The organism is Pseudoalteromonas sp. MMG006 (genome assembly GCF_018101025.1).
Lineage (GTDB): Bacteria > Pseudomonadota > Gammaproteobacteria > Enterobacterales > Alteromonadaceae > Pseudoalteromonas.
In genome coordinates, this window is record NZ_JAGJEJ010000004.1 from 1 (window position 1) to 230,686 (window position 230,686).

201 protein-coding genes and 4 pseudogenes (1 of these 205 cut by a window edge) are annotated in these 230,686 nt (G+C 38.9%); 85 read left to right on the top strand and 120 right to left on the bottom strand.

The annotated features are described in order from the left end of the window. Positions 1-161: 161 nt before the first annotated feature. Positions 162-293 (bottom strand): annotated as a pseudogene (locus J8L73_RS05750) (benzoate/H(+) symporter BenE family transporter); the annotation flags it as partial. 491 nt (positions 294-784) lie between these two features. On the opposite strand from J8L73_RS05750, the gene J8L73_RS05755 reads away from it, so the two are divergent. From J8L73_RS05755 to J8L73_RS05780, 6 genes are all read left to right on the top strand, one after another. Then, positions 785-1,498, top strand: a complete 714-nt coding sequence (locus tag J8L73_RS05755; protein ID WP_211001026.1) for a hypothetical protein — start codon at positions 785-787, stop codon at positions 1,496-1,498. Between the two features lie 30 nt (positions 1,499-1,528). Then, on the top strand, positions 1,529-2,272 hold the full coding sequence (locus J8L73_RS05760) for a reprolysin-like metallopeptidase (RefSeq protein ID WP_211001027.1): 744 nt from the start codon (positions 1,529-1,531) through the stop codon (positions 2,270-2,272). A gap of 167 nt (positions 2,273-2,439) precedes the next feature. Beyond that, a complete protein-coding gene (locus J8L73_RS05765; protein WP_211015353.1) occupies positions 2,440-3,756 on the top strand; it encodes a DUF5666 domain-containing protein in 1,317 nt (438 codons plus the stop codon). A gap of 141 nt (positions 3,757-3,897) precedes the next feature. Further along, a complete protein-coding gene (locus J8L73_RS05770) occupies positions 3,898-4,431 on the top strand; it encodes a PepSY domain-containing protein (protein ID WP_211015355.1) in 534 nt (177 codons plus the stop codon). Beyond that, positions 4,431-5,120: a response regulator transcription factor gene (locus J8L73_RS05775; protein WP_211015357.1), complete on the top strand. Its 690-nt coding sequence runs from the start codon at positions 4,431-4,433 to the stop codon at positions 5,118-5,120. The genes J8L73_RS05770 and J8L73_RS05775 overlap by 1 nt, the downstream gene beginning before the upstream one ends. Then, a complete protein-coding gene (locus J8L73_RS05780) occupies positions 5,113-6,450 on the top strand; it encodes an ATP-binding protein (RefSeq protein ID WP_211015359.1) in 1,338 nt (445 codons plus the stop codon). Before J8L73_RS05775 ends, J8L73_RS05780 begins: the two co-directional genes overlap by 8 nt. A gap of 91 nt (positions 6,451-6,541) precedes the next feature. On the opposite strand, the gene J8L73_RS05785 is transcribed toward J8L73_RS05780, so the two are convergent. Further along, positions 6,542-7,765, bottom strand: coding sequence for an ectonucleotide pyrophosphatase/phosphodiesterase (locus tag J8L73_RS05785; protein ID WP_211015361.1), 1,224 nt, complete (start codon positions 7,763-7,765; stop codon positions 6,542-6,544). Between the two features lie 134 nt (positions 7,766-7,899). Between J8L73_RS05785 and dgt the strand changes: the two genes are divergently transcribed. Together dgt and J8L73_RS05795 are read left to right on the top strand one after the other, a co-directional pair. Then, positions 7,900-9,363 (top strand): dGTPase, encoded by a 1,464-nt coding sequence (gene dgt, locus J8L73_RS05790; RefSeq protein ID WP_211015363.1) that lies wholly within the window; start codon positions 7,900-7,902, stop codon positions 9,361-9,363. Between the two features lie 79 nt (positions 9,364-9,442). Further along, positions 9,443-11,188, top strand: a complete 1,746-nt coding sequence (locus J8L73_RS05795; protein WP_211015365.1) for a cell surface protein — start codon at positions 9,443-9,445, stop codon at positions 11,186-11,188. Positions 11,189-11,458: 270 nt separating this feature from the next. On the opposite strand, the gene J8L73_RS05800 is transcribed toward J8L73_RS05795, so the two are convergent. From J8L73_RS05800 to J8L73_RS05835, 8 genes are all read right to left on the bottom strand, one after another. Then, a complete protein-coding gene (locus J8L73_RS05800) occupies positions 11,459-12,556 on the bottom strand; it encodes a Fic family protein (RefSeq protein ID WP_211015367.1) in 1,098 nt (365 codons plus the stop codon). A 568-nt stretch (positions 12,557-13,124) separates the two neighbouring features. Further along, on the bottom strand, positions 13,125-14,000 hold the full coding sequence (locus tag J8L73_RS05805; RefSeq protein ID WP_211015369.1) for a nuclease-related domain-containing protein: 876 nt from the start codon (positions 13,998-14,000) through the stop codon (positions 13,125-13,127). Positions 14,001-14,275: 275 nt separating this feature from the next. Continuing rightward, positions 14,276-15,409, bottom strand: coding sequence for a DUF1570 domain-containing protein (locus J8L73_RS05810; protein ID WP_211015371.1), 1,134 nt, complete (start codon positions 15,407-15,409; stop codon positions 14,276-14,278). Between the two features lie 2 nt (positions 15,410-15,411). Then, positions 15,412-15,897, bottom strand: a complete 486-nt coding sequence (locus tag J8L73_RS05815) for a hypothetical protein (RefSeq protein WP_211015373.1) — start codon at positions 15,895-15,897, stop codon at positions 15,412-15,414. 148 nt (positions 15,898-16,045) lie between these two features. Next, positions 16,046-16,240, bottom strand: a complete 195-nt coding sequence (locus J8L73_RS05820; RefSeq protein WP_211001038.1) for a hypothetical protein — start codon at positions 16,238-16,240, stop codon at positions 16,046-16,048. A 131-nt stretch (positions 16,241-16,371) separates the two neighbouring features. Further along, entirely contained in the window at positions 16,372-17,169 is a 798-nt protein-coding gene (locus tag J8L73_RS05825) for a hypothetical protein (protein ID WP_211015375.1), read from the bottom strand. A 10-nt stretch (positions 17,170-17,179) separates the two neighbouring features. After that, a complete protein-coding gene (locus J8L73_RS05830; RefSeq protein ID WP_211001040.1) occupies positions 17,180-17,815 on the bottom strand; it encodes an OmpA family protein in 636 nt (211 codons plus the stop codon). 2 nt (positions 17,816-17,817) lie between these two features. After that, positions 17,818-18,981: a hypothetical protein gene (locus J8L73_RS05835; RefSeq protein WP_211001041.1), complete on the bottom strand. Its 1,164-nt coding sequence runs from the start codon at positions 18,979-18,981 to the stop codon at positions 17,818-17,820. A gap of 221 nt (positions 18,982-19,202) precedes the next feature. On the opposite strand from J8L73_RS05835, the gene J8L73_RS05840 reads away from it, so the two are divergent. Continuing rightward, on the top strand, positions 19,203-22,355 hold the full coding sequence (locus J8L73_RS05840; protein WP_211015377.1) for a DEAD/DEAH box helicase: 3,153 nt from the start codon (positions 19,203-19,205) through the stop codon (positions 22,353-22,355). Positions 22,356-22,357: 2 nt separating this feature from the next. Here J8L73_RS05840 and J8L73_RS05845 read toward each other — a convergent pair whose 3' ends face one another. The 6 genes from J8L73_RS05845 to J8L73_RS05870 form a co-directional block, all read right to left on the bottom strand. Beyond that, entirely contained in the window at positions 22,358-24,757 is a 2,400-nt protein-coding gene (locus J8L73_RS05845) for an AAA family ATPase (protein ID WP_211015379.1), read from the bottom strand. Next, complete coding sequence (locus J8L73_RS05850; protein ID WP_211015380.1) at positions 24,750-25,508, bottom strand: ABC-three component system middle component 1; 759 nt, start codon at positions 25,506-25,508, stop codon at positions 24,750-24,752. The genes J8L73_RS05845 and J8L73_RS05850 overlap by 8 nt, the downstream gene beginning before the upstream one ends. Next, on the bottom strand, positions 25,501-26,736 hold the full coding sequence (locus J8L73_RS05855; protein WP_211015382.1) for an ABC-three component system protein: 1,236 nt from the start codon (positions 26,734-26,736) through the stop codon (positions 25,501-25,503). Before J8L73_RS05855 ends, J8L73_RS05850 begins: the two co-directional genes overlap by 8 nt. A gap of 20 nt (positions 26,737-26,756) precedes the next feature. Beyond that, a complete protein-coding gene (locus J8L73_RS05860) occupies positions 26,757-27,149 on the bottom strand; it encodes a hypothetical protein (protein WP_211015384.1) in 393 nt (130 codons plus the stop codon). 457 nt (positions 27,150-27,606) lie between these two features. After that, positions 27,607-29,139 (bottom strand): S24 family peptidase, encoded by a 1,533-nt coding sequence (locus J8L73_RS05865; RefSeq protein WP_211015386.1) that lies wholly within the window; start codon positions 29,137-29,139, stop codon positions 27,607-27,609. After that, the gene (locus tag J8L73_RS05870; protein ID WP_211015388.1) at positions 29,136-29,732 is read right to left on the bottom strand and encodes a class I SAM-dependent methyltransferase; all 597 of its coding nucleotides are present in this window, start codon (positions 29,730-29,732) and stop codon (positions 29,136-29,138) included. Before J8L73_RS05870 ends, J8L73_RS05865 begins: the two co-directional genes overlap by 4 nt. A 291-nt stretch (positions 29,733-30,023) precedes the next feature. On the opposite strand from J8L73_RS05870, the gene J8L73_RS05875 reads away from it, so the two are divergent. The 3 genes from J8L73_RS05875 (at position 30,024) to J8L73_RS05885 (ending at position 33,343) form a co-directional block, all read left to right on the top strand. Further along, positions 30,024-30,761, top strand: a complete 738-nt coding sequence (locus J8L73_RS05875; RefSeq protein WP_211015390.1) for a transporter substrate-binding domain-containing protein — start codon at positions 30,024-30,026, stop codon at positions 30,759-30,761. Between the two features lie 7 nt (positions 30,762-30,768). Further along, positions 30,769-31,503, top strand: coding sequence for a transporter substrate-binding domain-containing protein (locus tag J8L73_RS05880; protein ID WP_211015392.1), 735 nt, complete (start codon positions 30,769-30,771; stop codon positions 31,501-31,503). A 241-nt stretch (positions 31,504-31,744) separates the two neighbouring features. After that, positions 31,745-33,343, top strand: a complete 1,599-nt coding sequence (locus J8L73_RS05885; protein WP_211015394.1) for an ABC-F family ATPase — start codon at positions 31,745-31,747, stop codon at positions 33,341-33,343. Positions 33,344-33,404: 61 nt separating this feature from the next. Here the strand turns inward: J8L73_RS05885 and arfB are convergent, their stop codons facing one another. Beyond that, a complete protein-coding gene (arfB, locus tag J8L73_RS05890) occupies positions 33,405-33,818 on the bottom strand; it encodes an alternative ribosome rescue aminoacyl-tRNA hydrolase ArfB (RefSeq protein ID WP_104643747.1) in 414 nt (137 codons plus the stop codon). 180 nt (positions 33,819-33,998) lie between these two features. Between arfB and J8L73_RS05895 the strand changes: the two genes are divergently transcribed. Further along, positions 33,999-34,571 (top strand): short-chain dehydrogenase, encoded by a 573-nt coding sequence (locus J8L73_RS05895; RefSeq protein WP_211001052.1) that lies wholly within the window; start codon positions 33,999-34,001, stop codon positions 34,569-34,571. Positions 34,572-35,392: 821 nt separating this feature from the next. Here the strand turns inward: J8L73_RS05895 and katG are convergent. After that, a complete protein-coding gene (gene katG / locus J8L73_RS05900; protein ID WP_211015396.1) occupies positions 35,393-37,573 on the bottom strand; it encodes a catalase/peroxidase HPI in 2,181 nt (726 codons plus the stop codon). Positions 37,574-38,296: 723 nt separating this feature from the next. Between katG and J8L73_RS05905 the strand changes: the two genes are divergently transcribed. Continuing rightward, on the top strand, positions 38,297-39,187 hold the full coding sequence (locus J8L73_RS05905) for a tetratricopeptide repeat protein (RefSeq protein ID WP_211015398.1): 891 nt from the start codon (positions 38,297-38,299) through the stop codon (positions 39,185-39,187). Positions 39,188-39,325: 138 nt separating this feature from the next. On the opposite strand, the gene J8L73_RS05910 is transcribed toward J8L73_RS05905, so the two are convergent. The 5 genes from J8L73_RS05910 to J8L73_RS05930 all read right to left on the bottom strand — a co-directional run bounded on the left by J8L73_RS05910 (position 39,326) and on the right by J8L73_RS05930 (position 43,689). After that, entirely contained in the window at positions 39,326-39,646 is a 321-nt protein-coding gene (locus J8L73_RS05910; RefSeq protein ID WP_211001055.1) for a hypothetical protein, read from the bottom strand. Between the two features lie 9 nt (positions 39,647-39,655). Continuing rightward, positions 39,656-40,405, bottom strand: a complete 750-nt coding sequence (locus J8L73_RS05915) for a nuclear transport factor 2 family protein (protein ID WP_211001056.1) — start codon at positions 40,403-40,405, stop codon at positions 39,656-39,658. Between the two features lie 250 nt (positions 40,406-40,655). Further along, on the bottom strand, positions 40,656-41,399 hold the full coding sequence (locus J8L73_RS05920; RefSeq protein ID WP_211015400.1) for a ferredoxin--NADP reductase: 744 nt from the start codon (positions 41,397-41,399) through the stop codon (positions 40,656-40,658). Positions 41,400-41,755: 356 nt separating this feature from the next. Then, positions 41,756-42,457: a purine-nucleoside phosphorylase gene (deoD, locus tag J8L73_RS05925; RefSeq protein WP_211001058.1), complete on the bottom strand. Its 702-nt coding sequence runs from the start codon at positions 42,455-42,457 to the stop codon at positions 41,756-41,758. After that, on the bottom strand, positions 42,457-43,689 hold the full coding sequence (locus tag J8L73_RS05930) for a phosphopentomutase (protein ID WP_211015402.1): 1,233 nt from the start codon (positions 43,687-43,689) through the stop codon (positions 42,457-42,459). Before J8L73_RS05930 ends, deoD begins: the two co-directional genes overlap by 1 nt. Before the next feature lie 192 nt (positions 43,690-43,881). Between J8L73_RS05930 and udk the strand changes: the two genes are divergently transcribed. The 3 genes from udk (at position 43,882) to J8L73_RS05945 (ending at position 47,144) form a co-directional block, all read left to right on the top strand. Next, complete coding sequence (gene udk, locus J8L73_RS05935; protein WP_058550446.1) at positions 43,882-44,514, top strand: uridine kinase; 633 nt, start codon at positions 43,882-43,884, stop codon at positions 44,512-44,514. A gap of 17 nt (positions 44,515-44,531) precedes the next feature. After that, entirely contained in the window at positions 44,532-45,758 is a 1,227-nt protein-coding gene (locus J8L73_RS05940) for a NupC/NupG family nucleoside CNT transporter (RefSeq protein WP_211015403.1), read from the top strand. A 675-nt stretch (positions 45,759-46,433) separates the two neighbouring features. Beyond that, positions 46,434-47,144, top strand: a complete 711-nt coding sequence (locus tag J8L73_RS05945; RefSeq protein WP_211015405.1) for a transporter substrate-binding domain-containing protein — start codon at positions 46,434-46,436, stop codon at positions 47,142-47,144. Between the two features lie 2 nt (positions 47,145-47,146). On the opposite strand, the gene J8L73_RS05950 is transcribed toward J8L73_RS05945, so the two are convergent. The 3 genes from J8L73_RS05950 to J8L73_RS05960 form a co-directional block, all read right to left on the bottom strand. Continuing rightward, on the bottom strand, positions 47,147-47,929 hold the full coding sequence (locus J8L73_RS05950) for a transporter substrate-binding domain-containing protein (RefSeq protein ID WP_348771967.1): 783 nt from the start codon (positions 47,927-47,929) through the stop codon (positions 47,147-47,149). Positions 47,930-48,011: 82 nt separating this feature from the next. Beyond that, positions 48,012-48,221 (bottom strand): cold-shock protein, encoded by a 210-nt coding sequence (locus tag J8L73_RS05955; RefSeq protein ID WP_002959120.1) that lies wholly within the window; start codon positions 48,219-48,221, stop codon positions 48,012-48,014. Between the two features lie 296 nt (positions 48,222-48,517). Further along, on the bottom strand, positions 48,518-50,020 hold the full coding sequence (locus J8L73_RS05960) for a sensor domain-containing diguanylate cyclase (protein WP_211015408.1): 1,503 nt from the start codon (positions 50,018-50,020) through the stop codon (positions 48,518-48,520). Between the two features lie 319 nt (positions 50,021-50,339). Between J8L73_RS05960 and J8L73_RS05965 the strand changes: the two genes are divergently transcribed. The 3 genes from J8L73_RS05965 (at position 50,340) to J8L73_RS05975 (ending at position 55,068) form a co-directional block, all read left to right on the top strand. Further along, positions 50,340-52,151: a glycoside hydrolase family 3 protein gene (locus J8L73_RS05965; protein WP_211015409.1), complete on the top strand. Its 1,812-nt coding sequence runs from the start codon at positions 50,340-50,342 to the stop codon at positions 52,149-52,151. A 1-nt stretch (position 52,152) separates the two neighbouring features. Then, entirely contained in the window at positions 52,153-52,887 is a 735-nt protein-coding gene (locus J8L73_RS05970; protein ID WP_211015411.1) for a 5-oxoprolinase subunit PxpA, read from the top strand. A 153-nt stretch (positions 52,888-53,040) separates the two neighbouring features. Continuing rightward, a complete protein-coding gene (locus J8L73_RS05975) occupies positions 53,041-55,068 on the top strand; it encodes a S9 family peptidase (protein WP_211015413.1) in 2,028 nt (675 codons plus the stop codon). 557 nt (positions 55,069-55,625) lie between these two features. Here the strand turns inward: J8L73_RS05975 and J8L73_RS05980 are convergent. Continuing rightward, positions 55,626-57,227, bottom strand: a complete 1,602-nt coding sequence (locus J8L73_RS05980) for an isocitrate lyase (protein WP_058550440.1) — start codon at positions 57,225-57,227, stop codon at positions 55,626-55,628. Between the two features lie 242 nt (positions 57,228-57,469). On the opposite strand from J8L73_RS05980, the gene J8L73_RS05985 reads away from it, so the two are divergent. Further along, positions 57,470-59,650 carry a malate synthase G gene (locus J8L73_RS05985; RefSeq protein ID WP_211015415.1) on the top strand — a complete coding sequence of 727 codons (2,181 nt, stop codon included), beginning with the start codon at positions 57,470-57,472 and terminating at the stop codon, positions 59,648-59,650. Between the two features lie 257 nt (positions 59,651-59,907). On the opposite strand, the gene J8L73_RS05990 is transcribed toward J8L73_RS05985, so the two are convergent. From J8L73_RS05990 to J8L73_RS06005, 4 genes are all read right to left on the bottom strand, one after another. Next, complete coding sequence (locus J8L73_RS05990) at positions 59,908-60,633, bottom strand: YebC/PmpR family DNA-binding transcriptional regulator (protein WP_211015416.1); 726 nt, start codon at positions 60,631-60,633, stop codon at positions 59,908-59,910. 121 nt (positions 60,634-60,754) lie between these two features. Beyond that, a complete protein-coding gene (locus J8L73_RS05995; RefSeq protein ID WP_211015418.1) occupies positions 60,755-61,372 on the bottom strand; it encodes an HAD family phosphatase in 618 nt (205 codons plus the stop codon). A 306-nt stretch (positions 61,373-61,678) separates the two neighbouring features. After that, positions 61,679-62,173 carry a DUF6702 family protein gene (locus J8L73_RS06000; protein WP_211001068.1) on the bottom strand — a complete coding sequence of 165 codons (495 nt, stop codon included), beginning with the start codon at positions 62,171-62,173 and terminating at the stop codon, positions 61,679-61,681. After that, the gene (locus J8L73_RS06005; RefSeq protein ID WP_211001069.1) at positions 62,173-64,620 is read right to left on the bottom strand and encodes a M1 family metallopeptidase; all 2,448 of its coding nucleotides are present in this window, start codon (positions 64,618-64,620) and stop codon (positions 62,173-62,175) included. The genes J8L73_RS06000 and J8L73_RS06005 overlap by 1 nt, the downstream gene beginning before the upstream one ends. Positions 64,621-64,912: 292 nt before the next feature. Between J8L73_RS06005 and J8L73_RS06010 the strand changes: the two genes are divergently transcribed. The 5 genes from J8L73_RS06010 to J8L73_RS06030 all read left to right on the top strand — a co-directional run bounded on the left by J8L73_RS06010 (position 64,913) and on the right by J8L73_RS06030 (position 71,171). After that, positions 64,913-65,149 carry a hypothetical protein gene (locus tag J8L73_RS06010; RefSeq protein ID WP_211001070.1) on the top strand — a complete coding sequence of 79 codons (237 nt, stop codon included), beginning with the start codon at positions 64,913-64,915 and terminating at the stop codon, positions 65,147-65,149. 134 nt (positions 65,150-65,283) lie between these two features. Further along, on the top strand, positions 65,284-65,520 hold the full coding sequence (locus tag J8L73_RS06015; protein ID WP_058550433.1) for a hypothetical protein: 237 nt from the start codon (positions 65,284-65,286) through the stop codon (positions 65,518-65,520). A 79-nt stretch (positions 65,521-65,599) separates the two neighbouring features. Beyond that, positions 65,600-66,847, top strand: a complete 1,248-nt coding sequence (locus tag J8L73_RS06020) for an exonuclease SbcCD subunit D C-terminal domain-containing protein (protein WP_211001071.1) — start codon at positions 65,600-65,602, stop codon at positions 66,845-66,847. Next, positions 66,844-70,494 carry an AAA family ATPase gene (locus tag J8L73_RS06025; protein ID WP_211015420.1) on the top strand — a complete coding sequence of 1,217 codons (3,651 nt, stop codon included), beginning with the start codon at positions 66,844-66,846 and terminating at the stop codon, positions 70,492-70,494. The genes J8L73_RS06020 and J8L73_RS06025 overlap by 4 nt, the downstream gene beginning before the upstream one ends. Before the next feature lie 20 nt (positions 70,495-70,514). Further along, the gene (locus J8L73_RS06030) at positions 70,515-71,171 is read left to right on the top strand and encodes a class I SAM-dependent methyltransferase (protein ID WP_211015422.1); all 657 of its coding nucleotides are present in this window, start codon (positions 70,515-70,517) and stop codon (positions 71,169-71,171) included. Position 71,172: 1 nt separating this feature from the next. Here the strand turns inward: J8L73_RS06030 and J8L73_RS06035 are convergent, their stop codons facing one another. Beyond that, the gene (locus J8L73_RS06035; protein WP_211015424.1) at positions 71,173-71,343 is read right to left on the bottom strand and encodes a hypothetical protein; all 171 of its coding nucleotides are present in this window, start codon (positions 71,341-71,343) and stop codon (positions 71,173-71,175) included. Positions 71,344-71,442: 99 nt separating this feature from the next. After that, positions 71,443-72,048, bottom strand: coding sequence for a short chain dehydrogenase (locus J8L73_RS06040; RefSeq protein WP_211015426.1), 606 nt, complete (start codon positions 72,046-72,048; stop codon positions 71,443-71,445). A gap of 144 nt (positions 72,049-72,192) precedes the next feature. Here J8L73_RS06040 and J8L73_RS06045 point away from each other — a divergent pair, with 144 nt between their 5' ends. Both J8L73_RS06045 and J8L73_RS06050 read left to right on the top strand, forming a co-directional pair. After that, on the top strand, positions 72,193-73,074 hold the full coding sequence (locus J8L73_RS06045) for a LysR family transcriptional regulator (protein ID WP_211015428.1): 882 nt from the start codon (positions 72,193-72,195) through the stop codon (positions 73,072-73,074). A gap of 121 nt (positions 73,075-73,195) precedes the next feature. Continuing rightward, entirely contained in the window at positions 73,196-73,627 is a 432-nt protein-coding gene (locus J8L73_RS06050; RefSeq protein ID WP_138682750.1) for a hypothetical protein, read from the top strand. A gap of 45 nt (positions 73,628-73,672) precedes the next feature. Here the strand turns inward: J8L73_RS06050 and J8L73_RS06055 are convergent, their stop codons facing one another. From J8L73_RS06055 to J8L73_RS06065, 3 genes are read right to left on the bottom strand one after another with little or no spacing between them, the layout of a single operon-like run. Continuing rightward, complete coding sequence (locus J8L73_RS06055; RefSeq protein ID WP_211015429.1) at positions 73,673-74,065, bottom strand: ACT domain-containing protein; 393 nt, start codon at positions 74,063-74,065, stop codon at positions 73,673-73,675. Between the two features lie 9 nt (positions 74,066-74,074). Next, positions 74,075-74,626: a hypothetical protein gene (locus J8L73_RS06060; RefSeq protein ID WP_211015432.1), complete on the bottom strand. Its 552-nt coding sequence runs from the start codon at positions 74,624-74,626 to the stop codon at positions 74,075-74,077. Continuing rightward, positions 74,627-75,082: a YaiI/YqxD family protein gene (locus J8L73_RS06065; protein ID WP_058405404.1), complete on the bottom strand. Its 456-nt coding sequence runs from the start codon at positions 75,080-75,082 to the stop codon at positions 74,627-74,629. A 120-nt stretch (positions 75,083-75,202) separates the two neighbouring features. Here J8L73_RS06065 and J8L73_RS06070 point away from each other — a divergent pair, with 120 nt between their 5' ends. Then, positions 75,203-75,724 carry a lipocalin family protein gene (locus J8L73_RS06070; protein WP_211015433.1) on the top strand — a complete coding sequence of 174 codons (522 nt, stop codon included), beginning with the start codon at positions 75,203-75,205 and terminating at the stop codon, positions 75,722-75,724. A gap of 215 nt (positions 75,725-75,939) precedes the next feature. Here J8L73_RS06070 and J8L73_RS06075 read toward each other — a convergent pair whose 3' ends face one another. The 3 genes from J8L73_RS06075 to J8L73_RS06085 are packed head-to-tail and all read right to left on the bottom strand — an operon-like array spanning position 75,940 to position 78,202. After that, positions 75,940-76,275: a DUF3325 domain-containing protein gene (locus J8L73_RS06075; RefSeq protein ID WP_211015435.1), complete on the bottom strand. Its 336-nt coding sequence runs from the start codon at positions 76,273-76,275 to the stop codon at positions 75,940-75,942. A gap of 2 nt (positions 76,276-76,277) precedes the next feature. Beyond that, complete coding sequence (locus J8L73_RS06080; protein WP_211015437.1) at positions 76,278-77,867, bottom strand: PepSY-associated TM helix domain-containing protein; 1,590 nt, start codon at positions 77,865-77,867, stop codon at positions 76,278-76,280. Beyond that, positions 77,864-78,202 (bottom strand): hypothetical protein, encoded by a 339-nt coding sequence (locus tag J8L73_RS06085; RefSeq protein ID WP_211015439.1) that lies wholly within the window; start codon positions 78,200-78,202, stop codon positions 77,864-77,866. Before J8L73_RS06085 ends, J8L73_RS06080 begins: the two co-directional genes overlap by 4 nt. 224 nt (positions 78,203-78,426) lie before the next feature. Between J8L73_RS06085 and J8L73_RS06090 the strand changes: the two genes are divergently transcribed. The 3 genes from J8L73_RS06090 (at position 78,427) to J8L73_RS06100 (ending at position 80,645) form a co-directional block, all read left to right on the top strand. After that, positions 78,427-78,783: a VOC family protein gene (locus J8L73_RS06090; protein ID WP_211015441.1), complete on the top strand. Its 357-nt coding sequence runs from the start codon at positions 78,427-78,429 to the stop codon at positions 78,781-78,783. Positions 78,784-78,933: 150 nt separating this feature from the next. Then, positions 78,934-79,515, top strand: coding sequence for a uracil-DNA glycosylase family protein (locus tag J8L73_RS06095; protein WP_211001085.1), 582 nt, complete (start codon positions 78,934-78,936; stop codon positions 79,513-79,515). A 263-nt stretch (positions 79,516-79,778) separates the two neighbouring features. Further along, a complete protein-coding gene (locus tag J8L73_RS06100) occupies positions 79,779-80,645 on the top strand; it encodes a bile acid:sodium symporter family protein (RefSeq protein ID WP_211015443.1) in 867 nt (288 codons plus the stop codon). 49 nt (positions 80,646-80,694) lie between these two features. Here the strand turns inward: J8L73_RS06100 and J8L73_RS06105 are convergent, their stop codons facing one another. The 5 genes from J8L73_RS06105 to J8L73_RS06125 form a co-directional block, all read right to left on the bottom strand. Beyond that, positions 80,695-81,744: a DUF2955 domain-containing protein gene (locus J8L73_RS06105; protein ID WP_211015445.1), complete on the bottom strand. Its 1,050-nt coding sequence runs from the start codon at positions 81,742-81,744 to the stop codon at positions 80,695-80,697. 9 nt (positions 81,745-81,753) lie between these two features. Then, positions 81,754-82,818: an HlyD family secretion protein gene (locus tag J8L73_RS06110; protein ID WP_211015447.1), complete on the bottom strand. Its 1,065-nt coding sequence runs from the start codon at positions 82,816-82,818 to the stop codon at positions 81,754-81,756. Positions 82,819-82,826: 8 nt separating this feature from the next. Next, positions 82,827-83,294, bottom strand: a complete 468-nt coding sequence (locus J8L73_RS06115) for a MarR family transcriptional regulator (protein ID WP_211015449.1) — start codon at positions 83,292-83,294, stop codon at positions 82,827-82,829. Between the two features lie 107 nt (positions 83,295-83,401). Further along, complete coding sequence (locus J8L73_RS06120) at positions 83,402-84,286, bottom strand: fused MFS/spermidine synthase (RefSeq protein ID WP_211001090.1); 885 nt, start codon at positions 84,284-84,286, stop codon at positions 83,402-83,404. After that, entirely contained in the window at positions 84,279-84,902 is a 624-nt protein-coding gene (locus tag J8L73_RS06125; RefSeq protein ID WP_211015451.1) for a fused MFS/spermidine synthase, read from the bottom strand. Before J8L73_RS06125 ends, J8L73_RS06120 begins: the two co-directional genes overlap by 8 nt. Before the next feature lie 160 nt (positions 84,903-85,062). Here J8L73_RS06125 and J8L73_RS06130 point away from each other — a divergent pair, with 160 nt between their 5' ends. Further along, entirely contained in the window at positions 85,063-87,144 is a 2,082-nt protein-coding gene (locus J8L73_RS06130; RefSeq protein WP_211015453.1) for a TonB-dependent siderophore receptor, read from the top strand. Between the two features lie 77 nt (positions 87,145-87,221). Here J8L73_RS06130 and J8L73_RS06135 read toward each other — a convergent pair whose 3' ends face one another. Beyond that, complete coding sequence (locus tag J8L73_RS06135; RefSeq protein WP_211015455.1) at positions 87,222-88,097, bottom strand: LysR family transcriptional regulator; 876 nt, start codon at positions 88,095-88,097, stop codon at positions 87,222-87,224. A gap of 106 nt (positions 88,098-88,203) precedes the next feature. Between J8L73_RS06135 and J8L73_RS19270 the strand changes: the two genes are divergently transcribed. The 3 genes from J8L73_RS19270 to J8L73_RS06145 all read left to right on the top strand — a co-directional run bounded on the left by J8L73_RS19270 (position 88,204) and on the right by J8L73_RS06145 (position 90,020). Then, positions 88,204-88,539 carry a hypothetical protein gene (locus J8L73_RS19270; RefSeq protein WP_247659584.1) on the top strand — a complete coding sequence of 112 codons (336 nt, stop codon included), beginning with the start codon at positions 88,204-88,206 and terminating at the stop codon, positions 88,537-88,539. Positions 88,540-88,556: 17 nt separating this feature from the next. Beyond that, the gene (locus J8L73_RS19275; protein ID WP_247659585.1) at positions 88,557-88,916 is read left to right on the top strand and encodes a hypothetical protein; all 360 of its coding nucleotides are present in this window, start codon (positions 88,557-88,559) and stop codon (positions 88,914-88,916) included. A gap of 129 nt (positions 88,917-89,045) precedes the next feature. Beyond that, positions 89,046-90,020 carry a transposase gene (locus tag J8L73_RS06145; protein ID WP_211015457.1) on the top strand — a complete coding sequence of 325 codons (975 nt, stop codon included), beginning with the start codon at positions 89,046-89,048 and terminating at the stop codon, positions 90,018-90,020. Positions 90,021-90,413: 393 nt separating this feature from the next. Here J8L73_RS06145 and J8L73_RS06150 read toward each other — a convergent pair whose 3' ends face one another. After that, entirely contained in the window at positions 90,414-92,495 is a 2,082-nt protein-coding gene (locus J8L73_RS06150; protein WP_211015459.1) for a TonB-dependent hemoglobin/transferrin/lactoferrin family receptor, read from the bottom strand. 140 nt (positions 92,496-92,635) lie between these two features. On the opposite strand from J8L73_RS06150, the gene J8L73_RS06155 reads away from it, so the two are divergent. Genes J8L73_RS06155 through J8L73_RS06170 form a run of 4 tightly spaced genes read left to right on the top strand, consistent with a single transcriptional unit; the run spans position 92,636 to position 95,995 of the window. Continuing rightward, the gene (locus J8L73_RS06155) at positions 92,636-93,445 is read left to right on the top strand and encodes an ABC transporter substrate-binding protein (protein WP_211015461.1); all 810 of its coding nucleotides are present in this window, start codon (positions 92,636-92,638) and stop codon (positions 93,443-93,445) included. Continuing rightward, the gene (locus J8L73_RS06160) at positions 93,442-94,494 is read left to right on the top strand and encodes an iron ABC transporter permease (RefSeq protein ID WP_211015463.1); all 1,053 of its coding nucleotides are present in this window, start codon (positions 93,442-93,444) and stop codon (positions 94,492-94,494) included. The genes J8L73_RS06155 and J8L73_RS06160 overlap by 4 nt, the downstream gene beginning before the upstream one ends. Beyond that, entirely contained in the window at positions 94,491-95,279 is a 789-nt protein-coding gene (locus tag J8L73_RS06165) for a heme ABC transporter ATP-binding protein (RefSeq protein WP_211015465.1), read from the top strand. Before J8L73_RS06160 ends, J8L73_RS06165 begins: the two co-directional genes overlap by 4 nt. Next, positions 95,276-95,995, top strand: a complete 720-nt coding sequence (locus tag J8L73_RS06170) for a DUF2470 domain-containing protein (protein WP_211015466.1) — start codon at positions 95,276-95,278, stop codon at positions 95,993-95,995. The genes J8L73_RS06165 and J8L73_RS06170 overlap by 4 nt, the downstream gene beginning before the upstream one ends. 66 nt (positions 95,996-96,061) lie before the next feature. On the opposite strand, the gene J8L73_RS06175 is transcribed toward J8L73_RS06170, so the two are convergent. The 3 genes from J8L73_RS06175 to J8L73_RS06185 form a co-directional block, all read right to left on the bottom strand. Next, on the bottom strand, positions 96,062-96,994 hold the full coding sequence (locus J8L73_RS06175) for a ChaN family lipoprotein (protein ID WP_211015468.1): 933 nt from the start codon (positions 96,992-96,994) through the stop codon (positions 96,062-96,064). 356 nt (positions 96,995-97,350) lie between these two features. Then, positions 97,351-99,561, bottom strand: a complete 2,211-nt coding sequence (locus tag J8L73_RS06180) for a DUF2971 domain-containing protein (protein WP_211015470.1) — start codon at positions 99,559-99,561, stop codon at positions 97,351-97,353. 392 nt (positions 99,562-99,953) lie between these two features. Then, entirely contained in the window at positions 99,954-100,397 is a 444-nt protein-coding gene (locus J8L73_RS06185) for a GNAT family N-acetyltransferase (RefSeq protein WP_211015471.1), read from the bottom strand. Between the two features lie 178 nt (positions 100,398-100,575). On the opposite strand from J8L73_RS06185, the gene J8L73_RS06190 reads away from it, so the two are divergent. The 7 genes from J8L73_RS06190 (at position 100,576) to J8L73_RS06220 (ending at position 106,902) form a co-directional block, all read left to right on the top strand. Continuing rightward, positions 100,576-101,133 (top strand): DUF2796 domain-containing protein, encoded by a 558-nt coding sequence (locus tag J8L73_RS06190; RefSeq protein ID WP_211015474.1) that lies wholly within the window; start codon positions 100,576-100,578, stop codon positions 101,131-101,133. A 61-nt stretch (positions 101,134-101,194) separates the two neighbouring features. Beyond that, positions 101,195-102,529 carry a dihydroorotase gene (locus J8L73_RS06195; RefSeq protein WP_211015476.1) on the top strand — a complete coding sequence of 445 codons (1,335 nt, stop codon included), beginning with the start codon at positions 101,195-101,197 and terminating at the stop codon, positions 102,527-102,529. A 17-nt stretch (positions 102,530-102,546) separates the two neighbouring features. Continuing rightward, positions 102,547-103,470 (top strand): GTP cyclohydrolase FolE2, encoded by a 924-nt coding sequence (gene folE2 / locus J8L73_RS06200; protein ID WP_211015477.1) that lies wholly within the window; start codon positions 102,547-102,549, stop codon positions 103,468-103,470. 31 nt (positions 103,471-103,501) lie between these two features. Further along, on the top strand, positions 103,502-104,062 hold the full coding sequence (locus J8L73_RS06205; RefSeq protein WP_211015479.1) for a DapH/DapD/GlmU-related protein: 561 nt from the start codon (positions 103,502-103,504) through the stop codon (positions 104,060-104,062). Further along, a complete protein-coding gene (locus J8L73_RS06210; RefSeq protein WP_211015481.1) occupies positions 104,052-105,095 on the top strand; it encodes a GTP-binding protein in 1,044 nt (347 codons plus the stop codon). Before J8L73_RS06205 ends, J8L73_RS06210 begins: the two co-directional genes overlap by 11 nt. Then, positions 105,082-106,710, top strand: coding sequence for an HAD family acid phosphatase (locus tag J8L73_RS06215; protein WP_211015484.1), 1,629 nt, complete (start codon positions 105,082-105,084; stop codon positions 106,708-106,710). Before J8L73_RS06210 ends, J8L73_RS06215 begins: the two co-directional genes overlap by 14 nt. 24 nt (positions 106,711-106,734) lie before the next feature. After that, entirely contained in the window at positions 106,735-106,902 is a 168-nt protein-coding gene (locus J8L73_RS06220) for an SEC-C metal-binding domain-containing protein (RefSeq protein ID WP_149592827.1), read from the top strand. A gap of 589 nt (positions 106,903-107,491) precedes the next feature. Here the strand turns inward: J8L73_RS06220 and J8L73_RS06225 are convergent. Continuing rightward, a complete protein-coding gene (locus tag J8L73_RS06225; protein WP_211015486.1) occupies positions 107,492-107,701 on the bottom strand; it encodes a hypothetical protein in 210 nt (69 codons plus the stop codon). A gap of 1 nt (position 107,702) precedes the next feature. Then, positions 107,703-108,281: a DUF3299 domain-containing protein gene (locus J8L73_RS06230; RefSeq protein WP_211015488.1), complete on the bottom strand. Its 579-nt coding sequence runs from the start codon at positions 108,279-108,281 to the stop codon at positions 107,703-107,705. A 79-nt stretch (positions 108,282-108,360) separates the two neighbouring features. Between J8L73_RS06230 and J8L73_RS06235 the strand changes: the two genes are divergently transcribed. Further along, positions 108,361-109,071 carry an ABC transporter ATP-binding protein gene (locus J8L73_RS06235; RefSeq protein ID WP_348771961.1) on the top strand — a complete coding sequence of 237 codons (711 nt, stop codon included), beginning with the start codon at positions 108,361-108,363 and terminating at the stop codon, positions 109,069-109,071. Next, entirely contained in the window at positions 109,065-110,303 is a 1,239-nt protein-coding gene (locus J8L73_RS06240; protein WP_211015492.1) for an FtsX-like permease family protein, read from the top strand. The genes J8L73_RS06235 and J8L73_RS06240 overlap by 7 nt, the downstream gene beginning before the upstream one ends. A gap of 90 nt (positions 110,304-110,393) precedes the next feature. Here the strand turns inward: J8L73_RS06240 and J8L73_RS06245 are convergent. The 4 genes and pseudogenes from J8L73_RS06245 to J8L73_RS06260 form a co-directional block, all read right to left on the bottom strand. Then, positions 110,394-110,804, bottom strand: a pseudogene (locus J8L73_RS06245) (lactoylglutathione lyase family protein); the annotation flags it as partial. A 494-nt stretch (positions 110,805-111,298) separates the two neighbouring features. Further along, the gene (locus tag J8L73_RS06250) at positions 111,299-111,973 is read right to left on the bottom strand and encodes a hypothetical protein (RefSeq protein ID WP_211015494.1); all 675 of its coding nucleotides are present in this window, start codon (positions 111,971-111,973) and stop codon (positions 111,299-111,301) included. Positions 111,974-112,196: 223 nt separating this feature from the next. Then, a pseudogene (locus J8L73_RS06255) lies at positions 112,197-113,231 on the bottom strand (IS110 family transposase). A 287-nt stretch (positions 113,232-113,518) separates the two neighbouring features. Then, on the bottom strand, positions 113,519-114,019 hold the full coding sequence (locus J8L73_RS06260; RefSeq protein ID WP_055018988.1) for a lactoylglutathione lyase family protein: 501 nt from the start codon (positions 114,017-114,019) through the stop codon (positions 113,519-113,521). Positions 114,020-114,127: 108 nt separating this feature from the next. On the opposite strand from J8L73_RS06260, the gene J8L73_RS06265 reads away from it, so the two are divergent. Beyond that, a complete protein-coding gene (locus J8L73_RS06265) occupies positions 114,128-114,994 on the top strand; it encodes a LysR family transcriptional regulator (RefSeq protein WP_211015496.1) in 867 nt (288 codons plus the stop codon). 37 nt (positions 114,995-115,031) lie between these two features. Here J8L73_RS06265 and J8L73_RS06270 read toward each other — a convergent pair whose 3' ends face one another. The 7 genes from J8L73_RS06270 to J8L73_RS06300 form a co-directional block, all read right to left on the bottom strand. After that, entirely contained in the window at positions 115,032-116,111 is a 1,080-nt protein-coding gene (locus J8L73_RS06270; protein WP_211015498.1) for a heparan-alpha-glucosaminide N-acetyltransferase domain-containing protein, read from the bottom strand. Continuing rightward, positions 116,095-116,733 (bottom strand): hypothetical protein, encoded by a 639-nt coding sequence (locus tag J8L73_RS06275; protein ID WP_211015500.1) that lies wholly within the window; start codon positions 116,731-116,733, stop codon positions 116,095-116,097. Before J8L73_RS06275 ends, J8L73_RS06270 begins: the two co-directional genes overlap by 17 nt. Next, entirely contained in the window at positions 116,726-119,074 is a 2,349-nt protein-coding gene (locus tag J8L73_RS06280) for a GNAT family N-acetyltransferase (RefSeq protein WP_211015501.1), read from the bottom strand. The genes J8L73_RS06275 and J8L73_RS06280 overlap by 8 nt, the downstream gene beginning before the upstream one ends. 25 nt (positions 119,075-119,099) lie before the next feature. After that, positions 119,100-120,278 carry an MFS transporter gene (locus tag J8L73_RS06285; protein WP_211015503.1) on the bottom strand — a complete coding sequence of 393 codons (1,179 nt, stop codon included), beginning with the start codon at positions 120,276-120,278 and terminating at the stop codon, positions 119,100-119,102. Continuing rightward, entirely contained in the window at positions 120,275-121,594 is a 1,320-nt protein-coding gene (locus J8L73_RS06290) for a SidA/IucD/PvdA family monooxygenase (RefSeq protein WP_211015504.1), read from the bottom strand. Before J8L73_RS06290 ends, J8L73_RS06285 begins: the two co-directional genes overlap by 4 nt. Next, positions 121,594-123,132 carry an aspartate aminotransferase family protein gene (locus J8L73_RS06295; protein ID WP_211015506.1) on the bottom strand — a complete coding sequence of 513 codons (1,539 nt, stop codon included), beginning with the start codon at positions 123,130-123,132 and terminating at the stop codon, positions 121,594-121,596. The genes J8L73_RS06290 and J8L73_RS06295 overlap by 1 nt, the downstream gene beginning before the upstream one ends. A 324-nt stretch (positions 123,133-123,456) precedes the next feature. Next, on the bottom strand, positions 123,457-124,134 hold the full coding sequence (locus tag J8L73_RS06300) for a haloacid dehalogenase type II (RefSeq protein ID WP_211001184.1): 678 nt from the start codon (positions 124,132-124,134) through the stop codon (positions 123,457-123,459). Between the two features lie 348 nt (positions 124,135-124,482). Between J8L73_RS06300 and J8L73_RS06305 the strand changes: the two genes are divergently transcribed. Beyond that, positions 124,483-124,635, top strand: a complete 153-nt coding sequence (locus J8L73_RS06305) for a hypothetical protein (RefSeq protein WP_211015508.1) — start codon at positions 124,483-124,485, stop codon at positions 124,633-124,635. Positions 124,636-124,819: 184 nt separating this feature from the next. Here the strand turns inward: J8L73_RS06305 and J8L73_RS06310 are convergent, their stop codons facing one another. From J8L73_RS06310 to J8L73_RS06335, 6 genes are all read right to left on the bottom strand, one after another. Then, positions 124,820-125,980: an aldo/keto reductase gene (locus J8L73_RS06310; protein ID WP_211015510.1), complete on the bottom strand. Its 1,161-nt coding sequence runs from the start codon at positions 125,978-125,980 to the stop codon at positions 124,820-124,822. 570 nt (positions 125,981-126,550) lie between these two features. Then, positions 126,551-127,105, bottom strand: coding sequence for a GNAT family protein (locus tag J8L73_RS06315; RefSeq protein WP_211015512.1), 555 nt, complete (start codon positions 127,103-127,105; stop codon positions 126,551-126,553). Positions 127,106-127,150: 45 nt separating this feature from the next. Beyond that, positions 127,151-128,617 (bottom strand): DNA recombination protein RmuC, encoded by a 1,467-nt coding sequence (gene rmuC, locus J8L73_RS06320; protein WP_211001181.1) that lies wholly within the window; start codon positions 128,615-128,617, stop codon positions 127,151-127,153. 1,129 nt (positions 128,618-129,746) lie between these two features. Next, positions 129,747-132,893, bottom strand: coding sequence for a DEAD/DEAH box helicase (locus J8L73_RS06325; protein WP_211015514.1), 3,147 nt, complete (start codon positions 132,891-132,893; stop codon positions 129,747-129,749). 423 nt (positions 132,894-133,316) lie between these two features. After that, positions 133,317-134,279, bottom strand: a complete 963-nt coding sequence (locus tag J8L73_RS06330) for a transcriptional regulator (RefSeq protein WP_211015516.1) — start codon at positions 134,277-134,279, stop codon at positions 133,317-133,319. Between the two features lie 15 nt (positions 134,280-134,294). Next, positions 134,295-135,533, bottom strand: a complete 1,239-nt coding sequence (locus J8L73_RS06335) for an AAA family ATPase (protein ID WP_211015518.1) — start codon at positions 135,531-135,533, stop codon at positions 134,295-134,297. Between the two features lie 773 nt (positions 135,534-136,306). On the opposite strand from J8L73_RS06335, the gene J8L73_RS06340 reads away from it, so the two are divergent. Continuing rightward, positions 136,307-137,521 carry a hypothetical protein gene (locus tag J8L73_RS06340; protein ID WP_033021802.1) on the top strand — a complete coding sequence of 405 codons (1,215 nt, stop codon included), beginning with the start codon at positions 136,307-136,309 and terminating at the stop codon, positions 137,519-137,521. Between the two features lie 70 nt (positions 137,522-137,591). Here the strand turns inward: J8L73_RS06340 and J8L73_RS06345 are convergent, their stop codons facing one another. Beyond that, positions 137,592-138,467 carry a DNA replication terminus site-binding protein gene (locus J8L73_RS06345; protein ID WP_211015520.1) on the bottom strand — a complete coding sequence of 292 codons (876 nt, stop codon included), beginning with the start codon at positions 138,465-138,467 and terminating at the stop codon, positions 137,592-137,594. Positions 138,468-139,383: 916 nt separating this feature from the next. On the opposite strand from J8L73_RS06345, the gene J8L73_RS06350 reads away from it, so the two are divergent. After that, positions 139,384-140,733: a 3-deoxy-7-phosphoheptulonate synthase class II gene (locus J8L73_RS06350; protein ID WP_002962128.1), complete on the top strand. Its 1,350-nt coding sequence runs from the start codon at positions 139,384-139,386 to the stop codon at positions 140,731-140,733. Positions 140,734-140,793: 60 nt separating this feature from the next. Here the strand turns inward: J8L73_RS06350 and J8L73_RS06355 are convergent, their stop codons facing one another. Next, a complete protein-coding gene (locus J8L73_RS06355; protein WP_211015521.1) occupies positions 140,794-141,603 on the bottom strand; it encodes a pyruvate, water dikinase regulatory protein in 810 nt (269 codons plus the stop codon). A gap of 154 nt (positions 141,604-141,757) precedes the next feature. Here J8L73_RS06355 and ppsA point away from each other — a divergent pair, with 154 nt between their 5' ends. Further along, positions 141,758-144,133 carry a phosphoenolpyruvate synthase gene (gene ppsA, locus J8L73_RS06360; protein ID WP_211015523.1) on the top strand — a complete coding sequence of 792 codons (2,376 nt, stop codon included), beginning with the start codon at positions 141,758-141,760 and terminating at the stop codon, positions 144,131-144,133. 65 nt (positions 144,134-144,198) lie between these two features. On the opposite strand, the gene J8L73_RS06365 is transcribed toward ppsA, so the two are convergent. After that, on the bottom strand, positions 144,199-144,408 hold the full coding sequence (locus J8L73_RS06365; RefSeq protein WP_211001174.1) for a PGPGW domain-containing protein: 210 nt from the start codon (positions 144,406-144,408) through the stop codon (positions 144,199-144,201). A gap of 145 nt (positions 144,409-144,553) precedes the next feature. On the opposite strand from J8L73_RS06365, the gene J8L73_RS06370 reads away from it, so the two are divergent. Continuing rightward, a complete protein-coding gene (locus tag J8L73_RS06370; protein ID WP_211015526.1) occupies positions 144,554-147,601 on the top strand; it encodes an FAD-binding and (Fe-S)-binding domain-containing protein in 3,048 nt (1,015 codons plus the stop codon). Between the two features lie 143 nt (positions 147,602-147,744). On the opposite strand, the gene J8L73_RS06375 is transcribed toward J8L73_RS06370, so the two are convergent. Then, the gene (locus tag J8L73_RS06375; RefSeq protein WP_211015528.1) at positions 147,745-148,944 is read right to left on the bottom strand and encodes a cation:proton antiporter; all 1,200 of its coding nucleotides are present in this window, start codon (positions 148,942-148,944) and stop codon (positions 147,745-147,747) included. Further along, positions 148,944-150,155: a tyrosine-type recombinase/integrase gene (locus tag J8L73_RS06380; RefSeq protein WP_104644155.1), complete on the bottom strand. Its 1,212-nt coding sequence runs from the start codon at positions 150,153-150,155 to the stop codon at positions 148,944-148,946. Before J8L73_RS06380 ends, J8L73_RS06375 begins: the two co-directional genes overlap by 1 nt. A gap of 141 nt (positions 150,156-150,296) precedes the next feature. On the opposite strand from J8L73_RS06380, the gene J8L73_RS06385 reads away from it, so the two are divergent. Continuing rightward, the gene (locus J8L73_RS06385) at positions 150,297-150,860 is read left to right on the top strand and encodes a YSC84-related protein (RefSeq protein ID WP_211015530.1); all 564 of its coding nucleotides are present in this window, start codon (positions 150,297-150,299) and stop codon (positions 150,858-150,860) included. A gap of 141 nt (positions 150,861-151,001) precedes the next feature. Here the strand turns inward: J8L73_RS06385 and J8L73_RS06390 are convergent, their stop codons facing one another. The 5 genes from J8L73_RS06390 to J8L73_RS06410 form a co-directional block, all read right to left on the bottom strand. Further along, on the bottom strand, positions 151,002-151,880 hold the full coding sequence (locus tag J8L73_RS06390; protein ID WP_211015532.1) for a hypothetical protein: 879 nt from the start codon (positions 151,878-151,880) through the stop codon (positions 151,002-151,004). A 61-nt stretch (positions 151,881-151,941) separates the two neighbouring features. Next, complete coding sequence (locus J8L73_RS06395) at positions 151,942-152,958, bottom strand: patatin-like phospholipase family protein (RefSeq protein WP_211015533.1); 1,017 nt, start codon at positions 152,956-152,958, stop codon at positions 151,942-151,944. A gap of 138 nt (positions 152,959-153,096) precedes the next feature. Then, positions 153,097-154,503 (bottom strand): alanine/glycine:cation symporter family protein, encoded by a 1,407-nt coding sequence (locus J8L73_RS06400; protein ID WP_211001167.1) that lies wholly within the window; start codon positions 154,501-154,503, stop codon positions 153,097-153,099. A 126-nt stretch (positions 154,504-154,629) separates the two neighbouring features. After that, complete coding sequence (locus tag J8L73_RS06405) at positions 154,630-155,541, bottom strand: arginine deiminase-related protein (protein ID WP_211015535.1); 912 nt, start codon at positions 155,539-155,541, stop codon at positions 154,630-154,632. Beyond that, positions 155,538-156,620, bottom strand: a complete 1,083-nt coding sequence (locus J8L73_RS06410) for an ornithine cyclodeaminase (protein WP_211015537.1) — start codon at positions 156,618-156,620, stop codon at positions 155,538-155,540. The genes J8L73_RS06405 and J8L73_RS06410 overlap by 4 nt, the downstream gene beginning before the upstream one ends. Before the next feature lie 167 nt (positions 156,621-156,787). On the opposite strand from J8L73_RS06410, the gene J8L73_RS06415 reads away from it, so the two are divergent. The 3 genes from J8L73_RS06415 to J8L73_RS06425 all read left to right on the top strand — a co-directional run bounded on the left by J8L73_RS06415 (position 156,788) and on the right by J8L73_RS06425 (position 159,212). Next, positions 156,788-157,219 (top strand): Lrp/AsnC family transcriptional regulator, encoded by a 432-nt coding sequence (locus J8L73_RS06415; RefSeq protein WP_089349805.1) that lies wholly within the window; start codon positions 156,788-156,790, stop codon positions 157,217-157,219. A 75-nt stretch (positions 157,220-157,294) separates the two neighbouring features. Further along, positions 157,295-158,005, top strand: coding sequence for an AraC family transcriptional regulator (locus J8L73_RS06420; protein ID WP_211015539.1), 711 nt, complete (start codon positions 157,295-157,297; stop codon positions 158,003-158,005). Positions 158,006-158,354: 349 nt separating this feature from the next. Then, positions 158,355-159,212, top strand: a complete 858-nt coding sequence (locus tag J8L73_RS06425; RefSeq protein ID WP_211001164.1) for an EamA family transporter — start codon at positions 158,355-158,357, stop codon at positions 159,210-159,212. A 30-nt stretch (positions 159,213-159,242) separates the two neighbouring features. On the opposite strand, the gene J8L73_RS06430 is transcribed toward J8L73_RS06425, so the two are convergent. After that, complete coding sequence (locus J8L73_RS06430; protein ID WP_089349802.1) at positions 159,243-160,238, bottom strand: patatin family protein; 996 nt, start codon at positions 160,236-160,238, stop codon at positions 159,243-159,245. Between the two features lie 119 nt (positions 160,239-160,357). Here J8L73_RS06430 and J8L73_RS06435 point away from each other — a divergent pair, with 119 nt between their 5' ends. Beyond that, positions 160,358-160,522, top strand: a complete 165-nt coding sequence (locus tag J8L73_RS06435) for a hypothetical protein (RefSeq protein ID WP_211001163.1) — start codon at positions 160,358-160,360, stop codon at positions 160,520-160,522. 12 nt (positions 160,523-160,534) lie between these two features. Here the strand turns inward: J8L73_RS06435 and J8L73_RS06440 are convergent, their stop codons facing one another. After that, positions 160,535-161,524 carry an LLM class flavin-dependent oxidoreductase gene (locus tag J8L73_RS06440; protein ID WP_211015541.1) on the bottom strand — a complete coding sequence of 330 codons (990 nt, stop codon included), beginning with the start codon at positions 161,522-161,524 and terminating at the stop codon, positions 160,535-160,537. Positions 161,525-161,664: 140 nt separating this feature from the next. Continuing rightward, the gene (locus tag J8L73_RS06445) at positions 161,665-162,408 is read right to left on the bottom strand and encodes a siderophore-interacting protein (RefSeq protein WP_211015543.1); all 744 of its coding nucleotides are present in this window, start codon (positions 162,406-162,408) and stop codon (positions 161,665-161,667) included. 125 nt (positions 162,409-162,533) lie between these two features. Between J8L73_RS06445 and J8L73_RS06450 the strand changes: the two genes are divergently transcribed. The 3 genes from J8L73_RS06450 to J8L73_RS06460 all read left to right on the top strand — a co-directional run bounded on the left by J8L73_RS06450 (position 162,534) and on the right by J8L73_RS06460 (position 164,697). Continuing rightward, entirely contained in the window at positions 162,534-162,953 is a 420-nt protein-coding gene (locus J8L73_RS06450; protein ID WP_211001160.1) for a MarR family winged helix-turn-helix transcriptional regulator, read from the top strand. A gap of 80 nt (positions 162,954-163,033) precedes the next feature. Beyond that, positions 163,034-163,447 (top strand): S24 family peptidase, encoded by a 414-nt coding sequence (locus tag J8L73_RS06455; protein ID WP_138683032.1) that lies wholly within the window; start codon positions 163,034-163,036, stop codon positions 163,445-163,447. Next, on the top strand, positions 163,435-164,697 hold the full coding sequence (locus J8L73_RS06460) for a Y-family DNA polymerase (RefSeq protein WP_211015545.1): 1,263 nt from the start codon (positions 163,435-163,437) through the stop codon (positions 164,695-164,697). The genes J8L73_RS06455 and J8L73_RS06460 overlap by 13 nt, the downstream gene beginning before the upstream one ends. A gap of 34 nt (positions 164,698-164,731) precedes the next feature. Here the strand turns inward: J8L73_RS06460 and J8L73_RS06465 are convergent, their stop codons facing one another. The 5 genes from J8L73_RS06465 to J8L73_RS06485 form a co-directional block, all read right to left on the bottom strand. Continuing rightward, a complete protein-coding gene (locus J8L73_RS06465) occupies positions 164,732-165,187 on the bottom strand; it encodes a hypothetical protein (RefSeq protein ID WP_211015547.1) in 456 nt (151 codons plus the stop codon). 275 nt (positions 165,188-165,462) lie between these two features. Next, positions 165,463-165,978, bottom strand: a complete 516-nt coding sequence (locus tag J8L73_RS06470) for a DUF4240 domain-containing protein (protein ID WP_211015549.1) — start codon at positions 165,976-165,978, stop codon at positions 165,463-165,465. Then, on the bottom strand, positions 165,978-166,169 hold the full coding sequence (locus J8L73_RS06475; RefSeq protein WP_211015551.1) for a YwbE family protein: 192 nt from the start codon (positions 166,167-166,169) through the stop codon (positions 165,978-165,980). Before J8L73_RS06475 ends, J8L73_RS06470 begins: the two co-directional genes overlap by 1 nt. A gap of 58 nt (positions 166,170-166,227) precedes the next feature. Continuing rightward, complete coding sequence (locus J8L73_RS06480; RefSeq protein WP_211015552.1) at positions 166,228-166,509, bottom strand: hypothetical protein; 282 nt, start codon at positions 166,507-166,509, stop codon at positions 166,228-166,230. 3 nt (positions 166,510-166,512) lie between these two features. Next, positions 166,513-166,725 (bottom strand): hypothetical protein, encoded by a 213-nt coding sequence (locus tag J8L73_RS06485; protein WP_211015554.1) that lies wholly within the window; start codon positions 166,723-166,725, stop codon positions 166,513-166,515. 223 nt (positions 166,726-166,948) lie between these two features. On the opposite strand from J8L73_RS06485, the gene J8L73_RS06490 reads away from it, so the two are divergent. Beyond that, positions 166,949-167,758 (top strand): ion transporter, encoded by an 810-nt coding sequence (locus J8L73_RS06490; protein ID WP_211001154.1) that lies wholly within the window; start codon positions 166,949-166,951, stop codon positions 167,756-167,758. Between the two features lie 116 nt (positions 167,759-167,874). Here the strand turns inward: J8L73_RS06490 and J8L73_RS06495 are convergent, their stop codons facing one another. Then, positions 167,875-168,981, bottom strand: coding sequence for a DUF748 domain-containing protein (locus tag J8L73_RS06495; RefSeq protein ID WP_211015556.1), 1,107 nt, complete (start codon positions 168,979-168,981; stop codon positions 167,875-167,877). Between the two features lie 273 nt (positions 168,982-169,254). Continuing rightward, the gene (asd, locus tag J8L73_RS06500; RefSeq protein WP_211015558.1) at positions 169,255-170,394 is read right to left on the bottom strand and encodes an aspartate-semialdehyde dehydrogenase; all 1,140 of its coding nucleotides are present in this window, start codon (positions 170,392-170,394) and stop codon (positions 169,255-169,257) included. A 262-nt stretch (positions 170,395-170,656) separates the two neighbouring features. Between asd and J8L73_RS06505 the strand changes: the two genes are divergently transcribed. Further along, the gene (locus J8L73_RS06505; protein ID WP_211015560.1) at positions 170,657-171,076 is read left to right on the top strand and encodes a hypothetical protein; all 420 of its coding nucleotides are present in this window, start codon (positions 170,657-170,659) and stop codon (positions 171,074-171,076) included. 52 nt (positions 171,077-171,128) lie between these two features. On the opposite strand, the gene J8L73_RS06510 is transcribed toward J8L73_RS06505, so the two are convergent. The 16 genes from J8L73_RS06510 to J8L73_RS06585 all read right to left on the bottom strand — a co-directional run bounded on the left by J8L73_RS06510 (position 171,129) and on the right by J8L73_RS06585 (position 189,360). After that, positions 171,129-171,476, bottom strand: coding sequence for a hypothetical protein (locus tag J8L73_RS06510; protein ID WP_211015562.1), 348 nt, complete (start codon positions 171,474-171,476; stop codon positions 171,129-171,131). A gap of 245 nt (positions 171,477-171,721) precedes the next feature. Beyond that, on the bottom strand, positions 171,722-174,445 hold the full coding sequence (locus J8L73_RS06515) for a TonB-dependent receptor (protein ID WP_211015564.1): 2,724 nt from the start codon (positions 174,443-174,445) through the stop codon (positions 171,722-171,724). Positions 174,446-174,517: 72 nt separating this feature from the next. After that, entirely contained in the window at positions 174,518-176,122 is a 1,605-nt protein-coding gene (locus tag J8L73_RS06520) for a hypothetical protein (RefSeq protein ID WP_211015566.1), read from the bottom strand. A 296-nt stretch (positions 176,123-176,418) separates the two neighbouring features. Continuing rightward, entirely contained in the window at positions 176,419-177,741 is a 1,323-nt protein-coding gene (locus J8L73_RS06525; RefSeq protein ID WP_211015567.1) for a CDC27 family protein, read from the bottom strand. A 45-nt stretch (positions 177,742-177,786) separates the two neighbouring features. After that, positions 177,787-178,392: an energy transducer TonB gene (locus J8L73_RS06530; RefSeq protein ID WP_211015662.1), complete on the bottom strand. Its 606-nt coding sequence runs from the start codon at positions 178,390-178,392 to the stop codon at positions 177,787-177,789. 12 nt (positions 178,393-178,404) lie between these two features. Continuing rightward, a complete protein-coding gene (locus tag J8L73_RS06535; RefSeq protein ID WP_058550327.1) occupies positions 178,405-178,818 on the bottom strand; it encodes a biopolymer transporter ExbD in 414 nt (137 codons plus the stop codon). 53 nt (positions 178,819-178,871) lie between these two features. After that, on the bottom strand, positions 178,872-179,399 hold the full coding sequence (locus tag J8L73_RS06540; protein ID WP_211001146.1) for a MotA/TolQ/ExbB proton channel family protein: 528 nt from the start codon (positions 179,397-179,399) through the stop codon (positions 178,872-178,874). Between the two features lie 3 nt (positions 179,400-179,402). Next, complete coding sequence (locus J8L73_RS06545) at positions 179,403-180,770, bottom strand: MotA/TolQ/ExbB proton channel family protein (protein ID WP_211015569.1); 1,368 nt, start codon at positions 180,768-180,770, stop codon at positions 179,403-179,405. 10 nt (positions 180,771-180,780) lie between these two features. After that, positions 180,781-181,533, bottom strand: a complete 753-nt coding sequence (locus J8L73_RS06550) for a DUF3450 domain-containing protein (protein ID WP_211015571.1) — start codon at positions 181,531-181,533, stop codon at positions 180,781-180,783. A gap of 251 nt (positions 181,534-181,784) precedes the next feature. Then, positions 181,785-182,411 carry a DsbA family protein gene (locus J8L73_RS06555; RefSeq protein WP_211015573.1) on the bottom strand — a complete coding sequence of 209 codons (627 nt, stop codon included), beginning with the start codon at positions 182,409-182,411 and terminating at the stop codon, positions 181,785-181,787. 2 nt (positions 182,412-182,413) lie between these two features. Then, positions 182,414-183,508, bottom strand: coding sequence for a GGDEF domain-containing protein (locus tag J8L73_RS06560; RefSeq protein ID WP_211015575.1), 1,095 nt, complete (start codon positions 183,506-183,508; stop codon positions 182,414-182,416). A 477-nt stretch (positions 183,509-183,985) separates the two neighbouring features. Next, positions 183,986-185,242, bottom strand: coding sequence for a sugar MFS transporter (locus J8L73_RS06565; protein ID WP_211015577.1), 1,257 nt, complete (start codon positions 185,240-185,242; stop codon positions 183,986-183,988). An 84-nt stretch (positions 185,243-185,326) separates the two neighbouring features. Beyond that, complete coding sequence (locus tag J8L73_RS06570; RefSeq protein WP_211015579.1) at positions 185,327-186,220, bottom strand: transporter substrate-binding domain-containing protein; 894 nt, start codon at positions 186,218-186,220, stop codon at positions 185,327-185,329. Positions 186,221-186,394: 174 nt separating this feature from the next. Beyond that, a complete protein-coding gene (locus J8L73_RS06575; RefSeq protein WP_211001139.1) occupies positions 186,395-186,910 on the bottom strand; it encodes an RNA methyltransferase in 516 nt (171 codons plus the stop codon). Beyond that, positions 186,910-187,422 (bottom strand): YcgN family cysteine cluster protein, encoded by a 513-nt coding sequence (locus J8L73_RS06580; RefSeq protein ID WP_211015581.1) that lies wholly within the window; start codon positions 187,420-187,422, stop codon positions 186,910-186,912. The genes J8L73_RS06575 and J8L73_RS06580 overlap by 1 nt, the downstream gene beginning before the upstream one ends. A gap of 96 nt (positions 187,423-187,518) precedes the next feature. After that, entirely contained in the window at positions 187,519-189,360 is a 1,842-nt protein-coding gene (locus tag J8L73_RS06585; RefSeq protein WP_211015582.1) for a DUF885 domain-containing protein, read from the bottom strand. A 154-nt stretch (positions 189,361-189,514) separates the two neighbouring features. Here J8L73_RS06585 and J8L73_RS06590 point away from each other — a divergent pair, with 154 nt between their 5' ends. Beyond that, positions 189,515-190,792 carry an amidohydrolase family protein gene (locus J8L73_RS06590; RefSeq protein WP_211015584.1) on the top strand — a complete coding sequence of 426 codons (1,278 nt, stop codon included), beginning with the start codon at positions 189,515-189,517 and terminating at the stop codon, positions 190,790-190,792. Between the two features lie 383 nt (positions 190,793-191,175). Beyond that, complete coding sequence (locus tag J8L73_RS06595) at positions 191,176-193,590, top strand: TonB-dependent receptor (protein WP_211001135.1); 2,415 nt, start codon at positions 191,176-191,178, stop codon at positions 193,588-193,590. An 87-nt stretch (positions 193,591-193,677) separates the two neighbouring features. Here the strand turns inward: J8L73_RS06595 and adhP are convergent, their stop codons facing one another. Beyond that, the gene (adhP, locus tag J8L73_RS06600; protein WP_211015586.1) at positions 193,678-194,688 is read right to left on the bottom strand and encodes an alcohol dehydrogenase AdhP; all 1,011 of its coding nucleotides are present in this window, start codon (positions 194,686-194,688) and stop codon (positions 193,678-193,680) included. A gap of 215 nt (positions 194,689-194,903) precedes the next feature. Between adhP and J8L73_RS06605 the strand changes: the two genes are divergently transcribed. Then, the gene (locus J8L73_RS06605) at positions 194,904-195,452 is read left to right on the top strand and encodes a MarR family transcriptional regulator (protein ID WP_211001133.1); all 549 of its coding nucleotides are present in this window, start codon (positions 194,904-194,906) and stop codon (positions 195,450-195,452) included. 67 nt (positions 195,453-195,519) lie between these two features. Here the strand turns inward: J8L73_RS06605 and J8L73_RS06610 are convergent, their stop codons facing one another. Both J8L73_RS06610 and J8L73_RS06615 read right to left on the bottom strand, forming a co-directional pair. Further along, complete coding sequence (locus J8L73_RS06610; RefSeq protein ID WP_211015589.1) at positions 195,520-196,536, bottom strand: lytic murein transglycosylase; 1,017 nt, start codon at positions 196,534-196,536, stop codon at positions 195,520-195,522. Further along, complete coding sequence (locus J8L73_RS06615) at positions 196,529-196,816, bottom strand: YcgL domain-containing protein (RefSeq protein ID WP_211001131.1); 288 nt, start codon at positions 196,814-196,816, stop codon at positions 196,529-196,531. The genes J8L73_RS06610 and J8L73_RS06615 overlap by 8 nt, the downstream gene beginning before the upstream one ends. Before the next feature lie 154 nt (positions 196,817-196,970). On the opposite strand from J8L73_RS06615, the gene minC reads away from it, so the two are divergent. Genes minC through minE form a run of 3 tightly spaced genes read left to right on the top strand, consistent with a single transcriptional unit; the run spans position 196,971 to position 198,755 of the window. After that, positions 196,971-197,675, top strand: coding sequence for a septum site-determining protein MinC (minC, locus tag J8L73_RS06620; RefSeq protein ID WP_211001130.1), 705 nt, complete (start codon positions 196,971-196,973; stop codon positions 197,673-197,675). A gap of 5 nt (positions 197,676-197,680) precedes the next feature. Beyond that, complete coding sequence (gene minD, locus J8L73_RS06625; RefSeq protein ID WP_211001129.1) at positions 197,681-198,490, top strand: septum site-determining protein MinD; 810 nt, start codon at positions 197,681-197,683, stop codon at positions 198,488-198,490. A gap of 1 nt (position 198,491) precedes the next feature. Then, positions 198,492-198,755, top strand: coding sequence for a cell division topological specificity factor MinE (minE, locus tag J8L73_RS06630; RefSeq protein WP_004586362.1), 264 nt, complete (start codon positions 198,492-198,494; stop codon positions 198,753-198,755). A 156-nt stretch (positions 198,756-198,911) separates the two neighbouring features. On the opposite strand, the gene rnd is transcribed toward minE, so the two are convergent. From rnd to J8L73_RS06645, 3 genes are all read right to left on the bottom strand, one after another. Further along, the gene (gene rnd, locus J8L73_RS06635) at positions 198,912-200,042 is read right to left on the bottom strand and encodes a ribonuclease D (protein WP_211001128.1); all 1,131 of its coding nucleotides are present in this window, start codon (positions 200,040-200,042) and stop codon (positions 198,912-198,914) included. A gap of 51 nt (positions 200,043-200,093) precedes the next feature. Further along, a complete protein-coding gene (gene fadD, locus J8L73_RS06640) occupies positions 200,094-201,746 on the bottom strand; it encodes a long-chain-fatty-acid--CoA ligase FadD (RefSeq protein WP_211001127.1) in 1,653 nt (550 codons plus the stop codon). Between the two features lie 115 nt (positions 201,747-201,861). Then, complete coding sequence (locus tag J8L73_RS06645) at positions 201,862-202,713, bottom strand: alpha/beta hydrolase (RefSeq protein WP_211015591.1); 852 nt, start codon at positions 202,711-202,713, stop codon at positions 201,862-201,864. Positions 202,714-203,121: 408 nt separating this feature from the next. Between J8L73_RS06645 and J8L73_RS06650 the strand changes: the two genes are divergently transcribed. Next, the gene (locus J8L73_RS06650) at positions 203,122-204,411 is read left to right on the top strand and encodes an alkaline phosphatase (RefSeq protein ID WP_211015593.1); all 1,290 of its coding nucleotides are present in this window, start codon (positions 203,122-203,124) and stop codon (positions 204,409-204,411) included. A 60-nt stretch (positions 204,412-204,471) separates the two neighbouring features. On the opposite strand, the gene J8L73_RS06655 is transcribed toward J8L73_RS06650, so the two are convergent. From J8L73_RS06655 to J8L73_RS06675, 5 genes are all read right to left on the bottom strand, one after another. After that, on the bottom strand, positions 204,472-204,801 hold the full coding sequence (locus J8L73_RS06655; protein ID WP_211015595.1) for a hypothetical protein: 330 nt from the start codon (positions 204,799-204,801) through the stop codon (positions 204,472-204,474). 67 nt (positions 204,802-204,868) lie between these two features. Continuing rightward, positions 204,869-205,573, bottom strand: a complete 705-nt coding sequence (tsaB, locus tag J8L73_RS06660; protein ID WP_211015597.1) for a tRNA (adenosine(37)-N6)-threonylcarbamoyltransferase complex dimerization subunit type 1 TsaB — start codon at positions 205,571-205,573, stop codon at positions 204,869-204,871. 9 nt (positions 205,574-205,582) lie between these two features. Continuing rightward, on the bottom strand, positions 205,583-207,499 hold the full coding sequence (locus J8L73_RS06665; RefSeq protein WP_211001122.1) for an ATP-dependent DNA helicase: 1,917 nt from the start codon (positions 207,497-207,499) through the stop codon (positions 205,583-205,585). Between the two features lie 162 nt (positions 207,500-207,661). After that, positions 207,662-209,521, bottom strand: coding sequence for a M28 family metallopeptidase (locus tag J8L73_RS06670; RefSeq protein WP_211015598.1), 1,860 nt, complete (start codon positions 209,519-209,521; stop codon positions 207,662-207,664). Positions 209,522-209,585: 64 nt separating this feature from the next. Continuing rightward, positions 209,586-211,772 (bottom strand): pre-peptidase C-terminal domain-containing protein, encoded by a 2,187-nt coding sequence (locus tag J8L73_RS06675; protein ID WP_211015600.1) that lies wholly within the window; start codon positions 211,770-211,772, stop codon positions 209,586-209,588. Between the two features lie 532 nt (positions 211,773-212,304). Between J8L73_RS06675 and J8L73_RS06680 the strand changes: the two genes are divergently transcribed. Both J8L73_RS06680 and J8L73_RS06685 read left to right on the top strand, forming a co-directional pair. Further along, a complete protein-coding gene (locus J8L73_RS06680; RefSeq protein WP_211015602.1) occupies positions 212,305-213,588 on the top strand; it encodes a sodium:proton antiporter in 1,284 nt (427 codons plus the stop codon). Positions 213,589-213,811: 223 nt separating this feature from the next. Next, on the top strand, positions 213,812-215,713 hold the full coding sequence (locus tag J8L73_RS06685; protein ID WP_247659592.1) for a cytochrome c/FTR1 family iron permease: 1,902 nt from the start codon (positions 213,812-213,814) through the stop codon (positions 215,711-215,713). A 79-nt stretch (positions 215,714-215,792) separates the two neighbouring features. On the opposite strand, the gene J8L73_RS06690 is transcribed toward J8L73_RS06685, so the two are convergent. Further along, positions 215,793-216,041, bottom strand: a complete 249-nt coding sequence (locus J8L73_RS06690) for a hypothetical protein (RefSeq protein WP_211015604.1) — start codon at positions 216,039-216,041, stop codon at positions 215,793-215,795. A 435-nt stretch (positions 216,042-216,476) separates the two neighbouring features. On the opposite strand from J8L73_RS06690, the gene hisG reads away from it, so the two are divergent. The 10 genes from hisG to J8L73_RS06740 all read left to right on the top strand — a co-directional run bounded on the left by hisG (position 216,477) and on the right by J8L73_RS06740 (position 224,373). Further along, positions 216,477-217,376: an ATP phosphoribosyltransferase gene (gene hisG / locus J8L73_RS06695; protein WP_004586378.1), complete on the top strand. Its 900-nt coding sequence runs from the start codon at positions 216,477-216,479 to the stop codon at positions 217,374-217,376. Between the two features lie 5 nt (positions 217,377-217,381). Next, positions 217,382-218,683, top strand: coding sequence for a histidinol dehydrogenase (gene hisD, locus J8L73_RS06700; RefSeq protein ID WP_211015606.1), 1,302 nt, complete (start codon positions 217,382-217,384; stop codon positions 218,681-218,683). After that, a complete protein-coding gene (gene hisC, locus J8L73_RS06705) occupies positions 218,673-219,782 on the top strand; it encodes a histidinol-phosphate transaminase (protein ID WP_211015608.1) in 1,110 nt (369 codons plus the stop codon). The genes hisD and hisC overlap by 11 nt, the downstream gene beginning before the upstream one ends. Then, entirely contained in the window at positions 219,779-220,840 is a 1,062-nt protein-coding gene (gene hisB / locus J8L73_RS06710; protein ID WP_211015610.1) for a bifunctional histidinol-phosphatase/imidazoleglycerol-phosphate dehydratase HisB, read from the top strand. The genes hisC and hisB overlap by 4 nt, the downstream gene beginning before the upstream one ends. Then, positions 220,837-221,427 (top strand): imidazole glycerol phosphate synthase subunit HisH, encoded by a 591-nt coding sequence (gene hisH, locus J8L73_RS06715; protein ID WP_064387245.1) that lies wholly within the window; start codon positions 220,837-220,839, stop codon positions 221,425-221,427. Before hisB ends, hisH begins: the two co-directional genes overlap by 4 nt. 33 nt (positions 221,428-221,460) lie before the next feature. Further along, complete coding sequence (locus J8L73_RS06720) at positions 221,461-222,195, top strand: 1-(5-phosphoribosyl)-5-[(5-phosphoribosylamino)methylideneamino] imidazole-4-carboxamide isomerase (protein ID WP_211015612.1); 735 nt, start codon at positions 221,461-221,463, stop codon at positions 222,193-222,195. Further along, complete coding sequence (gene hisF, locus J8L73_RS06725; RefSeq protein ID WP_211015614.1) at positions 222,177-222,956, top strand: imidazole glycerol phosphate synthase subunit HisF; 780 nt, start codon at positions 222,177-222,179, stop codon at positions 222,954-222,956. Before J8L73_RS06720 ends, hisF begins: the two co-directional genes overlap by 19 nt. Continuing rightward, positions 222,947-223,561, top strand: a complete 615-nt coding sequence (hisIE, locus tag J8L73_RS06730; protein WP_211015616.1) for a bifunctional phosphoribosyl-AMP cyclohydrolase/phosphoribosyl-ATP diphosphatase HisIE — start codon at positions 222,947-222,949, stop codon at positions 223,559-223,561. Before hisF ends, hisIE begins: the two co-directional genes overlap by 10 nt. 108 nt (positions 223,562-223,669) lie before the next feature. After that, complete coding sequence (locus J8L73_RS06735; RefSeq protein WP_211015618.1) at positions 223,670-224,185, top strand: hypothetical protein; 516 nt, start codon at positions 223,670-223,672, stop codon at positions 224,183-224,185. A gap of 2 nt (positions 224,186-224,187) precedes the next feature. Next, positions 224,188-224,373, top strand: coding sequence for a DUF1289 domain-containing protein (locus J8L73_RS06740; protein WP_211015620.1), 186 nt, complete (start codon positions 224,188-224,190; stop codon positions 224,371-224,373). Positions 224,374-224,517: 144 nt separating this feature from the next. Here J8L73_RS06740 and J8L73_RS06745 read toward each other — a convergent pair. Further along, positions 224,518-224,776 (bottom strand): annotated as a pseudogene (locus J8L73_RS06745) (PLP-dependent transferase); the annotation flags it as partial. A gap of 362 nt (positions 224,777-225,138) precedes the next feature. On the opposite strand from J8L73_RS06745, the gene J8L73_RS06750 reads away from it, so the two are divergent. Further along, positions 225,139-225,759 carry a hypothetical protein gene (locus J8L73_RS06750; RefSeq protein ID WP_211015622.1) on the top strand — a complete coding sequence of 207 codons (621 nt, stop codon included), beginning with the start codon at positions 225,139-225,141 and terminating at the stop codon, positions 225,757-225,759. Positions 225,760-225,962: 203 nt separating this feature from the next. Here J8L73_RS06750 and J8L73_RS06755 read toward each other — a convergent pair whose 3' ends face one another. The 3 genes from J8L73_RS06755 to J8L73_RS06765 form a co-directional block, all read right to left on the bottom strand. Then, positions 225,963-228,134 (bottom strand): S46 family peptidase, encoded by a 2,172-nt coding sequence (locus tag J8L73_RS06755; protein WP_211015623.1) that lies wholly within the window; start codon positions 228,132-228,134, stop codon positions 225,963-225,965. A 107-nt stretch (positions 228,135-228,241) separates the two neighbouring features. Beyond that, the gene (locus tag J8L73_RS06760) at positions 228,242-230,329 is read right to left on the bottom strand and encodes a bifunctional diguanylate cyclase/phosphodiesterase (RefSeq protein WP_211015625.1); all 2,088 of its coding nucleotides are present in this window, start codon (positions 230,327-230,329) and stop codon (positions 228,242-228,244) included. Positions 230,330-230,498: 169 nt separating this feature from the next. Then, positions 230,499-230,686 carry the end of a PDZ domain-containing protein gene (locus J8L73_RS06765; RefSeq protein ID WP_211015627.1) on the bottom strand. It continues 1,591 nt past the right edge of the window, so the window shows 188 of its 1,779 coding nt (coding positions 1,592-1,779); its start codon lies off the right edge, out of view; the stop codon is at positions 230,499-230,501.

The following is a 230,686-nucleotide window of genomic DNA, read 5'->3' on the forward strand; positions in this document are numbered from 1 at the left end:
TTTGGGATTCAATTTATCTCGAAAATAGTCTTTTAAAATAATTAGAAGCTTCGCTTCTCGCGTGAGCAAGCTCTACGCCTACCAAACAAGCCGAACTTAAATGCAACGTAGACGCGCAGCTTGCTGGCGTGACGAGCGCAGCTCGTAATTTTTCATAATATTTATACAAGGTATGCAAGAACTCCCCAAAATGCGGAGCCAACCGACAGTATGGTCAAATCAGATGCAGTAACCAAAAACGTAATTATAGCGGCTTCAGTGTATTCGTTGCCATTAAGTGCTTGAGGTAAACTCGCAACTAACTCTGGCGTTCCACCTGATAAATCAACGCAATTGAACTCGAAAAAACAATAATTACAGCTAAAAGCCCTGCTGTAGTTCTGTTGAGCAGCTGGTCAGATACATTCATAAATCCCTCTCGCACTATTTATGATTCATCAACATACGTCGCATATAATTGATTAGCAATTAGCCATTACGCTAAAAAGAATAAAATTATTTCATTTTTATTTTTTATTTAGACTTTTATAAAACAGCCCCTGAGAATTGTATTTAACTAAATAAACAAACTCCCTTAAAACACTCCTGCAGAGCGCATTAACACTGGAAAAACCAATACAAAAAACTAGAATTAGTGCCCCCTAAAAAATGCAATCTTAAATTTAACAAGCAGTTATAAAACCCTCCATTACTACTTTATAATTACATTTATAAACTTGATCTAAACCACTTTATACTATAAAACGTAACACCCAATTAACTTAAAACCCCATAAGAGAAACAAATGAAACGTTATGTTGCCTTAATTATTGCTATTCCTTTATCGGCATATGCTATTTATTCGTTTTTGAATATTCCCAAAAAAGCAGCAGAACCTATCACCCCCATAGCCATTGATGTAGTGCCTGTTAATTCTAAGTTTGCGACTAATCAAAAAGCACCTCAACCAATTGATATGAGCAAAGCGCCAATAATAACTAAAAATATTGAGCCTGAACAAAACCTAGCTCCCGAGCATTTCGATGCCATTAATAAGCTCTCGGATGACGCAAAAACAATACTTAAGCACGCCAAAGTTTTACCAACCGATTTAAACAACGAAGCCTACATTGAGTTTGATTTGCCAACGTTAAAAGCTCTAAAAATGGGTGACAACTTTGATTTAGCCATTCCGCAAACAGCAGAAACTTACACTGCAGAGATCACAAATATAAGTGAAGCAAGTAATGGCGATAAAAGCATTTTTGGCCAAGTAACCGGTTTAGATGGGCGTATGCACAATACCGTTTTAACAGTAGGAAACAACGCAGTTTACGGTCAATTTACGACCGCTAATGGTAATTACGTTTTTGAAAGTAAAGGTAAATATGGCTGGATAGCCGCTAAGCGCGATTTATACAAAAGCCACATTGAGCACGACACCAGCTCACTTTCGCCAAATACACAAAAAGGAATTGACGTATTTGCACCTAAAAAAGATGAAAATTTAACGAATTAAAAACCACTACAAAAGTAAGGAAATACAACAATGAAAAAAGTAATCTCAGCCACTGCAATTGCAGCAACATTATGTGTAGCAAGTGTTGCTCAAGCCGAAACAATTGATATTGGTATTTTATATACAGATCAATCAGCGGCTGCAACAAGTGACATTACAACTAAAATTAACCAGCTAATTGCTTTTAGCAATCAAGTATATAGCCAAAATGGTGTAGACATAACACTGCGCTTAGCTGGTACTCAAAACCTAGGCGATTACGCTATCACTCCATCTGAAGAATGGCTAGATGCTGTAACCGACAGTAGCTACGTTGATGGTTTACGCACAGATTGGAAAGCCGACATGATTGCTGTACTAGGTACAGGCCAAAGTGCTGGTAACGGCTTAATCTCTTGTGGCTTAGCGTGGGTTGGCCAAGGCACAAATGGTAACTTATATAGCTCAATGAGCGATCGCATGTACTCAATTACGGCTATTGATTGTGGCGCAACAACGTTTGTACACGAACTTGGCCATAACCAAGGCCTAGCCCATTCGCGTAAGCAAGGCGACACATCGGGTGGTGTGTATGTTGATGGTATGGGTCACGGTGTACAAGACGAATTTGCAAGTATTATGGCCTACCCGCACGTTTACGGTAGTGCAACACAATACGATTACTTTTCAAATCCTAGCTGGACCGTTAACGGTTTAGCGTTTGGTATTACTAACCAAGCCTATGCGATTCGTACTGTTACCGACACCAAAACAAGCATTGCTAACTTTAAATAAGTGAATTAAAGCAGGCTGTATATAGCCTGCTTAGTTTGTTATTCCCTTTGGGGCGCTTCGGCGCTCTTTTTTTACTTTAAAACATTAACAAAATTTAATGTTACGTCCACCTTTACAATATTTAGTACTCGGTAAACTTACTCCATATTAATAACTCGGAGTAAATTATGAATAATCACCCATTTAAAAATACTGTTAAGCTCATTTCTTTATCTGCAATTTCTCTCGCTCTGTGCGCATGCGGCAGCAACTCATCAAATAATGAAAACGATGCCATTTCTGAGGTTAGTAACTTTCCAAGCGTTATTATTGGCCAAGTATCTGAAGTAACAAGTAATGCAATTACTATAAATAGCCATACAGTACCTGCAGGCTCTGCCGAGGTAGAACTAGCCGGCAATAACGCAAGCCTATCCGATATAAAAGTAGGTATGTATGTTGAAGTCGAGACCAACGGCTCACAAGCAACTGAAATAGAATACGATCCACTATTAAAAGGCCCTGTGTTTATTGATGGCGATACGCTAAGCATTGCAGGCACCACCTTAAATAACGTACAAAACGCAAATATTACCCAAGGTGAATTACTTGAAGTAAGCGGATACAGTGATTCTACTAATAGCATTAATGTTACTTATCAAGCTGCTATTAATAACCCACAAGAAGAACTAGAGTTACTGGGCAATATAAGTAATTTAAATACTCAATCAGGCACTTTTAATTTAGGCAATTTAGTCATTAACTACCAACAAGCCGAAGTAGACGGCTTACTAAGTAATGGTCAGCGTGTAGAAGTAGAAGGCACTTTAAATGACGGGCGTGTTATTGCTACAGAAGTAGATGCAGAGCAAAGTGTAGACTTTAACAACGATACACAAGCCGAGCTTGAAGGCATCATCACCTTTGTAAATAGCAGCCAAACCCTTATAACCTTAAATTCTAAATGGCAGATCACGGTTAATGAGCAAACCCAATTTGAAGACGGCACTATTAATGACTTAATTACCGGGCAGCGCATTGAGATAGACGCAAACTGGCAGCAAAGTAACAACCAGCTTATTGCCACAAATATTGAGTTTGAGAGTAATAACACCGAGCCAACAGTTACAAATTATACATTTTCGGTTTCTGGGCTAGTAACGTACAACAATAATATTGCCACTATAAATGGCAATAACTTTACGCTAACTAACCAAACCCGCTACGAAGATGGCTTAACTGCCAACACCTTAAACAACCAATGGCTAGAACTTGAGGGTACCTACAACAGCGAGCAAGTACTTGTTAGCGAAGTTGAAATTGAAGACAACACCAACACCCTTGATTTAAAAGGTAATGTGGCGCTAAATGAAAACAGCCAAGCTACACTATGGGGTTATGTAAGTGAAGATAACACCCTATCGCAATTTACAGACCAATACGTAGAGCTTGAGTGCCAGTGGGTAAACACTAACCAAGTAAGAGCCTGCGTACTAGACGATTAATTACAATAGTTACGTTTAACTTTGCAAAGGGCTTGCTTACCTTTTTCGGTAACAAGCCCTACTAAAGTTAAACATATTCTTAGGTTTATTTGATAAACTAATTTGCATTAAAAACAACGTTCAAACCATAAGAGCCTATTTATGAAATATATTTTATTAAGCGCGGCCCTGTTTGTTAGCGCATTTTGCCAAGCAAATAACCCTGCCATATTTAATAAGCTCAATACCGCTAAAGAACCCTCGGCTCAAAGCATTTTAGCTAAAATAGAGACCCAATATGCTAACCAAGGTGTAATTGTAGAGTTTGAACTTGAGTTTGAAAAAGGCATTACACTTTACGAAGTAACCTTATTTGATGAGCAAAACAAACGTTTTATTGAGCTAATTGTTAATGCACAAGGCCAAGTAACTGAACAAGAATACGAACAACCAGAACTCGACGAAGAAGACGAAGTAGCTGCAGCTAAGCTAATGAAGCAAAAAAACTACCGCATGCATCAACTTGTAAAATCAATAAGTCCCGAACCGCCCTATTATTTATTAGAGTCGCAATTAGAGCAAGATATTGGCATAACTTACCTAGTGGCTACCTTTATTACAGAAAAAGGCAGGCATAAACAAGCCATAGACTTAGCCACTGGTAAAAACTTACCATTGCTACGCTGGGGTAATTAATGAAACTACTTTTAGTCGAAGACGATAAACAAAATCGTGAATTTTTATATAAAGCATTTAGTGAACAAGGCTACACAGTAGACACCGCAGCAGACGGCCAACAAGCATTGCTTATGGCTACCTGCGAAGAACACGACATAATAATACTCGACCGTATGTTACCTAAGCTCGATGGCTTACAAGTGCTCGCCGCACTTAGAGCAACCGGTAAAAGCACTCCCGTACTTATACTCTCAGCACTTGATAAAGTAGATGAAAGAGTAGCAGGTTTAAAAGCCGGTGGAGATGATTACCTTACTAAACCTTTTGCGTTTTCTGAGCTTGCAATAAGAGTAGAAAAACTCGTAAAACGTCCTTCGCAATCCACGCAAAAAACAACCACCGTAGAATTTGAAAACGTAAGCCTAGATTTTCGCCACTACAAAGCACAAATAAACGGAAAAACACTAAACTTACAACCAAAAGAATTTAAGTTATTACACTTTTTGCTAGAGCATAAAAATAAATTAGTTACCCGCACCTTATTGTTTGAATCTGTTTGGGAGTACCACTTTAACCCAGGCACCAACGTAATTGACGTACACATCGCAAGGCTGCGTAAAAAACTTATGCAGCACAACGCCAACGTACAAATACACACTATACGCGGGGTAGGCTACCGCTTACAAAAAGCGAGTGCCAATGAATAGTAAGCGCTCTTTATGGTGGCAATTTAATCCTCGCGTAAGCTCTGTTTGGCGCTTAACACTTGCTTTTGCCACTATTACCTCGGTGGTACTCGTGCTGTGTATTGTACTTATTTACCAGTTATTACTTGGTGAGCAAACACGCCAAGTAGAAAGGCGTTTAAACGCCGAGCAAGTACGTATAGAAGGATTGGCAAACAAATTTGATAAAGCTTCGTTTTTTAAGCAACTTAATGTTTTTAGAAACGAAGGCGATATTTTAATATTTTGGCAAAATGATAAAAACCAAAGCCAAGGGTTGAGCTTTTTCCCAAACGATATTCCTAAACTGCCCAAAACCGTTGAGTTTCCGGTACTCGATACGCAGCGCGGTCAAATACGCTTACTCACCACTGGCATAGTAAACACACAACACGGTAACGTAGTTATTGCTACAGCCACTGAGCATTTAAGTCGCTTAATTACAGAGTTTAAAACCATTGCTACATGGGCGTGTTTACTTAGTTTAATACTCACATGTGTATTTGGTTATATATTTGCTAGACGACATTTACGCCGCGTAAATTATTTTAATAACGTGGCAGAGCAAGTTCAAAAAGGCGATTTATCTGCGCGAGTAGTACATAAGCAAAAAGGCGATGAGTTTGTTACTTTGGCTAAACACATTAATACCATGCTACAAAGTATTGAAGAAAACTTTGCCCTAGTACAAGGCATAACCGACAACATTGCCCACGATTTAAAAACACCGCTTACTCGCTTGCGCTTACATTTAGAAAGCGAAGCCATTAAACAGCCAAGCCTAGGCATAGCAATAGAACAACTAGAAAGCGTATTACATACCTTTGATGCCATGCTAAAACTAACACGTTTAGAGCATGGGCAATTTCCGCTAAAGTTAGAGCCCGTTAATGCCTTAACTCTAATTAACGACATAATAGATATTCTTGAACCCACAGCAGAGCAAAATCAGCAGCATATAATACTGCATAAAAACCACGATCTTATTTTTGAAGGCGACAAAAACTTATTGTTTCAAGCGTGTTATAACCTGCTACAAAACGCCATAAAATATGCAGGTAACGGCGCTAAAATTACAATAACGCTTTCTCAATACAGTATAAAAATTAGCGATAATGGAAAAGGTGTAAATAAGCAGCAATTAACGCAACTAACCAAACGCTTTTACCGAAGCGACCTAGCAAGGCAAAAAGACGGCTTTGGGCTAGGCCTTGCCACTGTAAAAGCTATATGTGAGCGCCATAACTTTACGCTAACTCTTCAAAGCGATGAACACGGGTTTAGCAGCATTATTAGTAGTAAATGTATGTAAAAAAAAGCCTGTAAGTAAGCACTTACAGGCTTTAAAAAACTCAAATTGCTAATAACGTCTTAATTTTATTTACTGTAGAGTGCTACAGCCTCTAATGCACAACTATTTTTTGTTTAATAGCCGGCATTAACGTTTTACCGTCGCCATCTACTTTATTTAAAAGCTTAAGCCCCATTACTTTTGCAAGTACTGGGTAAATATCAAGGTTGCTTACTTTTTCTAGTTTTACACCTTGTTTAAAGGCTGGGCCAACTGCTACAAGCGATGCCGCCATGTCATCAGTATAAGCATAGCCGTGCGTGCCTAAATACATTGCTTTATCCGAATTGGTAAATACTGCCGGTGCTGTAGTTTGCACTACAATATCGCCCACTCGAGTGCCTTTATTATAATGATACCCAGCTAACTGCTCGTCAGTTAACACTGTATAACGCCCTTTAGCAGCCTTTTTCAAACGTGCTTTGTAGCCTTCAATATCTGCATTTCTAGCATCTGGCTGCGTATAAATTAATAAGCGAGGGCCTGTGTTTTTAACTAAAAAGTTTTCGTCTTGTGGCAGTGTTGAAATATCAATACTTTGCTCAGGGTTTACGTGCGCCATACCATGGTCCGACACAATAACTAAGTTAACGTCTTGCTCTAGTTTACTTAAACGGGTTTGTAATTGGCCCATTAATTCGTCTAATTGTTTTACTGCATCGCGAGTTTGCGGTGCGTCGGGTCCAAACTCATGCCCCATGCTATCAACAAGCGAAAAATAACTCGCTACAAAGCGTGGGCGCTGCGCTTTAGGTAAACTCAACCACTGTATAATTTGATCTACACGGCCTTGGTATTCACTGTGCTTAGAGTAATGAAAGTAATAGTCGGGCGTCATGCCGTTAAAGCGCGCATCCGACTCAGGCCAAAAATAAGTCGCTGATTTTAACCCCTGCATTTTTGCTAAATTCCAAAGTGGAATGCCTTTTACCCACGTACTATCGCGCATGCCTTTACCCATGCTGTAACACTCATTTTTACGCGCTTTATCACAAAAGTTATTATCAACAATGCCATGGTTTACAGGCAGTAAACCCGTAATTATAGAAATATGATTAGGAAACGTTTTAGTTGGGTAAACAGGTATAAGTTTTTGCGCCCGTACACCACGCTCGCCCATTGCTTTTAAATTAGGTGCGCCGTGTTTTTCTATGTAATCCCAACGCAGGCCATCTATTGATACCAGCACCACTGTTTGCTCTTTAGCCGCAAAAGCCGTTTGGCTCGTTAACACTAATAAGCACAATAAGAGTGCCCTTGAAAATACAGTTTCCATTATAAATACCTATAAATGCACAACAATTATCCAAAAAATTATTTTAAAGCAAGTTGTTACTATATGATACAAACTGATAGATTAACTTTATAAAACATCAATGACGCTGCGCGCAATTGGCATACGGAGAAACGATGATCGACTTTAGTAAAAAAATAACCCCAGCGCGTATGTATCGCACCACCGCAAATTTACAAATGGCGATGGAAAGCGATCGTGGTCGCATTATTAATAGTGCTGCTATTCGTCGTTTGCAGCAAAAAACTCAGGTTTTTCCGCTAGAGCGAAATGCAGCGGTGCGCTCGCGGTTAACGCACTCACTAGAAGTACAACAAGTGGGCCGTTTTATAGTGCAGCGTATTTTTGCTAATTTAAGCTTTGAGCAACAAACCGAGCTTGGCTTAAAAGGGCTAGAACGCCCCCTCGAAAGCCTAGTAGAAATGGCCTGCCTAATGCACGATATAGGCAATCCACCGTTTGGGCATTTTGGCGAAGCTGCAATAAATCACTGGTTTAATAATAATTTAGCGAGTGTTACACCAGAGCGCTGCAAAGAGCCAAACACCGGCATAGGCGTTATTTTTAAACACCTAGCGCTCGATATTTGTAACTTTGAAGGTAATGCACAAGGCATACGCATTATTCATTCGCTGCAAACACTTAATTTAACCTACAGCCAAAGCGCGGGTATTTTAAAATACACCCGCCCAGCAGGGCTTGATATAAAAGACATACCGCAAAACAAAAATTACTTAATGAAAAAAGTAGGTTACTACTACAGTGAAAAAGCCTTTGTAGAAGCGCTTCAAAACGAGCTAACCATAGAGCCGTATTGCCGCCACCCAGCAAGTTATATTATGGAAGCCGCCGACGATATTTCGTATTGCCTAGCCGACATAGAAGACGCCGTAGAAAAAGACATAATAAGCACCGAGCTATTATGTCAGGCGCTTAAAAGTGAATATAAAAAGGCATTAATAAATTTAACCATAGACGACGCAGAGCACCTATCTTTTGTAGATAAAGCAGTAGATTACGCACTCGAACGCGCACAGGCTCAGCCGTATAACTTTAACAGCGAATTTTTTATATACCTGCGAGTAGCGCTGCTACACCCGCTGGTAAACCATGCAGCCAAGCGCTTTATTGAAAACATAGAACCCATTTACCATGGCGATTTTAACCAAGCACTACTTGAAGATAGCAGCCATTTACACGCGGTAACTAAAACACTTAAGCAAGTGGCCAGCAAGCATGTGTTTTCTAATAAAGAGGTCGAAAAGCTAGAGCTGCAAGGCTATAGAATAATTAACGGCCTGCTTGATTGTTACAAACCTCTACTACAGCTAACCAGCGACGACTTTAGGCGCGCACTTAATGGCGACTCACGCTTATTAATAGAGTCGCGTTTAGTTAAAAAGCTCTCTAAAAAACATCTAAACAGTTATCAACATGCAATAGATGCCATGCAAGAAGAGCCCGACCACTTTGCAGCGTACGAGTTTTATTATCGCTGTAGGCTAATTCAAGATTATATAAGCGGCATGACAGATCAATTTGCCTACGACGAGTATCGTAGCCTGATGGTTATAGATTAACGAGTATATTCCTAAATCCTAGATAATTTTTAATTTAGCGCTTAAAATCAAACTATTAATATTTAAGCGCTGTAACTTTATGATCGTGAAATTAGTTAGACTTACTCTATGTTTTGCCTTTTTTTATAGCGCACAAAGCGCTGCATACAACGAGGCTATGTGCATTTTAATAAAACAAGAAATGCAGCAAAACAGCAATAATAAAGCCAGCCGACAATACCGAAAATCCGCGCGCGACTACAAAAATAACTGTAATAAGCCAAAGCAAGTTCAAACTCAGCCTAAGCCGCAAATAATAGAGCCAGAGCCAACACCTATAGTTACTCAGCCACAGCCTGTAATTGTAGAGCCCGCACCTGTAGTTGAGCCCACAGCCGTACCCGCTGATAGCATAAACGAAGAAGCACTTAATTTAACAGGCGAGCAAAAACAACAAATAACTGAGCAGCAAAACACAAACGATGTAAATACAGCTAATGATCAGCCTCAAACACAAACCGAAAATGAGCAAAGCGCTACGCAAAACACAATTAATAAAAATGCTGATGAAAGCCAAAACCTAGCCGTACCGCCAGTTAAACAACCAAAAGTAGAGCCTATAAACACACCACCTGAAAACACGGCACCTATAAAAGCTCCGAGCAAACCAGCACCAATAATTACACCATCACCTGCAAGCTCAAGCTCGCTGTTATTACCGACATTAATTATTGTTATAGTGGTGCTAATTGGCGCAATGGTACTAGTGCGTATACGCCGCGCTAAACAACAAAAAACAGAGCCTGCTATGGGCACAGCCACTGCTGAAGCTTTAGTTAAAAACGCTAAAAGTGAGCAAAGCACAGCTAAAAGCACACCACAACCAGAGCCTGCCCCAGAGCAAGTAAATACCCAAAGTACTACCGCTGCTGCTGCGCCTATTAAAAAACAACATAAAGCGCCTTTAACACAAAGCACAGAGCCAAATGAACCTGCGCCACTAGAGATTAAAGCTGAGCAGGCTGATATACCAAATACACAAAACAAAACTCAGGAAGTAACTCAGCAAATGGCGGGGCAGCCAGATGAGCAACTAATCAATAATAAAACCATTAATACCAGCGAACAACCCATAGCTACAGCGTCTGAAATCGCTCAACCAACTGATGAACCTAGCGCCACTTTTAGCGATGCTAAACAAAAACCAGAGCCTAATACCGCCGAGTTTGAAGCAGCAGCCAAAACCACATTAGAGCGAATAAAAAGCGCCGATGAATTTAGCGAACCACAGGTACGTGAGTTTGTTCCTGATGCAAAACCCGTAAAAAGAAAGCGTAATCACGGCGCTCAAGTTACAGAGCCTACCCACTCAAAAACAGAGCACAACACTTTAGAGCAACCACAAAAAGCGCCTGAGCCAATAACACCTAGCGAGCCTGTTGCCGACTTACATACACCAAATAAAACAGTAAGCGATGAGGTTACATCATTCGCCACCGACCACGACTTTAAAGAGCCAGAAGTACGCACGTTCGATCCAAACGCCCCACTTCCAGGTAAAAAGCCAGCACCTAAAAAAGTTAAAGTTGAGCCAGAGCCTGAAAACATTGAGCCACAAATTGATGAGCCAACACCAGAGCCAGAGCAAGCTCCCTCAAAACCAGAGCCAGCACCAGAGCCAAAAAAGGCAGATAGCAGTAATCCATTTGCAAACCTATCACTTGATGAAAGCTGGGATCCAAACTCAAGCGAAAAACCCAAAATTGAAGAGAAAAAACGCGCCACTAAATCACAAGCACTTATAGACGCAGAAGAGCGCGCTAAAAACATGCAAACCAAAGAGTAATATTTACCCTTTGGTTGATTGCGTATTTAGCGGTTTGAATATTATGACAAATATTGACGTGGGGTTTAACGAGAGCAAGCTTGAGATGTATTTAAATAACTGAGCTTGCTACAAACACCGTAAAAATTAGTTTGAACGTACAAAAAGCGAAGCTTTTAAATAATAAGCGCAAGTTTACTTCGCGCTTTAATTAAATTATTCAACACGCCCTAGTTCAACTCACAATACTTATTTGCCTCACTTAATGAGTCGAATAAATATTTAATTGCCTCACTGGGTAACTTTGTAACGTGTACTGCGCCCACCTGCAGCAGTTTTAATTATAAACCCAAGTGTTTGTAAATCGGCTAAATGGCGCGTTGCAGTTGCGCGGCTAACCTTAGCCACCTTTTGATACTGACTCGCACTAATTCCGTGCTCAAACTGGCCATCGAGTAATTTATTAATTACTTTTACCTGTTGTTCACTTAGTTTTGCTTGCTCTTTACTTGCCCAGTAATTGGTTTTAAAAACTGTTTGCTCAATATTATTAAGCGTATGGTGTATCGCATTATTAAGCGTACATAAAAACCATTTAATCCACTGTGTAATACAAAGCCCACCACGCTGCGTGGCTTCTAGCACTTCGTAGTAACTTTTTCTATCATCTAGAATAGCCACCGACATAGCGTAAAACCGAATAGACTCAGCATACTTTTGTGCTAAAGCCAGATCGGTTATAAGCCGTGTTATTCGCCCGTTACCATCTTCAAGCGGATGTATTGTTACAAACCATAAATGTGCGATAGCTGCACGAATAAAAGGGTCTATTTGTGGATCGTTTTGCGTGTTGTTAAACCAGTTAAAAAATAGCGACAGCTCTTTATTTACTGCCTTTTTAGGGGGTGCTGTAAAATGTAATACCGGTTTATCTAAACGCCCCGACACCACCTGCATTGGCTCGTCGCCACGCAATTGCCCGCCCTCAATTTTAGTAAACAAGCTTTGCTCACCTGCAAATAATAAACGATGCCAGTTAAGCACCCGTTCTAAACCAAGCGGCGAATCTGTGTTCGTTATTGCATCAAGCATAATTTCTGCAAGATTATCGCTTTGCATAGTTGTTGGGTAAGGCTTCTCGTTAATATTGAGCTTTTTAGCAAGCGAAGAGCGAACCGAAAATGCATTAAGCTTTTCGCCCTCAATTGCACTGGAGTGAATAATATTCGCTAGTAAGGTATCAAGAGCTTGCTGCTTTTGATGAGCACTTTGCACGCCCATACGGCCCACTAACAAACCTTGGTTATATGAAAGCTCCCTGAGTAAAGGAGCAAGTGCCGCATCATCCCACGTAAAGTTTGGCCAGTTTTGTTGTTGCCATATCCACATAGTCTTTAGCCCTTAAGTTAGTTAGCTTAAGTCTATATGATTAAATTGCCTCATACAATGAGGCAAATAACACACTTAATTGCCTCATTGTTTTGCAAGCACTGCCGATTTAAAATTATGTTTACCTATATAGCGTTGGCGATGGCAATCAATTGGAAATGCCTTTTGCAGCAGCCTTTAAATGCATCGTAGGCGCTGAGCTTGCTCGCGCGAAAAGCGAAGCTTTTAAAATAATTTACATATACCGCATTGGCGATGGCAACCAGTAAGAAGCCCCCTTAGCAGCAGCCTTTAAATATACCGTAGGCGCTGAGCTTGCTCGCGCGAAAAGCGAAGCTTTTAAAATAATTTACATATATCGCGTTGGCGATGGCAACCATTAAGAAGCCCTCTTAGCAGCAGCCTTTAAATGTATCGTAGGCGCTGAGCTTGCTCGCGCGAAAGGCAAAGCTTTTAAATTATGTTTACATATATCGCGTTGGCGATGGCAATCATTAGGGAGCGCCTTTAACAGCAGCCTTTAAATGTATCGTAGGCGCCCAGCTTGCTCATGCGAAAAGCAACGCTTTTAAATTGCCTTACTATCGTTCAAGGCTCGCTGTACTACTTGATAACAAATAGCACGCTGCTGCTCTTGCTCTAAGCTAACCTGTCGCATCGAAAGGATTGTTTTAACTATTTGTTTGTGAGAAACGATAGGAAAGATTGGTCTCTGCTTTAGCTCTACAAACCAACCAGGAAAGCATAAAACAGGCACAGCTTGGGTGTTAAAACCCGTCGCCTCTCGCAGCCATTTATTCACCCAATTAGCTTGATTTTGAGCTTGCTCTAGCGGCTTACTTTCAAACCAAGAGGGAAACACTAAACGATTTTTCTCAAATTTAACTTTGTAGTTTGTATCGTCTTTTATTCGCTTATGCCTACCTTTGGTTTCAATGGCAAATATCCCATTTGGCCCAACAACCAAATGATCGATATTAAAACCATCAGCTTGTATATCATGAAATACCTGATAACCGTGTGACTGTAATTCTATAAGCTCTGAAGCAACGGCTAATTCTGCGTCGCGCCCGAGTTTTAGTTTTATTAAGTCGTTAGATTTAACCCAAAGCTTTCGTGCCACATAGATTAGTCCCAATGTAATCATAATAATTAAAAAGTAATTGAGCTTGCCGCTAGCAAACATTTCTGCAATGCCTTTAATAGCAAAAGGCATTGTGACTATTAAAGCAGATAAGAAGACAAGTCCTATTACATCAACAATCTTTTCATTAACTTGTTCATTTAATGTTTGCGCTGCAACACGTTTAAGCTTTTTACGATCTACGGGTAGTTTTGCATTCTTCTGATGAAGCCATATTTTGATAAACAAAACACCTAATAGTGAATAAACACTACCAATAACAAATAAAAGGCTTAAACCTTGGTTTAATAAATCATCCATGATGAGTTCCTATAGTAACAATGATTACTTTATACATTAAAAACAGGTACATGTCGTATAATTCAAACTGGAGTACAATCAATGCTACAAAGTTCACCTAAACACCTGTAGGCGCTGAGCTTGCTCGCGCGAAAAGCGAAGCTTTTAAAATAATTTACTAATATCGCATTGGCGATTGTAACCAGTAAGAAGCTCCCTTAGCAGCAGCCTTTAAATGTATCGTAGGCGCTGAGCTTGCTCGCGCGAAAAGCGAAGCTTTTAAATTTGTACCTTATTTAAAATATATGCGCTTTTATAGGCTTTCTTAATCGCTGAAAGTATTCACGATTAAAATTAGGAAATTGCTTATATATCATCGTTTGTAATTGCTTTTCAGATAGCTTATTACAGAGAAATTCTTGCTCAGCAAGCATTATATTCTTAAGTAACGCTCTCCCTGCTTGAGTATCCATTAAAAAGTAAATTGCAGCCCAACTGCTTGCATACAACTTACTGGTATTACCTTTTTTCCACGAGTCATCCAAAGCCACTAATGAATCAATCGAAAATACACTTTTAGTAATATTATTATTTTTTGTCCATGAACTATTCGGCTCAACAATAGCTGTTTGCATATTATTTTTAGTAAGCTCAAAGTATTCAGCAAACCCCTCGTTAAACCATCTCGAGGTGTAGCCTAAAACTGCTTTATTAATGGCGTGCACTGCTTCATGTACCGCAGTTCGCATTGCACTGTGTGCATTATCATAATGAATAAAAGCAAAATTACTCGCGTGAAAATACATACCCGCAGTGTTTGTAGGGTCAGCACCGCGTTGCTTAATCGCGGCCTCATAAGCACCGCGCGTAGGCAATACCGTTAAATTAAGCTTTACCTTTTTAAGTGCATGCACGCCAATAATCTGCCCGTATACTTTAAATACAGTATTGAGTTTTATGCGTAACGCTTGGTTAAATGACGAAGGTAAATTAGGCGTATTTAAAGTGAGATCAAAGTAATCTAACGGTTCAATAAAACCAGTATCGTAAGTTGCTACTGCAAAATCCGGTTTTTTATCACTAAAATGCGGTACACCGTCACTGTCTGTCCACGTAAATATATCGCCATTACGTTTATATTTAAGCTTACCCAACGACACATCCACGCAGCGCGTATTGTTAGCTTGCGATAAGTGATTATCGACAGGTACTGATGTATTTTGTAAAGTTGCCTTGCTTATATTTTTGAGCTGTTTAGTCGCTAACGGTTCAGTAGTTACCTGCGAGGTTAAACTACTATAAATTCGTTTAACCTCGCCTATAGGATCGTGATAATTAAATACCCGCCCAGTAAAATGATTAGCAATGAGAGCCGATGCAATTAGCAACACAAAAAATACAATCACCACGCGTAATTTTGTTTTAAACATATTTATGGGCGCCCTTGCCACTGTGCTTCAAACAACTCTTTTTGCTTACCCCGATACTCGCTACACCATACAAAGTCGGCCGACTTCATCCCTTTTTTACGGCAACGTTTGGGCAATTTATAAAACTTTGACCAAGCATCAAGCTTAGCGGCATCTTTATAGCTATCGCTATGCAAAGACATGTTTGATACTTTTTGATTGAGTAACCAATTGCTATTAGGCGTTCGAGTTGGGGTAAAAGAAGTAGCCTGATAAGCGCTACCACTCTTTTTAGGCATACTGCAGTGATTGGCAAGTAAGGTAAATAGCGCTTTATCGCGTGCGGTTAAGCGCTCACCTTCTTTATTACTGTAACCACTTCTAAATTGAGAGCGAATAGCTTCGCGCTGCTTTTTAATGCTATCGCATTGAGCTTGGGTGTAAGCCTCACCAGCTTGAGGAAAAGTTGTAAATACGCTAATAAATACCAGTAAAATCCATTTAATCATTATTCACTCCCTGAATTAAAGCTTTAAAATAGTGTACCTATAAATGTGAAAAAACACATCAATATTACTAATCCCAAAAGTAAAAATTAAACCACCACACTCCACAAAACCGTAGGTGCGATTTTACACCGCGCTTTCTCTTTAGTAACTAGCTCATTACCTCAATCAACAAACAAAGCTCACCTAAACACCTGTAGGCGCTGAGCTTGCTCGCGCGAAAAGCGAAGCTTTTAAAATAATTTACAAATATCACGTTGGCGATCACAGCCAAAGGGCGATCTTCTTCAAACAAGCTCTGCTGCAAATAATTCATCCGTGAAGCTGGGTTCCTGTCAGCATCCATGTTTCCATTTCCTCAAGCTGCAAAGTTACGCTTTGTGAAGGACACCCAAAACTGTTATATGACTTTCATCGCAAACATGCGTCAATTATCAATTGGGTTGTCCAGGAATAATAGGAAAAGGTCAGTAAATATTATGAGTCACTCATAATATTTTTACTATTCAACAATTCTTTGTACAACTTATACTGCTTTTGATTTTTCATATGGCTATGGTTTTCTTGTTCAGCATGGCAGCTAATGCATAATACTTTACAGTTTGCTGGTGTATTCCAATAATGGCTATGATTTAAATGATGCACATGTAGGTACTGTTTATATTTAAATAGATTTACACCACAATCCTCACAATTCCAATTATGTTTAGCACGAAGGTCTCGGCTAAATTGAGACCAATCCCTTTCTCCTATGAACTTATTTAATACACCTCCTTCATCAAATGCAATATTACTCAAAGCTAAGCTTTCATGAACAAAGTCAGCGAAACTAAAATTATTTGCTAGTTCGTTACATTTTTTTATATCTTTCCCTAGTGGAGGTAAAAAGTTGGGGAATAATTCTCGAATACAATACTGACACACTCCCATAGGGAGTAAGATTTCTTCTACCTCTATTACTTTCTTGCTGTTCCTAATATTAATACTAAAGAAGCCATCTGCACGGCTAGTAACGTGGTACTTACCGGGCGCATCTTTTATTTTTTTACAGTATGTTAAGTGTACTTTATTAGTTTTTTCTACTGCATTATTATGTGTAATCTTATCATAGTCGGATTGCTCTAAAATATTTTGATAAGCGAATACAGGCGTAGCATTTACTATAAAACCACCTGATGTACTCTTAAATTTATGTAATATTTCAGAATCATAATCGTCATCTACATTACTTAGTAGTGAAAGCCATGCAGAACGAAAACCTTTGAATTTAATCAAAATAGTATTCCTAGTTTTGTCTCTCTTTGAAAAGGATTTCTACACGTCTTTGTAAATTTGACTGCCCCCTGGTCAATTTATTATCAGACTCTATGAATGAAAAACCTTGCGCCATAAATTTAGATGCAATCGCTGTATTATTCCTAGGTAATGAGTGTAAGCAATAATCCATTGTATTCATTGCTCGCTCGAATGAAACTCTCATATTCCCTACAAATTTATTGCCTTCACCGCTCCAACTTTTATCTGTATGGCCACGAAAAACGACCTTTTCAATATTACTATCGGGGTTTTTCGTTACATTAATTATCTTGGGGCAAATAACATCTAATGAATTTTGAACTTTTTTGGTAAGGCTTGAATCATTCCTTTTAAATTTAAACCATGCAGTTAAAACACTATTTTTTTCATCCCAGTACAAACTTTGATCATTTTCAGATAAGGCTTCTAACTCTTCAAAAAACTTCTTATTGATCTGGAGTTGCTCTGTTTGAACTTTACTACCTGACTGCTCCGCAAACTTACTCATTAACTCACGCTTCTCAATAGCTAATAATGTGCCTAATAAAAATATAGTCATAAGCACAGTCATTAAATCTGAAATGGCTAACCCACTATCTTCCATATCCTGTGAACCAATTAACATAACTAATTCATACCATCTAAATGAGATTCAGCTTCCGAAACTTCGGGACATAACATTTTTTTATTTTGATCTGCCAAGATAGTTTTTAACCCCGATGCATAGACATTTGCAACTTCTTTTAAACCTTCCTCAACTGCAAGATCTAAGCTTTCAAAAAACTTTCGTGCTTGTTTGATTTGAGATTGATTTAGTTCATCAAACTCTTTGCTTATCTTTTGAAAGTGAAGTTTAAAATCAACCACAGCAGCTGCCATATTTTCTTTGTGGTCATGCTCTAAAGATACCTGTACTAGCTTTAAATCTTTTACTAATTTTGAGAGTAAATCCATTGAAGGCTCCATACTTTTAATATCTTTATTTAAAGATTGATAAAGTAATTGCACCTTTTCAAAATCACGAACTATAGAGCTAGATACTCCATTCAATTCTTTATGAAGTAATCCACTTTGGTCAGTAAGCTTTAGTAATGACTCATCTGACTTTTTAAGGATATTATTAAAGCCATCAACACATTTGTATAACAGTGCTGTATTATCTCGCATTGCCTTTCGATTAACCTCGTTTAAATCTTTGGAAGTAGTAACTATAGAATCTAACGTTGCTTGGCTATGTTGAATAGATTCATTTACACCACTAAGTAAATTGTCTGACTGAATAACTAATTTATTAATACTATTAGTAAATTGGCTTAAAACTTTTTCTGTATCATCATTAAACTGCTTACTGATATCTCGAGAGTCTTTAAACAATTGTTTAGAAAGTAGCTCCCCTACAACTTGACTGCTGCCATTTATAGCATCCACTATCCCTTCACCATTTCTTATTACTGCATTTACAATATTATTAGTTTGCATAGCGTACACATCAAATGGATCTTTCCCTGTTTTAGCTAATCTTAACCTACAAAAAATTGAGCCACCGAGCCCAATAACACTAGACCAAAATGCACTTTTCAAACCAACTAAGAGCGCTTCAAATGCTTCTTGACTATTACTCAAAGGTTCAAGTGATTGCAACGAAAGTGCAATACCAAAGAATGTAAAGAAAATACCGATAGTTACACACAATGATGGTGTTATAGAGGCCAACCTGGAGTCAGCCTTACCCGCTGAAACAATAAAAAAAATAACAGATAAAAGTGAGATAGATATGAGAAGTAATGCCAAGTTAGTGCCAACCTAGAGTTTAAATTGGGTACATTCTACATAATAGTCTAACGTTCAAAAACAATAATTTAACATTTCTTTATTCTTCGATGTTTGAAAATTTGTACGCAGTGGATAATGAAAACAACCTTAACTGCAGCCTTCAATTCAATAATGAGTTAATGCTTGTTTACAATGCACATTTAAGTAAACTAACCACTCGCAAACAGGGAGTAGTTTTAATGCAGCAAATTGGTATTTACGAGCAGTTAATTACGCAAGTAATTGAGCAAAACTTAAATCGTGATCAATTTTATGTGGGCGAGCGCCAGCTTGAAACGGCCGAAGCGGCAACATGGCTTTCACGCTTTTTAGGTAAGCTTGTTGAGCATGCCATAAATGCCATTCCCAACTCGAATGAGCGCCTACAAGAACAAATTAGCCTAGCTAACAGCCTTGTACTTTGGCTTAAAGAGCATATTCGCGATGACGAGCTAATTAACGAAAACCTTATCGACAGCCAAGGCCGAATACTTACCGCGCTGTTTAATACCCAAAACCCTATTGCGGCCAACCTTAAAGATTACTCAAGCGATATATTTCCACTCACAGGGCTCACACAAAGCGAGTTATTTAGCGGTGCTAATGCAGGTATATCGCTCGAAACCGAGCTAAAGCGCGAGATTAAATCGTCCGATACAATTTACTGGCTTGTCTCATTTATAAAATGGACGGGGCTGCGCATATTTAAAAATGAGCTTGAAGCATTTACCAAAAGTGGTAATAAACTCAAAGTAATTACTACTTCGTACATGGGTGCAACAGATGCTAAAGCGGTTGAGTTTTTAGCAGGCCTACCAAATACCGAGGTAAAGCTTAGTTACAATAATCAGCAAGAACGCCTACACGCTAAATCATACTTGTTTATGCGTAATACGGGTTTTCATACCGGCTATATTGGCTCCTCTAATTTATCGCATTCGGCGCTTACCAGCGGCCTTGAGTGGAACTTAAAAATTACCGCGCAAGAAATTCCGCACATCATAGCTAAAACCAAAAGTACCTTTGAAACCTATTGGCAGTCGCCAGATTTCGAGCTGTTTACTGGCAAAGCTGAATGTAAAGAAAAGCTCATTAATTCACTTAACGAGCAACGCGGTGTTGGGCAATCAAGCAGCCAGTTTTATTTTGATATAACACCAAAAACGCATCAGCTCGCTATTTTAGAAAAACTAAGTGCTGAACGCAGCGTACACAATCGTTATAAAAATTTAGTGGTTGCCGCAACCGGCACGGGTAAAACCATCATATCGGCGTTCGACTTTAAAACTGTTTACGATAAAAACCCAAACGCACACTTTTTGTTTGTAGCCCACCGAGAAGAAATACTTAAACAAGCGCAAAGCGCTTATCGCGGAGTGCTTAAAAATAACGACTTTGGTGAGCTGTGGGTAGGTAACTACAAACCACAGCGCTACAACCAATTATTTGCATCAATCCAAACGCTGAACAGCCAAATTGAATCGCTCAATTTAACTCACGATTACTACGACTACATAGTGATAGACGAAGTACATCATGTAAGCGCTGCAAGTTACCGTGCCATTTTAAGTTACTTTACGCCCGCAATATTACTTGGCTTAACCGCCACGCCAGAGCGACAAGATGGCGCAAATATACTCGATGATTTTTGCGGAGTAATAGCCGCTGAAATTCGCTTACCAGAGGCAATAAATCAACGCCATTTATGCCCATTTCAATACTTTGGATTGGATGACGACACCGACCTAAGCCAAATAAAATGGCGAGGAGGCCGTTACGATATAACCGAGCTAAGTAACCTTTATACAGGTGAAAACAACCGCGCTAACAAAATTATATCGAGCCTTGCTGATATCGTAACCAATGTTCAAAAAATAAAGGCACTCGCGTTTTGTGTAGGCCAAGATCACGCTGTATTTATGGCGAAAAAATTTAACCTAGCAGGCATAAACGCAGATGTTCTCACCAGTAAAAACACCAATGAGCGTGCGGCTAAACAGCAAGCACTACGCCAAGGCGAAATACAAATACTTTGCGTGGTTGATATTTTTAACGAAGGCGTCGATATTCCAGAAGTCGATACCCTACTATTTTTACGCCCAACCGAAAGCTTAACGCTGTTTTTGCAGCAACTAGGCCGTGGTTTACGCCTGCCCGACAACAGCCAAAAGCAATGCTGTACCGTACTCGACTTTGTAGGTAATGCCCGCCCAGAATACGATTTTGCCAGTAAGTTCCGTGCACTTATTGGTAAAGGCAACCAACCAATAAAAACCGAGATTGAAAACAACTTCCCGCATTTACCGCTGGGTTGCCGTATAGAACTACAAAAACGTACGCAACAAACAATATTAAAAAATATTCAGCAAGCTATAAACTCTAAACGCCGTTTACAACAGCTTATAAGTAGCTATGCGCAGCACACTAACGACGCGCTAACGCTCAGTAATTTTTTACGTATAAACCCACAAGTCACCCTTGAAGATATATACAAACCAAAAGATAAAAAGCTCGGCGGTTGGCACTGGCTAAAAGGTGATGAAGTACCAGTAGAACAAGCCAACATTTACACCGCGTATTACCGTGCTATAAACACCCAATTACTCGGCTGCGACTCGCTCAGTTATTTATGCTTTTTACGTGATTTATGTAATAACAACTTTAGCTTTATGCCAACAGCACAAAACCAACAGTACGCGCTTATGGCGCATTACAATTTTTGGGATAACACAGGCACAAGTTTAGGGTTTAAAACCCTTAAACAAAGCTTACAGGCACTCAAGCACAAAGAGTTGCAGCAGGAACTTACTCAAGTAATTACGCTATTAATAAACCGTATTCACCAGCAAGAAAGCGATTTAGCGTGCCTACCTAATCACGCCATAAAATTACACAGTCGCTACACACGCCAACAAATACTCGCAGCATTTGGGGCGCACTCGTTTGATAAAAAATCGACCGCCCGCGAAGGTGTTTTAGAATTTAAAAACCAAAATCTTGAGCTATTATTCGTCACGCTCAATAAATGCGAAAAGGCTTACTCACCCACAACGCTGTATCACGACTACGCAATCAGCCCTACTCTGTTTCATTGGCAAACGCAAAACAGTGCCCGCCCAGAACACGGCCGCGGCCTTAGTTACATTCAGCACCAACAAACAGGCAAAACCATATTGTTATTTGTGCGCGAACAAGGTAAAGACGAAAACGGCCGAACCATGGGGTTTGTAAACTACGGCGAGGTTAAATACCAAAGCCACAACGGAAGCCAGCCGATGAATATAACGTGGGAGTTAACCAACCCCATGCCAAGTGAAATGTGGCATGAGGCAGCGAAATTAGCGGTTGGGTGATTTTAATTGATAGATTCCAACCTCTTATTCTTCATATTTATAGGAAAAGACTTTAAACCGGCCTGACTGTACTTATAATGAAAGTAATTCGCGACTTTACTCTCATGAGTTGACAACAGAATTTGCAATTCAGGAAACTCGTATCGCATCATTTGAACAAAAGAAGCCATGTTAACTTCATCCATAGTTTGAACTGGGTCATCAATCATCAAAGTAGATAACTTAGAAGGATAAACTTTATTCATAGCGAGCATAAACGAGATAACAACACCTGCCAGTTGCCCAGAACTCATTGTATTCCATGCATCATGACTATCATTAGGTGTAGCGCTAAACTTCATAAAGCCTTTTTCGTTTCCTTTAGTGGGAGTAATTAAAAATATACCGCTCCCCTCAGGACGAGACTGTAATATTTTAGAGCTATAAACAAAAAGCGGTATTGCAATATGTTTTGCTACACCTTTTTCATAAGCTTTAATTTCATCTCTATAGCCCTTACTAATTGCCGTTATTTCTTTCCTTTTTAGCTTTAACTTTTCTAATTTAGCTTTTAATTGAGATACCTTTAAACTTTTTGCTTTGTAAGATGAGGAGCTTTGCTGCAAAATCAATCGAGTTAATAGTGAAAAGTCCCTGTCAATATCATTCAAATCAATAGACAACTTTTCATTTTCATCAAACTCTAAACCTAACGTTTTTAGATCCTGTTTTAATTGTAGATACTCTTTTAACGGCTCATTTGAAAATTGCTTTTTATGACTATTAATAAAAGTAATGAGCTGCTCTTGGGTTTCATCATAATTTTGATTAACTACAAGTAGTTTGTTATCAATAAAACGTGTGCAATCGCCAATATTGGATTCAAGCCATGTTCTTATTTTAGTCATACTTTCGAAATCGGACTTTTCTATATTTTTATGTTTATTCACACGATTTAAATCAAAGTTTAAGTAATTTTGATACTTAGACAGGTAGTTTCGCATTTTAGTAATAGATGGGACAATAAGGCCTGTTATTAATTTTTCAGTTAATATCTTAAGTAACTTGTCATTATCTCCTAATTGATCAGAGAAAAACTTCGATTGTTCTTCATATTCATCAAGTAAAGCTTGTCCTGTTGGTTTCATATCACCACATAGTGGACAAGGTATATCTTGATATTCTTTTGCTTCATCGTAGCCAATATGTTCTTTGTAGTGAGATAATAAATTTTTACGACTGTCATCAATTTTAATAAGCAAAGAGCCCAGCGAACTATTTGACTTAGATAAGCTTAAAAATGTAGCTATATCAGTTGTGAATACATCATAGCTTGAAGAAAAATTTTCTTTGTAAATATCTAAAATATCTTCGCTAAGGCTATTTGGTTTATCATCAAACAATCTAATTAACTTACTATAGACATCAGCTTTTTTCTTCGCCTTGCGCCAAATCAAGCTATGTTTATTTAGCTTTTTTGTTAGCTCTTCATAATTTTCAACTAAGCCAACTTTTAAATAATTCTCGAGTTGTTCAGTTCGCTCTGTTGTCATTTTATTCAAAAAATAATTAAATTTTAGCTTTTCATAAGCTGAATTATTTTTTATAAGCCACTCAACACCCTCTAAACTATTTTTATAAGCTTCAAGCTGCTCTAAAGTGCTAGATGATAAATCACTAAATAGAGCAATTTTCCCACTGCTAAGTATGCTTTCAGAATCTTCAGCCTCAGTAGTCGGCTTTGATAGCTGTACTAACTCTCCTTCTTCTTTTTTGATTAAGGGAGTATAGTCATCTATTGTTTTCTTCAGCTTGGCTGAAAGTAAATCTAATTTATCTGCTTTATTTTTTTCTTCTATCGTACCAAACAGGTAACTTATTTCTTGGTGGCGTTTACTTTCATCAAGTTTTAAGAAGTGGCACGTCTCTTCTTGTTGGATGTAATTAAACAAAGTAAAAGTTTTCTCTAATTTTTCATTCTCTAATAAATTATTTAATTTGCCTTCATCCAGTTTCTTTTTACTTAACTCACGAAAAACAGATTCATTCTGCCACATCTCAGCTTCAAAACGCTCAATGGCATTTTGATATTTTGCTACCCTTCCTGCTTCGCCTGAGATATTTGCAGGTATATGAATACCAATAACTAGTAAGGTACTTGTATCATCCAAAAGCTCTAACTGAATAGTCGTTGACTTACTATTATCTCCCTTAAGAATATGATCTTCTTTGTTCTTTGAGTCAGTATGCTTAACTCGAGATATCTTTCCAGTAAAACAAAGTTCAATAGCATCAAAAATTGTCGTCTTTCCAAAACCATTTGGACCATCAAAAAGAACTAGATCATTACCAGTGAAATCAAACTCAACCGGTTCTTTAAAAGATTTAAAGTTATCAATTAGCATCCTTCCTAGTTTAATCATTACTTTTATCTTCCTTCACAAGTTCAGTAACCCAGCTTTCAAGATCATTTAAATCAAGATCTAGCAATTTTTCGCACTCTCTTAACTGCTCAGCAGTTAACTTATTATCTATTTTTTGTTGTAAGATTTCCTGATTAGAAGGAGTAACCTTTAAAGACAAAAAAGGAACTTTTTCATAAAGCCTAGCAATAAAGGAATATTCAACTCCCTTATCAGTTAGCCCAAACAAATTAGTACTGGTAAACTCATTAAACCGCTCTGTATCTGAAATTAAACGTTGCACATAAGCAATAAAACTATCTTTATTTTCAGAAAAATTAATTGCAAGGGTTGGAGTCTCTTTGTCAGATATCAATAAAACTTGTTTCTTGAAGAAGTAAGGATCTTCTTCAATTGAAATAGCTTGCTTCACTACATTTTCATTAACACTGGCTTCATGCGTAGTGAAAATAATTAAAGTTGCATTTTTATCAAATGAAGATGATATCTTCACTTCACCATCCGTCATTTTTTCAAAATCATTAGCTTGATTTTTAATTAACGCTGCTAATCTTATTTGAATGTCATTGTTAACATAAGGCAGTAATCTTTCAGGCAATTGGAGGTAGATGAAATAATCGCCTTGTTGATTTTGGCCAATATAAAGCAAAGTTGAACATTTATAATCTTCTTCAACATACTCTGATCTTGTTAAAGAAAAGTTAGATTCAATGAAAAGTCGTTCCATCAAGTTATCAAATAACTTATCCATTAATTTCTCCTAATGCTTTACGACTATCCATAAAGCTGACTTCCTTCTGTTGAGTGATTTTGTCTGAACTTTTTAGATTTGAGTTTGTATGTTCATAACTTTCGACCTGAGTTATCTTCTCGATACCTGCAGGAATAACATCTTCAGCATCAGTCGAGTTAACTACAATGTAATCAACATTGGAAAGAATAAACGATTGGTTGCCATAATTGTCAGCCAACCCTTTCCTGACTGTATCTATCGCCCTATCTTTCCGCCTTGCCTTTGTAAAATTGAGGTCAATACAGCTCGGTTGAAATTCAAAAATGTCATTTTTGCATGCAAGTGTAAATTTCCCTGATGGTTTTTTAACTTCTTGAATAAAATCTAGAAAAACACTCTTAATTTTTTGTGGCTCTGATATTGCCTCATAAAACTCACGAATATTGGTATTTTTTATGGTATGAGGATATATTTTCCGTAAGAAACTGACGCATTCGCTAGGAAAGTAATTATCGATAATATTGATTCGCACAGATTCTAACCTCGTAATATAGTGATGATATTCTTCGATATCTTCATCAGATGTCGAATATTTAATGTCATCATAGAGCTCATCAAGCTGTTCTTTATAAGCTTTTTCAAAGTTTTCCCGACAAACTTGATTCCAATAAGCAGCATCTTGAACTCGATAAGTTTTTTTTAACTCTTGTACAATTTCATTAAAAGAAATACTTGGCTTAGTCCTTTGCAAGTAAGGAAGGTGATTATCCTGCTTATCTCTAATGTGTTTATGTCTTATAACTAAGTTTTGATCAATCAAAGCACATAAAGCTGTTTTATATAATTTAATATCTTCTTCTGAAAAAACTTCTCCAGGATGAAATAATGCTAAAAGTTCCTTTATTAGAGTATCTAGCTCCAGATTCAGTGCATCATCAGATAGTGCAAGCTTGTAAACTTTAGAGTTATCAAAACTAAGAAAAACCTGTTGGCAAGAAAGGCTCATCGGCTGAACTAAATTTGGAATTAGATGGCTTGGTATACCTGCAATATTGGTAATACTTTCCAGAGGTGGTTCAACTTCATCTGCAGTATGAAAGTAGGTGGTTGAGATGCTAAATGCCTTTTGCGAAAGTGATTCAAAATCGGTAATACATTTTGTAAGATTACTGCGGTACTCAATATTGGCAGATTGAATATTAGCTTTCCAATTACTATCTAATAAACCTTTATCATTAACCAGCATACATTTAGTTATTTCTGCTTTTAGCTTCTCTTTTTCAGCTGCACTATCACCTTTTTTTTGCTTCTAAATGTAAAGTATTTAAAGATATCAGTGTCTGGCAGTACACCATTCTTTCGATGTAAAATTGTTGCGATAGCTTCAACATGGTCTTTAAATTTATTTTCGCCTTTATGTTTTACTTGGTGAAGAGACAAATAATCCTCACCTCTTTTAATGGCAAAATCTTCAATCCATTCATACTCAATATGGTGCTCATCTAGGAAGGTATCGAAAGCAGATAAATCAACTCCTGCACGGCCTTCATTAAGAATATTTACTAAACAAACATAGAGGCCTACTTTTCCTTGGTAGTTATAACCATTCCAAGAGGGTGTCGCATCGTGCAAAATGCTTTTAGATGATGCATTACTCATATTAAAGTTACTCGCTTATACAAACTAGATATAGTCACAAATCTTTACCTCAGAAAGCCAATCTACCAACACACTCCAACTCCCCGTGATCACACCCGAAAGGTATAAATTGATGAGTAATCACTTGCATGGATGCAAGTTAAGCCGTGACTTCGCCATGGATGGCGAATACACGGCGTTTACGTTCACATCAATTTTTAACTTGAGGACACAGTGTGATCCTCGGGTGCGCCGTGGGATTCCAAAGGGCGGTCGGCGGCAGCCGCCCTTTGGTTGCCATCGCCAACGCGATATAACCTCGAATAGAGGTTATTAAATCCCTTCACAGTCCCTAATATTATTAATTACATTGACGCGCTAAAGCACGACCTACGAACTTAAAACCAGCGCTTTTCGCGCGAGCAAGCTCTGCGCCTACAAGTTAAAGCGCGAGGTAAACTCCCGCCTACAATATTGATTACATAACCACTTGTTTAAACCGTGCTAGCGTTCGCATGCTTTCATCTGCAATCATTACTTCATAATCTGGGTTTTGAGCTGTCAGCTCGTATTGCCCGTTTGGTAATTTATTAACTTTACGGAGTAAATACTGGCCATCTCCGCCTATTTCATCTCGCTCTATAACAACTATTTGGTCGCGTAGCGAACCCGCTTTATCGGGTGTTATAAGTTCAAGTAGCAATAAATCACCATCAAGTATTGGGTGCTTACCGCCATTCATTGAGTTACCCGATGCGCGTGCTAAAAAATGCACATTTGGATCAAGCTTGCCTGCGCCAAATGGCGCTTCTAAATATTCAACATCGCTACTATCGCCTGTTTTAAAATGCCCACAGGCAATTTTAATATTAGGGAAGTACGGCAGCTTTAATGCGTTATCATCTAATTTTAAACTAACGGCTGGTTCAGCAACTTGATTTAACTCAGCTTGTGGCGCATTGGGAAACGTCAACAACTCTGCGGTTGGTTTTGCTTGTTCAAAACTGTTTTTGCCAAGCCATAATTTGGCGCTGTTAGCTTGTGCTACTTGGTAAGCCCAATTACTTACAGCGAGAGATTTATCGGCATCGCAATGAAAATACGCACTTAGATCGTTACTAATAATTTGGCTGTTAACAACCAAGTTTTGATTTTGCCAGCGTTCGCGGTGTTGTTGCGCCGCTAAAAAATTGCTTTTGCTCTTATTACAGGTGCTGTGCGCGGCCACAAAGTTATGACCTAAGTCGTTAGCGTAGCGGGAAAACGGTATAAAATGATCAACATCAACATCGTCTTTCATTGGCTTTTGACAATAAAAACACGTGTTTGATTGCAGCTCTACTAAAACAGGTTTTGCTTTAGTGAGTGCGCTGCGGTCTATCCCAAATAAAAATTTTTGTAGTTGGCTTGGCGGGCCAATTAACGCTTGGTTGTGCGTTATGCTTTGAATTTTTTGTAACCAACCACTTTTAGCTAAATAGGTTACTAGATCGTAAAAGCGCCTAAAACACTCGGCGATACCTGCATTTAACGTAATGTATTCTTTACTATTAGTATGCGGATATAAAAAACATACTTCTTGTTTAGATAGCTTCTGTAAACGCCATAACGGTTGTTTCGTCAGAGTAGCTAACACTTCACTATGGGTCGTTTTATAGTATTTACTTCGTTTTAATTGCTGTAGGTGAGTAATATTTTTTTGCTGACAATTATAAAGTAGTGAAATCACTTTAGACTGTGTGTCGTTACTTTGTCTTAGTAATGCATCTTTGCCAATCTTATCTGGCGCAAACGGCACTGCATGATGCCAATATAAAACAATTAACTTGTCGGCTAATGTCGCTAAATCTATTTTCAGCTCTGATTGCTCTGATTGAAGCGGCTGTTCTATACATACATCTGCAATAGCATGCAACAATGCATATTTATAAGTAGCTGTGAATTCACCTTCAACTAATAAGCGCTGAATATAAGTAATAAAGTCGAGCTGTTGCTGCATTGATCCAATCATAAAACGTGTACTACCTTTATAAGCGCATTTAGCCATACTTCACTTTCGCGCTCTGGTCGCTTGTCAACACTTTGCCATTGTTTAATAGCTTTTAACTGCGTATGGCTAAGTAAATGCGTTAAAGCATTTTCGTTTAAATCGGTAAATTCACGACCATTATGCACACGCTCTGTATCGCCATATTTAAACGATACATATAAAACGCCATTGGGTTTAAGTGCATTTTGTAGGTTTAAAAACACTTGTGGTAACTCAGCTTTTGGCACGTGTAATAAACTAGCGCAGCACCAAATCCCGTCGTATTTATTTACACAATTTAGCTCTTGGAAGGTTTTAACCGCTACAGGTTGGTGTAAGTAACAGCTTGCCAACTCAGCAAGCTCTGGGCTTGCATCAAACGCACTTACAGTAAAACCCTGCGCTTTGAAAAATGCGGCATCGCGCGCACTGCCACAACCGGCATCTAAAATACTCCCGTGTTGTGCAACGTGCGGTAAAAACTCAGCGTAAAGCGCCGACATATCAACATTAAGTGTTGAGTCGCTAAAAGCTTTGGCATTTTGGTTGTAATAAGTAAGTGTGGTGTTTGACACGAGACTCACCGCTCCTTGGCTAACCGTTCAACAGCTAAGGCGCTGTTAATACTGCATTCATTATTTGTTTAATCTACAGGAACAAGCCTATAAATTAAAGAACTTATAAGTAGATTTTTTTGACTTAATACGCTGTTTGTATTGAATTTAGCAATAATCTTCTCGCATTGAAGTTTATTGCTAGTTTTTTTAATGCATTTTTTTACAACTTTGCTCATTACTGCACCATTATATAAAAGCTGGTTTATACTGTTTTAATAATAAACAAAAAATTACACTACATGAGGCGCAATGAATAAATTAACGACCGTATTACTGTGTTTGCTATTTAGTACCTCTTTGAGTGTTTTTGCCTGCGAAAGAACACTTACCGTTGCCTCGCACGATGCCTTTTGGCCGCCTTATGTGGTGGGGTTAAACGGGCAGTTGCAAGGCAGTGAAGTAGATGCCTTAAACATTATTTTTAAGGACTCCCCTTTTTGCTTTGAAGTAAAAATGCTGCCAAATTCTAAACGCGCTTTTACAGAACTTAGGCATGGCCGTATAGATTTAGGATGGGCGGCAAGCTATACCGATAAACGTGCGCAGTTTGTACACTTTACCGATAGCTATCGCACTGAGGTAATGCGCGTATACCAAAACAAAAACAACACTCATACAGTTAAAAACTTGGCTGATATTTTTGACCAAGGTTTAACCATTGGTGCTAATTTTGGGAGTTATTATGGCGCTGAGTTTGAGCAATATAAAACAACACACAAAAGCCAAATAGAGTACACCAGCGCAACAAGTAAGCGCTTTGAAATGCTTAACAAACAACGAATAGATTTTGTCATTGAAGATAAGCTAGTAGGCGCTTATTTTAGTAAGCGCGCTAATAATGTGGCGGTAGTGCCTAACTTTAAGGCAGTAAATAAAGACGACATTTACTTAATGTTAAGTAAAAAAACTCTCTCGGTTGATGACGTTAACGTAATTAATCAGCTTATTTTGCAAAATAAAGCCGCTCTTAAGGCGCTTTTTGAATAGGCTATTTATGAAAACGTTAGTAATAAGCTTTATATTTTTATTTACTCAATATAATGCGTTGGCATGTACTAAAACGCTAATAATGGGTACCAACGAGACGAATTGGGCACCTTACTTAATTAAGCAAGGCGATAAATTTATAGGCGCAGAGGTTGATACTGTTAACGCGGTATTTGAGGGCTCTCCTTTTTGTATTAAATGGGTTTATTTTCCGAGCTTTGCGCGTGTGCAACAAGAGCTCAAAACAGGCCATATAGATATTACTTATGCTGCAAGCTTTACTAAAAAACGTGCTGAATATTCTCATTTTACTATTGCGTACCGTGATGAAATTATGCTGCTTTATAAGCATGAAGATGCAAAAGAAGTAACCAGCTTAGAGGCTCTTTTTAATAAAGGTTATAGCGTTGCGGTTAATAGAGGGAGCTTTTTTGGTGCTGAGTTTGAAAAAATAAAAAAGCAGTATAGCAACCAAGTTGTTCTTACTAGCGATGCAAATACGCGCTTTGGTATGCTAAATAAAAAACGAGTTGATTACGTCATTGACGATTCAATTGTTGCGCAATACTTTGCTAAACAATACAACACGGTTTTACCGGTAAACAGCTCGCCTGCCATTAATATTAACGGCGTACATTTTATGATGAGTAAAGAGTCGATGACGCTTGACGACGTTGCTGTAATCAATGCGCTTATTAAAAACAAAAAAGCCATTATTGAGCAAATTTATACCATTAATTAAGGTGCTTTAATCTAACCATTTATATTAATAACTTAGCCACTTTAAAGCTGACATTTAGGTTAAGTTACTTTTTATGCCTTTCCCTTTTAAATTTAACTTGTAAAAATTAGCCGCCTTTTACCTTTCATTCGAGTGGGCTGATCTGTATAATTCGCCAGCTAATTTACCCTATTGCTTGGTCTTGTTTGTGGCGTTTTTGCTGCAGTTGGCCCCTGTCAGTACTCATTCTAGGACTAACTTTTTGATCTCCACCGCAAATATTACGATGCAGTTTGGCGCAGAGCCGTTATTTGAAAACATTTCAGCTAAATTTGGTAACGGTAACCGTTACGGTTTAATTGGCGCTAACGGCTGCGGCAAGTCGACTTTCATGAAAATTTTAAGCGGTGCGCTTGTTCCAAGTGCGGGTAATGTATCTATTACTCCGGGGTTAAAAGTAGGTAACCTAAGCCAAGACCAGTTTGCGTTTGAACAATACAGTGTTGTAGACGCAGTAATTATGGGCGACGTTGAGCTTTGGAAAGTAAAACAAGAACGTGACCGTATTTACTCATTGCCAGAAATGAGCGAAGAAGACGGCATGAAAGTAGCCGACCTTGAAAGCGTTTTTGCTGAAATGGACGGTTACACAGCTGAAAGCCGCGCAGAAGAAATTTTGCTAGAAGCCGGCATAGAAAAAGAATTTCATTACGGTTTAATGGCAAACGTTGCACCGGGTTGGAAATTACGTGTGCTTTTAGCACAAGCGCTGTTTGCAAACCCAGACATACTGCTACTCGATGAGCCTACCAATAACTTGGATATTCATACCATTACGTGGCTAGCTAATGAGCTTAATAAACGTAAATGTACCATGATTATTATTTCCCATGACCGTCACTTTTTAAACTCGGTATGTACACACATGGCCGACATTGATTACGGCGAGCTGCGTATTTACCCTGGTAACTACGAGAAGTTTTTAGAAGCGGCAGGCCTACAACGTGAGCAACTTTTAGCTGAAAACGCTAAAAAAAGCGCCGAGATTGACGAGTTACAAGACTTTGTTAACCGTTTTGGCGCTAACGCGTCTAAAGCTAAACAAGCAAGTTCACGCGCTAAAAAAATGGATAAAATTAAGCTTGATGAAGTTAAAGCATCGAGCCGTATCAGCCCATCACTTAGTTTTGACGAAGGCAAAAAAATGTACCGTCAAGCGCTTGAAGTTAACAAGCTTGGCCACGGTTTTGATGGCGAAACCTTATTTAGCGGCGGCGACTTTTTACTAGAAGCAGGCGCTAAGCTTGCGGTAATTGGCGAAAACGGTGTGGGTAAAACAACCTTTTTACGCTGTTTAGTTAACGAGCTTAAAAGTAATGAAGGCGAAATTAAATGGTCTGAAAATGCGAGCTTTGGTTACTGCCCGCAAGACAGCACAAAAGATTTTGATAACGACTTAACCTTGTTTGATTGGATGTCGCAGTGGCGTACAGCTAAGCACAACGATTTAATGGTTCGTGGCATGTTAGGCCGTTTGTTGTTTACCGCAGACGATTCAAACAAAAAAGCGCGTAACTGTTCAGGTGGTGAAAAAAACCGTTTGTTATTTGGTAAGTTAATGATGCAAGACGTAAACGTACTTGTTATGGACGAGCCAACAAACCATATGGATATGGAAGCCATTGAGGCATTAAACAATGCGCTTAAAGACTTTGAAGGTACGCTTATTTTTGTAAGCCACGACCGTGAATTTGTATCGTCACTTGCTACGCGTATTATTGATATTAAAGATAAGCAAGTCATTGACTTTCAAGGTACGTTTGACGAGTACCTATCAAGCATTGAAATGAAAAAAGCGTAAGCTTTACCTTTAATAGCTTACAAAAAAACGGCGCTAAATTTAGCGCCGTTTTTTTGTGCGGTTAAAACTTAATATTACCGCGTAAGGCTTTAGTTTGCCCATGCTTGGTTTTTTTATCCATGCGTTTGCGCTGTGAGTTGCGGCTTGGCTTGGTTGCGCGGCGGGCTTTATTTACTTTTGTTGCGCTAAGAATTAGATCTTTTAAGCGGCTTAGCGCGTCTTCGCGGTTGAGCTCTTGTGTGCGGTGGCTTTGCGCTTTTATTATTAAAACGCCTTCTTTAGTTATGCGCGAGTCGTTTAGCTTTAGTAGTCGCTCTTTGTAAAAGTCGGGCAACTTTGAGCGGTTAATATCAAAGCGTAAATGAATAGCACTGGCTACTTTGTTAACGTTTTGGCCACCGGCACCTTGCGAACGTATAGCGGTTAGCTCTAGTTCCCACTCATCTATAGTGACAGTATTTGATATGGTTAACATTGTGTTCAGCTCGTATCGACAAAAATGCATTATATCATTTGTAACTAGATTTGTGCTGAATCAACAAGCCTTAGATTTATACTGCTTTATTGCCTATATATGACTAATACTTTAGTTTTTTATTGGCAAGCGCTTACATTTAGTTTTTAATGGCGTTAATTACATAATAGGAAATGCCCAATGAAAAAAATACTTTTATCTATCAGCTTATTAGCAATGAGTTTTTCAAGCCTTGCAGAAGACATTAGCGAAGGCCAATTACAAAGCTACATGAAAGCTCTTCCAGCAGTTTCTAGCTGGGCAAGCAGCCAAGAGTCTTTACAAGACCTAGATTTAGCAAGCATGTTGGGTGGCTCTGCCGATCAAAGCGTTGATGAGCAAAGCTCAATGGCTAACACTGCGCTTAACATGATCAAAGAACAAGACCTATACAAAAGCTTTGCAAGCGTAACAAACAGCTATGGTTTTTCTCCTGAAGAATTGGTTTCTGTGGGTTCTGAAGTGTCTATGGCTTACATCGAAAACTTAAAGTCGGGCCTTTCTGCAGAAAACCAAGAAACAGCAACTAAAGTAATGAGCGGCCTACAAAGCCTTAAAAGCGCAAAAAGTAGTGACGCTAGCTCGTTAATGGGTTCGTTTGGTAAATCATCAAGCGCTGCTGAAGAATCTACTGATTCGCTAGTAAGCGAAAGCAACCTAGAACTAGTTGGTGAATACATGCCACAGCTTCAAAAGATTTTTGCATTATTATAATTTTATAAGTTAATGCTTGTGTAAAAAGGTGGCTTTAGCCACCTTTTTAATGCCTGGTTTTTGATAGCTTGGTTGAACGTAAGTAAGTTTTGTTGAGCTAAAGTGATTACAAGCTTCGCTTCTCGCGTGAGCAAGCTCGACGCCTACGGTGGATGATTTAACGCTTGATGTAAAAAGGTGGGTTTGGTTAGCTTTTTTATAACTATTGGAAAAGCTTGAATTAGCGCAGCTAAAAATTTAAGTATAGGTGGGCTTTATTGGGCGTAAGTGACTAGAAGCTTTGCTTCTCGCGTGAGCAAGCTCAACGCCTACGGTGGATGATTTAACGCTTTATGTAAAAAGCGTGGCTTTGGTTACTTTTTTATAGCTATTGGAAAAGTTCGAATAAGCGCATCTAAAAATTTAAGCATAGGTGGGCTTTGTTGGGCGTAAGTGATTAGAAGCTTTGCTTCTCGCGTGGCAAGCTCAACGCCTACGGAGGGTGATTTAACGCTTTATGTAAAAAGGTGGCTTTGGTTACTTTTTTTAATGTTTGGTTTTTGAATATTTGAATGAATGCAATTTGGGGTTGTTGAGCGTAAGTAATTAGAAGCTTTGCTTCTCGCGTGAGCAAGCTCGACGCCTACGGTGGATGATTTAACGCTTGATGTAAAAAGGTGGGTTTGGTTACATTATTAATGTTTGGTTTTTGATAGTTTGAATAAGCGTAAGTGATTAGAAGCTTTGCTTCTCGCGTGAGCAAGCTCAACGCCTGCGGTATGTGATTTAACGCTTAAATAAAAAGGTGGCATTGGCCACCTTTTTTAGTTTTACCTCGTAGATTATTTAAGATCGAATCTATCGGCGTTCATTACTTTTACCCAAGCATTTATAAAGTCGTGTACAAAACGTTCTTTATTATCGTCTTGTGCATAAAACTCACTTAGGGCACGTAAAATAGAGTTTGAACCAAACACTAAATCTACACGTGTGGCTGTCCATTTAATGGTGCCTGTTTTACGTTCTACAATGTTGTAAATACCTGGCTCTAGTGGCTTCCAGTTGTTGGCCATGTCGGTTAGGTTTACAAAAAAGTCGGTTGATAATGTGCCTACGTTATCAGTAAGTACACCATGTTTTGTGCCTGCGTAGTTAGTACCTAGTACTCGCATGCCGCCCATAAGTGCGGTCATTTCTGGCGCCGTTAAGCCCATTAACTGGCTACGCTCTAAAAGTAGTTCTTCTGGCGATACGCTAAAGTCTTTTTTAAGGTAGTTTCTAAATCCATCGTGAATTGGCTCAAGTACATCAAACGACTCTGCATCGGTCATTTCGTCTGTTGCATCTCCGCGCCCTGGTGCAAACGGAACTATTATATTAACACCTGCTTGTTTTGCAGCTTGCTCTACAGCCGCTGTGCCACCAAGCACGATTAGATCAGCCATACTTACTGGCTTAGATAAACCCGCTTGTACTTTCTCGAGCGCTGATAATACGCTTGCTAAGCGCTCTGGTTCATTACCCTGCCAATCTTTTTGTGGTGCTAAACGAATACGCGCGCCATTTGCACCGCCTCGTTTATCAGAGCCACGATACGTTCGTGCGCTATCCCATGCAGTATTTATTAAATCAGTTACGCTTACACCGCAATCAAGCAATTGCGCTTTTAAGCTTGTAATTTCGTCGTCTGACAATGTGTAATCAACCGCTGGAATTGGATCTTGCCAAATTAGGTCTTCGCTTGGTACGTCTTTACCTAAGTAACAAGCTTTAGGGCCTAAATCACGGTGAGTTAGCTTAAACCATGCGCGCGCAAACACATCAGAGAAGTATTCAAAGTCGTTATTAAAACGCTCAATAATTTTACGATACGCTGGGTCCACTTTCATGGCCATATCGGCATCGGTCATCATTGGGTTTAAACGAATTGATGGATCTTCTACGTCTACTGGTTTGTCTTCTTCTTTAATATTTACAGGCTCCCACTGATGAGCGCCGGCTGGGCTCTTTGTGAGCTCCCATTCGTAATTTAGTAATAAATGGCAGTAACCGTTATCCCATTTAGTTGGGTGTGTGGTCCATGCGCCTTCAAGGCCTGAAGTTACAGTATGACGACCAATGCCGCCTTCTTTAGTGCTATTCCAGCCTAAGCCTTGCTCATGTACGTCGGCGGCTTCTGGCTCAGGGCCTAAATGCTCTGCTTTACCATTACCGTGGGTTTTACCTACAGTGTGGCCGCCTACAGTAAGCGCGGCTGTTTCTTCGTCGTCCATTGCCATACGCGCAAATGTTTCACGCACGTGGGCTGCCGTTTTAAGCGGATCTGGTATGCCGTTAACCCCTTCTGGGTTTACGTAAATAAGGCCCATTTGTACTGCCGCTAATGGGTTTTCCATGGTGTCTGGTTCTTCTACATTGTTGTAGCGCTCATCACTTGGTGCTAACCATTCTTTTTCTGCGCCCCAGTAAATATCTTTTTCTGGATGCCAAATATCTTCACGGCCGCCGGCAAAACCATAAATTTTTAAGCCCATTGATTCGTATGCCATGTTACCAGCAAGTATAAATAAATCGGCCCACGATAACTTATTACCGTATTTTTTCTTAAGTGGCCATAAAAGCCTACGAGCTTTATCTAAGCTGGCATTATCTGGCCATGAATTTAACGGTGCAAAGCGTTGATTACCTGTACTTGCACCGCCGCGCCCGTCAGATAAACGATACGTGCCCGCAGAGTGCCACGCCATGCGAATCATTAAACCGCCATAATGTCCCCAATCGGCAGGCCACCAATCTTGGCTGTCGGTCATAAAGGTTTTTAAATCAGCTTTTACTTCGTCTAAATCAAGCGACTCAAACGCCTCTGCGTAGTTAAAATTGGTATCGTATGGGTTTGATTTAGTGTCGTGTTGATGAAGAATGTCTAAATTGAGTGTGTTTGGCCACCAATCGGTGTTTACTTTAGAAATAACTGAATTACTACCGTGCATAACAGGGCATTGACCCGCTGTTGGCTTGCTCATTGTGAATCCTTATTTATTTAAATTATTTATTTACTATTTCTTTATAAATCGATATTTAACGGTTAGTGCGCTTTTTATAATCTGTACTAGTAATATAGGCATCCCCCCCGTTATTAGCTACCTATAAACATTTAATTAAATCGATTGATACTATTGATAATTCAGATGTTCGTACGAATTTATCTCAGATTTGCGTAAAACCATTTAATTCAGGAGCAAACTTAAAATAGTGCACTATTTTGCAAAGAGCTAAATTTTCGGAAGGCAATTTTTATTTGTGAAACAGGGCAACTATCAACGCTTAAAACCTAGTTTGTAGCGCATTTAAAACTTATAAATTAATTTTAAACATTCACTGATCTAATTTACGAAAGCGGGCGTAATGGTATGTGAAGGGTTTGAAAGTGGCCTTGGTTTATCAAAGCGCACATTGGAACACCCCCCTTCACCATGAAATTGTAGTTATTATGAAAAAGGTGTATTACTAAGCCCAATGCACCTTTTCTTTTATTTTTAACTAATTGAATTAAGTTAAGTAATTGTTCAGATAGATTCAGTTAGCATGTAGTTGTTCTCCTGTGAACCCTTACGACATATTGTTGTTTTAAGCAGTTTTTGCCAGCTCTCCTTGAGCTGGCTTTTTTTTGCCTGTTTTAATTGGGTAAGATTGTGCCCCCGTGTTAAAGTATTTGTAATACTCAATTAATTTAACTAGGCGTACCAATGCGTTATTACCTCTATTTTGTTTGTGTGTGTTTTACACTCTTTATTTCTTCAACTTATGCTGCAGAGCAAGTTTCTCAAGCCCCTACAGCACAACAAGAGCAGCAAGCTCTTGAGCAACTTAAAGAGCCAATGTACAAACCACTAATGGAGCGTTACATTCTTGATGAACTAAAAGCCGTTCGACAAGATCAGCAAAAGCTTCGCGAAGATGTAACTAAGCAAGTAACGCACGCCCAATTAGATACCGCCGACCGCGCTTTAACCTACACTACCGACACTATTAATAATGTATTTTTTATAATTACGGCTACCGCCTCTATTTTGGTATTGGTGGGCTGGAACTCTTTGCGTGATGTTAAAAACAAAGTAGAAGATATAGTAAATACACGTGTGAGTGTTATTACTGACGAGTACGAAGATCGCTTAAAAATTCTTGAAGAAAAGCTACGCGTACGTTCAGAAGAAATTCTTAGTAACCAAGAACGTATATCGGTTACAAACGAAGTGCACTCACTGTGGATGCGTGCCAATTTAGAAAGTGACTTTGCTAACAAAATTGAAATTTTTGACGAAATACTTAATCGTAAACCAGAAGACGTTGAAGCGATTGCGTACAAAGCCGATGCGCTGCTTGAAATTAACGAAACAGCACAAGCTATTGAACTTTGTAACCAAGCCATTGATATAGATAGTGATTACGGTTATGCATATTGGCAGCGTGCCTGTGCTTATGCACTTACACACAAACATGCCGACGCCTTAGCCGATATTAAAATGGCACTTGAGTATTCACCTAATTTACGAAATGAGCTATTGCATGAAAGTGCATTTGCAAGCCTGCATGACAACGATAGCTTTAATATTATTGTAGCGGGTGAGCAAGCATAGTAAGTTAGCTTTGCACTTAACGTTGCTGGTATTTAAAAAAGGGCTTAGGCCCTTTTTTAGTACATGGGAATTGGATTTTAAAAGTTAAGTAAGCAAATATGTTAACTGTGAATGTGCAGCGACTTAAATGGTGTGCGTTTATCGCTTAAAGTATAGGTCGATGGCTTTAGTGAGCAGCTCGTCGAGTTGCTCTTCAAACTCTTCCATATTAATTTCAAAGTGTTTTAAATATGCGCGAGCCTGCACAAGAGATAGGTTACGGCTGTTTACACTGTATTGCCGCTCATCAATAGTTTTGTCGTGACGAGGTAAAAATACAAACTGTGCATAAAAAGGGGATTTAATATGCTTATTAGCAAAGCGACAGAAATCTTCAATATGCTCAACGCCTTGCGGCCCAAGGCAACCTGGCTCAATGCGATACATTAAGCGAATTTTTTTTTCGTCATTTATTTGCATACTTACCCTTTATCTAAAAAACAGCACACGTACTATTTTTCCATCTTTTATTTGGTAGCTCGATATAAGCTCTGAGCGTTTATCAATTACATTTTCGTCGGTTGAGCAAGTTTCTGATAGCTCGTGATCTATTACAATATCGCCGTGCACTATGCGTTTGATTGGCGATGAGTGAATACACTTTAGCTTTTTAAACATTAGCCCGTAACGTGCTATTAGTTTTTCTTTTCCTTTAAATAGTAGCTCATTTGGGAAAATATAAAACTCTACATCTTCATCATATACACGTAAAAACTCTTCAATGTTGCGTGCGTTATATGCTTTTATTAACTGCTCTACTACAGCTAGAGATTCGCGTGACTGCTTAGCTTTAGTTTGCTGCTTAACTGTTAGGGCTTCTTTAGCTTGTGTTACTGCTTTTTCGGCTTCTGCTACGGCTACGGCTTTTTCTATTTTGTTTTTAGGTTTTACAGCTGGTTTACTTTGCTCGTTACCTAAAACTTTGGAATCATCCGGTTTGGTGTTATCAATAACTGGCTTTTTGAGCTCAGGTTCTTTGTACTCAAGCGTATTAAGTTTATCTTCTGTTTTAGTTTCAGCCACTGATTGCTGCTCTTCAACTATTTTACTTTCAGTGTTTACTTGCTCTGCTTGAGTTGGTTGTGCTTTTTTTTGCTCAGACTCGGTTTGATCAGCAGCATAAGTAATAAGCGCAACGGTAGTAGCTAACGAGGCCAAAATGATTGATAACGGTTTCATAACTTTCCTAAAATAAACACTAAACACGTGTAATACCAATTGCATTAAATAAGTGATCTATTATAGCGTCAAGAAAATAGCACAATAACAACGCGAAAATTGTGACATATAGCTGTTCTATATGAATAATTTTTAACGCAGTTAGTGAGTTATTTAATGCGATAGAATGCTCATATTTTGATAAAATTGGTATAAGGTTGCAACATAGCAAATTTTAACGTTATCGGGTAGCTAATACCATAGCTGAAGCTTACCAATACTGCTCTACAGTGATGTTACCGGGATTTTTGCGGCGATTTCGGGTAAAGTTTTTTTCAAGTAATAAGTTTGTTGTATCTTTTACCATTTGTGGATTTCCGCAAATCATAAACTGGGCGTTGTTAGGTGTAGGCTGTAAGTTTGCATGTTCAAACAGTCTATTGTTTTCAATAGCGCTAGTAACGCGACCGCTAAGGCCTTGTAACGGCTCTTCTCTACTCACTACAGGAATATAGTTAAGTTGCTCTGGGTACACTCTTAAAATCTCATTAATAAGTGCTTGATAGCTTAAATCGTTATTAAAACGTACGCCATGCACTATATTAATGCTTTTGTATTTTTGCCATACATCGGGTTGCTGCAATATAGATAAAAATGGCCCTATTGCAGTGCCCGTTCCGAGCATCCAAAGCTGATCGCTTTGCGGGATTTCGTCAAGGGTAAAAAAGCCTGTAGCACGTTGTTCTATAAGTACAGTGTCGCCGGGTTGCAATTTTGCTAAATGCGGCGAAAGCAAACCATCAATAACGTTAATTAAATAGAACTCTAGATTGGGGTTTTCTGGGGCATTTACAAATGAGTAAGCGCGAGCAATACGTTTTTCGCCATCTATTATTGAAAGCTTGGTAAATTGCCCCGCCTTAAATGGCGCTATATCTGCGTTAAGCGTTAAACTAAAAAGTGTTTCGCTCCACCATTTTATATCTTTTACTGTTGCTTCTACCCAATTAGACATATTTAACTCCAAAGCTGAACAATATCACTGCCGACCTAAAGAATGGTTGTAATTAAAACACTATCATTAAGTGAGATAAACTTACATAACGCACCGTTATATTTAAAAGCTTTAAGAGAGGGATTAATTTGAAGAGGCTTCGCTCTAAACATGCGCAAACCCTAGCACTTTAATAAAGATTAACTCTTTATTTAGGCATAAAAAAAGCCGCATAAAATGCGGCTTTGGAGGTTTTAGTCTCACTTCACTTTGGGCGTGTCTCCAAAACTTAGTGAATACGTTACCAAGGAACTGTTATATTTAACCTGAACTCTGGATAATAAATCTCTTAACCAAAGTTCAGATTATTTAGTTAATTAGATAGACTCTAATGCAATTTTAACCATTTCGTTAAACGTGCTTTGACGTTCGTCGGCTGGTGTTGCTTCGCCAGTGATCACGTGGTCACTTACGGTAAATAGTGCCATTGCGTTTGCACCATACTCTGCAGCAACGCCGTATAAGCCGGCTGTTTCCATATCTACAGCTAACATACCCAACTTATCTAGGTCTTTGTAGAATGTGTCGTCTGCTTGATAGAAGGTGTCGGTAGTAAATACGTTACCTACTTTTGCTTTAATACCTAACTCTTTCGCAGCATTTACGCCGTTTAAAAGTAGATCAAAATTAGCAATAGCAGAAAAATCGTAACCACGTACACGTGCACGATTTACATTTGAATCTGTGCTTGCACCTTGTGCAAAAATTACGTCGCGGATTTTAATGTCGGTACCAATACCGCCACATGTACCAATACGTATAATGTTTTTAACGCCAAAGCTTACAATTAGTTCGCGTGCATAAATAGACATTGATGGAATGCCCATGCCAGAACCCATAATGCTTACTGGTTTACCTTTATAAGTGCCAGTAAAACCGTACATGTTACGAACACCTGTAACCTGTACTGCATCATCTAAAAAGTTTTCAGCAATATATTGCGCACGTAGCGGATCGCCAGGCATTAATACTGTTTCGGCGAAATCACCAACGTTTGCACTGATATGCGGAGTACTCATTAATTGTTTTCCTTTTTATTTGGTGTAGTTAGCTTATCTAAAAAGCTGTCACCGTATTCAAGCTCAGAAAGGTTAAACCACTGTGCTAGGGTTTGGCCTATATCTGCAAAGCTGTTGCGTTCACCTAATGGTGTGTTATTCATACCTGGCTTATAAGCTATTACAGGTACGTATTCACGAGTGTGCTCTGAACCTGGAAAGGTTGGGTCACATCCGTGATCGGCAGTGATCATTAGTACATCATCTGCATTTAACTGTTTAAGTATAGTTGGTAAATAGTCATCAAATTCTTTTAATGCTTTTGCATAACCTACTGGGTTACGGCGATGACCAAATTTTTCATCAAAATCTACAAGGTTAGTAAAAACTAAGCTGCGATCTGGTGCGCTTGAAATAACTTCACTGGTTTTTTCAAGCAAGTTCATAAGCCCTGGTGCTTTGTGCTTTTGAGTTATGCCCTGATGCGCATAAATATCTGAAATTTTACCAATACTAATTACTTCGCCGCCATCTTTTGCTAATACATCTAACAACGTTGGCGCTGGCGGAAGTACCGAATAGTCACGACGATTACCTGTACGAGCAAAATCTTGACTATTTGAACCCAAAAATGGCCGCGCAATCACTCGTCCTATATTCATTTCATCAAGTAGCGCCCGTGCGATTTCGCAAACTTGATAAAGCTTATCTAGGCCGAATGACTCTTCATGCGCGGCTATTTGAAACACGCTATCAGCTGAGGTGTAACAGATTGGCTTACCTGTTTTTACGTGCTCTTCACCTAGCTGCTCTAATATGGTGGTTCCTGATGCATGGCAATTGCCTAAAATGCCAGGAATACCAGTGCGAGCAATAAACTCGTCTATAAATTCTTGTGGGAAGCTCGGCTGTGTTTTAGGGAAATAACCCCAATCAAATAACACAGGTACACCCGCCATTTCCCAATGACCTGATGGTGTATCTTTACCGCTCGAAAGTTCTTTAGCATAACCCCAAGCACCTTGCGGTGTTTGACGATCTGATACTAAACACGTTTCCCCACCGGCAGCTTCACATGCATCTACTAAACCTAATTTAGATAAATTAGGTAGCGATAGTGCACTGCCCGTTTCGTCATAATATGCTTTAAGTAAGTGAGCGAATGTATTAGCGCCAAGATCACCAAATTTGTCTGCATCTGGTGCTGCACCGATTCCTAGGCTATCCGCCATTAAGATAATTGCTCTTGCCATTTTGACCTCACTTTGCTTCTAGGTGGTTACTTTATCCGCTGATCGAATTTTTCGTACAGGACAAAAGTCCTGTTTCATAAAACCTAAACATTATAAATTTGCGTTCTTGAGCGAAGCAAAAGAGATTAATCGTGTCTTTTTTGCTATTGTGATCTACCAACAATATATCCTTCTGTGTGGGTGAGAACTTTAGTGACACGAACTACAATTATAGCCATAGCTGGCGCATCTGCGTCTGGCAAATCTCTATTTAGCCAAACTATATACAACGAACTGGTTAACGAGCTTGAACCTGGTGCTATCGCCATTATCGAAGAAGATGCTTATTACAAGGATCAGTCTCATTTGCCTATGGCTCATCGTACGCAAACTAACTACGATCATCCTGATGCATTTGAACATGAACTAATGCTTGAGCATTTAACACAACTTCGTAGTGGAAACTCTGTAGAAGTACCAACTTATGATTATGCACAGCATACCCGTAGCGATAAAACGCGACGTGTACCGGCTGCTAAAATCTTAATAGTAGAAGGTATTTTATTACTGAGCGATAAAGCGCTTAATAAAGAATTTGATATTAAGGTGTTTATTGATACACCTTTAGATATTTGCTTAATGCGACGTATGCAACGTGATATGGAGCAAAGAGGCAGAACATTACAATCTGTTGTTGAGCAATATCAAGCAACTGTTAGACCGATGTTTTATCAATTTATTGAGCCTTCTAAGCATAACGCTGATTTAGTTGTGACTCGAGGCGGTATGAACCGTGTTGCGATTGATATTATTAAAAGTAAAATCAAGTATTTACTACAAGAATAATAACGGGAAACATGGGTATGACAACATTAATGAGCTTAGTGGGCATGGTTGTGCTGCTAAGTATTGCTTTTGCGGCTTCAACTAACCGCAAAGCAATTAGTTTAAGAACCGTTGGCATAGCGTTTGCTATGCAAGTCGTTATTGGCGGTTTTGTTCTGTTTTTTGAAGCAGGAAAAAATGTATTAACAAGCATGTCGGCAGCCGTTTCATCGGTTATTGGTTATGCAAATGACGGTATTGGGTTTTTATTTGGCCCTCTAGCGTCGCAAGATACGCTAGGTTTTATATTCGCAATTCAAGTATTGCCGGTTATTGTGTTTTTCTCAGCGCTTGTCGCTGTTTTATATCACCTTGGCATTATGGATTGGATAATTAGAATTTTAGGCGGTGGTTTACAAAAGCTTTTGAAAACCTCGCGTACAGAATCGCTTTCAGCAACGGCCAATATTTTTGTGGGCCAAACTGAAGCACCGCTAATAGTTAAGCCATTTATAGCAACAATGACTAAGTCTGAATTGTTTGCAGTAATGGTAGGTGGTTTAGCCACTGTAGCAGGCTCTGTTATGGCCGGTTACGTAATTATTGGTGTAGACCTTAAGTATCTTATTGCGGCAAGCTTTATGGCCGCGCCGGGTGGTTTTTTAATGGCAAAAATGATTGTGCCAGAAACAGAAACTCCTAAAGATAACTTAGCAGATTTAGATTTAAGTGATGATGATAAACCAGTTAATGTAATTGATGCAGCTGCATCAGGCGCCGCAAACGGCATGCATTTAGCACTTAACGTAGGTGCAATGCTACTTGCCTTCGTGGCGTTAATTGCTCTACTAAACGGTTTATTAGGCGGCGTTGGCGGGTGGTTCGATTACCCAACATTGACGCTTCAAGAAATATTAGGCTATTTATTTGCTCCTGTTGCATGGTTACTCGGTGTACCGTGGGATGAAGCAATTATAGCCGGCAGCTTTATTGGTCAAAAGATAGTAGTAAACGAGTTTGTTGCTTACTTAGACTTTATAAATTATCGCGATACGTTAAGCGCTCACACGCAAGCAATTGTTACTTTTGCATTGTGTGGATTTGCTAACTTATCATCGATAGCCATTTTACTAGGTGGGTTAGGCGGTATGGCGCCTAGCAGGCGGAAGGATATCGCACGCTTAGGGCTCAGAGCAGTGTTAGCAGGATCTATGGCTAACCTTATGAGTGCAGCAATTGCTGGGTTTTTCCTCTCGCTAGCTTAGAAACTTATTGAGATGAACTCAGGTGTTGCAAAACAAGAAGATAGTCCTTTAAGGGGTTAAAGTACTATCTGACTTGAACGATACTTCACCAAGGGCCGCAAGGCCCTTTTATCGTTTTAGGGCTTTAATAATTAACCTTCCTTCTGTTTACTCACCTTCACACAAGCAAACTCTTCATAAGTCTTTATATACCCTTTAAGCCGCTATTATTACAAACATAGTAACTCATTCTATTTAACCAGAGTTCTGGTTATTAAAACTCTTAGCGCTGTATGTAGCTTTGCATGCCATGAGAATATCTTCAAACCTTAGGTTATCTTACCTAATACACATTCGCTTAATTGAACTCTATTTTTGAGGGTGGAAAAACGTGTTGATAACTAGACAAAAAATTCGCTATTTAATTGTTCTCGGCAATTGCTCCTGCATTGCTCTACTTTCTGCATTTATGCGGTCGTAAATGAAGATATTTTAACGCAGGTAGCAACACGCTTAGCCCCGCATAGTGATTAAGTATTATTGCAGATTGGCATAAGCAAATTACCATCAATAAAATGCCTAACTTTTAGCTTAATTTTTGTTATTAAAGAAATTTATGCCAATTTTACTTTTGTATTTTTTATATTTTAAGCCACACTTAATTTATGCTTATAAACCAAATAATGAATATACCTTGTGAAACCCTTTATTTACCTTTTATGCCTTACCTATTGCCTAGCCGCCGTAGCGCAAGATGACTACTTGGTGGTAACAGAGCTTGCTCCACCTAATCAAGAACTAGTTAATGGTGAAGTAGTGGGTGAAGGCACGCAGTTTATAAGGGATATTTTCGCCCAAGCCAAGCTAAAACCTAATATACAAATGTACCCTTGGGCAAGAGCATATAAAGTCGCTAAAGAGCTTAAAAACACGTTTATTTACAGCTTAGCACGCACTGAGAAACGCGAAGATTTATTTTATTGGATAGGGCCTGTAGGACGCTTTGAGCTAGGATTTATTAGTTTATCGTCACGTAATGATATTGAAATCAACAGCACAGAGGAGGCAAAAAAATACAAAATTGCGATGCAACGAAATGACTTTTCTACACAAACTTTAACTAAACTTGGTTTTAAAGTAGTACTTACATCAGATATACAAAAATCATACTCTTTATTATTGGCAAAAAAAGTAGAATTAATTGTTGATGATCCTTTATACATGCAGCAAATGAGTGACTATTTAAAGCTAGAACCTGGGCACTTAAAATTCGTTTATAAAATTGATGAGTTGACGATTGATGCCTACTTGGCGGCTAATAAAAAAACAGATATTCAACTAATTGAAGCCCTTCAAGCAGCATTCTTAGAAGTAAAAAAGAATAAAGCTCTCCCTTATAGTCACTAACATCAGCGCTTATATCGCTTTTTATAAGCTGAAAAGTTATCCTTCCTTTTAAGTTTTTCATACTCACTATTAAAACGCGCTACAATGTAATTGGGTACTGATTTATTAAACGCAATGTAGTTGCCTGCTATTTCAGGTATTGGCAATTCCTGCAGTCTAACGACATCGTCCTCACTATACCCAAAAGGCGAAAGCTGATAACCAATTGTGTACTCTGAGCCTAAAATTAAGTCTATTTTACTATTTAAAAACAAGTGCATATATTGCTTTTCATCACCTATAGACAAAAGGTTTTTACCTGCTTCAAACCCTACTTTTTTGACTATCGATTCGTAAATATCCCCTCTTACAATAGCAAGTGAAAACTGCTTAGCTTCATTTAAGCTGTTCATTTTTAACTGAGTATTTTTTTTAAGTTTATAAAAAAATGTTTCACTGGATGCCAAAGGCCCTACCCAATTAAAAATAGGCGTTCTTTGGGACGTTTTAGCGATAGAAATAATACCTGAATGCTTTTCTTTTTGGACTAGGCTGTAAGCACGTTTCCAAGGAAGTATTTTAAATTCACAGATAATGTCTGACGCAAAGCATACATCTTTTACAATATCGAGATTTATGCCAACAAGCTGACCCGCTTTGCTTTCAAAATTGTATGGTGAAAAGTGCTCAGTGTAGATCGTGAGCTTGAAATCTTCAGCCTGTACATAATGGCTGATAAATATAAAAACGAGTGTGAGGAAGGACTTAATGATAACGATACCTACTGATGAACTTACATTAATAATAGGCGCAGCTTAGGTTGAGTCAAATTTCAGACACAAAAAAAGCGCCTTAAGCGCTTTTTTTCATTTTACTTAAAAAGTAAAATTATACAGCTGTGATGTTATCAGCTTGAGGACCTTTTTGACCTTGTGAAAGAGTGAACTCTACACGTTGGCCTTCAGCTAAAGTTTTGAAACCTTCGCTTTTGATTGCTGAGAAATGTGCGAAAACGTCTGGGCCATTTTCTTGCTCGATGAAACCAAAACCTTTAGACTCGTTGAACCACTTAACTGTACCTGATACGATGTTAGACATTGTAATATCCTGATATAAAATAAAAAAATATGCTCATATGAGCGGGTGTAGCAAAAAATGAGATGGTACTTAAAAACTTCAGGACGGTACTACAAGTATTACTTATACAACAACGAAATGGAGATTTATAAATTACATGCTTTCTTTCTAGCTGCGGCCCACTATATAGAGTTCGAATATTTTGTCAAGCATTTATAACTAATTAAATAACGAGTGATTAGCTAACAGAGATAATATCAACTTTTAATGCACAAAAATAAGTAAGTATCTGTAATTACATTCAAAAGTTGGAATAGCTAGAGTGAACCAGCTATTACACATCTATTGCGGCCATGGTTTTTAGCATAATAAAGTGCTTTATCGGCACACTTATAAACTTGGTCAATATCGTTACTGTGATCTGGCCAAGTTGCTATACCTATCGAAATAGTAATGTAGCCAATAGTATCTATTTTTGAAGACTCGACAGTGGTGCGTAAGCGCTCCGCAATTGTATAAGCACTTTTACTGTCCTCCTCGTTAGGTAGCACTAGCACAAATTCTTCCCCGCCAATACGGGCTACAATATCGTCTTTTCTTGAGAGCTTTTTAATGATGTCTGTTAAGTAAACAAGCGCTTCATCACCTTTATCATGGCCAAAGGTATCGTTTACGCGTTTAAAAAAATCGATATCTATTTCTAAAATAGCAAAGGGTGTTTGTTTAAACATAAGCTGGTTTAATAAACCATTTAGGCTTCTTCGATTATGAGTGTTAGTTAGAGGATCTGTTTGCGCATCATGGCGAAGCTGCCCTATTTGCATTTGTAATATATTAACCCCCTTTAGCATCGCCATTTTTAATCTATGACTTTCAAAGTACCAAGACTTAACCGCTTTTAGTTTTTCTAAGCTTTGAGGATCGTCAAGGGTGTCAGCATTGTCGGCTAAGCGCTTTAATGGCCTTGCAATAAAGTGCGCAAATAAGCCTATGAGTATAAATGTAATTAACGCCATAGGGATCGTTTGCTTAACTACTTCAATAGTTAATACATCTAGTGATGAAAGCGTTAGTTTTAGAGGTCTTTGTGCCACTATGCCCCAACCAGAGGACGCAACAGGTGCATAGCCTGCTAACATGGTTTTATTTTTACTATTAAGTACTTGCGACGCGCCTTTTTTGCCACTTAACGCAGCATCTACAACTGCATTATCAGTAACTAAAGAACCTATACGGTGTGCATCCGGGTGATACAAAATATATTTATTTGAGCTGACCACATATAAATAAGAGCCCCCTTCGTGATAATGCTGCTCTAAAAGGGCATTTAAAATATTTTTTTCTTTTAAATAAAGAGAGCCGCCAATATAGCCTAAATAATTGCCCTCTAAATCAAATAGTGGATGCGATATAAAAACAATTAAGTTGCCAGCTGCCGACATATACGGCTTACTAATTAACGGACGTTTCTTATTAGTGGCCTCAATTGCACCTGGCGTATTTATTGGTTGGCCAATTATAGTAGCAAAGTGTGGAGAAGTAGCAGCAAGAATTCCATTAACGTTAGCCACAACAGAATTAAAACTCTTTGTTTGAAGGTTTAACCGGGTTACTTCGCTATTTAGTAACTGCAGGTCATCTGTTTGATGTTCAATAACGTTAGCTGAATAAGCCAGTTGCTGAAGAGCCGACTCTAAAAAATTGTCAGTTGCGGACGCTAGCTTTTGTGCATAAGCTAGGTTACTTCTAAGCGTAAATTTGGTCAGCTGCTCTTTTTGAACCTGATAAGTAGAGTAAAAACTTCCCACTAGTGTGCTCATTGCAGCAGAAAATGCGAGCAATAATATAAGAAACCTTAAATTTAAAGCAGGTAATAATTTTTTAATCAAAACGCTTCCACAACTCGTTATTAATAACACTTTAAAGTGTAAAAAAGCCGTCAATTATAACTCTTAGCTGAATATTAAGCCATTAATTATACTATCTATACTTTACTAAAAATCGTTATCAATACGCGCTTTGCAGTTGCGCGTAAAAGTAGATAAGCTGCGTGTACTTATCTAATTTTATTTAGCTTTGGAGAATATTTTGCTAAATAAGTATGTTGTATCGTCTCTTGTTTTTTTATCTGGGTGCTTAATGCCATTACAATCTTCTTTTGCTAAATCAGCACTTTCTCTTGAACAGCAACTTGGCCAAAAGTTAATACTCGACTTTCGCTACTACTGTGAGCAAGGATCAAGTAAACAATGCCGTACCCCAATGACTAGCTTGCCAAGCGAGCTTGCTAATGTAGTAACAAAACACAATATTGGTGGTGTTATTTTATTTTCTGAAAATACACAATCAATTGAGCAAACGATTACGCTTAATACGCAGCTACAAACTGCAGCAAGCAAATCAAGCAGTAAGTTGCCGCTATTTATTTCAATAGATCAGGAGGGCGGACGCGTAGCACGTTTACCTCGCGATGTAGCGACCTCCTTTACAGGTAATATGTCGATTGGCGCAACCTACAAAAAGCACGGTATTGAATACGCAACTAAAACGGCAACAGTCATAGCAAAAGAACTTGCATCATTAGGAGTTAATGTTAATTACGCGCCTACAGTTGATGTGAATATGAATCCTGACAACCCTGTAATAAATGTTCGATCCTTTGGTGAAAACTCGACACTGGTTGGCAAATTAGGTGCAGCTCAAGTTGCTGGCTTTGAAAGTAACGGCGTTATTACTTCTTTAAAGCATTTTCCTGGACATGGTGATACAAGTGTCGATAGCCATACAGGGCTACCCCAAGTAAACCATTCAAAAGAGGTTATTTACGAGCAAGATCTAGCGCCGTTTAAACATATTATCGCCAAGCAAAACCCTGGTATGATAATGACTGCACATATTCAATACCCGCAACTCGATAGCAGTACCTTTGTAAGTATTGATGGTAAAACCATGATTAAACCCGCCACTATGTCACGTACTATTATTACTGATATTTTGCGAGATGAGCTTAACTATCAAGGGGTCGTGGTTACAGATGCGCTTGATATGGCGGGTATTAGCCACTTTTTTACGCCAACTCAAGCGGTTATTAACACCTTTGCGGCAGGTGTTGATATAGCACTTATGCCTATAGAAATAAGAACTCCCGATGATTTAAACAAGCTAGACTTTCTAATTAAAGAGCTGGTAGCCGCTGTAAAATCAAAACAACTCGATGAGCACGAAATAGCACAATCTGCGAAGCGTATTACCACTTTAAAAAGTAAATTTAAGCTAAGCACTAATTTTGATCCTATTACCGCGCTTATTAATGCAAAGCAGATTATTGGCAGCAAAGCTCACCGTACAGTAGAAGCAGAGCTTGCAGTGGCGGCTATTACACTAGTAAAAAATACAGATAGCACCTTGCCACTAAAACTAAAAAATACGCAGCGTGTGCATATTATTATGCCCGACACACGTAAATGTATGGCGATGCAGCAAGCACTTGAAGCTATCAACGAGAAAGTATTAACTTATACCTGTAGTAGCTTACAAGGGTTTGATCCCGAACAAGCTAGCAAGCAAATAAATTCGGCTGATGTAATTATTGCTGCAAATGCCACACCTAATCAAAGTGCAGTAGAGATTGGCGGAATAGACGATTTAAAAGATGATCCTAATTTTGCTCTTAGTACTGCACAACAACCTCAAGCGCTTGAGTCATTATTAGAAATAGCTCAGCAAAGTAATAAAAGTACCGTGTTTATTAGTTTAAGGGCGCCGTACGATATTGCTACATATGGTGAATATGCTCAGGCAGTGCTTGCATCATACGCGTACAATATTGATATAGATAAAAACGAGAGAGTTTCTGGCCCCGCTTTTACAGCGTTAGCAAAAGTATTACTTGGTAAAGAGCAAGCAAATGGCGTTTTACCTATCACAATCAAACCGCAAAAGGCGCACTAACATGAAACTAAATTGCGATTTAGGCGAAAGTTTTGGTTCATGGAACATGGGGCTAGACGATGATGTAATGCCGCATATTAATATGGCTAACATTGCCTGTGGGTTTCATGCAGGTGACGCTGATGTAATAGCTAAAACTCTTAAACTTGCTAAGCAGCATAAGGTACAAATTGGTGCTCACCCTAGCTACCCTGATTTACAGGGTTTTGGTAGGCGCTCAATGAACCTTAGCGAAGTAGAACTTACTAATTGCCTGCATTATCAAATAGCGGCTCTTGAGGGGATGGCAAAAGTGCATGGTTTAACGCTTAGTTACGTTAAACCCCATGGCGCACTCTATAACGACATGATGGCTGATGAGCAAATATTGCACACGGTTATACATGCTATTGCCAACTACCCTAGCAAATTAAAATTAATGATTTTAGCCACAGGTAGTGCTCACGAGCATATTAAAAAAGCAAAAGAGCAAAACGTAGAACTAATACTTGAAGCCTTCGCCGATAGGCAGTACACCGATGACGGACATTTAGTTTCACGAACGCTTGAAGGTAGCGTTCACAATAAAACAGCATTACTAGAGCAAGTAACTCAGCTTTTATCTGATGGTAGCGTAACAACTCGCTCAGGAAAAAAACTTACGCTCAACGCACATAGCTTATGTGTACATGGCGACAACTCAGACGGCATAGCACTTATTAAAGATATTAAATCACTGTGCGAATCAGCTGACTAAGTCTTTAAATTACCTTTAATTGAAGCTGTAAACCCCCTTTACAGCTTTGACTCATAGAGTTTTACATGAGCTTCACCGCATCTCCCTTTTAATCCCTAAGCAGCTAACATATAAATACATTTAGAATCATAAAAACCACAACAGGGATCACAAATGAAAAAGTTTTTAGCGCTTAGTTTTGGTAGCCTCGTTTTAGGATGCAGTAATTTAGCCTACGCTGAGGAAAACACACTGCAATTACAAGACGTATTTAATTTAGAATACGCCAATCAAATAGATATAACCGAAGACGGTAAAACGGTTTATTTTGTGCGTAATCGCATGGATATAAAAACCGACCGTAAAGTAGGTAATATTTGGTCTGTTGATTATAAAACAAAGCAAATGCAGCCATTAACTTCTGGCGTGCACATGGATTACTCACCAGTGCTTTCTCCAGATGGTCAGCGCCTTGCTTTTATATCTACCCGCGATGGCAGTAGCCAAATTTATATAAAGTGGCTAAAAACCGGTGCAATAGCAAAAATTAGTAACTTAACAAGCTCCCCTCGTACTATTTCATGGAGCCCAGATTCAAGCCAGCTTATTTTTAGCATGTTTGTTCCAAGCAACTCTTCGGCGCCAGTAAGCTTACCGGGAAAGCCGAAAGGTGCAACGTGGGCAGAACCTGCTAAGTTTATTGACGATGTTTACTATCGAGCAGATGGTGGCGGTTATACGCAAAAAGGATTCAGCCAGCTTTTTGCCATAGATGCAAACGGTGGGAATGCACAGCAGCTCACAAATGATGAATTTGATAACGCTAGCAATGTTAGTTTTAGTAAAGACGGTAAATCTCTTTATTTTTCAGCAAACAGACACGAGCAAAACTTACTTAAACCAACCAATAGCGAAGTGTATAAACTTAATTTAAGCACTTTAGCAATTGAGCCAATCACTGATAGAAATGGCCCTGACGAGCAGCCTAAAGTATCGCCTGATGGTCGTTATTTAGCATATACAGGGTATGATGACAAGCGCACTAATTACGAAAATACCCAGCTTTATATTCGTGATTTAAAAACGGGTGATACAAAAAGTTTAACTCCTAACTTTGATAGAAGCGTGAGCCAAATTAAATGGAGTGCTAACTCAAAAGGGGTTTACTTTAGCTATGCCGATGAAGGTCAAACAGCCCTTGCCTATCAGCCTCGTAGCGGTAAACGTAAAGTGCTCACCGAGCAAATAGGCAGCGTTGCGTTTGGTCGTCCTTATTCAGGAGGGGATTTTGATATTAGTGAAGATGGTGATATTGCTTTTACCCTTGCAGACACCCAACGCCCGGCAGATGTAGCTAAAGTTAAGCGCGGCAAAGCTGAGCGCTTAACAAACTTAAATGCGGATGCACTCGACACCAAACAATTAGCCAAAGTTGAAGAAATCTGGGTTAAATCAAGCCACGATGAGCTGCCTATTCAGGGCTGGATTGCGTACCCGCCTGAGTTTGATAGTAATAAAAAATACCCACTAATACTAGAGATACATGGAGGCCCTGTCGCTAATTATGGCCCTCATTTTAGTGCTGAAATACAGTTATTTGCTGCAAAAGGAAATGTAGTTTTATACATGAACCCTCGCGGGAGTGACTCATACGGTAAAGAGTTTGCTCAAACCATACACCATAATTACCCTAGCAACGATTTTGATGATTTAATGACTGGCGTTGATGCAGTAATAGCAAAAGGCTTTATTGATGAGTCTAAATTATTTGTAACCGGTGGCTCTGGCGGTGGTGTACTAACAGCATGGATTGTAGGCCACACTGACCGCTTTGCAGCTGCAGTGGTTGCTAAACCTGTTATTAATTGGATCAGCTTTGTACTAACTGCTGACTTTTATCCATTTTTTGCTGATTACTGGTTTCCAGGTAAGCCATGGGATCATATTGAGCACTACATGAAGCGCTCACCAATAAGCTACGTAGGTAATGTAACCACACCAACCATGTTGCTTACTGGAGAATCTGACTACCGTACACCAATATCAGAAACTGAGCAGTTTTATCAAGCGTTAAAACTACAGGGTGTTGATACAGCAATGGTGCGTATTCCTAATGCATCTCACGGAATTACTACACGCCCATCTAACTTAATGACCAAAGTTGCGTATATTCAATGGTGGTTTGATAAGCACACTAAATAACCTAATTTTAAAATAATAAATCTATAGCTCAAATAAAAGCCACTTTAAATAAGTGGCTTTTATATTTACTGCTGTAGCATTAAAACTGTAAACCCCCTTTACAGTTTTATGGCAGATAAATATCGGACTTAGCCAAAACTTCAGTTAGTAAAATTTCGGTTTATACTATTTTAACTAGTTTGAGTTAGTAAAAAATCGGTTTGAGCCACTGTTTATAACCTCTCAGTTAGTAAAATTTTGTTTTATAGTTAAAAGAAGTTAGTAAAAAATCGGTTTATAAAACGCATCAAATCTTCCTATAAATCTAAAATCAGTAACTTATCGGCCTTTTAATGCCCAACAAAGGCCCTTTACGGTAAAAATTAGCATTAAAAATGTGTTTTACACCGTGTTAGTTAAAGTCTGATCTGTAAGTTTGCTCAGGTAGTTAAATTGTGATCCAAAATAATTTGGTTAGTTAAAGTATGATTTGTAACTATGCCTTCAATGACCTAACTTTATTTACAATAATAAAAAAGGGCCAACCGGCCCTTGAGTAACACTATCTAGTTAGGAATTTAAAATTGGTTCATGGTGTTATCTTCACCACCTGCTTTAAGTGCGTTATCACCTGAGAAGTACTCTTTGTGCGTATCGCCAATGTTAGAACCAGCAAGATCCTGATGCTTAACTGACGCCTGCTCTCGGCGAATTTCTTGGCGCTGTACATCACGTACATAAGCAAGCATCCCCATGTCACCAAAGTAACCTTCAGATAAAATATCAGTGCTTAGTGCAGCTGTATGATAAGTAGGTAATGTAATTAAGTGATGGAAAATACCGGCTTCACGTGCACCATCGCGCTGGAAGTTTTGTACCAGTAAATCAGCTGCTTGAGCAAGCTCAGTGTCATCCATTTCTGGCGCCATTAAGCCTTTGTTGTCACCTAGGCTTGGGTAAGCACTTAAATCACGGCCAGCTTCTTGCCATTCTTGGTACACTTGCTCGCGGAACTTAAGCGTCCAGTTAAATGAAGGCGAGTTATTGTATACAAGCTTAGCATCAGGTACTTGCTCTTTAACACGGTTTACCAGTTCTGCAATTTGTTTAACATGTGGTTTTTCTGTTTCAATCCACAGTAAATCAGCGCCCGACTGTAAGCTGGTAATACAATCAAGTACTACGCGGTCTTTTTCAGTGCCTTCGCGGAACTGGTATAGACCATTTTCAAGGCGAGTTGGTTTACAAAGCTCACCGTTGATTTTCATTGCGGTATCACCTTCATTTAAGTCATCTACCCCATTAATAGGTGTAGTTTCTAAAAAGGCGTTGTATTGGCTAGCTAAATCTCCAGGCGTTTGAGATACCGGCACTTTTTGTGTAAGGCTTGCACCTAACGAGTCGGTACGTGCCACAATAATACCGTTATCAATCCCTAGTTCTAAAAATGCGTAACGTACTGCATTAATTTTTGCTAAAAAGTCTTCATGCGGTACGGTTACTTTACCCGCTTGGTGGCCACATTGTTTAGCGTCAGACACTTGGTTTTCAATCTGAATGGCACACGCGCCGGCTTCAATCATTTTTTTAGCAAGTAAGTAGGTTGCTTCTTCGTTACCAAAGCCTGCGTCAATATCGGCAATAATTGGCACTACATGGGTTTCAAAGTTATCGATTTTATCAAGCACAGCTTGTACATCACCACCATTTGCTTTTGCTTCATCTAAATCGTTAAACAAATGGTCTAGTTCACGTGCATCAGCTTGCTTTAAAAACGTATAAATTTCTTCAATTAATGCAGGTACCGATGTTTTTTCGTGCATGCTTTGATCGGGTAATGGGCCAAATGCAGAGCGAAGCGCTGCAACCATCCAACCACTTAAGTATACGTAACTGCGTTTAGTTGTTTTTTGATGACGCTTAATAGCCATCATCATCTGCTGCGCAGTAAAACCATGCCAACATCCTAAAGACTGTGTGTATTGGCTTGTATCTTTATCGTATGCAGCCATATCTTCACGCATTACGTCTGCTGTGTATTGTGCAATTTCAATCCCAGTACGAAAGCGGTTTTGTAAACGCATGCGGCTTGCATACTCTGGGTTAATTGCTTTCCACGCATTACCTTGGGATTGGCAAAGGGTCGCTAGAGTGTCTGTTTCGTGTGTGTACGTTGTCATAATAAAATCCTTCGAACGGGTCTATAAATTATTTTAATGTTGTGAGAGTGGCTAGGAGTGTGTGCTCCGTTTGCTTAATTCAACATTAGGCTCATTTTTTAGATTTAGTAAATTTATAGTTGTTATTGCGGCTATATATTTTATGAATGAGCAAAAAGCACTCAACACTGTGTTTATGCGGTATTGTTTGTTTAACACACACTTATAAAAACAACACACGGCACCGTTTAAGGAAGGTAATTATGACTCACACTCTCACACACTCAGGGCTAAGCGTAGACACACAGCTAGCTGACTTTGTTAAAACAAAGCTACTTCCAGGTACTCATTTATCAGAGCAACAATTTTGGAAAAGCTTTGCAAACATAGTGCAAACACTGACGCCAACAAACCGTGCACTACTTGAAAAAAGAGAGCAATTACAGCAGCAAATAGACGACTACCACTTAAAAAATAAATCGTGGGACAGCGCTGCATATCACTCTTTTTTACAAGATATAGGTTACTTGGTAAAAGAGCCTGAAAATTTTAGTATTCAGACTCAAAATGTTGAGCCTGAGGTCGCACTTACAGCTGGCCCACAATTAGTTGTGCCTGTTAGTAATGCACGCTTTGCGCTTAACGCAGCAAATGCTCGTTGGGGCTCGTTATACGACGCTCTTTACGGCACAGACGTGCTAAGTGAAGACGATGGAGCCGAAAAAGGCAGCTCATATAACCCAGTGCGTGGCTTTAAAGTAATGGCTTACGCGCGCCAGTTTTTAGATAAAGCAATACCGTTAAGTAATGGCTCGCACATTGAAAGCACTAATTACTCAGTAGTTAATGGTAGCCTAGTTATAACGCTTCGCGACAGCTCGCAAACAACGCTTGCTAACCCTTCACAACTTATTGGTTTTAAGGGTGAAGCGCAAAATCCAAGCGTTATTTTATTAAAAAATAATGGCCTACATTTAGAGCTACAAATAGACCATCACCACCCTATTGGCCAAGCCGATAAAGCCGGCTTAAAAGATGTCGTACTCGAGGCCGCCCTTACCACCATAATGGATTGCGAAGACTCTGTAGCCGCCGTTGATGCCGAGGATAAAGTACAAGTTTATAAAAATTGGTTAGGCCTTATGCAAGGTAACTTAACTGAGTCATTTAAAAAAGGAGATAAAACAGTAGAGCGTACCTTACAAAGCGATAAAACATACACAGCTCTTGATGGTGGCACAGTTACCTTAAAAGGCCGTAGCATGATGTTTGTCCGCAATGTAGGCCATTTAATGACTAATCCGGCTATTTCTGATATTTATGGCCAGCCTGTATTTGAAGGCATTATGGATGCAATGTTTACAGCCACAGCAGCCCTGCACGACTTAAACAAAAAAACAGGCATGAAAAACTCAAGCGCTCAAAGTATAAATATTGTAAAGCCAAAAATGCATGGCCCCGACGAAGTTGCCTTTACCAACACATTGTTTAGCCACGTAGAAGAGGCACTAGCTTTACCTAAAAATACACTTAAAATGGGCATTATGGATGAAGAGCGCCGTACCTCTGCAAATTTAAAAGCCTGTATACATAGAGCTAAAGAGCGTGTTGTATTTATTAACACCGGCTTTTTAGATAGAACCGGAGACGAAATTCATACCTCAATGCATGCAGGAGTCGTATTACCAAAAGCAGAGATTAAAAAGCAGCCATGGATCCAAGCATACGAAGACCGTAACATAGATATTGGCCTTGCTTGTGGCTTAAGTCACAAGGCACAAATAGGTAAAGGGATGTGGCCAATGCCAGATAAAATGGCACTAATGATGGAGCAAAAACTTGCGCATCCGCAATCTGGTGCCAATACCGCATGGGTGCCCTCCCCTACTGCAGCGACCTTACATGCAATGCATTACCATGATGTAAACGTATTTAACGTGCAACAAAACATAGCGACACGTGCACAAGCAAGCCTAAATGATTTGCTTACGCCACCATTAATGGATGACGTTACAGCGCTTTCAAAAGAAGATATTCAAAGTGAGCTTGAAAACAATGCACAAGGTATTTTAGGTTATGTTGTACGTTGGATAGACCAAGGAATTGGCTGCTCCAAAGTGCCCGATATAAACCATATAGGTTTAATGGAAGACAGAGCTACGCTTCGCATTTCAAGCCAACACATGGCTAATTGGTTACACCATGGGGTATGTACGCAAGTTCAAATAGAGTCAACAATGGCAAAAATGGCAAAAGTAGTTGATGGCCAAAACGAGCACGACAGCGCTTATAAACCTATGGCAAGCAACGAGCTATCACTTAAAAATAGCATTGCATATCAAGCGGCTTTAGCTTTAGTTATAGAGGGAGCTAAACAACCAAGTGGTTACACTGAGCCATTACTGCATAGCTACCGTATTAAATATAAGGCTCAAATGAGTTAATAATTAAATTAACGCTATATTGAGTCATTTTTTCGTGTCAACCAGCTTTCGGGCTGGTTTTTCATGTATGAGCCAAAATATAAGAATTTTATGGCGTTTTTAACGCAATTAGCGATAAATTCAATCCTTCAAACTGGTTTAGTTTAATTGCAGATTGGAGTAATAACCGGCATGAATATCTAACATTTATTCAAACGTAAAAAAGCGCGTTTTGCTTACACAAAACGCGCTTTTTTAGTATTTTTAAAGAATTTACTCTAATTTTTTACAATAGCATTGTGATAAATATTTTGTACATCGTCACAATCTTCAAGCATATTTATAAACTTATCAAAGTTAGCAATCACTTCTTCGTCTTCAATTTCAATATTAACTTGAGGGATAAATGTGATTTCATCAACTTTAAAGTTAATGCCTTCAAATGCCTCTTCAAGGGCTGTTTTAGCTTTAAAGTATTCTGTTGGCGGTGCAAAAACAGATACTTTACCATTCTCGCACTCAACATCGCTTACATCTACATCAGCCATCATGAGTGCTTCAAGTACAACTTCATCGTCATCACCAGCAAAACCAAGTACTGCATAATGATCAAACATGTGTGCAACACAGCCAGGTGTACCAATTTTTGAGTCAGTTTTAGTAAACGGCAAGCGTACATCTTTTATTGTACGGTTTGGGTTATCAGTCAAACAATCAACTATCACCATGCAATTTCCTGGTCCGTAACCCTCATAGCGTGCAACAGCGTAATCTTCGCCTGCCCCGCCAGCAGCTTTTTCAATTGCTTTTTCAATAACGTGAGCTGGAACTTGATCTTTTTTAGCTTTTTCGATTAAGCGACGTAGTGTTTGATTAACTTCAGGATCGGGTTCGCCATTTTTTGCTGCAACGTAAATCTCTTTACCGTACTTTGAGTTTATTTTTGTTTTTGCGTTGGCTGTTTTGATCATAGAACTTTGACGAACTACAAATGCTCTGCCCATTTTATGCCTCTAATGAATACGTTAGCTTTTGCAATATTTTACCAATTTCATCCGTATTGGGCTAGTTAACAAATTTAAATAATACAGCTCTAATTCTTGAATAATTAAAACCGCGCGCTATTTAACATAACTCTACTTTTTGAGAGTAACTATCAACTAAGGTCACTAATTCTATAAAATCATGTAAAACATAATCGGCTTGGTCGGCGTATGCTGGAGTTGTATCTGGAGCATATAAACACGCGCGCATATTAGCATTATGAGCTGCTTGAATATCGTAAAGAAAATCCCCTACATACAATAAATTGCTAGGGCTTATATTCCAAAGAATAGAAATTGCATTTAATGCACTCGGATCGGGCTTTGCTGGCGCGTCACTACGGGTTAATACTGTTTCAATAGGAAGTGGATTATTTTGAAGCTTAATTGCAGCGGCTTTGTCAAAATTGCGCGTTACAATAGCCATCGGAATTTCTTTGGCTTTCAAAGCATTAACTGCATCAGCAACGCCTGGTAAAATACTCGCGCTCTGAGCGTCAATCAACTCATGCTGATGGACTATATTCATTGCCTCCTCACGCATATAAGGAGACGGTAACTGCGCAATGTAATCAAGTAAGTCTTGCTCACAAGGACAGCCAATTTGTGCTTTTATAAGCGAAAAATCTAATTCTGACGAAACTAGCGTTCCATCTAAATCAAAAATTACACCACGGATAGCCTCTACCTGAGTAGTCATATCATTCCCTGAATTTAGTCGATACTAAATGAAATTTAAACATAAAAATCTCTACTGCTTATACTTTTGAATAAAAGAATAAATGAAACCATATTTAAATTATTTATTTACACAGCTATCAATCTATTGATAACACAGTAAATATAATTTCTAAGTGTAGCATGCGCAATAAAAGGTAAATATACAAACTGAACTACCAAATTTTACGTAAATTTACTTATAGCAGATCAAAACTGAACGTAGTTTAAATTTATAAAGAAAACGCGCACATTAATTATTGTGCGCGTCGGTTGGGGAAGTTAGATACTAGTTTTGCTCAAAGCGAGCTTCGAGCCAGGTATCGTCTTGGCTAAAGTTTAGAGTTTTAATCTTACCTTTACCTTCAACGTTTACCATATTTACTTGAGATGGCCATAAGTCACGTAGTGCGCCATTACTCATTTTTATACCTTCAATCCCTTTAGGAATAGCAGCTTCTTGGTATACCCAAAAAAACTTACCATCTACTTGTGCTCCAACAGAGTTAAGTTTTAAAGTCTCACCACTAAGCGTTTTTAAAGCTACGTGCGATTCAACATATTTTGCAAAACGCTGCTGATCAATTTTATTACTAATAATATCGACCTTGCCTTCAAATAGTTTACCTACAGCGTGTTCGGTGTCATGTAAGTAAAAGCGATGCATAAGCTCAATATTACTCGTACGTTTATTAAAAAGCACAGTAGTAACTGATGACTTAAGTTGATGCGCCATACTTGGCGCAGCAACTAAAAGGCAAACAATAACAAGCAAAAAGCGCATTACTGTTGCTCCTCACCGTCATCCTTTTCGTCTTTTTTATCGTCCGTTTTAAGCTCAGTTTTAATATCTTGCATGATATCGCGGCTAACCTTAGCTTTGCTCTTTTCCTTTTTGTACACTTCTATACGAGAAGGAATAATACGGCGAGGGTAGTTATTGTTCTCAACATCCACATCTGCAGTTTCCCAGCGCGGATCAACAGTTACCGAAACAAGTGGTTTGTTTTTATCTGTAACTATTAACTTTTGAACATTTTTGTAATTACGACGCCAAATTTCAGCAGGAATATAACGCTCTTCGGTAGTGCCATCTTCATAAGTTAGCTCTAATAAAATAGGCATTACCAAACCACCTAGGTTTGAAAATTCCATAACGTAATAATTTTTATCTTCTTCAAGCGCGCGGTCTAACGTTTTACGCTCCCACGGCTCTAAGCCTTTTAAGAACTTGTTGTACGAGTTACGCTCTTTATTGGTAACAGTAAAGCGATCGTTTTCATCGTAGAAGTCGGTAACGTCAGTGTTTTTCTCTACCCACGTTTTTTTGCCTTCTGCGCGGTTACGCTCAACAAATAACGATGTAGGCTTCTCAGCTTCAATATCGCGTAAACGCCCGTAATCAATATCAGGATTTTTAGTGTCTAAACGCAGTTTGTACACTTTATCTAACGAAATATCTACATGGTCTGTGGTGTAAAACCAACCACGCCAAAACCAATCTAAATCAACACCAGAGGCTTCTTCCATTGTACGGAAAAAATCTGCAGGAGTAGGGCGCTTGTATTTCCAGCGTTGAGCGTACTCTTTAAATGCAAAATCAAATAAATCACGACCTAAAATAACTTCGCGTAATATATTAAGCGCTGCAGCAGGTTTAGTATAAGCGTTAGGACCTAAACGAAGCACGCTGTCAGACTGAGTCATTATTGGCACTTGGTTTTGAGATTTCATGTAGCTTACTATGTCACGAGGCTCAACACCCCAAGGAATCGTAGGATCCCATTCACGACCAGCAACGCCATCTAAAAAGCTATTTAAGCCTTCATCCATCCACGTCCATTGGCGTTCATCTGAGTTAACAATCATTGGGAAGTAAATATGGCCAACTTCATGAATAACTACGCCAAGTAGGAAGCGTTTTTCAGCCTGAGAATAAGTACGCGTTCCATCGTCTTGTAGCTTGGTGCGTGGGCCATTAAAGGTGATCATTGGGTATTCCATACCACCCACTGGGCCATTTACAGACTGTGCTACCGGGTATGGGTAATCAAAAGAGTACTTAGAGTACACTTCCATCGTGTGTACTACAGCTTCCGTTGAGTATTTTTTCCATAAGTCGCCACCTTCTTTAGGGAAGAACGACATAGCCATTACAAGCGGCTGAACATCGCCACCTTGCTGATACCCTTTTGCATCCCACATAAACTTACGAGAAGACGCCCAAGCAAAGTCACGTACATTTTCGGCTTTGAAGTGCCACGTTTTAGTTTTGTCGGTACCTTCTTTTTCGTTCTCTAACGCTTCTTCTTCAGTAACGATAAACACAGGGCGTTTTGACGTTTCTGCTTTTTCTAAGCGGTTACGCTGAGTACGTGTAAGTACTTGACTTGCGTTATCAAGCTTACCCGTTGCCGATACAATGTGATCCGCAGGAACGGTAATTTCTACATCGTAGTCACCAAATTCAAGCGTAAACTCACCAGAGCCTAAAAATGGCTTGTTAGTCCATGCTTCATAATCTGTATAAGCAGCTAAACGCGGAAACCACTGAGCAAGTAAAAATATATCGTTGCCATCTTCTTCAAAGTGCTCGTAACCAGAACGAGCCCCAACAGCATCCTCTTCTACAATGTTAAAAGCAAAGTTCATACTAAACTCAGCTTCTTTGCCTGGCTTTAATGGCTCGTTTAAATCAATACGCATTAACGTATCAACAACCGTTACACGTAACTCTTTACCATCATCATCTTTAACGCCGCTAATTGTATAGCCTAGTTCGTTGTCGCTCATAAACTGCTGACGACGAAGCTCACCTAAACTTAACTTAGCTGGTTTTTGTGCCGGTAAACTATTAAGTGTGCTTTTAAAGGTTTTAGTTGTTTCAGCAATAGAGTCGCTTTTAAATATATTTTGATCTAACTGTAACCATAAATATTTTAACGTATGTGGCGAGTTATTTTTATATTCAATGCTTTGGCTACCCGTAATACGGCGCTTTTTTTCGTCAAGCTTTACATCAATGTCGTAATTAACACGTTGCTGCCAGTAATTCTCACCCGGTTCACCCGCTGCACTACGGTAAACATTAGGTGTTGGAAGGGCTTCATCTAATTGACGAAACTTATCTACGTAAGAGCCTTTTGTTTGCTCAACAGATGACGCCATAGCTGCGCTAGATATTGCTAGGGGCAATACAAAAGCACTAAGCGTAAGACTTATTTTTTTCATTGTTAGTCCTAAAATAATTTTGTGATTGTACTTTGACAAATATACCTACACGCTTCAATAAATTAGCGACCAAGTGCCGTATTTTTGGGGTGATATTCGCTTAGTTTTTTGTATAAAAAAATAAAGTGATTTTGTAACAAAATACTACGAACTTTAAAGTGTAAAGGGGGTTTACAAAAGGCAGTTATATAGGGAATCAAAAACACATAATTGTGCACATTTTCTGTGCTTCAGGTCTAATTCATAGAAATAGCTTAAAGTTAAATTAAGTAAAAAGTTAAAGGAGCACAGTATGAAATTTTACATCGTAAAAAAAGATCATCAGCTCGAGGCAATTCCTGCTGAAAAAACATTACTTGAACGCTACGAAGCTGACCAATATTCTTATGTAGATGTTGTGTCAGCGTATGATAAAGAAGATGCGCTAAAACGCCTACCTACTGAACATAAACACAGTAAAATATGGTTAATAATTGGCGCAAATATTGCGGTGTTTTCGCTAATTTTAACTATTTATACGATAAATTAAAAATTGTGTAATTTTAGGTTGATCTTTGTTGCTGTTTATATTTAAAATCGCCCACCTTTTTATTTGAGGCAAATAAATTCGTCACGTTTATCCTCAAATTTGTATCGATTACTAGTAAGAAATGCGGTGGGCTTATGGATTTTTACATCCTAAAAAAACAACAAGAACTAATTGCAATCCCAGCAAGTGAGAACAACTGCAAGCAGTATCTCGATTCAGGTTATTTTTATATTGATAAAGTAGCGGCCTGTAACGAAACGAACGCACTTAAAGCATTACAAGCAAAGCAAACTAAAACGCTAAAATTACCATTATTAATGGCACTTTTGGCTTTACCGGTTATTTTTGCAGCGTGGTATAACTTAACCTAAAGCTAAAGCACACCCGAGGCTTGCATCTTTAACTGCCTTGGGTATATTGGCGCTCTTACGGTTTTATTAAGAGCGCGACATGAAAGTTCTCCACACCTCAGATTGGCACCTTGGCCAACAATTCTACGAACACGACCGCCGTTTAGAGCATCAAGCATTTTTTACCTGGTTACTTGCCACACTTGTTGAGCAACAAATAGATTTATTATTAGTTGCAGGTGACATTTACCATACGGCAACACCTAGCGCCAGCGCCGAAAACCAACTTTATCAGTTTATAAAAGATGTTAAAAAGCAGTGCCCACAATTACATGTGGTAATTATTGCGGGCAACCATGACTCTGCTAATCGTATATTAGCGGCTCAGCCTTTACTGGCTCAATTTGATACCCATGTAGTAGGGCGTTTTGATGTATCAACGCCTAACGATATTATTATAGAAATAAACACTAATAATAAACGCGCTGTAATCGTTGCTATGCCGTTTTTACGTTCAAGTGATATTAGTTCCCTAAGCCAAACAAAAAACGGCCCTAGCTACGCACAAGGCGTTGCAAAAGCATATGAACTTGCCTTAGATCATGCTTATAAGGTTAATGAACAAAATTCACCGTTAATAGTAATGGGCCATTTACATGCTAAAGGCGGCGACATATCAAGTGATTCAGAGCGTAACTTAGTGATAGGTGGGGAAGAGTCTATTTCAGCCAATGTATTTGGCAGAAAAGCCAACTATGTAGCTCTGGGCCATTTACACAAAGCGCAACAAGTTGCTAAAAATGACGCTATTCGCTACAGCGGCACGCCTATTCCTATGTCGTTTTCAGAGCGTAATTACACTCACCAAGTTAATGTTATCGAATTTAAAACCGATGAAAAACATGACATTAGCACAACTGTAAACCCCCTTTACATTCCACGAGCAGCCGACGTTATTGTATTACCTAAAGGGGAGTGTGTACCATTAAATGAACTGTGCGAACAAATTAAAACCCTCGATACAGCGCAAAATACAGTAGCACCTTATTTACGCGTAAAACTTAAATCGAGCGATACCGACACCACATTCAGAGAACAAATAGAACAAGCACTTGAAGGCAAAAATATAAAATTTTGCGGTATTGAACGAGTACGTGAAAAATCAGCAACAGACGACAACGAATCTGTATTTGAAGATTTAAGTGAAGTTGAAATGCTAAATCCACAAAATTTATTAGAGCAAGCATTCGCAAATGATAAAGATATGGCTGGGCAAAGTGTACCCGATGAACTAAAAGCGCTTTTAAACGATGTAATAAGTGAGCTGACGGAGCAAGAACAACTATGAAAATTACCGCAGTACGCATACATAATTTAGCATCTATAGTTGACGCCGAAATCGACTTTACCCAAGCCCCACTAAAAGATGCGGGCTTGTTTGCTATAACCGGCGACACCGGCGCGGGTAAAAGTACCTTTTTAGATGCCATTTGTTTAGCACTTTACACAAAAACGGCTCGCCTAAAAGGCGATAAAGGCAACCTAATTGATTTTAATGGCGACAGCATAAAATTAAACGATGCGCGTAACTTATTACGCCGAGGAAAGTGGGAAGGCTTCGCTGAGGTCGATTTTATAGGGCAAGACAAACAACTTTACCGCGCCCGTTATTCAATTCAGCGCACTCATAAAAAAGTAACGGGTAAATTAAAAGTCGCTGAGCACACGTTAGTTACCTTGCCCGATGAAACCCTCATAGCCGACAAAAGCCAAACCATAAAAGAAATAGAAACCAAAATAGGGCTAAGCTTTGAGCAATTCTCCCGTGCGGTATTATTAGCGCAGCATGAGTTTGCTGCCTTTTTAAAAGCCACTGGTGATGAACGCGCGCAATTATTAGAGTGCTTAACAGGCACAGATAAATTTAGCCTGATTGGAAAACGTATATTTGAGCGCAACAAAGAACTAAAAGATAAATTTGATTTACTTCAAGCAAGCCTCGCAAGCTATACCTTATTAAGTGAAGATGAATTAGCAGTAAAACACACCACGCTTAATGAGCTAAAACAGCAAATAGAACACACTAAAAAAGCACTAATAAGCACAGAGCAAAGTCTAAACTGGTATAAGCAAGCCAGTACACTTGAGCAAGCTCTTGGAGAAGCCACAAAAAATCAGCAGCATGCTAATAGCGAGCTTGAAGCAATTGCACAGCAAAGTGAGCAAGCAAAACAAGCACAAAGCGCGCTTGAAATAAAAGATAACCGAAAGCGACATGAGTATTTAACGGCGCAAAATAAAGACCTTAATACACAAATAAGTAACTTAAAAAGTATTGACCATGCAGCGCTTATTGAGGAGCAGGCCGCAACACTTAAAATAAAGCAAAGCGAATTAAAAACAGCGCAAGAGCAAAAGCAATCTGCTGAGCCAATTATTGCAAAAGCCCGCGAGCTCGACAGCCAGCTTGCTATACACGCACAAAGCATTACTAGCCTTACTCAGCAAAGCGACAAAGAGCAAAAGCAATTAACGGATTTACAAACTCAACATAAGCAAAGCCAAACTGCGCTTGATGAGGCAACTAAACTAAATACGCAGCATCAGCAATGGCTTGCTGAGCATACGCAGCTTAAACCGCTAGCCAATGATTGGAACTACTACCAACATAGCTTTAATCAGTATCTATCTGCTAATGAGCAGCTAAATGCAACAGCAACTCAAAACCAGCAGTTACTAGCAGAGCAAACCAAACAGGCTGAGCTTTTAACAGCGCAAAATAAAAAGGTAGAGCAGCAAGAGCAGCAACTAAGCCATGATCAAAAAAACCTAAACGAGCTGAACGAGCAACAACGCCAATTTAATATTGAGCAATGCGACAGCGAGCTTAAAAATATTGATTATTTAAAAGAGCAACGAATACGCTACACACAATTTACCCAAGAGCTTAAGCAAAGTACGCAAGCGCAAAATAACATTGCAGCTAAACTTAGCCAAAGTGAGCAACAGCAGCAGTCGCTTTTACAAAACCTCACAACGTGCGAACAAGCACTAAAACATAACGAATACTCGCTAAACCAAGCTCACCTGCGTGCCAGCGAAAACGTAGAGCATTTGCGCGCACAGCTTAACCCTAACGAGCCCTGCGTAGTGTGCGGTGCAACCGAGCACCCCTATGCTACTAATCAAAACCCGCAATTAAACAACTTAATAGCCGATTTTGAAGCCAGCTATACCAATGCTAAAAAGCAGTTTGATAGTGCCCAAACGCAGTTACACACGCATCAAACACAGCATGCCGTACTCGTTACCGAACACGCTCAGCACGGCCAAACAATTCAAACGCTTAGTGCTAAACGAAATGAAATAAAAACCACCATGGAAGCTGCGCGTACTCATCTAAATGCCCTTACACCCGAGCAGCTAGAAGAAACCTATAAACAGCTTACCGGGCAAAAAGCGCAGTATTTTGAATCGCAAAAACAGCAAAATGCCCTGCAAGAAAAAGTAAACCAACAACAAAACTCACTAAAAGCAGAGCAGCAAACACAGCAGCAATTACATAATTTAAATAGTGAATTAACCAATAAACTAAACCAAGTAAATACAAAACACACTGAGCTAACGTCGCAAATTAATGAGCTCACTACAGTGCTTAATGCACAATTTAAACACAGCGAGTTTTGGCAGCTGCTGCAAGCAGGCTCACTTAACTTAAGTGATTTAAGCCAGCAGGTTGAACAATATCAACAAACATATGCGCAACTTGAGCAAAGCCAAAAACAAATAGACACTGCTAATCAGCAATTGCAGCAACTTACGCCGCTAATTACCAAAAGCGAGAGTGCACTTAAAACACTAAGAGATGATTTAAACAGTGCTCAGCAGCTACAAAATACAACACAAAGTGAGCGCCTTGCGTTATTTAATAACGAGCAAATAAGCGCAAACGACTATCAAGCAAAAATTAATGCCCAGCTTGAGCAATGCCAAACAAAGTTAAACGCAAGCCAGCAAGCTTACGATAGCGCTGTTAAAAAACGAGACGAGCATGCAATTGAGCTTAAAAACGCAGAGCTTCGCTTAGCCGAGCAAAACGCTGAACTTGTAAATCTTGATGGGCGTTATAACAAATGGTTTAGTGACTTTAAAGCCCAGTACAGTGAGGCAACGCATGAGCAGATCACAATTTTACTAACGTTAAGTAGTGAGCAAATTAAAGCCCATTTAACCCAGTTTGAGCAGCTTTCAGCAGCACTTACTGATGCAAATGCTGCGCTTAAACAGCAACAAAGTGCGAATACAGATCACCAAAATACTAACAAGCCATCACAAAACCACACTGAACTTAGCGAGCAATTAGCGGCATTAAATACAAAGCAAACTGATCAGCAAAATAGTTTACTTACCATTAATACCGCCATAGAGCAGCATAACCAAAATGCCAAAGCGCTTGAAGGTAAGCAAACGCAGCTCGCTACCCTTAAAAAACAGGTAGAGCAGTGGCATTTATTAAATAAAGTATTAGGCGATGCAACCGGTAAAACCATGCGTAATTTAGCGCAAACACAAACGCTAAAAATATTACTGCATTATGCTAACAGCCATTTAAAAATCCTTAATAAGCGCTACGAGCTCACAGCCATTGCGCAATCGCTCGATATTGCCATAATTGACCGCGACATGGCCGACGAACAACGCTCGGTTAATACGCTCTCTGGGGGTGAATCATTTTTAGTATCACTGGCACTGGCATTAGGCCTTGCATCGCTTTCGTCAAACAAAGTACAAATCAACTCTTTGTTTATTGACGAAGGGTTTGGTACGTTAGATAGCGAAACACTCAGCGTTGCTATGGACGCGCTCGATTCATTACAAGCACAAGGCCGCAAAGTAGGCGTTATATCGCATGTGAGCGAAATGAGCGAACGTGTAGCCACGCAAGTACATGTAAGTAAACAAAGTGGTGGATACTCCACTGTTGAAGTTTTATAAGCTGATTAAAGGAGTTAAAAATGCCAACATTTAAAGACGAGCAAGCAACTCAATACAATAGCCGCATAACACGTTTAGTGCCTGGTTATGAGCTATTACACCAACTTACCAATGCACAACTTAAAGCAACTCTTAACGATAATGCGCATATTTTAGTAGTAGGCGCGGGTACAGGCAAAGAAGTAATCGCCCTGGCTGCTTTAAACCCTACCTGGCAATTTACTGCGCAAGATACTTCAAGTGATATGCTCGCCATTGCTAAACAAGAGTTTGAAGAGCACGGCATAGCAGAGCGCGTTAACGTTATTGAAGGCGAGCTAAATAAACTTTCAACAAAGGCCGACGCCGCACTATGCCTACTCGTAATGCATTTTTTAGAAGACGACGGCAGTAAAAAGCAGCTACTTAAAAACATTAAAGCTAATTTAAATAAAGGCGCACACTTATATATTAGCGATTTAATGAAACCCGAAACCGACTTTGAGCGCGAAGCACAAATTACTGTGTGTGCCGATTTAGGCTTAAGCGATGCAGGGCAAGCCTACACAGCTCAAAACTTAGAAAGTGAATTTTACCCACTTGATAGAATGCGCTTTAGCGAGTTACTTAACGAGTGTAAATACGGCGTTCCTAAGCTTTATTTTAAAGCGCTTGGTTTTAGCGGGTACGTTGTTTAACTTATCTTGAAGGATGCGGCCTGCACCATTTAACCGTATGTTTATGGCGCGGTATAGTTTTACATTCTTTACTAGAATTGGCTCCTGGCTCGCTAACATATTGCGAGCTTGGCGCTATATTGGCACAGCCTGCGGCCAGTAATATCGCAAATACGGGTATTAATTTTTTCATTTCATCACCTGTTAAAATCTGTGTTTAAGCGCTTTGCAGTTACTGTTAATGCAAAGCGCTTGTTAGTTTGCTAGTTTCTCTCACCAATCTGGCGGGTAGTTATGCATCTACAAAAATAACTTCGCCAGTAATAAAGCCATCAACTGAACGCTCAAACGCTTTACCTACAAGCTTGCTTGGTACAGGTTGAAAACCTGGCATCATTTCGCCATATACGTCCCATGCTTCTTCAAGCACAGTAGGGTTAACCACATTAATACGCGTGCCACGCGGCATTTCTAGTGATACGCATTTTGCAAACGTATCTATTGCGCCGCTTGTTGTTGCATCGGCAATCGCAAAAGGGATAGGTTTAACGTTTAAAATACCGCTAATCAGCGTAAAAGAGCCGCCATCGGCAATGTACTTTTGACCAATACGTACAAGGTTAATTTGCCCCATCATTTTGCTCATAACGGTCGTCATCCATTGGGCTTCGCTCATATCAGCAAAGGTGTCGTATTCGCATAAACCTACTGTGTTTACTACTGCATCAAAGTGGCCTACTTTTTCGTACAAAGCGGTAATTGACGCTTCACTCGTAATATCAACAATATGATCTACCTCGCCCGAGCGACCCGCTGTAATTACTTTATGCTTAGATAAACCGGTTAATGCCGCTTGACCCATTTTGCCCAGTGCGCCTATTAAAATTACTGTTTTCATTGTTTGCTCCAATCATTCAATTTAGTGTGTAGGAGCATAGTAAGGCGGTAGCTCAACAATTAGAAACAACCATTATTTGTAAGTGATACAAAAATAAATGGTAATGTGATACGTTAATCATGCTTAAACAACAAAGGCATTGGTATGAGTAAGTTAGACAGGCTAGATATAAAACAGCTACGTATTTTTCAAGCGCTCATTCGCGAAAAAAACGCATCAAAAGCGGCCGGTAAATTGGGCTTAACCCAGCAAGCAGTGAGTGAGCAACTAAAAAAGCTACGTGATGTATTTAACGACCAACTGTTTTTAAGAAAAACCAACGGCTTTGTGCCAACGCCTTATGCAGAGGAGTTATCGGTAGACATAGACAAACTATTAAACGACTTTCAGGCATTATTAGCACCTAAAATATTTGACCCAAAAACGGTTGATGGTGCCTTTGTAATAGCCGCTACCGACTACGCACAGCAAGTTGTTTTGCCAGCGCTTGTAAAAGAGCTAAGAGATCACGCGCCTAATTTAAAACTAATAATAAGAGACTTTGAACTCGACAGCCTGCACGATTTAATGGAAAACGGTAAAGTTGATTTAGCCATTGCCTTCCCCGACTACATCCCAAGTACTTACCCCATTATTAAGTTATTTGAAGAGCAACATATTTGCGTTACCTCCGCTAACTCATCAATAGCAGGGACAAAACCGACCTTAGCGAAAATAGCCAGTTATCCAAGTATTATTGCCTCGCCTTCGCGCCCAAATTTTAAAGGCTCTATTGACGATTGGTTTAAAAGCTTTGATTTAACACGCAATGTTGTTGTGTCGGCACCGTGTTTTTCTATTGTGCCTATGTACTTAGAAACCACCGACTCCATTGCGTTTTTACCCTCACGCGCGGTAAGTTCAGATCTGGTAAAAATAGAGCTGCAACAGCTACCAGCCCCGTTTGATGTAATAGCCGCGTGGCATCCACGTTACAATAAAAATCCACTGCATAAATGGGTGGTGTCAAAGTTGGTGGTTGAGTAAAATAATGTGTGTAGTTCACTACACATGCTTACAACTTCTAACAGCTACAAACAAACTCCTCACATATTTTTTATGCTTGCATGCTTACAATCTTCCTATTAAATATTAATAGGGGTTCAACATGAAAAAGTATCTTATCGCGGTATTACTACTCTCAGGCTGCGCATCTCAAGGGGTAGATAGAAACAATCAAAACCAAATAGTTAAGCGCTACTACGCATCGGTAGAATCAATGCAACCAGTAACGCTTTCATCTGAAGTAGGCACAGGCATAGCAGCAGGCGCTGGGTTTGGCTTTGTAGACAGCTTAGATGGTAACACTGAAGAAATGGTAGGCGGAGCAATCATTGGCGGCTTAATAGGAGGGTTATTTACGGCACTATTTGAAGGCGGTAATGACGCCTATCAATATAATTTATACGCTGCCAACGAAGGTGAATTTACTGTAATTCAAAAGCAAAAACTCGATAAAAACACACAATGTGTAGCCGTAACTGCAGGCGATAAAGTAAAACTGGAGTCTGTAGCGCAGCACTTTTGCAGCGATAAATAAAACAAAAGCCGATACTGCAATATCGGCTTTGTATCAAATTAGCTCTTAACTAATCTCACCAAGTGCCTTCATGGACGCCTGTGCTTTATCGGTTTGTACAAAAATATGGTCGTGATAAAACGCGGCCACTACATTGGCGCTAATATTATGCTCAGTTAATTTAGCCGATACCGCAGCAGTTAACCCTACAGCCTCTAGGCTTGAATGCACATTAAGGGTAATTAAATTATATTTACCCTCGTAAGTAATACCGGCTTTGTCGGCAGTTTCAGCTTTTAAAATAAGGGTTAGCCCTTCTTCTTCAACGTAGCTGGCGAGCGGGTCTAAATGAACGTAGTCAGCAAGGTTGCCTGCTAAGCAGCAAAATATGTATTCACCTTGTTTTAGTTCTGGCTGCATTGATTTTAATAATTCATTTAACTCTAAAATTCCGGCCATAGTAGTTCCTTACGATCTGTTTTTAGTGTTTTTTAACTGTGCAACTAGTGCGCTTAAACGGGCTATTTTTATATTACTTAACTGTCTGTAATCAAAATACGGGCAAACAATAATGTGGTTCGTTGTATCAATTGCAAACTCGTCGTCTAGCCAATTAAATTGCGCATTAAGCTTACCTTGTTGAAGTAAGTTTTTAGCGTGCCTACGCCCAGCAATTATATGCAGCTGGTGTTTATTAGTACCGTTAATAATGGGCGCACTAAATAAAAGGGCTGTTTTACTGTTGTTTTGCAGTAAAAATTTATCGCGATACGCTTGCCAACTATCGGCTTGTTTTGCAAAGCTGTAATGTTCGCTCGGTAATGCAAACAACACTTTAGCGTATACGTTAAACACCTTACGCCAACCATTTCCACAGTGCTGGTTTATGGTATTTATTTGCTCGTTTATTACAGGCTCAATACTTTGCAGGGTTTCAAAGTAGGGCATAGGCGGTGCTTTTGCGACGTATACGGCTACGTTAAAATCATACTCACCTAAACCAACAACTTGTTCTGTCACTTACTTTGCCTTATTTTGCGCTAAAATGCGGTCAAGGTTATTTGCAAAATTTTGGCGGTCAGTTTGGCTAAGCGGTGGTGGCCCGCCACTCATTTCAACGCCGCTTGAGCGCATAGTATCCATAAAGTCGCGCACGTTTAACAACGAGCGAATATTTTCTGGCGTGTAAAGCTCGCCACGCGGGTTAAGTGCTTGGCCGCCGTTATCTATAACTTCGCTGGCAAGTGGAATGTCGCCCGTAATGACTAAGTCGCCTTTTTCTACACGCTTTACTATTTCATCATCGGCAACATCAAACCCACTAGAAACCTGTACGCGGCTAATAAATTTTGAAGGCGGAATGCGCATTGCATGGTTAGCCACTAAAATGGTTGGTGTTTGCGTGCGCTCTGCTGCTCTAAAAAGAATTTCTTTTATGACCACGGGGCACGCGTCGGCATCTACCCATATTTTCATGCTTTAATCTTTTAATTGCTCTAGTATTTAACTGATCCTATAGCAATTTATTTTAATCGGCTAGCAAACTTTATTTGCTTGCGGTCGTACAAACATCATCACTTTAAAAAAGGAGCTTTCATGAAATCGATTACGACTATTTTACTTATTACAGGGTTATTTTTACTCACTGCCTGCACAAGTGCACCTGAAGGTATTACCCCCGTTAAAAACTTTGACCTTGAGCAATACAAAGGTAAGTGGTACGAAATTGCTCGCCTAGATCACTCTTTTGAAGAAGGTATGGAGAAGGTAACAGCTACCTACACAGTAAACGATGACGGTACTGTAAAGGTACTTAACAAAGGCTATATCACTAAAGAGCAAAAGTGGAATGAAGCAGAGGGTTTAGCTAAATTTGTAGAAGGGACTGATACAGGCCATTTCAAAGTGTCGTTCTTTGGCCCATTTTATGGCGCTTACGTAATTTTTGAACTTGACCAGCCTGACTACCAGTATGCATTTATAACGAGCTACAACCGTGATTATTTATGGTTTTTATCGCGCACACCTACAGTTAGTGATGAACTTAAACAACATTTTACAACTAAAGCTAAAGAGCTTGGTTTCGCAACAGAGCAAATTATTTGGGTTAAGCAATAGCTGTGTAAAGCCCCTTTACAGCTGTAATAAAAGGATCATCTTACTGTAAAGTAAGTTAAATATGTTGAGGCTATATTAGCTGCACTTGCAACGAGACATGCAAGTGTTGGACATACTGAATATCCCCCTTGTTGTTGGCAAGCTTAATAGCTTGCCATTTTTTTTCTAAAAAATTTGAACCTAAAAATCACAGATCACGTTTTTACCAACTAACGCTATTTTAATGCTAAAAATAGCCCACTCACTGTGATTAATGCTGCATTTAAAACACTAAACAATTTCACATAGCCGGTTAGCAAATTATAAAAAGTTGTTATAATTAAAACACTTACACTCATAAACCCACAAAATAGCAAAGCTCCATAACTACCTTGAGTTACAACACAAATGACTAAGCTTAGTAAAATACTGATCCAAGCAATAATTAAAAGCTGTTTACGTTGCAATTCAGTAGGGCGTTTTTTAAAAACATCTTTAAAGTGATTAAATTTTGCCAACGCAAAACCATTAAAACCAAATAAACACAGGCTAAAAGTAAGTAATTCCATCATACTTATTCTCCTTTTTGATGGGTGCTTGGTTTTAAACTATCTGCTTTTACATTGTTTTTGGGAGTACGTAATTTTTCGGTTTGTACTAAAAACATTATACTAAAGAGTAAAAATAACGCATCGAACGTAAATAACGCCCACTGTTTATGGATTAAATAACTAACGATATTGCCGTTAGTCGTAAGCGCGTTTATTACAGGTACACTCAAACAGGCAAAAGCATTAATTGCAGCCATCACTCGCCACTGGAGTTTATCTCGCTTTAATAGAGCAATTACGCCTGCAGCTAACCAAGCTAAAAAGAACGCTGTTACTTCTTTTTCGCCGCGCTCAGCAAGCGTTGGGCTAAGCAGCCTATTGGCAATAAAAAATGCGCAAGAGGCAAGGGGTAAGCCCATAATAGTCGCAAGATTTAAACCTTCGACTAATTGTAAGCCAAACGATGCCTTACCTTTACTGCGCTCGCGTATACGTTTAGCCCACATAATGCAGCTAGTTGCTATCATCACACAGCCTGCAATCCCACCTAACACATACAACCAACGTAATAGCGCAGTGGCAAACCGCCCTGTATGCATCGAGTTAAGTAACTCGTAAAGCACCTTGCTATTGGTAAGATCATCTGCCGATTGATCAACCAGTTCGCCCGTGGCACCACTAAATAAAAGCCTTGGCATTTGATCGCGTAGCGACTTACCAGGGTCTACCATTACAGTAACCGTAGAGGCGGCCATATTAGGCTTGCTTACTCTAACACTGCGAATATCTGCATCTGGCCACTTAGTATAAACCTGATCCAAAATGGTATTAATAGGCAACATTGCTGCGCTACCTTGTGCTTTATTAGTCACATTATTACTAGGTGTTACATCGTTAAAAAAGCCACGCATACCATTATCGTAAGCTGTTAGCGCTGGGTAAGGGAACAGCATAAATATAAGTGTAATGATACCTGTGTAGGTAATCATTAAATGAAACGGCAAGGCAAGCACAGAGCTTAGGGTATGGGCATCTAGCCAGCTTCGCGACCCTTTATTGCGCCTAAAGTTAAACATATCTTTAAAAATACGTTTATGAATTACCACACCCGATATAATCGCAAGCAACATAAAAAAGCTGGCAAAACACACCACCCAGCGTCCTGTTATGGCATCTAAATAGTAGAGTTGGTAATGAAGCCGATAAAAAAAACTGCCCCCTTTAGTATCCACAAAAGGCGCTAGTTCTTGCATTGTATTTGGGTTTAATTGAGTATTTATAAACTTACTGCGACGCTGTCCTGCCTCTTTTGGCTCTGCATAGCCGTATACTAAATAAGGAATACGTTGCTCTGGTAATGTTATACGCCAGCTGTTTGAACCTGCACCATGGTGGCTTAAATAATCAAAGCCTTTAACAATTTGCATGCGCTGCGCGGCCACTCTGTCGGTTTGTGCTTGTACATTGTGAATGGCAGGCTGGTTCCACAGGTTTATTTCGTCTCTAAAAAAGCTAACTGTGCCTGCGAAAAAAATGACGTAAATGATCCAACATGTAAGTAAGCCTACCCACGTATGTAGACACGTCATCGACCTAAAAAAACTGTCTTTCATAGCCAACCCTTTAACACTGCAAGTATGCCAATAAACAGTCCTGTACTTAGTAAAATACTGATCCATACAGCCTTTAACGACTTAACCGAAAACGCATAAATAAACACAACAGCATAAATTAAAATACTGACCGACACGCTAAACAACACAGCATCTTGCTTGGCTATTGGTAGCACAACACTTAATAAAGCAATACCAGCAGAGGTAAAAGCATAGCCTCCTACAATGGCTATAAAAAAACGTAAAAATACTAATACCTTGTAACTACTAGCAATTTTAAAAAATGCTTCAAGATTAAAATTAGTAAAAGATGCACGATGCAACGGTGCCTGCATAGTTAACAAACCCTTTATTTAAACATGGAGGATAAATGAAGGCGCTATTATATAGGCTTCAAATACAAAAGATAGCTATTCTCATTTGTATGACTGAGTTAATTTAGATAAAAAATTATATAACTTAGTAAAATACTGATCTTGGCTATTTAGAGGCTGTTGATAAGCCATTAGCTAATGGTTTAAAGTGGCAATTAAAGCCAAGTATTAAAAGCAAACTAATAATGAGCAACCACGAAAAGCTAAATTATGTAGAGCTACCAGCATGCGATTTAAAAGCCACAAAAAGCTTTTTTACTAACGTATTTAGCTGGCAGTTTACCGACTACGGCCCAGAGTACACAGCGTTTAGCGGCCAAGGGCTTGACGGTGGCTTTTTTAATGCGCCGCTTAAATCGCTTACTCAAAATGGGGCTGCTCTGCTGGTGTTTTACAGTAACGATATTCACGCAACCTATAAAAAAGTAGTGCTGTTTGGTGGTGAAATAATAAAGCCTATTTTTGACTTTCCGGGCGGTTGCCGGTTTCACTTTACAGAACCTAGCGGTAACGAATTTGCAGTATGGTCGGAGAAACAGTAAGTATTATAAGGGCTGCAGCACTGTTTTACACAGAGATCACGATTTTACCAACTACTGGCCGTTTTAATTAAAATAAACCGATTTTTTACCAACTCACTGGGTGAAAATGGCCATTTAGGATAAATATTAAGCATTTAAGGCCAAATAAACATGAATACCAGCCAATTAATAGAGCAAGTTAGTAAATGCGTGATCTGCGAACCTCATTTACCTTTGGGCGCTCGCCCTGTAATACAATTTAACCCTAATGCTCGTATTTTAATTGCTGGCCAAGCACCTGGCATAAAAGTACACGAAACTGGAAAGCCCTTTAACGATGCTAGCGGCAAACGCCTACGAGAATGGCTGAGGCTAAGTGTTGATGAGTTTTATGATCCGCAAAAAATAGCTATTTTACCTATGGGCTTTTGCTACCCAGGTAAAGGAAAGTCGGGCGATTTACCACCTCGTAAAGAATGCGCTCCCGCATGGAGAGAGCAATTACTTAACGCTCTACCTAATTTAGAGCTTACTATAGTGCTTGGTAAATATGCGCAGGCGTATCATTTACCTCATACTAAAAATAGGCCTTTAACTGAGTTGGTAAAATCGTGGCGTGAGTATTGGCCACAACATTTAGTGTTACCGCACCCAAGCCCACGCAATAATATTTGGCTTAAAAAAAATCCGTGGTTTGAACAAACCGTATTGCCAGAATTAAGTGAGCGTGTGGCTAACATCTTAAATAAATAACAACGTTGTTAAAACGTAAAGGGGCTTTACAGCCATTGCCAATTACATAAACCTTACCACTGCTATGTAATACACACCTAATAACGTAAGCTAAAACAATAAAGCCGTGCAAACAAATGCGTTTACTGATAAAAGTTAAGCATAAAAGCCATAATTTAGTAAATAAAGATAAGTTAAACGCGTAGCAACAACTACGCAGCTAATCCTATACTCATTTAACGACTAAGTATTTTTGGCATTAAAAACAACAAAGGCCGGCTAATTTGAATGCATCATTTTTAACAGAAATCATACTCCCACTTGCCCTTGCACTTATAATGTTTGGAATGGGGCTTGGGCTTACACTTGGCGACTTTTCGCGACTTTTTAAAAAGCCCGTAGCAATTGCTTTGGGTTTGGTAGGGCAAATTATTGCTATGCCGCTACTGGCTTTAGGTTTATGTTATTTACTTAACTTACCCACGCCAATTGCAATAGGGTTAATGATTTTAGCCGCTTGCCCAGGTGGCACTATGTCAAACGTAGTGAGCCAGCTCGCAAAGGCTAATTTAGCGCTTTCGGTAAGTTTAACTGCAGCTTCAACCGCCATTAGTATTATTACCACACCATTTATTATTGGCTTTGCCATGCACCAATTTGCCCCGCAAATTGATGCCAGTTTTTCTATATTAACCACATCTCTTGGGCTATTTGTAATTACCTTAGTACCGGTAGCAATAGGTATAGGCCTGCGCCATTTTAAAAGCGAGTTTGCTATTAAAAGCGAGCCGTTTTTTAGGCGTTTTTCATTATTTTTTATGCTTGCAATGATAGCCGCGCTTGTAATAAAAGAGCGCGCACTACTCGTAAACTCGTTTAACGATGTATTTTGGGCGTGTATAGCACTTAATATTGGCTCAATGGTTATTGGCTTGCTTATAGCAAAACTTTCAAACCTTAACCTTACCGATTCGCTTACACTGGGTATTGAGGTAGGGATACAAAACGCATCGCTGGCTATTTTAATTGCTATAAGCTTTTTAAATAAGCCCGAATACGCAGTAACAGGGGGCGTATATGGTCTAGCCATGTTTGTGGGGCCGCTGTTATTAATTGCAGGATTAAAGCTTAAAAATAAGCGCATATCTTAAATTAAAAGGCTGCAACTGCAGCCTTTTTTTATGTTTATTAATTAATGTGCTAATCAAAAGTATGATGGCGAGTAACGCTAAAGCGATTAAGTATATGGTGCATTATGTACACTGCACACAAACTTAAAATTATAGCCACCGATACCGAGCTAAATCTATACAATGCGCTGTAAACTAGGTCTTGCCCAGGGCCTAAGTAGTTACCAAACAAAATACCAAAGGTTGTTAGTACGCCAAAACCAATACCTGGTATACCGCCGCCTAAAATATGAAAACGCGCAAATATAAACGACAATATCCATAAAGTGATGATTGGAAAAAGTAAAAAGTCTGAGTGACTATACAAAAGCAATTGCGATAAAAGCGCAGCATTACAGCCAATAAGCGTACCTATAGCACGTTGCCATGCAGCCATTCCTGCGGCTTTCCAGCACAATGAAAACAAAATGAGTACAGACGCAGCTTGCGCCGATATAGAGTCTTGTAAATCAAGCACCTGAAAAACCACAAAAGAAAGCGTAGCCACACTTGCACAAAGCAGCACTTCATGACGAATACTTTCTTTTGCTTTGCTAGGCATTGCTCGCCCAGGCCGAGCCGTTACGTCAGGAAATAGGCCATGCATTATTGCAGCAATAATTACGGTTAAAAAAATAGCTAAACCATTACTTAAAATAAGCGGGTAAATGCTAGTACCTTGATCAACATAACTTGAAAAGTGCAGCTGAATAGACAAGCTCACCACACCTAAAGCACCAAATAAAAAGGCGCTTCCACAGCTCATTTGATAAAACAAAATACAAAAAACCGCAAACACTAACAAGGTCATTACTACAGGTAAGTGAGAAAACAGCCCTTGCATAATAAGTACTATAAATGCACTAAACGCAGCCGAGGCAAAAAATTGTGTAATAACAGCGCGGCTAAGTGTAGGTACCATGCCTAATAACAACATTGGGTAAACGGTAAAAAATATACCGTTTGGCCAATTCATTAATTTACTAATTGTAAAACCAATGGTGCACCCGCCAGCAATACGCAATGCTTGGCGCAGGCCATTGGAGTCTAATTGTGGGCCTTGGCTAACAACTTTGCTCATAAGGCCTCCTTAATAAATATAATGTAGCCAGCTAATAAGCCTTATTTGTATTGAACCAAACCATTGCCCTATGCTCGACTGCGGTAATAATTGCACTGTTGCACGAGAACCACTGGGCATATTAGCGATTAAATCTTGATGATCTGTAAGCTTTAAATGAATACGTTGACGCTGTGCATCACGTACCCAGCGATTACTGGTTTCGGTGGTGCTTAATAAGCCATTGGCACTTAGCTGTCCGCTACTTACACCCGCTTCAAACGTATCAAGTATTGCCTCGTAAACTTCACCAGGGCGGCTATCAAATACCACCAGTGCCTTAGCACCTGGTTTCATATTTGAAAGTGACTTTTCTCTAAAGTCGGCAACTAAATCAGCTTTTTTAGCAACAATAGCTAATAAAGGTTGCCCAGCTAAAGCGTAAGCGCCATCGAGCAGCTGCAAATTAGCAACGGTGCCATCACTTAAAGCACGCACCTGTGTGTACGATAAATTAAGCTCAGCTTGCGCTAATTGGTTAGCGCCATGTCGCATGGCTAAGTTTTGTGAGCCACTTTCACCACGAGCTAACATAGCTTCAGCTAATTGTGCTTCAAGCGCTGCAACATTTGACTTACTCGCTTGAAAATTTGCACGAATGCTTTCAAGCTCTTGCTCCGATATAGACTTTTGCTTAAACAGCTTTTCGCCACGGCTTTTGAGTAACGCTTGTTCGTGTTGTTTAGCTTTTGCTGCACTTATTTGTGCTTCTAGTGCTTTTACATTGGTGTCTAAACGCTTATTTTGTAGCTTTGCGTCGTCCAGTGCTAACTGGGCTTGTTCTTTAGCTAAAATATATGGATCTTGGTCGAGGCTAAATAATACATCGCCCGCTTTAACCGTTTGGTTATTACTCACTTCTACACTAGTAACGCGGCCACTAATTTGTGGAGATATTTGCACAACAGGATGATAAACACGCGCTTGAGGCGTAACAGGTAAAACCATATCTGCCACTAAATAATAGATAAATACGAAAATAAACCCTATGAGAGAAAACCTCACATAGCGTGCAAATTTTTGATCGGGAGTCATTTTTAACCTTACTTATTAACTTCAATACATTTGAGCGCGTTTTGTTCCATTTTGAGTAAACACAATGCCATGGCATCTAGCTCCTCAGTAGATAAATCGCTGTATAACAGTTTTTTTATGTCGCTAACTGTCTCCAACAAAGAATGCAAAATAGTGCCGCCTTGCTCTGTGAAGTAAATTTTTTTACTGCGCTTATCGTGCTCATCTATTTTGCGGGTGATTAAAAGCTGATCTTCTAATTGTTTTAAAGTACGAGTGAGAGAGGGCATTTCTATGCCTAAGCTGTTAGCAAGCTCAAGTTGAGTTAACCCTTCGCCGCGCATATCTATGTGCATTAAGACTGTCCAACGTGATTGCGTAAGTCCTAAAGGCTCAACGGCTAGGGTAACGGCTTCGCGGCATAGCCGATGAACACGGCCCATATTGCCGATAATGGTTAAATCGAGTGTTTCGTGAAAAGGAGTTTGAGTAGTCATAACCACATTAATTTAGTTAGCATGCTAAGTATTTTAACATTAGTTAGCGTGCTAAGTAAATATAGAGGTATGCCGCAAAAAAGCCCCTTATTGGGGCTTAATAAACATTAAAAGTTAAGGAGGTTAGCTGGAGAGTATTGGTCGGTCAGTATTTTGGTGTTAGCTGGCCAGTCTTGGTTGTTTTTGGTGCTTTGCATATAGGTGCTTATTGCTTTTATATCTACATCGTATTTTTTTAAACGTGGTCCAAGAGCGCTAATACGCTCGTTAAGTTGCGCCTGCGTTGGCATAGTTTTAATGCCCGCTAAAATAATACGGTTACTGCGATTAGGGCGGCTTACGTTAATAAAGTCACCAAATACGCTGTGGTATGTTGCCGACTCGTGCTCGTATAACTTGCTGCTCGAAAACGTATTAGCTGCAATAACACCGCCATCGGCCAATACGCTTTGTACTTCTTCAAAAAATTCTTTAGTAAGCAAATGCTCAGGAATGTAGTCGCCGTTGAATGCATCCAGAATGATCCAGTCGTACTTTTGCTTTTTAATAGCCGCGCGTTTTATAAATATACGCCCATCTTGCACGCTTGATGTAACGTTGTCGGTTTCTATAAAGTTAAAGTAATCGCGGGCTACTTTTAAAACGGCTGGGTCTATTTCAACATTATGAATTTTAGCGGCAGGGTAAAGCTCATGAATAACATTAGAAAGCGTGCCGCCACCTAAGCCTATAACCAGTACGTTTTTAGGATTTTGTGTTACTAAAAGGCTGGCAAACGTAAGCTTGGTATAATTAAAAACGAGTTTGTCAGGGTCATTTTTATACATACAACTTTGGCTTGTTTGGCTGCTTTTGGTGTTAAATTTTAGGCAGCGTAGGTCACGAGTTTCATCAACAATAATATTGCGATATAAAGAGCGCTCCTCATGAATGACCTCGCCCGTTGCTACAGCCGAAAATACACTTAAAGCCAAAAGTAAATATTTAAGCATGAGCCAACTCCTTATTACCTGCCAAGCTATTAATAACAATTGCAAGTACGCCAAGTAACCCAAGCGTAGAAGCAAATGCGCTAATTATGGTGTTTACGTCGAACGCCAGTACAAAGTAAAACGAGGTAATAATAGTACCAAGCGCACTACCAAGCGTGCTTACAAAATATAAAATACCCGCAACTTGGCCGCTTTTTTCGCTGTCGGTTACTAATAAACGAACAGAATAAGGTGAGATCATGCCTAAAATTATGGTGGGAATAAAAAACAAAGCCGTAGAGGCTAGCAAAGAGCCATAGCGACTATCTTCAATATGGGTAAAAATAAACTCCATTATAGGCTGTGAAAACAGTGTGATAGGCACCACCATTATACTCGCAACTAAAAATATTAAGCCGTATTTAGTAAGCGATGCATTTTTTGTACTGAGCTTACCGCCGAGCAAATAACCAAAAGAAAGGCTAAGCATAAATACGGTAATTATACTGCCCCAAATATGTACGCTACTGCCAAAATAGGGCGCTAAAATACGCCCACCTAAAAGCTCAATACCCATAATGCAAAAACCACTGCAGAAGGCTAAAAAGTAAATTAATGCGTTTGTTTTTATGCTCATATAATTTTCGTTAAGTAACCTAAATAGAACACCATACTAACGTGATGTATACAAAGCTGCTAATGCAATTTTTAAATTCAAAAAAGTCTTTTTGTTATAAAGTAACACATGCTAAACTTATCGTTATAATATCACATTTGTTTATTCTCTATTATCAATCATGAAGTACTCTTTAATTTACTTAGCCTGTTTAGGCATTAGTGCGCAAACACTTGCACAAGAGCAAACCGACGAAATTGAAAAAATATCGGTTACTTATAAACAAGCATACCGTGGCGACATTCCTCAAAAACAAATGCCGCAGTCTATTGTAAGTGTTAGCAGCGCCGCGCTTGATCAAAAAGGCATTACCGAATTACAAGACGCGCTTGATTTTTCGGCGAGTATTTCGCGAAAAAATAACAGTGGCGCATTATGGGATAGCTTTTCTATTCGTGGCCTTTCGGGTAACGAAAACATGCCATCGGGCTATTTAATTAATGGCTTTAGCGGTGGGCGTGGTTTTAGCGGCCCGCGCGATGTATCAAACATTGAATATATAGAAGTATTAAAAGGCCCAGGCTCAGCACTTTATGGGCGCTCGGAGCCCGGTGGTACTGTAAATATTGTGACCAAAAAGCCACAGTTTGAGCCCCAAGGTGAGCTAAAATTAAGCCTAGGCAGCGACAGCTTTAACCGTGTTGAAGGTGATTACACAAACGGCATTAACGACACCACCGCGTTTAGAATAAATGGCGCGTGGCAAGATAGCGACAGCTACCGCGATGAGGTGTACACCAATAAAAAGGTGATTACGCCGTCTATTTATCATCAAATAAACGCATCGACCAGTGTAACGTATGAGTTTGAATACGTAGATTTAGCCCAGTTATTTGACCGTGGTGTAGTAGTACTTGATAACGATTTTGACACTGTACCAAGCTCACGTTATTTAGGTAACCCAAACGATGGCGACACGCAGGTTTATTCGCGTGGTCATCAAATTACGTTAAATCATGATATTAACGATGAATGGTCGTTAGTTGTAGGTGCAAACTACCGTAGCTCTACGTTAACGGGGTTTTCGTCGGATGCTGAACTTTCACCATCGCGCCAATCTTTATTTGACGATGGTCGCACGCTTACCCGACAGCAGCGCTATCGCGACTACGAAGTAGAAGACACAAGCGTTAAGTTTGAAGTTAGCGGAAGTTTAGATACAGCAGGCATTACGCATCACTTATTAATAGGCGCAGATGCCTATAAATACGATTTACGTACAGCGCTTTCACGCTACCGTGGCGGTAATGGTACATATACTGTTGATATTTTTGAGCCAAATTACGATGTTGAGCGCCCAGAAGTAAGCCTGCTTTACGAAAACGACGAAGAGCAAAACGCGTACGGTATTTATGTTCAAGACCAAATGGATATTACCGATAAATTTAAGCTATTAGTTGGCTTAAGGTTTGACAGCGTTGACCAAGACATTTTAGAAACCAACAGCGGCGTGTTTTCAACAAGCTCTGAGAGTCAAATAAGCCCGCGTGTTGGTTTAGTGTACGAGCTAAATAACACATTAACCTTTTACAGCAGTTACTCAGAAGGCTTTTTACCACTGAGCGGTACTGATGCAAGCGGCGACCCATTTGGTTTTGAATACAGCGATTCGTTTGAAGTTGGCGCTAAGTTTGAATACTTAGGCGTAAACGGTACTGTGGCATTTTTTGATGCGTCTAAAAGTAATATGTTAGTGGCAGACCCTGTAAACGTTGGTTTTTCAGCGCCTATTGGTAAAGCCGATAGTAAAGGTTTTGAGCTTGATTTAAACACCTATATTACTGATGCAACCGCGTTTAACTTATCGTACGCCTATATAGATGCCACCACCGCAAACGATATTATTAATGCCGATTGGGGCGTGCCAATTGAAAAAGGCAGCCCGCTTGTAAATGTACCAAAAAACAACCTAAACCTTACGCTTAGCCACCAAACGGCGTTAATGGGCAAAGAGCTTGAATTTGGTGCAAGTTACCAATACATCAGCAGCCGTTTAGGTGATGCCGCCGATTTAAGTTTTAGGCTACCAAGCTATCAGCTAGTAGGCGTGTTTGGACAAGTTAATTTAACCGAGCAAACCGAACTTAATATCAGTGTTAATAACATTTTTGATGAAAATTACGCAGAAAGTAGCTACAACGCTTTATGGGTTTACCCAGGTGCGCCAACTCAATTTAAAATGTCGTTAGCTTATAATTTTTAATAGCTAGCAACTTAAAGTTTTCATCCTAAAGCGTCTTAGTGTAGTGGTTAAGGCGCTTTATTTTTTTTAGTCCTTTTTTATAAAGAATGCATAAGTTTATTAAGCCAACCATCGGCCTTTGATGGTTTGTATATCATTACAATGCTTTCACTGTAGTGACTGTTAACCCCCTTTACAGTTAATTTTGTAAGCCCTAAATCGTCAATCACAAAATTAGGTAAATATGCTAACGCCAAGCCACTTTGCAAAACCTCTATTAATGCACTGTAGTCGCTACATCTAAATACAATATTGCGCGGGGCCATGTGATCTTGCCATCCGTCTGAGCCTACACCTTGCTCTAAGCCGCATAACGGCGAAAACAAAGGGCATGCAAAAGCCGCCTTCAGTAATTGGTTTTTATTGAGCGTTAATGCACCTTTTTGAACTAGCTGATGCGCAGCGGCCGCAGCCACACTAAATCCAGTATTAAACACATCAACCGCCACTAAATTAGCGTGTGAGCTATTATTTAGTGCCTCGCGAGTTACTAGTGCAATATGCGCCGAGCCAGACGCAACTTGGCTTATGGCTTCACCTTCAAACACATTATTAATACGCACCGAGCAGGGCAGGTTACTAAGAGGTGTAAGCAGCTTTTTAAGGCCACTTTTAAGCAAAATGGCAGGGCCTGCAATAACCGCATTAAATTTATGATTATCACTTTTAAAACGGCTAATAAGCTGCTGGTAATTATGAACTAAATCGCTACTGTGCTTAACAAACTCTTTGCCTTTATCATTAAGCACTAAGGTTTTACCCACACGGTTAAACAGCTCTGTGGCTAAGTTTGCCTCAACCTTTTTTAGCATTTTAGACAGCGCTCCTGGGGTAACATTAAAATGCTTAGCGGTTGTATGCAGATTTTGCGAACCCGCCATATGAATTACTTTTTCAATGTCATCTATGTGCATGCGCCAAGCCGTATTGATTAAAAGGAAACAACAAGTTACTTATTATCGATTATTTATACATAAAAACCAGCTTATAGTAGCGCTATATTTATTTTTGAGAATTAACATGAAATACATACTGCTACTTTTTATTTCATTAACGAGCACAGCACTTGCAAACACACATCAACACAATACGCACAACACAGACAAAACCCACAGTTACGTGGGATTTCATGGTATGGCACTTATATTAGCGGGCGATAAAGTACTAGCTAGCCACATGCCGTTATACGCCCCATCACACGACTACCAAATAGTGTATGAAGTAACAACAGATGAAATAACTAATGATGACACCCATCTTGAAAGTGCCTCTCCACTTGAAACTATCAAAAAAATTTTAAAAAAGCAGCAAACGAGCAAGAACAGATCACTATTTTACCAACTAAATTTGATTTGAACTTATTAATAAATAAGATGACACCCACGTTAAAAACTACTGTGTTTAATGGCCATTTTGAGCGCGGTGGAAACGCACTGTTTTCAACAAAACTAACTTTCAAAAATCCGTTATATGTAAAAAAGCTCGCTATAACTAAACCCAAAAAAGCAGAGTTTGATTTAATAAAGGTTTCAGCAACGCAAGGCTTGGTAATTCATAAAATACAAAGCAAGCCAAGCTTTGACTCGTTAAGCCTAATACCTCTGAGTAATGGTAAATATAACGAAGAGTTAAAGTGTGATACTGCGATAAATACTGCACTTAAGAGTAAGCTAAAGGCTTGTTTTAAAAATGCACCGAGTTATTTAGAAACCCGAGACTTTACAGTTTTATAAAGTGTAACTTTTTTAGTAAGTTTAAGATGATGAAGATTTAAAATTTTACAGTGACACCCACCGTTATTTTTGTACTTTAGTTATTTAGCAACTAAGATTTATTTAGCTCAATAAACAAACAGGTGCTACATGGCTATTGCAAGAAAACGCCAAATAAGTTTGGCCGATACAAAATATTATCACTGTATTTCACGCTGTGTACGCCATGCTTACTTATGCGGTGAGGATTTATTAACAGGCAAATCTTACGAACACAGAAGGGGCTGGGTAGAGCAAAAGCTATTTAGTCTCGCTAAAATATTTTGTATTGATATATGTGCTTACGCAGTTATGAGCAACCATACGCATATTGTACTTTATGTTGATGATAAAAAAGCAAATAGGTTAAATGACAAAGCTATAGTGCTGCGCTGGCATAAGCTATGTAAAAGCACACTACTTACGCAAAAGTTTTTACAAGGTGAGGATCTTAGCAATACTGAACGATACTTTTTAAGCCAAACTATTATTCAATACAGAGAAAGGTTATCTAGCATTAGCTGGTTTATGCGCGTTTTAAACGAACATATTGCCCGAAAAGCTAACAAAGAAGATAAATGCACTGGACGGTTTTGGGAAGGTCGTTTTAAATCACAAGCTCTTCTTGATGAAGCAGCCCTTGCAGCTTGTATGGCTTACGTTGATTTAAACCCAATTAGAGCAAAAGTAGCTAATACTCCTGAAGACTCTAACTTTACCAGTGTGCAAAAGCGAATTAAGAGTGCAGAAAATGCAAAGCAGCCCAAACAACTTTTAAAGTTTGCAGGTAAGCCCCGTAAATTTATGCCCAAAGGTTTACCGTTCGAGCTTAAATATTACCTTCAATTAGTCGAACTTACAGGGCGTATTATTCGCGATGATAAACCAGGCTTTATTGAAAACACTCAGCTCCCTTTGTTAGAAAGAGTAAACATATCGCCAGAAAATTGGTTAAAACTCACTACTGACTTTACACACGTATTTCACGGCGCCGTAGGTAAACCACAATCACATGTAAGTTACTGCGAGCATTTAAATAAAAAACGACGAGTAAATTTTAGTAATTGTAAGAAGCTACTAGCCTAAAAACCTCCTTAATAGTTTTAAAACTGCCTAGCTGCAGGTTTAAGCATGCCCTTAATTTAGCTAACCACATACCTAACAGCACATTTTTAAAATAACCGCCGTAAATGCCTCTAAATAAGCCATTAGCTTATGAGTTTTTAAAATTAGCTAGTTGATTAAGCCGAATTTTTTAAAAAATTAAGATGGGTGTCATTTTAAATTTAAATTATGCCGATAACCCAATCAATACCTTGAAAAGTTGGGATGGGTGTCAACAAGATAAACATTTAAAATCGGGCAGCTAATTAAATCGATTTTAAAAATTAAAATGGGTGTCATCTTAAAATAAGCAACAAGCGCTGCAGCTTCATGCAGCATACAGCGGTTGTTGTCATTTAATGCGTTAAACGCTAATTAAAACTCATAGCTTATTTTGGCTGAAAAGTTACGCCCAGGTTGGGTATATTGGCTAAAATCAGCGCCTTGTGATTGCCCTGCAATTAGCTCAAAAGGTACATATTCTTTATCAAGCAAGTTAAGTACACCTACATTTAGCTGCCATGCTTGCCACTCGTAATTTGCGTATAAATCAACAATGCCATAGCCATGCCCTTGTGTGGTTTTATCGCCGTTTGCATCAAGCACCACATCCGATTGCGATTTAGCTAAACGCCATGCAGCGGTCCAGTTAATATTACCGAGTTCTGTACTTAGCAATACTGAGCCGTTTAATGGGCTAATGCTGGTAAGTGGCTGATCGGTTTCTTTGTTTTCACCATCAACATAGGCCACGTTTGCCTCTAGTAGTATATTTTCAGCAACATACATGGCAATTCCGGCTTCTACGCCACTTATTTGGGTTTCGCTAATGTTTTGATATTGGTACAGCGTTTTGTTTACACCAGGAATAAACGTTGGCTCAACACCCACTACAGCCGTTTCTATAAAGTCATCGTAGGCTGCATAAAAAGCACTTAAATTTACGCTAATATCGCTGCTTGCGTATCTAAGCCCAAGCTCAAACGAATCACTGCTTTCAGGGTCTAAATCGGCGTTTGGTAATATTTGATAAAACGGCTCTACACCGTGGCTTTGATAGGCTTGGTCGTGTGGTGGTATTTTAAAGCCTCGTACGTATTGCCCGTACCACGATAAGTTATCATCTACTTGATAAATAACACCTAGCTTAGGCGAAAAGGCAGATTCGGTAATATCATCAAGCTGCGCATCGGCATATAGCTCATCACTTTTAGCCTCTAGGGTGTAGTAATCATATCGCACACCTGCAATAACCGACCACGCGCTATTATTAAACGACATACTGTCTTGTACATAAGCGCCAATTAAAGAGGTATCAGCCCCTGGGAATGCTTTTTGTTTTTGGTCTGTAAAGTCAACGGTGCCATCGGCTAAAATACGTGTTTTAAAACGTGGGCGAGTGGTGTCGTATAAGTCGATATCAACCCCGTATACCACTTCGTGATCGGTGGTTTCTCCTTTAAGTCCTTTATTAAATACCGCTTTTAAACCTAAAATATTTTGCTCAAAACGGTAGTCGTTATAATCGGTGTAGGTGCTTGCACCACTAATTTGATCGCTTTGCTGCTCGTAACTGCTATAAGACACTTGCCCGTACCATTTATCAAACGCAGCAGTTGCTACTTCTGAATGGTAATCGAGCGCCAACGACCAGTTAGTGTCGTCTTCTTCTGTTTCTTGAACGGCAGGAGTAATAACTTGCTCAGTAGTTTGATTAAAGTAATCGAGGGTGTATTTAAGTGTGCGCTTTTCATCAAGCCGTTGCTCAAATTTAACTAATAAAGCGTCTGATTTCGCATCATAACCGGGTAGATTTTCGTCATAATTTTGTACTTCTTCGCTGTCGCGGTGGCTATACACAGCGCTTACTGCAAAATCGCCTAAGTCTTTTGCAGCGGTAATATCGGCAGCAATTTGGTTGTTTTGACCTTGATACCCCAGTGCCATTTTTACAAAGCTGCTGTTATCTTTTAAATAATCACTAGGGTCTTTAGTGGTTATAACCACAATGCCGCCGAGTGCGTCAGAGCCATATAAAGATGACGCAGCGCCTTTGGCGACTTCTACTTGTTTTACACCTGCTACATCAAAATAATTGCGGCCAACTAAATAACCCCCTCCACCTGCGTAGCCATCGTTAGTGCGTCGGCCATCTTTTATAAATACAACACGGTTACCACCAACACCACGTACAGTAAGTGTTTGCGCGCCTGCCCCACTGCCTGTGGTTGCAATGCTTGAATCGTATTTAAACATAGTTTGTAAATCAACTGCTAGCTGGCGCTCTATGTCTTGCTCAGTAATAACCGTCACTGAGCCTGTTACATCTTTAAGCTTTTGTTCAAAGCGCGAGCCACTCACAACAATATGATCGTCAATTATGTTTTCGGCAAATGCAGTGCCAGAGCTAAGTAATAAGGTTGCGATAGCAGTAAATTTAAATGCAGAGGGATTCATTTTAACTCCAAATGATAATAGTTGTTATTTATGGCGGGGATGTTACAACTAAGTCAAATTAAGATCAATTAATTATGATAATCATTTTCATTTAGATTTAACTGGTTATAATAGCCGAAAAATAAAAGCCGGAGTTTGGAATGAAATACCTATTTATATTGTTTGCTTTAGTCGCTCAACCTGCACTTGCACAGGAGCGCGTTATTAGTGCTGGCGGCACCCTTACAGAAATAATTTATGCACTGGGCAAACAAAGTACCCTTGTAGCGGTTGATCAATCTAGCATGTACCCGCAACAAGCTACGCAATTACCGCAAGTGGGTTATTATCGCGATTTAGCGGCAGAAGGCGTGCTTTCTATGCGCCCAACCACCTTGTTAGCGCTTGAAGGCGCAGGGCGAAGCCAAGCACTTAAACAAATTGAGGCAACAGGGGTTAACGTCATTCATTATAAAAAGCCTACTTCAGTTAACGAGCTACTTGAGCTAATTAAACGCCTTGGTGACGATTTAAATGCCAAGCAAAAAGCACAGTCACTTATTACTCAAATTACTAAATCGCTGCCTAAAAAAGCAAAACAGCAAACGCACAGTGCGCTATTTTTACTCTCAGCTAATGAGCGCGGGCTTGTTGCTGCAGGGCAAAAAACCGTGCCTAATTTATTATTTAGCTATGCTGGCATTACCAATGTAGGTGCTACGCATTCAGGCTTTAAAGCAATTAACACTGAGGTGCTTGCTGTAAACCAGCCCGATTTTTTAATAGCCCCAGCCCATGTTGTACACAGCCTTGGCGGTAAGCAGGCTTTTTGTGAGCAACCGAACCTACGGTTATTAAAAGCCGCGCAAAGCTGTAACTTACTTGTAATGGATAGCCTACTTTCGCTTGGCATGTCGCCGCGTATTGCCACAGCAATTAATGAGCTTAACGGGTACAAAGCCCAGTTATGAACACCCTAACGTTAAGTCGCTTTGTGCCTATAACACTTAGCCAACCCCATAAATGGATGCTATTGGCCTCAGTTTTTATTTTTGCTTTGGCGCTACTAAGCATAGGGTACGGGCCTGCCGGATGGGATTGGCGTTTAGCCATTGCTTGGCTTGCGCCTGAGCGCTTTAATCAGTTTGATGCGCTGCAAATTAATGTGGTTATGCAAATACGTTTGCCACGTTTTATGCTTGCTGTGCTTGTAGGGTTGGTACTTGCCCAAACAGGCGCGTCAACGCAAGCATTGTGCCGCAACCCATTAGCCGACCCATCTATTATTGGCATTAGTGCAGGTGCAGCCATGGTTGCTGTGGCGTTTATAGCACTTAGCGCACAGTTTAATTTTAATGCTCAGTTGTATTTACCTTATGCCTCATTTTTAGGAGCGCTTGGTGTTACCTCGCTGGTATATTTTATTGCCAAGCAACAAGGGCAAATTAATATCACCACACTTATATTAGTGGGGGTGGCTATTAACGCATTAGCCTTTGCGGTTATTGGTCTATTGAGCTTTTTTGCCGACGACAGCGCATTGCGATTAATAAATTACTGGACCATGGGCTCATTAGGCGGAGCAAGCTGGAGCACAATTATTCAAGCTGCGCCATTATTGCTTATTAGTCTTATTGGCCTGTGGCGATTAAAAAATCCCATGAACTTACTTCTTATTGGCGAGTCACAAGCTCAGTACCTAGGAGTAGACACTAATAAACTTAAATTATATGTAATTATACTCGTTGCATTAGGAGTAGGTGCAGTTGTAGCGCTTACTGGTTTAATAGGGTTTGTTGGTTTAGTCGTCCCGCATATTGCCCGCTTAATGGTAGGGCCGCATTTACGTAATATGCTGCCGCTTTGTATGTTAATTGGCGTGGTTGTATTGCTACTTTCTGACTGGTTAGCACGTATTGTTATAATGCCCGCCGAGCTACCTATTGGCATTATTACCGCGCTTTTAGGTGCGCCATTGTTTATTTATTTAATCGTTAAAAATAAGCGAGGTTGGTCATGATCACGTTTAACAATCTAAGCGTTGGCTTTGGCAACCATACCGTTTTAAACACCATTAATGGCAGTGCTGAAGCAGGGCAACTTGTTGCACTACTTGGTGAAAACGGCGCGGGTAAGTCTACTTTGCTGCATACTTTAGCAGGTATGCACTCCTTTACAGGCAGTGTACTTTTTAATGCTAAGCCACTGGCTACTCAGGCTAAAAAACGCCTTGCCACACAGCGCGCGGTGATGATGCAAGCAAACCACGTAGGGTTTGATTTTACCGTATTTGAGCTTATTGCTATGGGCCGCTACCCGTATGTAGAGTCATTAAAAATGCAAAGCGAAAAAGTACATAAATACGCTGCAATTATGGATTTAAGCCAGTATTTAACTCGCCGCGTAAGTGCGCTTTCGGGCGGGGAGCAACAACGCGTGCATATGGCGCGTACTTTAGCGCAGCTTAATGCCTTTACACAATCGGGCGAGCCAAAACTCATGCTGCTCGACGAGCCTACATCAGCACTTGATATGCGCCACCAACACGCTTTGCTCAGCTGCGTTAAAGCGTTTGTAGAGCAGGGTAACAGCGCCATTATTGCAATACACGACCTAAATTTGGCCAGCCTTTATGCAACCGACGCTATTTTACTGCATAACAAAAAAGTGCTGCAAAGCGGGCCTATAAACACCGTATTAACAGAACAAAACTTACAACAAATGTACGCCATGAAACTGCACGTAAACCCTCACCCTTATAACGATGCACCCATGGTTTTTTCTCAACGTCAGGAGTTTTTATGAGAGAGCAAGCATTAAACGATGCACGCACATTGGTTTACAAAACCAATGCCGGTGTTATGTCGACTATTTCTAATAATTTACGCGGCTACCCGTTTGGCTCAGTAACACCTTATATGTGCGACGAGCAAGGCCGGGTTTACTTTTTTATTAGCGATATAGCCCAGCACACTAAAAACCTAAAGCACGACTCTCGTATGAGCCTAACTATTTTTGATGCCGCCGACCACGGCGATCAAAACGAGCACGGCCGCGTAACGCTTGTAGGCGATGGCTCGGTTGTGCCAAGTGAGCAAGCACACACTTTGCTTAATAACTACATTGCCCTATACCCCGAAGCCGCTAGCTATCGCAATGCGCACGACTTTCAATTATGGCAATTAGACGTAGTGCGCGTGCGTTACATTGGCGGCTTTGGCAAAATATTTTGGCTAGAACAAAACGAATGGCAGGGCGAGGCAAAAGCCTGGGACGAAAGCCAGCAGCAAAGCATGATTAACCACATGAACGACGATCATCAAGATGCTATGTCGCTCATATTAATGCAGCACCACAGCGTTGCTGATAACACCCCAATAATGAGCGGCCTATTACCCACAGGCTTTTATATACAAAGCCAAAAGCGTAACTACTTTATTAACTTTAAAACCCAGTGCAACAGCCCGTTAGAGGTACGTAAAGCGCTGGTTGAGCTAACCAACCAAGCCCGAAATAACTAAACTAAATACATGACGACATAGTTAACCTGAGCCCTGGTTAAAAGATTCACCAACTATGTCGTTATTTTATAAGCAAGCTGTTTGCTCGCCTCGCTTGCCTAAAGCCTTAAAAGCCGCTTGTTGATGCTGTTTCTGCACATAACGAGGAGGCAAAGGGTTAACCTGCAACTGGTACCCAGTTTGATTAGCTTGCACACTTATTACCGGCGATATCCAAACAACATTTAACTCTGGTGCTAAACGCTTAATAACACGCGCTATACCTTCGCCATTTTTTACATGAAAATTGCCCGCTATGTGCATTACCTGCGCATCTTTATGATTACTTAAATAGTTAACAATAGACTCCCCCATGGTTTCATCCCACGTAACTTGCGCTGCATAATAGTTTTGATTTTGACTGGGCGTACCATGGTGCATTGAGGTCATAAAGCGTTGTTTATAATCACTGGGGGACGTATCAATAGTGCTGGCAATATAGCTTTGCTGTGTTTCATCAAGCTTATTTACATAACTTATGCCTTGCCTGCCAATACAGGTAACAATATTTTTAGGCGCGTTTGCAGCTATTACATCGCTATTGTTCGTTTTTGCCAGCTCTACTAATGCACGGTAGTCGCTTTTGTAATTAGGCCACGCTTGGGTGTTATCAATTAAGTATTGCTCGCCAATTTCACTTTTAACGTACTGGTTTAAAATAGGCTGATCGGCACGGCTAAATTGTTCAAGCGACAGGGCAGTGCGTTTATTGCCTTTACTTAACTGCGCAAATAACTCAGCCTGAAATAAATGCACGCCCGGGTGTGTATGCCATTCACCTACTAAAACCACATCGGCATTTAATAGCGTAGGCTCTAATAATACAGAACTAACAGGCTTTGCTTGTGCATTATAAAGTACTGAAAAATATAACGATGAGCTTTTAACAGGCGGCACAGTGGTTGTACTACAACCACTCAAACCCATAACTAACGCCAGAGTTAACATAGACTTTTTCATACACACCTTTTAAAACCTGTTAATACAAATAATTATCAATATCATATATTTATAATCCGTATTAAGCCAGCCAAAAACAGGACAAAATAAATAAGTAAAGAAGGATTAAATAACGGGTTGTAGAGTGCAACTAATAGGCAGTTAAGGGCGAAGAGCAGACCGTCAGTCTTTGTCTTTGCGGTAGGCTGTTTCATGCTCATTGCTGCCGTTCATATTCAATTTTTGAATGTTCACTTTGAGCCAACAACAAATTGTCACTTAATAGCTTAATTCTTCCATAATTGACACTGCATTGTGAATGTGGGGGCTCTTTCTGAGTTACGATGTGACCCCTAAGTTTAGTATAAACTAGTCATTTAATTTATAACCTCGTATTCTAGTTCGAAAAAGTTCTTTTCTGATAACATAGCTCTTCTTAATTCAATCTTCGATAAATTATTATCAATATTTTCATTAAGACCACTGATGATGCTTTGTATCAACTTTATTGTACTTTCGGGGAACTTATAACCTACTGTAATGCTTTTTATGTAAGCATTAGCTATATCGCCTTTTTTATATGGGTAGCTGGCTTTTTCATAATAAATTTTATCCCTTTTATATGCGAATAGCCGAACTTCTTTTTCATATGACCAATCTTTATTTTTGGTAAGCATATATTGATTGAATAAGTAGCGTTCTTTTTCTTTGTATCTTTTGGTGGTGTGAGAGTAGTTCACTTTATCAATACCAACACCATCAGGTAGTTCACCTTCAAAGTAATATTCCACCATAAGTCCTGTATGATTCTCAGCGTAATGCGACCACATTAGCATTGAATTTTCATTATTTGAAAAAGAAGCCAATCGGAAGTTGGGACGCAAAAATAAATTAGTTTTATCAGCACTCAAGTTATCGTATGGTAATTCAATTGGATCATTGAGTTGTTCAGAAGATGCTAGATAAAAATACCCATTAACTAAAGCGTCAAGAGTGAACTGGTTGAAAGGGTAGTACTTAAATAGTGAAATCCCATTTTTGGAACAACTAAAATGACCTGCAATACTCTTATTAAAGTTATCTATATATTCATTGTATAAAGAGCCTGGAATAGAATGTTTTGAGCGATTTAGACAAGATAAATAGTTTGAGATAATTACACCATTCAGCTCTCCGCTGGCTTTCATTGAGTCAATAGCCGATTTAAAATGCGTTAATGCTGTGTTAACTTTACCGTGTCTTTCATAATATATAGCTAATAAATTAGAAACTGACATCGAAGGCTCTAGCTCTGTTAAAAGCGAAAGTGCTTCATCATGCCTGTTAGTGTCAACAAGATAAGATGCCAATCTAGTTTTGTCATTTTCGCTTAAAGGTTCGTCAATAGTCTTCAACTTTTCTATTTCTAGATTAGCGACATGCTTATCCCATTTATCCTTCAGTGATTTAAGCTTTTCTACTAATGAGTCATGCATGTAATGGTTTAATAGATTATCATGGCTCAGATATTCATCGGCTTCTTGATACAAGCTCCAATGTTCAATCTGATGAAGAGCTTCTTGTTCAACTAAATAAGTTTCTAATATCTTAATATTTCTTAATATCAAATAGGCTAAATATAAAGGGTTGCAACTAGATTTTCTAAAGAAATTTTGCTTATTGATGGCTATTTCAAATTCTTCATTTAAATCAATGCCTAAATATAACGATGACAGTAGGTAATAAAGCCTTAGTTGATTGTTAATTTTTCTTGATTCTTTAATTTCTTCCTCTACTAATGAGATGACTTCACTGTATTCCTCTGCCTCGAATGCGTATTTTATTATCGCCTCTTTAGTTGGGTTCGCATTTCCTTTTTTTGCTTCTTTCTTCACTTCTTCATAAATACGTTTAAAGTCACCCTCAAAATATTTAACACTTTCAAGGTAGTATGTTTTTTGAACTGCGTAGTCAAAATCAATACGTCCTTTATCAAGATATAAGTCAATAATACTTTTACTGACACATTCCTTTTCATTCATGAGATTAGTGCCGTTTTCGAAGTCGTCTAGATAAAAATAGCAAATCAATAATAAATTGTGGTAGTCAGACACATTTACATCAATGCATATTCTTTTTAATTCCTGCCAATCTGCCTTATCAAATTTTGCTTCAATCAAATTCGGAGCATATGCGTTGAGAAGGTTATGTGAAACGATATCAAACTTATTTGCTTCATAGTTTATTTTAATTGCAGTTAGGAAGTACGAAGAGTCGCTAGTTAAATCGTATAAATTCCATAATACATGCGAGTCCCTATCATCGTATTTTAGTGCTTCTTTGAAATAATAGGTTGGTATTTTACGCTCATTAGGATACGTAAATAGTTCACGTGCTATGTCACCTAAGTAGCTGTATGAAGAAGCATGGTTCTCCTTTACATGTAGGATTTTATTGAAAACCTCAGAGGTATCCTTACCTTTCAATTCTAATAAGAAAAAGTAAAGACCTAGATTATTATTATCTTCAGCCCAAGCTTTTTCGTTGGATAGATATTCTAAACTTGCAAACTTTTTGTTTTTAAAATTATTTTTAACTTGGCTATCCATACCATTTCCTTTGATTAGATTGACGGTCAAATAAACTCGTACACTTCTTTAGATGTTGCTATAAATTTTATCTGATCCGGAGAAAATCATACCATGCAACTATGGTTATTAGAATGGCCGTTTATAGCGCAAAGTTAGCGTTAATGTACTGCTTTCAATGACTGCAATGGTGGCTTAGCTGTCCAATTCAGAGGTTTTTGAAAAGTAATGTCAATGTCTGCTGCTGGCACTCTCCAGCCATTCAACAACATAAAATGTTGATAATAATTGGCAAGGTATTTTATTGTGTCGGATGGCGCTTCGCTTATCCGATCTACACTAGCACATACGCGGCTGGAAAATTTAATCTTATAACTATTATTCCTTAAAATTAGCGACCTACTTATGATGAGTTAACTACTAATTTTAATAACCGCTAACATATCGTCGTCATCCTCATCGAGGCCAACCTCTTCAAACCCAAAGCTTGAATAAAAGTCTTTAGCAACAGGGTTTAGCGGGTTATAACAAATCTCGATTTGTTCAAGCTTAGAAGTTGCTTTAATCTCTTCAATTGCCATAGTCAGTGCTTTGCGCCCAATGCCTTTATTTTGATGAGTTTGATCAACCATAAAGCGCCAAATAGAAACCTTTGCAGGGGTTTCTTTTACCCACATAAAAAAGCCTACTGGCAGAGCATTTAGGTAAATAGCTTTACAGGTATACCCGCTATTGTAGTGCGCCTCTACTAACGACCACATATTACACGCTACGTATTCTTCTTGAGTTTTAGCAACCTCTAAATCGCATACGGCTTCGTAATTATTGGCGGTGATGTCTTCCAATGACAGTGTCATGCTTTTCCTTAAAAATAAATTATTTATATAACTAAAACTTACCAGTATCTGTACCTATAAACAATAAATGGCTTTACTAGCCCAATAGAGCCTTAATTATTATCTTTTTAGGATACAACCTGTATGTTATATTATAACAATTACTATATTTAGCTCTATTTTGTATAAGGGTTAGCTTATGAAAACGTTTACAAAAGGGTTCACTATTGCCCTGCTGTTAGGGTTGGGTTTTAGTGCTTATGCGCAAAAGCATGTGCATGGGGAGGGTGAGTTACTTATTGCTCAAGAGGGCAATGTGCTGCAAATGCAGTTTATTATTCCGGCTGCCGATGCCCTAGGGTTTGAACACCAAGCTGCTAACTCATCTGATAAAAATGCCATTAACGTACTTGCTCAGCAATTAAAAAACAGTAGCCACGCTATTGATATTAAAGGGCAGTGTATTTTACAAAGCACCGAAAACTCACTTGCTCACAGCCACATAGAACACGATGAACACGATGAACACGATGAACACGATGAACACGATGAACACGATGAACACGATGAACACGATCATCATAATGTTAAAGCCACCTACAATTTTAACTGCAAAACACCGGTTGTGGGCTTTTCGGTCACGCTGTTTAACTTAATGCCTTCGCTGAATGCACTTAATGTGCAATGGATTAGTAATACGGGGCAAGGCTCAACAGAAGTAACGCGCAGTAATCCTGTAATAAGCTGGCAAAGCTAATATTTAGCCGCCAACTCACACCTATTAAACATAAATTGCTGACTAAATAAGAGCCGTAAGCATGAAAAGCCAACTAATAAAAAATGCCCAAATAGTTAACGAAGGTAAAACGCAACATGCTGATGTACGCATTACCAATCAATTTATTGAACGCATTGCCCCTAATATAGCCCCGAGCGAAAACGATGATGTAATTGATGCGCAAGGTGCGTACTTACTGCCGGGCATGATAGATGACCAAGTGCATTTTAGAGAGCCAGGCCTTACTCATAAAGGATCTATATTAACTGAGTCGCGCGCAGCAGTGGCCGGCGGTATTACAAGTTATATGGAAATGCCTAATGTTAACCCTTCAACCACAAACAAAGCTGCGCTTGAGGCTAAATACGCCATAGCCGAGCAGCATTCTTATGCCAATTACTCTTTTTACCTTGGCGCTACAGAGCACAATTTAGATGACATTAAAGCGCTCGACCCTAAAAAAGTATGTGGCGTAAAGGTGTTTATGGGCGCCTCTACCGGTAATTTATTAGTAGAGAACCCACAAGCACTTGAGGGGATATTTCGCGAATGCCCAGTGCTTATAGTTACCCACTGCGAAGATGGAAAAACCATTAGCAAAAACAATCAGCGCTATGAGCAACAAGGCATTGTGCCTAGTATCACCGACCATCCAAAAATTCGTGACGATGAGGCGTGTTATGCCTCATCGTCATATGCGGTGTCGCTTGCTAAAAAATACAGTGCGCAATTGCATGTATTGCACATAACTACCGAAAAAGAGCTGAGTTTATTTACTAAAGGCGATATAGCCAATAAAAGTATTACTGCAGAAGCCTGTGTGCACCATTTATATTTTAGCGAGCAAGATTACCCCGCCTTAGGCAACTTAATAAAATGTAACCCTGCCATAAAAGCTAAAACCGATCGTGATGCCCTTATAAACGCGGTTAAAAATAATCAAATAGATATTATTGCCACCGATCACGCTCCGCATACATGGCAAGAAAAACAAACCGATTATGTTAACGCACCTGCAGGTTTGCCCTTAGTAGAGCACGCACTTTTAAGCTTACTAGAACACGTTAAACAAAACCGCTTAAGCATAGTGCAGGTGGTAGAAAAAACCGCACATAACCCTGCGCTGCGTTTTAAAGTAGATAAACGCGGCTTTATAAAAGAGGGCTACTACGCCGACCTAGTGCTGGTAAGTACACAGCAAACTACAAAGGTGAGCCATGACGCTTGCCGCTACCTTTGCGGTTGGACGCCTTTTGATGGCGTTGAGTTTTCATCAAAAATAGTAAGTACGTGGGTTAATGGCGAGCGCCTTTACGATGGCAAAACAGTCTCTAAACCTAGCAAACCTGCCATGCCTCTTGTTTTTAATCGTTAATTGGAATAGTTAAATTTATGAATGCTAAAAGCCATTTGCCAGATATTACTTCGCAGAATAACTCTTTGAATGCACAACCTTTACAATGGGTAGGGATGGAAGGAATTTCGCTGCCTTTGCATGTTTTACCACACGATGGCGAACCTATACATACGCACGCCAAAGCCGACATATTTGTAAGTTTAAATAAAGCCGAAGCCAAAGGCATACATATGTCGCGTTTGTATTTGCATCTTAAAGAGCGGCTTGTAAACCAGCCTTTAACGGGCGAAAGTTTAACCGCGTTATTAAATACTATGCTGCACTCTCAGCAAGGCCTAAGCTTAAGCGCTAAAGTAAATTTAGCCTTTGAGTTAACACTTAATAAACCTGCGCTGTTATCAAATCAGTCGGGGTATCAGGCGTATCCGGTGAATGTATGTAAAACCATTGAAGACGGTGAAATTAACACCGAGCTTAGCCTTACTATTGCTTATTCAAGCACGTGCCCGTGCTCAGCCGCGCTTTCACGAAAAGCATTAAGCGATGCCGTTGCAGAGCAATTTACAGAGCAGCACGTTGATAAAAACACATTGCTAGAGTGGCTTTCATCAGAGCAAGGCAGTATTGCTACACCACACAGCCAGCGCTCATACGCGTATATAACAATGCGTATTAAAGGTGAAGAGCTTCCTGACTTACCTGAACTTATTACACAACTAGAAAGTGCAATTGGTACGCCTGTTCAAACCGCAGTAAAGCGCGAAGACGAACAAGCATTTGCCAAGCTCAATGCCGAAAACTTACTTTTTTGCGAAGATGCCGCCCGCAGAATCAAACAGGCCTTAGAGTTAAAAACCAACATTTGCGACTATCACTTCAAAGTTGAACACCAAGAAAGCTTACACGCTCACAACGCTGTTGTGTACGACCGAAAGTTTTCGCAGCAACGTGTTATTTAAAACCTTAATTTGCATATTTAGTAGGATAAAAATGTTAAGAAAAAATCCAAGTGGCCACATGCCAAGCGTCGCACAAAGCGCATTTATAGATCCAACAGCCATTGTGTGTGGCAAAGTAATCATTGAAGATAATGTATTTATTGGCCCTTATGCGGTTATTCGCGCCGATGAAGTAGACGACACTGGCGATATGCAGCCAATTATTATTAAAAAAAACTCTAACATACAAGATGGCGTGGTTATTCATTCTAAATCGGGGGCTGCGGTAACGATTGGTGAGCGCACGTCTATAGCGCATCGTTCAATTATTCATGGCCCGTGCAGCGTAGGGGATGATGTATTTATTGGTTTTAATTCGGTAGTATTTAGATCGCATGTGGGAAATGGGTGTGTAGTTAGGCATAACTGCGTTGTTGATGGATTAGATTTACCTAAAAACTTCCATGTACCGCCAATGACCAATATAGAACCCGGCTTTGATTTAAACAGCATAAGCAAAGTGCCGCCAGAATATTCAACATTTTCTGAATCGGTGGTGTCTGCAAATCACGATTTGGTAAAAGGTTACAAGAAATTGGCTAATGAACTCTAATAAGCAAACGCTAAAGGCAATACCCACTAATATTATTAGTGGGTTTTTAGGTGCCGGAAAAACCAGCGCTATTGTATCGCTACTTAAAACCAAACCACGCTCTGAGCGCTGGGCGGTATTAGTAAACGAATTTGGCGAAGTAGGTATTGATGGCGCGCTACTTAATGGGCAACAAAGCCCAAACAGCGGTGTATTTATTCGCGAAGTACCCGGTGGCTGTATGTGCTGTACCGCCGGCGTGCCAATGCAAGTTGCTCTTAATCAGCTGCTAAAACAAGCAAAACCAGATAGGCTTTTAATTGAACCCACAGGCCTTGGCCACCCAAAGGAAGTATTACAAACACTTTCATCATCGCATTATAAAAATGTACTGAGCTTACAAAAAACAATTACTTTAGTTGATGCCAGAAAGCTCAATGACTCGCGTTATACAAGCCATGCTACGTTTAATCAGCAAATTGATATTGCAGATATTATTGTAGGTAACAAGCACGATTTATACGCTCAAAATGACGCTGAAACATTAACTGATTACGTAATAAGCCGCGCAAACCAAACACAGCAAATTGTATTTACTACACAAGGTGAAATAGCGCCTGAGTTGTTACAAGGTGAGTGCGGCTATAATCAATCAGCGCCTTGCACTGCGCATCCTCATACAAACTCAGGCATTAATACCCGTGAAGCGCCGTTACCCGCAAGTGGCATACTGTGCATTGAAAATAGCGCTCAAGGCTATCAAAGTATTGGCTGGCGTATTAGTGCAGCACACATATTTAGTAAAAAAGCGCTGCACGCTTGGCTTTGCAACTTAAAAGTAGAGCGAATTAAAGCTGTTATAAAAACAGACGAAGGGAGCGTAGGCTTTAACCTTGCGGAGCAAACCTTAACCGTTACCCCTTTAAACGATTGCCAAGAAAGCCGTATAGAAATAATAGCGATACAAATTAACTCTATGTGGGCGCAACAACTCATGAACGGCTTAATTAATAATAAAACCAACTCAGAGAAAACTAACCATGAACACATTTAATGCATTAACCATTGCTTTAGTCAGTGCGCTTAGTGTTGGCTGTACATCTAACCAAGCTAACAATACTAATGAAAGTTTTTCAGCGCAGCCGGCCTCGCAGCTACAAGCTCAAACTCTACCTGCTTTAAAAATAGCGACTTGGAATGTTGAGCACCTTGCATACCCAATAGATACAGGCTGTAGAGCCAGAACGCCAAGCGAAATTGAGGCTATGAAAGCTTACGCAAACAATTTAAATGCTGATGTAATCGCCCTACAAGAGGTTGCGTCTAAAGCGGCGTTACAGCAAATATTCTCTGAAGACGACTGGCAACTAATTATGTCTAGCCGAGCAGACAGCAAAGCCTATACGTGCAGACAAACGGGGGCTTTATCAACCCAGCAAAAAGTAGCCTTTGCAGTAAAAAAAGCAATACCTGTACTCAATACAGCTCCTATAGACCAATTAGGATTAGCAAGAGCAGGGCTGCGCTACGGATTACAAATAACCGTTAATACACAGCAAGGACCAACCGATATACTGAACGTACATATGAAAAGCGGCTGTTTTGTAGATGACTACTTAAAAAGCGACTCACCCGCGTGTAAAACCTATGCACAACAAGCACCAGTACTTAATAGTTGGGTTGAAAAACACGAAACCGCAGGCACGCCTTACGTAATATTAGGTGATTTTAACCACCGTATATCAGCGCCTTACAATAGGCTAACCCGCACTTTATTAAGTGATGAGCGCTCAACTCGTATTACGACCAGCCAATTATTAGGGTGCCAAGCACGCTATCCGGCGCCTATCGATCACATTATTGTTGGCGGTATGAATGCACAAAATATTGAAGCGTCGGCTCAGGTACATAAATTCAAAAATATGAATGATAAAGCCATGCTAAGCGACCACTGCGCTGTATCGGTTTCGCTTGCTGCTAATGCGCACTCACTTTCATCAGCAGTGTTATGGCAAACAACCAGTAAAGAGTACAAAGCACTAGCAACTACAACCTATGAGCAAGCAAAGTCAGCGGTAATGCAATTGCCAAACACAGCAAGTAACTGGGTAGCCGTAATGGATGTTGATGAAACTGTGCTCGATAATTCAGCTTATCAAGAGCAAACAGAGCTTAACGGCAAAGGATATACGCCACAATCTTGGCAAGCATGGGTTGCAAGCGAAAAAGCCACACTGGTACCTGGTGCTAAATCGTTTATAGAAACAGTGTATAAACACGGTGGAAAAATAGCGCTTGTTACTAACCGTAATAAGCAAAACGATTTGCACACCTGGAATAATTTAAAAGCAGTGGGTTTACCTGTTACACTTGAAAACACTTGTTTAATTGGCCGTTCAGAAGCCGACAAAAACGCCGTTAATGGCAACGAATTTATTAACGATAAAGACTTGCGCCGCCAGCAAGTAACACAAGGCACAGCCGATTGTTTTTCACCAAGTGGGCAAAATGATAACTGGCAGCAGCCACAGGTTATTGAGTTTCAGGTGGGAGATAACATAGAAGACTTTAGCGGTGTAACGCAAGAAACCGCCAATATAAAAACGCTGCAACCCAAGCTTGGTAAATCATTATTTTTACTACCAAACCCTATGTATGGTTCGTGGTAAATACTATTAAAAAGGAAGAGTAATATGACCGAAAAATCACCAGCCCCAACAGGCTCAGGCTGCAGCAATACAAGCTGCTGCCCACCACCGCAAAGCCCTGTAACACGTGACGCGCCAAAGGTAGGGCGAAACGACCCGTGTGTTTGTGGGAACGGGCGTAAATATAAAAAGTGTTGTGGTAAAAACGCATAAATTGCAGCAAAGCTGCTTTTAATTTAGGTATAAAAAAAGGGCTAACGTTACGTTAGCCCTTTTTGTATTTAACCTAAATGTAAGTTATATCAACTGGCCGCCACACTTATTTTTTGTTCAAGCGTGAAGGGCTTTGCATTTAAAATACCGTTAATTTGAATGACGATTTCACTATTGCCTGCTTTATTTGCCACATATTTTAAACGATGAATACCGCGTGTACTGGCAAGTTGTACAGAAGCAGCCCCAGTTAATTTAATATTTTTAGGAGCAACAAATTTTACACTTACCGCGCTGTAACGTTTAGGTACTAAGTAACTAAAGCTTGCCGTGTTAGGGCCTGTTGACCTTTCAGGATTAAAATTTGTTCAATCTAGGGGCCATTTAATCGCGGCGCGAGGTTTGTAACCTAGTGGACTAAGTAAAAACCGAGTAACAAAGAGTAAATAGCCCCTAGGCAGAACCCTTTGGGCAGCGCCTGTTTGGCATTTATGCTACGTTATCGCCTATTTATGGGGAATAACCACACTACATAGGCTCTGCCTTGCCTAAATACCAAACAGTCTGCTGCAAATTTAACCTCGAAAGGTCAACAGGCCCTAGGGCCGCCCACTTTTACTTGCGCTTGTTTGGCATGTTCAAACGAGAAGTTTTGTAAAATAGGAGGCTGAAAGTGTTGCCGAGCAAAAGGATGAAACTGATTTAACCCCACGCCCGCATGAAACTCACACGCACCAGCGCCTAAAGAACTCAAAAAAGCTAAACCGCACAATCCTCGTTTTATATTTATGTATTTCACTTTAATCCTCGTACGGTAATACATTGTCTAACTTAAGCTGGTAAGCCGATGTGCCTAATTCGTTTTCAACGGTGTTTATCGTCAGTGTGCCTTCAAACCAAAATGCGTCATACAGGCTTTTAAGATCAACACCTTGATCAAACTTAACGTAGATTATTTGATTAGGTGGCGGCGGAGGCATATGCAGGCACGCGCCAAAATAAGGCACAATAAAAAACTCGCTAATACGTTTACCTTCTTCTGATTCAAGCGGCACTATAAAGCCAGGTATACGCAGCTTTTTATTATTGTAACTTTCAATCACTCGTACTGAGCTTAAAGCTTGCTGGTAGCGTTTATCTTGCTCGTTATCAAACGCTTTAGCGTCTAGGCTATTTAATGTGTCTTGCTCTGAGCCATCTACAATCTCTTCTAAGTATTCAGGCGGATTTAGTAGCGCGTCTAAATCATCTTTAGGCATTAACTGAATCCACTCTATTTCTTCGTAACTTGAACTTTGACCCGCTGACTCACAAGTAAATCCAAAACTGGCCACGGCAATAACACACCAAGCAACCATGTTAGTTACATATTTTGACATATTTTTATCTCAATTAGCTTATTGCTTAACTAAAAACGTTATAACATATCAACACTTATCAAACCATAGGAGTCTCATCGTGCCTAATACAATTTCTGCGGCCTCTACTCCCTTAGCCATACATATTAACCAACTTAGCTATAAGTACCACAAAGCCGATAAAACCTCGTTTTATATTCCTACTTGGCAAGTAAAGCAGGGAGAGCAGGTATTTTTACACGGCGAATCTGGCTCAGGTAAAACCACATTACTTAATTTATTAGCAGGAGTGCTAACACCACAAAGTGGCGATATAACCTTGCTTGAGCAAGCATTTTCAACGCTTTCGTCAAAAAAGCGCGATAAATTTAGAGCCCAGAACATTGGCGTGGTGTTTCAGCAGTTTAATTTAATACCGTATTTAAGTGTTTTAAAAAATATTCAGCTGGCTAGTTACTTTGCTAAAACGGGCAATACGCAAATAGAGCAAGAGGCGAGCGCTCTGCTTTTAGCGCTTAAGTTACCAACGACTATTTTGCACAAAGCAGCAAATACATTAAGTGTTGGCCAGCAGCAACGTGTAGCTATTGCCCGCGCTTTAATAAATAAACCTAAACTGCTATTAGTTGACGAACCCACCTCGGCATTAGACGCCGCATCGCGCGATGCATTTATGACCCTGCTAATTGATTTATGTAAGCAGTACGGCATAACGCTTGTATTTGTAAGCCACGATATGCACTTACAACAATTTTTTGAGCGCAGCGTAAATGTAACTTCGCTTTTAAAAGAGGAGGGCAGCAAATGCTAGTATCGTTAGCGTGGAGCAGTTTAGCCAGTAGACGTAAATCGGTCATACTTACTTTTTTATCATTACTTATAAGTATAAGCGTGCTGTTAAGTGTTGAGCATATTCGCCAGCAAGCCAAAGAGAGCTTTAACAGAACCATCTCTGATGTAGATATGATTGTGGGCGCACCTAGCGGGGAGTTAAACCTTTTACTTTATTCGGTATTTAGAATGGGCAGCCCCACCAGTAATATTAATTATAAAAGCTATGAAACCCTAAAAGGCAGCTCATTAGTTAAATGGGCAATTCCCATTTCGCTTGGCGACTCGCACCGTGGTTTTAGAGTAATGGGCACCAATAATAGCTACTTTGATCACTTTAAATACGGCACTAAGCAACCACTTACTTTTAGTAGCGGCCAGCCTTTTAACACATTATTTGAAGCGGTGATAGGAGCCGATGTAGCCAAAAAACTCAATTATAAAATTGGCGACAGCGTAGTGATTGCTCATGGTATTGGTAACACAAGCTTTACCCATCATGACAATACTCCCTTTATTATAAAAGGCATACTTAGCCCCACAGGCACGCCGGTTGATAAAACCATACATGTAAGCTTAAACGCCATTGAGGCCATACATTTATCACCGGCAAAACAAGCTAAATTACTTAATAATGTAGACTCGGTAAACACCACACCCGAGAGCATTACCGCAGTAATGCTGGGTTTAAAATCTAAGTTTTCAACCTTTAAATTACAGCGCGATATAAACAATTATAAAGCCGACAGGTTAATGGCTGTGTTACCCGGTGTTGCCATGGCCGAGCTTTGGCAAATGATGGCAACGGTTGAAAACTTATTACGCATTATTGGTATTTTGGTGTTGGTGTCGTCATTATTTGGTTTATCAACCATGTTACTTGCCTCTATGGCACAACGTAAAAACGAAATTGCCGTACTGCGCGTGCTAGGCGCAGGGCCAAGCGTTATATTTAGCTTAGTATTAGTTGAAGCGTTAATTTTAGTCGTATTAGCCACCGCAGTAGCAACCGGTTTACTTAGCTTAACTTTATGGCTATTAGCTGATTGGCTAGGCGCCACTTATGGGTTATTTTTAAGCGCGAATGTACTTAACCTTGAAACATTAAAAGTAATCGGCGTTATTACCATTGCGGCAATTGTCACCTCAGCAATCCCCGCGTACGAAGCCTATAAAAATGCTTTGCACAGCTCTTTGGGCTCAAAAAGCTAATTTATTATACTTATTATTAATAACTAAAAGGCCGCAGTAATAAATACTGCGGCCTTTGTTTTTAGCTAAACTTTTTTAAACGAGCTAAGTTTAGTAAGCGCCTGCGCTGTATATAAGCTCGTAGCTGTGGCTGTAAATCTCTAGGATGTTACCAAACGGGTCTTCCATGTAGATCATGCGGTATGGCTTTTCGCCAGGGTAGTAGTAACGTGGCTCTGGCATACGCTTTTTACCACCTGCCGCAACAATACGATCTGCTAAGCCTTCTACATCGGGGTCTTGTACACAGAAATGGAAGATACCGGTTTTCCAGTATTCAAAATTGTCTTTAGGGTTTTCTTGGTCTTTAAATTCGAAAATTTCTACACCAATACGGTCGCCTGTTGAAAGGTGCGCTATTTTAAATTTTTCCCAATCTGGACCAAATACATCGGTACACATTTCGCCAATGGGGCTTTTGTCTTCGGTTATTAAAGTGGGTTCCATTATTTTGTACCCACCAAAATTAACGTGACACCCATCTTAATTGAGGTAGTTTTACTTGTTCAATTAAGGAATCTGTTCTGCTTTATTTTTGCTATATAAATTAGCTACTGACATTCGTCGAAACTCAAATAAGTTACTGTGTCGGATGGCGCTTTGCTTATCCGACCACCGTTTTCAAATATATTCGTTGGGTTTCGCTACGATCTACCTTTAAATTAACGTGACACTCATCTTAATTTGTTAACAAAATTCGGCAGGCATGTAATTAAAGTGCTTTATCGTACTTAATTTACTTAAGCAGTTTGGCAAATTGACGTCGTATTGGGGAGCTTCCATCTCATAACCCATCCTAAATTTTACACTTTGACGAACTAAGAATTAGGATGGGTGTCACCTTAATTCGATCTTAGTTCTGCCTTTAACTTAAGCTATCAGGTTTGATTTATGATACTTTATCAAACTTGACATTTGAGCCTAAGCAACAAAAAGTTAAACACTATGGATGCCTTTTAAATGAAAATATCTACTTCTTCAATTTTATCTGCTAACAACAAACTAGCTTTTTCTTGATACAAATCCAAAGAATCATCTGATATAAATTTATCAAACGTATTAATAATTTCTTTCATAAAAGAGGCTCTAACTTGATAATTCGGGTTGTCAGGAAATTCCTTCGTAAGGTTGTCTAACTTCTCTGAACTACTAGAAAGATACTCCATAACATTAATTTTTTTATCTGGATCTACGTTTCCTTTACCATAGGAAAGTATGCTTAGCTTAGCCTCTAAACTATTCATATCCTCTGTATGCTTAGATATTATGGGGTTTCCTAATTTATTAAGCCTAACAGGTTCGTCATCACCATATGTCATTGTATATTTTTTTTCCATCTCATTTACATTTCTAACGATGTTATAAAGCTCTTTTATACTCATATTAGAAAAGTCTAACTCTTTTAATTTAAAAATTTCTTGATATGCACTGCTCTTATTCAACGATGAGTCAAAATTCTTATTTTCTTTTTCATCTTTAACTTTAAGATCTTGCTGACTTATTTTTTTCCCATCTAAGCTATTTTGTCTTACTTCTGAGGAAAGCGCTTTTTGTTTTTCATCATCAATGTTTTTGGAAAGAGTTACTTTTCTTTCCAATTGGATAGATAGTAGGTTAGGGTTAATTTTCATAAAATCCATTTTAAGGTTTTATATTCTTTTTTATCGGCTTAATTTTATAAAGCTTAAGTTTTATTTTTGAATACCTGAAAATTAACAACTCATAGAACATACAGGATAAGTATATGTTACGACTTAAGTGCCCAAACACCCACTCAGGTTTTAAAACCTATGTCATAACCAGGCTGTCTTAAGTCGTAAACTCGGGTGTGATTGGCGTGTAAAATACGCATAATTAAGCATCCTTCTGTGTATCTTGCACAAACTGAGGTGAGTAGAGAGTTTGCTTGGTCAGCAATATCCACATCAGTCGCGCCAATCTGTGTGCGGTGGCAACCACCACACAATTAAAGTGCTTTTTCTCGCGCAACTGGTTAATCCACAAACTTAACGCATCTGTTTTATAGTGGCTTCTGGCGATAATGGCGCGAGCACCATGAATAAGTTGTTTTCGTAGATAACTGTTACCGCGCTTAGTAATACCAGACATTTTACTTTTATCGCCTGACGCATATTGCTTAGGTGTTAATCCTAGCCACACCCCGAGTTCTTTTGCGCTCTTAAATGCCTGACCGTTCCCGATTGATGCTGCATAAGCAGAGGCATTGAGTACACCCACGCCAGGAATCGAGTGAAGTATTTTAGCGTTTGTATCCCGTTCAACGTGTACAGTAAGCATCGCTTCAATAGCTTTAATGCGTTTAACAAGGGTTTTGTACTCAGTGTAAATATCACTCACCATAATGCGCAACTGAGGGCGAAGCTCAGAATCACTTTCTAACGCAATTATCCCTTGCTGAAACGCCTTAATACCGACAGGAAATACATACCCAAAATCGACCAATAAACCGCGTAATTGGTTGGTTGCAGCAATCCTGTTTTGCAGAAGTCACTCACGTATCTTATGGAGCATGAGTATTTCTTGCTGAGCTTCGGTTTTAATAGGAACGAATTTAATATTAGGGCGTAAGCTTGCTTCATAGATAGCAAGGGCATCGTTACTATCATTTTTATTACCGCGAACAAAGGGGGTAACGTGTTGTGCAGGAATAAGGTCAACGGTATGACCGTAAGACGTAAATACTCTCCCCCAGTAGTGGGAAGAATAACAGGCTTCCATCACCACGCGACACGGTGGGGCATTTGCCATGAAGGCGTTGAGTTTAGGTCTGTTTAAGCGTTTATTGCATTCTCTTTTGTGATGATGATTAAAGCCAGCGACTTGGAATACATTTTTTGCCAAATCAATTGATAATGTGCTAATTTTCATGATGGACGTTCCCTTTAACTGAGTGTAAGTTAACCAGTTTGGCGCATTGACGCCGTTTAGGGGAGCGTCCATCTCATCACCCATCTTAATTTGTTAAAAAAAATTCGGCTGGCATGTAATTAAAGTACTTTATCGTACTTTATTTACTTAAACAGTTTGGCAAATTGACGTCGTATTGGGGAGCTTCCATCTCATAACCCATCCTAAATTTACACTTTGACGAACTAAGAATTAGGATGGGTGTCATCTTAATTTCATCTTAATTTCGATATTTAACTCACCTGAACTTAATAAGCGCCTGCGCTGTAAATAAGCTCGTAGCTGTGGCTGTAAATCTCAAGAATGTTACCAAATGGGTCTTCCATGTAGATCATGCGGTATGGCTTTTCGCCAGGGTAGTAGTAACGTGGCTCTGGCATACGCTTTTTACCACCTGCCGCAACAATACGATCTGCTAAGCCTTCTACATCGGGGTCTTGTACACAGAAATGGAAGATACCGGTTTTCCAGTATTCAAAATTGTCTTTAGGGTTTTCTTGGTCTTTAAATTCAAAAATTTCTACACCAATACGGTCGCCTGTTGAAAGGTGCGCTATTTTAAATTTTTCCCAATCTGGACCAAATACATCGGTACACATTTCGCCAATGGGGCTGTTATCTTCAGTGATCACGGTAGGCTCCATTATGGTGTACCAGCCCATCACCTTAGTGTAAAACTCTACTGCTTTTTCAACATCCGGTACTGAAATACCAATGTGCGAAAAACTACGTGGATATGTATGACTCATAATATGTCCTCTTTAACGTGTGGCTTATCTTAGTTGATGGAGTTAGTTTACGAACCAGCCTTTATTAAGTAAAATTATCATTAATCATCATTTTGAGTACGTTTTGTAATGATAAATCCTACATGGTTAAACACGTTTTGCACCTTGGTTGAGGTAAATCATTTTACCCAAACAGCCGAGCGCCTTTTTATGACCCAATCTGGCGTAAGTCAGCACATTAAAAAGCTAGAACAGCAAGTAAACTGCGCGCTATTAGAGCGCCACGGTAAACAATTTACCCTTACCGTACATGGGCAAAATTTGTATCAACAAGGCAGCTTGTTATTAAAAGAATGGCAATTTTTAGAACAGCAATTAAAAGATGACTCGCCATACAGTGGCCTAGTAAAAATACAATCGCCAGGTAGTTGTGGGCTGCAATTTTATAGCCAGTTGTTAGCACTACAAGCAAAGCATACCGAGCTAAATATTGATTATCGCTTTGCACCCAATACAAGCGTAGAGCAAGCCGTAGCAAACCACAGTGCCGACATCGGGTTTTTAACTCAAGCCCCCACACTTAGCGAAGTTACTAGCCACAAAATTGGTAAAGAAGCGCTATTACTGGTCACTCCCGCACATATTAAAAACCCAACGTGGGAGATTTTATGTGAGCTTGGCTTTATTGGCCACCCCGATGCAAAACACCACGCGCAGCTGCTACTAAGCGAAAACTACAGTGAATTTGAACATGTTGATCAAATTAAGCGCACGGGGTTTTCTAACCAAATAAGTTTAATACTGGAGCCGGTAAGTTTAGGGCTGGGGTTTACGGTGTTACCTGCGCACGCGGTAAGTGCTTTTAATAAACCTGCGCTTATTAAAACGCACCACTTAGCTAATCCAATCAGCGAAAATATTTACGTATGCCATCACCGAAATAGGCCAATGGCAAAGCGCATGAATACCGTAATTGAAGCAATAAAAGCAGGCTAGGGCGCGAGTAACTGCGCCCGTAAAGCCCCTTTACAGTTTATGCTGCACGTTTAGATTTTTGCTTAAAACCAAGTAGGATTAGCTTAATTTGCAAATACATTTTATGTACTGCAAAAGTGAGTAAACTCATAAGCGCCATTAGGCACAACGTTGGCACAAGCGACTGCGTATGATAACCAAACACACCCATAAACCAGCAAATAAGTACCCACTGAATAACATACAAAGCGGTAACATGTTTGCTCGCATATAAAAGGGCCCGAGTAATAGGGCCATTAAATTTATTTGCAATGACGTACTCTATAAAAGCTAAAGCACATAAATTTAAGCCAATTAAATAAATAATACCGCCGCCATTTAAGTGAAAAAAGTTACCAAACTGGCCGTTAAAATCAATAAATAACCATGCTGAACCAATGATTAGTAACGCAGCCCCTAACTTTGCGCACACGCTAAATAAGTACGCTGCATTATGCTGGCTATATATGTATAAACGCCCAAGCACGTAGCCGGTTAATATAGCGCTTATCCACGGAAATACCGGAAAATAAACTTGGTAATTATTAGCAAAAAACAAATCGCTAATATAAGGCGAAAGCGCAAACTGCTGCCCCCTTACAAACTGGCTTACAAGTGCAATAGCAACGGCTAAAAAAGCAATCCATGAGGTTTTCCAGCTGGCAATATTAAGCGTACCAAACAGTAATAAGCTAACCCCGGCAAGTTGTAAAATATCACCTGTCAGCACCATAAATTGTAACTGCCCAGCACTCAATGGGCTTTGCCAGCCATACGCATTTATAAACGCCTCTGGCATGGTATTAAATACCTCAATAGGTAGCCAAAACTTTGCCGCATTCATTAAATAGGCAAGTAGTAAAAGCTGTATGCCGCGCTTAATTAACAGCAGGGGTGTTTGCCTACGCGAAAGCGCCATAGATAGCCCCATTGCCACTAAAAACGAGGCGGTACCTTTACCAAGTATATGGATTACAGCACCAAATAGGCTTTCACTTTGAAGCGCTGTGCTTGAGTACATCCATAACGTGTGGACTAAAATCATAATAAAAACGCTCGCACCTCGGGCAAGGTCAATCGTTTTAAGACGTGTGTTCATTGGTTTTAATATCCTTTTTTGGGCAGGTTTGGCATTTTTTGTAACCTGCTAAATAGTAACGACAGCATGTTAAGCGCTCGGCCGTTAAGTTAAATGGGGTGTTTAAATTAAAGTGATTACTGATCAAGGCATGTAGTTGTTTATGGCAATAGGTAATGTGCTCAGCGCTTGCTAAAGTTAAGCTATGAGCGCGCGTAAATGCGCTGTTTAGGGTGTCGAGTAATAAGCGCCCTTGCTCTTTTTTACTCAGCGCATAATCGCTATTTATCCACTTATCTACACAGATAATAAACTCAATAAGTGCATTATTTTGCTCAGATTTGCTTAATAGAGGCGCGCCGGTGAGGTTAAACCCTCGACTATAAGCGCCATTAATTTTTAATTGTAAGTGCATGGGGTTATGCGCGTTGTGTTTACATGTATACCAATAACAATAGGCATACAGAGTTTGCCAACAAAGCTGCAAATATAAATGCCGGCTAATAAATTGCGTAGGCGCATGTGGGTAATGCGCCTTGCAATGAATCGCTAATTTGCGCACTAAATCTAAGCTTGGATGAGCCGCAGCAGCCGGCTCATTTGGGCAAAATAAAAAGTGCGCAAGGGTTATGGGCTTAGCCATACAGCTTTGCCGATACCGGGTTATCTAAACTTCCGGCAAACTGTAAGCTGCCTGCGGGGTCGGTTAAATCAACCATTTGCTTATTATTGCCAAGCTGTAAGCGGTTTAAGCAAGAGTGTGCAAATTCATCACTAAAAAAGTCATACTCTTTAAAGCGCTCATTTAAGGCAGGGTTGGCTTGTTGATACGCGTTTACACTTTGCGCAACGCCTTGCCAAAAATCGTGCTCGGTAATGCGCGCTTCTCTTACTAAAATAGCCACTAGGTATCTAAAAAAGCAGTCAAATACATCGGTAAATATGCTCAGTAATTCAAGCTCTTTAGGCATAGTAATATGAATACGCGACACTTCCTCAGGTAAAGACTCAGTGCTATTAAGCAGCGCGACTTCTTCGCCGATGTCTTTCATGTAAGCGCCCACAGGGACTGAATTTTTAAGTTTTAAAATGAGGTTTTCGCCGTGGGGCATAAACACTAATTTATGAGCATAAAAACAATGTACTAACGGAATAAGATAGGCATTAAAATAGCTTTGTAGCCAAGCCTGTGTGCTTAAACCACTTTGATCTATTAATGCACCTGCCATACTTTTACCGTTGTTATCTAGGTGCAGTAGTGCGGCCATGGTGGTGAGCTGCTCATTATTTTGTAAATTATGGTTTGGGTTTTCGCGCCACAAACACGCAAACATTTTACGGTACGGCGTATCGCCCAACGCGCTTTGCTCAAAGGTGTGATGCGCATACCCTAAAGTGGCGTACTCTCTAAGTGCTGTAAAGTTACACGCGCTAAGTGTTGGGTCGTGGTTTACTTTATTAAACACCCAATCATTTATAGCCGGGGTTACCGCCATATAAGCGCGTGAAAGCCCACGCATAAAGCCCATATTTAAAATAGACAGCGCCACTTTTAAATACGGTTTATGCGGATGAGAGCAGTTATATAGCGTACGAATAGATTGTTGCGCTTGATATAAATCGTCACCTTCACCTAAATACACTAAGCGGTTATTGGCAAACTCGTTAGCAAACACCACACTTAATTTATGTTGGTACTGCCACGGATGGGCAGGCATAAATAGGTAGTCGTCGGGGTTTAGGTTTTGCGCCTGTAGCGCTTTGTTAAACGCATCACGGGTAGTTAAATCAAGCTCGTCATTAATATGGCTTGAGTAGTCACTAAAGTATTCACTGTGAGAAAAATCACATACTGTTTTGTGCGCCGCTAACCACAGTACTTTAAACGGTTTGCCTACTTCTGGCGCATAGCGTAAAAAGTCGGCTTTGCTAAAACCAATTCGACCATTATTAGCCACAAACGCAGGGTGGCCTTCGCTCATTGCCGCTTCTATTTGTTGTAGCCCTAATTTCGCAAGTTCAGCTGCGCTAAGCGTGTTGTTTTCGCGTTTATAACAGGCACTCGCTAGTGTGGCATTAAGCTCTTCAAGGTAGGTGGCTAAACGCTCGCCAGTTAAACCAAGCACAGGACCTTGCACACTAAAAAAGTGCAGTACATCAAGCGCTACTTGCTCATTATTAAGGTTAAAAAAGCATAAACTTGGCTCGTCTATATCTATATGATTAAGCGCCATAGCGCGGCCATTAAATATAAAGTAACCCCCTTCAATATTAACTTTAAAACCTTGCGGGGTTTGCTCTGCAACCAATAAGCGCTCGTGTACCAGCTCGCTAATGGCTTTACTTTGTAAGTGCCTATTTGCCCACTGCCAGTGGTCAAACTTTACATAGTCGGTGTTTATTGGCGTTTGCGATTTGTAATGTAAATCAACATGCGTTTCAAATGCGGCTTTATTACAAAATCCAAGGTATGCGTTTTTATCACCAAGGGTTATTTGCTTAGTATGCACAAAACCTAAACGCTTATTTAATGCATGAATTTTACTATTGGCAGTATCGGGCTCTACCACTACGCGCGCATTATCGCTATGGGCAAAAATACTGTGCAATACGCACTGCATTATTTCAAAACTAAAATGGCGTTTAGGCTGTGTATTTGGCGCGAGTAAAATATGCATGCCGGTATCGTTTGGCATTACCTCATAGGCAGCTGCGAGTAACTTGTCGTGCTCAGGGTTGTAAAGCTCAACAAGGGCTAGTAGCTCATTATTTTGCTCAACAACATAAGCATTATGGTGCGGGTTATTAGTTATATCTTGGTAGGCGCTGCACATTTGCTCAGGGGGTTGTTTATTCATACCCCAAAAATGCGCGTAAGGCAGAGCAAGCCACTGACAAATAATAGGCATGTCGCTTTGCTGTAGTAACCGCATAGTTACATTACCGGTGTGCTGTAACGTAGTTACAAAAGATGAAAAATACATAAAAACTCCTAAATCTTTTTAATTATTAAGTGGCTGTGTGTGCAGTGCGGCCAACAAATTTAACGCGCCATAGCAAAATAGCGCCAAGGCTTGCAAAGCCAATGGCAGCAAAGTAAAAAGGCACGGTTGTATTAAAATATTCCACACTCATGCCCACCAATAACGACGCTAAAATAACGCCAATATTTTGCGCAACATGCACTTTGGCAAAATCACTGCCGTAGTGGGCAGGCTCGCTTTTAGCAAATAGCATAACCTCTAGTAAAACCATGACCTGAAACAGCGCTATACCGTATAAAATGCGCGAGCTGACAACTAACCACACCGACTCTTGCGCCTGTAAATAAAGCCCAATAGCGCCAAAAATAAGTGCGCACGAAAACGTACTGGTTCGGCTAAGTTTAGGGAGAGGTAAGTGCTGCCTAAAGTGGTTAAACAGCAGCATAAGTAGCGCTGCAAAAGCAGGAATGGCGTACACAAGCGCACTTTGAAACGCACTGCTTTGCGCGCTCATTCCTTGCCAATGGGTCGTAAAAAACGGCCTAATTAAGAACGCGCTAAAGTAAACAACCACGCTTATAAAACAAAATTGCCATATAAAATAGGGTGTGCGAGTGCGCGGTTTTTCGCTTTCAATCGCTTGCTGGTAAATACCTAGCTTTAAGCTCAGCATTAAATAGGCGCACAGCAGCACTTGTATTACATCGCCCGCGGCACTTAATAACAATGCATAACGCGGTTCGTTTAAACTAAAAAAGTAACCGCCCACTAACGCGCCGCCAATAGCGCCAAAGTGCATAAGTACCGAAAACAACCCAATAATAGAAAGGTGCTTACTTTGCTGCTCTAAACGCAGTGCAAACGGGTAGATAAGCAGGTAGCTGGCTTTAAGCACCAACATAAACTGGTAATAAAACCAAAATTCCCACACGTTAGTTGCAAAATAACAAAGCAAACCAAAGCAGGCGGCAATTACTTGGGTTACAAGCCAAAGAGCCAGCTCGTGGTATTTTTTGGCAACCTTTGCCCACAGCGGCAGTGCGAGCATAACTGTAATACAACAATTAGCTACAAACACCCCGATAAGCGTGGGGTTATTTACAGAAAATTCGCTGGCAAAAAATTGCGGATAAAACGGCAGTAATAAGGTGTCGCACACCACCGAAATAACCGTAAGCAAAATAAGCGCTAAACGTAAACTCATGCGGCGTTACTCTTTTGCTGTGAATGGGTTTCTACATCGCTTAAATCAAAACACTGAAATGCAATTTTTTGCTCAACCTGATACGGAGCATAACCGAGTATTTCGCGCAAAATTATACTGTTGCGATAACACGCCATGCCTAAATCGGGGGTTACAAAACCATGAGTGTGCTGCTCTGCATTTTGTACAAATATACGTTTTTGGTCGGTGTCTACCGCATACTCGCGGCTAACTAAATAGCGGCCTTGTTCATCTTCTGGGAGCTGCTGTGCAATGGGGTTTAAAAAAGCAGGGCGCTTGTATTTAAAGCCCGTGGCACAAATTAAGTAATCGGTTTTTATTTCAAAGGCTTCATTTAGCTCTTGATGGTAAAACTCAGTCACTAAGCGATCAGCACTTTTACGTGTATTAGTAAGCTTGCTGTTAGTTTTAAACGTAGTAGAAATAGGCCCATCTAAGCTTTGCGCGTAAAGGGTGTCAAAAATGTCATTAATTAAATCGCCATTAATACCTTTAAATAAGTTTTTTTGATTTTGATTAAGCCAATCTCGTTGCTCAGTTTTTAAATTATAAAAGTAATCAACATACTCAGGTGAAGTCATCTCTAGCGTAAGTTTAGTGTATTCCAGCGGAAAATAACGCGGCGATCGCGCAATCCAATCTAGTTGTAAACCCTGTGGCACAGCTTGTTGTAATAGGGTGTGATAAATTTCAGCGGCACTTTGCCCAGCTCCTACAACCGTAACGCGTTTAGCAGCTTTTAGCTCATCAAGGCGGTGGCAAAAGTCGCTACTGTGCATTACGTTATTAGAATTACTTTGCACTGCGCAATCAGGAATGTATGGGGCAGGGCCAGTGCCAAGCACTAAGTGGCGCGTAACATAGTGTTGCTCACCGTTTGGGGTGTTACAGGTAACGGTATAGCATTCACTTTGCTGGCAAAACTCAACCTTAGTTACACTTTGCTCAAAGCTTACGTTACTCAACTGCGAGCACGCCCATTGGCAATATAGATTGTATTCTTTACGCAGTAAAAAAAAGCTCTCGCGAATATAAAATGGGTATAAGCGATTATTAAGCTTGGCATAATTTAAAAAACTGTACTTGCTGGTAGGGTCTGCAAGAGTCACCAAGTCAGACATAAACGGCGTTTGCAAGGTAACACCTTCTAGCATCATGCCTGGGTGCCAATCAAATTGGCTACGCTGCTCTAAAAATAAGCTTTTAACGCCCTCTAGAGGCTCACTTAAACATGCTAACGATAAATTAAACGGGCCGAGGCCAATGGCTATAAAATCATAAGGTTGGTTACTCATTATTTTTGCTCCTTATACGTTTGCCACGCAATAGTGCTAATTTGTTCAAGCACGGCGCGCACATCACTCAATTGGCACTGGGCATTAAGTAACGTAAATTTAAGATAATGACGGCCGTTAATTTTGGTTCGCGCAATCATGGCTTCACCAGTATTTAAGAATGTTTGGCGTACGTGCAGGTTTAGGGTGTCGAGTAGATCAGGGTTATGTTTTAGCTCCTCTGGTGCAAAGCGAAATACCAGTGCGCTAAGCTCTGGGTAATTTATAACTTCAAAATCAGGGTGGTCGTTAAGCACAATGTGGGTTTGACGAGCAAGCCCAATTACTTTATCAAATGCTCGCCCAAGTGGCGCTTCACCTATGGTGCGCAGTGTTAACCAAAGCTTTAGGGCATCAAAACGGCGTGTGGTTTGTAAGCTTTTATCAACTAAATTTGGCGTACCATTGCCGGCCTCAGCTAATGGGTTTAGGTAGTCGGCGTAAAGGGTAATATGGCTAAAGTGGCGTTTGTCACTTAATAAAAACGCACTGCAGCTAACCGGTTGCATAAACGATTTATGGTAATCTATGGTAATTGAATCTACTTGTTCTATACCGTTTAGGGCACTACGGTGATGCTCGCTTACCAGTAATCCGCCGCCGTATGCGCCATCAACATGACACCAAAGCTGCTCTTTTTTAGCAAGTTTTGCTATGTCTTCAATTGGGTCAATTGAGCCAAAATCGGTTGTACCGGCGGTAACAACCACGGCGATAGGTAAATCGCCCTTAGCTTTAGAATCTGCAATTGCTTGGTTAAGCGCATCCATATCCATTTGCATTTTATTGTTTGTAGCCACAGGTACTACCGCGTTATAACCTAAGCCCAATAATGCTGCTGCCTTTTGAATACTAAAATGCGCCACCTCTGAGCAATAAATACGAAAACGCGAGGCTACATCAGGCAAGCCTTGCAGCTTTACTTCATGATTTGGTGCATAACGGCTTACAGCTACTTCGCGTGCAACAAGCATCGCCATTAAGTTCGATTGCGTACCACCACTTGTAAAAACGCCGTCGGCAGTGCTTGGCAGCTTTGCTTTTTCACAGCTCCAATCTATTAATTTTTGCTCAATAAGGGTCGCGCCAGCGCTTTGATCCCAAGTATCTACCGAGGTATTGATTGCGCCAATGATGTGCTCAGCCACAACCGCTGGGTACGTAACAGGGCAATTTAAATGCGCCATGTAACGCGGGTGATGAAAATACACCGCGTGATCTAAATACACGCTTTTAAGCTCGTTTAATACCGCCGGGAAATCAGCGAGAGGTTTAGCTAAATCTACATCGTTAACAGTGGCGGCAAGTGTATTAACCGCCACGCCAGAAAACGGCTTTTGTGCTTTTGCCATAGCTTGTTGCACAGCCGAAAGCCCCTGCAACGACGCTATTTGATAGTTAATAAACTGATCGAGATTAAATTGCGGCGGAAGGCCATTTTGCTCAAATAATGCTTGGTTTTCGACTGAGCTGAGCTGCGCCGATTGTAGTTGTGACATATTTCGGTCCTTGGTACTTATTTGGGTTCAAGGATCTTAATGGTAACAATTTTCATTATCAATAATGATTAAGGACTAAATATAAGGTTATTATCGCAATCAAGGCAAAGTAATTAGTTATAAGGAATTACTTTTAAAACTAACGGTGTATATAAAGTGAACTGTGTAAATATTTAATTCGCAGGTCAAATAGGACGTGTTTGTTAATTTGAAAATTGAGGAGAGGGTAATAAAGCTTAGGTATTTTGGACGGGTCAAAAAGTAAGGGCTACCCCCTCTTTACAACTTAAGCGGTAAAGAGGAGTATAAAAGTAAAAATGCAGCTTAATTAATCTCTTCAAGCTTGTTTTTCAAATCCACCAAATCAGTGGCAACCGTATTAGGCTGAATTTCCCACGGATCAAAAATAGAATCTTCTGAGCGTTTTATCCACGCACCGCGCATACCATGCGAAATAGCGCCGGTTATATCAAACGGGTTACTCGAAATAAGCCACGTGTTTGCACCCATTGAATTGGTTTCGCGTAAAAAATGGCTATAAACACCTGGGTTTGGTTTAAATGTTTTCATATCGTCGGCGCTTATAACGCCTTCAAAAAGCTCACTAATACCTGCGGTTTCGAGCAATTTATTTACCGCATCAGCAGCGCCGTTTGAAAATGCAAACAATCGGTAATTTTGCGCTTTAAGTTGCTCAAGGCCTTTTTTAACATCGTCAAAGGCGGGTAAAATTTTATATTGCTCAAGCAATTGCTGCTTTTGATCGTCACTCAGCTGCGTTTTATGCGCTAAACACGCGTAATCGAGGGCATGTTTAGTACATAACGAAAACGGTATATAGTTTTGCATCAACCCGCGCCTAAAGGAGTACTCCAACTGTTTTTCACGCCATGTATTTGAAAATTTTTGCGCGTTATCGCCAATCATATCTTCAAGTAATGACAATACGCCGTGAGTGTTTATAAGCGTGCCGTATACGTCAAATGCAAGTGTGGTTGCCATGTTTACTCCCAATAAATTTAAATTACTTGTAGATTAGTCGCTCTGAGCTTAACTTACTTTGAACACTTGCTCAAATTAATGTAGTTTACCTAAGTAGTAATGTAATAAACGCATAAAAATGTGGCTCCGTAGCTTAAATAAAAAAATTTGCTCAGTTATATGAAAGCCCTGTTAGGCAAATTATTTAAAAGCTATAAAAATTAAAAGACTAAGGAACATAGTATGAAAATATATTTTTTAATTTATGACAAAGTTGAAGAGCTGGATTTAGTTGGTTTATGGTAACTAATAGGCTTGCTGGCAGAAAAGGGGTTATGTGACAAACCCAAATTAATATCGCTAAACTCTATGACTTCCTCCGGTGAGCACGGGTTGCGTGTTAGTCCCGATTATCACTTTACTGACTCATTACAGCCCGATGTATTAATTGTACCCGGCGACATTTGTGCCCGTATAGTAATAGAAGACCCTACGTTATTAACTACCTTAAAAAGCTGCTGAAAACTGCCACTGATATTAGCCACACAAGCTAAGCAATCGCCTGATACCTGTTTAAATACCATCGCTATTTTAGCGCAAGAGTGCGTTAACTGGGCGTATGCAGGTAATAAATAATCAGCACATTCAATGTCGAATGTAGCTTAAAAGGGTGTGCTTAATTAAAAGCACACCTCTGAGTTAGTACTTATACAGGTGCATTTTGCTCGATGAGGTTTTTAGCTTTTAACTCACTCCAAAACGCATCTGGAATGGTTACCTTCATTGACGCAACATTTGCATTAATTTGATCGGCAGTACGCGCACCTGGCACTATTGAGGCCACAGTGGATGGCGCTTCTGCAAATTGCAGCGCAGCTGTTTTAATGTCGATGCCATGTTTAGTAGCAACTTCACTAATTGCATTATACTTTTGCTGCATAGGCGCAGGAATTTTAGGTGAGTAATTAAAGCGGTTTCGCCCAGTTAAAAAACCACCATTGAGTGGCGCACCAATAACGGCAGAGATCCCTCGCTTATCAAGCATAGGGAAGGTTTTATTAAGTGCTTCTTTGTGATCTAAAATAGAGTACTGCAGGGCTAATAAACAAATATCGGGATCTGACATATCAAGCGCTTTGTAAACGGCATGCGGTGTATTAACACCAAAGCCCCAACCTTTAATTATTCCCTCGTCGCGCATTTTTGTAAGCTCAGGAATTGCGCCTTTGGCTGCTTGATCAAAGTATTTAAGCCAATCGTCGCCCATATCACTATTTTGAGGCGATAAATCGTGAATATAAACAATATCAAGCGACGCCACGCCAATTCTTTGTAGAGTATCCTCAATTGAACGACGTGTGCCCGAGGCTGAATAATCATACTTATAATGAAACGGTGAATGATCGGCCCAGTGCCAGCTATTTTCTAAAGGCTCAGCGGAAGGTGTAAGTAAGCGGCCTACCTTGGAGGATAATACAAAGTCTTCGCGTTTTTTATTGCGTAATAAATCCCCAAAGCGTCTTTCACTTAAGCTTAAGCCATAAAAAGGGGAAGTATCGTAATGCCGTATACCTGTGTCCCACGCAGCATTTAACATTGTTAGAATTTCTGCATCGCTAGATATGGTGTTAAAGCCATTACCAGCGGCTAGACCGCCTAACCCCATTCTAGCTTCAGGGCGATAGTGTTTAGCGTTTGTAACATCATTGGTAGGCAAGGCTGCACTTTTATCGATTGGCCCTTTAGTTGGCATAAGCTGCCCTTGAGACATTTTTACCTTTAGTTGCTCAGCAAGTGCTGAAGCACTAAAAATAGATCCTATACCTAAAGCTGCACCTGCTTTAATAAAGCTTCTGCGAGATACCATGTAACCTTTCTCCTTGAGTAACGTTAAATATCTACTTTATACGCTAGTATAATTTTCAGACTTATTCAACAATACGCAAGTTATAAAACACAATAATATCAACAAGATGAGTTAAGTTAACTGATGCTGAACATATAAGTTAATTAACAAAAGAGTTCGATTGTTTATCTCGCTAGTATAGTTTTATAAAGGGTACACAGTGGTGCGTGCTAATTGTTTGAATAAGCGTGACACTTCCATAGTGGTGCAAATGTTAATACTACTTTTGACAACAAAAAAGTTGTTACATTTAATACAACGTATAGATTACTGGACAAAGTGACCTTGTGTGATTTATCAAAATTAAAATCTAAACATCTTTGTTTATGTGGTGTAGGCGGCTGTAAATAATTAGAGCAGAATGAAAACTCGTCAATATGAAGCTTTTTATTGAAAATTTGATGAGCTGATGAAAAACATCAGCACTATTAGTTTTAATTTATTGATAAATTACATAGCTAAAGATGTGGGGTGGGACTATGTTAATTCAGGTGCAATATTCTCTATATTTTCGATAAACGATTAATAAAATTATTTATTAAAGTCTGACTTTAACAAACCAAAACACTTTAAATCGTGAAAACGATTTTTCCAAAAGCCGCTTTGGCGTCTTAAACCTTCCTCAAAAAAGCCCAGCTTTAATAACAAAGCTTCTGAAGATTTATTTCCGAGCACTGTATCAGCCTGTATTCGATTTAAAGCACCGCACCTTAGCAGTCCATCAAAGGCAGCTTTTATAATCATATGAATAGCCTCAAAAGCATAGCCTTTGCCCCAATACAGGCTTTTTAGGTCGTAACCAATGAATGCGTACTTCATTAGTACTGACCAACTATTAAAACCACAAGTACCCATTAACTCATCAGTACTTTTTAAACGAATTGCCCAGCGGATCCCTTCACCATTTTTATACCGGGTATTGAATAAAGCGATTAACTTATCAGCTTGGGAAATTTGGGTTAAGGGCTCCAGATCATAGTATTGAGTAACTTGTTGGTCTGAAAAAAGAGCAAAAATAGCGTCTCTATCCTCATAATTAATAGGGGTTAACGTTAACCTTTGTGAACTCAGTAACGGGAAAATCATTAACCCTCCTTTAATTTATAAATAAAAAGCTACTGTATACTAAGCCTAATCAAGCTCTAACTGGGCTTTTTCTACGCTTTCGTTTGGTAACTCTTTTTGGACCGATACACCTAGCTCTTTAAATTCAGAAGCTTGTTTAATTAAGTTACCTTTACCACGGTATAACTGAGAGAACGCTTTGTCGTAGCTTTCTTTTGCGCGGTCGAGTTGTTTACCAACACCTTCCATACTTGTTAAAAAGCCATTGAGCTTGTTGTAAAAGCGCTCTGCACGATTCGCCAGCTCTTTAGAGTATTTAGTTTGCTCTTCAAAGCGCCACAGCTGTTTAACAATATTTAAGCTGGTAAGTAAAGTTGTTGGTGTAGCAACTAAAATATTTTTTTCGATAGCTTGCTGATATATATCACTTTGGTATTTAAGCGCCTCTACAAATGCTGACTCTATAGGCACAAACATAATAACCACTTCAGGCGAGTTTATACCAGGGAGGCGATCGTACGATTTACTTGCAAGCTCATTAATGCGCGCTGTAACGGCATTTACATGCTCTTTAATTGCTTGACTAGCCTCTAGTTCGTTTTCGGCGTTCACGTAACGGGTGTAAGCATTTAGCGATGTTTTAGCATCAATCACCAAGTGGCGGCCCTGTGGTAAGTACACAACTACATCAGGGCGCAGTCGGCCATCTTCTGTGTTAAACGATACTTCGCGTTTGTAGTCACTGCCTGCACGCAGGCCTGCGCTGTCGAGTACGTTTTCGAGCATCAGTTCGCCCCAATTACCTTGAGTCTTTTTTTGTCCCTGTAGTGCATTACTGAGCTTATCGGCTTGTTCTGTAATAGCTTGGCTTTTAGCTTGTAAATGCAGTAGCTCTGTTTTAAGAGCAGCACGTTGTTTTAAATCTTCAACGTGAATAGATTCCATTTTATCTCTAAAGCCTTTTAGCTCGCCTTGTACTGGTTTTAATAGTTGCTCAATGCTTTCTTGGTTTAGGGTTTTAAAACTTTGCGATTTTTCTTCTAAGATTTTGTTAGCTAGATTTTCAAACTCTTTTTTAAGCACATTTTTACTTTGCTCTATTTGTGCAAGTTGTTCGGTAAAGTTTTGCTGCTTTTGTTCAAGCGTAGTGCGCATATTATTAAGCTCAATATCGCGCTGGTTAAATTGCTCTCGCAAAGCGGTTAGCTCGCCTTCGGCTTTACGCCAAAAATGGTTGTATTGAACGCTTTGTTTTTCTTGCTCGCTAAAGCGGGTTTTAAAATGCTGCGCTTCGTCGCGTTGCTCCTGATGGGTGTGCTCTAGTAATTCATGATCTTCTAATAAGGTATTGTATTGCAGCTCTTTATTATCAAACTGATTTTGTAACAATGAAAGTTGCTGTTGCTGCTCGCTAATTTGTTGATTTAATTTTTTACGAAGCTGGGCAGCTACAACACTATAAAGTACTGCGCCTGCGGTAACGCCAGCGCCCAGACTTAACCAGTCGATATGAGTGAGTAATTGGGTAAACATAAAATAAACTTATAAAATTTAGTGACATGCCATCATAACGAATAACATTGGTGCGGGGTAGGGGAAGTAACTAAAGCTTTAATTTAAATAAAAATGAGCCAACTAGAAGTAAGCTGGCTCGACATTACATAATAAAGTAATCAAAGGGAAAATAATCTACTGCTGTTGTTCAGCAGGTATAACAGTAGACCGTGTAAACCAAAAAACTATTCAAAATATTTATTTTAGGCATAAAAAAAGCCAGCTCAAAATGGGCTGGCTCAATCATTACTAAATTTAGTAACCAATCAGGGTAATCAACATGATGCTTGAGTTAACTGCAATTAATCAACAAGCATAATAGTAGACGCCCAATGTTAGATTAAGTTCAAAATAATCATTAAAAAATTTAAATATAATAATTAAGAAAAATGTTAGGCATAAAAAAGCCAGCTAAAAGGCGCTGGCTTAGTGGTTACTAAAATTAGTAACTAAATAGGGGAAATCAACATGAAAACTTGTATTAACTGCAATTAATCAACAAGCATAAAAGTAGACGCCCGACATTTGATTAAGTTCAAAATAATCATTAAAAAATTTAAATATAATAATTAAGGCAAATTTTAGGCATAAAAAAGCCAGCTAAAAGGCGCTGGCTTAGTGGTTACTAAAATTAGTAACTAAATAGGGGGAAATCAACATGAAAACTTGTATTAACTGCAATTAATCAACAAGCATAATAGTAGACGCCTAACTTTTAATTAAGTTCAGAAAATAATGAGAAATATTTAAAATAAAAAATTAATACCAATTTACTTAACTAAAAAGTCTGTTTTGAAGCTGGAAAAACGTGTTGGTAAGCTAAGCAAAAATTCGATATTTGGTTGTTCTCGGCAGCTCTACCTTCTACATTAATTCTTAAATGAGAGTTTTTTGGTGCAGGTAGCGACACGTTTAGCAACGCAAATGATTAAGAATTTTTTGGGTTGATATAAATTACAGGCATAAAAAAGCCAGCTAAAAAGTGCTGGCTCAGTGGTTACTAAAGTTAGTAACTAAATAAGGGGAATCAACATAATGCCTGTATTAACTGCAATTAATCAACAAGCATATTAATAGACGCCTATTTTTTAATTAAGTTCATTAAAATTTAATTTTTAATGAGTGATAACATTTGTTGCTCATCAAATTGTGTAAAACTCATCGATTTTTCGGTAAATAAAGCATCTACGAGCGCTTGCTTGTCTTGCTGCATTTTAAATACTTTTTGCTCAATTGAATTGCTCATTATTAATTTATACACAAATACCGGATTAGTTTGGCCTATGCGATATGCCCTGTCGGTGGCTTGCTTTTCTACAGCGGGGTTCCACCACGGATCAAAGTGAATAACAGTATCGGCTTGCGTTAAATTTAAGCCCGTGCCACCGGCTTTTAAACTAATTAAAAACACTGATGTGTTGCCAGTTGTAAACTCATCTATTACTTTATCGCGATGACGAGTTTGCCCTGTTAGCATACTAAAATTAATGTGTATTTCTTCAAGGCGTTTGGCTATTAAATCAAGTGCCGATGTAAACTGGCTAAAAATAATGACTTTACGACCAAGACTTAACATAAGCGGTAAATGTGTTGCGAGCCACTCAAGCTTTGCTGATCCAGCTTGGGTTTCTGGGTCTATTAATTTTGGGTGGCAACAAATTTGCCTTAACTTTAATAGCGCTTCTAAAAAAGCCAACTTACTTTTTTGCACGCCTTGCTCTGCAAATAAGTCTATAAGCTTTTCTTCCAATGAGCGTGTGATGCCTTGATACATTTCTTTTTGCTTAGGCTCAAACTCAAACTCTTTCGTTAGCTCTGTTTTTTCTGGTAGTTCTTGAGCAACTTGGGCTTTAGTACGGCGCATTATAAAGGGCATAATTAGCGCTTTTAACTGCTCTGCACGTTCCATATCGGCTTCACGCTCAATAGGCGTTTGGAAATGTTGTTTAAAATGAGCCTGCGAGCCAAGTAGTGACGGCATAGCAAAATCGAGTAATGACTTAAGTTCAAGTAAGTTATTTTCAATTGGAGTACCGCTTAAACATAATTTAAAGTCGGCATTTAGGCGTTTAACTAAACGCGAAACCTGCGCGGTATCGTTTTTAATGTACTGGGCTTCATCGAGGATGATATTTTCAAAATAAAGCGGTGAATAATACGCTATATCGCGCTTTAAAAGCGGATAAGTTGTAAGAATACATTGCGCTTGAGCTAAGTGCTGTAATGGCTCATTTCGCTGAGCACCAAAAATAGTCGTTACTTTTAAACTTTTAGCGAATTTAGTAATTTCGTTTTGCCAATTACTGACTAAGCTTGTAGGGCACACTATAAGTGTAGGCCCAGCTTGCGGGCGATTAAAAGTGCTCGCTAAAAAGGCAATTACCTGAAGTGTTTTTCCAAGACCCATGTCGTCGGCTAAGATCCCACCTAACTGGTGGCGCTTTAAAAAACTAAGCCAATCAACGCCTTGTTGCTGATACTCCCTAAGAGTAACGGAGTCGTTTAATCCATGTAATGCAACCGTAGGCATAGCGTGGTCGGTGCTATTTAGCTCTAGTAGATATCGCTCTAAAGAATCGTCGTGTAACTCTACATTTATAGCTGTTTGTTTTACCAGTTCAGGTAAGTACGATAGTGGTATATTAAATTCATCTCGCGTTTTTACAAATTCAAAACGTTCTTTAAATTCGTTAATTAAGTTAATTGCTAATTTATTTATTACCCCAAATTGACGGCCTACTGGGTAGTAATAAAATAATTCACTTTGTCGATTTAATGATTGATATAGCGGATCAGCATCGCTAAAAAGAGGCGCTGCTTTTGCTTCACCTAGCAAAACTTTACAGTGCATTTGATGCCCTGCAGCACGATGAACATGCAAACTAACTTCCGATTGAGGATTAGGACTACTAACTTTACTTACACTAACTTGCCAGCCTCGCTCTTTAAAACTAGGAAACACTTCAAATGTAAGCCAGTGCAAATGAATATGAGATTGTTTTGTAAATACAAATTCACTTTGTAAACCCCCTTTACAAAATTCAAAACCGAGATTGGTAAGCTCATTAGTAACTGTATTTTCAAAAGCACTATTTATTGTATTAGCAGGGGCAGCGCCTGCTAAATAGTTTTTATTTTTATACTTAAATAATAATGAAAGCGATAAACCACGCTCACTCATTGTTATTTTTAACACTGCATTACTAGAAAGTTTAGGTAAGCTAGGCTGTAAATTAGTTGGGTGTGGAATAACACCTATACCAAAATTATCAGCTAGTTGCTTATAAATACGATCAAAATTAGCATCGTGCAGGGCTGGCATAGTTTGTAAGTGAGCAATTTCGTCACCACTTAATGGAGTACGAATGCGCCCAGCTTTTAAATGGTCTAAGTCTATATATGTAGGAGGCGTAGTTTTTAACAAGGCCCAATTTTGGCTTTGCTCAAGCTTAATAACTAATTGCGAAAGGTCTTTATTTTGTTCCCAATTAAAACTCAATGCTTGACCAGTCTGAGCCTTTATAGGCACACGAGAGCGTTGAAAAAACAAACGTTCTGTTGCTATTAACTGCTGTAAAGCACTAAAGCCCCATTGGCCCTTAAGCTCAATATTTCCGACAGCATTTTGTGAGCGGATCCAACTAAATAATCTAAAGTCGCTTTCGAGTAAATCGTTTGGAGTAACAAAACTATTTAGCTGTTGCTCGGTAAGGTTTCTTCCTAGGGTGTAATTTTTTTTGTTTTCATAATTTGCTATTTTAGGTGTTAAAAATACTTTGTTATTCTCAATATCTAAAACAAATAAAAGTACTTGTGATGGTGCTTTATTATCGTTGCTTTTAAGTGATTTTAGCTCACTAAACCAATCATTTATAAAGTAGTCTTCTCCGTATTCACCAGAATGTTCTATTTTTAATTTAAATAAAATAGCAGCTAAATGGCGACACTTGGTTTTTGCGTTACACGTACAATGAGTGTCTACAGAATAACCAGTTGGTACTTTACTGATCTCAATACGTTGATTAAATGATGATCCGTTATCGCCTTGTACCGTGGAATCTACAACAGAAAAGTCTGGTGTATGTTCAAGCCAGCTAATTTGACCATTTTTATAATACTCTTTGCCTTTATCTAGAACACTTTCGCGAAAAAGCTTTTTAATAAAGCGTTCAGACAGAGGAAACTGAGTTGCCTGCTCATTTTTAATTTCTTCAAAAATAGCCATTAAATCATTTTTTGATAAGTTAGCAGACATGTCACTCTAAGCATTAAATTTTAAAAATAATTCTGCCAGTATATGCCTTATGTGCATTGAGCTAAAGCAATATTAACGCAATATAAACTGGTTGGAGCTGATAGGTTAGTAAAAAATCGGTTTATAGCTAAATACAGGTAAAAGTTTTTACTAACTAAAATTTAAAACACAGCAAGCTCACAACTTGTATACAAGTTGATAACAAAAAGGGGCATTACAGATCATAATTTTACTAACGTAGAGATTTAACCGTGTTTGATGCTATAAAATAACAATTAAGTTAGTAAAAAATTGATCTACGGAGATATGTAGGGATTTTTGAGACTATAGATTGGCAAGAAGATCAGATTTTTACCAACTTAATTATCTGCCAGATCGCTATTTAACTAACTAAATAACGCTGGCAGATCATAATTATACTAACTAATTAAAAGCACCTAAAAGCTTTGTAAGCTGCTCTAAACGCTTATCAGTCATAACTTTGTTGTCTATTTTAATAGAAACGTCACCGCTTTTAAGATTACGCTGTACTGATATAAATTTGTTTTCAAGGACTGTTTCACGTTTTGCAGCAACTTCTGGCTCTACAGTTAAACGCTTAGTTATAGCCATAGCACGCTTGTCGTCGCTTGTAATAGCATTAAGTTCTTCATCGTTAGCAAGTGCATTAACAAGCTGGTTAAACGCAGCTTCGTCTCTCTCCTTTGCAATCACCAGCTTTTTAGCTACTTCACGACCTACATGATTGGCCGTAGGATAAAGTGAGATAACATCAGCAGGAATTTGCTCATATGCTTTTACCGCATCAGCAATAGCTGTGTGTGAAACACCTTCAATAGTGGCTATTTCACGGTACGAGCCTTTTTTACCTTGCTCAATTAATTCATTTTTAGTTTGCTGATAAGCTTGGCCAAGTTCCCATAAACTAGGCGCAATATATTGATCGGATGATACTGCTAAAATTTTAGCATCTTGATCTGTAAAATCAGTAGAGCTAAGCACTAAGTAATCGGCGTTACCTAAAATACAAGCCTTACGTCTACGTGAGCCAGCAAGTACTAAGCTTGTATCATTTTGCTCCCATAAGAGCGCTGGGTGCTGGTTACGACCATCTTCGCGAATAGCAGGTAATATATCAGATACCGACTTTTCGTTAAGCAGCGCTTGAACACGACGGTTTTTCCCATAAACCTGAGTACTTGATTCAATATCGCTGTGTGGGATCACTTTACAAACTAGGGTAATGTCGCGCGTAGGATCACTTGGAGCAGGCATTCTAATTACATCGCCAGCGCTGGCTTGCTCTAAAAGTGCATCAAGACTGCTGTTACCTACAGCTGTTGCAAATGGATCTAAGCGGGTGTCGTTTTTACGTTTTTTAGCCATTTTTGTTTAACATCCTTACTTAGGGGTATTGAGTGATGATTGAGTAGACTGCCAATTTGATCGAATTAACATTTCAAGTTCATCTACTACGTCTTTGATATTTTCTTGTGCACGCATTAGTGACTCTCTGCTTGCTAAGCTATCAGAGGCTTTTTGATCAAAAATTGTATTAAAAGACGATGAACTAGCGGTAATTGCAGAGCTATGATTAATTGGATAACTCATTACTTGGCGGCCAAAAGCGCTACGAACATCTTTGACTATATCGCGTTGAGAATGGTTACCTTTTACATAGTTGGTCACTAAAAACTGCATAAAGTCCCAACCATCATGCCCAAGGGCTGCAACAGTATGATAAATCTCGCCTAATCGTTTTAAATATTTATTATTAGCATCAAAATCAACAGCTTCTGGATGAACCGGTATAAGCATAGCTGTAGATGCCATTAAAGCGTTATAAAACATAAAGTTAAGGGTTGGGGCTGTATCAATTAATATAATGTCAAACTCATCTTTAACCGGGTCAATTACTTTTTCAAGCAACTTATGATAATGCCGAGTTTGCTCATAATTAGAGGTGTCTTTGAGTAAAGTAGCAGTTTCATGTTCAAAATAAAAATCGTCCATACCTGATGGTAAAACACGAATATTAGGAATATGGGTTGGTAAAAATGAATTAGAAACAAACTCTGGCCAAGTTTCACCTTCGTCTAAATCAATACAATCACGCATTAAATCGCCAACAGTAATTGGATCGTGCTCGCTTGAAGGAAAGAAGCTTGAAGATGAACCTTGTGGATCTAAATCAATTATACCAATACGGTAACGTTTAATATTTGTAGTTGCTAAAGCAGCTGCAATATTAACCATGCTCGTTGTTTTACCACAACCACCTTTAAGCGAGTTAATTACTATAACTTGTAATTTATCGTCATCAGTACGGTGATCCGGCTTAATATCCATAATATCAGCCATAGCAAAAATATTTACTAACGTGTAAGCATAATGCCCATTAGCACCGCGTTTTATATTAAGATCGTCAAAATCACCGTTATCATGTCGTCTTTTTAGAGTACGATTATTGCAACCAAGTAAATCAGCTGCTGCTTTTTGAGTGTAAGTTCTTAATTCTTTTTCTTCTGATTTAAGATGAGCGCGGTAATGTTGAATACGTCCTTCTAGAGATTTTTCAGCAACTTCAGCGGTTGCTTTTAAAAGCCGGTAGGTACTTAGCGCGTTGTTATTGATTGACATACTTTCTTCCTCAAAGTTAGGCTTTAAGTATAATGTCCATTCAAATAGCTGTAAACAACTATTTAAGGCGACATGCATTTTAATAACAAGACATTCAAAAATATTTTTACACCTTTAATATCGCTTAGTATAAATAAAGAAGTTTAAAGGTGGTTAAATATATAAGGTAATAAAGGTTAAGGGTGTATAATCAATACATAACTATATGATTTTTAATAATAATACTAAAAAAAGCAGATCAGCTTTATACTTGGTTAAGATCAGATCTTTATCTACCCTTGGATCACCTTTTTACTAAGCTATATTTTAAATATAGAGTTATACACAAGTTACTCCATTAGTTATGAACAAAAACAGCTTGGCAGATCAACTTTTAACTAAGTAAATTATGAAGTTATGCACTAGGCTGTGCTTTAAAACGTGGCTTTAATTGGTATAGATCTGATCTGTAGTAAGTACAGATCAGATCTATGCTAACTCAATAAGCCTTTATCCACAGGGATGAAAAATTTAAGGTTAGTTTGTCGTGCTAAATTTACAAAAAGAACAAATCTGATGGACAAAATAACGCCTGAGTTAGTAAAAATTAGATTTGTAAGTGTAAGGTTAGTAGAATAGTGATCTAAAATCATGATAAATACATTAACCTTAGTAAAATATTGATCTGAACGTTTTATTTAAACTTAGATCACTTTTATACTAACTTAAACATTTAACTTTTGTCGTTTTATGTGTTGTTATTAGCTGTCACAATAAAAATGGAAATTAGAACAATGAGCCGAAAGGTCAACATCTCGGTAGATAACTTGCCCGATACACTAAGGGGCCAAATCCACGGGGTGGAAAGTGCAATCGATAATGAAAGTTTAGCACTGTTTACAGATAATAAAGATGTGCGAATTTCAATCGAAAATGCAGCTCATGGATTACGTGCTTACTCTAACACATTTAATCATTATGATTTGTGGGGTCGCTTTGTACGTTCTGGCCATAAAAAATTGCCACTAGAAGAAGCTCCTAAAAAAACGATAATAACGCGTAAAATATCTGAAAAAGTAGATGGTATTTTATATGATGGCGAAATAAAAATAACTCCCGCTGTTGTCAGTACACGCAAAGATGGCGAAGACGTTGAATACTTAGTTTGGCCATCAGATAGAGAAGAAAAAGTAGAGCGTGCACTTATTCGTTTAGCCTCTAAAGGCAAAATAGTAAAAATTAATTTTAAGTCCGGTATTCAATATGCGGTCGTTTTTTCTATGAACGAATTGGCACAGGAGCTTAAAGCGGTAGGGCAGTCAATGCCTTATCCAGCAATCAAAGAATCATTAGAAGCACTTCAAGGTTCTAAACTTTCATTTAAATATTCCGCGACCGACACTAAAAATTCAGACATTGACGACTCTTTTTATGAGTCAAATATGAACTTTTTATCGTCGCTACACTTTAGTGGTAAAAAAGGTCAAGGTGGTAATGTTAAATGCGTTGCATGTTTAAATGCATTTGTTCATAACATGATTGATAACCTTGAATACAAAGGATATTACTTTAATAGTGCGCAAGAATTAAAACGCGGATTATCACGTTGGATGATGTTGCGTTTGTATCATCTTTGGCGGTATGCGGCGCCAGGTAAAACGTATCATTTTAGATTACTTTCTATTATGGAAAAGTATGGCTCTATTTATTCTACCGACGACATTACTGAGAATAAATTAAAAGCATTACGTCGCGACATGACTACAACAATGAAAGATTTGATCGAGAAAGGGGCTATATCTGAATACAGCATAACAAATGTAAAAGATGACAAAACCGGAAATATTATCGACTACACATATGAAATGCATCCATCAGATCAGTTTTGCGATGAGATACTTACATTAAACAAACACAATAAACGCATAGAAATTCAAGGCGGTAAACGTATCGTTGAGAATGCAGTTTTAATTGATGAAGATAAAATTGAAGAAATAGTAGAAAAATAAAAAGCATTATTTTAAACAATTAAACACCTAGCTAAAAAGGCCACATATAGTGGCCTTTTTAACATAATCATTATTTGTCTACTTGCTCTAAATATAACCTATCGACTAAAAAATCATACTCTCGCTTACGTGGGTGAGCATCTGGCTTTTGATAATCAGGTAAAATACCAAGCTTTACATCTGGTTCTGGGTTTATCAAAATAAAGGGTAATGCAGCACTAACGTGGTAACGATTTTGAGCTGTGTATCTAACATTTACTTGAGGGCTTACACGGGTAGGGCGTCTAATCCTTAATTTTTCTTTTTCACCTAAACTAGCTACACGCATTTGTTCTTGTGCAACTAATGATTGCCATTTTTGTTGATCAATCATTCTGGGGTTTCTGTAACCGGCCGATTTATCAAGCATCTCTAAAGCCATTTTTTTGGTGAGTGTTTTTGTTGCGTGCTTATGCATCCACGTAAAACGTACTGAAAAAGGCGAATCACTCTCAGAATGTATTTTTCTGTAGGCAGCTAAAGTAATTAAATTAGGCATTGCATTGTGTACTGCTTCAAAACGAGCATCGTTATTATCTATTGCGACAATAAAAGCTTTAAAATCAGCCTTAGCCTTATTCACCTGAGCTATTCGATTATTAAGCGCTTCTTTATTTGCATTTTTAATTACTAGTAAACCAGGGTGGCGCTTTAAAACACGACTACTTAAACCATCTTTTTTATAAATATCAGTGAATGAATTAAGGATAGATTTATGTGCTAAATCACCTGAAATCCTATTAGTGATAATAGACTCTGGAACAATGTTTTCATCAGCGCTACTAATATCAGGCAACTGATAATATTCAGCCTTTGAGTATTCACAAGCTTTTAGCTCTTCTACTAACATTAATGTTAGCTCATTCATTAAATCAAACTGACTTCTTATTTGTATTTTACTAACCATATGCAACCAAGAACACATCTTACATTTTTATAATTATCACATATAACCTTTTGCTTGTTGATTAATTTCTTTAAATTTTTTAACTATGTTGAGATTAATACCACTTCGATATAAGTATGATGTGTTCTTTATTTATTAGCTGTATATATGACCACCTCATACACTCTAATTAAATATAATTTGCTAATGTAATAGCCTGTAGGTTAGCTGTGATATCATTAAATCTAACTCACAAATCTACTATGGTGATAAGTAATAAACTGCAAATCATGAGTGTGAGCTGTTTTAATTATTTATACTCTGGATGATTGAGGCTTTGGACTCAGAGGACAAAATGAACGATATCAATGTTATGGAACTTAACTAAACAGAGGTTTTTACTTTGCTGGAATCATTACAAGTTAGATGAACGCAAGTGCACTAAGGGTTGTAAATTGAGTGCATAGTGGACTAAGTGGATAAGCTAGCTTCAAATAAACTAAAAACTCATAAACACTATTAGTAATTTTATTACCAATTCATTAGAGTTACCAGACCAAGCCCATAGCACAATTTTATCTGCATTCATACCGGTTATCTTTTTTTAATTATTTAACCCGTAAAGCTAAGATTACAAATCACGCCATTTTAGTATGATGTGTTCTCTTGTTGTTTGTATACATATAATGCATGTCTTTAATTTAATATAAGATACTTAAAATATAATCAATTTACTTTTATCTTATTGTTATTAAATGAATAAATATTATAAAAAAAACAAAAAAATGGCATGTAGAATAGCTTATTTAAGTTATGAAATTTATATATACCTAGCTCATAACTAAATAATTGGTAATTAGTGAATTTAGTCCTTGAACTTAGGTGCCTGCATACGTTAATTTCTTCTTATCAGGTAATGTAGGAATGAGGAAAGAACATGCAATCGTGGAACCCAAATAGTTGGAGAGAGCTGCCAATACTGCAGCAACCACAATACCCAGATCAAGAAGAGTTAAAGTCAGTAGAGGGCCAATTAAAAAGCGCTCCGCCATTAGTATTTGCTGAAGAAACAAGAAGCTTATTTAAACAGCTTGAAGATGTGTGCGAAGGTCGTGCATTTTTACTTCAAGGTGGTGATTGTGCTGAGTCGTTTAGTGACTTTAACGCAGCTAATATTCGCGATACATTTAAAACCATTCTGCAAATGGCGGTTGTATTAACTTACGGCGGTAAATGCCCGGTAGTTAAAATTGCACGTATGGCTGGCCAATATGCAAAACCACGCTCTGCAGATTTAGAAACAATTGATGGAGTTTCATTACCATCTTATCGTGGTGATATTGTAAATAGCTTTGAATTTACAGAAGAAGCTCGCATACCAGACCCTCAACGTTTAATGAAGGCTTACCACAACAGTGCAGCTACATTAAACTTACTACGTGCATTTGCACAAGGTGGCTTAGCGGACTTACACCAGGTTAACCGCTGGAATATGGGGTTTGTTGCCGCTAATCCGCAAAAAGAGCGATTCCAACAACTTGCAGACAAAATTCAAGATGCACTTGAATTTATGGAAGTGTGTGGCATTAATTCTACAATTGCACCTAGCCTTAAAGAAACAGATTTATATACTTCTCACGAAGCCTTATTACTAGGTTACGAAGAGGCGCTAACACGCCGTGACCACCTTTCAGGTGATTGGTACGACTGTTCAGCACACTTTGTTTGGATTGGTGAGCGCACACGCCAGCTAGATCATGCCCACATTGAGTTTTTCAAAGGTATTAAAAACCCAATAGGTGTTAAAGTTGGCCCTGGCATGGACCCAGACGACCTAATTCGTTTAATTGATGCAGTAAACCCAGATAACATCCCGGGTCGCTTAACGTTAATTACACGTATGGGTGCTGATGTTCTTCCAGAGAAACTACCAGCATTAGTTCGCCGCGTTCAACAAGAAGGCCGTAAAGTAATTTGGAGCTCAGATCCAATGCACGGCAATACTGAAAAAGCGACATCTGGTTACAAAACACGTAGCTTTGATAATATTATGCGTGAGATCAGCCAATTCTTTGCAGTACACAAATCTGAAGGTTCATACGCAGGTGGTGTTCACTTAGAAATGACAGGTCAGCACGTAACAGAGTGTACAGGTGGTGCTTACGGTTTATCAGACGATGACCTAGCTCAACGTTACAAAACACAATGTGACCCTCGCTTAAATGCTGACCAAGTATTAGAAGTTGGTTTCTTAGTAGCTGATTTATTAAAAGACGCTCGTAAGTAATAAATAAAAAATTAAAGCCGCATATTGCGGCTTTTTTTAGCAAAAAAGTAAATTAGTTTGTTAGTACTTACGTCGCTCAAGGTTACTGTCAATTAAGATTTTAGCAGATATTTCTTCTACCGAGTGATGGGTAGAATTAAAGAACGAAATTTTATGGCGCTTATATAACATTTCTACTTCACGTACTTCTATTCGGCATTGCCTAATAGAGGCGTATTTAGAATTTGCCATACGCCTATGTCTAATTGCAGCTAAACGTTCAGGGTCAATAGTCAGGCCAAACAGCTTATGTTTGTAAGGGAGTAAACACTTAGGTAATCCCTCACTCTCTAAATCGTCTTCTGTTATTGGGTAATTAGCGGCTTTAATACCGTATTGTAAAGCCAAATATAAACTGGTTGGTGTTTTACCACTACGACTCACGCCAACTAAAATAATATCGGCTTCAGAAAAGTTTTTAATATTGCCACCGTCATCATTCATTAGTGCGTAGTTGACGGCGTCAATTCTAAAATCATAGCTTTTTTCGTGAATAGAATGCGTGCGGTGAATTTTTGGTACTGGTGCTACATCAAGCTCTTTTTGTATTTTTTCGCTATAAGTAGAAAGAAAATCGTAAGCAACAGCATCGGCCGATTTAATAATTTCACTTAAGTTATGATTAACGAAGGTAAAGAACACAAATGGCTTCTCACCTTCTTTTGCAGCAGTTGCGTTAATTAACGCTTTAATTTCATTTGCTTTTTCTTCTGTTTCAACAAAAGGAATAGTTTTATGATTAAAATCAACCGGGAATAACGACAAAGTCGCGTGCCCAAACACCTCTGAGGTGATTGCAGTACCGTCTGATATATAAAAAGCAGTTCTCATAGTTAACCTTTTTATTACGTTTAATCCCTAAAATGGGTTACTCACGGTTTACGTGAGGACTAATGCCAGTGTAGAATGAAGGTGACCTTTATAAAAGGTTTTCTTTCTTAACTCTCACAGTTTCAACTACAATTTGTTTTTTGGAGAAAGACCCGTGCAAGAATACGTTCTCTGGTATCAAGAGCTTGGTATGCAAGATGTTCCTCGTGTTGGTGGTAAAAATGCCTCACTCGGTGAAATGATTTCAAACCTAGCAAACGCAGGTGTACAGGTTCCGGGTGGTTTTGCCACTACAGCCGACGCTTTTAACGAGTTTTTAGATCAATCAGGACTCACAGCAAAAATTCACGACATTTTAGATACACTCGATGTTGATGATGTAAATACACTTGCCAAAGTAGGTGCCGATATCCGCCAATGGATAATCGATACACCATTCCAACCTAACCTAGATAAAGCAATCCGCGACGCTTATAGTCAACTCCACGGTGACACAACAACAGATGTTTCTTTTGCAGTACGTTCATCAGCTACCGCTGAAGACATGCCAGATGCATCATTCGCAGGCCAACAAGAAACTTTTCTAAACGTAGTAGGTATCGACTCAGTAATGGTCGCTATTAAACACGTGTTTGCTTCTTTATTTAACGACCGTGCAATATCGTATCGCGTTCACCAAGGTTACGATCATCGTGGCGTAGCGTTATCTGCTGGTATTCAGCGCATGGTACGCTCAGATAAATCAGCATCAGGCGTCATGTTTAGTATTGATACAGAGTCTGGTTTTGAAGACGTTGTATTTGTTACATCAAGCTATGGCTTAGGTGAAATGGTTGTACAGGGCGCAGTAAACCCTGATGAATTTTATGTTCATAAACCAACCTTACTGAAAAACAAACCTTCAGTGGTACGTCGTAACATTGGTTCTAAAGCCATTCAAATGATTTACTCAGAAGATAAAGCGCACGGTAAGCAAGTAGACATCGTGGATGTAGACCCAGCGCTTTCAAACAAATTTTCGATTACAGATGAAGAAGTGCAAAACCTTGCCAAACAAGCTGTAATCATCGAAAAACATTACGGTCGTCCTATGGACATCGAATGGGCAAAAGACGGTAATGACGGCAAACTATATATAGTTCAAGCGCGTCCAGAAACCGTGCGCTCAAACGAAGACGCAAACGTAATGGAACGTTTTCAATTAAACGGTACTAGCAACGTAATTGTTGAAGGCCGTGCAATTGGTCACAAAATTGGTAGCGGTGTTGTACGCGTACTCGATTCAATTAAAGAAATGGATCAAGTACAAGAAGGTGACATTTTAGTGACCGACATGACCGACCCAGATTGGGAACCAATCATGAAGCGTGCTGCAGCCATTGTTACAAATCGTGGCGGTCGTACGTGTCATGCTGCAATTATTGCACGTGAATTAGGTATTCCGGCAGTGGTTGGTTGTGGTAATGCAACCGATTTAATCAAAGCGGGTCAAGAAGTAACAGTATCATGTGCCGAAGGCGATACAGGTTACATCTACGAAGGTATTTTAGACTTTGAAATACTAACATCGCGCGTTGATAGCATGCCAGAACTACCAATGAAAGTTATGATGAACGTGGGTAACCCTGAGCGTGCATTCGACTTTGCACGTTTACCGCATTCAGGTGTTGGCCTTGCCCGTGTTGAATTTGTTATTAACCGCATGATTGGTGTGCACCCTAAAGCGCTTTTAAACTTTGATGCGCAAACACCCGCTCTACAAGCAGAAATTAATGACATTATTGCCGGCTACGAATCACCTGTAGAATTTTATATTTCTAAGTTAGTAGAGGGTATTTCTACACTGGGTTGTGCCTTTGCACCAGAGCGCGTAATTGTGCGTATGTCTGATTTTAAATCAAACGAATACGCAAACTTAATCGGTGGTGAGCAGTACGAACCAGAAGAAGAAAACCCAATGATTGGTTTTCGTGGTGCTGCTCGTTATATCTCTGAAGACTTCCGTGATTGTTTTGCCCTTGAGTGTGAAGCAATAAAACGCGTAAGAAACACCATGGATATGACCAACATTGAAATCATGATCCCATTCGTACGTACCCTTGAAGAAGGTAAACGCGTAATCGAATTACTAGAAGAGCATGGCCTTAAACGTGGCGAAAATGGTCTTAAAGTAATCATGATGTGTGAGCTTCCTTCAAATGCATTACTTGCAGATGAATTTTTAGATATGTTCGATGGATTTTCTATCGGCTCTAACGATTTAACTCAGCTAACACTTGGTTTAGATCGTGACTCAGGTTTAATCGCACATTTATTTGATGAGCGTAACCCTGCTATTAAAAAGCTACTTTCAATGGCTATTAAAACAGCTAAAGAAAAAGGTAAATACGTAGGTATTTGTGGCCAAGGGCCTTCAGATCATGAAGACTTTGCAGCATGGTTAGTAGAGCAGGGCATTGATTCTGTTTCACTAAACCCAGATACAGTACTAGAAACTTGGTTATACCTAGCAGACAAACTTGCTAAATAATCGCGTTTATTAGTAACTAATAAATATGCCAGCTTAATAGCTGGCATTTTTGTATGTGGCATAATTTAGCGTGCTAATTTTTTATCTAAATAAATACACGATTTAGTTAAGGCTTTTTGGCATAGTTTTAAATAATGCCTGGCTTTTGGGTAGTAAAAAGAAAAGCACAGTAAGCCCGCCATAAAAAATATCAGCGACGGGCCTGGCACGATTGCAAAAAACAACCCAAGCAAAATAAACAAAACACCTATGATCTGTAATAGTAATTTTTTCATATAAACCTCTACACATTGGCTTAACTTGATTATAAATACAGAACCTCAAAATACGATAAAAAGAGTGTTACAAACTGTAAAATCTTCAATTTCTATTAGCCATCACCATGATATAATTACACAAATGCCTTAAATTATCGCCGTCATGATAGCAACAATTACACAGCAAGATGCAGCGACCGAACTTGTCGCTAATTACTTAAGTACTATTAAAAATCAAGGTTTTAGCGGAGACACCGATGCAAGCTATGCAACGCGTTTAACTGCCTCTACCGATAACAGTATTTATCAGCAAATTCCGCAGGGTGTTATTTTTCCTAAAACCGAAAAAGACATTCAACTCGCTTTGCAAACCGCATCTCGCGACCCATTTTTGTCGCTTACTTTTGGCCCTCGCGGAGGTGGTACGGGTACTAACGGGCAGTCACTAACGCCCGGTATTGTTGTTGATTTATCACGTTATATGCGAGAAATTCTCGAAATTAACGTAGAAGAAGGTTGGGTAAGAGTACAAACAGGTGTAATAAAAGATCAATTAAACGACTTTTTAAAACCCTATGGTTTTTTCTTTTCACCCGACTTATCTACTAGTAATCGTGCCACTATTGGCGGAATGATCAGCACCGATGCATCAGGCCAAGGGTCACTAGTTTATGGTAAAACCAGTAATCATGTTTTAGGCTTAACCACCTATTTAGTTGATGGCACACCTATGGTTACCTCGCCAATCGACATACAAAAAGCAAAAGTTATCGCTGAGCAAGACTCACTTATCGGCAGCTTGTACAAAACAGTATTAGATATTTCTATCACGCATCGCGATGCTATTTTAGAGAAATTCCCGCGTTTAAATCGCTTTTTAACCGGCTACGACCTAGAACATGTGCTAAGTGATGACTTACAAACTTTTGATATGAGCAGGCTAATTACCGGTTCAGAAGGCTCATTAGGTATAGTTACTGAGGCAAAATTAAACTTAACTCCCATAGCCGAATTTAAAACACTTATAAATATTAAGTACGATAGTTTTGATTCTGCACTTCGTCATTCACCTTTTTTGGTAGATGCACGCGCAACCTCTGTTGAAACAGTCGACAGCAAAGTATTAAATTTAGCGCGCGAAGATATAATTTGGCATTCAGTATCGGACTTAATAACCGATGTACCAAATAAAAATATGCAAGGGCTCAACATGGTTGAGTTTAATGCAGTATCACCCGATGACATAAAAGACAAAGTAAACACACTTTGTACATTATTAGATCAGTGCGTAGTAAATCAAACCAACGGTGTAATTGGCTATCAGTTAACCAACGATAAAAGCGATATTTTAAAAATTTACGCAATGCGTAAAAAGTCAGTTGGTTTGCTTGGTAATGTTAAAGGCAGCCAAAAGCCACTGGCCTTTGCCGAAGACACCGCAGTACCGCCAGAAAACTTAGCCGATTATATTGTAGAATTTAGAGCACTACTCGATAGCCATAATTTACAATATGGTATGTTTGGCCATGTTGATGCTGGCGTTTTACACGTACGCCCAGCACTTGATATGTGCGACCCAGATCAAGAAAAACTACTGCGTACAATTTCTGATGACGTTGTAAAACTCACTGCAAAATATGGCGGGTTAATGTGGGGCGAGCACGGTAAAGGCTATCGCAGCGAGTACGGCCCAGAATTTTTTGGCGAACATTTATTTAATCAACTGCGCAAAATTAAAACGGCGTTCGATCCTAATAATAGAATCAACCCAGGTAAAATATGTACACCCATTGAAAGTGATGACTCACTTGTAAGTGTAGATAGTCAAAAACGTTCCTACTTCGATAAGCAAATATCTATCGATGTAAAAACCAGTTTTAATAACGCCATGACCTGTAATGGTAACGGAATATGCTTTAATTACGACGAAAACTCACCTATGTGTCCGTCGTATAAAGTAACCGGCGATCGTAGGCATTCACCAAAAGGGCGCGCAACATTAATGCGCGAATGGTTACGACTTCAAGACTCTAAAAATGTAGATTTACTGGGAGTAGAAAAAGAACTTAATAAAGGTGAAGTTATTACTTGGTGGGAACGCTTTGTCCATAGCCGAGAAAAAAACAAAGGCGTTTACGATTTTTCTCACGAAGTAAAGGAATCAATGGATGAATGTTTAGCATGTAAAGCGTGTACAACTTCATGCCCAATAAAAGTAGATGTGCCAACATTTAGAGCGCGCTTTTTAAATTATTACCATAGTTATTACGCGCGTCCACTTAAAGATTATTTAGTTGGGAACATAGAAACCTCGGCTCCGCTTATGTCAAAATTTGCACGAGTAATTAATCCTGTTGTAAAAACCAATTTAGTAAGTGGGTTAATTAAAAAAACGGTTGGCTATGTCGATACACCACAATTAAGTATTCCATCACTTGATAAACGTGTAGCCAAAGCGCATAAGTTTAATTTTGAATTATTAAATTCACTTTCAAGTGAAGAGCAAAATAATTATGTGCTAATTGTGCAAGACCCGTTTACCAGTTTTTACGAAGCTGAATTAGTACAAAGTTTTATAACGCTTATAACTGCACTGGGTAAAAAGCCAATGCTATTACCCTTTAAACCAAATGGTAAAGCACAGCACGTTAAAGGTTTTTTACACGAGTTTAAAGTAACAGCAAAAAATGCCGCCGAGTTTTTAAATAAACTCAGTGATATAAATGCGCCACTGGTTGGTTTAGATGCATCGTTAGTTATGTGTTATCGCGATGAGTACAATACAATTTTAGAAAATAACCGCGGTGATTTTCATGTACAACTTGCACATGAATGGCTACAAACTCAATCTTTCAAATCGTTAAGCGCAAAGCAAAAACAAGATACAGAATTTACACTACTTAGCCACTGTACAGAAACAACGGCTTTACCAAAAGCGGCAAGTGTTTGGAAAACTATTTTTACCGACATTGGTTTAACACTAAACACAACAAATACTGGGTGTTGTGGAATGGCAGGTACATACGGCCACGAAGCACAAAACCAAGAAAACTCACGAGCACTTTACGAAATGAGTTGGAAACCAATTGTAGATAAAAATAAGCCAGAGCAACTTTTATCGACCGGGTTTTCGTGCCGCAGCCAAGTTAAACGCTTTGAACAATTTAAACCTAAGCACCCAATAGAGTTACTCGCACAGGTACTTAGCTAATAAAAGTTAAAAATAAAAAAGGCGTAACTTAAAAATAAGTTACGCCTTTTTTATTAATACCAATTCACTTAATTAAGTGATCAATTTTGAGGCTGGAAAACGTGTTGGTACCTCGGCAAAAAATTCAATAATTTTTATAAAAGTTATTTAGATTGTTTAGCAAAACTATCTGCAATTGGCTTTGTACTAATACCGTGAATAAACACACTAAATAAAATAGTTGTCATAGCGATAGTAGCAATGTCGTATTTATTTTCTATTTGTGTATCTATAACCATTAAAGTAAAAACAATCGATGCTAAACCGCGAGGTCCAAACCAAGCGAAAGTAAAACGCTCTTTTAGTGTGAGTGCAGTAAATTGCAATGACACCATTACAGGTAAAATCCTAATTATTGTTGTACTTAATAATGCATATATTACAATTTCACTGCTTAATTTAGGAATGACTAAGTAAGCGCAAACAAACCCAAACAAACACCAAATCATTAATGATGTGAAATCGGCAATGTGTTCTGAGTCTTCAATTAGCTCTTTTTTAATCTCAACTTTTGAAAATTGATCAAATAATAATCCTGAAACAAAAACAGCAATAAACCCGCTAGCATGACAATATTGTGCAATCGAAAATACCGCCATTGCAAAGCCTAATAATAAAAATGGACTCGTGTTCTGCGCAAAATAATGTCGCTTCATAGCAAAATTTAACAGCGGTATGAAAATACCAGTAGCAGCAATAGCAATTAAAATAGCTAAACCTAATTCTCTACTAAAAACACCTAACGTTTGAGAAGCAGTTATTGCCGACTCAGGATTTTTTGCAAGCAACATAAAAATTAAAAAAACAGGAACACACAACCCATCATTTAAACCACTCTCTGTATTTATGCCTTCTCTGATTTTTTCGGGCACTTTGGTACTTGCTAGCAAACCTTTACTCAATGCAGCATCTGTAGGTGTTAAAATAATAGCGACTAACGAAGCTTGAATTAAAGATAAATCAGAGAATAAAAATAAAGCACAACCTATACCAAATAATAATGTTAAGGGTAGGGCTACAAATAATAATAAACTAGGATATTGAAAACTGTGTTTTAAAACACCTAACTTTGATTTAGCTGCATCCGAAAATAAAAATATACTTAAAGTAAGTTCAATTAAAGGCAGTAAAAAATCAATTCCTGTTTTTAATTCCTGTCCTTCATTAGGCAGTAACCACGCAAGTAAGCCGCCACCAAGTACAAAAAACATAGGGCCTGTAATTTCTGTTCGCTCTAATTGCCTAATTGAAATTGAATAAATTAAAAATAATAAACCAATAAATGCTATTACTAAATACTCCATTAAATTTTCCTTTTAACGCCAGATTTTGCTCGCTCTTTAATATTTGTTTGAATGTAAATTTGATCGGTCGTTGCAATTTTAGAGTGTCCTAAATCTTCCGATAAATGTTTTAGTGGTCGTGTTTGTGCATCATGCGTGGCTCCCGTGTGACGTAACCAATGCGCAGTTGCTGCTTCAAGTTGTTCTGCATCATCTTTAAAACCATCATCAAGTAAAGATTGTTGGGCCAAATCAAAACTTTGCTGCACTAAGCGTCTTATTTGCCTAACAGTCATTCCACCTTGGCCACGAATTTTATGAACTAACGGTTCTGACTCATCAACACGAGGTAGGGCAGGTAACCCTCTGTATAATCGGTAACGTTTTAAATATTCAACAAAATCATCACTTAATGTAACATCTCGCAGTTTATTACCTTTACCCATTATTCTTAAAAACCAAAAGCCGTCGTTATCTTGCCAAAAATGCGACATAACAGGTGACCACTGCGGGCGCTCTGACAATTCAGAAATTCGTAAATATAACCCTTTTAAGCAAGCTAAGGTAAATAAGTTACGCTCAAGATCTGGTTTTTGTTCGCATAAATCGCGTGTTACACCAAATACATACTCCCATTGTATGTCACTTAATGTGTCTGGGATCTGAATTTGTGACTGAACCACCAAGTAGGGGCTATTTTTTTTAACTACAGGTACAAAGTTCGCGAAGGTACGTTCTTCTAAAATCGCAAATTTAAAAAACACGTTTAATGCAGTAAACATAGCCGATAAAGTTTGCTGGCTTGCAATAGATTCTTTTTGCATGAAAGGGCGCCAATTTTGGTTTAATCGGCGAATACCTTGCTCATCTTTATAGCGCCATTGCACAGAAGTTGATGCCCATTTTTTATCTGGCTCGACCATAAAATCCACATAGGCTTCGATATCTTCACGTTTTAGATCGAACACTGATTTTTCTGCAATTAGCCAAGACCATAAATAAAAGCGTTCTAGCTCATTTCGAAAACGACTATATGTTGCTTCTGATTTTCGCCCGTAGACATATAAAAATTGGTATAAAAATTTAAGATCGGCCTTTGATTCAGTTACAGTCAAGCCAACTTGCTGTATAAAGGATGCAAGTTCTGGGTATTCTGATTTAAGAGTATCGTCATCAAGATGAGCAATTTGGTATCTTAATTGTTTTAACGTATCAACTAAAGCAACAAGCATAATGTGTAAATATTCAATAAAATAATAGACTTACAGCTTAACTTTAAAGTCCGATACTGTCTAGTATTGGACATAGTGAAAGTTTAATTATTTACACATTTTTACTGATTTAGTTTTGCTAGGTCTTATTAAGGAAAATTTATGAAAAAGTTTATTATTTTAAGTGTAATTACATTAAGTGTTTTACTAACAGGTTGTGCTACAACGGGCAGTGCTTCACCAAGCGAAAAGCGCTCTTTAGTGCAAAGCATGAAATCAAATACGCTAGACAAATTATATGCACAAAAACCCGATGTTAAAAAACAAATTGCCAACTCGGCTGGTTACGCTGTATTTGATAACGCAAACGTCAATGTTGTTTTAGCCAGTTTTGGTGGTGGTTATGGTGTAGTAAAAAATAACCTAACCGGTAAATCAACTTACATGAATATGGGCGAAGCCGGTTTAGGCCTAGGTTTAGGTGTTAAAGACTTTAATGTTGTTATGGTTTTTCATAACCAAGCAGCAGTAAATAGATTTATTGAACACGGTTGGGCATTTGGCGGAAACGCTGATGCAGCAGCAAAATACGAAGATAAAGGCGGTGCATTAGTTGCCGAAGCGATTGCAGATCAAGTTACAGTATATTCTTTAACCGAAAATGGCCTTGCACTACAAGCTGTATTAAAAGGCACTAAATTTTGGGTAGATTCTGAACTAAATTAACCCCTAATTACTCTCCTAAAAGCGGGCTGGTTTGTATAATCACGCTCGCTTTATTATAAACAACACAATTTAACATAACGTAATTTATGGGTTGTTTCATAAGTATTACACGTGTCAATTGTATTTTAAAAAAATAAAATGTTATTTTATATTTTCGATAATTCGATTTACAAATATTCCATGGCTACTGCTTAGGTCGTTCAAGTGATCTGTAATATCTTTGACCTCGAAATGAGATAAACCTACATCGATTTTTGTTATTTTATCAATAATATCTAGGCATTTAGTTATTAGCCAATCATTGTTATTATTAGCATTTAACTTATTATCCTCATTGCATAATTTAGAGAGCTTAATCGCCTGTGCTATAGTATTACGTTTAACGTCTAAGATTTCGCTAATTTTAAGATTGATAAATTCGATATCTATTTTTGCGGACCGAATTTTATTATTAGTATACTCTTCAAGTTTGTTACTTTCAGTTTTGATACTTTCATTATTAACTAATATCTTTTTATTCAATTCTTCATACTTAGCTTTGGTTGAGTCATCTACCTCCAATAGCCTTTCAGTAATTAACTTATTAAATTCATTATTCTTATTTTCTATCTCATGTATTTCATTTTTAATTATTCCAATATTTTGCAAATGATGTTCTTCAATTATTTTATTTATTGTTAAAACCTCGTTTTCTATTTTATTGTTTAACATTGTTTCAAAGTTCTTCTTTTCATCATCAAATCTTCTATTTGCAGAATAAAGATTTATCCCTAGGAAAACTAATAAAAATGTTGCTGAAAACCCTAAAGCCCAGTAGTAAGAATTCCTAAGGTCACTGGAAGAACTTTTTAGTATTTTGTTTTGTTCTTCTAATTTGATTATTTTTACTTTTAAATCACTACTTATATTGTCACTAACTTTTTCATCAATATCTCTACTATGAAGACTATGAACACTAGGAGCTTTATATTCTTTCTCTCTCTGTTCAGCTGCTATAGCTGTTAAAGATAAAAAATACAAATAATAATAGTCAATCGTTTCATTTGTTTTCCTTTTTATAAATAATTCTTCGTTTAAGTATTTACTTTAAACAGTTGTCAAACGCTTCAGCCAATTTTTCAGTTTCACTAAAAACGGTATTCCAATATTTAATGCGTGTGTCTGCATCGAGATCGGTAAAGTCGTTTCTGTCTGGAATCTTTCCGTAAGGTAAACCGGCTATAAATTCTTTTGATGGTGAGATCATCACCACGTTATCGTAATTTTGTGCTGCTACTTTACGTTTTAAATTTTTATCGAACCACCCTGCTTTTGGCTCTGAATTAAAATGCGGATATAAAATTAAGCCGGGATTATTAATTTTTAAATCAAAGTGGTAGTCAATTATTCCGCCATCGCGATACATGCCTTGTGGCGAACCTGCAATATTTTTTATGCCTTGCATAACAAGTGGTATTGAACCCGATGCGAGTAAGGCATCTTTTAAATTAGTTTGGCTAAGTGGTATGTTTTGTGTTTTAAAATTATAACTGTCGGTTATTGATAAATTGCTGTTTGGCGCGCCAAAAATAAATCGCTCGTACTGCGCGCCTAATAATTTTCGGTTTACGCGGTTGAGCATATAACTTTTTGATAAACCCAGTAGCTGTATTAATTTATTTTCGCTGGCAATAAAGCCATTCGATTTTGCGACAATAAAGTGCGCTTTAAATACGGGGTTATTTATAATTTCGGTTACGCCATTATCGCCAAAAACATCTTCAAGTAATGCGCGCGCTTTTATTGTTATTTCATTTGGTGTTGGTTTATTACTTGAGTACCTAGTTTGCGAATACGATTTTGCTAAGCGCTCAATGGCAGCAACGGGATCGTTTTGTGCAAAACACGCCGAGCGAAAAGCGCCGGCAGATGAGCCAATTAAATTAAGTGGTTGAGTACGGTTTTTAAAAAATTCACCAAAAATATATTTATCTAAGCCGAATAATGTAAACCACTTAGGCCCACCACTTGCGCCTAAAAAAGAGGTGAAAAGTTCAGGTTTAAAGCCTTGTTCGTTTATTATTTTTGCTGCGGTTTTACCTGCGTGGATCTCGATCATCTAAAAAGTTGTGCCTTTATTATTGGTTATTTTAGTTGTTTATTTAAAACTGAAAGTGAATATCTATTCAAAATAAAAAACGGCTTTATGTTGCCATAAAACCGCTTTTTATCATTAAAGTTGCTTAAAATTCGGGAATCAATCCCAAATGCCGTCTTCGCATTTGCCCTGTACTTTTACATCTTTTACTTTAAATTCGGGCTCTATGCCTTTTTCTATTTGTGTGTTGTAGTCGCGATTAACAGACAAAATAGTTGGTGTAAGCAATATAATAGCGATTACGTTAACCACTGTCATTAACCCTAATGCTATATCGGCTAAGTCCCACACTTCTTTTAATGAAGCGGATGCGCCCCAAAGCATCATTGATAAATAAAGTAATGTATAAATTGTGCGCCCTACTTTGTTATCGAGCTTAAATAAATGCAGATTACTTTCAGCATAAGCATAATTTGCTACTACCGAGGTAAATGCAAATATGGTAATTGCAGCTGCAACAAAGTAAACACCGCCTTGTGCTAAATGGGCGGTCATAGCGCTTTGTGTTAAACGTATGCCTTCCATTTCGCCGCTTATATCTACATCGGCTAATAAAATTACTACGGCGGTACAACTACAAAGTACAATGGTGTCGAAAAACACGCCAAGCATTTGTATGTAGCCTTGTGTTACTGGGTGGTTAGGAATGGGGCTTGCGCTTGCTGCAGCATGCGGCACACTACCTGCACCGGCTTCGTTAGAATATAAACCGCGTTGAATACCATTTTTAATGGCTGCACCCATTGCACCTGCGCCAGCCTCTTGTAAACCAAAAGCCGACAAAAACACATCTTTAAGCATGGCAGGTACTTGCGGTAAGTTCATAATTGTAATAATGACGGCAGCTGCTACAAATAATATGCCCATAAATGGCACTACACGCTCTGCAAAGCGGGCTATGGCTTTAAAGCCGCCAAGTATAATTGAGCCTGCTAATACCGTAATTACTAAGCCTGAATAAAAGGTGGATACTTCAAACGCATAGTTTAGGGCATCAGTTATGGTATTGGTTTGCATTGCACTAAAGGTAAATCCGTAACCTAAAAATAAACACGCGGCAAATACAATAGCAAAGGCACGGCTGCCTAAACCTTGTTGAATATAATAAGCGGGGCCACCTCTAAATTCTCCGCTACTATCGCGTACTTTATATACCTGGCCTAATACGCTTTCGGCAAAACCTGTGGCCATGCCGAGTATGGCAATTACCCACATCCAAAAAATGGCACCACTGCCACCGAGCGATATAGCAACGGCTACACCCGCTAAATTACCCGTACCTACGCGAGCACATAAACCTGTACATAATGCTTGAAACGATGATATGTCGTCTTTTTTACACTTACTGCTGCCTTTTAACAGGCTAAACATGTGTTTAAATTTAAGTATTTGTATTGCCTTTAAACGTACCGAAAACCAAATACCAGCAAACAGTAGTATGTAAATGAGTACTTGCCCTTCCCCCCATAAAAGGCCATTTACACTTTTAACTATGGTATCGAACATGGGCTAATCCTTTTATATTTATTATATTTTTACTCAATAGTTAGTTGAATAAGCGGCATTTGATTATGCGTATTAGCCATAGATAAAGGCAGCTTTACTGCCTTATAATGTGGGCTTAGCGATAGGTTATTTACTTTGCAAGTGAATGCCTGCAATCATGCATCTAACCGAACCACCCGCCGACTCTATGGTTGGTATAGGTAACGGAACAAGTTTAGCTGTTTTTTGTATTGCTGTTTTTTGCTCGGTTGTAAGTGCATTAAACGCCGTTTGTGAGAGTGCTAAAATACGGCCATTTTCACCTTGTAGCTCTATTGCGTTACCGCAAAAGCTACTTATTTGCGCATTAGATAAGTTTATTACTTCTAAATGGCTTTGTATAAAATGGCTAGTTAATTGTTTGTGCTGACTATTTGGCACCATATCTAGGCTGATCATGGCAAACTCTGTAGCTACACACATTAATACATTAGTATGATAAACAGCAGTACCTTGTGTGTCGTACGCGTTAAAAACAACAGGCTTTAACTTAAGTTGCTCACACACAGTATTAACCACTGTTTTAGTAGTGCGCTTAGACTCTACTGCATAAGCAAGCTTATGTTGGTGGTCAATTACAAGCGATCCGGTGCCTTCTAAAAATGCATTTTCTTTCGATAAAAATGAATAATCAGTCACAGACAACACTTTATAGTGATTAGTCAAAAAATCAATAATATCTTTACGATATTCTAGCCTTCTGTTTTCTGCGTACATTGGGTACATAACTAGTTCGCCACTATTGTGAGTAGAAAACCAGTTATTAGGAAACACTGAGTCGGGCGTATGTGTGTGCTCGTCTTCAAAAAGGTGAACTGTTACGCCTTCGTTTTGCAGCAATTTAACTGCATTAGTTACTTCATCAAAGGCGAGCTGGCTTTGATTATGTGAATGACAGGTACTTTGAAATGTGTTGTCTAACATGGTTTGCGGGTTAGACGTAAAATGATGCGGACGCACCATAACCACAGCTGTTGGAGCTTGGTTTATTATGCTCATGCTACTTGCTCTTGGCTTACTGATTTATTGCTTTGCTCTGTATTAAGCACCGAAAACAAGTTACGTGGGTCGGCTTGTTGTGTAATTAAATCGAGTAGTTCAAATTCTCCTGAGGCAATTAGTTCGTCTTTTATAAATACAAGGGCAGTAAAGTCTTCGCTTGCAAAGCCTACGCCATCAAATATGGTTAGCTCATCTTGGCTTGTACGCCCAAGCGATTGTTTATTAATTACTTTATGAAACTCTGTAACCGCAAAGCTTTCGCTCATTTGTTGTATTTCGCCCTCTATTCTGGTTTGCGGCTCGTACTCTACAAACACATTTGCGCGCTCTAGTAATGTTGAATCAAGCTCTGTTTTTCCTGGGCAATCTCCACCTATTGCATTTAAATGCACACCCAGCGGGATCATATCACTGGTTAAAATAGTGGCATTTTTTTTATCGGCTGTGCAGGTGGTAATAATGTGCGCGCCTTGTACGGCCTCTTTTGCGCTATTACAAATAGTCACGTTTAGGCCACAGTTACTTAAATTGTTAAATGCTTTTTTCGACGCGTTTTTGTCAATATCGTATAAACGAATATGAGTAATGCCTAATACCGCTTTAAAAGCTAACGCTTGAAACTCAGACTGAGCACCATTACCAATTAATGTAAGTGTTGTTGAGTTTTTAGGTGCTAAATACTGTGCAACCAGTGCCGAGGTTGCTGCTGTGCGTAATGCTGTTAATAGGCACATTTCGCTGATCATCACCGGATAGCCGCTATCAACATCAGACAAAATACCAAAAGCCGCTACCGTTTGAAGCTCTTTAAAGGTATTTTTTGGATGGCCATTTACGTATTTACAGCTAAACATTTTGCCATCGCTTACGGGCATAAGCTCTATTACGCCATCAGGAGAATGCGCTGCATAGCGCGGTGATTTGTCAAATTCGTGCCAGCGAGCAAAGTCGTGTTTTAACCTTTGCGTAAGTTTAAGTAAAACGTTTTCTATTCCTACTTTATTTATAAGCTTGGCCATTGTTTGTACGCTTACAAATGGAACGCCTTGTTTTGGCTGTGCTATAAAGTGACTCATGACTACCTCTGTAATAACAATATGAACTAATTGAAATAAGTTTATCGACTACAGATGTCAGTTAAAATGCTAATACTTTATACAAACAATAGTATTTTTTAGCAATTTGCTATGCAATAAATTACAAATTTAGTAATTTGTAATAAACACATAACCCAAGGCGTTTTATGACCCCTTATATTTACGACTCATTAGATAACGCGTTAATAGCCGAATTAAGAAAAGACGGCCGTGCTTCTATTTCGGCATTGGCAGATGTATTAAATGTATCGCGCGGAACAGTACAAAACCGTTTAGACCGATTAGTTTCATCGGGTGCTATATTAGGTTTTACTGTACGGGTGCACGAACACATAGAAACCGAAGCCGTAAGAGCCATTATGATGGTAGAAGTAGTGGGTAAATCTACCTCGCAAGTTATAAAAACCATGCGCGGCATACCCGAGCTTACTAAGTTACATACCACCAATGGCGCTTGGGATTTAGTAGCAGAAATACAAGCGGGAAACTTAAGTGACTTTGATGGCGTACTGAGGCAAGTGCGCGAAATAGATGGTATTTTAAATAGCGAAACCAGTATTTTACTGTCATCTACTTAGGTTTAATTTAGCTCATGTTTTACGTGAAGCACTTAAGCCTACGCGCTGTTTATGTATTTGGTAATGGAGTATGCAATGAATAAGCTTTCAATTCGGTATTATTCGCAAGATATAAAGCGCCACCAGCATAATTACCACCAACTGGTTTTACCCTTACATTGCGAAATACACATAACATTAAATGATGAGTTTAAAACAACGGTAAGTACCGGCAGTTGCATAGTGATAGAGCAAAACGTAGTTCATGCTTTTACGGCCGATGAAGCAGCCCGCTTTATTGTTGCAGATTTAGATGCGCTCCCTGATAACCTTATTAATCTTTTTTGCCCTAAAATCTCAATAGATAACCGCTTATTAAGTTATTTACAGTTTATAGAGCAGCAAATGCTAGTGGTGAGTGATGATGCGCTTACTCATTCAACCTTTGATTTATTTTACTTATTACTTTGTGAGCAAGTGAACCATAGCAATATTGATAAGCGAATAGATACTGTAATAACCACTGTTAAACAAAATTTAGCTTACCCGTACACGTTAAAAGAATTAGCCGATATAGCGTGTTTAAGCGTAACGCAGTTTAAAACTGTGTTTAAAAAAAGTACCACTATGAGTGCGTTGCAATATTTAACCATGTTACGAATTCAACATGCTCGCGCCCTTTTAATCCATTCAGACTTGCCTATTGCTTTAGTTGGTGAACGAATTGGTTATAACGATGCCTCTGCTTTTAGCCGCCGGTTTAATTTATATTTTGGACAGCCACCTAAGGCGTTTGCAAAGCTGTAATATAGATTACCTGAACACTAAATAACCTGAGTTCTGGATAATAAATCTATCTCAAGCAGCTATTTTTAGCGCTAACTGCGTTGAATTTCCTTGCAATAGACCAGCTATTGCAAGGAAATTCGCCTTGTTTTCACCAAAAATTTCTAGCTAGAGAGAAACAGGCTTAAATATCGTTATTATTTATAGTGTTTTTAAATCTCTTAACCAGAATTCAGGTTAAATAATAAATTTATCTCAAGCAGCGTTTAGATTAAATTGCGCCAGAGCAAACAATAACACCGTCTTTTTAGCACATTTTTATAGATTCATATTGATACACTCAGTAAATCGTATATACGGAGTGTAATTAATGGCAACAAACATAGGCTTTTTAGCAATATTTTCGTGGGGGCTTTTAGCATTACTAGGTAATTTAACCAAAGCGTTACCTGCTTTTCAGTTACTTTTTATATGCTTTGCAATCTCTTTTATTATTTTATTAGTTAAACGCTTAGCAACAAAACAGCCACTATTAACACCGCCAACGCTTTCTAGAAAACAGATTATAATAGGTGTTACAGGCTTATTTGGTTTTCATTTTTGTTATTTTATGGCTTTAAAATACGGCCCTTTAATAGAAGTAAGCTTAATTGTGTACCTTTGGCCATTATTATTAGGTGTATTTGTTGCAACGCCTGGGAGTAAATTTAAAGCTATATTGGGTGGCTTATTGGGGTTTTTAGGCACACTTAGTTTAATTACCGATGGCAGTGGGCTATCAATAAATAGTGAGTATTACTTAGGGTATTTTTTTGCAGGTTGCTGCGCAGTACTGTGGTCGAGTTATTCTTATTTAATGTCGCAATTTAACAGCCACATAGATGATATAGGCTGGCTTTCGTTTATTGTGGCCGTGCTTGCCCTTTGTGCACATTTTTATTTTGAAACAACCGTAATAAATTTATCTGTTTCACAATGGCTAGGCGCTATTTTATTAGGATTAGGCCCAGTAGGCGGTGCATTTTATTTATGGGATTACGGTTTAAAGTTTGGTAACCGTTCGGTGCTTGCCTCGTTAAGTTTTTTAACGCCGGTACTTTCTACTTTTATTTTAATATTCGCCTCGCAAGCCCCATTTAGTTGGTCTGTATTTATCGCTTTGGCGCTTATTTTATTAGGGGCAGCCATTAGCAATAAAAAGCCATCGATAAGTTTAAAAAAAACGTAGCTTTAGTTTTGCGGAAGCGTTATTACACAGCTACATTGCGTAGCTGTGTGCGTAATCTACGATACGTGCGTTTTGGCTTTTTAAATACTCTCTGCCCGCTTTTACACCTAGCTTATGATCAAAACGTAAATCGTTGTTTGAACTGCCTAATAATTTACTGTGCAGCTTTTCGTCTGCAAAAATTTGTATAATCTCTACATCACTTGGTGGGTTAGCAATAAAGTTAAGCTCATCTAAATACGCTTGCTCATGCTGAATTAAGTAGTCGAGTGTTTTAGGGCAGTAACCAGATGCACATGCAAATGTTCTTAATTTTTGCACCCACGCAGATTGCGCCTGAAAGTGTGCGTCTACCGTTCTTATAACCACAATCTTACGTGCGCCACGGTTATATGCTTCGCGTACAGGTAATGGTGCAGCTAAACCGCCGTCGAGGTAAAAGTCTTCTTCGCTTTGCTCTGCCGCTAAGTGTGCTTCGTTTGCCGCTTTTGTATCTAACCACGGTGTTAGTTTAACGCCTTGTTTGTATAAAAACGGTAATGCGCTTGATGCTTTTAACAGATCGCGCCATTGTTTGCCTTCACCGGTAGGTGATAAGTAATAGGCTTTTCTGTCGCGTGCGTTAGTCGCGGTTATTAAAAGCTCACGATCGCCTAAACTAGTTTTAGCTGTTTTAAAGTCGAGTACTCTGTTTACCTCAGTGGTTTTATCAAAGTACCAGTCTAAATCTACTATGTGTTTACCCATTAAGCCGCGACCTAGTTGAAAAAAACGTTTATTGCGCGAAAGCCCTCTAATTAAGCGCTTAGCGTAACCTTTTTGGCGAGCTAAGTAGCTAGTTAAATTTTGCGAGCCAGCGGAGGTGCCAATAAATAAGTCAAATGGGTCGTAGTTTTGCTCTAACCACGCATCAAGTACACCAGCTGTGAATATCCCTCGTTGTCCGCCACCTTCAGCAATCAGAGCAACTTTTGGCTGCGCTGGTTTAGTAACTGAATTAGCTGATGGGGTGTTTAGAGAATTCACGGTGTACCTGCCTTTAATTTAATGATGTTTTTGTTTATACGGTCATTATAAAAAATTAAAGTGATATCTTAAAATTGATTGTTTAAATCAGTTTGATTGAAAAAACAGAACGGTATTAAATGCAAAAGTTGCCGCTAAAAATTGGCACAACACTTCACACTAACTATTTAAATACCGAAAACAACTTAATAGAGACACCACTAAAAGTTAATAAAATAGGTATAAAACAACTAACTTTTGATGATGTCTGCATACTAACAAGCCTTGGGTGTACGCTTGCTTAACTAAATAACCAATTAATGTTTTATTTCCATTAAAATTTCTAGTGCGCGGTGGCGTTTTTCACTATCGTATACGTCGTTTGTAAATATAAACTCATCCACTTCAAGCTCTTTAGCTATCATTTCTAGCTTGTGTTTTATACTTACGTGCCCGCCTACCACGCTTAAGCTTAAAAAGTTTTCTACATGGGCGCGCTCTTGTTCGCTCCATAAACCTTCCATGGTATCTACCGGTGGCTTTAACCACAGCTCTTTACCACGTATTAGTTCAAGTACCCGTTGCTTTGAGGTGGTAGATAAGTATTGGGCTTCTTCGTCAGTTTCTGCTGCCACCAGCGGTAAAGCAAGCATTACATAGGGTTTATCGAGTACGTTTGAGGCTTTAAATTCACGTTTATACAGTGCTATTGCATCATGTACAAAACGCGGTGCAAAGTGCCCTGCAAATACATAAGGTAGTCCTTTTTGCGCGGCCAACTGAGCGCTAAATAAACTTGAACCTAATAACCAAAGTGGTACGTTTGTATCCTCCCCCGGAATAGCACGTACTGGGTGAATACCATTGTATGGCCCTAATAATGTTTGTAGCTCTGTTACTTCACCAGGAAAGTTTTCAGCTCGGCTCATATCGTTATTAAGTGCACGGCTAGTAACGGGATCACTACCGGGTGCACGGCCAAGGCCTAAATCTATTCGCCCGGGGTATAAGCTTTCAAGCGTACCAAATTGCTCAGCCACAACTAATGGTGAATGGTTTGGTAGCATTATTCCGCCAGAGCCAACACGTATACGCTGAGTTTTACCTGCAATATGCCCTACTAATATTGAAGTAGCAGCACAAATTATACCGGGCATATTATGGTGCTCGGCCAGCCAAAAGCGGTTAAAGCCTAACTGGTCAGCGCGCTGGGCGTATTTGGAAGTTTTATTGAGCGTATGAGAAACGCTTTCCCCTTTGATCATGGGGGCAAGCTCTAATAACGAAAAAGGAATGGAAGATAACAAAATAGCAGCTCCTAAAAATGCATACTAATAATGGGTTCATTATCAGCATAAAACACTTAAGTGGGACTGCTATTAAATCAATTCAAGTTAAGGGTAAGCATAAAAGCAAAATAGGTATATGTTATTTTGCTCTAAGGTATTCAAGCAAGCTCAGCATTTTGTTGGCGCTGCTTTTTATAACCTTCAGAATCAACGCCTTTTTTCCAATAACCTGATGACACTATATTACAGCGCGGTATATTAAAGTGCTCACTAAACACGGCTTTAGCTTTACGTATTAAACCGGCCTCTAGCGCCATAAACACAATAGGTGGCTGCTCTGTTAGCTCAATAGCTTTAATTGCATTGAGCATTGCTTCATCGGCGTTATTGGTAATTATCCAATTAATGTTGCGTGTGGTGTCTAAATCAATAATGTCTTGCTCTGTTGGGGCATGTATAAACGCATCAATTTTTGAAAATACAGGGAGCGCTTTTACATAGCCTTTAATAGCGTTTACCGATGTTAAATCGCCAAGTAATACATAATGTGAATGCTGGTAGTTATCGAGCTTTTTAGGGCCTGGGCCTGCTATACCTAGCTCATCTCCTACTTGTGCAGTTTTAGCCCAATCAGTTGCTGGGCCTTGGTGCATATTAATTACAAAATCGAGTGTTAGTGCGCCGCTTTGCTCATTTACATGCTGTATTGTGTATGAGCGCATGCATGCCGTTTTTAAATTAAAATCGGCAACGCCATTTTGTGGAATAAGCACTTTTACATAATTACCAATGTGCGCACAGGTTATATCTGCAAAATCGTCTGAGCCTACAACAATGCGCTGTAAGTGCGGTGTAATTTGCTCTGTGCTTAATACTTTGGCTTTGCGAACTTGTTTACCCATTTAAAATCACCTCGTGTAACAAAATAGTTAACTGCTTTTTACAGCAAGCATTGCACAACGCCCCATTGGTTGATAAAATCAACTATATCAAACTAATTGACATTGTCAACCATATTGAGAATCCTATGAACACGCCTTTATCAAATACCTTGTTTGAGCTCATGCAAAATTACCGTGTAACAATCCGCGAGGCCATTAACGCAGGAGAGCTTGGTATTAACGCTATGCACGTACGCTGTATACATATAATTGCCGGTACAAGTAACTGCACAGCTAACGATATAGTTACTAAAACACAGCGCGATAAAGCACAAATAGCACGGTTAGTTAAAGATCTTATTGCGTTAAACCTTATTAATAAGCAAGCAAGCGAGCACGACAAACGTTGTTTTATTTTGTCGCTCACTGAGCAAGGCAATACATTGTTTGATAAGTTATTAGCGTCTGAGCAGCAAATAAATGATCAAATGTGCAAAAATTTAAACCCTCAGCAAATCAAAGACTTTTTAAATACGGCACAACAAATGATCAAAAACATGGATTGATCGTCTTTCATTTCTTGGCATAACTCATACAAAACGCATATACTGTACACTTATACAGTATATGCGTTTTAGGTTGTGTTATGTTTGTTATTCCCGTTTATATAGAAGCCGGTGTGTGTGGGTTTGAATCGCCCGCGGCGCAATATACCGAGCTAGGTGTTTCTCTTGATGAGCTATTAATAAAACACCCAGATGCCACATTTATTGGCATTGCATCGGGTAACTCTATGCAAGAGGTCGGTATTTTTGAAGGCGACCTACTTGTAGTAGACCGTGCAGAGCAAGCCGATAATGGCGATGTTATTGTTGCCAATTTAAATGGCCTGTTTGTTTGTAAGTTACTTGATAAAACCAATGCAAGGCTGCTGTCGGCATCGCCCTTACATAAGCCGGTACAACTCACCCCAGCCGATGAGTTTCAGTTAGAGGGCGTAGTAACACTTTCTGTACGCATGCATAGGCACACTCCAGAGCTTTTAAAATGTACGCCTTAGTGGATGCGGTTTCATTTTATGCAAGTGCCGAAAAAGTATTCGACCCTTCCATTCGATCCAAACCTGTTGTTGTACTTACTAATAACGATGGCTGTGTATGTGCTGTGTGCCCTATTGCTAGGCAGTTAAACATACCTAAATTTGGCCCTTACTTTAAAGTTAAGCATTTGCTTGAGCAAAACAACGTGGTTGTACGCTCAAGCAATTACGAGCTGTATGCCGATTTAAGCGCCAAAATGATGAACATAATTGGCCGCTTTTGCGACACACAATACATATACAGTATTGATGAGTCGTTTTTACACTTTAATGGCTACACGCCAGTGATTAAAAATTGGCACGAATACGGCCATGTAATAAGGCGCAACGTATGGCGAGAAGCAAAACTCCCCGTAGGCGTAGGTTTTGGCCCAACGCCTACCCTTGCCAAAGCGGCTAACCACGCAGCTAAAAAGCTAAGCGGGTTTGATGGTGTAGCCGTTATAGATAACGAGCAAAGCCGCCAAGCCATTTTACAAAGAATGAGCTGCGAAGATGTATGGGGTATAGGCAAGCGCCTAGCTAAAAAGCTTAAAATAATGAACATAAACACAGCATGGGAACTTGCACAGCAAAGTCCTAAAACAATGCGCCGTGCGTTTAGCGTGGTTGTAGAGCGTACCGTAAGTGAGCTTAACGGTGTAGCGTGTTTAACCTGGGACGATGTACGCCAAGATAAACGAGAAATTTATTCTACTCGTAGTTTTGGTGAGCGAATATACGAGCCTAGCGCATTAAAAACCGCCCTTATGAACCATGTTACTACGGTTGCCAGTAAATTACGGGCGCAGCGCTCACTAACAAAACAACTTTATATATTTGCCGCAAGCGGTAAACACGAAGACCGCTATTGTAAAAAGTCGTTTATGTATAAGTTTGCAACCCCCACTAACGATACCTGTGTAATGGCAAATGCAGTCTCTGAGGTGTTTAATACTATTTATCAGCCAGGGGTTCGGTTTTATAAGTGTGGCGTAGGCGCTTTAGAGCTTACCTCGGTGCAGTATCAGCAAAGCGATTTATTTAACCAAAGTGCCAATAACCCAAAATTAATGCAGTGCCTAGATACAATAAATAACCGGTACGGAAAAGGCATGCTAAGCCTTGCGAGCAGTAAATTAAACAACCGCTGGCACATGAACCGCGATTATTTATCGCCCCAGTACACGACTCGCTGGCACGATATTCCTAAAATTTACTGTTATGAATAAGCGCACTATTGCCTTTGTAAATTAAACGCTGTGTTTAATCGGCTTGCTTTTCAAAAGTGCATTGTACTTGAGGATCGTCAAGGGTGTATTTAACGGTGGTATTGCCAACAAATTCTATACTTTGCCTAATGGTTTTTTCGTTAACAGGATCAACACAGCGACTCATTCTTAGGCTGTTATCTACACCATCACTTTTGTACTTAAACGAACTGGTTACAAAGCAAAAGTCAGGTTTTTTAGTTGTACGTGTGCCGTTATGCAGGCTTTCAAATGCTATTTGCGAACCTAATTTAAAACCCGCATCGGGATACACTGGGTTTATTAAACTCAATTTACTATCAACACAAAGCGAAGAGCTTGCTGAAACCACCTTGTAATTGCCTAGCTTTGTTTTTAATAAAGGAATAAAACGGCTCTTATTACTTGGCGTAGCAAAAACAGAGGCGCTAATAAAAGTAAGAGAAACTAAAGCAAGTAGTAAGGTTTTCATTGAGTGAGTGTATCCTCGTGATAATAAATAGCGTATAGAACAACCAAATAGCAAGTTTTGCCTAGCTATCAACACGTTTTTCCAGCTTAAAAATACATCATTTAATTAAGCTAATGGTATAACTTTTATAACTATAACAGAGATTTAATCTAAAAGAAGATAAGTAGCGCTATATAGTATTGCAACGTAGTACGCTTATGTTTTACGAGGAATAAAACAAATCGGTTTATCTAAGCACTAAATAAACCGATTTTAGTAAAACAGTAAAGTGGAGTTTACTGCCAATATTTTTGAAATAACTGTGGGTAGCTTTGTTTTAAAAATTTAGGTTTGTCTTTAAAGCGCTTACCGGCTGGTTGCTCACCTGATGGAACAAACGGCAGCTCGTCATCGTTTCGTTCTTCATAGAGTAAACCCGCAATTAAATCGTACTCGTCAATATAGGGATAAGGTTGCTCGTTTAAATAATATACCGGTGAACACTGTGCTAATGAGTCGGCATTAGTTAAAGCATTGTTAAATACTGTTTGTCCGCGAGAGATAAGCCAGCATCTAAATTCGCTAAAACCATATTCGTCGTTGCAGCCAGCCATTACAAATGCAGCACCAAATAAATCCCAGGTAAAACATTTGCGCATGTTAATACCAAAAAACTTATCAAAGGCAATTAGCTGCTCGTCTGTTAAATCACTTAGCTTAGCTTTTAAATTATCGCTTACACTTTGTGGGTCAAGCCCTAAGTCAGGTGCGGTTACTAAATCCCAAAAGGCCTGCTCTGTTAATGCTGCCATTATAAAATCTCTTTTACTCGGCCGACTTGCCCGTCTTCTAAACGTACTTTTATGCCATGTGGGTGATTGGGTGATTTAGTTAATAACCGCTCAACCACACCCTCGGTTAAAGTGTTACTGCGTTGATCTTCTTTTAAAACAATATTTACTGTTGTGCCTGGGGTAATTTGCGAACGCGAAGGAACAGCCATCGTTTACATCCTAAAATAATTTTGCCAATTATAGCGCCCATACAAAGGCAAACCAATGTTAATCAACTAAAAACGATATTTGCTTGGTCGTTACCGGTAAATTAATTTTGCCAACCTCTGCTGTAATAATATCAACAATCTGATTTAAGTGAGTTTCGCTCTCGTGGTATGCCATGTCATCTTCAAAATAACACTTCACTTTTAATGACTTTGTTTCGTTTTTAAAATCAATTGTATGGGTTAAGTAGGCAAAACCTGGGTAAGCATGCTTAATGCTATCGCATGCAGTGGTAAGTGCTTGCCTAATTTGTTTATCGCGGAGTTTTTGTGTTTTGGTCATGGTTTACTTAGTTTGCTCGCTTTGATGCTTTTTATATTCTTCAAAGTTTTTATCTTGGTTTTCAAGGCATTCATAATACTCTTTATCGGCTTTGTAATTACATTCATCAAGGCGTGCCGATTGTATTTCGTGAAAACGCGCATCAGAGCTACAGCCGCCAAGGAGTGAGAGCCCTAAAACTATTAATGCACTTTTAGTAAACGTGCTAATTAGCATTGAAATTCCTTACACTGTTATTGTTTAAAGTATTTTATGTATCAAAAAATAAGACCTTCAATAATCAAATTTGTTCTATTTAAAGCAAGTTATAATATAAATAACGAATAGCGTGATTAAATAGCAAACATCTAATGTAAATTTAATAACGAAAGATAAACACACCAACAATAATATTGTATATTAGCGCCATAAAACCTTACTTTGCATAGGATTCATAATTATGATGTCGCAGTTACAAAAGTTGTTTCAGCGTATAGACAAAAGCAAGATATTTCAATCGTTTGTTATTGCTGTTATTGTTGTTTCTGCCCTTACCGTCGGTGCTCACACTTACTCACTTCACCCAACTGTAGAATTTGCCCTTAACTGGATGGATGTAGGGATCACCGCATTCTTTTTAGTTGAGTTAATTATTCGCTTTATAGCAAGTAAAGGAATAAAAGACTTTTTCTCGAAGGGATGGAATATATTCGATACCATAATTGTACTAGGTAGCTTATACCCTGCAGCTGGTTCGGCTGTATTGCTTGCAAGGTTACTGCGTATATTTAGGGTGCTGCGTTTAGTCTCTATGATCCCCGAGCTGCGTTTATTAGTTAATTCCTTGCTGAAAGCTATTCCGCAAATGGGCTATATAGCCCTGCTAATGTTTGTAATATTTTATATTTACGCCGCCATGGGCAGCATGATGTTTGCCGATATTAACCCCGTGCTTTGGAAAGATGTGTCAATTTCAATGTTGACGCTATTTAGAATAGCAACCTTTGAAGATTGGACCGACATAATGTACGAGACCATGGCAGTTTACGAGCTGAGCTGGATTTTTTACCTCACGTTTATATTTTTAACTGCATTTGTGTTTTTAAATATGATGGTGGGCGCTATTTTAGAGGTTATGGGGGAAGAGCATCGCAATGCGCGAGAAGAGCTTGCAGATAATAATTCACTACCTGCAACTCAAGGGCAAGTAAATGCACTACAAACGCAAATTGCTGAACTAAAAACCCTGATAGAAAAAAATAACAAATAAGTTAAAAGGCGCTTTTATGTTAGGGTAAAAGCGCCAAACAATAGCAACATGTTTAATAATAGTTCTGCAGTAAACCCTATCAGTAACAAGCATAAACTCTGACTGTACTTAACTTGCTACTCTTGTTTTGCATCTTCAAACGTAATGACATTATCTACTTGCATGTTAAACGCATCAAAAAAAGCATTTTTTAAAACAGATACAACGGCCTGGAAAGTAGAAATATCTGTATTATCCAATTCGCCCTCTATAGGCACTCTTGCAGCAACTAACTTAGAATCATCGTTTTCAAGAATTGAGCTGAGTAAATCAATACTGCCTTCAAAAATTGCGGTAAATAAACCATCGTCGTCTTTTTCAATGTCTTCCCGCCATGAAAATACACTAAGGTTTTGAACCCCCGCTTTAACATAACCCTCAAGTTTATTATTGCTAGCTGCTAACTCCATAGCGCCATCTATACCACCAGCTTCTATATCAAATGGGGTATAAACCTGAAATACGGTTTCAAGGTTTTTAACTGAAAAACGCTGAACCTCAGCATTAAAATCAAAATTTGCTTTTTTACTAAAAGGATCAAGCTTTCCATTGAGTGAAAGCGCAGCCTCTCCCATTAATTTACCTCTTACATTTAAGCTAGTAACAAGCGTTTTAGAAAGGTTTTGTGCATTTGTTATATTTCTAATGTAAGCATTAATATCAGATATATACGTAGGCTTAGTGCCGCTCTGTGTTGAATTAATCAACGTAACTTTGCCATTTTCGATACTTAATGTATCAATTGAAAAAAGGACTAAGTTATTAGCCAAACCTACCCATGTTGTTTCATCTTTTACCTGCTGGTTTTGCTCTTGAGTGCTTGGCTCTTTGTCATAAATAACTATTTCAGGACTTTTAAAAGCCATATTCGTCACAAGGTTACCTTTGAATAAAGCTGACCACGCAAGTGAAAAATCAAGTGTCTGTATTGCCAATAAAGGCTTAGGTGCAGAGGTTGCATTGGTGGCGTAAATTTCTACATTATCAATTGCGTAAGCGCCGCGATATAAATGTAGATCAACATCTCCTACGTGCCCTGTTATTCCTTCAGTGTTTTTAATTTGCTCGTTAACATAATATTGCACAACATAAGGCGCAGCTATTCGCGCGGTAATAAGTATCAGTAGAGTGACAATTGCCGTTGAAAACCATTTATTACGCGAGTGTTTAAAAGTGAAATACATGTAATATCCTTATATAAGTAAAATATTACTAATATGCGTGTAATAACTACCTACAGTTAGCCGTTAATGAGTAAAAATATAAGTTAAAGCTAACAGAGCAAAAGCTATACCACTTAAATAACAGCTTATCAGGGAATAAGAATAGGTCAGACGAAGTGCAATAATTAATAAAATGACGAATACAATAACAATGTGTTCTAGATATGATGTTATGCACGCCATTAAAAAAGCCAGCAAAGGTGCTGGCTTTAAATAAGAGTATTAATTTAGGCGTTATTCACCGTCTACAATAATGCGAAGCATACGTCGAAGTGGTTCAGCAGCGCCCCATAAGAGCTGATCGCCCACGGTAAATGCGCTAATGTATTTAGGGCCCATAGCGAGTTTACGAATACGACCAACAGGAATACTTAAAGTACCCGTTACTTTAACTGGGGTTAAGTCAGTAGCACTAATATCGCGCTCATTTGGAATCACTTTAACCCATTCGTTATGTGAGGCTAGTATTTCTTCAATTTTTTCTACGCTAATGTCTTCACGTAATTTAATGGTCATCGCTTGGCTATGACAACGCATAGCACCAATGCGTACGCATAAACCATCAATGGGTACCGGTTGTTTAGAAGATCCTAAAATTTTGTTCGCTTCAACCTGGGCTTTCCACTCTTCTTTAGACTGGCCACTTGGCATAGGTACGTCAATCCACGGAATTAAGCTGCCAGCAAGCGGCACGCCAAATTGGTCTTGTGGTAAATCGCTTGAAGCCATTTTTTCGCTCACTATTTTATCAATTTCTAAAATAGCTGAACTTGGATTATCTAGTTGCTCGGCAACGCTTGAATGAATAGCGCCCATTTGTGCAATAAGCTCTTTCATATTACGTGCGCCCGCACCCGACGCTGCTTGGTAAGTCATTGGGCTTACCCATTCAATTAGGTCTTGCTCAAACAAGCCACCTAAAGCAAGTAACATTAACGATACGGTACAGTTACCGCCTACAAAGGTTTTAACGCCTTGCGCTAAACCTTGTTCAATGACATCTTTGTTTACAGGGTCAAGAACAATAATGCTGTCATCAACCATACGAAGTGCAGATGCCGCATCAATCCAATAACCATCCCAACCTGACTCACGTAATTTTGGGTAAACCGCTTTGGTGTAATCACCACCTTGACAGGTAACAATAATATCCATTTTAGCAAGTTCATTAACATCACTTGCATCTAATAACGGTTTTGCGTCGCCCGCAATATCAGGGCCGAGTTGCCCTGCTTGTGAGGTAGTGAAAAAGGTGGTGTCGATGTTTGCAAAATCACTTTGCTGCTGCATACGTTCTAATAACACAGAGCCTACCATGCCACGCCAACCGACTAATCCTACTTTTTTCATTGCTTTATCCACTGTTTTGTTCATAAAAGATGCCTTAATACATTAAAAATTAAATTCATTGCGTGAGATTCAATTTTCAAGTTAACAAACTAACACTGCTAGACGGCTAAAACTAGTGAATAAAACAGAACTTAAAAATTTTTCATACTGTAAGGGCATGTAACAAAAAGTAGATAAATTAAACATTAATAAAAGCGTCACCCTGTTGAAACCTAAACTGACCAAGCTTAGTAGGAACATTAAATACAGACATTTATTAAATTTTATATTAACCAAAGGAAAAATAATGAAAACATTCACTTTCGCTCTACTTGCTTTAAGTTCAATATCGATTAATGTATTTGCAAACACAACAATTTCAGCAAACGAAATGACACTAAATAAAGATGAACAGGTAACCTTTACCCGTGCTGAAGTTGGTATAGAAGAACGACAAGGCGTCTTAGTTAATACTGCCACAACCTATTACAGCCCAAAAGTGTGGATAAATGGTAACTTAAAGCCATTTTTCGTAGGCTCTACAAATGGAAATCAATTTTGCGAAGAACGTGGTCATAACCAAGAAATCTCTGGAAGTACAATTACTTGTGGGGAAGATGAAAGCGCTTATGGTAACTTCGATTGGTATAACCAATTATGGACAATGAAAAGCACCGGTAGTAAAAACCAATGCTATCAACTTTATGCAACTATAAAGTGTCAGTAGTATATTCAATTGTAGCCCTATACTAATATGGGGCTACAAACAATTTAGACCATTAGATGCGATGAACTGATCCTATATAGTCAGTAATGCTATCACTACAACTGCGCGCATCATCACCATTAAACTCCTCAAGTATATAAATTTTTACAGGCGTTTCTAAACCTTTTGCTTCAACAAGCTTTTCTAAGATCTGGCCAAATTGAGTGTCTTGGTAAGCTAAAGTTAACTTGTCATTAGCCATGTGAGTAATACTATTAGTTGTTTTTACAATTACCTGAGAATGATTTAGCTGGATATCATCGACAATAACAGAACATGATCTTGCAGCAAGAGCATCATTCGCAAAACTAAAAGAACCAACTATAACAACTGAGCTAATAACCTTTCTTATTAAATTCATGGATATTATTCCTTTTAAAATAAAATTATAAAACTTAATTACAGCCTGTTAAATGTAAACAACCATTATGTTTTCTTTATTAAAGAAACATTAAGGTTAAATGATTTAGAGAGTATGTGTATGAGGTGAATAATGATTAAGTTAAGGTAAATATTAAACTACAACTACGTCTAAAACTGAGCTAGTAAAAAGCCCTACATATAGCAGGGCTAGGTTGTAATGGCTTATTTTAGTCGTTCGAGGCTTTAGAACTCGTAGCTAAAGCTGACGCTCAATTCTCTAGGCGTTTCTTGAGAACGAATTAACACATCATTTTGTTCTACTTCAAAGTTTTGTCCCAACATATTTTTCACTTTAAGTGTTAATGTGGTATTAAACGTTGGGTAATAACTATAAACCATGTCTAACGAGTTCAAAGGCTGTTCGTAAGCGTCATCAAAATTGTTAACACCCGCAGCTAAAATACGGTCACCAAATACGTTATAAATAACTGAAGCTTGATGCATGCCATCATGCGAATCGTAATTCAATTGTAAGTTGGCAACATACTTTGAGTGGCCAGTCATACGGCGCTTTAGATTAGTAAGGTCGGCGCGCTGCTCTTGTGCAATTTCCACTTCTGAATCACTAACCGTTAAATTACCAGAAGTAAAAAAAGCCCCCCCTAATAAATCACTATGCAACTCAGTTAACCACTCAGCTTCTATACCATAAACATAGGCTGTATCTGCATTGTCAAACTGCAGAGTGAAACGGCCATCACTCTCGGTTAATAATGCTTCGATTGGGTTATCTATATCTTTATAAAATGCGCCAACTGAGTAGTTATCACCATTGTCCATATAAAACTCGATACGTGCATCGAAGTTATCTAGGTAACTAGATTCTAAGAATGGATTACCAAGCGTTCGATAACCAGTCAACGGATCTTGGAATTGAACAGGGCTTAGCTCACGTAAATCAGGACGCACAACCGTGCTACCATAGCCAAAACGCACTTGGTACGACTGCTGACTATATGTCATTGATAATGAAGTAAAATAATCATCTTCCATCACACTTGCTTGTTTTATCGCATCTGCACTTAATTTATCTGCCAATAAAGCAGGGTCGAATGCTGAGCGAGAAAAAGCAAGGGCAACTTGGCGGAAGTCCTCGTAACGCACACCACCACTTAAACGCCAATCTTGAGCAAAAGTGATATCAAAAGAGCCGTAATAGGCATCAATCATTTGCGCTGCTAAGTAATCATCGGCTGTAGGTTCTTGAAACAATAACTCTACATCCGTTGAATCAATAACAGCATCATTTGCAAAGAAACTACCAATTGACAGCGCTTCTTCTTCACTTTGTGCTAAATCTAAAGACTGTGTTTGGCTAAAGCGATAGTTAAAAAAGTCTGTGCGGTAATCACGCGTTTTTTCAACAAAATAACTGCCACCCGCGATTTCAACTTCAGCGTTATCAAAGTAAAAAACTTTGTTAACATTAACGCCCCAGTTTTCTACATCGTCTTCTAGCTCAACAAATCGATACAAATAAGGATTGCCGCCTAAGCTGCCATTATAAAAGGTACGCTGATATTCGCCATCAACGTACTCATCACGCACCGTTACTTCAAGCTCGCCAGGTATACTTGTTGTCGCTGTTGAATCAGTGTACTGCCAATCTACACCAACACCTTCAAGAAAACTCCACTCTAAATTGTGCATTCCACGAAGTTGAAGTATTTCAAGTTCCCGTTCCTCAAAAGAGGTTAAGTGGCTTCGCTGTAATTGCCCAGCATCAATGCTTAATGACTTTGAAGGCTCTTGGTAAAGTGCAACAGAAGCTTCATCTTCAGTATCTCGTAGCATCATATAAGTGGCTGTTAAATCATGGCCGCCAATTTTATAACCTAAATTTAGAGAGCTATTTAATTTTATATTATGCTTTGTTGATACTTCTTTCTCTGTGGCAGAGTAACAAGTAAAGTCGTCTTTTGAACATTCAGATTCAGATGCGTCAACAGATGAAAGTACTGCGCTAAATTTCTCTGCATTAGACCATTCATTTTCATAAGCAACTGATGCTAAAAAACCAAAAGAGCCATCCAAACCAAATAAGTTATCAAATCGGTCGCCATAAACAGCTTTAATGCCTGCATCAGGGTTTAAGCTTTCTTTTTCTAAGCCAAAATCTCTTGGTAGCGCTTTTGATAAACTTTTATTTAAGTCTATTGCAGCTGCTTGACCAATATCAGCTCCCTGAAGCCTTGACTCAACATCTCTTATATTTCTGTATGAGATATCAGACAAGCCATTGATATAGGTATTTAGCGCCGTTTTAACGGCTCCTGGTAATGCGCGTGTACCATCGTCTTTACCTAACCAGTCATCACTGCCGCCACTGTATGTATAACCTTCATCGTTTGTATCTTTATAGCTAGCACCAATCTCAACTTTAAATAAAGTATCACTTGGAATACTTTTCGTCCTGATATTAACGTCACCACCACCAAAAGCCGCAGGCATATTAGGCGAGTAAGCTTTTTGAACAGCTAGAGATTCAATAATACTTGATGGGAAAATATCAAGTGGAATTACATTTCGAGTCAGATCTGGGCTTGGAACAACCGCGCCATTTAAACGCACGCTTGAGTAACGCTCACCTAAACCGCGTACATAAATAAACTTATCGTTAACTAACGATAAGCCTGTAACACGGCGAAGTGCAGAAGCGGCATCGCTATCACCCGTTCTAGATATTTGCTCTGAACCCATTATATCAGCAACAAATGCCTGATTTTTACGTTCATCAATTACGGCACTCGCACTGCCTTTGAGGCGTGTACCTGTTGCAACAACTTCTTCTATCGCGTCTTCATTGATTATTTCTTGTGCCTGTTCAGCGAAAGAATTAAATGAAGAAAAAAGGGAGAGCAGAGATAACGTTATTAGATTAGTTTTAAACTGCTTTTGATGTTTCATATTTATATCCTCTAAACCTAAAATTCCCTTAAAAAAGGCGCCATAGCGCCTTATAATTAGAGCCGGTCTAGATTAATTACTAGCGCGTTGTAAAGATGCAGCTACAAAATCAGCCCATTCACTTGATTCACCTTCTTTAAGTGCACCAATATAACCTGCGTTAGTAAAGAAAGAGTCAACTTCACTCATGTCTTTCGCTGTTGTAGCTACCGCAGTACCTTGTGAGTCTGTAATGGTTGCTGCTGTTGATACACCATCAGCACCAAGTACATTTTCAAAATCAGCAAAACCAATCAGCTGGTTATTTTCGCCACCAGTAAACCAGGTATTTATATCAAAACTTGCTAACGCACCGGTTAAAGGAGTGTTTACGTCTTCAAAATTCTTACCACACGCAAATATTGAACTCATAAATGCGATATCGCCGTTGTTTGCATTGGCATGCACACCAGCATCTCCTGATTTATCTTTTTCATTATATAAATCAAAACAGCCAGCACCATCTACAGATGATGAGTTTACAAACAACATATTAGCTAATTGCGCTTTGCCCCATTCTTTCATTTCCATACCGGCACCAGTACGACGCCCTTCAGCACCTTGATCACCAGTAGTAACAACGGTTGCATTAGCAATAGTTGGGTTAGAAACAGTCGTTACTAAATCTTGTGCGTCTGCAGATAATGGATCAACTTTTGCGCCATCTGTTTCAAAGCCATGATTTCCATATTCATTTGAACGTACAAGAATGTACTGTCCGTAGCCTTTCCAACCCTCATCCCAGTCAATACCGTCATCACCAGTATCAGTAACAACAATGTGTTTAAGATTCACGCTTCCACCAAAAAGCTCTATCCCATCATCAAAGCCATTATGTACATGAACATAATCAATTGTTGTACCTGAACCAACAGCATTTAGTGTCAAACCATTTAGCTCATCACCTTCAACACCAAAACCTGCATACTTAATAACAATATGCTTTAGAATACCACTACTATCTTGCGGGTCATTACCACCGTAATAAGATACAATGCCTTCGGCTGAGTGGTTACACATGTCTTGTGCCGCTGCTGTCGCTGTACAACGAATTGAATGGCCACGTCCATTTACCTGAACACCACCCCAATCCCCAATTTGAGCGGTTGTTGAATCATCACCATCAACTTCTTTGATACTTGTGAAAATAATTGGCTTATCTACTTCACCAATTGCTTCAATATTTGCACCACGAGCAATACGAATAAAACTCTCTGGCTTAGTAAACGCAATGGTAGCGCCTGCTTCAATAGATAACGTTGGGCCATTAACATCAATAGTAGCACCAGTAGATGTGTCTACATCGTCACCAATAAATAAAGCACCTTCAAAAACATGGGCACCGCCATCGTCTAGCGCGGGGATAACAAAAGAGCTAGTAATTTCTTTTGCATTACTTGCAAATGCTTGGCTGTATAAACAGTTAATGCCCTCTGCTTCACCTGTAAATGTAGCTCCATCTAATGTGTATGTGGCACAACTTAATGTATCGCCGCCATTATCGTCATCTGGATTAGTCACTGAATTGTCTACACTGTTATCAACAGTCGTAGGTGTAACGTTAATATCACCACCACAACCAGCCAATGTTATTGCTGTAGCCACAAAGCTGATTTTGAATAAGTCAGATAATTTCATTGTTCACTCCGTTAAAGTATTTAATTATTTTTTAGGTGCTTAAATAAACTCAAGTCACCTTAAAACACTTAAACAATGCTTTAAGGTCACTTGAGTTTAGCTGCGGTAACAATACGGGAGACTTATGACAAAGCAGTTACAGTTTGATAACCATAAGATGACAATGGTAACTTATTAAAAATCAGACAATTGGGTACTTAAAGAGACGAAAAAAACCGCCCTAAGGCGGTTTTGGTGTTGCGATTATGAAATGGTTTTACACGCGTTACTTTTTAATGAGTAAAGCGCTTTAAAATTTACAATAAAGCTGTTTTGAGCGTTTCTGCATGCACTTTTTCACGCTTCACATATTTGATCCACTGCTGCGCTAAACGCTGAGATTTTTTATGTTTTTCTGCCTGCTCAAACGCTAAAATTGACGCATCAAAATTTTGCATGTTGTACTGAGCCATCCCCAGGGCAACAAATGCATTTGATTCAAAATCAAGACCGCCTTTATCAAGTGCTTTACGCGCAGCATCAGCGGCTTCTTCATATTGTTCTGTGTTAACAAACACTTCTGCTAAACGTTGATCATATTTACCGTGCTCTGATAAATCAGCCGCTTTTGCAAAGTAAATAATAGATTTTTCATCTTCTTTAGCTTGGATCATAGCTTCGGCTATAAAAGCGTAGTTTTTCGCTGTTTTTTCAGCAATACCCTTGTCAATAGCTTCACTCATAACAACTGCTGCTTTAAACGCTAAGCCATTGTATAAATAAACTTGAGCAAGCTGGCGTAAATCAGACTTAGAAGTTAAAAAACCTTGTTGGTAAGCTGATTCAATCACCGCTAACTGCTGTTTTTCTTTGCCTGTTTCGCCATACATTCCAGCTAGCTGAATCCAATACTCAGGCTTATTGTATAGCTTTACCATACGTTCAAGTACACCAACCACCTTATCTGTTTGATTAAGTGAGTAATACATTGCACGTTGTAACACCAGCCAGTTTTCTTTTGGGGTTTTACCTTCGCTGTCACTTAGTGAAATAACTTGAGTAATATACTCTAGCCCTTTTTGGTAATCTTTTAGCTGATAATACGTTTGTGCTCTTAATAAATAGTAACCTTCTGTTTTAGGTTTAGTATTTATTGCATCCCACTTATCTAAAAACGTAATTACCTTTTTATAATCACTATTGGCCATAGCCAATTGCGCCAAGCTAAATGTAGTACTTAAACGAAGAGACTCAGGAATAGCTTCTTCTGCAACTACTTTTTCAAACGAGGCAATCGCTTTAGGTAGGTCGTTTTCGTTATAATAAATAAAGCCGTAAAAGTTATGCATCATTGCAATTTCGTACGAGTTCATGCTTGAAGCTCGCTCTTCAATGCTATTAAGCGCTTCAAGGCCTGCTTTAACATCGCCATCATCAGCGAGTTTTTGCGCTCGAGCAAGCTGGCTATAAACCTTTTCACGCAGCGCGGGTACACGCTTTGTTTTTTGCTCTGCATGTGCAGTGGCTACGTTTAGCCCAGGCACTAGGCTTAGCGTACTTGGCACAACAATACTTGCACTCACTGCGGCAGTGCAAAATAACGTTATGTTTAAAAGTTTAGCTGTAGGGTGTAATTTCATAATCGCCTCGCATTTCTGTCCGTTGACTCATGGTTAATTACTAAATTAACCACTAATTTGGAAAGATATTTTGTTCTGAACACCGGCCACTTCAACGGCTTCACCGTTTACTACGCGCGGTTTATATTTAAATTTAAGGGCTGCATCCATTGCTGCTCTATCAAATAGTGACTCAGGAACGGCTTTTACAACCTGAGGCTCGCGCACCGTACCTTGCTTAGTCACTGTAAATTCAACAATTACATAGCCTTCAATACCACGAGATAGCGCACGACGCGGATACACAGGCGCTACTTTAACAATGGGTAAGTATTCACCGTCGCTTGTTTCAAGCGCTAAGCCGCCTGACAAATTCACATCGGCATCTACATTAGCGCCAAAGTCGAAATTATTTGCGTTTGCCGCTGCATCACTGCTTTGCATTTGTGGTGATTCCATTGGCGGCGGTGGCTCTTTTGGTGTGGGTGGCTTTTGCGGTTTACGTTCTTTTTTTTGTACTGTTTCTTCTTTTTTCAAACGTACAAAATCTAAAACGTTACCTTTTACTGGCTCCGACATAGCACCTTCACCACCGGTAATAAGTGCTTGCATGCCTAAAAACAGCATAAAGGTCACTACACCGGCTACAACTAATGCAACTAAATATCGCAACATAACTAACCCTTACGACGCATCTTGAGCAGCAATAGATACATCAAACGCACCTGCAGCGCGCGACGCATCCATTACTTTAATTAACATATCAGTGGTGGCTTTTTTATCGGCTTGAATAACCACGCTACCTTGTGGGTTTTCAGCTTTTAAGCGTTCAATATTCGCTTGCACTGCACGTACATCAATTTGGCGTTTATTAATCCAAATTTCACCTTTGTCTGAAATCGCAACTAAGATGTTTGCTCGCTCTTTTTTAACTGCTGTGGCTGCTTCTGGTCGATTTACATCAATACCGGCTTCTTTAACAAATGAGGCGGTAACGATGAAAAAAATAAGCATGATAAATACAACGTCTAACATTGGGGTCATATTAATTTCTTCTGCTTCATCTTCTTGTAATAGGTTTCCTAACGGGGCTCTCATTTTTATTCTCCTAATATAAGCGGCGCTATAGTTAGCCGCTTATCTATATATATTTAGTGATCTAAAACCATGCTGTCTTCAAGTAGTTCAACTTCGCGCTTAGCTCTGCGTTGTAAAAACGTAGAGGCAAATACACCCGAAAGTGCACCCACCATGCCTGCCATTGTTGGGATAGTAGCTTTAGAAACACCTGATGCCATTGAACGCGCACTACCAGTGCCTGTAATTGCCATTACATCAAACACTTCAATCATGCCAGTTACTGTGCCTAGTAAACCAAGGAGCGGACAAAGCGCAACCATTACGTTAATTAACGCAAGGTTTGTGTTTAAGCGCATACCCGCACGGGATATCATCGCCTGGCGTATTTGCTCTGCATTCCAGCTATTGCGCTCTGCTCGATTAGTCCAATCGTCCTTTACGCCGTGTTTATAACTACGAAAACCATTAAAAAAATAAATAAATCGCTCGAGTATCAATAACCACATCGCAAAGATTAACACCCCGATGACCAAGAGAACTTGGCCACCAGTGTCGAGAAAATCACGGATAGCATTGATTGAGTCAATCAATAGCACCATGGTTTATGCTCCCTTCTCACTTCGCTTGGCAATAATGCCTGCGCTTTGCTCTTGTATAGTAAGCAAAATGTTTTTAGCGCGAGTATTAAGTAAGGTGTATAAAAATACCGTAGGAATAGCTACAACCAAGCCAAGAACAGTTGTTACCAATGCCTGCGAAATACCACCAGCCATTAATTTAGGGTCACCGGTACCAAACAGCGTGATAGCTTGGAAGGTATTGATCATACCGGTTACGGTACCGAGTAAACCAAGTAGCGGCGCAACAACAGAGATGATTTTAATCAGTGTTAAATTACGCGTAACTTTTGGCATTTCACGTAAAATAGCTTCGCTTAGTTTAAGTTCTAGCGTGTCGTGGGCAACATCTGGAAATTGATCTTTTACTTTCATTACGCGGCCAAGCGGGTTGTCATCGCGTGCTACGTCATCTTTTAGTTGGCGACGAATTTTCCCACCCATAATCAATAATGAGAAAAAGCGCTCAAGAGATATAAGGAGTGCAATTACACCCACACCTAAAATAACGTAACCGACTGTACCACCTTGATGTACACGCTCTTGCGTATCGGGTGCTTGTACTAACAAGCCTAAAATTGAGCCGCCTGTTGGGTCAAGTGCAAACTGCACAACACCATCTTTAGTGTTTTGTAACTCATCTGCCGTGGCTGTAAAACGTGATACAGGTTGGCGTGTTAACTCACTCAATGTGTTAGTCGCTGGATTAAACTCTAGGTACTTACCGTTTGATACGAGGTTAAATGCACCAACACGCACCACTTCTTGCTGTGCTTTAGTGCCGCCTTCAACTATAACGCTTGCATTAAAACGACTTACTTTACCTTGCTCGGTCATTTCACGTTGTAGTTCAAACCACACTTTTTCAATATCTTCGATAGAGGCAAGCTTCGAGGTTGAACCCATTTTTTGAGCCAGCTCATCCATAAATGTACTACGTCCAGCAATCTCGGCTGATACCACGGAAGTTGCAAACTTATTGCTTGAATCCCCTGCTACTTGTTGAAGCACACCAAATAGCTCTTTAAGAGATCCCATACGTTTAGATAATGTATCGGTTAAATTAGCTAGCTTTACTTCATTTTCTTCAAACTGAGTTTCTAAACGTTCAGATTCGACAAGCATTTGATTGCGCTTTGCTTGTGTATTTTTAAGCATTTGTACTTGCTCATTTTGACGAGCTGCAAACTCTTGTTCACGTTGTTTATTTTGTACGCTTTGGGCTGACTTACCCTCTTCAAGAGTTTTTAATAGCGAATCTAAATTCATCGGCTCTGCCGCTACACATGTACCCGTAATGCTAATACTTGCAACAACAAGGGCCATTTTTGTCATTTGAGTAAACAGTTTCATTTTTAACCTCTTATTCTGCTGCGTGTACTGGCAGAGTTAACATATCTGGGGCAAGTTGCTTACGCGCAATGCGTAAACCTTTATTGATTTGGCTTATCGTAGAATCTGGCAAAGCAACAAACGACTTAGTGTCTGTATTCCAGCTACCTGCTTTTTTACCATCGCGAGTTAAGTAAATAAGCTCTAAGCGGCCAATGCGTAAAAAATCGACTTCACGCTCTTTACCGTCTATATCTAATAAAGAGGTGTAGGCTTCGATAGTGCGACCGTAATCAACTTCAACTTGGTAAGCTTCAAGTACACGGCGAAATTTTTCGCTTGAGTTGATGTCTGCACGGTTCATCATTTCACTTAAAGAGGTAATTCTTTTTGTGCGTTCGTCAGTTAAAAATGGCACATCAAGGGCTACAAATTGCTCAAGGCCTTCAATCATACGAAGCATAAGCGGGGTAATTTGACGTTCAATAATAGAGACTTGATCCATTGATAGGTTAAGTGATTCCATTTCTTCAATTTGGTTGTTTAACTGCTTAGTTAATTGCGCGTTATAAACCGCTAAACCGTCAATTTCTTTGTTAAGCGTTTTGAATTGTTGAAGACGTCCTTGCATTGAGTCTGCAATCTTGTCTATTTTTGTTTGTGATTGCGCAGCTGACTTATTTATTTCGCTGCTTTTATCGATAACCTTATCTAAATCGTTTGCGTGTACAGCAGCACTTGCAGCCACAATACCAGCTAAGATTAATGGTTTAACGCCTTTCATCGCATACACCTTTACTCGTTAATTAGCGGATTTGCTAGTTGGTTTTTTAGCTTTAATTGTTCAATGCAAACAATTTAAAGACTAAAGATTTTCAATGAGCGAAATTGTATAGATGAAAAATGACAGGCATGTTGCGCAAAAAAGTCGGTTTTATGACAACGGTAATAATGGCGACTTAATGAAGCAAAAGTGTAATGAGCAGTATAAAGAGGGAATGAGTGCTTTGTGACAAAACACTCATTTATAAAAAATTATTTTAAAAGCGCACTAATTTGATTAAAAGACTGCTGCCAATCGGTGTAATTAATCGCAATAGGAAAAGCGTTGTTATTGCTGATCAGTACTAAAGATGGAAAGCCTTGAATGGGTAAGCTATGCGCATAGGCAAGCTCTTTATTAAGCTCATCATTAATTTGATGTGATTGCAGTGCAATTGCAAACGCTTCTGCGTCAAGACCAATCTCATGTGCAAGTTCAATTAGCGTGCTTTCGTCAGACGGGTTTTGAGCATTGAGATAATAAGCATGTTGAATAGCAGCGACCATGTCGGCCTCTTTATTGGCTTTACGTGCAATAAGCGCAGCCCTGCATGCTGGATAGGTTGAACGCCTAGGCTCGCATTCTTGCCAAAAGGCATAATTAAATTGTGTACCTAACTGTGCAGCGATTTTACGCCATGTGTTTTGTAGCATATCTTGCATATTTTGTGGCATAGGCGCTTGGCTGTCCGGTGCTAAGCCCCCCACTTTGTACTCTATGGTTAGTATATCTTTAAAGTTATTTTCTAGTTCGCTTTTTAGCTTTAACCAGGTAGGTACAAAACCCCAACACCAACTACACATTGGGTCATGAACATATATGAGTTTACTTTGTGTCATAATTAACCTTTATTATGTGCTGATCTAACTTTATTGCGACCTTGCTCTTTCGCTAAATATAAAAATTCATCAGCTTTTTTTAATTCTTTTTCGTACTCAGCCACATTATTTACTTGTGCTACGCCTATACTACACGTTAATACGACCCTGGATTTAGTACTATTTAAAATAACATATTCACTCACATATTCTCTAAAGTCATCAGCTAATTTAGTGGCCTGTTGACTGCGCTCGTTTGGCAAAATCACTACAAATTCCTCACCACCATAACGCGCTTTAACCGCAGAGCTTGGAAACTGCGACTCTAGCAATTTTGTAAACTCAATTAAAACAGTATCACCAAAGTCATGGCCGTACGTGTCGTTCAACGCTTTAAAGTTATCTAAATCGAGTAACAAAATTGAAAAAGGCAAGTATTCGTGTGGATTTTCATCAACCAATTTTAAAAAATGTGAGGTTATAAAGCGCCTATTAGCACCACCGGTAAGCTGATCAGTATAAGCGTCTTGTGTTTGTTCAAGAGTAATACCCGCGATATTCATATGGCTTCTGTGCCTAAAATATTCACCAATAAATGAAAAAACAAACACTAAAGTAAAACCGGCTAAAAAACGTGACTTTTCAACATCACCATAACTAACTTGCCCAATATCGGGCCCATACAATATAAATGTACAGCAAAGCAATAAACATGATCCAAGCCATGTAGCATACTTAACACCTAAAGAAGCAAAACTAACAACGGGGTAAAACATAAGCCAATAAAGGGCTGTATTTTCATTTCCCCCTGTATAAGTAAGCGCCACGCACATAATAAAAACTATAAGCATGCTAATTAAAGCGACAACCTCTAGCTTACCCGTTTTTACAAAATAGACTGTGCTACAAATAATTGTAATATTAACTACAATTAACGAAACCGTTAGGATTGGCGAATATATCTTATAATTTAAAGCCACCAGTATCGTTAATACAACAATCGCAATAGCAATCATTGTAAATAACGAAAAAGCTTGCCGTTGCTTGTCAGAGCTATAAACGTTGTCGATGTTGATAAGGTTACGCCAACTTTGTGTACTAACACTTTTTTTAGGCATCAGTTGCACCGAAACGATTTACACTTAATTCTAAAAACCTTGTTCTGCTAGCCATATTTAATAGTTCTGAATAATCAAGCTGATAAAATTTAGCTGTGTAATTAACCATAACAAATTTAGTTATTAAAAAGCACGCAAAACAATAAAAAGCAAAGACTAACTTTTGCTGAAATACAGTAAGCAACACAATATTTACCTTGAAACATCGCTTTAAAGAGTTAAACACATGAGCCCTTTATATTATTCTTCATTATTAACTTCATACTTTTAGCAAAAAAACAGCTAAATGTCTTACTAAACAAGACTTAAAAACAGATTACTAATAAGAAACAATAATAAAGTAGTGAATTTCTATCCTATAACAAGGCAAGTACTTATTTGACGAGAGGTAGCAAGGAAACACTAAAATTGGAACGTTCTTATATTAAAAATAATTTAAGTGGTTGAATACGTATTCAACCACTTAAAATAAGTAGGTTATTTCCACTTATTTGCTAAACGAGTAACATTTAAGCCATACCACGCTATAAATACGTAACATATCATCGGTACAAAAAAACTTTGCTGTATGTTTACTGTATCGGCTATAAAACCTTGCAACAAAGGAACCAACGCACCGCCTACAATAGCTAAACATAACCAACCCGATCCTTTACTTGTCAGCGAGCCTAACTTTTCAATTGCTACAGAAAATATTGTCGGAAACATAATAGAATTAAATAAACCTATCGCAAGCACTGAATAGAGTGCAATATCGCCTTGTGTAAATATGGTAATAAGCAGTAATGCAATAACACTGAATGCGTTAAAGGCAATAGCTTTTGATGGGGCAATTTTTTGTAAAAGTGCCGACCCAATAAAGCGCCCTACCATCGCACCGCCCCAATAATAACTAATTAGTGCAGCAGCTGCATGCTCTTCAAGACCTGCTATATGCGCTTCACCAAAATAATTAACTAAAAAGCTTCCTATAGCAACCTCTCCACCCACATAACAAAATATAGCAAGCACACCCATAGTTAGGTGTGGTGCTTGCGTAAGCGAGCGAGATTCAATGGCGGCATTGTTCTTTTCTTTATGCGCGTCTATTTCAGGTAGTTTAATAAATGCAAAAATAATAGCGATTAACAGCAAGGCAGCTGCAAGCATTAAATAAGGTACTTTTACAGACTCAGCACTAGCAGCGGAAGCCGCGAGTGTGCCAGCAGTGCCAAAAAATAATATACCACCTACATATGGCCCAACTGTTGTGCCCAAAGCATTAAGTGCTTGTGCTAAGTTTAAACGAGATGAAGCTGTTTTCTCAGGGCCAAGAGCTGCCACGTAAGGATTGGCTGACACCTGTAATACCGTTACACCTGCAGCAAGTACAAATAAAGCACCTAAAAACAGCCAATATTCATGCACTACTACAGCGGGATAAAACAGCATACAACCAACAGAGGCAACAATTAAGCCTGTTAATATGCCCTTTTTATAGCCAAGCTGCTTTACTAAAATGCCAGCAGGTATAGAAACTATAAAATAAGCACCGAAGAAACAGAACTGTACTAACATTGCCTCAAAATAACTGAGGTCAAATACCCCCTTCAAGCGCGGTATTAGTACATCATTTAAAACGGTTATAAAACCCCACAAAAAAAACAGGGTCGTCATGGCGGTCAACGGAAACAGATAATTTTTATTAGATTGCTCATTGACACCATATGATTGATTTATATTTATTTCACTCACGTTGTTTTCACTCCATTAACAAATTAAGGCAAGTTTACCTGTTTATTTGTTAATTGGGTGAAACTCAAACAGGAACGTTCCTACTCAGTTACATCCTTTATCAAGGCTTTTAATTATTCGTTCAGTCTCGCCACTGTTGTGAAACTGATATAGGCCTTCATTAATATCTTCTAAAACATTAAGCCATGAGGGGGTAAGTTTACTTATAGCAAAATAAAGTGGGTTATATTGCAAAGGAGTGGTTTCTTGTTCAATAGAACTTAACAGATTCTGCTTTTTAGTATCGCTAAGCGTTGAATAAACCACAGAAAATTTAAGTACTTGAGGATCGCCAATTATTAAATCTACACGCTTAGCTGCAAGAAGTTGTACAAGCTGTAAATCATCAACGGCACTAATCGTTTCAAACTCACCATTATCCATCATAGCGTCAAATTCAGGTGTGTTTTGATACCCTCGTACAACACCTATTTTATGGCCTTTTAGAGATTTTAAATTACCTGTAAAACGATCTGTTTCACCTTTGCGTTTTAAAAAAGCAATTTTTCCCCCTACAAATGAATTTGATAATCCTAGTAGTTCACGGCGCGTTTTATTGGTAACGTAATCAGAAGGAGCTGTATCTTCAATAAAGTATTCTGGAAGTAGTATATCTGCTTTACCTAGCTCTACGTTTCTTACCGCACGGGCCCATGGTAAAAATTCAATATAAACGCTGTAACCTTTACTATTCAACAACGCCACTGAAAATTGATATACCCATCCTTTTTTACATAAATTATTACCAATATACGGAGGCCAGTCTAGCGTAGCTAAATGAAGAGTTTGCTTTGAATTTTCAGTCTCAAACAGTATTCCTGATTTATGGTTATAACCGTCTATAACATGATGACTACCATTTAAGTAATATTCTACTGTTGAATCAGAATAACTAGGGTTGCTTGCTAACAATAAAACTAATAAAAATAACCAACGCATTGCAATATCTTAAAATGTTTAATTTATTCAAGCTTAGTAAAAAATTAATTATTTGCATGATTTAATTGAGTAAGATTTTGTAAAGGCAGGTGTGTTTAGTGAACTCAACCTAGCTTGTAAGTTACATTTAGGTACATACAAACTAGGTTCTGTAGTAAAAGCAGAAATATACGATTAATCTGTTTTTTTCCATCTCATTTTATTGTTTGTATCGCGAGAGCTAATAATAGTGTCGTCACTACTCTCTACCCCGCCAATCTTCGCTAGGCGATCGTATAACACAACATTACATGTTGCTGCTAAGTTCATACACCCAATAGTAGGAATGTAAACCACTTCATCACACCATTTTAAAACGTCTTTTGGTACAGACCCATCTTCAGGACCAAAAACATAAAACGCATTTTCTGGGTGTTGAAAATCAGGTAACGGTGTAGCACCTTCTATCAGCTCGATAACAACGACAGTTGCACCTTCAGGCTTTACCAACTCAAGGTTGTTAGTTTCGGTAAGGGGGATTCTTTCAACTACATTTTTTGTATCGGTATGAAATTTTTTAGCGTTTAAGTATCGGTTACCAGTAAAAAATACTTGCTTAGCATCGTAGCAACCTGCAGCGCGCAAAACGCCACCTACATTAGTAGGACTCTTAGGATTAATTAAACCAATACTTGCTTTTAGCTCACTCATTAATCAGCGTCCTTTGTTGGCCACTCGGCAATGTATAAATCAAAATCATCAAGCATTACGTCACAATCTTTAACGGTTTTATCTTTTACAGAAATACCTAACTCATGCATTTTTGTTTTATTCCCGTTATTTAATAACGGATGCCATGATGCTAAACCACGACCTTCATGCAAGCGGCGGTAGCTGCAACTTTGCGGCATAAAAAAGATATCTTTAAGATTCGCTTTAGTAAGCTTTACACAAGATGGGACTAGCGTTTGGCGGTTTTCGTATTCGCTACAACCACAGGTATTGTTATCAAGGTATTGGCAAACGATATTTGTGAAAATCAGTTCTTCGCCTTCACGAAGTTGATCGGTGGCGGTAAATTCGTCTTCATCTTCGCTATCAATAAAGGTGTTTAAACAACACTTTCCACATCCGTCACAAATGGCTTCCCATTCACTTTGGTTCATGTCGCTTAGATTTTTTTTAAGCCAAAACTGTGTATCTGCTAATTCTTGATCAAACATAATTTACTCGCGCCCCTAAAGAGCGCGCATTCTAACGTATTGCAGCTATGCGCGCAAAGCCCGCACCTTTATTAGTACGGGCTTTCGCGTAATTGATTACTTTTGCGTTGCAACCCACCGTTTAATTTTTTCTTCTAAAATTGGCATCGGTAGTGCGCCATCTATCAATATTTGTGTGTGGAACGCTTTAATATCAAACTTATCGCCTAATTCTTTTTTAGCGTAATCACGTAACTGCTGAATTTTAAACTGCCCTAATTTGTATGAGAGCGCTTGCCCAGGCCATGCAATATAACGCTCAACCTCGGCTATAACATCGCTTTTGGCCATTGATGAGTTAGCAAGCATGTAATCAATACCTTGCTGACGTGTCCAGCCTTTTGCGTGAAAACCGGTATCAAGCACTAAACGCATAGATCTAAGTTGTTCATCAGCTAAACGCCCGTACCACATATAAGGGTTGGTAAATAAGCCAAGCTCTTTGCCTAAACTTTCAGCGTACAACGCCCAACCTTCAGCAAATACGGTATAGCCACCAAATTTTCTAAAGTCAGGTAGTCCTTCTATCTCTTGCTGTAAAGCAATTTGAAAGTGGTGCCCTGGTGCAGCTTCATGAATAGAGAGTGTTTCGAGTAAAAACTTAGGCTGCGCTTTTAGGTTATAAGTATTAATGTAAAAAATACCTGGGCGTGATCCGTCCGGTGCAGGCGCAGCATATGATGCCCCAGCCGCAGATTGCGCTCTGTACGCTTCAACTGCTTTTACAACATAAGGTGCTTTAGGAGCAATATCAAAAAGTAGCGGAACGCGCGAATCTATTTTTTGTTTAATATTTTCGTATGCGGCGATCAACTGTTCAGGCGTATCATAATAAAATTCGTCTGAATCACGTAAATGCTCAAAAAACGCTGAGAGTGAGCCTTCAAAACCCACATCGCGTTTTACCTTTTTCATTTCATCTAAAATACGTGACACCTCACTTAAACCAATAACGTGAATTTCATCAGCTGATAAATTAAGTGTCGTGTTCTTTTTAATTTGGTATTCATACCACGCTTTGCCATTGGGTAAGTCGCTATACCCTACTGTTTCTCGGCTATTTGGAATATATTGATTAGCTAAAAAATCACTCATGCTTTTATAGGCTGGCACCAAATCATTCATGATGAGCGTTTCGTATTGTGTTGTTAGTTGCTGTTTTTGCTTTGCCGAAAATGTTTTAGGTAAGTTGGCTATAGGCCCCCAGAATAATGAGTCCTCGGCTTTTTTTACAACGTGAGCTGCAAATTGTGGCTGAAGTTTTTGAGCCAAAGGTTTAGGTAAGGTAATACCGGCTTTAATACCTTGCGCCATTGCATGCTGTACGCTACTAAGCCATGTAATAAACCCTTTGCTGCGCTTTAAAAAATTAGTGTAGTCTTGAACAGTATTAAATGGCTGAGCACTTTGCCCAGAACCAAAGCCTGCAAAAGTATTATGCGCCCCAGACATTTGGTTAATCGCAAGCATATAGCTTGGAAACTGCATCCCTTCTAAATTAAGTGCCAAATCTCTAGCTAAAATTTCATAGCTTAAAAGCGCCTGCCCCGTTAATTGTGATTTATCTATATAGGTTAGACGTTGTTGGTATTTTTTATAAAAAGCCGTTTTTTTAGCTCGATTTTTTTCTGAAATTTCTGGTGTGAATTGGTCGTTAAATTCACTACGGCCAGTGTAAGTTGCATTAATTGGCTTAAATGTAAGTGATTCATCGTAATATTGAGCTACAAGTACATCGAGCTGCTGCTCTGCTGATAATTCTGAAATTACAGATGCTTGTGCGTTTGAACTGTTTAACTGTACATTGGTATTAGTACGCTCACTAACATCAGTACTTGTACAGCCACTTAAAGCAAACATAACGCTACTGGCAACTAAAGCAAATTTAATAGGTTTCATGGTATTCCTTTTTTGTGTCGACTTTTAATTATGCTTATAAACCACTACTTAATAAAGAAATTACGATAAATTGAGCTTCAGAATCTCTATTTACACTTTTGTATTAGGTTGTTACATTAAATTTAATTAAAACCACTACTACAGAAGAATAACAATGAAAAAACAAATGCTCAGTGCTGCAATAGCATTGTTAACTTTTTCAAGCATTAACGCTCAAGCAACGACTTATTTATCTGCAAAAGCGATGATTGATGTACAAACCGGTAAACTCATTCAATCGCCTTTAATTACTATTGATGACGGCATCATCACAGATATTGAACAAAATAAAGATCCCAAATTATTAAAAGGGGATAAATATATTCAACTACCAGAGCAAACAATAATGCCTGGTCTTATGGATATGCACGTTCATTTAACAAGTGATCCTACCGTGCCACGAAGCGAACGTTTAGGCCAATCAGTACCCCGTATGGCTATTAAAGCAGCCTATTTTGCTAAAAAAACATTAGAAGCTGGCTTTACCACACTTCGAAATGTGGGTGCACAAGGCTATAGCGTTATTGCAGTGCGTGACGGTATTAACGCAGGTGATATTGTAGGGCCACGCATTTGGGCCGCAGGTCCTTCTTTAGGGATTACTGGTGGGCATTGCGATAATAACCGTTTACCTCCTGAGCTAAAATTCACTTCAAACGGTGTAGCTGATGGTCCGTGGGCTGCGCGCGTAAAAGTGCGTGAAAACATTAAATACGGTGCTAATGCAATAAAGTTTTGTGCAACAGGTGGGGTTTTTTCAAAAGGCACAAAAGTAGGTGTTCAGCAGTATTCATTTGAAGAAATGAAAGCCATTGTAGATGAAGCGCACATGCGTGATTTACCCGTCGCTGCGCATGCTCATGGAACAAGCGGTATTAAAACAGCAATTAAAGCAGGCGTTGATAGTATAGAGCATGCCAGCTTTTTAGATGATGAAGCGATTGCCCTAGCTAAAAAACATGGTACATGGCTATCTATGGATATTTACAACACCGAGTATACGCTTAGCTATGGCGAGCAAAATGGTGTAGCGCAAGAAAATCTAAATAAAGAACGCCAAGTGTCAAAAAAACAGCGAGACAGTTTTAGTCGAGCAGTAAAAGCAGGTGTTAACATGGTATTTGGTACAGACGCCGCTATTTACCCTCACGGAGATAACGCAAAACAGTTTTCCCGTATGGTTGAATTTGGTATGTCTGAACTGCAAGCAATTCAAGCTGCAACAATTAATAGTGCAAAACTATTAAAAATGAACACTAAGCTTGGTCAGCTAAAAGCAGGGTTTGCGGCAGATATAATTGCATTAAAAGGCAACCCACTTGAAAATATTACTGAACTAGAGCATATCCCTTTTGTTATGAAAGCAGGTAAAGTGTATAAAAATGATTTGTAGCATTAATTTTATAATTTTTAGATAGTAGAATTTACCTGTTCTTAGGGGTTTAAGGTAACACACCTTATTCCCCATAAAAATTAAGCTAATTACTTATACTTTACGCCTTAAGCTGATATTTAGTTGTTAATAATCAACCTGTACAAACAATAATGACTTTATTGAAGATAAATTATTTATTTCGTTATTGCTAATTTTATAGTCTTGCTGTTAATTAATAAAACGTAAACAATGTTGCATTAATAACCTAAAAACACCCTCAACTGTATATTTTTGAATCAAAAAACACTATTTAATAAATTTATTTGAACTTTTTATTCACTTTAAAAACAATAACCATTATCATTCGCGCAAAGTTACTAAATGCGAATACTTATCACCCCATGAAAAAATTTAAATACTCATTAGTTACCCTAGCATGCTTAAATGCACATATTGCAGTTGCCCAATCAGCTGAAGAAGATATTGAACGTATTAGCGTTTATCAAAAACAAAACCAAGTAGTAATGAGCTCAGGTCTTGCTACTAAATCTGATATGTCACTAATGGAAACGCCTGCTCCGGTTGTTGTTATTGACCGTGAACTAATAGAGTCACAAGGTGTAGATAGCTTACAAGAGTTAACGCGTAACGTAAGTGGTTTAACACAAGCTGGTAATAACTATGGCATTGGTGACAATCTTGTGATTCGTGGCTTAGACGCTAACTATACTTATGATGGTATGTATGGCGGTGCAGGCCTTGGCAATACATTTAATCCAACACGGTCTTTAACAAATGTAGAGTCGGTTGAGGTATTAAAAGGCCCAGCAACAGGTTTATACGGTATTGGTAGTGCTGGTGGCGTAATTAACTTAATTGAAAAAAAGCCAGAGTTTGAAGAAAAACATAAAATATCTGCTGAGCTTGGACAATGGGATAGCTACTCACTTGCATTTGATAGCACCAACGCAATCACTGATAATTTAGCCTATCGTGTTATGGCAAAAACAGCCTCTAGCGATGGTTACCGTGACCTAAAAGAAGACAGAGATGAGCTTTACGCATCACTTAAATATGTATTAAGTGATAAACAAGACATTATGCTCTCTGGCGCATATATTAAGGACTCGATTGCAGTTGACTCAATAGGTCACCCTATTCGTATTTATAGTGCAGAAACTGCAAATGGCCTAAGCGCTGGTGAAGTAACAGGCGCTGATTTAGTCAATGATCCTACAGGCAGCGGCGTACAATTAACATCAGATCAGCAACAACAGCTAGCTGATTCATTGTCATCGACTGATGGTTTAACCCCTTACGACTTCGGAACCAACGGTATTATTTCACCAATGGCAGATGATAATGAAGGTGAAGAATTACGCTTCAAACTAACGCACAATTACTTTATTACAGATGATTTATTTTTAAATCAGCAACTGCAATACCGTAACTACACATCAAGCTTTGCACGCCAAACCGGTGCGTTTAACTACGTTTATTCAACACGTGACGGGATTATTAACAATGACCCTCGCGCACCACTTGTTGAAGACGGTGTACTTTATCCATTTGCAGCACGTCGACAAGAGTACCGCCAAGTAGAAGCCGACGAAAAATCGTGGCAATACTTTTTAGACCTGCGCTATGACTTTATGCTTGGTGACGTAGATAACGAACTTTTAGTTAATGCTAACTATGAAGACAGAGATATACGCTTTAAACAGTACTCAATATACGATGCAGACAAAGAAATCTACGACAGTGAAGGTAACTTATTATACCAAGGTAGCTTGCCATATATTTATGATATGAGAGCACCAAATTGGCCAACAGGTAGCTTTGACGATTATGATCCACTTAAAACAAGTGACTATAATAAAAAAGTACAAGCATGGGGCTTAGGTATTCAGCATGTAGGTTACATTACAGACGAAGTAACAACACGTGTAGGTGTTGCTTACAACCGTATTAAGCAATCTTACGAGCACTTTGGTGTTGATGAGCGTTATAGTTCAAGTCGTGCTCAACCAACGCCTGAAGCAAATACTTCTGACAGTGGTTTAACGTATAACTTAGGCGCGACTTATCAACCCACTGAAGATTTTTCTGTGTTTATAAACCACGCGAAAGGACGTACTGCATACAGTGTATTAGGTTCAGTCGCAGGAAATGAAGCTGATAGAGAAGATTCAGAGTCAATCAGCAATGATTTAGGCTTTAGGTTTAAAGCGTTTGATGATCAGCTTTTAGCATCACTTGTTATATTTGAAAGCGCACGAACTAATTTAGAATACGCTAACCCTCTATATGAGGCGGGTGTATCTAGCTCAGATGTGGTTGAAAGCTATTACGATGGTGAAGAACAAACTAAGGGTGTTGAGCTTGACTTGAATGCGCACTTAAATGAGCAGTGGAAAATTAATATAAATGGGGTTTATCAAGACGCACGCGATAAATCTAACCCAACAAGCAGTAGCTACGATACGCGCCAAAAAGGTGTACCTTATGTAACTGCAAGTACCTGGGTTACTTATTACGCTGAAATGTTTAATTTACCAGAGGCTGTTAATATTAGCGGTGGTATTACGTTTGTTGATAACAGAAGTACTAATTCAAGCTCATTTAGTATCCCTGATGGTTACGTACCTAGCTACACAGTTTATGATGCAGCGGTTTCGTACACTACAGATAAATGGCACATGCAGCTAAACTTAAACAATCTGTTTAACAAAAAGTATTACTCTAAAGCAATGTTCTTAGGCGGTATGCCAGGTGAAGAACGTAACGCTAAATTAAGCTTTAGTTACACGCTTTAGTTACACACTATAATCATGCAATTGATTGGTTAAAACATATAATCAAGGCATGCCTGCTTGGGCATGCCTTTTTATTTAACGGCTAAATCAAAGTGTAACCACTATTCGACCATTGATATCACCTTGGATCATATCATCAAATATTTCGTTGATATCTTCTAGGCGCTTTTCTTCTATAATAGCTTTAACCTTTCCTTGAGCCGCAAATTCCAAGCACTCTTGTAAATCTTTCCGCGTGCCAACAATCGACCCGACTACCGATACACCATTGAGCACAGTATCAAATATAGGTAATGGCATATCCTCTGGCGGTAACCCCACTAACACACACTTACCACCCCGACGCACACTTTTATAAGCTTGCTCAAAACCCGCTTTAGATACCGCAGTACACACAACACCATGCGCACCACCAACTTGTTCAAATATTGCTTCACTTGGTATAACTTCTTTAAAATCGAGAGTAATATCTGCGCCTAACTCTTTAGCAAGCTCAAGTTTTTCTTTGCCTGTATCAACAGCTATTACATTAAAGCCCATTGCTTTGGCATATTGCACAGCTAAATGCCCGAGCCCACCCACACCAACAATAGCAACCCAGTCACCTGGTTTTACACCCGATACTTTTAATGCTTTATAGGTAGTAACACCTGCACAAAATAAAGGCGCAGCCTCTGAAAAACCTAAACCATCTGGAATTTTAATAACATAATCGCCATGAGCTAAGCAATATTCTGCATAACCACCATCGATTGAGTAACCCGTGTTCTGCTGTGATAAACACAGGGTTTCTTTACCCTCTAAACAAAATTCACAATGACCACAAGCACTATAAAGCCAAGGCACACCTACTCTATCTCCAACCGCTAAATGCTGTATGTTGCTGCCTACTTCTTCAATTATGCCTACGCCTTCGTGTCCCGGCACAAGTGGCATTTTGGGTTTTACCGGCCAATCACCATGACAGGCATGTAAGTCGGTATGACATACTCCACAGGCCACTATTTTAACCAAAACATCATTAATGCCTACTTGTGGCTTTGGTAAGTCTGTAATTTGTAATTTACCTTTGTACTGAGTGTTTATTGCAGCTTTCATAGTCATTCCATCGTATGTGGGTAACCAAGTTAAATCTAACTAGGCTAACGGTCTAAGAAGAGTATTAGCTATAAACATAACCTAATTTTGATGAAGAAAAATTAATCTAAATCAACCTTTAGATGTGTAAGTTTAATTTTACTTAATCTAAAATCTTGCTATCCAAAATCAGCATGCTAGCATTACTTTCTGAATTTACTGAAAGTTAAAAAGCTATGAGTTTATCCGAAAAAAATTTAGCCTTTGTTATGCATTGTGGTGAAATGGGCAGCCGCTGGGGTTTCAATAGAACCATAGGGCAAATGTGTGGCTTATTGATCATTACTAAAGAACCCATGACTGCAAACGAAATAGCGGATTCGCTGAGTATTTCACGTGGTAACGTAAGCATGGGCATAAAAGAATTACAATCATGGCAACTAATAAAAGTACATCATAAGCCTGGAGATAGAAAAGAGTATTATGCACCTGCTGGTGAAATTTGGGACATGGCCAATCGTGTTTTTGAAGAACGAAAAAAACGTGAAATTGATCCAACCTTAAGTCTGCTGCGTGACAACTTGCTTGATGAAGCCAGTAATGACGATGAGCTATACGCTCAAAAACAAATGGGTGAAATTCATAACCTATTAGAAACGGTTACAAAGTGGTCATCAGAACTACAACGTTTAAGTCCTGAGCAGTTAAATAAGCTCATGAAGCTTGGATCAGGCATTGGCAAGGTAATCGACTTAAAAGATAAAATATTTAAAAAAGAACAATAAACCCTAAGCTCTTATCTAAATACAAAAAGCCGCATACAGCGGCTTTTTTAATATAGATAATCGGTAATTAAATTTTAGGATAACCGATTCTATCTGATAGGTAGCCCACGCTTGTGGCAAAGTAATACGAGCGATTCCAATGCATGAATACTTTATAGTTATCGTATGCTAAGTACATACGCCCATTAATATCATCGGGCATAACTAAAGCTGCACGAACATCAACATTAGGTAAATCAGAGCCATCTGCTTTGCGCACACCTAACGCTTGCCATTCAGCCAACGAGCGCTCAGAATCATTCCAGTACTCAAGCCATTGTTTACGTGTTTTAGTGCCACGTACTAATACATATTTACTGTCAAAATTTTCTGGCAACTGCACCTGGCGGCCCCAAGTAAGAGAGTCATCCCACCCTTCTTGTTTTAAGTAATTAGCAATAGAGGCAAACGCATCCTCTTTGGTAGTCCAAATGTCTTTTCGACCGTCATTATTATAATCGACCGCATAAGCATTAAAAGAGGTAGGCATAAACTGTGTTTGCCCCATCGCACCAGCCCAAGAACCTTTAAACTTATCAAGCGTAATATGGCCCGACTTTAATATATCTAGTGCAGCCCATAGTTGGCGTTTATAAAGAGCTTCACGACGTCCATCAAAAGCAAGTGTTACCAAAGATGAAATAACATTATGACCGCCTTGAATTGTACCAAAATTACTCTCAAGACCCCAAAGTGCCACAATAAAGCGTGCCTGTACGCCAAATTCTTTTGCTACTTGTTCCAATACATCTTTATTTTCTGCATAAAGCTTACGTGCGCGGTCAATTTTCCATTGCGGTACACGTTTAGGTAAATATGTTTCAAGTGTTTCTTTTACTTCTGGTTGATTTTTATCAGCAGATACAACTTTTTCTTTATACGTAGCAGTAGCGAAAGCATCATCGATTAATTTGCTGTCGTAACCTTTTGCTATCGCTTCATGCTTTAAATCTGTTAAATACGTTTGAAATTCAGCTTGAGTTTTGGCTATTACAGAGCCACTTAAGCAAACCCCACATAATAAAACGGTCAGTTTTCTAATCACTATCGGCTCCATTTTCTTTTCGTAATTGACTTAACAAGTTTTCTTTTGGCGGTGGTATTTGTAAATAAAAGCCTTTATCAGGATCAGATAAAGCGGCTTTAACTGTTTCTAAATCTGCACCACCTAAATGTTCACGCTTTGCTAAATTAATGATCATAACGTATTGAGGTTGACCAAACATGGTCATTAAAGGTTCCGGAACTTTACTAAAATCATCTCTTTTTTCAACAAATAGGAAGGTATCCGCTTTTTTCTTACTTTTATATACCGCAGTGAGCATTATGAGCCTATAAATTCTTGCTTAACAATGCCGCACACTATAACATGAGAGTAATAATAAGTTAGAAAAATTAGATTAGAAATTTCAATAAAGGCCTTATTCAGCCTGTGTTTATCTTAAATAATTTCTTATCGAACAATTCAATTGAGCGTGTATGTCGGACCAAATTTTTGAGTTAAAAGGGAATCTTTTTACGTTATCAGTTTTACATCTTTACAGTACTGATATAACCCTTTTAGCAGAACAGTTATATGTAAAAATAGCCCAAGCCCCTAAGTTTTTTGAAGGGGCTCCTATAGTTGTTAATTTAATAGAAATTAGAAACAGCTCTTTAGATTTTGTTCATTTAAAATCACTTATTGAGCGTATGAGTTTTAACGCAGTAGGTGTATGTAACGGCTCTGATGAGCAACATGTACAAGCTAAAGCTGCAGGCCTATCTGTATTAAATTATTCACAAGACGTTAAGAACGAACCTGTTAAACAAGAGGCAAATACCTCGATTGTAGAAAAAACGGTTTATTTACCTGCACAAATTATTAATGGTACGGTACGTTCTGGACAACAGGTTTATGCAAAAGATAGAGATTTAATAGTACTTGGCGCAGTAAGCCACGGTGCAGAAGTTATTGCCGATGGTAATGTACATATATATGGCACATTACGCGGGCGCGCCATTGCAGGCGCAAAAGGTTTCAAAAAAGCACACATTTTCTGCCAAAAGCTTGAGGCTGAGTTGGTTTCAATAGATGGCAATTACTGGATAAGTGATTCCCTTCAGGGCGAACATTGGGGAAATGCAGTGCAAATACAACAAAAAGACGAATCATTAGAAATTTCAGCTTTGGTTAAAGGATAAATCTCATGGCAAAAGTAATTGTCGTTACCTCAGGTAAAGGCGGTGTTGGTAAAACAACATCAAGCGCTGCAATTGGCACCGGATTAGCATTAAAAGGCTACAAAACAGTAATTATCGATTTCGACATTGGTTTACGTAACCTTGATTTAATCATGGGTTGTGAACGTCGCGTTGTATACGATTTTGTAAACGTAATTAATGGTGAAGCAAACCTTAATCAGGCGCTAATAAAAGACAAGCGCGTAGAAAAACTATTTTTACTTCCTGCTTCGCAAACTCGAGATAAAGACGCACTTACCCGTGAAGGTGTTGAGCGTGTACTTAACGAATTGAAAAAAGATTTTGACTACATCGTATGTGACTCTCCAGCAGGTATTGAAGCTGGCGCGATGATGGCAATGTATTTTGCTGATGAAGCAATAGTAACAACAAACCCAGAAGTGTCTTCAGTTCGCGATTCAGACAGAATTTTAGGCATTTTACACAGCAAATCTAAACGTGCTGAAGAAGGCCTAGAAAATATTAAAGAGCACTTATTATTAACGCGTTACAATCCTGAGCGTGTTGAGAAAGGTGAAATGTTATCGGTAGAAGACGTACAAGATATTCTATCTATTCCTCTTTTAGGTGTTATCCCTGAGTCGCAAGCCGTATTGAGCGCATCTAACTCAGGCCAACCTGTAATTTTAGATGGCGATTCTGATGCTGGCCAAGCCTATGCAGATGCAATTAATCGCTTATTAGGTGAAACAGTCGATTTTCGCTTCTTAGACGTTGAGAAAAAAGGCTTATTTAAACGGATTTTTGGAGGTTAATGTGTCTTTACTTGACTACTTCCGCTCAGAAAAGAAAAACAGCGCGTCATTAGCAAAAGAGCGATTGCAGATTATTGTCGCGCACGAACGTTCTCAACGTGGAACGCCGGATTACTTACCACAATTAAAACAAGATATTTTAGATGTGATCCGAAAGTATGTGAACGTAAATACTGACGCAGTTCAGGTACAATTTGATCAAAACGAAGACGATTTAGCGGTACTTGAACTAAACGTGACACTACCTGACGAAGAAAAGAAGTAATATTAAAAACGGCACTTTGAGTGCCGTTTTTGTTTAGTACTCATTTGCGTAATTAAAATAGTATTTAAAATTATTGCAGATTAATAGCAACACCCATCGTATGTATATGGGTGTTTTTTGTGTTTAGTTGAGTAAGCATTAAAGCCCGTTTCAACCTTATTTATCCCACTCTTTTAGTGTTTCTTTTATATAACTATAGCGCCACGAACTTAGTAAATCTGGCTTAATATGCTTTTGTTTTTGCTCATTAGTGAGCTTCCAATTCCAGCTTATAAGTTGATTAACTTGTTTTTTAGAAGCCATTACGTCTTCTGGTATATTGTGCTCTTTAGCCACTTTAGTTACTTTTTGTTTTATATCTTTAGCTACTTTTTTATAAGAGGGAAAATCTATTAAACGTTTAAGCACAGGAGGATGAAGCTCTTCAGGCATTGCTTTAGCAGTTTCAATACATTTTAGTATTTCTACACCTGAGCGATTAACTTCCATCGATTCAACACCCGGAATTTGTCTAAGCGAATTTAAGCTCGAAGGCCCTCGTTTAGCAATTTCAGTCATATTGTGTTCTTTAAGCACAAAGTTAAGCGCTAAATTTTTTCGTATTGCTTTGTTACGTCTCCACACAGCTAGCTCTTTTAGTACTGCCAGCTCATGCGGTTTTAATTGCCATGCATTTTTTATGTCTTTATATAAAAGATCATCGGGTGTTTGAAACGCACGTTTATTTGCAATTAACTCGCTCTCATTTATTACAATATCAAACAAATCGGCCTCATTAATACGCTCTATAATCAGCTCAAAACAAGGTAATAAATGAAAAGTATCGGCAGCTGCATAATCTAATTGTTTTTTAGTTAAAGGACGCTGAAGCCAATTGGTACGCGATTCACTTTTGTCTATTTCTATTCCTAACAACTCTTTTACCATTAAGGCAAAGCCCATACAGTTGCCCTCACCAAGTAACTGCAGTGCAAATTGAGTGTCAAATAATGGAGCAGGAACAAAGCCTGCGTATTTTTGAAAAACTTCGATATCTTCTGAGGGTGAATGCAGTACTTTTAAAACAGCGGGATCTTTTAAAATCTCCCAAAAATCAAATAGTGAAAGTTCAGCAAGTGGATCTATTAATGCTAAATGTTCACCATCAAAAACTTGGATCAGTGCAACCTCTGGATACAAAGTGCGACGGCGCATAAATTCGGTATCAATTGCTAAGATAGGTTTACTTTTAATTTGCTCAACAAAAGTATTAAGCTGATTTTGTGTTTCGATCAATTGGTATTGCACTTAATCTCCTACAATAAAAAAGCCGGCTAATGCCGGCTTTTTTATAGGTTGCTAATCTTTCAAGGCTCTTCTGAGTATTTTACCTACGTTAGTCTTAGGTAACTCATCTCTAAACTCTACCAGTTTAGGGACCTTGTAATTAGTTAAATTATCACGACAGTGATTTATTATATCTTTTTCAGTTAAAGAAGGGTCTTTTTTCACAACAAAAACTTTAACTTGTTCGCCACTTACATCGTGAGGTATACCAATAGCTGCTACTTCAAGCACACCATCATGCATAGCAACGACTTCTTCTATTTCATTCGGGAAAACATTAAAGCCAGAAACAATAATCATGTCTTTTTTACGATCTACTATGTAAAAGAAACCTTCATCATCGTATGTTGCTATATCGCCTGTTGCAAACCAGCCATCTTTTAAACATTCAGCTGTTGCATCTGGGCGATTATAGTAACCAAGCATTACTTGTGGGCCTTTAACCCATAACTCACCTGGTTCACCTTTGGCTGCTTCTTCGCCATTATCAAGCATAAGCTTAATTTCTGTGTTTGGCGCAGGTAAACCAATTGAACCATTATAAGCTTCTAAATCGTATGGGCTTACGGTTACAAGTGGTGCACACTCGGTTAAACCATACCCTTCCATTAGTTTAGAGCTTGTTACTTTTTGCCATCTCTCAGCTACAGGGCGCTGAACGGCCATTCCACCACCAAGCGACATTTTTAAATGACTAAAATCAAGTTCCGCAAAACCCGGTGTATTCAATAAACCATTAAATAATGTGTTTACTCCGGTTATTGCAGTAAAGTTGTGCTGGCTAAGCTCTTTTACAAACGCAGGCATATCACGTGGGTTTGTAATTAATACGTTTAAACCACCATATTTCATAAACGTTAAGCAGTTCGCCGTTAAAGCAAAGATATGATAAAGCGGTAAAGCAGTAACAACTACTTCTGTGCCTCTATCTAATACTTTGTCTAGACAGCCTGATACTTGCTCGAGATTTCCGACCATATTACCGTGGCTAAGCATTGCACCTTTAGATACACCGGTAGTACCACCTGTGTATTGTAAGAAAGCTAAGTCAGATAATTGCATTTCCGGGCGGGTATATTTAGCGGCATCGGCGTTAAGTACATCAGAGAATTTAATTACATTAGGTAAGCTGTAGTTTGGCACCATTTTCTTTACGTACTTGACTACAAAATTAACTATATGCTTTTTAACACCACCAACTAAGTCACCCACTTGCGTAACAACAATGTGTTTTACATCTGTTTTTGCAAGTGCTTTTTCAAGCGTATCTGCAAAGTTTGCCAAGATAAAAATAGCGGTAGTATCAGAATCTTTAAGCTGATGCTCAAGCTCACGCACTGTATATAGCGGGTTAACATTAACCACAACACAACCTGCGCGTAGTACACCTAAAATAGTAATAGGGGTTTGTAACAAGTTAGGCATCATAACAGCGACTTTGTCGCCTTTTTTCAAACCTAAATCATTTTGAATATATGACGCTACTCTTTTTGTAGCATTATCTATTTCATCATAAGTTAAAGTTTTACCCATGTTAGTAAATGCGGGTAAATCTTTGTAATCAGAAAAACTTTTTTCGAACACTTCGAGTAACGAGTTATAATGCTCAGGATCGATTGTTTCAGGCATACCCTCTGGGTAGCGCTTAAGCCAGATTTTTTCCACTCTTAGCCCCTGTTTATAATTATATTTTTATTAACCTTAATCTAAGTAAGGCACTTTCACAATTGAGCAAATACTCTAATGCAGGAATAATCCCACATTTTACGTAAACTTACAATTAACATGCACCATTTTGCTGCATAAAGTCTTGAATATGCTCAAAACATAACTCACTACTTTGCATATGGCAATGATGCCCACCAGACACATTAATTACCTTTAAGTTATTGTAATAACTAATATACTTTTCTAAATTTTGTTTTACAAACGAATACCCTTCGTTCCCTAAAATTAATTGACATGGTGCAGTTAATTCTTTTATTGCACCAATACATTGCGCTTCATCAAACCTAAAACCTGAATGATTTTTAAGCTTAGGATCTGTGGTTAAAACAAAACCTTCTGTAAGCTCTTGTATATTGCGCTGCATTAATAACGCTATTTGCTTACTATTTAAGTCAGTTGTTTGAGCACGCGCATCATAAATTTGTTGTTTAGATTTATGAAAACGCGGTTTTTTATTTTTTAATCTAGCCCTGTTTAAAACTGCACTTTTAAGCTGCTCACATACTTCATCGCTTGGCGTCGTTATACACCCAATGCCTTCTATAAAGGTTACGCTTTTAACCTTTTCACTAAAACAGCTAGCATAAAGTCCCGCTACCATAGCCCCCATAGAATGCCCAACTAGGTGTATTTTTTTAAAATTAAGTGCAGTTATAAACTCATGTAAATCATTAATATAATCTACAAAATAATAATGTGCATCATCGCTTCGCCAACTTGATAAGCCATGCCCTACTAAATCAATACAATACCATGTTTCATCAGGCTTTGAATTATTCAACATAGGCAAAAAACTATGACAATTATCTAACCAACCATGCAGCGCTATAACTATCTCGGTGCCAGAACCAACTTTTAAGCCATGAATATGTAAGTTGTTTGTTTTAATATCAAATGGCTGCACATAAAACTCCTTACTTATTTAAGCGCGTCGGTATTTATATCATACATGTTGTCAGACCACTAACCCCTCAAATGGTGCCAAAATTCAGCATGTAATATATATTTGATTTATAAAAAAACGCCAATGCTTTTAAAGTATCTATATTTCATAGACTTAATGAAGTTATTTAGATACGGATATATTTTAAACATGTGTTACCGGCTCATGATAGATTAAAATTCCACCTAATTTGCTTTATATATAAAGTGTATAACTAGTATAAATATAATAAATACCCCTAATGTTAGCTCTTATTTAATATTCTTAAAGCGCAATTATTACAAAAACGCTAGATATTCATTTATTTATAAGGCTATCGGTATACAATATCAGCGGCTATTAAATAAGGTACACTCATAAGGTACAACAATGAAAAAACAATTAAGCTTATTAGCACTGTTATGTGCTTCTTCTGGCGTACAAGCAGAGTCTGCGCCTAAAAATGTCATATATATGATTGGTGACGGTATGGGTCCTGCATACACGACTGCTTATCGCTATTTTAAAGACGACCCAGCCACCAAAGACGTTGAAAAAACAGTATTTGATTCAATTTTAACAGGCATGGCTACTACTTACCCTGATGATCATACTTATGTAACTGACAGTGCTGCAGGTGCTACTGCACTTAGCAGCGGTCATAAAAGTTATAACGGTGCTATTGCAGTAGATACCAAAAAAGCACCTGTAAAAACAATGTTAGAAGTAGCCCGAGAACAAGGGATGACCACCGCACTTGTTGCGACATCACAAATAAACCATGCTACGCCAGCAAGCTTTGCAGCACATAATGAATCACGCAATAATTACGATGATATTGCCAATGACTATATCGATAACAAAATTGCAGGTAAATTACCGGTCGATTTAATGTTAGGCGGTGGTACTCAGTATTTTATTCGCGAAGACCGTAACTTAGTAGATGAGTTTAAAGCTGCAGGTTATCAATATGGCGACGATATTAAAAACCTAAATCAAATAACACAAGTGCCTGCAATTGGATTATATGCTCCTAAAGGTCTACCTTTTGCACTTGATGAAAACCCAACGCGTTTAACTCAGCTTACCTCCAAAGCACTTGATTTACTTGATGGCCAAAATAAAGAAGGCTTTTTTGTAATGATTGAAGGCAGCCAAATTGATTGGTGTGGTCACGCTAACGATATTGCGTGTGCCATGGCGGAAATGGATGACTTTGCTAAATCTATCGAAAAAGCAAAAGCCTATGTCGATAAAAATAAAGATACCATATTAGTAATTACAGCCGATCACTCGACTGGTGGTTTAACCCTTGGCGCACACGGTCAATATAAATGGGAAACAGATGTAGTGAAGGGTGTTAAAGCAACAGCAGGTAAATTAACTCAGCAGTTACTTGAATCAGACGACCTAAAATCAGTGTGGAATGCTAACACTAATATTGAATTTACGACTGAAAATAAAATAAAGCTTGAGCAAGCTAAGCAAATGGGCGATAAAGCGCTTAATTTAGCGGTTAAAAGTATTATTAGTGATACGAGCTTTACTGGTTGGACTACAGGCGGGCATACCGCAGTAGACGTACAAGTATTTGCTTATGGTAAAGGGAGTGAGCAATTTATTGGTTCACAAAACAATACCGATATTGCAGATAAATTAATTGGCTTTATTGAAAAATAATAGTTAGCACTAAACGTAAAAGCCCGAACACGTGTTCGGGCTTTTACGTTTTTAAAGACTTTAAGCGTATATATCTACGCCTATTAAATCTTGTACTTCTGCTCTGCGTTCTAAATTAGCAAACTCTGTATAAGTAGAAATTGCTTTGCTAACTTGTGCAGTAGGCTGATCGTAAATTGTTTGGCTGAACTGCGCAGTACTCGCGCTGGCTTTAAAAAACTCATTTGCGCGCTCTACACCCTCTTTACTGCTTTTTACATACTCAGTGTCTGTTTTTTGCGTTGTATTTTGATCAGCAACACTTTGAGGTTTATTTGTGACAACACTTTTTGAGCTTACTCTACCAGGAATATCCCCAGCAAAAAAACCAGAACCAATGGGCAATGTCATAAACAAACTCCAAACTTAAACATGGCTAAAATTATGATTTAAAATTAAACAATTTGCAAACTTAAGCCTATTCGCGACCAGGTAGCTTTTTCCACGTAACCGTATCTCGTACATATTTTGGTTGTGCATCGCTTGCTTTAACACCATTACCAGCTAAAAATTCTGCATCTACAAGGGCGAGCATAAAACGTGCATCTGGCAGTGTAATTTCACTATTAATAGAAACGTTATCAAAACTGTCCAGTGAATCTGGGTAAGTATTGAAGCCTGTACCAACAGCTGTATAGCTTTGCTCGTTATCTGAAATATAATCGGCGTTTAAAAGCTCAGGCTTTAATACACATTCTTGATTAACAAGCTGCATTAAATTGTTATTAGCTTGATACTGAGCAAAGTAAATTTCGCCCATTCGAGCATCAATAGCTGGGTATACATGAGTACTGCCGTTTTGCTCAAAAGCTTGCTGCGCCATAATCGCAAGTGTAGACACCCCAATTAATGGTAAGTTAGTTGAATAAGCTAACCCTTGTGCAATTGCAACACTTATACGCACGCCAGTAAAGCTACCTGGTCCTTGGCCAAAACCAATGACATCTAAGTCTTTTAATTTACAGTTAGCTTTACTTAGTAGCTCATCTATAAGCGGAAGAATTTTTTGGCTATGCTGCTGTGGGCATTCTTCAAAATGATGAAATGTTTGTCCCTTTACATGTAAAACAATTGAAAGCGCTTCTGTTGAAGCATCAAGGGCAAGAATATTACTTTTGATCATTTTAGTACTCTAATTAATTTGTTTTAAAAATGTATTGGCATCTTCTAAGCTTCGCGTGCGGCGCATAGGCGGTAAGCTTTTTAAAAATACTTGGCCATATTGGCGTGTTACTAAGCGATTATCGCATATTACTAATACGCCTTTGTCTTTATTATCGCGTATTAAACGCCCTACACCTTGCTTTAGTGCAATAACAGCTTGTGGAAGCTGGATATGCGCAAATGGGTCTTTACCTTGCATTTGGCAATCTTGCATTTTAGCTTGCAATAAAGGGTCATCTGGTGCGGCAAACGGTAACTTATCAATAATAACACAGCTTAAAGTGCTACCGCGCACATCCACGCCTTCCCAAAAAGAAGCGGTGCCAAGCAGTACTGCGTTGCCATGGCGGGTAAACTTTTCAAGTATGATACGTTTAGACATTTGCCCTTGCATATACACTGGGTAATCTATTTGCGTGGTTAAGCCTTCGGCAACCAAGTGCATCATTCTATAACTGGTAAAGAGCACAAAGCAGCGCCCCTTTGCCGACTTAATTAGTTCAAGTGTTAGCCTAACAATCGCATGAGGCATATTGTCTGCATGTGACTCAGGTAAAAACCTGGGTAAACATAATAACGCTTGGTTTGGATAGTCAAATGGGCTATCTACCATCATACTTTGTTTGGGCTTTAGTCCTAAACTTGCATTAAAATGCTCAAGCTTATTATCTACAGATAGCGTAGCTGAGGTAAACACAAAGCCCGCGCCTGTATCTTCCATCATTTTAGCAAATTTAGCTGATACATTTAACGGTGTAATATTAACCGTTAAATAGCGCCTTGTTGTTTCGTACCAGTAACTAAACCCTGTTTGAGCTGTATCAAATACACGCTCTAGCTGACCTTTAAAAGCAAGTGTTCGCTCAAACGGGTGTTCTATTTTATCACTTCGCTCTAAGCATAACTTTAATACTTGATACACAAAGTCTAAATCGCTTATTACTCTGTGCAGTGCTGCACATATTAATTTATCACTAAGCTTTTCGCGCCAGTCACCACGGCTGCCATCAACACCAAACTGTAAACGTAAATCAGCTACACTCGTTTCAAGTTTATTTAAGCTTTTACCCAATTGCAGCATATCAGGAATTTCGGCCCGGTAAATTGCACGTAAATCGTTAATTAAATCAACCAGCTTTTTAGTACTTATACTTTCGCCAAAGTAATCACTCGCAATTTCACTTAACTGATGGGCTTCGTCAAATATGTAAGCATCTGCAGTGGGCATAAGCTCAGCAAAACCTGAGTCTTTTACTGCCATGTCTGCAAAAAATAAATGATGATTTATAACAACTACATCTGCTTCGGCTGCATTTAATCGCGCTTTACGTATATAACAACTCTGAAAGTCGGGACATTCTTTACCTAAACAGTTATCGGCGGTTGAGTTTACATAAGGCAACACTTTGGCGTCTTCTTCAATGCCAATACAATCGGCTAAATCACCCGACTGTGTTTCGCTTGCAAACTTTGCGACCATCGCCAGTTGATGCATTACATCCGAGTCATCTGTGGGTACGTGTGCAACATGTTGATTTAATCGATAGGTACATAAGTAATTGGCACGCCCTTTTAGTAAAGCCGTTTTTTTAGAGGCGCTTAGCGCTTTAACAAGTTGAGGTAAATCGCGGTGATAAAGCTGTTCTTGCAGGGCTTTTGACCCCGTTGAGATAATGGTTTTACCTTTTGATTTTAGTGCGGGTGCTAAATATGCAAATGTTTTACCCGTACCGGTCCCCGCTTCTACCACTAGCTGGGTGCTATTTTTTAATGCATCTGCAACAGCTACGGCCATATCAATTTGAGGCTGGCGAGGTGTATAACCCTCAAGCGATAATGCCAGTGGTCCGGTTTCACTAAACAGCTGTTTGATAATGCCAATCACTTTAAAATAAATAATAGCGGGATTTTACGTAAGCTATACATCAAGGGCAAGTATTTAAGTAAGCAGCGCAAGTACAAAATAAGGGAGCATAGCTCCCATTAATTAATTCATCTCTACTTAGCAACATAATAGTTATATTGGTAAGCTATTTGAGGATGCGTTTCATTGCGCAGTAATATTTAATGAAATATCACTTGCAGCACTGTACCCTTTTAAATCTATATACCACTTACCACCTTGAGGATTAGAAATACTGCATTGTTCACTATTGCCATTTTTGTATGGCCTACATACATAAACTTGCTCGGATGATTGACTATTAAAATTTACATACAAATCAGCATCACCTGAGCCACCAGCTATGCTTATATTTAAAGAAGAATACCCAGCTTGTAATTCTTGTGTAAACCTAACCCACTGGCCTGAGGAAACACTAATATTTTCTTCAATGCGGTTAACTGGCTCTAAGTTATCTTCTTCGGTATAACTAGCTATGAGCGATACATTAGCTATGTCGTTCCAAGCCTCTACCATCACGTAATAAACTCCCGCTTGAGTGTTTAAAATATCACAGCTTTCATTGCTAGATGAGGTTGCACTTTTACAGTCGTAACTAGCAAGCGACGGTGCAGAGTTATATTTCACATATAAATCAGCATCGCCACTGCCACCAGCGGTAGAAAAGTTTAAATTACTAATATTATTCGTTACTTGTAGCGTGTAAAAAAGTTGCTCTTTAGCATTAGCTGCTATATCTGTTACTGCGACCCCGTTTTGTAGCTCATTATTATTTACTGGGGGTATTTCTCCAGCATTTTTAGCCATTTCAGCTAAATAACTAACGGCTAACTTTGCAAATTTACTTGCGTGTTCAGCATCAAAAGCTGCATCATTTTCGCTATGTATTAACGGGTTGATATCAGCCATTTTTGACTCAAACGGTATCGATGCTGAAAAGCCTTGTTGATACCACGAAGCATGATCAGAACAACCATAACCACACTGATCAAATCCATAAGTAACCGCAGGTAAGTATGTATCAATTAACTGCCCTAAGTACTGATTTTGTGAATTAGTAGTGTAATCAGTCATCATAACAATATCTTCACTGCTACCATTGTTACCGGTCATATCAAATTGCACCATACCAATCACATTTTTACCTTGTGATTTATACGCTGTAGCAATCTCCTTTGAACCTCTAAGACCCACTTCCTCAGCAGCAAAAGCCATAATTTTAATCGTTCTTTGGGGTTTATAATTCTGCTCTACCACAGTACGAAGTGCTTCAGTTAAAACCGCAATGCCTGATGCATTATCATCAGCACCGGGTGAACGCCCATTGCTTGGGTTTGACTGATTAATAGAATCTAGATGACCACCAATAATTACAATTTCGTCTGCTTTTTCACTGCCGTTAATAGTTACAATAACCGATGACTGAGACCAACTATGTGTAAAATAATCAACTGAAATATCATTTCTAGCACTTGCAAGTTGCTGCCAATAACCTTTTAACCATTGGGCTGCATCTACACCAGTTTGAGATGAATAGTAACGGTTATAAAAATTACTTAATGTATTAACCGTATTTGTTAGATTAATCTCGCTTACACGATTTATTAGCGCTTGGACTGTTTGTGAATTATCTATGGTGTAGCTAGTTGAAATATTGGCAAGTTGATTTTGAACAGAAGCTAATTGCTGAGTATATTGCTGTGCTTCACTTAGTGAACTATGCGCAACAAATCCACCACAGCGGTTGTAATTGTGATGCATAAACTCACTCAATTGAATGATATTTTCTTGCTCAATTTTCATTAAGTTTACCGAATCCATATTTGTATTCTGTACGCTTAATAATTGTTCCTTTTGTATAAATGTTTTTTGGGCTTGTTGATAATGTTTTGCAGCAGCCGGATCAATACTAACCCAAATGCTTTCATTATTTTGAGCATATAATGTCGACGATGTTAAGAGAGTAGATGCGCATAATAGGGAAGTATAAATAGAACTTTTCATAAGTATTCCTTGTTATTAAATACAACTTTGAAAGAAAGGGAGCGAGAGCTCCCTTAAAGTAGGTTTAATTTGCTGAAATACTAAGCGTTACACCACTTGCAGAACTGTAACCGCGTAAGTCTATATACCAAGTACCTGCTTGTGGAGCATCAAAGGTACAACTTTCACTATTGCCATTTTTATACGGGCGACAAAGATATGTACCCGTACTTGATGCTGATCCATAATTTACGTACAAGTCAGCATCACCACTTCCACCAGATATAGAAACATCAAGTGACGTATAACCTTCATTTAATGTTTGTGTAAACCGTGTCCACGCACCCGCGCCAACACTCACATTAGTTTCTGTCACATTAATAGGGGTAACTTCGCCACTACTACTGCCATCAAAACTCCCCGTTAGAGAAACGCCAGAAATAGCATTCCATGCTTCAACCATTACATAGTAAGTTCCGCTTTGAACATTACTAATTGAACAACTCTCAGTACTTGATGAAGTGGTACTTTTACAATCAAAGTTATTTAACGTTGGTTTTGCTCCAAATTGTACATAAAGATCAGCATCACCTGATCCACCATTGGTATTAAACACTAAATTACTTGCTCCAGCAGGCACCTCTAACGTAAAAAACAGTTGCTCTTTAGAAGAACCACTTATGCCAGTGCGAGTTACGCCATTAATTAATGCTTCATCGTTAGTTGGGGGAGGTGTTGAGCTACATGTGCTACCTGAACTTAAATTAGAGGTTACTCCCACAGCACTTAGCGCTGCCTGTACATCACTTGGGTCATAGTTTAAATCACATGCTGCATCCATTACGCCATTACCTGCTAAATCCCAATCTGTACTTGCGCTCCAATAAAGCTGATTTGCTCTTGTCATTACAATAAATGCTTTTTTTGTATCCCAACCGGGTGTGGTAGCCAAATTATAAAAAGCTTTATTAAATACACCAGAGCTATGGTGTACATCCATCCCAGAGTAATAGCTCGATTGATTATCTATTGAATTACCATCTTGCGTTGGGTTATTCATGTAGCGAAGCGCACCATTGCCTTTGAATATATCTTGGCCAACTAACCAATCGTTAGTGCCTTTCATATAAAACTCAGCCGCTTCACCCGCCATATCAGAAAAAGCTTCATTTAAACCACCCGATTTGCCACTGTAAATTAAGCCAGAGTTCTGTTCAGTAAAACCATGGCTGACCTCATGGGCCGACACGTCTAAACTAACAAGCGGATAAAACGTGTTTTGGCCGTCACCGAAGGTCATGGCGCTGCCATCCCAAAATGCATTTTCATAGTTACTACTGTAGTGAACTCGCATTTTTAACTGAAAGGTAAGGGGTGGCGTACCGATCCAATCGTTATACATATTAAAAATTACATTTCCGAAATAATGCGCATCATTAAGTGGAGAATAAGCACCATTTATTTCTTTAAAAGTATTTTCAGGACACGTAAAAGAATAGGCAGACGTACCACTTGTACCACCGTTGAGATTTATGGTGCGTACATTTGAGTTATTCATCGTACAATTATTGCCTGACTGAGTAACATCTAAACTATCGAAGTCAGTGCCGTATATGTATTTCCCTGTTTTTAAATTTCCGCCAGGACCTGTCGCATCTGCATGTTGAAGATTGTCAAAGCTAAGCAGTACTTCTCCAGAATTAGCATCAATGATCTGGTAAGGTCTAGAAGGCGATTTTCCATAGGTGACATACGACACCTCATAAACCAAGTGCGCTTTACTTTGCTGATCGACCCAAATAGCCAATCTAGATTTTTCATTATGTTTTTTTAAACCAATTGTTTTTGCTGCAACACCCACATTTTGGCTTTGGAGCATAGCCTGTGTAGCTGATAATTTAGCACCAACATCGCTTATATCACCTTCAATGTCATACACTGCTGCGCCGTGCGCTTTTTTTAGCATGCCGTTTCTAAATGTAAGGCTTACAGTATCCCCTATTACGGGCAATCCTTGATAAGTTTGTTGATACCGACGAGTCACTTCCCCGTTATTGCTCGTAAACTCTTTTAGTACAACTAATTCGTTCCTTACACTCAACCCAATTAATTCTTGAGGACTTGTAGATAGTAGTGATACAGAATTAGATTGCACCATAGTATTTATAGCCGCTTGTTGATTTAAGTATTTCTTATTCGCAGCTACTGCATCTGTTGCTTGAACAAAAGTTAAAGCAGCAAAAGTTGCTAAGGTGATTTTTGATAAATTCACGTTTACGCTCCGTTAAAATATTTAGTTTGTAGTGGAATTGTATTAACCGGAACTACCTGTACCCGATTAGGGATCAAGCATATGTTACAAATTTAAGTTTTAAAAATTAAACATTTAATTTACAAGTAAAGTATTAGTTTAAAATTTAACCTATTTAATTACAGTCAGTTAATGATTTAGTGAAAAACAATCAAAAACTCCATTTAACATTTTGTAAACATATATTTACTTAAAATTACATTGATTGATATTTTAAAGAAGGCGTAGAAAAAAATTGAAGAAGATAAAAACGGTTAATTAGAGCAATGTTTAATGTTGGTTTAGTCAACTACCTTCACCAAGTAACCCAGTATTAAAAAATGCATTACAACACGTAACAACAGAAATTATACATTAACCAAATGTCCTACAGGACATAATAAATATAGCTAATCAAACCATAAAGGCTGTGACACAGGTAAAGCACAGAGGTACCATACGCGGGTTTAAAATTTCCTTTTTTTCTATCGTAAATAAATAGTAAGGTTAGCCAATGAATGCTTGGTATCTCATTTGTTTTCTCTCTGCCATTGCAATTTTTATTGCTTTTGCAAACCAATATATCCTCAAAATGCAAACTACTATTGCCATTACAACTGGCTCAGTCGTTATTTCTTTATTATTGATTGTTGCCGTTAAATTATTAGGTGATCAAAATGCCTTAGCCATGACCCAAATCGTCTCTAGCATTAATTTTAATGAATTATTACTCAAAGGTATGCTCGGATTTTTACTTTATGCTGGCGCACTGGAAATTAACCTTATGGCGCTTCGTAAGCAGCGCTGGGAAATAACCGCATTAGTGCTATTTTCTACTATTGCTTCAACTTTTATAGTGGGCTATTTAAGTTTTTATCTGTTCGCATTATTTGGCTTTGAAGTACCATTTATATACTGTTTATTGTTTGGCGCACTTATTAGCCCAACAGATCCCATTGCCGTATTGGCTATTATTAAACAAATGCGCGCACCAGAGGGTATATCGGTGCAAGTTGAAGGCGAGTCTTTATTTAACGACGGTATAGGTCTGGTAATATTTACAACTATTTTCTCGGTTGCTTTTTATGGCACGGATGCACAATTTGGCGATATAGCAGAGCTCTTTTTTGTAGATGCCCTAGGCGGTATAGCCTTTGGTTTGGCTATTGCTTTAGTGGGTCACTTTTTAATTATTAACAGTCGCGATGTAAATATTCGTTTATTGATAACGTTAACTATTCCTACTGCAGGTTTTGCTGCTGCAAATATTTGGGAAATTTCGGGTGCACTTGCTATGGTAACAAGCGGCATATTGATGGGTAATATTACCCGCACTAAAGCAACAGAACGCACAGGCCCAGAAGATACGCGCTACGTAAAAGATTTTTGGCATGCAACCGACAGCTTTCTAAACGCACTTTTATTTTTAATAATTGGCATGTTAATAGTAACAATGCCAATTACGCTTGGTGAAATTGGTTTAGGTTTATTAATGGTGCCTGCTGTATTACTTGCACGCTTTATAAGTGTGGGAACCCCATTTATATTTTTCAAACGATTTAGAACCTACGATAAACACAGCGTAAAAATCCTGACGTGGGGCGGCCTTCGTGGAGGGTTAGCACTTGCAATGGCAGCAGCAATTCCTCGCGAACAAGTGTTTATTGGTGGCTCAGACTTACATAACCTACTTGTTATTGTTACCTACGTTGTCGTTATATTCTCTATTATTGTGCAAGGTTTGACTATTTCACCGCTTATTCAAAGTAGTATTAAATCGGCTGACCAAACTAAATAGCACTAATTTTAAACACAGCGAATAAAGCTTTTGTATCTTTATTCGCTGTTATTTAAGTGTTGCAAAAGCGCTTAAAACTTTTACTAATTGTTATACTTTTAGCCAATAGCCTCGCTTTAGTTTAATCCGCTTGAAATGCAAATGAAAACGATTATAATTTTTGACTTTTCCTCTTCAGGGCTTTCCGATGTCCATAAATAATTCTCACGTATTTTTTAAATTAATGTCGTTAAGTAAAAGACAGTTTAATTTTATTCTCATCCTTTTAGTCATAACAGTTGTAAGCTTCAGTGCTTCGGCTTCAGGAAGTGAACAAACAAAAATTAAGCAAATTGCTCAACTTGCTGAATATGTAGGAGTAGATTACGTTGCCGCTGTAGGTAATGGTGAAATACTGGATTCTGATGAATACCAAGAAATGAGCGAGTTTTCACATGTTATTCTCGAGCAAGCTAGTCAGCTTTCAAGTCAAACAACTAAATTTGATACCGTAAAAACTCACGCAAAGGCGCTGCATACAGCGATTTCTAACAAAGAGAGTGTAGAAAAAGTACGAAAAGAAAGCTCTGCACTTCGCGAATCACTACTTACTTTTATGCCTCAGTTATCTTTACCAACAACACTTCTGCCAATCGAGCAAACTAAAGCACTCTTTGCTGCTAATTGTTCTATATGCCACGGCGCAAGTGGGCAAGGTAACGGGCCGCTTGCTAAAAACCTAACACCAGAGCCAACCAATTTTACTGACAAAGAGCGCGCAACCAATCGTTCGCTAATGGGCTTATATGATGCTGTAACAAATGGTATTAACGATACACCTATGGTTGCTTTTACACAGTTTAATGCGCAGCAGCGTTGGTCACTCGCTTTTTATGTAGGAAGTTTAGCATTCAAAGATGTACAAAAACCCGAAGGGACTTTTGAAAGTGTTACCGCTTCGCAAATTGTAAACCTAAACCCTGCACAATTATCGGCAGGTCAAAGTGAATCGCAAGCACACTACGTTAATTGGCTTCGTGGTAATCCAGATCAATTATTTACCGGTAAAAAGAACCCGATAACGGTAACCCGTACGCAATTACTTGCAGCGCAAGCCGCACACGCTAAAGGCAATTACTCTCAGGCGAGTGACTTAGCAATTAGCGCATACCTAGATGGCTTTGAGCTTGTTGAAAATAACTTAAATGCTTACGACGAAACTTTGCGTAAAAACATCGAACTACAACTGATGGATCTGCGTCAAACCTTCAAAAATGAGAAAGATACTACCATCGTTAACGAAAAAGTAAGTGCGGCGCTAGCACAACTTGCTAAAGCAGATAGTATGCTAAACGAAACAAAACTAACTGATGGTGCACTCCTCTCAGCAAGTTTAGTTATATTGCTACGCGAAGGCTTAGAAGCACTATTAGTTGTTATTGCGCTCATGACTGTACTTATAAAAACGCAGCGCCAAGATGCGCTTAAATACGTTCATGTAGGCTGGGTTATGGCACTCATTGCCGGCGGCTTAACATGGGCAGCAGCGCAAACATTAATACAAATAAGTGGTGCAAGCCGCGAAGTCATGGAAGGCGCAGGCGCCCTATTTGCAGCTATTATTTTGCTATACGTTGGCGTGTGGATGCACAGTAAAACCAGTGCACAACAATGGCAAAAATACATAAACGATAATATTGATAAGCGTCTTGAGTCGGGTACATTATGGGGATTAGCGGGGCTTTCTTTTATTGCCGTATACCGTGAAATTTTCGAAACGGTATTATTTTATCAGTCGCTATTAACGCAAAGCTCACAAGCGCAGTATTCATCGGTGGCTATTGGGTTTGCATTAGGTGTGGCTTTATTAGCGCTTATTGCATGGGTGTTAGTCAAATATTCGATTAAGTTACCTATTGCAAAGTTTTTTGCGTATACCACGTACTTATTATTTGCACTTGCCTTTGTATTAATGGGTAAAGCTGTCATTGCATTACAAGAGGCCGATATAGTCGCCATTAGTTCAATGCCGATAAACTTTGATATTGCACTACTTGGTTTAAAATCTACGTGGCAAGGTTTTATAGCGCAAATTGCTGTTGCAGCCATATTTAGCTTTTATATTATTAAAGCTAAAAAGCACTAACAAATATATAAGGCGTAAAAAATAACACGCCCATAATAGTAAAAAGTCATCCGTGGCTTTTTACTATTATTAATTCAGATCATGCCCACGTATCTAAATGTTTATTCCCTTCATCGTCTACAGTAATTGCTTTTTCATTATCGGTGTTTGCGCTTTTGTTGCCCTGAGCTGTTTCTAATCGTTTTTTATTTAGCGGTTGTTTTTTTTCATTTTCCAGCTTAATTTTTTGTGTTTGAGGCGTATTTTGCACACCTGCAATGTGAAAAGCGCCTTTTGGCTCGAGTTCGAGTCGTGATATTTTCCCTAAAAAAGGGATCATTATGTCCATACATTTCTCCCTAACGTTAATTTACTAAATTAGATAAAACGACCAACAAGGCCTGCTTTGTCTACATTTTAAACATTAAAACAGCAAAAAGTGAGGTTTTGCTTTCAATATTATCGACTGTTATAAGATATGCTTTAATTAGGTAAAAAAAAACTTGCCTTAGCAAGGCAGTTTATGTTTTTATGAATGTGAAATTTATTGAAACAGATTATAGCTTAATGCTCACTAAACAGCGTTAAGCAAAATAGGATATAAAAATGCGCTTAAACCTGACAACAGTACATCATCACCACCATTCACCGGAATAACCTGTCAGGTCTTTCGCTGAGAGGTTATTCCTAAAAGGAACCTCTGGCGATTCAAAACACATTGATTCATTTTCGCCCTGAGGTTCCCCTCGGGGTTTTTAGTTTTTAAATTAAAGGAAAATGAATAATGAGTAACACAAATCGTCTACGTATCGCCATCCAAAAAGGCGGTCGCCTGTCTAAAGATTGTCAAGATTTACTAAAGCAACTAGGTGTTAAATTAAACCTACGTGAGCAACGCTTAATTGCACACTCAACTAATATGCCAATTGACGTACTACGTGTGCGCGATGACGATATTCCGGGCTTAGTAATGGACGGTGTATGTGATTTAGGTATTGTTGGCGAAAACGTGCTAGTAGAAGTTCAAGCAGAACGTGAACGCCAAGGTGTACCAAGTGAAGTTAGCAAACTAGCTAAACTAGACTTTGGTTACTGCCGCCTTGCACTTGCATGGCCACAAGAGCTTGGCCCGCGTGATAAGAGCTGGTTTGAAGGTAAGCGTATTGCTACAACCTACCCAGAAATTTTAACGCAGTGGTTAAAGCGCGAAGGCATTAATGCAAGTACTGTAATGCTTACAGGTTCAGTAGAAGTTGCCCCTCGTGCAGGTCTTTCTGATGCAATTTGTGATTTAGTTTCAACCGGCGCAACACTTGAAGCGAACGGCTTAATTCAAGGTGATACAATTTTAGAATCAAACGCCTGTTTAATTCAAAATAAAGACCTTCAAGATGAAGACAAACTAGCGCTAATCAATAAGCTTATGCCGCGCCTTCGTGGTGTTAAACAAGCAAAAGAAAGCAAATACATTATGCTACACGCGCCAAAAACTAAACTTGATGAAATTTGCGAAATTTTACCAGGCTCAGGCCAACCTACTCTACTAGCACTTGCTGGGAACGAAGAGTACGTAGCGCTTCACATGGTAAGCAGCGAAACATTATTTTGGGAAACAATGGAGCAGCTTAAAGCCCTAGGCGCTAACTCTATTTTAGTAATGCCAATTGAAAAAATGATGGAGTAAGTACCATGCTTCGTTGGAATGAGGAATCTTCACAAGTACAAGCAGCGGCGCTAATGCGCCCTGCGGTTTCTGCCAGCGCAAAGGTTGAAGCGATATGCCAAACAATTATGAGCGATGTTAAAGAGCAAGGCGATAAAGCCTTACTCCATATGGCTAAAAAGTTTGATAATAGAGCTAACCCTCGTTTACGTGTACCCCTTGATGAAATAAACGCATCAGAGCAAGCACTAAGCGCAGAGCTTAAATACGCAATTGACACTGCTTATGTAAACGTTAAACGTTTTCACGAAGCGCAATTGCCTAAAGATATTAAGTTATCAACCCAACCTGGTGTTGAATGTGAACTGAAATATCAGGCCATCGAAGCTGTGGGTATTTATGTACCAGGTGGCAGTGCTCCACTGCCATCATCGGTTATTATGCAAGGTGTACTTGCGCAATTAAGTGGTGCTAAAACTGTTGTACTCGCAACCCCTGTTCAAGGTGATGAACGTATTAACCCTGCCATTTTATATGCTGCAAAGCTGTGTGGTATTACAACGTTGATTGAAAGTGGTGGCGCAGGCGCAATAGCCGCAATGGCCTACGGCACCGAATCAGTGCCTAAAGTGAACAAAATTTTTGGCCCAGGTAATAGCTTTGTAACGATGGCCAAACAACTTGTTGCGCAAACAATTCCTGGTATGGCAATCGATATGCCAGCAGGCCCGTCTGAAGTATTAGTGATTGCAGATGAGCGTGCAAACCCAGAATTTATAGCCGCAGATTTACTCTCGCAAGCTGAGCACGGCGCAGACTCGCAAGTTATTTTATTGTGTAACAGCGAAAGTATCATTGAGCAAACGCAGCAGGCGCTTACACGCCAACTTGCAAACTTAAGCCGCAAAGATACAGCCGAGCAAGCGCTTGCTAATTCTTCACTTATTTTGGTTGATTCAGTTGAGCAAGCATTTGAAGTATCGGCGCAATATGGCCCAGAGCACTTAATTTTACAATTAGCTGATGCAACTCCTTACCTAGATAAAGTTAAAAATGCAGGCTCAGTATTTGTAGGTGACTACACTCCAGAATCTGCAGGCGATTACGCATCGGGTACTAACCACGTGTTACCAACATATGGTTACAGTGCAACTTACTCGAGTTTAAACTTGCTTGATTTTTTCCGTACATACACAGTGCAAACAATTAATAAAAGTGGTTTAACGGAGCTTTCAAAAGCAATTTTACCACTTGCAGATGCAGAAGGCCTCGATGCCCACGCTAATGCGGTTTCAATTCGTTTAGAGGCAATTAAAAATGAGCAATGAGAGCGCACAAGCGACAAGCTTATTACCACAAAATATTGCAGCACTTGCTGCCTATAGCTCTGCTAAAAGTGAAAAGCTAACCGGTACAACGTGGTTAAACGCCAACGAAAGCCCTTATGCTAAAAACCTTGAACTGAGTATTGAAGATTTAAATCGCTACCCAGATCCACAACCGCAACTGGTGATTGACCGCTACGCTGCTTATACAGAGCTTGAAAGCGAAAATGTATTAATGACGCGCGGCGCCGATGAAGGCATTGAGCTCTTAGTACGCACTTATTGTGAACCAGCCAAAGACAGCATTGCGTTATTTTTGCCAACATACGGTATGTACAAAGTAACGGCTGATACTCATAACGTTGCCATTAATAGCCTAACGCAAGCGCTATTACTTGATGGCAGTGTAGATGAAATAGTAAAGGCTGTGGGCAACTCGAAACTGGTGTTTATTTGTAATCCAAATAACCCAACAGGTAGCCTAACACCGCTTAATAAAGTAAAAGCAATTGCAACAGCGCTTGCGGGTAAAGCACTAGTCATTGTTGATGAAGCCTATATTGAATTTTGCCCAGAGCAAAGCGCCACAGCACTTATAAACGAATTTAGTAATGTAGTGGTACTGCGCACATTATCAAAAGCATTTGCACTTGCAGGCCTTAGAACTGGTTTTACACTTGCACAACAAAGTGTACTGGCGCCAATTCGTAAAGTGATTGCGCCGTATCCAGTATCGGGTGTGGTGGCAAGTATTGCAGCGCAAGCAATTGCACCTGATGCAATTACATCAATGCGCCGCCAAGTGACTATTTTAAATAGCTTAAAAGCCAAACTTGTACAGTGGTTAAACGCATCCCCTGCTGCATTAAAAATTCTCACTGGTGAAGGTAACTTTGTTACCTTAAAATTAGCCAACAAAGACTACTTTAAAGTAGCGCTTGAGCAAGGTTTAGTAATGCGCGCGTTTACCCTATACGGTGAAGACGATTGGCTACGAATTTCAATTGGTAGTGAACAAGAGCTCGAACAAGTAAAAATTTGGTTAGATGGCTTACAAACGCCAGCTACCACAGCACCATTAGCAGGAAACGAAGTATCATGAGTAACCCCTATTTATTTATTGACCGCGACGGCACCATAATCGAAGAGCCAATTACCGACAAACAGGTAGACAGCTTAGAGAAGCTTGCTTTTCTACCAGGTGTTATCCCGGCTTTATTACAATTACAAGCCGCCGGTTACCGTTTAGTGATGGTATCGAATCAAGATGGCTTAGGCACAGACAGCTTTCCGACTGCTGACTTTGATATAGCACAAGACAAAATGATGGACATAATGCAAAGCCAAGGCATTAGCTTTGACGAGGTATTAATTTGTCCACACTTTGATGAGCAAAACTGTGATTGCCGTAAACCTAAAACAGGTTTATTAACTGAGCTTATGCGCTCTGGCAAAGTTGATTTAGCACGTTCATATGTAATTGGCGATCGCCAAACAGATATTGGTCTTGCACAAAATTTATGTTGTGAAGGCATTTTGTACGATGGCAGCTGGCCTGCTATTGTTACCAAGCTAACCACAGCCAACCGCGAAGGCCGTGTTACCCGTAACACCAAAGAAACCCAAATTGATGTAGCCATAAACTTAGATCAAACTAAAAACGGTAGCATAGACACCGGCCTTGGCTTTTTTGATCACATGCTTGATCAAATTCGCACCCACGCAAACATTGGTTTAAACATTAAAGCCAAAGGCGATTTACACATAGACGAGCACCACCTTGTTGAAGACATTGGTATTGCTCTTGGTGTTGCGCTTAAACAAGCACTTGGCACTAAATCGCAAATTGCACGCTATGGTTTTGCACTGCCAATGGATGAATGTAAAGCAGAGGCACAAATTGATTTATCGGGCCGTGCTTCGTTTGTATTAAACGCTAATTTTAGCCGAGAAAAAGCCGGCGATTTAGACGTGCAAATGGTTGAGCACTTTTTTAAAAGCTTAAGTGATAATGCTGCTATTAGCCTAATATTATCGGTAAGCGACGGTAACTGCCATCACCAAGTAGAAGGTTTATTTAAAGCGTTTTCACGCGCCCTTCGTATGGCAGTAGCACAAGACACGAGCCAACAAACAGCCAGCTCTAAGGGATGTTTATGATTGCCATAATTAATACAGGTTGTGCCAATATAAATTCTGTACGCTTTGCGTTTGAACGCTTAGGGCAAACGCCAACAGTAATTACTTCACCAGAGCAATTAGCGGGTTTTGAGCGCGCTATATTGCCTGGCGTTGGTCATGCATCGGTTGCTATGAAACGCCTAGTAGATAACGGCTGGCAACAAGCGATAAACGAATACCAGCGCCCGCTTATGGGTATTTGTTTAGGTATGCAGTTACTGTGCGAAAGCACCGAAGAAGGTAACGTACAGTGCTTAGGTAAAATACCAGGGCAAGTAAAAGCCCTTGATGTTGGCAGTTTAACGTCGCCGCATATGGGTTGGAATAACTTAAGCATTAATAAAGAGCATGCACTTACTAAAGGGTTAACACAAGACGAGCAAGTGTACTTTGTACATAGCTTTGCGCACACCGTAAACGATGCAACACTTGTAAGCGGCGAATACGGCCAAACCTTTTCAGCCATTGTTGCTAAAGACAATTACGCTGGCATGCAATTTCACCCAGAGCGCAGTGCAAAAGTAGGCACACGTTTATTACAAAATTTTGTTGATTGGCAGCTATAAACTGTCCATTAACTAACAAAAAAGAGATTATTTGTGATTATTCCAGCATTAGACGTATTACAAAATCAAATTGTACGATTGTACCAAGGTAAATACGACACAGCACAGTTTTACCCTTTCGAACTTGGCGCGCGTTTAAAAGAATACGCCGACAGTGGCGCAGGTAAACTGCACCTTGTTGATTTAGAAGGTGCACGCGATCCAAGTAAAAAACAGTGGAAACATATTCAAGCTGCAACCAAAGCGCTTAACGTACACTATCAAGTGGGCGGCGGTATTCGCTCAGAGCAAGATGTAAGCGATTGGCTAAAAGCCGGTGCAAACCAAGTTGTTATTGGTTCAATGGCAGTAGAAAAACGCGAACAAGTAAAAGCCTGGATTGAGCAATTTGGCGCCGAGCACTTTGTAATTGCCCTTGATGTAAATAAAACAGCCACTGGCTGGGCACCTGCTACGCACGGTTGGTTAAGTGAATCTGAGTTTGGTTTACTTGAGCTTGTTGATTTTTATGTAAGCTTAGGTGTTATTGACTTTTTATGTACGGACATCAGTAAAGATGGCACCATGACAGGTCCATCATTTGAATTATATGAAGATTTAACTCGTCACAACAGCACCATTAAAGTGCAAGCCTCAGGTGGCGTAAGTTCACTTGATGATATTAAAAAACTTAAAGAGCTTGGCGTAGGCGGTGTTATTTTAGGTAAGTCACTACTTGATGACGCATTTAGCGTTGAGGAGGCGTTGGCATGTTATCAAAACGCATAATTCCGTGTTTAGATGTTAAAGACGGCCAAGTAGTAAAAGGCGTTAAATTTAAAGGCCATGAAGTTGTTGGTGATATTTTAACAATGGCAAAAGCATACAGCGATGCTGGTGCCGATGAACTGGTTTTTTATGAGATCAGCGCAAGTGTTGAAAAACGCTTACTTGACGTAAATTGGGTAGAGAGCATTGCTCGCCATATTGATATTCCATTTTGTGTGGCAGGTGGTATTAAATCGGTAGCTGATGCAGCCCGTGTTTTAGAGCGCGGCGCCGATAAAATAAGTATTAACAGCCCTGCTATTGCACGCCCAGAGCTTATAAAAGAGCTACACGATGAATTTGGTAAGCAATGTGTTGTTGTAGGTATTGATAGCTTTTATGATGAAATAACCGGCGAATACTTAGTGTATCAATTAACCGGCGATCCTAACGCATCAAGCCGCACACGTTATAAAACCGAGGAATGGGTTAAACGCGTGCAAGACTTAGGCGCAGGCGAAATTGTTTTAAACTGTATGAACCAAGACGGTGTACGTAATGGTTACGACAACGAACAGCTAAGTAAAATGCGCGCATTATGTAATATCCCACTTATCGCCTCTGGCGGTGCTGGCAGCATGCAAGATTTTGTAGACGTATTTAAACAAAGCGAAGTCGATGGCGCATTAGCAGCCAGTGTTTTTCACAAAAATGTGATTAACATTGGCGAATTAAAACAATTTTTAACAGATAACCAAGTGGCAGCAAGACTATGCAATTAACACAACAAAACCAAACCCAAGTTGATTTTGCTAAAAGCGAAATGATCCCTGCTATTGTTCAAGATGCCCGCTCTGGCGTTATTTTAATGCAAGGCTTTATGAACAGCGAAGCACTAAAGGTAACACTTGAAAGCAACAAAGTGACCTTTTATTCGCGCTCTAAATCGCGCTTATGGACTAAAGGCGAATCATCAAAAAACTACTTAAACGTGGTATCGGTTCATACCGATTGTGACTACGACTCAATTTTAGTACTGGCTAATCCAGAGGGCCCAACGTGTCACTTAGGCACACAAAGCTGCTTTGGCGATGATGCTAAACCAAGCTTAAGCTTTTTAGCACAATTAGAAGATGTCATTGTTGAGCGTAAAAACGACGACCCATCAAAAAGCTACACCGCTTCATTGTTTGCTAAAGACTTAAGCCGTAGCTGTCAAAAAGTAGGTGAAGAAGGCGTAGAAGTGGCACTTGCTGCAATGAAACACGATAACGATGAGCTAACTAATGAGTCAGCTGATTTAATTTATCACCTTACAGTATTACTACAACGCCAAGGCTTAGGCTTAGAAGACGTAGTTAAATGCCTGCAAGGTCGCCATAAATAGCATTAGTTGCGACTAACAAAGAGGCTCATATTTATATGGGCCTTTTTATTTTTACGGTAAATCACGTGTGATATAGTGCGTGGCTAAATTAATCGGTTACTGTGAACTATGAAAAACTATATTATTCTTCTTATTGTGTTTATTTTAGCGGGCTGTACCAGCAAAACTAATCAGACTACTACAACTAATCAGTCTGTAAAAACCACAGTAACACCTGATGAATGCAGCACCGTAAATAACCTTATAAGCAGTTATGAGTTTGGTTTTAATTCAATAAAAACAGATAAAGTAAATAACCAGTTTACTAATCAATGGCGCACGAATACTCATATGATTGGAGCAAACTGTACTGTTACTTTAAATAAGTCAGAGCAAGTAAGCTACCAATGCCAAACACCTGTTAAAACACAAACTCAAACAATAAAGTCTCATCAAAAAATTGCTAAGCAATTACGCCAATGCTTAACCAAAACAGGTTGGTTTGAAAGCCAAAAAGAAACAGCAAGTTCAATTTACAGCACCTTTGTACTTGATACTAAAACCCCTGTTATTACACTTTCTACAATTCAAGAAGGCAACGGGTTTTCTACTCGCTTTGAAATTGCACCACCGTTAGGACTTTAACAATGCGCAAATCAAATCAAAACAAAAAACCATCTAAATTAAAAACCGACTGTTTAGGCATATGTGAACGCCGCAGTGGTTTTTGTACTGGCTGCGGACGTACTAACGAAGAAATTTTTGATTGGATAATATTATCTGAAGATGAAAAAAAAGTAATTTTAGAAATACCAAGAGCTGATTTAAAATAACCATTAGTTAGAAGCTCGAAAATTCGAGCCCAAATATTGTGTATATTTATAGTAACTTTAGTAACTGCGAGCTTGGTACATCAGTACGCGCTAATAATGCTGACGTTACTGCAATTTTGCTTTTTAACTTATCCATTTTTCAGACGTAATAGCAGCCATCCCAGAGGCAACAGCCAGCCCACCAATGCCCCTTCCATCGCGGCAATACGTTGTTCAAGTACGGCATTAGTTGGGTTCATTATGGGGTGTAAATATTTCCAGGTACTTTTAAATCGAATAAATCAGCGCCATGCTGCGTGTTATCAAATGTATAAGAAGAAGTATTGTAAATAGGCACGGCTGCCGACTTAGTCGTAGCCTCAGATTCGTAACCGTGGTGCGGTGCTAATGACTCTAATTTCATAATTATTCCCTTCAATTAATTTACCACTAAGCTAGCACTTCTTGGTTATAAAATTCACATGAAATATATTAAAGGATATCGAGGTGATTTGATTTAAGTTAAAGGCAGGTCAGAGCGATAAGCGGTCATTGAAAAAGTTAAATTTATTCCTGTGTTTTAAGTAGAAATCTAATTTTGTCCAATAACATTATTAAACGCCGTTTTGGGGCAAAATAACATGCTTAATTTCTAGCTGTTTTAATTACTTGTTTACAAAGGTAATTATTGGTGAAATTATCATGGTATGTAATATAGGCCGTTTTGGTGTGTTATAAACCACCAAAATGGTGTTCAATAAGCTGTTAGTTTTACAAGGAAGTATGGTGTTTCAATCAAGCCAAGTATTTATAGATAATATTCATAAGCGTTTTCAATTCTTAAGGCAGTTTGGCTTTGAGAGCAAACCACCTAAAACTTTTAGAGACGAAACATCAATTTGTTATACGTCCTCTATTCTTATGGTTGTCTTTTGTCATAGTAGCTATAACGATGCTTATCGGTGTGTGATTGGAAAACCTGATATTGATTACCCTAAAAATCCTGTTTCCCTCGCTGAGTTGCTTAAAGAACTTGAAAGTAAACCAGAGCTACCAAAAGACTCTGCTCAAGCTATTCAAAAAACCTCAGAAATAATGAAGAATGAGTTGAAAGAACTCCTAAATGGAAAATTAGATTTAATTTCAAAAGTTTGGGCTAAAGAGGAATCAGCGGAACGAGATTTATATAGCTATCAAAAAGAAGTGGCATTGAATTGTGAGACAATTGGCAATGCTGAGATATTAGAAATACCAAATACGGTAGAGGCGTTGGGCAGTAATTTTCTGGAGCGCTTCTCAGAGCACGATTTGTCACAAAAAACTACTTGGGTAGTTATTACAAAACTGGCAGACTTTAATTGTAATAGCTATGAACTGGCAAAAGAAATAGCCCGGCAGCATAAGTAAAACTAACAAGCCAATCAAGTCGGACGCCTAACAGTTGGCTGCGTTCACTTCGTTCACAATTTTAGCCAACTATTATTCGCCGCTTATTGGGGCGTTACGAACGTCCGGAAATGGCACTTTGCAGTCATAAATAAGCGAATCAAACACCTACAAAAAAGGCGCTTCCTTTACGGTAAGCGCCCTTCTGTTATCTCACTAATGACTTATTTTACGATTGTCATTTCGTCTAACAAGTTTTGTGCATTATCTACTTTATCCATTACCCACAGCATGTAGCGTGAATCAACGTGGATTGAGCGATTAAGCTCAGGGTTGTAATCCCAGTCACCAATAATACTTTCGTAAACACCGTCAAACAGTAAGCCTACAAGCTCTGCTTTACCGTTAAGCGTTGGCGACCCTGAGTTACCACCCGTAGTGTCTACATTTGATAAAAAGTTAACGGGTACTGTATTCATGCCACCCGTGTAGTCACCGTAAAGCTTGGCTTTAATTTGCTCTTGTAACTTTTTAGGTGCATTAAATGGGTCAACATCAGTGTTTTTAGCTAGTAACCCTTCAAGCGATGTAAAGGGAGTTGCTACCAAGCCATCTTGAGGTGAGTAGCCACCTACGGTGCCATAGGTTACACGGAGTGTGCTGTTGGCATCGGCGTAGACAGGTTTGTTTTTAGCTTTGTTAAACGCAATGATTGCGCTCATTAGCTCTGGGCGAGCTGCTTGTAATTTACCTGCAAGTGCTTTTGATTTATCTTCCTGTGCTTTCATTACTTTGAAGATTGCTTTAGCGTACTGCACAAATGGGTCTTGGCTTTGATTTAGCTGGCTAAACGATTGCTCAAATAATGAATTGCGAACAGTGGCATTATCAAGTCTTGACTGCTCATACATGCTATCAAGTAATGCGCTTTGAGTTGCTTTATCAAACCCATTTTGTACTTTAAATACTTTATCAACATCGCTAAAACGCTCTTCTTTTGGAAGTGCTGCATACAGTTCTAAAAAGTGCAGTAAAATAGCTTTGCCTACTTTGCTATCATAGCGGCGTGTCATTCGCTCAAGCCCTGCTTTAATACGCGGTAGGTCACGTTCTTGATAACCAGATTCACGTTCGCTATTAGGCTTTTGTTTTTCGTAAGCTAAGCGGTATAAACGTCGTGCTGTACTGATCATTTGCGAGCGATGTACATAACCTAACATACGGTCACGTTCACTGTGCTCTTGTGATTGCGCAATTAGATCAGATAGCTCACCTAATACGCTTCCGTATTGTTCTTTACGCTCACTATCGCTATTGATCCATTGTGTTAACTCTTGCTCAAACTGTTTTTTGCGCTCAAGCATAGTGCCTTTTTTAAAATTTTCGATCATCGAACCAAAGTTTTTAATATAGTTGTTATAACCTGCAATGGTGCTTTCGTAAGCAATACGCGCTTTACTGCCGTCTTCTGAATTTTCTTCAATAAGCGACACGTATTTTGAATTATGCTCACGTGCTTTAGGGTAGCTGTCGTTAAATACGTTATCTACCTCTGTTGCAATACGGTATCGGTTAGTACGCCCTGGGTAGCCTGTAACCATTACAAAGTCGCCTTCTTGCACGCCTTTAGCACTTACTTTTAGGTAAGAGTCCGGTACGTAAGGTACGTTGTCTTCGCTGTACTCAGCTGGTTTTCCATCTTTGCCTACATAAGCACGGTAAAAACCAAAGTCGCCTGTGTGACGCGGCCACATCCAGTTATCTATATCGCCACCGTATTTACCTACGCCCATAGCTGGTGCGTAAGATAAACGTACGTCTTTAATTTCAAGTGACTTAATTAGGTAAAACTCTAAACCACCATGAAACGAATACACATTACAACGATAGCTTTCATCGGCTTCACACTGGGCTACTAGCGCTTTTTCGTTTTTTACTATTGCGTCGTAGCGTGCTTTAGCGCTTAGTTTTTCAATACCTTTATTAACTTTGTCAGTCACATTAGTAACTTTTTCTGTGACGTATACGCGTGACCCCGGGGCTGCTGGTAAATCCTCAGCAGGACTTTTTGCTAAAAAACCATTTTCTAAAATGTTGTTCTCAGGTGTTGAATTATATTGAACAGAGCCATAAACACAGTGATGATTTGTAACCACTAAGCCTTTTGGCGATACAAACGATGCTGTACAGCCACCTAGGCTAATTACCGCATTCATTGGGAATTCGGTTAATTTAGAAATAGACTCAACATCAATTTCAAGCCCTTTGGCTTTTAAAGTTGATTCTAACTCTGGAAGTTGGTGTGGTTGCCACATGCCCTCGTCGGCTATGGCACTACTTGAAAGTGATAGTGCAAGTGTGGCTGCGAGTGTAGCTACAAGAGGTTTTAAACGCATTATAGAATCCTTTTTATTTGTTTCTATAACAGGTTACTTGTGAGTTGCTAATGAGGTTGTAGTGGTCAATAGCCGTACAATAATTTGTTACAACATAACATTCCAGTTTACTTTAGATACTCCGATGAGTATTTAAGTAGCTCCGCTGCTGGTATTGGTTTGCTAAAATAAAAGCCTTGCATAAAATCACAGTCTAGCTCTTTTAATAAGTTGTGCTGTTCTTGTGTCTCTACGCCTTCAGCCACCACTTTAAGCCCTAAACTATGGGACATAGAGACAATTGCTTTTACTAGGTTTCTATCTTCACTATTTAAAATTATACCGTCGATGAAGCTTCTATCTATTTTGAGCACATTAAATGGGTATTCCCGTAAATAACTTAATGATGAATAGCCTGTGCCAAAGTCATCCATTGATAAGTTAATACCTAAAGCCGCTATTTCTGTTAATAAATCCACAACATTTGTGTGGCAACTCATCAATACTCCCTCTGTAATTTCAAGCTCTAAACGTTCAGGATCTATATTAGTTTCGCTGAGTAAATTTTGAATAAAGCTTAGTAACCCAACATCTCTAAATTGACGAGGAGATAAATTAACAGCCATAGTGTACTTGTGTTTGCATTTAGAGCTACATTGCCAGGTATTTAAAAAGTGTACTGCTTGGTTCATTACAAACTTACCAATGGGCACAATTAATCCTGTATTTTCGGCAATAGGTATAAACTCATCAGGTGTTACATTACCTAAAATAGGGTTATGCCAACGCAATAATGCTTCTGCACCAACTATCGCTTCGCTTTTTACATCAAATTGAGGTTGGTAATACAGTTCAAACTCGTGCCGTTCAAGCGCACTGCGCATTTGATCTTCTATTAAAAGTCGACGTTGAATAATCGCATTCATTTTTTTTGTGAAAAATGAATAAGTATTACGGCCATAAGACTTAGCTTGGTACATTGCGGTATCTGCATTTCTTAATAAATCAGAAACCGTAGTACCATTTTCTGGGTATATTGCCACGCCAATACTGGTAGTAAGTACAAGTTCTCGATTTTCTATTTTAAAAGGGGTTCTAAAATTATTAAGTAGTTTTTCAGTGATTCTAAGTGCAGAGTGATGATCCTTTATATCTCTAAGCAATATAATGAACTCATCTCCACCTAAACGCCCTACCGTATCTTCTTTTCGTAATTCGTGTTGTAATCTTTGTGCTGAATCAATTAAAAGTTTATCGCCTGTTTCGTGTCCTAAAGAATCATTAATTTTTTTAAAATCATCTAAATCCAAAAAAAGTACTGCAGCTTTTTCATTATTTCTTTGTGCTTCTATAAGTAGTTGCGACAACCGATCTAGTGATAAAAATCGGTTAGGCAGTAACGTTAAACTATCGTAATAAGCCTGGTGTCTAATTAACTCATCTGATTTATGTTGCTCAGTAATATCTCTAATAATGACTATTAGCTGATTGTGTTTAGCTATTTTGTTTATTCTTGCTTCAAAAAAAACGTCGCCATGCGGCATCGATAATTCATATTTAAAGTTCATCATCTCTTCTTTTTCTAAAACAAGACTGATGTAAGTTTCAAACTTTTTAGCTACATCTGCGGGTAGTACATCTCCAATTTTTTTGCCAATGAATTGTTTTGGTTCGGTGTATAAATCTGTTTCATTACTCGCGTGATATTGTAAAATAGTGCCGTCATTTTCCATTAAGAAAAATAAGTCGGGAATTGCGCCAAAAATAGTTTTTAGCATATGCTCATTAAATGATGCATCAGCTTGTGCTTTTTTTACATCAGATAAATCAATATCAATACAGTACATTTGTTTTGTATTATATTGATTTGTAAACATAACGTGGCTAGAAAAAACAGATACACTTGTTCCATTTTTACATTGTAATGTTATTTCCGACGCTGGGATCTCTATACCATCATTAATCCAATTAGAATGAGCGTTAATAACCACTTCACGCATTGGCGCTGGAATAATTAAATCTTCAAGTTTCTTTCCTTTCGCTTCCTCTTCGGTAAAGCCATAAAGTTGCTCACTTCCCTTATTCCAATATATTACTCGCCTGTTTTGGTCATATCCTTGTACAGAAATAACATCTATAGCATCAAATAGTTGGTGAAGAGGATCATTAATCACATACTGGTGAATGAGTTTATTTATATTTTGTTCAGATTCCATGTCAGCAGGCTATCCAATGTTTGAAAAGGTTTAATAGTAAGAGCAAAGTATTAGCTTACTCGCCTTAACTTTAATTTAAAAGTTAGAGAATGCATACAAAATATAAACTTTATTTAAAATAAAAAAGGAGCCAAGGCTCCTTTTAAATAAATATTAAAACAAATTGTAATTATTTGTTTATTGGATGATCCACACCAATCCATGCTTTAAATAAAGCTTTTTGCTCAGGTGTTGCATCTTTATTCGCGACAACTTTTTTAGGTTTATCGTAATCTTTTGATAAAACTAACGTTAAGCTTTCAAGAGCATCTCGACGAATATAATCAATAGTCACCTCATCGCCTGCTTTAAACGTTT

Bases quoted from the DNA above. Each gene is read 5' to 3' on its own strand.
- minC (WP_211001130.1), top strand. From the start codon at position 196,971: ATGTCGGACCAAATTTTTGAGTTAAAAGGGAATCTTTTTACGTTATCA.
- J8L73_RS06560 (WP_211015575.1), bottom strand. From the start codon at position 183,508: ATGCCTAAAAAAAGTGTTAGTACACAAAGTTGGCGTAACCTTATCAAC.
- J8L73_RS05755 (WP_211001026.1), top strand. From the start codon at position 785: ATGAAACGTTATGTTGCCTTAATTATTGCTATTCCTTTATCGGCATAT.
- J8L73_RS06535 (WP_058550327.1), bottom strand. From the start codon at position 178,818: ATGAGAGCCCCGTTAGGAAACCTATTACAAGAAGATGAAGCAGAAGAA.
- J8L73_RS06760 (WP_211015625.1), bottom strand. From the start codon at position 230,329: ATGGAATCTGAACAAAATATAAATAAACTCATTCACCAGTATGTGATT.
- J8L73_RS06165 (WP_211015465.1), top strand. From the start codon at position 94,491: ATGATCACGTTTAACAATCTAAGCGTTGGCTTTGGCAACCATACCGTT.
- J8L73_RS06240 (WP_211015492.1), top strand. From the start codon at position 109,065: ATGCTAGTATCGTTAGCGTGGAGCAGTTTAGCCAGTAGACGTAAATCG.
- J8L73_RS05960 (WP_211015408.1), bottom strand. From the start codon at position 50,020: ATGAGCACACTAGTGGGAAGTTTTTACTCTACTTATCAGGTTCAAAAA.
- J8L73_RS05910 (WP_211001055.1), bottom strand. From the start codon at position 39,646: ATGCAAATAAATGACGAAAAAAAAATTCGCTTAATGTATCGCATTGAG.
- adhP (WP_211015586.1), bottom strand. From the start codon at position 194,688: ATGAAAGCTGCAATAAACACTCAGTACAAAGGTAAATTACAAATTACA.
- J8L73_RS05855 (WP_211015382.1), bottom strand. From the start codon at position 26,736: ATGCTGGTTAATGATAAAGGTTTATTAGATAGTAATTGGAAAGCTAAT.
- J8L73_RS05940 (WP_211015403.1), top strand. From the start codon at position 44,532: ATGACAACATTAATGAGCTTAGTGGGCATGGTTGTGCTGCTAAGTATT.
- J8L73_RS06425 (WP_211001164.1), top strand. From the start codon at position 158,355: ATGGCAACAAACATAGGCTTTTTAGCAATATTTTCGTGGGGGCTTTTA.
- dgt (WP_211015363.1), top strand. From the start codon at position 7,900: ATGATCGACTTTAGTAAAAAAATAACCCCAGCGCGTATGTATCGCACC.
- J8L73_RS05975 (WP_211015413.1), top strand. From the start codon at position 53,041: ATGAAAAAGTTTTTAGCGCTTAGTTTTGGTAGCCTCGTTTTAGGATGC.
- J8L73_RS06335 (WP_211015518.1), bottom strand. From the start codon at position 135,533: ATGTCAATCAATAACAACGCGCTAAGTACCTACCGGCTTTTAAAAGCA.
- J8L73_RS05815 (WP_211015373.1), bottom strand. From the start codon at position 15,897: ATGATTAAATGGATTTTACTGGTATTTATTAGCGTATTTACAACTTTT.
- J8L73_RS06575 (WP_211001139.1), bottom strand. From the start codon at position 186,910: ATGAGTGAGCTAAAAGCAAGTATTGGTTTAATTAATCCTAAGAGTCCT.
- J8L73_RS06090 (WP_211015441.1), top strand. From the start codon at position 78,427: ATGAGCAACCACGAAAAGCTAAATTATGTAGAGCTACCAGCATGCGAT.
- J8L73_RS05830 (WP_211001040.1), bottom strand. From the start codon at position 17,815: ATGTTAATTGGTTCACAGGATATGGAAGATAGTGGGTTAGCCATTTCA.
- J8L73_RS06670 (WP_211015598.1), bottom strand. From the start codon at position 209,521: ATGAAAAGTTCTATTTATACTTCCCTATTATGCGCATCTACTCTCTTA.
- J8L73_RS06400 (WP_211001167.1), bottom strand. From the start codon at position 154,503: ATGTTCGATACCATAGTTAAAAGTGTAAATGGCCTTTTATGGGGGGAA.
- J8L73_RS06300 (WP_211001184.1), bottom strand. From the start codon at position 124,134: ATGGCAACCACACTTGCATTTGACGTATACGGCACGCTTATAAACACT.
- J8L73_RS06120 (WP_211001090.1), bottom strand. From the start codon at position 84,286: ATGCTTAAATATTTACTTTTGGCTTTAAGTGTATTTTCGGCTGTAGCA.
- J8L73_RS06370 (WP_211015526.1), top strand. From the start codon at position 144,554: ATGATAGCAACAATTACACAGCAAGATGCAGCGACCGAACTTGTCGCT.
- J8L73_RS06555 (WP_211015573.1), bottom strand. From the start codon at position 182,411: ATGACACAAAGTAAACTCATATATGTTCATGACCCAATGTGTAGTTGG.
- J8L73_RS06685 (WP_247659592.1), top strand. From the start codon at position 213,812: ATGTCGTTAAGTAAAAGACAGTTTAATTTTATTCTCATCCTTTTAGTC.
- hisF (WP_211015614.1), top strand. From the start codon at position 222,177: ATGTTATCAAAACGCATAATTCCGTGTTTAGATGTTAAAGACGGCCAA.
- J8L73_RS06020 (WP_211001071.1), top strand. From the start codon at position 65,600: ATGAAAGTTCTCCACACCTCAGATTGGCACCTTGGCCAACAATTCTAC.
- J8L73_RS05980 (WP_058550440.1), bottom strand. From the start codon at position 57,227: ATGACAACGTACACACACGAAACAGACACTCTAGCGACCCTTTGCCAA.
- J8L73_RS06375 (WP_211015528.1), bottom strand. From the start codon at position 148,944: ATGGAGTATTTAGTAATAGCATTTATTGGTTTATTATTTTTAATTTAT.
- J8L73_RS06490 (WP_211001154.1), top strand. From the start codon at position 166,949: ATGATGTCGCAGTTACAAAAGTTGTTTCAGCGTATAGACAAAAGCAAG.
- J8L73_RS06740 (WP_211015620.1), top strand. From the start codon at position 224,188: ATGCGCAAATCAAATCAAAACAAAAAACCATCTAAATTAAAAACCGAC.
- J8L73_RS06045 (WP_211015428.1), top strand. From the start codon at position 72,193: ATGAGTAAGTTAGACAGGCTAGATATAAAACAGCTACGTATTTTTCAA.
- J8L73_RS06135 (WP_211015455.1), bottom strand. From the start codon at position 88,097: ATGCACATAGATGACATTGAAAAAGTAATTCATATGGCGGGTTCGCAA.
- J8L73_RS06415 (WP_089349805.1), top strand. From the start codon at position 156,788: ATGACCCCTTATATTTACGACTCATTAGATAACGCGTTAATAGCCGAA.
- J8L73_RS06050 (WP_138682750.1), top strand. From the start codon at position 73,196: ATGAAAAAGTATCTTATCGCGGTATTACTACTCTCAGGCTGCGCATCT.
- J8L73_RS06330 (WP_211015516.1), bottom strand. From the start codon at position 134,279: ATGGCTAAAAAACGTAAAAACGACACCCGCTTAGATCCATTTGCAACA.
- J8L73_RS06175 (WP_211015468.1), bottom strand. From the start codon at position 96,994: ATGAAAAAGTCTATGTTAACTCTGGCGTTAGTTATGGGTTTGAGTGGT.
- J8L73_RS06405 (WP_211015535.1), bottom strand. From the start codon at position 155,541: ATGAGCATAATAAACCAAGCTCCAACAGCTGTGGTTATGGTGCGTCCG.
- arfB (WP_104643747.1), bottom strand. From the start codon at position 33,818: ATGTTAACCATATCAAATACTGTCACTATAGATGAGTGGGAACTAGAG.
- J8L73_RS05820 (WP_211001038.1), bottom strand. From the start codon at position 16,240: ATGGATGCTGACAGGAACCCAGCTTCACGGATGAATTATTTGCAGCAG.
- hisD (WP_211015606.1), top strand. From the start codon at position 217,382: ATGCTTCGTTGGAATGAGGAATCTTCACAAGTACAAGCAGCGGCGCTA.
- J8L73_RS06755 (WP_211015623.1), bottom strand. From the start codon at position 228,134: ATGCGTTTAAAACCTCTTGTAGCTACACTCGCAGCCACACTTGCACTA.
- J8L73_RS06110 (WP_211015447.1), bottom strand. From the start codon at position 82,818: ATGACTCCCGATCAAAAATTTGCACGCTATGTGAGGTTTTCTCTCATA.
- J8L73_RS06270 (WP_211015498.1), bottom strand. From the start codon at position 116,111: ATGAACACACGTCTTAAAACGATTGACCTTGCCCGAGGTGCGAGCGTT.
- J8L73_RS06305 (WP_211015508.1), top strand. From the start codon at position 124,483: ATGACTTCCTCCGGTGAGCACGGGTTGCGTGTTAGTCCCGATTATCAC.
- J8L73_RS19275 (WP_247659585.1), top strand. From the start codon at position 88,557: ATGACACCCACGTTAAAAACTACTGTGTTTAATGGCCATTTTGAGCGC.
- J8L73_RS06075 (WP_211015435.1), bottom strand. From the start codon at position 76,275: ATGATGGAATTACTTACTTTTAGCCTGTGTTTATTTGGTTTTAATGGT.
- hisIE (WP_211015616.1), top strand. From the start codon at position 222,947: ATGCAATTAACACAACAAAACCAAACCCAAGTTGATTTTGCTAAAAGC.
- J8L73_RS06055 (WP_211015429.1), bottom strand. From the start codon at position 74,065: ATGGCCGGAATTTTAGAGTTAAATGAATTATTAAAATCAATGCAGCCA.
- J8L73_RS05800 (WP_211015367.1), bottom strand. From the start codon at position 12,556: ATGTGGATATGGCAACAACAAAACTGGCCAAACTTTACGTGGGATGAT.
- J8L73_RS05795 (WP_211015365.1), top strand. From the start codon at position 9,443: ATGATCGTGAAATTAGTTAGACTTACTCTATGTTTTGCCTTTTTTTAT.
- hisC (WP_211015608.1), top strand. From the start codon at position 218,673: ATGAGCAATGAGAGCGCACAAGCGACAAGCTTATTACCACAAAATATT.
- minD (WP_211001129.1), top strand. From the start codon at position 197,681: ATGGCAAAAGTAATTGTCGTTACCTCAGGTAAAGGCGGTGTTGGTAAA.
- J8L73_RS06315 (WP_211015512.1), bottom strand. From the start codon at position 127,105: ATGATTTTCCCGTTACTGAGTTCACAAAGGTTAACGTTAACCCCTATT.
- J8L73_RS05920 (WP_211015400.1), bottom strand. From the start codon at position 41,399: ATGTCTAATTGGGTAGAAGCAACAGTAAAAGATATAAAATGGTGGAGC.
- J8L73_RS06345 (WP_211015520.1), bottom strand. From the start codon at position 138,467: ATGGTTAGTAAAATACAAATAAGAAGTCAGTTTGATTTAATGAATGAG.
- J8L73_RS06000 (WP_211001068.1), bottom strand. From the start codon at position 62,173: ATGCGCTTTTTGCTTGTTATTGTTTGCCTTTTAGTTGCTGCGCCAAGT.
- J8L73_RS06355 (WP_211015521.1), bottom strand. From the start codon at position 141,603: ATGAGAACTGCTTTTTATATATCAGACGGTACTGCAATCACCTCAGAG.
- J8L73_RS06590 (WP_211015584.1), top strand. From the start codon at position 189,515: ATGAAAAAACAAATGCTCAGTGCTGCAATAGCATTGTTAACTTTTTCA.
- J8L73_RS06250 (WP_211015494.1), bottom strand. From the start codon at position 111,973: ATGAAAATTAACCCTAACCTACTATCTATCCAATTGGAAAGAAAAGTA.
- J8L73_RS05970 (WP_211015411.1), top strand. From the start codon at position 52,153: ATGAAACTAAATTGCGATTTAGGCGAAAGTTTTGGTTCATGGAACATG.
- J8L73_RS05810 (WP_211015371.1), bottom strand. From the start codon at position 15,409: ATGTTTAAAACAAAATTACGCGTGGTGATTGTATTTTTTGTGTTGCTA.
- J8L73_RS06105 (WP_211015445.1), bottom strand. From the start codon at position 81,744: ATGAGCAAAGTTGTTAGCCAAGGCCCACAATTAGACTCCAATGGCCTG.
- hisB (WP_211015610.1), top strand. From the start codon at position 219,779: ATGAGTAACCCCTATTTATTTATTGACCGCGACGGCACCATAATCGAA.
- J8L73_RS05780 (WP_211015359.1), top strand. From the start codon at position 5,113: ATGAATAGTAAGCGCTCTTTATGGTGGCAATTTAATCCTCGCGTAAGC.
- J8L73_RS06215 (WP_211015484.1), top strand. From the start codon at position 105,082: ATGAACACATTTAATGCATTAACCATTGCTTTAGTCAGTGCGCTTAGT.
- J8L73_RS06385 (WP_211015530.1), top strand. From the start codon at position 150,297: ATGAAAAAGTTTATTATTTTAAGTGTAATTACATTAAGTGTTTTACTA.
- J8L73_RS05965 (WP_211015409.1), top strand. From the start codon at position 50,340: ATGCCATTACAATCTTCTTTTGCTAAATCAGCACTTTCTCTTGAACAG.
- J8L73_RS05765 (WP_211015353.1), top strand. From the start codon at position 2,440: ATGAATAATCACCCATTTAAAAATACTGTTAAGCTCATTTCTTTATCT.
- J8L73_RS06170 (WP_211015466.1), top strand. From the start codon at position 95,276: ATGAGAGAGCAAGCATTAAACGATGCACGCACATTGGTTTACAAAACC.
- J8L73_RS06285 (WP_211015503.1), bottom strand. From the start codon at position 120,278: ATGAGTTTACGTTTAGCGCTTATTTTGCTTACGGTTATTTCGGTGGTG.
- J8L73_RS06615 (WP_211001131.1), bottom strand. From the start codon at position 196,816: ATGCTCACTGCGGTATATAAAAGTAAGAAAAAAGCGGATACCTTCCTA.
- J8L73_RS06340 (WP_033021802.1), top strand. From the start codon at position 136,307: ATGAGCCGAAAGGTCAACATCTCGGTAGATAACTTGCCCGATACACTA.
- J8L73_RS06160 (WP_211015463.1), top strand. From the start codon at position 93,442: ATGAACACCCTAACGTTAAGTCGCTTTGTGCCTATAACACTTAGCCAA.
- J8L73_RS06485 (WP_211015554.1), bottom strand. From the start codon at position 166,725: ATGCTAATTAGCACGTTTACTAAAAGTGCATTAATAGTTTTAGGGCTC.
- J8L73_RS06445 (WP_211015543.1), bottom strand. From the start codon at position 162,408: ATGGGTAAACAAGTTCGCAAAGCCAAAGTATTAAGCACAGAGCAAATT.
- J8L73_RS05995 (WP_211015418.1), bottom strand. From the start codon at position 61,372: ATGACTACTCAGGTAGAGGCTATCCGTGGTGTAATTTTTGATTTAGAT.
- J8L73_RS06580 (WP_211015581.1), bottom strand. From the start codon at position 187,422: ATGTTTGATCAAGAATTAGCAGATACACAGTTTTGGCTTAAAAAAAAT.
- hisH (WP_064387245.1), top strand. From the start codon at position 220,837: ATGATTGCCATAATTAATACAGGTTGTGCCAATATAAATTCTGTACGC.
- J8L73_RS06465 (WP_211015547.1), bottom strand. From the start codon at position 165,187: ATGAAAACCTTACTACTTGCTTTAGTTTCTCTTACTTTTATTAGCGCC.
- J8L73_RS06015 (WP_058550433.1), top strand. From the start codon at position 65,284: ATGGATTTTTACATCCTAAAAAAACAACAAGAACTAATTGCAATCCCA.
- J8L73_RS06205 (WP_211015479.1), top strand. From the start codon at position 103,502: ATGTTAAGAAAAAATCCAAGTGGCCACATGCCAAGCGTCGCACAAAGC.
- katG (WP_211015396.1), bottom strand. From the start codon at position 37,573: ATGAGCAAGCCAACAGCGGGTCAATGCCCTGTTATGCACGGTAGTAAT.
- J8L73_RS06475 (WP_211015551.1), bottom strand. From the start codon at position 166,169: ATGGCTGTTCCTTCGCGTTCGCAAATTACCCCAGGCACAACAGTAAAT.
- J8L73_RS06275 (WP_211015500.1), bottom strand. From the start codon at position 116,733: ATGGCTAAGCCCATAACCCTTGCGCACTTTTTATTTTGCCCAAATGAG.
- hisG (WP_004586378.1), top strand. From the start codon at position 216,477: ATGAGTAACACAAATCGTCTACGTATCGCCATCCAAAAAGGCGGTCGC.
- J8L73_RS05865 (WP_211015386.1), bottom strand. From the start codon at position 29,139: ATGATTGGATCAATGCAGCAACAGCTCGACTTTATTACTTATATTCAG.
- J8L73_RS06295 (WP_211015506.1), bottom strand. From the start codon at position 123,132: ATGTCACAACTACAATCGGCGCAGCTCAGCTCAGTCGAAAACCAAGCA.
- J8L73_RS06310 (WP_211015510.1), bottom strand. From the start codon at position 125,980: ATGGTATCTCGCAGAAGCTTTATTAAAGCAGGTGCAGCTTTAGGTATA.
- J8L73_RS06005 (WP_211001069.1), bottom strand. From the start codon at position 64,620: ATGAAAAAAATAAGTCTTACGCTTAGTGCTTTTGTATTGCCCCTAGCA.
- J8L73_RS06280 (WP_211015501.1), bottom strand. From the start codon at position 119,074: ATGTATTTTTCATCTTTTGTAACTACGTTACAGCACACCGGTAATGTA.
- J8L73_RS06350 (WP_002962128.1), top strand. From the start codon at position 139,384: ATGCAATCGTGGAACCCAAATAGTTGGAGAGAGCTGCCAATACTGCAG.
- J8L73_RS06080 (WP_211015437.1), bottom strand. From the start codon at position 77,867: ATGAAAGACAGTTTTTTTAGGTCGATGACGTGTCTACATACGTGGGTA.
- J8L73_RS06420 (WP_211015539.1), top strand. From the start codon at position 157,295: ATGAATAAGCTTTCAATTCGGTATTATTCGCAAGATATAAAGCGCCAC.
- J8L73_RS06460 (WP_211015545.1), top strand. From the start codon at position 163,435: ATGTACGCCTTAGTGGATGCGGTTTCATTTTATGCAAGTGCCGAAAAA.
- J8L73_RS06435 (WP_211001163.1), top strand. From the start codon at position 160,358: ATGCAAAAGTTGCCGCTAAAAATTGGCACAACACTTCACACTAACTAT.
- J8L73_RS05880 (WP_211015392.1), top strand. From the start codon at position 30,769: ATGAAAACGTTAGTAATAAGCTTTATATTTTTATTTACTCAATATAAT.
- asd (WP_211015558.1), bottom strand. From the start codon at position 170,394: ATGAACAAAACAGTGGATAAAGCAATGAAAAAAGTAGGATTAGTCGGT.
- J8L73_RS06735 (WP_211015618.1), top strand. From the start codon at position 223,670: ATGAAAAACTATATTATTCTTCTTATTGTGTTTATTTTAGCGGGCTGT.
- J8L73_RS06395 (WP_211015533.1), bottom strand. From the start codon at position 152,958: ATGATCGAGATCCACGCAGGTAAAACCGCAGCAAAAATAATAAACGAA.
- J8L73_RS05845 (WP_211015379.1), bottom strand. From the start codon at position 24,757: ATGATTAAACTAGGAAGGATGCTAATTGATAACTTTAAATCTTTTAAA.
- J8L73_RS06605 (WP_211001133.1), top strand. From the start codon at position 194,904: ATGAGTTTATCCGAAAAAAATTTAGCCTTTGTTATGCATTGTGGTGAA.
- tsaB (WP_211015597.1), bottom strand. From the start codon at position 205,573: ATGATCAAAAGTAATATTCTTGCCCTTGATGCTTCAACAGAAGCGCTT.
- J8L73_RS06455 (WP_138683032.1), top strand. From the start codon at position 163,034: ATGTTTGTTATTCCCGTTTATATAGAAGCCGGTGTGTGTGGGTTTGAA.
- J8L73_RS05840 (WP_211015377.1), top strand. From the start codon at position 19,203: ATGCAGCAAATTGGTATTTACGAGCAGTTAATTACGCAAGTAATTGAG.
- J8L73_RS05850 (WP_211015380.1), bottom strand. From the start codon at position 25,508: ATGGATAAGTTATTTGATAACTTGATGGAACGACTTTTCATTGAATCT.
- J8L73_RS06520 (WP_211015566.1), bottom strand. From the start codon at position 176,122: ATGAAATTATCTGACTTATTCAAAATCAGCTTTGTGGCTACAGCAATA.
- J8L73_RS05770 (WP_211015355.1), top strand. From the start codon at position 3,898: ATGAAATATATTTTATTAAGCGCGGCCCTGTTTGTTAGCGCATTTTGC.
- J8L73_RS05955 (WP_002959120.1), bottom strand. From the start codon at position 48,221: ATGTCTAACATCGTATCAGGTACAGTTAAGTGGTTCAACGAGTCTAAA.
- J8L73_RS06155 (WP_211015461.1), top strand. From the start codon at position 92,636: ATGAAATACCTATTTATATTGTTTGCTTTAGTCGCTCAACCTGCACTT.
- J8L73_RS06130 (WP_211015453.1), top strand. From the start codon at position 85,063: ATGAAGTACTCTTTAATTTACTTAGCCTGTTTAGGCATTAGTGCGCAA.
- J8L73_RS05860 (WP_211015384.1), bottom strand. From the start codon at position 27,149: ATGAGTAATGCATCATCTAAAAGCATTTTGCACGATGCGACACCCTCT.
- J8L73_RS06145 (WP_211015457.1), top strand. From the start codon at position 89,046: ATGGCTATTGCAAGAAAACGCCAAATAAGTTTGGCCGATACAAAATAT.
- J8L73_RS06510 (WP_211015562.1), bottom strand. From the start codon at position 171,476: ATGAATTTAATAAGAAAGGTTATTAGCTCAGTTGTTATAGTTGGTTCT.
- J8L73_RS06325 (WP_211015514.1), bottom strand. From the start codon at position 132,893: ATGTCTGCTAACTTATCAAAAAATGATTTAATGGCTATTTTTGAAGAA.
- J8L73_RS06380 (WP_104644155.1), bottom strand. From the start codon at position 150,155: ATGCTTGTTGCTTTAGTTGATACGTTAAAACAATTAAGATACCAAATT.
- J8L73_RS06365 (WP_211001174.1), bottom strand. From the start codon at position 144,408: ATGAAAAAATTACTATTACAGATCATAGGTGTTTTGTTTATTTTGCTT.
- J8L73_RS06070 (WP_211015433.1), top strand. From the start codon at position 75,203: ATGAAATCGATTACGACTATTTTACTTATTACAGGGTTATTTTTACTC.
- J8L73_RS06570 (WP_211015579.1), bottom strand. From the start codon at position 186,220: ATGCGTTGGTTATTTTTATTAGTTTTATTGTTAGCAAGCAACCCTAGT.
- J8L73_RS19270 (WP_247659584.1), top strand. From the start codon at position 88,204: ATGAAATACATACTGCTACTTTTTATTTCATTAACGAGCACAGCACTT.
- J8L73_RS06095 (WP_211001085.1), top strand. From the start codon at position 78,934: ATGAATACCAGCCAATTAATAGAGCAAGTTAGTAAATGCGTGATCTGC.
- J8L73_RS06210 (WP_211015481.1), top strand. From the start codon at position 104,052: ATGAACTCTAATAAGCAAACGCTAAAGGCAATACCCACTAATATTATT.
- J8L73_RS06185 (WP_211015471.1), bottom strand. From the start codon at position 100,397: ATGACACTGTCATTGGAAGACATCACCGCCAATAATTACGAAGCCGTA.
- J8L73_RS05895 (WP_211001052.1), top strand. From the start codon at position 33,999: ATGAAAAAAATACTTTTATCTATCAGCTTATTAGCAATGAGTTTTTCA.
- J8L73_RS06495 (WP_211015556.1), bottom strand. From the start codon at position 168,981: ATGTATTTCACTTTTAAACACTCGCGTAATAAATGGTTTTCAACGGCA.
- J8L73_RS06180 (WP_211015470.1), bottom strand. From the start codon at position 99,561: ATGGATAGCCAAGTTAAAAATAATTTTAAAAACAAAAAGTTTGCAAGT.
- J8L73_RS05805 (WP_211015369.1), bottom strand. From the start codon at position 14,000: ATGGATGATTTATTAAACCAAGGTTTAAGCCTTTTATTTGTTATTGGT.
- J8L73_RS05990 (WP_211015416.1), bottom strand. From the start codon at position 60,633: ATGGGCAGAGCATTTGTAGTTCGTCAAAGTTCTATGATCAAAACAGCC.
- J8L73_RS06010 (WP_211001070.1), top strand. From the start codon at position 64,913: ATGAAATTTTACATCGTAAAAAAAGATCATCAGCTCGAGGCAATTCCT.
- J8L73_RS06035 (WP_211015424.1), bottom strand. From the start codon at position 71,343: ATGAAAAAATTAATACCCGTATTTGCGATATTACTGGCCGCAGGCTGT.
- J8L73_RS06650 (WP_211015593.1), top strand. From the start codon at position 203,122: ATGAAAAAACAATTAAGCTTATTAGCACTGTTATGTGCTTCTTCTGGC.
- J8L73_RS06195 (WP_211015476.1), top strand. From the start codon at position 101,195: ATGAAAAGCCAACTAATAAAAAATGCCCAAATAGTTAACGAAGGTAAA.
- J8L73_RS06480 (WP_211015552.1), bottom strand. From the start codon at position 166,509: ATGACCAAAACACAAAAACTCCGCGATAAACAAATTAGGCAAGCACTT.
- J8L73_RS06505 (WP_211015560.1), top strand. From the start codon at position 170,657: ATGAAAACATTCACTTTCGCTCTACTTGCTTTAAGTTCAATATCGATT.
- J8L73_RS06125 (WP_211015451.1), bottom strand. From the start codon at position 84,902: ATGAGCATAAAAACAAACGCATTAATTTACTTTTTAGCCTTCTGCAGT.
- J8L73_RS06065 (WP_058405404.1), bottom strand. From the start codon at position 75,082: ATGAAAATATGGGTAGATGCCGACGCGTGCCCCGTGGTCATAAAAGAA.
- J8L73_RS06540 (WP_211001146.1), bottom strand. From the start codon at position 179,399: ATGGTGCTATTGATTGACTCAATCAATGCTATCCGTGATTTTCTCGAC.
- folE2 (WP_211015477.1), top strand. From the start codon at position 102,547: ATGAATGCTAAAAGCCATTTGCCAGATATTACTTCGCAGAATAACTCT.
- J8L73_RS06515 (WP_211015564.1), bottom strand. From the start codon at position 174,445: ATGAAACATCAAAAGCAGTTTAAAACTAATCTAATAACGTTATCTCTG.
- J8L73_RS06040 (WP_211015426.1), bottom strand. From the start codon at position 72,048: ATGAAAACAGTAATTTTAATAGGCGCACTGGGCAAAATGGGTCAAGCG.
- J8L73_RS06585 (WP_211015582.1), bottom strand. From the start codon at position 189,360: ATGAAACCTATTAAATTTGCTTTAGTTGCCAGTAGCGTTATGTTTGCT.
- J8L73_RS06290 (WP_211015504.1), bottom strand. From the start codon at position 121,594: ATGAGTAACCAACCTTATGATTTTATAGCCATTGGCCTCGGCCCGTTT.
- J8L73_RS06230 (WP_211015488.1), bottom strand. From the start codon at position 108,281: ATGTCAAAATATGTAACTAACATGGTTGCTTGGTGTGTTATTGCCGTG.
- J8L73_RS05785 (WP_211015361.1), bottom strand. From the start codon at position 7,765: ATGGAAACTGTATTTTCAAGGGCACTCTTATTGTGCTTATTAGTGTTA.
- J8L73_RS06545 (WP_211015569.1), bottom strand. From the start codon at position 180,770: ATGAAACTGTTTACTCAAATGACAAAAATGGCCCTTGTTGTTGCAAGT.
- J8L73_RS05915 (WP_211001056.1), bottom strand. From the start codon at position 40,405: ATGAAACCGTTATCAATCATTTTGGCCTCGTTAGCTACTACCGTTGCG.
- J8L73_RS06030 (WP_211015422.1), top strand. From the start codon at position 70,515: ATGCCAACATTTAAAGACGAGCAAGCAACTCAATACAATAGCCGCATA.
- J8L73_RS06410 (WP_211015537.1), bottom strand. From the start codon at position 156,620: ATGAGTCACTTTATAGCACAGCCAAAACAAGGCGTTCCATTTGTAAGC.
- J8L73_RS06260 (WP_055018988.1), bottom strand. From the start codon at position 114,019: ATGAGTCATACATATCCACGTAGTTTTTCGCACATTGGTATTTCAGTA.
- J8L73_RS06150 (WP_211015459.1), bottom strand. From the start codon at position 92,495: ATGAATCCCTCTGCATTTAAATTTACTGCTATCGCAACCTTATTACTT.
- J8L73_RS05775 (WP_211015357.1), top strand. From the start codon at position 4,431: ATGAAACTACTTTTAGTCGAAGACGATAAACAAAATCGTGAATTTTTA.
- deoD (WP_211001058.1), bottom strand. From the start codon at position 42,457: ATGAGTACTCCGCATATCAGTGCAAACGTTGGTGATTTCGCCGAAACA.
- J8L73_RS06595 (WP_211001135.1), top strand. From the start codon at position 191,176: ATGAAAAAATTTAAATACTCATTAGTTACCCTAGCATGCTTAAATGCA.
- J8L73_RS06680 (WP_211015602.1), top strand. From the start codon at position 212,305: ATGAATGCTTGGTATCTCATTTGTTTTCTCTCTGCCATTGCAATTTTT.
- J8L73_RS06265 (WP_211015496.1), top strand. From the start codon at position 114,128: ATGATAAATCCTACATGGTTAAACACGTTTTGCACCTTGGTTGAGGTA.
- J8L73_RS06450 (WP_211001160.1), top strand. From the start codon at position 162,534: ATGAACACGCCTTTATCAAATACCTTGTTTGAGCTCATGCAAAATTAC.
- J8L73_RS06115 (WP_211015449.1), bottom strand. From the start codon at position 83,294: ATGACTACTCAAACTCCTTTTCACGAAACACTCGATTTAACCATTATC.
- J8L73_RS06220 (WP_149592827.1), top strand. From the start codon at position 106,735: ATGACCGAAAAATCACCAGCCCCAACAGGCTCAGGCTGCAGCAATACA.
- J8L73_RS06470 (WP_211015549.1), bottom strand. From the start codon at position 165,978: ATGGCAGCATTAACAGAGCAGGCCTTTTGGGATTTAGTAACCGCACCT.
- J8L73_RS06190 (WP_211015474.1), top strand. From the start codon at position 100,576: ATGAAAACGTTTACAAAAGGGTTCACTATTGCCCTGCTGTTAGGGTTG.
- J8L73_RS06085 (WP_211015439.1), bottom strand. From the start codon at position 78,202: ATGCAGGCACCGTTGCATCGTGCATCTTTTACTAATTTTAATCTTGAA.
- J8L73_RS05930 (WP_211015402.1), bottom strand. From the start codon at position 43,689: ATGGCAAGAGCAATTATCTTAATGGCGGATAGCCTAGGAATCGGTGCA.
- J8L73_RS06525 (WP_211015567.1), bottom strand. From the start codon at position 177,741: ATGAAATTACACCCTACAGCTAAACTTTTAAACATAACGTTATTTTGC.
- J8L73_RS05875 (WP_211015390.1), top strand. From the start codon at position 30,024: ATGAATAAATTAACGACCGTATTACTGTGTTTGCTATTTAGTACCTCT.
- J8L73_RS05760 (WP_211001027.1), top strand. From the start codon at position 1,529: ATGAAAAAAGTAATCTCAGCCACTGCAATTGCAGCAACATTATGTGTA.
- J8L73_RS05905 (WP_211015398.1), top strand. From the start codon at position 38,297: ATGCGTTATTACCTCTATTTTGTTTGTGTGTGTTTTACACTCTTTATT.
- J8L73_RS06550 (WP_211015571.1), bottom strand. From the start codon at position 181,533: ATGAAAGGCGTTAAACCATTAATCTTAGCTGGTATTGTGGCTGCAAGT.
- J8L73_RS05985 (WP_211015415.1), top strand. From the start codon at position 57,470: ATGACTCACACTCTCACACACTCAGGGCTAAGCGTAGACACACAGCTA.
- J8L73_RS06690 (WP_211015604.1), bottom strand. From the start codon at position 216,041: ATGGACATAATGATCCCTTTTTTAGGGAAAATATCACGACTCGAACTC.
- J8L73_RS06025 (WP_211015420.1), top strand. From the start codon at position 66,844: ATGAAAATTACCGCAGTACGCATACATAATTTAGCATCTATAGTTGAC.
- rmuC (WP_211001181.1), bottom strand. From the start codon at position 128,617: ATGTTTACCCAATTACTCACTCATATCGACTGGTTAAGTCTGGGCGCT.
- J8L73_RS06655 (WP_211015595.1), bottom strand. From the start codon at position 204,801: ATGACATTGCCCATTGGTTCTGGTTTTTTTGCTGGGGATATTCCTGGT.